Genomic DNA, 187,058 nt, shown 5'->3' with positions numbered 1-187,058 from the left:
GTTAGAATACCGGCCTGTCACGCCGGGGGTCGCGGGTTCGAGTCCCGTCCGCTGCGCCATATTCGGTAACCTGGAACACTGAACGCCAGGTCACCACAGAAAACCCGCTCATTGAGCGGGTTTTTTTTCGTCTGCGATTTGTCGGTTTATCTTTTTCTTGCGCGGCTGGCGCGCCGCCAAGTGCTCAAAGCAGAACGAGGCGGTGCCGAACACGGCAATGATGGTCAGTACGAGCATGCCGAGCGTTGAACTCTCCACGGTGACTTCCTGCGCGATGATGGGGTAGGCAGTCACGTTAGAGGCGAGGTGCATGCCGCTCAATAGACCCGACGCGATCCTTACGGCGGCGAGCCTGTTTTTACGGACTCTTTATGGCGTGTTGCGGCTGTGACGGTAATCGCTGACGGCTTCATATACCGCCTTGCGCAACCGATTGATGCCGCCGATGGGGCGGTGTTCTTCCAGCCCGAACCAAGGGTTGAATGACTGGTTATCGCACGCCAGGTTCAGGGCCGGGGTGTCGAAATCCTGGGCCGGGATTTTCACGGTGGCCACGGTTTCATAAGGCGCATCACTTTCCTTCCATTCAATGCTGGTGTCTTCGATCGGCATGAATTTCTGCGGGTTCTGGCGCTGAACCTGCAACACGAAACACGCCGGTACACGGTCGGTGGACAGTTGCTGGTTCAGGGCGCTGCGCAGGAAATTCGGCAGGTCCTCGTTCTGTTTTGGCAGCGTGTATTGCGGGCAATTTTGCGGGTCGGGGGCAACACGAAACTTGGCGTTGGCTGCGCCAAACTTGTAGGGCGAAACTGAAAAGTAGGTGGTCTGGGTCGGGCTGGCGGGTGCCGGTGCCAGGGTCGCCAGGGCGATAAACAGGTGGCGTACCTGCCAGCTGCGTGGGTCAGCCTTGGGGAAGAATGCCAGGACTTTTTTGCCATCCGCTTGGGCGGCAACGTTTTGCGCGTACTCGGCCACATCGCTGACAAAAAAGTTCGGGTGGCTGAACATCACGAAGTCTTGTTCGGTGCGCGTTTGTTGGTCGGCCATCAGCTGTTTGCCCGGTACATCCAGCAGCTTGAGCGCCATGCCGCGTGCGTCGCGGATGCTGTCGAACTGCGGGTAGGCATTGCCGTTGGACAGCCGCATCATCGCTTGCCAGGTTTTTCCAGGCTCGGCGAACACGCCTTGGCGAAGGGCCGGGTCGAGGTCTGCCAGCACACTGACTTGGGCTTTTACGCAGCCGTGGGCCTTGGCGTGAGCGTCGCGCAAGTAGCGCGTGCCTTCGCGGTGCTGATCGACGATGCGCACGGCGGTCTGGATGATGCCTTGGGTCATCGCCGCTTCACCGGGTGGCACCTGTTCATTCGGCGACACCGGGCCGCTGTGTTGCCAGGCGAACCAGGCGGTCGCCGCCAGCCAACCGAGTAAACCCAGGCCCACCAGCCACAGCAGGGTTTTGCCGAGAAACCTGCCCAAGGCCAGCCAGAGGCGTGCGAGAGGGGAACGTTCGGTGTATTGCGATCGAATAATCATGGCAACTGTTGCTCCAGCGGGCCGCCCAGCACTTTGAGGTATTCCAGCAGCGCCAGGCGTTCCTGCGGCAGCAAGCTGCGGCCGATCACGCCGTTGCCACGTTTGCCGGCACGGAATTCGTGGCCGCTGTTGTGGTTGCCGGTGAGGTGTGTGTCGAACATAAAGGCGTTCTTGAACGCGGCGGTCTGGAAGCCCAGGTGGCGCGGGTCGTAGTCGAAAGTGCCTTTATAGAAAGTGGTGCTGCGCTCGTCCTGAGGCGAGAGCAGTTGGTAGATCGTCGGTACCGAGCCGTTGTGCAGAAACGGCGGGGTGGCCCACACACCGGTCAGTGGCCGCGCCTTGTAGGCGCGCAATTCGCGCACGCCGATGGGCAGGCCGTAGCCGTCCAGGCGCGGGCGCTCGGCGGGAGTCACCCCGGCGGCGCGGTAGGCGCGGTCCTCGACGAAGGCGGTGACGTACGCCAGGCCCTTGGCCACGGACATTTTTTTCAGGTCCAGTGGTTCGGTCGGCGTGGGGTGCAATTCGACGTTGAGCCTTGCCAATTCCGCCGGGTCCCAGTGCAAGGCGCTGAGGTCATAGCGTTGGTCGGCGATATTGCTGGCGGCATTGGGGTCTGTGCCGATGTAGTCCACCGGGAGCATTTTCAACTGCTGCACCGGGCGGCCATTTTCCTGGGTGATGGTGGGGACATGGCAACCGGCGCAGTTCTCGGCGAACAATGTGCGGCCGCTGGCAGCGAGGGGTTTGTCGACGGCCCCGAACAGGTCTTCGGGCCAGGTCGGCGGTTTGAGGCGTTGCAGGGTTTCTTCGATCAGGTTCAGGTCGCGCACGCGCACGCTGGACTGGTAGCGCGCATCGCCTTGCAGGGGTTGGCCGGCGCTGTCGAAAAAGGTCAGGGTGGCGCCAACGCCGAGGGCTTCGCCGATATTGCGCGCCATCGGTTGCTGGGCCGAGCCGTTCCATTGCACCCAGTCGAAGGTCCAGATATCCCACAGTTGCGGGTAATCCACCGGCGCGTTGGCGACGCGGTAATTCTGCGGGGAGATGGCGTCGCCGAAACTGGCGTTGGCGATGCGGCCGAATGCGTCCGTGCGGCCAGGGCCCTCTTCGGTGGGGTAGAGGCCGCGGTGGGTATCGTTCCAGGCGACTTTGAGGAACTGGTTCAGCGACTGCTTGAAGTCCTGGCGCAGTTGGCTGTGTTCGGCATCGTAGCGATCGCCGAGTACCTGGCGGGCGAAGCGCTCGAATTTCCACGGGTTGTAATAGGTGGCAGCAAGGCTGGCGACCAGCGCCTGGCCAAAACTGCCACCGCGCAAGGTCGGCACGCTGGACGGCAGCACATGTTGGGCTGAGCCGCCATCGATGCGCAGAGCCTGGCCTTTGAAATGCAACTCGCCGGTGTGGCAGGCGGCGCAGGTGATGTCCAGGTATTCAACGGTGCTGCCGGCGTTCTGGTGCCGTGCAAAACCCACGGGCAGGTTGCCGGGGTTTTGCGCTGTCGGGACTTGCCTGGGGTCGACCAGAAAGCCAAAGCGCGCCAGGTACTGCGGCGTGGCAAAACGCTTGTCCGAGAACGGCAGTTCGAGGGCGGTGAACCAGTCGTAATGCAGGCCCTTTACCTGGGTGCCCTGGGGCGTGAAGTAGTAGGTCTGGCGGTCGGCGGCGCTCCATTGATCCTGGTAGTGCACCTGCTCCACCGGGGTGTAATCCGGCAGCTTGGGGTTGAGGGTGTAATAGAGCAGCACCGCCAGTAGCAGGCCGGAGGCTATGAGTATCAGAAGTAATACACGAAAAAAAATGCGCAAGATAACGGTCCTTGTCGAGTTGTTGCGTTCTTATGCCATTGCACCACGAGTGCGGCAAGTGGCCAGTAAGTTGGTCTTGAGGTGTGCCGCGATCCATCGCGGGCCACCATCATGAATGAAATTGCTTTTAAACACGTGAACTTATCAGCAGTTTCCCCCTCAGATGCCGGTAGCCATTGGTCGTGGCCGCCTGATAAGCTCGCGACTTTACTCGAATGCCCTTTTGGCGCACGAACAAGGAAATAGCATGAAACAGCATCGGTTGGCGGCGGCGGTGGCCCTGGTTAGCCTGGTACTTGCGGGTTGTGATTCGCAGACCAGCGTAGAGCTGAAAACCCCGGCGCAGAAAGCTTCCTACGGCATCGGCCTGAACATGGGCAAAAGCCTTGCCCAAGAAGGCATGGATGACCTGGACTCCAAAGCGGTAGCCCAAGGCATCGAAGATGCCGTTGGCAAGAAAGAGCAGAAGCTGAAAGACGACGAGCTGGTTGAAGCGTTTGCCGCACTGCAGAAGCGTGCAGAAGAACGCATGACCAAAATGAGCGAAGAGTCGGCAACCGCCGGCAAGAAATTCCTCGAAGAGAACGCCAAGAAAGACGGCGTAGTCACCACTGCTTCCGGTCTGCAGTACAAGATCGTGAAGAAGGCCGACGGCCCTCAGCCTAAGCCTACCGACGTAGTGACTGTTCACTACACCGGCAAGCTCACCAACGGCACTACCTTTGACAGCTCCGTGGATCGCGGCAGCCCGATTGACCTGCCGGTCAGCGGCGTGATTCCAGGTTGGGTCGAAGGCCTGCAACTGATGCACGTTGGCGAGAAGGTTGAGTTGTACATTCCGTCTGATCTGGCCTACGGCGCACAGAGCCCGAGCCCGGCGATTCCAGCCAACTCGGTGTTGGTGTTTGATCTGGAACTGTTGGGGATCAAGGACCCGGCCAAGGCTGAGGCTCCTGACGCTCCGGCTGCACCTGCTGCACCTGCCGCCAAGAAGTAACTAGCGGCTGGACACATACAACGCCCCGTTTCGACGGGGCGTTGTTGTTTGTGCTTGGTTGGGGGTTTGCTTTTTAAGTGTATATCCGTTGCTGCGGTGATGGCTGATATGGGTTCCGCTCTTACAGCGGGTCACTTTTTGAAGAGCGCAAAAAGTAACCAAAAACGCTCCGCCCCACCACTTGGCACCTCGCTATGGCTCGGTGTGCCCTCACTCCGGCTTGAAACCGTGGGCCGCCGCGATGGGCCATCCTTGGCCCAGCGCGGCTAACCCGGCGTCCTGCCGGGTTACCCACGGTTTCAAGCCTGCGTTCGGCCATCGTGGTTTACGGGGCGTCTGAGATCAAGATCAAAAGCAAGATCAAAAGCAAGAGCACGGCGGCCTGAGAGCCGACCTGAGTGGTTGGATCAAAAGCGGGATTCAGTGTGTGGAGGTATTGAAGTCTTACTCGGTCAAAACTGTGGGAGCGGGCTTGCTCGCGAATGCGGTGGGTCAGCCACCAAATCCATCAACTGACACACCGCCTTCGCGAGCAAGCCCGCTCCCACAGTTGATCTTAATACATCAGGAAGAACGCGATCCGCCCTCGCAAAAACAGCGCCTTTGATTCAACCACTCAGGTCGGCTGCTAGGCCACCGTGCTTTAGATTTTGATCTTGATCCGAGGCACCGAGTGGTGGGGCGAAGACCTTTTGGTTACTTTTGGCTGGGCCGGCATTCCCGGCGTTTGCCAAAAGTGACCCGCTGTAAGAGCGGAACCCCTATCAGCCATCACCGCAGCAACGGATATGCCCCCCCCCAAATCCAATCGAACATCCTCAACCTGCCACAGTCTGATGTAAGACCTGAGCACGGGTAGCCGCACATAACCGCCAAGTCAATGAAATCTTGGGTTTTTCTTATGTGCGCAAAAAACGCCCGATCTGACTGTACGCCTTGTAGTCCGTGGCTTTCAGCCAAAAAAACAGGCTCTGTTCACAAGGTTATCCACAATTTGTGTGGATAACCTTTTATGTCGCCTGGAACTGGAGTGACGAATGAAACCACCCTTCAATTTCACCCGTTTCCTGCCCATGGCCGCGCGCTTGCTCGGTCGTGGCCGTTTGCCAACGCTGCTGTTTGCCGTGGCTGCCAAAGGCTCAAGCCAGGGCAATCGCCTGGGCAAGCTCAAGGATGATCTCAAATTGCTCCAGGCCCTGTGCCTTGCTTACTGGCGCGGCGAGTACCGGGCGATCAGCCCCAAGGCGCTGATTTCGGTGGTGGCGGGGCTGATGTACTTTCTCAGTCCGATTGATGCGATCCCGGACTTCATCCCCATGTTCGGTATGCTCGACGACATCGCCGTGCTGGCCTGGGTCATGAAGACACTGGACGGCGAACTGAGCGCCTTTCGCGCCTGGCGTGACGCCCAGCGCCCGGAAAAGCTTGCGGTGGTTGAGCGCCTCCCAGCGACGCCTGCACTACTGGCTGAGGAAAACCCGCAAAAAAACCGATGACACGTATATCCCCCTGCGACCTTTGTGGCTGTTAGGATTACACTTCTAAGGAAAGAACTTACTTAGTAAGTGTTGTTATCCTACGGGGCAGACATGGATATTCAGATCATTTCACGCGAAGGCGAACCCGAGTACGCGGTGTTGCCATGGGACACGTACCAGGCGCTACTAAAAGCAGCCGGTCAGCAGCAACCCACGCTTGCTCCATCTCCCTCTGTCACCGCCGCCCCCGCACAGGAACTGCGACCGCTCGCAGACCTGCGCGGCCTGCGCGAAGCCAAAGGCCTGGCCGTCGAAACCCTGGCCCGCACTGTGGGCATCAGCCCCTCGTATCTCGGATTGATCGAAAGTGGTGAACGCCAGCCGGATGCCGCGATACGCCGCAGCCTGGCCTGGGAATTGGGCGTGGCAGGTTGGAGGGATGAATCTTGAGCCTACGTATCAGTCGTCAACACTGGGACGGGTTAATCAACGAACTGGATCAGGCGCGCCGTCAGCGGCATCTGCTGACCTACCGCGCGTTGCTGGAGCGCCTGCAATTCCCCACACCGGCGATGCAAACCCTGGCCTCCGCCCTTGAACACCTGGCCGCGCTGGACGCCAAGGCTGAGCAGCCGTTGCGCAGTTCACTGGTGATCAGCCAGGGCGCCAGTCGCCTGCCGCGTACCGGTTTCTTTGAGTGCGTGGAGCGCCTGGGGCGTTTCAGCGGGCCATCCGATGGCGTGGCCGCCGCGTCCTGGCATGCTTCGGAAGTGGTGCGCGTGTTCGAGTATGAGTATCCCGAATCGGCCGAGGCCTAAAGCGTCTGGGGCAGCATCTCCAGGCTGTCGATCACATGGATGCTATAGCCGGCGATGTTCTTGGCATGGTGCTTGGCCTGCGACGCCAGCTCTGCCAGTTGGCTGGCATCAAGTTGCCCACACGCCTGTGGATAGAGATGCACCACACCAATCGACAGTGACAACAACGCAAACTCCTGACGCACACCCTGGCGGTTCAGCGCCACGAAGCATCCGGCGTCGAGGTGTTCAGCGCGGTAGAAGCGCCGACATTGGGTGTGGAAGTCGTCCAGCAACTGGTTGAGCCGTTTGCGCCAATCCTGCGGGCCCAGCACCAGCAAAAAGTCATCGCCGCCGATATGCCCGACAAAGTCGCGGCTGGGATCGACCCGGTCGTTGAGGCACTGCGCCAGGCACAGCAACACTTCATCCCCACGCCCGTAGCCGTAGATATCGTTAAACGGCTTGAAGCTGTCGATGTCCACGTAACAGATCACCGACTCGCGTTGCTGCTGTAACAGACGCGTCAGGCACTGCTGGATCGGCACGTTGCCGGGTAGCAACGTCAGCGGGTTGGCGTACCGCGCCTGTTGGATTTTCAGCTCGGTGATCAGCTTGAGCACATCGATCACCCGACCCAATCCCAAATAATCGCCGTTGAGCGTGATGATGAAGTCTTCTTCAATGCGTTGACGCGCGCGGCTGGTGAGCAGGCGGCTGACCTGTTGCAAGGACTGGCTCAACTCCACCGCCAGGAAGTCATCGCTCATCAGGCGGCTGATCGGTTTGCGTGCGAACAAATCGGTAGCGAAGGGCTTGAGCAGTGCATCAGACAACGAATGCCGATGCACGATGCCCACTGGGTGACCACGCCCGTCCAGCACCGCCAGGGAATTGAGGTTGGCCTGGCGGCGAAACGATTCCAGCACCTGGGCGGTGGCGGTGTCCTGGTCCACCGCAGGCTGTTCGATGAGCAGGGCGCTGAGGTCGCTGGCTTCTTCACTGAGGGCGATGTTGGCGGTGTCCGGTTTGGGCAGCATCAGGCGCGCTTCTTGTGGCGGCTGTTCCTGCGGACGGCACAGCAGGTAACCCTGAACCAGATCGACGCCCATTTCCGTCAGCACTGCCAATTCCTCTGGTAACTCGATGCCTTCGGCAATCACCTGCGCCCGAGATGCCTTGGCAATTTGCAGTATCGAACCGACAAATTCGCGCTTGAGCGCGTCCTGGTGGATGCCGTCGATGAAATGCCGATCGATCTTCACGTAATCCGGCCGCAGCTCCGACCACAAACGCAGGCTGGAGTAACCGGCGCCCAAATCATCGAGTGCGATGGCAAAACCCATGTCGCGGTAATGGTGCAGGGCGGTTTGCAGCAGGTCGAAATCATCGGTGGGGGTTTGTTCGGTAAGTTCGATCACCACCTGGCTCGGTGGAATGCCGAAGTCGCGCAGCAGTTGCAGCGTGCGCCCTGGCTGGTGCGCGGTTTCCATCAGGGATTCCGGCGAGATATTCAGGAATAGCTTGCCTGGCAACTTCTGTTCGCTGAACCGCCGGCACGCGCTTTCGCGGCAGGCCATTTCCAGTTCGCTGAGGCGCCCGGCGTGGCTCGCCACCGAAAACAGGGCGACGGGGGAGTGCAGGGGGCTGTTGGAAGGGCCACGGCTGAGGGCTTCATAGCCGAGAATGCGTCGTTCGGATAAACAGATGATCGGTTGGAACAGGCTGTGCAAACTGCCTTGAGCCAGGATTGAGCCCAATGCATTCAGCTGTTCGTTCATGGTCATGGTGATCTCGATCGAAAAAAAAGGACCGCAGGCGATGAGCCTGCGGTCCTTCATTTCACGACAGAATGATGTCTATATGATGACACTCCGAGGAGCGCTCACATTAATTTGCCATCGTTTACTGCTTGGCCACCTGCTTGCTGATCTTCAAGTAGTCCAGCAGTGTCCGGCCCGCTTCGGACAGGTAAGCGTCGTCTTCCGGTTTAACTTTTTCCGGTTCGGCCGCCAGTGCATCGTCGTCTTCTTTCTTCAGTTCCTTGAGTGGATCCTCGCCCTTGGCTTTGCGGCGAATATTCTCCAACACCAGTTGCTGATTCTCGATGTCGGCGTGCTGCTTACGGCGGTCCGCTTCATTGAGGCTGACGGTTTTCTCTTCCATCAGCTTCTTGGCCAAGGCCAGCTTGTCGCGGATAAACACGAACTCGGCATCCTTGGCGGAGCGAGCATCATGGTCCGCTTTCAACTCGGCCAGGTACGGCTTGAACGGGTCCGATGCAGGCTTGATCGCAGGACGGATAGTGTCCCACGGCATGGCTTCCGGCAGGGCGCTCTCGCCGATTTCCTTGGTGTCGATGACCGACGGGAAGTCGACATCCGGCAGCACGCCCTGGTGCTGGGTGCTCTGCCCGGAAACCCGGTAGAACTTGGCGATGGTCAGTTTCAGTTCGCCATGGTTCAGCGGCTGAATGGTCTGCACAGTGCCTTTACCGAAGGTCTGGCCACCGATGATCAACGCGCGGTGGTAGTCCTGCATGGCGCCGGCGAAAATCTCCGAAGCCGAAGCCGAAAGGCGGTTGACCAGCAATGCCATTGGCCCTTTGTAGAAAGCGCCCGGGTTCTCGTCTTCCAGCACGTCAACACGGCCGTCAGCGTTGCGTACCAACACGGTCGGGCCCTTGTCGATAAACAGGCTGGTCAGCTCGGTGGCTTCCTGCAGGGAACCGCCGCCGTTATTGCGCAGGTCAATGACCACGCCGTCAACTTTGTCTTTCTGCAGCTCTGTCAGGATTTTCTTGACGTCGCGGGTGGTGGACTTGTAGTCCGGGTCACCGGCACGGAACGCCTTGAAGTCCAGGTAGAACGCTGGAATCACAACAACGCCCAGCTTGTAGTCCTTGCCATCCTGCTTGAGGTTGAGGATCTGCTTTTGCACGGCCTGGTCTTCGAGCTTCACCGCTTCGCGAGTAATCGAAACGATTTTGCTGGTCTGATCGTTCGGCGCGTTGGTGTGCGGAATCACTTCCAGGCGCACCACGCTGCCTTTCGGCCCGCGGATCAGCTTGACCACTTCGTCCAGGCGCCAGCCGACCACATCGACCATCTCTTTGTCGCCCTGGGCAACGCCGATGATCTTGTCAGCCGGGGCAACCTGCTTGGTCTTGTCTGCAGGACCTGCCGGCACCAGACGCACGATTTTCACCTGGTCGTTGTCGCTTTGCAGGACGGCACCGATGCCTTCCAGCGACAGACTCATGTTGATATCGAAGTTTTCCGCGTTATCCGGCGACAGATAATTGGTGTGCGGGTCGTAGGACATCGCGAAGGTGTTGATGTAAGCCTGGAAGATATCTTCGGCACGGGTCTGATCCAGACGTGCCAGCTGATTCTTGTAGCGCTTGGTCAACAGCTCTTGAATGGCCTTCGGCTCTTTGCCAGCGATCTTCAAGCGCAGCACTTCGTCCTTGACGCGTTTGCGCCACAGGTCGTCGAGCGCGGCGGTGCTGGTCAGCCAGGGCGCGTCCTTGCGATCCACCAGAAGGGTTTCCTTCTGGGTGAAGTCGAGCTTGTCGACGCCCTTGTCCAGCTCTGCCAAGGCGAAGTCCAGTCGCGCTTTCACGCGGTCCAGGTAACGCTTGTAGATGGTGAAGCCGGGCTGCAGGTCGCCGCTTTTGAGGAAGTCGTCGAACTGGGTCTTCCACTTGTCGAACTCAGCGATATCGCTGGCCAGAAAGTAGCTGCGCGATGGATCCAGCAGCTTGAGGTAGCTGTCATAGATGATCACCGAGCGAGCGTCGTCCAGCGGCGGCTTGCTGTAGTGATGGCGCTTGAGCAACTCGACAACGTTAAGGCTGGCAATCACCTCATCGCGATCAGGCTGAAGGTTGTCCCAGCTGTTGGCTGCGAACGTATTGGTCGAGGTCGACGCGAAGCCGAGACCAATGAAAAGAGCGAGGGCGGTGCTTGGGAACAAATGCTTCATGCTGATTCGACGCGGGGGCAATTGATAACGCATATTAGGCCGTCTTTGAGGGAGCCGGTTCCATATGGTCCGGTCGCATAATGCAAAAAGCCCGGTGCTACAGCTACGGGCTCAGTCCAGAGTCACTATGGAGGCACTGTGAAAGCATTGCAAGGCGTTGACGGTCACGTGGAGTGGTTGGATGAAGCCCGTCCTACCTGTGATGTAGGCCAAGTTCGCATTCGAGTGGCGGCAGCGGGCCTCAATCGCGCCGATTTATTGCAACGTTCGGGGCTCTATCCGCCCCCGCCGGGCGCCAGCCATGTGCTGGGGCTTGAGTGCTCCGGAGTGATCAGCGAGGTCGGCGCGGGGTCGTCCTGGCAGGTCGGCGATCGCGTTTGCGCGCTGCTGGCCGGTGGCGGCATGGCCGAAGAAGTGGTGGTGGACGCGCGCCACGTGCTGCCAGTGCCGGAAGGTTTGTCGCTGATCGAAGCCGCAGCATTGCCTGAGGTGTACAGCACCGCATGGCTCAACCTGTTCCAACTGGCGGGCCTCAAACCCGGCGAAAAAGTGTTGCTGCATGCCGGCGCCAGCGGCGTGGGTTCAGCGGCGATCCAGTTGTGCAAGGCGTTTGGCAGCCCGTGCTGGGTCAGCGTCGGCTCGGCGCAACGTCTGGCGTACTGCGAGGCGCTCGGCGCACAGGGCGGCGTGGTGCGTACTGACGGCATTGAGGGGCTGCGCGACTTTGGGCCGTTCGACGTGATCCTCGACCCGGTGGGTGGCAGCTACGCGGCACTGGACCTCAAGCTGTTGGCGCTGGATGGTCGATGGGTGTTGATCGGTTTGATGGGCGGGCGCGATGCGCAACTGGACCTGGCGCAGGTGCTGGGCAAGCGCATCCAGTTGCTCGGCTCGACCTTGCGTAGCCGCAGCGATCAGTTCAAGGCAGACCTGTTCAGTGACTTGAGCCAGCATGTGTGGCCGCTGTTTGCCGAGGGCCGACTGAGCCCGCAACTGGCCAAGACGTTCCCGATCAAGGATGCCGAAGCGGCGTTTGCCGAGCTGGCGACCAATCAGATTTCCGGGAAGCTTGTTTTGGTGATTGACGAGAGCGTGAGCTGATTTCAGCTTGAAATGCAGTCACTGTGGGAGCGGGCTTGCTCGCGAATGCGGTGTCTCAGTGAAGAATATTTCATCTGGCATACCGCATTCGCGAGCAAGCCCGCTCCCACATTTTGACCTCATTTCAATTTTGAGCGGTCAGTGTCAGGTCCAGTGGTGGACTGGCCAGCCAGCTTGTTCCGCATGCTCACGCAACACCGGATCCGGGTTCACCACCTGCGGGTGATCCACCTTCAACAGCAGCGGCAAGTCATTGCGCGAATCCGAATAGAAATACGCCCCTTCCAGCGTCTCACCTTCCTGCTCCAGCCACGCCAGCAAGCGGGTGATCTTGCCTTCGCGATACGTCAGTACGCCCACGGTATGGCCGCTGTACACGCCATGGCTGACCTCCAGATCAATCCCCAGCACCTCATCGATACCGATGCGCGCCGCAATCGGTTCGACCAGGTGCGTGCCCGACGCAGAAATCACCAGAATCCGGTCGCCATTCGCACGGTGGCGGGAGATGGTCTTGGTGGCGTCGCTGTAGATCAGCGGCTCAATCACGTCCTCGACCCAAGGTTCTACCAAATGCTCGATTTCTTCCGGTGTGCGGCCGATCATCGGCTCCAGGCTGAAGTCCATGAAGTCCTCCATGGCCAGCTTGCCCTGGCTGTAGGCGGCCATCAGTTCGTCGTTCTTGCGCATGAACGACTCAGCGTCGACCCAGCCCAAGCGGCCCATCTGCTCGCTCCACAGGGTGGCGCAGTCGCCATGAATGAGCGTTTCGTCCAGATCAAAAATTACCAGTGCCATCAGTCATATGTCCTCTATATACACAGCGGCCTCAGGCTACCTCACACAAGGCGCTTGGATCGATGGAAAGTGCCAGGCGCTGACCGTCGGGGTGCAAATCGTCGGCAGAGCGGTTGAGCACATCGACCACCAATTCCACGCCGCGCGCTTCGATGCGGTAACGAATCACGTTGCCCAGCAGGCTGTGGCTGCGCACCAGCGCGTCGAGTTGGCCGCTGCGGCTCAGCTCGATGGCTTCCGGGCGAATCGCGATGCGCCCGCTGATCGGGCGTTGCAGCAGTTGGCTGGCCTTGTCGGCATCGAGCAGGTTGTAGTTGCCGATGAAGCCTGCGGCGAACACGTCCACCGGCGCGGTGTAGAGGGTTTCGGCATCGCCGCTCTGCACGATCTTGCCCTGGTTCATCAGGAAGATGCGGTCTGACATGGTCAGGGCTTCTTCCTGATCATGGGTCACAAAAATCGTGGTCAGGCCCAGCTCTCGCTGGATCTGGCGGATCTGTTCGCGCAGGTGCTTGCGAATCCGTGCATCCAGCGCCGACAGCGGCTCATCCAGCAGCAACAGGCGCGGGCGGGTCACCAGCGAGCGGGCGAGGGCCACGCGTTGGCACTGGCCACCGGACATCTGGTGCGGGTAGCGCCCGGCGAGGTCCTTGAGTTCAACCAGTTGCAGCACTTCCTGAACGCGCTTGTGGCTGTCGTCGGCGTTGACCTTTTGCATGCGCAGGCCGAAGGCGACGTTCTGTTCAACGGTCATGTTGGGGAACAGCGCGTAGCTCTGGAACACCATGCCGATGTGGCGTTTCTGCGGGCTCAGCGGAACGATGTCCTGCCCATCCAGCAGAATTTGGCCACTGTCTACCGGCGTCAGGCCGGCGATGCAGCGCAGCAGCGTGGACTTGCCGCAACCGGACGGGCCGAGCAGGGTGACGAATTCGCCCTTGGCGATCTCGCAGTTGATGTCACTGAACACCGGGGTGCCGGCGTAGCCTTTTTGCAGGTGTTGGACGCTGACGAAGCTCATTGGCTTTTGTCCTTGTTCAAGATATTGGCGGCCCAGGTCAGCACCAGCACGAAGAAGAAGTAGGAAATCACGATGGCACTGGTGAAGTGGCCACTCGTGTTGCGCATATTGTTCAAGTACACCTGCAGGGTTTCGTAGCGGGTGCCCACCAGGATGTTGGCGAACACAAACTCCCCGAACAGGAACGAGAACGACAGCAGCAATGCGACCATCAGGCCTTTGCGCAGGTTGGGCAGCACCACGAAGATTGCCGCCTGCCAAGTGCTGGCGCCGAGCAGTTGCGAGGCGTCCATCAGGTCACGCAGGTTGATGGCTTGCAGGTTATTGGTGATCGCGCGGTACATGAACGGCAGCGCCACGGTGAAATAGCAGCCGATCAGAATCCACGGCGTGCCCACCATCGCCAGTGGCCCGGAGCCGTAGAGTTGCAGCAAACCTACCGACGACACCACGGGCGGCACCGCAAAGGGCAGCAGAATCAGGATGTTCATCAGCGCGTCGAGCCGTGGAAAGTGGTAATGCACCACGAACAGCAGCGGCAAAATCAGCACCACCGACAGGATCAGCGCACCCACGCACACCAGCAGCGATTGGCCGAAAGCCGCGAGAAAGCGCGGGTCGCTCCACAACTGCACATACCACTTCACGGTAAAGCCGGCCGGCAGCACGGTGGCCGACCAACTGCTGGCAATGGAGTAGACAAAGGTGCCCGCCAGCGGCAATACCAAAATCGCAAACAACACATACACCACTACCCGATGGTAGAGGGAGGCCGGGCCGGCTTCAGCGCGAGACATGGTAGCTCCTCTTGAGCAGCAGTTGATGGACCACGGTGACCACGGTCATCAGTGCCACCAGCACCACGGCCAGGGCGCTGGCCATGTTCGGGTCCAGTGAAATGTCGCCGGAGACCATCGCCGCGATACGAATGGGCAGCACGTTAAAGTTGCCGGTGGTCAGCGCGTACACCGTGGCATAGGCGCCGAGGGCGTTGGCCAGCAGAATCACAAAGGTGCCGAGCAGGGCAGGGGTCAGTACCGGCAGGCCAATGTGACGCCAGAACTGCCAGCCGTTGGCGCCGAGCAACGACGCCGATTCGCGCCAGTCTTCACGCAGTGCGTCAAAGGCTGGGTAGAGCAACAACACGCCCAACGGAATCTGGAAGTAGGTGTAGAGGATGATCAGGCCGGTCTTGGAATACAGGTTGAAGTCCTGAATGATCCCGGCCTGCTTGAGCATGATCGTGATGCTGCCGTTGAAGCCGAGCAAAATGATGAAGGCGAAGGCCAATGGCACGCCGGCAAAGTTGCTGGTCATGTTGGCAAACGCGGTCACGAAGTTGCGCAGTCGCCCATCGACGCGGCGTAACGAATAGCTGCCGAGCACCGAGATGATGATGCCGAACACGCTGGAGTAGAAGCTGATCTCCAGGCTGTACTGGATGGCCTGCAAGTAGAACTTCGAGCTGAAGATTTTGGTGAAGTTGGCCAGGCCCCAGCCGAATTCTTCCGATTGCAGGCTGTTGATCAACACCCACACCAGCGGGGCGATTTCGAACACGATAAAGAACAGCGCAAACGGCACCAGGCACAGGATCGCCAGCCATTTGCCACGGGTTAGGGAATTCACTTCAACAGCTCCCGGCATACAGGTTTGTCGTGGGGCACGCCGAGCAGTTCGCACACAGTGCCGCACAGCTCGGTTTGCTCAGGTCTGGCAGAAGGGTCGAAGCTGAAGGCCGAGCCCAGCACGAACAGTGGCACTTCGCGTTCTTCCGGCAGTACGCCGTTGTGCGAGCGGTCGTTGTTCATGCCGTGGTCGGCGGTCACCAGCACCTGGTAGCCGGCGTCGAGCCAGCCTTGCAGGTAGTCGGCGAGGATGATGTCGGCCGAGCGCGCGCTGTTGCGGTATTGCGGCGTATCGAGGCCATGTTTGTGGCCGGCGTCATCAATGTTCATCGGGTGCACCACCAGAAAATTCGGCGCGTGTTTGCGGCGCAGGCTTTCGGCGTCGGCGAACAGGTGGGAATCGGGGTAGTGGTCATTCCAGTAGAAATGCCCGTGCTGGATCGGCAGCGCCTTGTCGTCGGTATGACGATCCCGCGCGGCCATAAAGGGCGTGCGGTTGTATAACTCGCTGACCCAGTGATAAGCCGCCGCCGCTGTGGTGAGACCGGCGTCGGTGGCGTAATGGAAAATGCTGCGCTGATTGGACAGGCGCGAGACATTGTTGTGGACGATGCCGCTGTCGATCGGTGGCACGCCGGTGAGGATGCATTCATACAACGGCCGCGACAGAGACGGCAGTTCACAGTCCAGTTTGTAAAGCGCTGCGCGTCCTGCGCCGATGTAGGCCTGCAGATGCCCCATGGCATGTCGGGCAACCTCGTAGTTCAGGCCGTCGAGCACCACAAGGATGACGTTGTGCTTCATAGGGGGCGGGCTCCGCAGCAGTAGGCTTGACTCGGTTTCTCTGGAGGAACGGGGGAGAAAATGTGGGAGCGGGCTTGCTCGCGAAAGCGGTATTCCAGGCAACATTCATTTCACTGAACCACCGCTTTCGCGAGCAAGCCCGCTCCCACACAAACCCCACCCACATTGGATCTCCAGTGGACATCCAATGTGGGTTGAAGGCCTTACTGCATATTGATGATGACTTCTTCCTGCCACTTCTGCGGCAGGGCCTTGGAAGTTTTCTCCCATGCGTCGGCATCTTTGATCGGCGTTACTTTTTTGTACTGCTCGTTCGGCAACAGCTTGGCCTGTACATCCGCCGGCAGGGTCAGGTGCTCGGCACGAATCGGACGTGCATTACCCTTGGCCAGGTTGATCTGGCCGGCGTCGCTGAAGATGTATTCACGGGTCAGCTTGGCGGCGTTCGGGTGCTTGGCGTATTTGTTGATGATGGTGGTGTAGCCGGAAATCACCGAACCGTCCGATGGGATCAGCACCACGTAGTCATCCGGGTTGGCCATCTTTGCCTTGTAGCTCAGGCCGTTGAAGTCCCAGACCACGCCCACTTCGACTTCGCCTTTTTCCATGGTGGCGATGGTCGGGTTGGCCAGCGACAGGCGACCTTGCTTGGCGATCTCGGCAAACATCAGCAGCGCAGGCTGGATGTTTTTCTCGTCGCCACCATTGGCCAGCGCAGCAGCCAGCACGCCGTTGGCGGCTTGGGCGGCGGTGCTGACGTCACCAATCGAGACTTTGTATTTACCGGTTTTCAGGTCAGCCCAGCTTTTTGGCGCTTCGGAGCCGTGCAGCAGCTTTTTGTTGACGATAAAGGCGATGGTGCCGGTGTAGGCCAATGCCCAGTTGCCGTCCTTGTCTTTCGCCCAATCCGGCACTTGTGCCCAAGTGGTCGGTTTGTACGGTTGGGCAACACCTTGTTTCACCGCAATCGGGCCGAAGGCGGCGCCGACGTCACCGATGTCGGCGCTGGCGTTGTCTTTCTCGGCGGCAAACTTGGCGATTTCCTGGGCCGAGCTCATGTCGGTGTCGATGTGCTTGAGGCCGTAGATTTTGGCCAGGTCATCCCAGGTGCCTTTCCAGTTGGCCCAGTCATCGGGCATGCCGACGCTGTTCACGACGCCTTCCGCTTTTGCGGCGGCTTCCAGGGTTTTCAAATCGGTATCAGCGGCCATGGCGGCGGTGCACATGGCAATGGTCGAGCCTAACAGTGATGCCAGGAAAAGCTGTTTCATCCGAAGCTCCTTTGGGCGTTTTCAACGCTGCGCTTTTATGAACGATTGCGGTGGTGTTGGTCTAGGTCAGCAATACCTGAGCCAATTTAGGCTCGATGGATGACAGTTTCATGTCGATGTCGTTTTTAAAGCGCTTTTGTCGCTCAGTTCAGACTCAGCGTAGACCATGCCCAAGTGCCCGCAGGCCCTGGACTTGGCCGATGTATTGCAGGGTGTGCTGCGGGAGGTGGACACGGACTGTCATCTGTCGGTCATCTGTAATGCCTAGGCTGGCATGCAGCAGCAGACGCCCAAATAGCGCGCGGTGTGTGCACCTGAGCGGTGCTGGTCTAGTCCAGATAGGTAATGTTGATGCGTGATGAGGCAATCAAGGCGGTGACCTCTATCGGTCTGGCGCTGCAGGAGCAGATCGACCACGGCCTGTTGCCGCCTGGAAGTAAATTGCCCGCCGAGCGCAAGCTCAGCGAGTTGTTTGGTACCACGCGCATTACGGTGCGGGAAGCCTTGTTACAACTGGAGGCCCAAGGGCAAATTTACCGCGAGGAGCGTCGTGGCTGGTTTGTCTCGCCGCCACGGCTGGCCTACAACCTGATGCAACGCAGCCACTTTCACGCGATGGTCAGCGAGCAGGGGCGGGTGGCCGTGACCGAGGTGATTTCGGCGCGGCTGCAACCGGCGTCGGCAGCGGTGTGTGCGTGGTTGCAGTTGCCGGCATTGTCGAGCGTGATCCAGATCTGCCGGGGCCGGCGCATCGATGGGCGACTGGTGCTGTATGTGGAGCACTACCTGAACCCGCAGTACTTTCCGGGGATTCTGGAGTGTGATTTGAACCAGTCGATGACCGAACTGTATGCCCGCAAGTACAACCTGCATTACGGGCGAGTGCGCTTTGAAATTGTGCCCACGTCATTGCCGGTGGAAGCCGCCGCCGCGTTGCGCGTTTCGGTGGGCAGCCCGGGCCTGCGCATCGCTCGGGTCAACTATGACCAGAACCAACGGCTGATCGACTGCGACCTGGAGTTCTGGCGCCATGATGCGATTCATGTGGGCGTGGATGTGATTTAAAGGGCTCTATGTTGATCTGTATTGAGCAGGGATTGTCGTGGTTGGCCAGTTTGCTGTGGCGAGCGGGCTTGCCCCGCGTTGGGCTGCGAAGCAGCCCCAAACATGTCACCGAAATTTTACCTGGAGGAACGTGGCTGTCCTGTCAGGGCCGCTTCGCAGCCCAACGCGGGGCAAGCCCGCTCACCACAACCAGCCGGATCACCACAGGGTAGGGTTTAGCCAGACATCAAGGGGCAAGCGTTTTGATCACCTGACCCACATTGGTTTCCAGCTCTGTTACCGGGTCGGCGCTGTCGACATTGAGCACCACCAGCTGTGCGCCGCCTGCCGCCACTGCGGCTTTCACGGCCTCACTGGGCTGGCGATGATGCAGCACCAACGCCACGTCGCTGTCTTTCAACGTGCTACTCAGCGTCTGCAAGGCCTCGGGCGTCCAGTCGGTATCTGGCCGCGCGTCGGTGCTGACCACTTCCAGGTTCAAGCTGCTCACCAGGTAGGCGAAGTGATCGCTCAAGCTGACCACACTCAGGTTGTCCGCCTTGGCCAGCCGCGCTTCGCTGTCGGCATTGAGCTTGAGCAGGCGCTGTTTGAGGGCGGCGAGGTTGGCGTCTATCTTCGGCTTGGCGGCGGGCGCCAAACGGCTCAGGTCTGCGGCCATCACATCGGCCATGCGCCCCATATTGTTGCTCGACTGCCAAGGCTGGCTGTTCAAGCCATCGACAGTGCCGGGTTGCACCGCGATACCCGGCAAGCCGCCGTCCACCGGGCGTGCGGCGTCCACCTCGACAATGCGGATATTCGCGCGGCGCGCCACCGGGTAAAGCGGGTCGTCCGCCCACAACGAGCGCAAGCCGATGGCCGCGTCGGCTTCCCAGGCAAGTGCATTCAACGCCGGAGCACCGCGGCCGGTGAAGTAGGCCACCTGACGCGAGCCGGGCAGGTTGGCCGGCGCGGCGCGCTCAAGGTGCACATCGGTGTTTTTCAGCAGCACGTCGGCGAGCCCGTAAGTAATGGGCAGCGAGGCCAGGACCGTGACCGGTTTTTTGGCCTTGGTCAGGGCCGCATGGCCGAGGCCTTGATTGACTTTGAATTCCTTTGGGTCAAAACCATCGGTGGCCAGCGCCGAAGTGCTGATCAAACACGCAATGATGATGGCCAGTGGGTGAAAGGCAGGGCGCATTATCCAAGATTCCCTTTGAGGCTGGGCACAGTGCCGCGCGCGATGGCGGCGAAGGCGAAGGCGATACCGGCCACCAGAATGATCGCGGCGCCGGACGGGATGGGCAGGTCGAAGATGATCGGCAGCAGAATGCCGCACAGGGTGCTGACCGTGGCGATCACCACCGAGACCCAGAAGAAGCCTTTGAGCGACTGGCTCAGCAGGCGTGCCGCCGCGGCTGGAATTACCAGCAACGCACCCACCAGAATCGCGCCGATCACCTTGACCGCCGCCACGGTGATCAGCGTCACCAGGATCACAAACAGGTAGTCCAGAGTCTTCACCGCCACCCCGCGCACCGCCGCCAGTTGCGGGTTGAAGCTGGCGAGGATGATGCGGTTGTACAGCGGCAGCGCCAGGGCCATCACCAGCGAGCCGACAATCGCCAGCACCAGCAGGTCATTGCCGTTCACCGTCAGCACCGAGCCGAACAGCACGTTTTCCAGAATGTGCACGTTGATCTTGCCCGCCAGAATCAGCAGCAAACTCGCGCCCAATGCCAGCGACACCGAGAGGAACACGCCGATCAAGGTATCCGGCGCCAACCCGGTGCGGTTGCGCAGGTAATTGAGCAGGATGCCGAACAGCAGGCAGTAACCAAACAGTGCGCCGTAAGGCCCGGTGTAGGGTTCACCGAGCAAAATGCCCACGGCCACGCCGGTCAGCGCAGCATGGCCAACGGCTTCGGAGAAAAACGCGAAGCGTTTGACCACCACCAGCGTGCCCAGGCCGCCCAGTACCGGGCCGATCAGCAGCCCGGCGAGCAGCGCGTTGACCACAAAGCCATAGGCCAGTGCTTCCGGCAGGTACCCTGAAGAGGCCCAGCCCTGGACCATCAAGCGAAACGCTTCATAACTCATTGCGCCGGGCTCCGTGGGTGAGTGGAGAACAGGGTGAGCAGGCGGTCCGGCGTCAGCGCCGCTTCAGGCGTGGCGTCGAATAACACGCGGCGATTCAGGCCGGTGACGCGATCCGCCAGACGCCGGACGGCTTCCAGGTCGTGCTCGATCCACAGCACGGTGATCCCGGCCAGGCGCCAGTCATTCAACAAGCGCTCGAAGACCTGGATACCGGCTTCATCGAGGGCCGACATTGGTTCGTCCAGCACCAGCAATTGCGGTGTTGGGATCAGGCCTTGGGCGAGCAGCACGCGCTGACGTTCGCCGCCAGACAGCGCGCCCATGCGGCGTTTGCGTTTGTCCTGCATGCCGACCCGCTCAAGGGCTTCGCCAATCGCGGCAGCGTAATGTCTGGACACGCCAAGAAACGCCGGACGCCGCTGACACATGGCGGCCATGAAATCGTCGACCGTCATCGGCAAACCCCGGTCGAACTCCAGAGCCTGGGGCACATAACCAACAGTGCCCACGGCGGCCGGCCAGTGCAAACGCAATTGCCCTTGATGCGGTGTTTGACCCAGCAGGGTTTTGATCAACGAGCTTTTGCCGCCGCCGTTAGGGCCGACCAGCGCATGGATGCTGCCCGGTTGCACGTTGAAGCTCACGTTATCCAGGATCAGCGTGCGGCCGAGGGTCAGCGATACCCTGTCGAAATCGAGCGTCGGGCCAACGCTGGCCACTTTCAAGTGTTCCGCCGCCGTCATGCCCCAGACTCCTGAATCGCCCGCACCACAGTGTTGAGGTTGCCGGTCATTTCCACTTCGTATTTTTCAGCGGAATATTCGCCGTAGGAAATATGCGACAGCGGGTACAACTTGACCCCGGACTCACGCTGAATGGTGTCGACGTAAGTGGACGGGAAGTCCATCTCCGAGAAGATCACCTTCACGTCCAGGGCGCGCAGTTCGTCGATGGTTTTTTTCAGCTGGCTCGGGCTGGGCTCGATGCCGTGCGCGGGCTCGACCACGGCCGTCACTTCCAGGCCGAATTCGCGCAGCAGGTAGTCGTAGGCGGCGTGCACTGTGGCCACGCGCAGGTCCGGGTTGGGCGCGCTTGTCAGCTTGGCCAGGGCGTCGGCGCGCATCTGACGCAGGCGTTTGCCGTAGGCGCGGGCGTTTTGGGTGTAGGTCTTGGCGTTGTCGGGGTCGAGTTTGCCCAGCTCGCGGGCGATGTTGTTGACCTGGGCAATCGACGCACTGATCGACAGGAACGTGTGCGGGTTGACCACCTTGCCCGCACCGCGCGCGGCATTACCGGTGGCTGCCAGCAGCGGCACGTTGGCGTTGGCCTCGATCACCGGAATGTCCGGGCGCTCGCTGGTGGCGATCATGCGGTCGGCAAAGTCGTCATGGCCAACGCCGTTGAGCACGATCACATCCAGGGTGCCGATGCGCTTGATGTCTTCGGCGCGCGGCTCATAGGCGTGCGGGTTGAAGCCTGCGGGTATCAGCGGCACCACTTCGGCCTTGTCACCGACGATATTGGCGACGTAGCTGTAATAAGGATGCAGGGTGATACCGATCTTCAGGCGTTTAGCCGCCTCGGCGTTCGCCAACGGAGCCAGCATCACGCTGAGCAGGCTGACCAGCAACAGGCGCAACAGGGGAGATGAAGTAAACATGGGCAATCGGTCTTCTCGTTCAGTGACGGTGCTGGCGGGTCACGCCGGCATCGAATTGCGTGACCACCTGCTGCCAACCGGCGGCAATCAGCGCCGGGTCAGTCAGGTCGGAAGGAGGGGCTAGGTTGGCCTGACGGTTGAGCCAGATGTCCGGCTCGGCGCCGTGCACGCGCATCAGCAGCGAGCCGCTTGTGGCGGGCGTCTGGCTCACGCCCAGGTAGGCCGAAGGCTCAAGCAATTGCCAGCGATGGTCACCACGGCTGACCGAACTGGCGTCCTGGGCAAACGGTGCGAAGCCTTCTTCGGCCAGTTGTTCAGGCGTCGGCAGGGCGTTCTGCTCCTGCTGCAACAGGTGTATTTCGTCCAGAGTCACCCGCAGGTCGGCATAGATGCCTTGCTCGGCGGCGCTCAAGTCGCGGCGCGCATCCAGTTGATGGCTGGGCACGGCGACCACTTCCTGGGTTTCACCGTGCAAGGCCACCACCGTGCCGGCGACCGCGAGAATGATCAGGCACAGCAGCAGGACGTAGAGCGTTTCATGCCCGGCACCGGCGGGGCGTACAACCTGTGTCGTGCTCATTGAGGCTGGATATCCGCTTGGTCGATTTCCACCACGTGGCCCGGGCCTGCGTCAAACAGCACGTAGAACTCAGCCGACGGCTTCTTGAAGGTCAGGGTCGAATCCGCGCCGAGCTTGCCGGGCAGGAGGATGCTTTCGTCGTAGCCGATCACGTCCAGGGTTACGCCCGGCGCGCCGCTGCCGTCGGAGAAACCGCCGGTGCACTGGATTTGCTCACCGGGGATTTCCTTGCATTCGCACATCGGGTTATGGGCCAGGGCAACGGTACTGAAACCGGCACCCAGCAACAGCGCAACACCTGCGCGGGTCAGTTGGGTCAACGTCATGGTTTAACACCTCTCTCTTTCAGCCAGGCAAGGGTGGCGGGTGAGGCCTTGCTCAGCGCAATGGAACCCTGATGCATGCTGCCGTCCCAGCCTTCCATGGTGACCCACAGTTCGGCGTCGGCAGGCGTGCGTTCCGGGACGGGTAGCGCAGCGCCCATGCGGTACGGCGTACCAAAGAAGATCACCCCGGCAGCCCGCAGGCTGCGCGGCTTGCCGATGCGCAGGTAGGTCGCCTTGACCTGCTTGGCGCAGGTATCGCACAGGGCTGCGTTGAAAAACTTCATCGGGCCGGCCGGGTCCGGAAGCGGCCCTTCGTTGCGGAACTCGGCGAGTGTCAGGCTCCAGGGCCCGACCTGCACGTCGCCGACTATTCGCTCACCGAGGCCGGTGTCGCCGCGAAACAATGCGGCGTCGGCAAAGTATTTGGGCATGAACCCCAGCGGTATCAACAACAGCAGCACATTGATATGGAAGCGCCATTTCAGCCAAAAGGCGCGCAGCGGTGAAGGCGGTACAGCGGCGACCTTGCTCATCGGCTGCCCTCCGAGGTTTCAGCCTGCAACGCCTGGATTGAAACCGGTTGGCGCTGTGCCTTGGCTTCGCGCTTGAGCGCATTGAGGGTGGCCAGTGCCGTGCGTTTGGTCCAGATCAGCAGGCCGCTCAGCACCATCATGCTCAGCACCAGGCCGAAGAAGGCCCAGATCAGCTTGATCCAGATCCCGCCGAAATCGCCGGTGTGCAGGGGGCGCATGGATTCGGTGACGAACTCCAGGCTGGAACGGTCGGAGAGCAGGTGCGAGGAGGCGATTTCACCGTTGTACGGGTTGATTTGTGCGGTCTGGAACATCAGCGGGTACCAGCCCCGGCCGCCCACTTGCAGGTGGCTGTAGGCATTGAGCGGCAGGCTCACAAAACTCGCTTCCAGGCCCGGTATACGCTGGGTGGCGATCGCGATGGCTTCGTCCACGGGAATCATCGGCGCCGGCACGCCGGGCGCCGACGTGGGGACTTTCTCCCGCGCAATCACCGGGACCACAGGCGCGCTGGATATGGAAATCTGGTTGTCGCTCAGGATTGCCTGGATCAGGAACCAGGTGCCGGTGATGGAAATTACCGCGATAAACCAGATCGACCAGATACCGCTCAACCGGTGGAAGTCTCCCCAGAAGATCCGCGCGCCGTGGCGTATGCGCAGGGTTGGCTTGAAAAAGCCTTTCCAGAAACGCTTGTACACCACCAGCCCCGTGACCAGGGAGGCCAGCAGCGGCAAGCCAAGCAGCGACACCAGGTACCAGCCCCAGCTGAAACCGTTGGTGAACGGCACCAGCCACCACCCGTGCAGCGCGCGGGTGAACTGGCGGAAGTCGAACGCCGGGCTGATGCCCTGAATCGCGCCGGTGTAAGGGTTGACGTAGACCTCCACCGAACGGCCGTCGGGGTAGCTGAGGTCGACACTCAAGGCAAAGTGCGATTCGTCCGGCCGGCTGAAGGATTGCACGATCACCTGGGGTTCGGCGCGCTTGATGGCGCTGATGACCTGGTCATAGCTCAGGGGTTCGGCGTCATCCGAGGGCTTGCTTGCGCGGATATCCGGGTTCGCCAGCCAGACGATCTCCTGGCTGACCACTGCCAGGGTGCCGGTGACGCAGACGATCAGTACAAAAAACCAGATGGGCAATGCCAGCCAGCTGTGGACGAGAAACCAGAGTTTGGAGCGCGACTTCTTCGACATGTGAATGCAGGTCTTGATCGGAGGAGGGCGATGGAGGCCCGAAAAGGCCAGTCGTAGCTTTTGCTGACGCGACGGGCTGTATCTAAGTTAAGACGGATGAGATCGACGGATCCCTAAGCCGGATATGAAAGAAAATGTTTCAGCCTCACATTTGGGCGGCTTCAAGCCCCGTATCGAACACGAACCATGTTCCAAGCCATCACCCAGTCGCCATTGATGGGGCCAGGCGGCTGCGTAGGATGGGCTTATGCCGTTGAGTGAGCGCCAATAAAAGTGAGCCCGAAAAAATGACTGCCAGAACCCTCTACGACAAACACATCGATTCCCACACCGTGTGCGCCCTCGATGATCAGGGGCATGTGCTGCTGTATATCGACCGTCAAGTGATCAATGAATACACCAGCCCTCAGGCGTTCAGTGGCCTGCGTGAGGCCGGGCGCGCGGTATGGCGCCCCGGCACGGCGCTGGCGGTGGTCGACCACGTTAACCCGACCACACCAAAGCGCACCGCGACCATGCCGGATGCAGGCGGCGCGCGGCAGGTGTCGTACCTGGCGGAAAACTGCCAGGACTTCGGCATCGAGTTGCTGGATATCCTCGACAAGCGCCAAGGCATCGAACACGTGATCGCCCCCGAGCAGGGCTTTATTCTGCCGGGCATGGTGATCGCGGCCGGCGACAGCCACACCACCACCTATGGTGCCCTCGGTGCATTCGGGTTCGGCATTGGCACGTCGGAAATCGAGCATTTGCTGGCCTCGCAGACGCTGGTCTACAAACGCCTTAAAAGCATGCGCGTGAGCGTCGAGGGCGCGTTGGCTCCGGGCCTCACGTCCAAGGACGTGATCATGGCGTTGATCGGCAAGATCGGCGCATCCGGTGCCACCGGTTACGCCATCGAATTCCGTGGTTCGACCATTGATGCGCTGAGTGTCGAAGCGCGCATGACCATCTGCAACATGGCGGTGGAAGCCGGCGCACGCGGCGCGTTCATGGCGCCGGACGAGAAAGTCTTCACCTACCTCAAAGGCAAGCCGCGCGCGCCCAGTGGCGAGCTGTGGGAACAGGCGCTGGTGGGCTGGCGCCAACTGCATTCCGATGTCGACGCCGTGTTCGACCAGGAAGTGCACCTGGATGCCAACGGCCTGGAACCCATGGTGACCTGGGGCACCAGCCCGGACCAGGCCGCGCCCATCGGCGCCTGCGTGCCTGACCCGCAATCCGTCAGCGACCTGATTCTGCGCCAGGACATGCACCGCGCCCTCAAGTACATGGGGCTGGAGGCCGGCATGCCGCTGAGCGACATCGTCATCAGCCACGCGTTTATCGGTTCCTGCACCAATGCGCGCATCGAAGACTTGCGCGACGCCGCCAGCGTGGTACGCGGCAAACGCGTGGCCAAGCATGTACGGGCGATGATCGTGCCGGGGTCTACCGAAGTGCGCGACAGGGCCGAAGCCGAGGGGTTGGCGGCGATCTTTATCGACGCCGGTTTTGAATGGCGTCAGTCGGGCTGCTCGATGTGCCTGGCGATGAACGACGACGTGCTGGCCCCCGGTGACCGCTGCGCCTCCAGCACCAACCGCAACTTCGAAGGGCGCCAGGGCGCCGGCGCACGCACTCACCTGATGAGCCCGGCGATGGTCGCCGCCGCCGCCATTACCGGCCGACTTACCGATGTCCGCCACTTTGGAGACCGCGCATGAGCCTGCAACCTTTCACCTGCGTCACCGGCAAGGCCGCGCCGATGTTGGCGGCGAATATCGATACCGACGTGATCATGCCCAAGCAATTCCTCAAGGGCATCGACCGCAGCGGCTTGGACCGAGGGTTGTTCTTCGACCTGCGCTTTTTGGCGTCCGGCGCGCCCAACCCTGAATTTGTACTGAACCAACCCGCCTGGCAGGGCGCGAGTTTCATGGTGGTAGGCCCGAACTTCGGCTGTGGCTCCAGCCGTGAACACGCCGTGTGGGGGTTGAAACAGACCGGCATTCGCGCACTGATCGGCAGCAGCTTTGCCGGGATTTTCTATGACAACTGCCAGCGCAATGGGGTATTGCTGATCACCTTGGACGAGGAGGTGCTGCAGGCACTGGGGCAGACCGTCAGCAGGCCTGCGCAGGCGCAAATAACGGTAGACCTGCAGGCGCAAGAGATCCGTTTGGCGGATGGGCAGGTGATCCCGTTCCAGATCGACACGTTGCGCAAGACCGCATTATTGCTGGGGCTTGATGCAATCGGCAGTACCTTGCAGCGCAGTCTGGAAATCAAGGCCTTCGAGCAGCGCCACTTGGCCGCCAACCCCTGGCTCAACTGAGCCCAATAAACGACACTGTTATATAAGTAGATAAACAGCGCCCTCGATTAACCCGAGGGCGCTGTTGTTTGTGTTATTTACTTTTCAAATAATTGAATTTACGGGGCGGGCCGGCAGTGAACACGGGGGCATTGACAGAATAGTGGGGCAAACCCGCAAAGAATGCAGGGGCAACGTGTTGACACACTGTGAAGCATCGGCTTAAGTGAGGCTGACTTGGAAAGTCAGCCGATTATATAAAGGGATGTTAATAAAATGACCGTGTCTGTCGATCAATCAGTAACGTGTTATTCCTCTCTCGCGCCAGTGATTAAGTGGGTCACTTAATCAAGGCTCAGCGCCCGTCAGTGTTTTCATCATTGCCCATACCCGTGCCTGCCCGGTCGTAGCAAGGCACGTATGTATAGGCCTGAACACAGATTGATAAAACAGAGAGTGCATACTCATGTCTATTTTTGATCAAGCCACACACCGTTCGGTACAGTGGCAAGACTGGCGCTGGCAGCAGAAGAATGCCATTCGTGATGAGCCCGCATTGCGCGCTGCCTGCGGTGGCTGGAGCGAGGAAACAACGGCGCACATCGAGTACAACCTGAAAGACCGCAAGATGCAGATCACGCCTTATTACATTGATCTGATCAAGCGCTCACTCACCTCCGGCTCCATAGAGGACCATCCGCTGTGGCGCCAGGTGGTGCCGTACTGGAGCGAGCAGGTATCCGGTGACTATGACGGAGCGTCCGAAAACTGGGAGCTCAGCCACGAGATGAAGACGCCGATCTGCCAGCACAAGTACGACAATCGCGTAATCCTGCGCATGACCAACACCTGCAACGCGTATTGCCAGTTTTGCTTCGAGGCGCTGCGCACGTTGCAAGTTGGTACCGAGAAAGCCAACGCCAGCACGGATTCCTTCAAGGACTCGGTGGATTACATTCGCAACAACCCTGCCATTGAGGAAGTGATCCTCAGCGGTGGCGACCCTCTTATGCTGGCGGATCGCAAGTTGGAAGAAAACCTGGCGGCGTTGCGTTCAATCAGCGACGACCTGCTGATTCGTATTCATTCAAGGGCGTTAAGTTTCAACCCGTTTCGCGTCACCGACGAATTACTGGCGATGCTGGAAAAGTACAAGGTCAATGCATTTGGTGTGCATGTATGCCACCCACTTGAACTCACTGCGGATTTTGCAGCGGCAGTTAAACGCATTCAACGTGTGGTGCCGATTGTATTTTCAAATATGCCCCTGTTGCGTGGTGTGAATGATGATGAAGCCACCCTGCATAAGTTGTTTATTGATCTTTATCGCCTCGGTGTAAAGCCGTATTACTTGTATCACTTCATGCCATTTTCACCAGGCGCAGCGGAATACAAGGCATCGATCAGTCACGCTATTGCCATTATGGATCGCCTCAAACGGCGTGTTTCCAATATTGCCATGCCCGAATATGTATTACCCCACGCACAGGGTAAGTTTACGGTGCCATTGCTGGACTTCGAACAGCCTGAAAACTTACCGCATTTTGAAGTTCGCGAGGGGCAACGCCATTACCGTTTCCGCAACTGGGAAGGTCAATGGTGCAGTTGGCAGGATGCCTGAATCAACTCACGGAATGAGGCGGTACGGCGTATGACACACGATGCGATTCTTTTTATTGATGTAGATGACAGCCGTTCGGTGCGTTATCTCTACCGCGAGCCGCACTTTGCGGTAGCTCGCGCGCAAGGCTTGGCCTGTTTGACGGCGGGCATTCGGGGGCGCAAGCACCTGCAGCGGCTGCAGGACAGCAGTGATGAACTGTTCCTGCTCGATGCACTAAGCGAGCAGTCCATTGTGGACCTGGTGGGCGAACTGGATGGGCGCTATCACATTCGCGGGATTTTCTGCCAGGCCGGGCATCCGTCCGCGCTGGGGGAGGTGGGTTGTATCGTTGCGCTGGCCTGTCAGCGGCTGGGTTTGGTGTACAGCAGCCCCGATGCCATTGCCGCGTGCAATAACAAGTTTTTGATGCGCAAGGCGCTCAAACAGCATGGCCTGCGTTCTGTGCCCTTCGCGTTGTGCAATAACGAGCAGGAACTTCAAGCGGGCGCCGAGCGAGTGGGTTATCCGCTCATCGCCAAACCACCGTTTGGCGGGGCGTCGGCCTTTATCAAAAAGTGCTCCAACTGGGCGCAGCTGCGCAGCCACTATGCGCATTTTCTGAGTGACCACGGCGCTGCCGCCTATGCGGATTTTTACGGCTGCGCGCATACCCTGCCGGAAGAGGACGGGCACTGCCGCGATTACATTCCGGGGCGCAGCCTGCTGCTGGAAGGGTATATCCCGGGAGTTGAGGGCAGTGTGGAGTGTGTGGTTGCCGGCGAGCGCATTCATGCGTTGCTGATCAACGAAAAACTGCTGCTGACCGAGCGCAGTGGCACGGTCCTCGAGAACCTGCTGATTTCGCCGCCGACCTCCTTTACCCCGGCCCAGTGCGAGCAGATTCGCCGCTATGCCGCAGATTGCCTGCGCGCGGTCGGCCTGACCAATGCCGTGGTGCATTTCGAGTTTCGCATGACGGATGAAGGCCCGGTGGTGATCGAAATCAACCCGCGCGTGGGAGGGCTGTATGTCAATGCAGCGTTTCGCGATCTGGCCGCCATTGACCCTTATCAGGTGTACCTCGCGTTGTTGCTGGGCGAGCCGGGGCTCAATGCACATTTGGAGGCCGGCGCGCGCCGGGTTGAAGCCGCCGGGCAACACTATGCGATGTTGGCGATTTATCCGGAGCACAGCGGGTACTTCAAAGGTATTGAAGGCCTGGCATTTCTGGATGACAGCCCGTCAGTGCTGGAATATGCGCAACAGGATGGCGGGCATTTCATCGATGCCGATATCGAGGAGCATTACTTGCTCAAATGCTGGGCCAGGGTTGACGGTGCCGACCACGCTCACGCAGTGCATGATGCGATCAGGCAACACCTGCGGGTCATCATCGATCACCGGGAAGCAGGGTAACCCTATGGACATCTCTCAAGTGTCGTCGCACTTGCGCGAACATCACTATTGTCACCAGCGGGATTTTCGCCAGTTGGTCACAGTCGGGCCGGGTGAAGAGCAAAGCTTTCGAGCGTATTGGGCAAACCTGGTGCGCGATGAGGCCTTCCAGACGTACACCCACCGCGAACGCCGGATCCTGCGCTATCGTTTATTGCCTTCGCGGCAGTTGCAGATCGACCGCAATGCCGCGTTCAAGTCGCCGGTCACCTATGCCGTCGAGTATCGACAGGGAGTGAATCACTTGAGCTATTGCGAGGATGGCTTTGTCGAGCATCCGCTCATGCAGAAACTGCTGGCCACGGACCTTGGCGTGATCGGCCCGCACCTGACCGAGCAGACGTACACCATTGATATCCACCAGTTTCGCGTCAGGGCGGATGCGCAATCCAGTAGCCCGACGACGTCGGGTATTCACCAGGATGGCCTGGACTGGGTGTTCATGCATTTTATCGGGCAGAGCAATACGGTGCCGGTGGTATCGGAAGTATTTACCGATGAAGCCGAAGACAGCCGTGTATTCAAGCTGCCAATGGAGCAGTTTCTTGAAACGATCGTGATCAACGACCGCAGGCTCTACCACCGCGCCGGCGATGTGCGGCCTCAGGTCGATTCGGCCCCCGCGTGGCGCGACGTGCTGCTGGTGAGCCTGCGCAGCGTGCCTGCCGAGTCGCAGGTGCAGCCGGCATGAGTCTCGCTCAGTCATTGACCCTGTCGACCCGCAACGCGCGCCTGATCATATTCGCCCGGGGGGTGTCGGACTTCGGCGCCTTTCTCAACATGGTGGCGCTGTCCACTTATGTTTATTGGCTCAGCCAAAGCGTGGTGTTTGTCAGTATTTTCCTGGCGTGCCGCGTCACCGGCGGCATTGCTGCCAGCCTGTTCGGTATCCCGTTTTTTCGGCGTTTTGCAGGCCGCAGTACCCTGGCCGGGCTGGACCTGGCGCGGGCGCTGTTGTTGACGCCGTTGCTGGTGCTGATACCGGCGCATCAGTTGAGCGTCCTGCCCTTTATCGCGTTTGGTATTGGCCTGTGCAATTCGTTGTTTGCGATTGGCCTGAACAGCCAGTTACCCACCTGGGTGGCGCTGGAGCAGCGGGTGAGCACCAATGCGTGGATCACGTCCGCAGCCGCCACCGGTGCAGTCTTTGGCAGTTTGCTCTCCGGGTTATTGATTGCCACCGGCGGATTCGAGGCGGTGTTCGCCGTCAATATCGGCACCTACGTGGTGGCTGCGTGCCTGATCCTGCCGTTGCGTGCGCTGTATGCAGCCAGCGTTGCAGTGCATCGCGGGTTGGCGGCGGAGTGGCGGGAACTGACAAAAGGCTTGAAAGGCGCGCCGATACTGGCGGCCATGTTGCTGATCAGCATGCTCGACACCCTCGGCAGCGCCGCGCATAACGTCGGTTGGCCGGTACTGTCGCAGTACATCTCGCCGGACACCGCCAAGACCGTCATGGGTTACCTGCTCGCGGTGTGGGCGTGCGGCAAGTTCGTCGGTGCGCGCCTGGCCAGTGCATTGTTGAAAGGCCGCGGCACCCACGCGATGGAGCGCCTGTTTATGGCGGGTGTAGCGCTGATGTCCAGCGGCTTTATCCTGACCTTCCAGCAAACCGAACTCTGGCTGGCGCTGCTATTGGTGGTGTGGGCGGGGCTGGGCGATGGCGTGTCCGAGGTGGCTCTGGTCTCCCGGGCACAAAGCGAGCCCGACAGTTTGCGCCTGCCGCTTTTCAGCCTATTGACCCTGATTCAAATGGCCGGCTTCGGCGTGGGCATGCTCGTGGTGGGGCCGTTCTACCTGACATGGACGCCGGCCCAGGTGATTGTGTTGTTCCATGGGCTGCCCTTGACGGCGTTGCTGATCATGGGGGCATGGATGGGTTACAGCGCCAACCGGGAAGTCAGATCGACAACCCCTTGAAGTGCTCCTGCAAAAACTCCACACACGCCCTTAATTTTCCGGAGTACGCCAACCGTGTGGGGTACACCGCCCACACATTGGCGCTCTGGGTGTAGTCATGCAGCACCTGTACCAGCTTGCCTTGCTCCAGCAATGGCTTCACGTCCCACATCGAGCGCAGCAACACACCGCGCCCATCGAGTGCCCACTGCAACACGATTTCGCCATTGTTCGAGGACAACGGGCCGCGTACGCGCACGCTTTCAGGGGCGCCGTCGCGTTCCAGGTTCCAGATGCCAAAGGCGTTGTCGCGCTCCTTGAGCACCAGACAGTCGTGCTGTTCCAGCTCACTCAAATGTTGCGGCGTGCCCCGTCGCGCGAGATACGCCGGCGCGGCGCAGAGCACGCGGCGGTTGCTCACCAGCCGTCGACCGATGTGCTGGCCGGGGATGTCGTCGCCCACGCGAATCTCCAGGTCGAAGCCTTCGCTGACGATGTCCACCACGCGGTCGAACAGGTCCAGGCGGATTTCCAGGTCCGGGTAGTGTTCCGCCAGCAGCGACAGGGCAGGCGCTACATGGTTGCGGCCAAAACCGAAGCTGCTGCACAAATGCAGGTGGCCGCGCGGGCTGTCGCGGGCGTCGCAGAGTTCGTCGCACAGTTGCTGGAAGTCTTCCAGAATACGCACCGCCCAGCGCTGCACGCGCTCGCCGTCTTCGGTCAGGGCGATGCGGCGGCTGGTGCGGTGCAGCAAGCGGGTGGCCAGGGTGGTTTCAAGGATCTGGATGCGCTTGCTGACATACGCCGGCGACAACCCCAGCTCATCGGCGGCGGCAGCGAAGCCGGCCTTGCGGATCACGGTGAGGAACACCCGCAGGTCTTCGGGTAGGGGCACGTTATCTTTCTTGTTAGTCATCAGACACAGACGTGGCGGCATGAGCCGCCACAATAGCACCCGTGTGGCGAGGGAGCTTGCTCCCGCTGGGCTGCGCAGCAGCCCCAATATCCCGCAAGCACCTCACACCCCAGCGCCAGCCCGTGCATGACGGCCATGCTTAAGCGCAATCGGCGCCATCTTTTCGCGGTCCAGTTCACCTTCCCACGCCGCCACCACCAGCGCCGCCACCGCGTTGCCGATGATATTGGTCAGCGAACGGCATTCCGCCATGAAGCGGTCGACGCCGAGGATCAACACCATTGCCGCCACCGGCACGGTGGGCACCACCGCCAGGCTTGCGGCCAGTGCCACAAACCCTGCGCCCACCACCGCACCCGCGCCTTTGGAGGTGAGCATGGCCACCGCCAGCAGCGTCAGTTGTTGTTCCAGCGGCAAATGGGTATTGGTCGCTTGAGCCAGGAACAGCACCGCCAGGGTCATATAAATGTTGGTGCCGTCGAGGTTGAAGGTGTAGCCGGTCGGCACCACGATGCCCACCACGCCTTTGGAGGCGCCGAGGCTTTCAAGTTTTTGAATCAGCTGCGGCAGCGCCGATTCCGACGAGCTGGTGCCCAGCACGATCAGCAGTTCCGACTTGATGTAGCCCATCAATTTGAAAATGCTGAAGCCTGCATAGCGGGCGATGCTGCCCAGCACCACAGCCACGAAGAAAAGCGCAGTGATGTAAAAGGTCCCCACCAGTTTCAGCAGCGGCAACAACGAACCCACGCCGTACTTGCCGATGGTGAAGGCAATCGCACCGAACGCCCCGATCGGCGCCACGCGGCTGATCATGCCGACGATACGGAAGAACACCTCGCTGGCCTGGTTGACCACGCCCACCAGCGGCCGCGCCTTTTCGCCGACCATCACCAGGCCAAGGCCGAACAGCACGGAGATAAACAGCACCGGCAGGATTTCACCCTTGGCAAACGCGTCGAAAAAAGTGCTCGGGATGACATTCAGCAGGAAACCGGTCACGCCTTCACTGTGCTGCGCCTGCCCGATAAACCCGGCGATGGCCGTACTGTCGAGGGTCTTCACGTCGATATTGAAGCCCACGCCCGGCTGCAGCAGGTGCGCGGCCAGGATGCCGATCAACAGCGCAATGCTGGAGACGATTTCGAAGTACAGCAACGCCTTGCCGCCCACCCGGCCGACCTGCTTTACATCGTGCATGCTGGTGATGCCGGAGACCACCGTGCAGAAGATGATCGGGCCGATGATCATCTTGATCAGCTTGATAAATCCGTCGCCGAGTGGCTTGAGGTCGATGCCGACTTGCGGCCATTGATGGCCGATCAACACACCCAGCGCGATCGCGATGAGCACCTGCACATACAGGGTTCCCAGCAGTTTTCTGATTGTCATTGTTATTATCTCGGTGCGTTTTTTCAGGCATAGAGAACCCGTCGCAGGCGTTTTCAGCCTGCGAGGCGGGTCCGTCAGGTCACGGGGTCATACGGCTCAGCGCAAAAAGCTCAGGACTTCGCCCAGCAACAACTCGGGGGCTTCTTCGGCAATGTAGTGGCCCGCTGGCAGGGCGTGACCACGCACGTCGGTTGCGACTTTCTGCCACTCCTTGAGGGGTTCGAAACAACGGCCGACGGTGCCTTCTGCGCCCCACATCACCAGCAATGGCAGGCTCAGGTGGTGGCCCGCGTCGATATCGGCTTTGTCATGCTCAAGGTCGATACCGGCGGCAGCACGGTAATCCTCGCAGATGCCGGTGGCAGTGCCCGGCAGTGACAGGCAACGCAGGTATTCGGCGAAGGCTTCATCGGTGAACGGCTTGAGCCCGGCGCTGCGGCTGCCCATGACGCTGCGCAGGTACAGCTCGGGGTTGCTTTCGATCAGGGCTTCCGGCAACGGCGCCGGGCGAATCAGGAAGAACCAGTGCCAGTAGGCGCGGGCAAAGGCTTCGTCGGTCTGGGCGTACATCGCAAGCGTTGGCGCGATGTCCAGCAGCACCATGCGCTTCACCGCGTCGGGGTGGTCGAGCGCCAGGCGATGGGCGACGCGGGCGCCACGGTCGTGGGCGAGGACCGAGAACCTGTCCAAACCCAGGGCTTTCATCAGCTCGACACCGTCGCGGGCCATCTCGCGTTTTGAATAGTTAAGGTGTTCGGCATTCGCAGGTGGCTTGCTGCTGTCGCCATAACCGCGCAGGTCGGCGGCAACCACGGTGAAGTGTTCAGCCAGTTGTTCGGCAACCTTGTGCCAGATGACGTGGGTTTGCGGGTGCCCGTGCAGCAGGAGCAAACCGGGACCTGTACCGCCTTTGCGGTAGCTGATGTTCACGCCGTTGACGTGGCAGCTGGCTTTTTGGAATCCGGCGAACATGGAGTGACTCCTTGTGATGATTGTTTACATCGTGGAATCACGCAGCGTTTGGGGCAAGGGGGAAAGCGTGGAGGGGTTGTTCATGAAGTGTGTAGGTGCAGGGCCGGCTCTGGTTGCGCTTGTCAGAACCGGCCCCTTTTGCGTCAGCGGTGCTCTGCGACCTTCGGTTCGGTTGCCTTGCGCACTGGAAACGGAAAGTAGAAAAACCGCAGGAATGCCACGCGCTTGATCACTTCCCCGATCAGCAACGGCACACCCACTGCCGCTACCAGGCCCACACACGCCGCGAGAAACGGGTGCAGCCCCAGGCGCGCCATCAGGTCGAAGGTCTTGTGCTGAATTTCGCCATGGAAGATCAACAGGATCAGGGTTGACTGGCCGATATACGTCATCGCCCGCGTCAGGATGGCCGAGACCATCAGCACTTTCGCCAGCGCCCAGCAGGCGTACACACCCGTCACGGCCAGCAAGCTGCTCCACAACCAGTGGTCGTAGCGCCGTTGCGCCAAGTCCATGGTGTCCAGAGTCGGGATAAACACGGCGGCAAACAACAGAATCGAGATCACCAGGGTCAGCCAGGAGCCTGCGTGCGTGCGCAGCCAGTCGCGCAGCAGGTAGCCGACCACGAAATACATACTGCTGATCAATGTGATATCGAGGCTGAAGGGCAGCCCCGGCAGCACCCAGGTATGCTCGCCGAGCGTCACCGGCAATTGCCAGAACAGCGGCAATGCCCAAATGCCGATCAACAGTTGCACCGTCATCAGCACGCCACTTGCCCACAGCCCCAGCTTCAAGCGCTGGATCAACCGCAGCATCACCCAGCCGAATAGAATCGCCACCCAGAAGTGCGGCAGAAACCACATGGCCTGCCACGGAATGGTGTCCACGGAGGCATACAACACGCCGCCGATATCCGGCAGCAGCGGTTGCCCACGCAGCACGGCGCGCACGATCACATACAGCAGCATGGTGAAAAAAAATGGCTTGAGCAGGCCGTCGGCCTTGCGTATCGCCATCTCCACAAACGGCTGCTCGGGCTTGAAAAACACGCCGGACAAAAAGAAGAACAGCGGCAGGATGAACGACGCCAGAATCGGGTACATCAGGTCCGGCGACGAGGCGACAAACCAGCTGTGCGCATACACGATCACGAGGATGCCGATGCCTTTGGCGATGTCCATTTGAATCCAACGATGTTTCACCTGATCACCCTCACTTGCCTATTCATGCCTTGCGCCATGGCTTCAGCCACAGCCCCATGCCCAGCAACACCACAGCGCCTGCCAGGGTGCTCAGCCCCAGTTGCAGCCACACGCCGTCAATGTGAAACAGCACCAGCGCTGCAAACCCCATCACCCCCGCACTGAGCAGCCAGTGCCGCGCCCAGGGCAGCGCGCCGAGCAACGACTGGCGTTGCATCAACAGCAGTGCGGTGCAGACAACTCCCGCCAGTGCCGCCAGCGGGATGCCAGCCAGGCCGAACATGAAGGGCAGGGCGCCGAGCAACACCACGTTGACCGCGCTGCCCAGCAGCTCGCAGCGCAATGGTTGGCGCGTGTCGCCGGCGGCGTAGGCATAACGTGCGAGCAACGCGTTCCAGGCGCCAAACACCAGCGGCACGGCAAACCACGCCAACAGCAACGGCAACGGCGAGTCCGCAGATTGTTTGGGCAGCAGCAACGCCACCAGGTTTGGCGCTGCCGCCACCAGGCCGACGCCGGCAGGCAGGGTCAGCACGCTGGCGGTTTCCAGGCCGCGCTTGAGCAGGGCCAGGCGCTCATCGCCCTGGCGTCGGCTCATCATGCCCAGCAGCACCTGATTCAGGCTCATCAGCGCAATCAGCGGCAGGTTCATCAACTTGCGGGCGAGGTTCACCCACGTTACCGCGCCTTCACCCAGCAGCGAGGCCACCAGCCGCTCAATCAGGGCCAGCCCCTGGCTGGCGCCATTGCTGAGCAACAGCGGGCCGATGCGCTGGCCGAGTTCGCGCAGTGGCGCAACGCTCAGTTGCCAGCGCCACGGCCGCCAGCCCTGTCGCCAGATCGACGGCAGCAGCGCCAACGGCATCAACAGGCTGCCCGCGACGCAGGCCAATGCCAGCGAATGCGGCTGAGTCGCGGTGCCGGCCAGCGCGAGGTAGGTCACCGGCGGCAGGTTGAACAGCAACGAACCCAGGCCCGCCAGCACGAAGCGCTCGCTGGCCTGTAACGGAATGCTGAACAGCGCGTGCAGCATCAAGCCCGGTACGCACCAGGCCACAATCTGCAGGTTGCTTGCGGCCAGCGCCGTGGCGCTTGCTGCCAGGCCCGGACCGAGCAACTGCACCAGCCACGGTGCCAACACGGTCAGCAGCAGCCCCGTCACCAAAGCGATCAGCATCAAGGCCGGAAACAGCACCGCCAGCCAGTCCTGTCGCTCGCCGCCCTGGCGTTGCAGGTACAGCGGCAACGCGGCGGCACTCAGTACGCCACCGGCCAGTGACATGCGCAACGCTTCGGGCAAAAACAGCGCAATCAGGAAGGCATCACTGCGCTCGCCCGCGCCCCACGCCGCCACCAGCAACCACTCACGGGCAAACCCCAGGCACAAGCCGAGCAGGGTCGCCAGGGTCAGCCAGACGGCAGAGCCCAACATGGTTAAGGCCGCGCGCCGTCAAGGACCGGCTTACTAAAAACCACCGTCTTGACCTGCGGCAAGCGTGCCGGGAACAGCCGCCGCGCCTCCAACACGTTGAGGCCCACCATCAGCCAGAACAGCGCGACCATCACCACCGCGAAGCTGAAGTAGTGGTCGAACAAACCGCTCACCAGCGCCGCGAGAATTCCGGCGGTGCTGCCCAGCCACAGGGCGTTGTCCTTTGTCAGGCGGATCGGGCCTTTTTCCGGGCGTGCTTCACGCCACCAGCGCACGGTCACGGCCACAAACAGCAGCATGCCGACGAGGCCGGTTTTGTAGATGAAGTTCAGCCACAGGTTGGAAATCCCCAGAAACTGAGTGCCCGGTACCGGCGGGTCGACCTTGAAACCGATGCCGAAGGGGTAGGTTGCCATTGCTTGGGGGAACATCCGGTATTCGTCAAAGCGCACTTCGGTACTGGCGTTATTGGTCGAGAAAATTGTCGCCAGCCGGTCTTGTAACGGTGGATAAGCCATCACCAGGGCCACGGTCAGCGCCGCGCCGATCATCAACAAACGCCCGGTGTAAGGCACGCGCCGCGTGGCCATCCACATCAGCACCAGGGCCAGGCTGACCATTGCACCCCGGCTACTCGCCAGCAGCAAGGCCGCCGCGCCGAGGCACGCCACGCCCAGGCCCAGCGCGCGCTTCCAGCCTTGTTCGGTCATGCCGAAGCAGAACGCCAACGGCAGCAGCAGGGCCATGATCCCGCCGATGGCATTCGGGTGCATCCAAGGCGAGCCCATGCGCGAAGACATCGCCTCAAGGCCGAATTTCAACGTGTCGAAGTTGCCGTAATTGAACACCGCCAGAATCGGCGCAATGCCCGCCCCCGAGCGCGTGCGCACAAACACCGCGATCGACAGCACCAGCATCGCCAGGCTGCCGAGCAACAGGGCAATCACCAGGGATTCGCGGTGCTTGTAGTCGGTCAGCAATTTGGCGCAGAGGAACACCGCCGACAGGCTCAGCAACCAGCGCAGCCAGTTGGCCACGCCACTGGTCTCGGCATGGATGATGACCTGGCCGACGATAAACGGGAACACGCTGAACATCATCAGCCACAGCAGCATCTGATCGGTGGGGCGGCGCGACAGGCGCGGTGCATCGGGCAGGCGTGCCAGGAAGTTGTGCCACAACACCGCGCCCCAGGTCAGCGCCAGGATGGCTTCGCTGACCGTACTGCGAATGCCCAGGTTGACGGTTGAGTACGGCATGAACGTCGCAATCAACGCGAACAACAGCAGGCCCCACAGCGGGAAGCGCAGAATAGTCACCGCAGCCGCCAGGCCAATCACGGCAAGGAACGCCTTGGTCGGTGACAGCAGCAAGGCCAGCGCACCAAACAGCAGGCCAAAGAGAATCGCGACGAGGCTGGTCAGGGACAATCTCATGTCAATTCCTCGATCAGTTCAGCCAGGCGTTGGCGATAGGCATGACGGTTAAAACGTTCCGCCCACTGCCGGCAGTCTTCGGCGGACTCCAACTCGGAGCGCTCGCCCAGGCTCAGCATCAACTGCACCAGCGCCGGGCCGTCGGTGGGGGAGAAGCGCGGTGACGACGGCGGCGTGATTTCATCCAGCGAGGAGCCGCTGGCCACAGCGACCGGCGTACCGACACTGAGCGCTTCAATGACCGGCAACCCAAACCCTTCGGCGTACGACGGCTGCCACAGGCGCGAGGCCTGACGGTAGAGCGCGTGCAGTTCTGCGTCCGAGACACCACTCAACGCGCGAATCCCCGGCAGGCTGCGCTGGGCCTCGGGCAAATGCTCAAGGCTGCCGACCAGTACCAGCGCCGGCACATCGGGCGATTGCAAGCGCGCCTGTTGCCACGCATCCACCAGAAACGGCACGTTTTTGCGTAGCTCGCGGGTGCCCACCAGCAGCCAGTAACGTTCCGGCAACTGCCGCGCCGTGAGGTCAGCCGCCAGCTCGACAAAGCCGTCGACCTGATTGGGCAGCACGCGAATTTTGCCCGCCGCCTTGGGAAACAGCCGCGCGGTTTCATCGGCGCTGTACTGCGAAGGCGTCCACACCCGGTCGGCGCTGTGCACCGCCCAGGCAATCGACAGGCGATCGCTGGTCTTGTAAATCTGCGCTTTCAGGCGGTTGGCGTGGTAGTTATTCAGGGTGATCTGGAACAGGTCATGCAGCAGCACCACCGTGCGCAAGCCTTGCGGTTTGGGTGGCAACGGCAAGCCCATATTGAACGTGCTGATGTACAGGTCGATGTGGGCCTCGCGCAAGGCACGGGGCAGAAAACCGGCCTCAAAGCGCAGGCGATTGTGTGGCTGGTGCATCGCCGTCTTCGCGCAACCCCAGGCCGGGCAATGCGCTTGAAACCGGGTTTCGTCGCCCAGAGGCGCCACGGTAAAGCGCTCAATTTCGGTGCCCGGCAGGCTGCGCAGGGCATGTTCCAGCGCGTACACCTGGCGGCTGATCCCCGATTGCGGCGAAGTGCCGACGGTGCGGTAATCCAGGCCTATACGCATGCAGGCTCCTTTTGATTGAGCGGCGCGAGCGTGGCATACACTTGCTCGAGCTGGCTGGCGGCGACGCTCCAGTCATGGGCCCGGCGCACATAAGCGCGACCGGCTTCGCCCATGGGCGCGGCGGCCTCGGGAAACTGCAGCAGGCGCACCACGGCATCCGCCAGGCTTGCGGCGCTTTGACCTCCGAGATAGTCCAGGCCTTCCACCAGGTCCAGCCCCGACACACCTTGCTCGGTACTGGCCAGCGGCAGGCCGGCGGCCAGGGCTTCCAGCACTTTGAGCTTGGAGCCGCCGCCATGGCGCAGGGGCGCCAGGAACACCGAACAACTCGATTGCAAATTCAGCAGGTTTGGCACGAACCCTTGCCATTCTATGCGTGGGTCTTTCCAGCGCTCACGCCAACTGCCGGGCATGCCGAACCCGCACACGCTCATGCGGGCATCCGGGCAGCGTTCCCAGACTATGGGCAGAATTTCATCCAGCGCCCACTCGATGGCATCCACGTTGGGCGCGTATTCATAGTTACCCAGAAACAACACGCGGCGGGCAGATGGATTGGGGCTGGCGGCGGCGAAGTGATCGCAGTCCACGCCATTGACCACCACCGGCACCGGCTTGCCAGCGATATTTTCCAGCACCTGCGCATCGCTGTCGGTGACTGCCACCACCTGTGTGGCCTGGCGCATTACGCGGCGTTCCCAGCGTGCGTAGCGCCATTGATCGTAGCGAATAAACGGCAGCGCCCAGCCCGGCAGGCGGTCGTACGTGGCGGCGCCCAGTGCCGATTCGACGTTGTGTTCGGTCAGCACGAACGGCTGGGCGTTGCGCGCCAGGGCATCTTCATAAGGCTGGAAGGTGTAGGTGTGCTCAATCTGCACCACGTCCCAATGCTCGTTGAGCAATGTATTGAAGGTGTCCTGCAACTCACCCGACAGGCCGTTCACGCTTGCCAGCAGCGGGTAGGGCGCGAACAGCCCTGCCACCAGGGTTTTCAGGCTGCGCAGCGGGCGGCGCGGCAGGATGATCAGGTGTTCGAGGAAGCTTTCCAGCACCTGGCGATCGTTCAGCGACACCGGGTTTTTGTCATGCAGCAGCAAGGTGATCCGATGCCCGCGCGCCGCCAGGCTGCGCAGCAAGTGGAACTGGCGCGTCTTGCCACCGCTGGTGGTGGGCCAGGGCGAGTAGGGCAGGATCCATAAAATGCGCATGGCAGGCTCTAATCCCATAGCAGAATTTGCAGGTTCGACTTGACCGGTATGGTCAGGCCGCCGGTGCCGCTCACCGGGGTTTGGGTGCCGCGCAGCGGGTCGTACAGGGTTGCACTGGCCAGGTTTGGCAGATGCGCGTTGCCGCCCTGAGCCGACCAGAAGAACCACAGTTTGTGGCCGTCGGCGCGGGTCCAGCCGATGCTGAACAGGCCGTCTGGCAAGTGGTCGGCGACGGGCGGGTCGCCCGGAGTGAGTTGCGGCCCGCTCACGTCGAGGAAGTTCTTCAGGGCGGTGTAGGCCGGCTTGGGGTTGGCGTCGATGTCGAGCAAACCGTAAGACTGGTCACGCACGCTGGCGCGCTGGTCGAGATCGCTCAGGGTGAAGAGGAAAATCTTGTCGTAATCCATCGCGCTCATCAGTGCTACGCGACGCACGATGTAATCGGCCTGGGCTTGCAGGGTGATGATGTCCTGGGCGTCTTTGGGCCCGGTGTAGGTTGACCAGCCCCACTCGGTGCTCCACAGGGTGTGCACGCCGCCGTGGCGCAATGCTTGGTTGAGCGCGGTGGTCTTGGCGATAAAGTCGAGGTTGGCCGGGTCATTGCCTTCGGGCAATTGGGTGTAGGGGTGGTAGGAAATGGTGGTGTTGAGGCTGGCCACGCCGAGGGCGCCCAACGCATCGAGCATGGACTGGCCGTTGGGCATTTCACTGAAAAACGCCATGCCGGCCGCCACCACTGGCTTGCTCGGGTTCACCGCGCGCAAGGCGCCGGCGGTGGCGGTCAACAGGGCCGCGTAACCTGCGGGGTCGGCCACCGGGCGCCAGAAGCCGAGCAAGTTTGGCTCGTTCCACACTTGCCACGCATCGACGCTGGGGTAGCGTTGGGACAGCAACGCCATGCGGTTGGCGAACACGTTGGGGTCTTTTGGCGGGTACTGGTCCTGATAGGGCGCACCTACCGGCGCGGTGGTGGCGAAGGGCGCCGAGCCGACCAGATAGAACACGGATTTGAGTTGATTGGTTTGCAGGTTGCCGACCAACTGGTCCAGGGTCGCAATGTGGTACTGACTCTCCACCGGCTCCAGTTGGTCCCAGTGCAAATCCAGGCGCACCCACTCCAGGCCCAGCGCCTTGAGGCGGTTGATCTGCAGTTGATAGCGCTCGGGGCTGAACCACAGGAACTGCGCATTCACCCCGAGAAAGTCTTTCCACACCACCACCTTGCTGCCCTTGAGCACATGGTTCTCGGCGTCGGCCTGGCGGCCCCACATAAAGGCGCTCAGGCCTAACGCGGCGATCACCGCGAGGGTGGCGAAGTACGTACGTTTACGCGCCATAAGGGGCTCCTGCAATGGCCTGCTCAAAGAGCTGCTTGAACTTCTGCGCGGTCAGCGGCCACAGGCGTTCGCGGCCGATTTCCCCGGCGCGCTCGGCCCAGTCGCGAGCCAGTGACGGCGTGCGCGCCAGACGCAACAGTTGCTCGCTCAGCGCGTTTACGTCGCCTTCGGGAAAGATGGCGCCGTTACCGCTGGCGACTTCTTCGGCAAACGCTCGGGCATTGGAGGTAATCGCGCCACGGCCACAGGCGGTGGCCCAGGACAGTGCGCCACTGGTGCCACGCTGGCGCCCCAGCAGGCCGAGTTTTTTTGATTCGCGATAGGGCAGCACCATCACATGGTGCGCCTGGATCGTTTGTGCGATCTCGTCCGCCGGCAGGTTCAGCCGCCAGTCGATGGCGCCCTCCAGGCCAAGGTCGGCGATCTGGCTTTTCAACTGCTCCAGGTAATTACCGCCTGCGCCAAACGCCATTTCGGCAGCCGTGCCACCGGCCAGGGTCAGGCGCACACGGTCACGCAATTCGGGTGCATTCTTGAAGACGGCGGCCAGGGCCTGCAACAGGTCTTCAATGCCTTTGCCACGGTAGATAAAACCGAAATACAGCAGGCGCAAGGTGTCCAGCGGCGGCAATGGTGCCGGTGCGATCGCCAGGTTGGCGTGGTTGATCACTGCCACTTTGCCCGCTGGCAAATCCATCCGCTGGGTGAGGCAATCAGCGCCCAGGCGGGTGAGGGTAATCAGCCGCGTCAGGCGGTTGGCGAGGTGGCGTTCTTCGCTCAAGGTCAGCGGGTCGGCCAGCACCACTGCCGCCTGGGGCAATGGGCTGGGCAGACGCTCCAGCAGGTTCAGCGGAAACGGCAGGTGTTCGCGCCGCCACACGATGCGCTCCGGGTCATGCACGGTGGCCGTCAACGGCAGGTTGGGGTAGGCCTTGCGCAATTCGCGCAGGGCCAAAAATTCCCCCAGGCGCCCGCCGCCCAGCTCGGCGTGGACCAGGTCCACGCTGTGCCAGTCGAAGCCGCTGAGGGCCTGTTTGATCGCGACGCTGGTGCCTTCCACGCCGGTTAACGGTGTCGTTACCGTCACGCCCACTTGCTCCAGTGCCGACTTGAAATGGTTCGCGTAATCGGCGATCCCGTTTTTCTCCGGCGGTAAAGGGGCGAGCAGGGCGATGCGCATCAGAACGCCCCCCGGTATTTGGCAATGTTTCTAAGCACCTTGGCCGGCACTTCGAATTTGCGCCGGTTGATGATGATGCCGTCCACTTTGCCAAACGCCGTGTTGAGGATCGACAGCGCGTGTTCCACCACCGGCACCGTGCTTTTCTGCGCTTCCACCACCAGCGCGATCAGGTCGGCGCGGCGCAGGGTAATGAATGCATCACGGTTGTCCAGCAGCGCCGAGGCATCCAGCAGCACCACTTCGCCCGGTTCGGCGCTGGCCAGCCCGCCGACGCGCACATTGGTGCCGTTCTCTTGCAGCAACAGGCGCAGTTGCTCCACCACAAAGGTCACCCCTTCGCCGTGGCGCGCCGAGGTCAGCCCCAGCGTCAGGCCCCGCTCGGCAATGCGGTCCGGCTGCAGCAGGCTGTAGAGCCTGTAGATGCTTGCGTTGAACGCGTTGGTGCCCTGCGCGGTGCTGGCGTCCAGTTCCGGAAGAGTGGTCCACAGCGGCAGGCCAAACTTGCGTTCCACCAGGCCGCCATCGTGAATGCGCTGGTCCAGCAGGTAGCACAGGTAAATCACCAGCAAGCCGACGACGATGGCAAACGGGATCGCCAACACCAGCATCACCAGGGTTTTTGGGAAGATGCGGCCCGGGTTCAGGGTGGCTTCTTCGATCACCGCGATGTTGCTGATCTGGCTGTTGTCCAGCTCACGGTCGATGCGCGATTTTTCCAGGTTGTCCACATACAACGCGTAGTTGCGCTCGGTGGTGGCCAGCTCGCGGGAGAGGCGGGCCAGCTCCGGTTCTACTTCCAGGGCTTGCTTGCGTTGAGCTTCCAGGTTGACCAGTTGCTTTTCCTGTTGAACCAGTTGGGTGCGCAGGGCCAGGTTGTTGCTCGACTCATCCAGCAGCACGCGCTGCAAGTGGATTTCCAGGGTGTTGGGCGCGCGGTTTTCCGAGCTTTGCACCGTACTGCTTTCACTGGCGACATGGGCCTGCATCGCACGGATCGACGCATCCAGGGCTTTGACTGGCGGCGCGTTGTCGGTGTAGGTGCGCATCATGTCGGCCTTTTCCAGCAGCTTCTGGTTAAGCAGGCGACGCAAATCCTGCTGCTGGGGGTTCAAGGCGATCTGGCGCACCGTGGTCACTTCCTTGGGCTGCGTCTTGAGCTGGACGCGGGTGCTCGCGATGGCGCTGTCGGAAGACGCGATCAAGCGGGTGGTATTGAAGATCTCGCCGCGCAGCACGTTGATGCGCTCGGACAAGTCTTCCAGGCGGTCGGTGATGCTCGCCGCGCCGATCTCATTGAGGCGCGTGAGGATCTGTTCCTTGTAGCTTTTGATTTCGGTGGCGCTGTTGCTCACCTGGCCTTCATAAAAGGCATACAGGCTTTTGCGGCCCAGGGCCTGGGTGCGCTCGGCGACGTAGGTTTCGACCCAGTGCTTGACCACCGCCTGGGCAACTTCCGGGTCGCCCCATTTGAAGCTGATGTCCATGACCGTCGAACCCACGGCGTGGCTCACTTCAAAGTTCTTTTCCAGGCTGGCGGCGAGGCGCTCCACCGGCGTGGTTTTTTCGACGATGCCGACGGTTTCGAGCACCACGCGAATGCCATCGAACACGCCACCGATGCCTGCCTTGATGTAGTACTTGGTGCGCTTCAAGAGCCCTTCCGGTGGCGGCGCATTGTCGATCACTTCCAGGTAATGCTCGGCCACCGCGCGCACGATCGGGCGACCGGTCAGCAGGCGTTCCTCGTCGACAATCGGATCACGCTGGGTGCTGGGCATGACCAGCGCCTGGCGGTTGCTGATCTCGATCGGCAGCGTCGAATCACGCCCCGGTTTTACCAGCAGGCGCGCGGTGGACTCGTACTTGGCGGGCAATAAAAAAGCCCCCAGCAGAATGATCACCAGCGCCGCAATGGCCGCCAGCTTGAATTCGTGCCGGAAGATGAAGAACAGGCGCAGAAGATCACGAAAAGAACGGATCTCGATCATGGGATGTCGCTCCTTTAGTTAGTGCCGCCGCTGGTTCTTGTGTAGTTGTAGCCAACGCCAATGGATTTGGTGAACGGGATCAATTGGTTCAAGTAGGTATCCACTCCCTGGATGCGCTCGCCGACATTGGATTTGGGCACGAACACCACGTCGCCGCGTTGCAGGCGCACGGCTTTGCGCCCGTTGGGACCGGTTTTGAGGTATTGGCTGAAGTCCAGGAAATAGGCGCGGTAGGTGCCCTGGGCATCTTCGCGCAGCAGCGCAACCATGCTCGCATCACCCGAAGGGTTGACCCCGCCGGCGCCGACAATGGCTTGCTCCAGGGTATTGGCCGTGGCGATCTGCACCGCCGTCGGGTTATTCACGGCTCCGCCGACGATCACCGAATTGGCCGGTGCCTGGTTGATGTTGACCGTCACCCGTGGCTCTCGGTAAACCGGCGCGAGCTTGTTGCTCAACTCGGCGGCCAGCTCCGATGGCGGGCGCCCCGCAACCTGGATCGGCCCCAGGAACGGGTAGTTGATCTTGCCGTCGGTTTGCACCGTGTACAGCGTCAGCTCGTAGATGGTGCTGACGTTGAACGCCGACAACGTTGGCATCTCGCCGGCATCGCGCACGATCCGCAACTGGTCGCCGACGCGGATACGCTCCACCGCTGGCGGCAACTGCGCAAGCTGGTCGAGGGCGCGTTTGCCTTCCTCGACCGTCTTGTCGTCCGGCGTGACGATGCGTGCCGGCGTATTGCAGGCGGCCAAGGCCAACATGGCCAAGATGAGCATGGTTTTTTTCATATAGGGCGACTTCCTCTTGGTCATGCCTCTCACCTCCAATAACCGGGGAACATGCTGATGCGCCGCTTGAGGGCGAGTGGGAGCCGGCGTTCCAGGTGGCCCAGCCGATAGCCGAGCAACTTGAACGCGCTTCGCACCAGTACTTCGGGTACGCGGTGCAATGCACCGGCTGCGCGCAATGCTGCGAGCTCGGCCAGTACATAGCGTTTACCTTCACCGCCGGCATCGCCAAAGGCTTGGCGAATCCACGGCTCGCGACCGTAGAACACGCCAATGTCGAAGTAGCGGTGAAATTCATCCATGAGTCGGTAATCGTGGGAGTGGTACACCCGCGCCGAGGCGGCGTAGCGCACCTTGTAGCCGTCGATCAGCATGCGCGCGGCCACGTAGGCGTCTTCGCTGCCGATCACATCGGCGGGAAAACCGCCGACGGCTTGCAGCGCGCTGCGTCGGTAAACGGAAAAGGAGTCAGAGCTGAAGCAGGTCTTGATCCCCAGTTCCGGTGCATCTGCCAGACTTTTGCTGCGGCTTTGTTCCGGGTAGTTGAAGTGCCGCGACTGCGCGCCGAGCACGCCGGCGCCGGGGTGCGGGAGTTGGCGACCATAGGCCACGCCGTTCAGCGGGTCTTGCTGCAATTCGTTGAGCAGGTTGGCGAACGTCTCCGGGTCTGCTGGAATCGCGTCCTGGGTCATCACGATCAGGGCATCACCGCCCACCTGTTCGCTGGCCCAGCGCCGCGTGCCGCCGTGGTTGAAGTCGCGGGCGTCGATCACCTCGACCCGGGCGCCGAATTCGCGAAAGCGCGCCACCGTGTCATCGCTGGAGGCGCTGTCAACCACCAGGGTTTCGTCCGGTTGCAGAGTCTGCATGTTCAGCGCAGGCAGCAGTCGCGCCAGGTGACTGGACGCGTTGCGGGTCGGGATGATCAACGATGTGCGCATATCATTTTTTCACGTCGGCGGGCGCACGCCCGTAGATGTCGTCGAAGCGCACGATGTCGTCTTCGCCCAGGTATTCGCCGCTCTGCACCTCGATCATCACTAGGTCGATGATGCCGGGGTTGGTCAGCCGGTGTTTGTGCCCGGCCGGGATGTAGGTGGACTCGTTGGCGTTGATCAAGAATTCGCGTTCGCCATTGGTGATTTGCGCCGCGCCGCTGACCACTACCCAGTGTTCGCTGCGGTGGTGGTGCATCTGCAATGACAGCGAGGCTTGTGGCTTGACCACGATGCGCTTGATCTTGAACCGGGCGCTTTCCTCAAGCACGGTGTAAGTGCCCCACGGCCGGGTGACGGTGCGGTGCAGGCTGAACGCCGGATGGTTCTGGCGCTTGAGTTCGGCGACGATGTAGCGCACATCCTGGCTGCGGTGAGCGTCGGCGATCAGCAGGGCGTCGGGGGTATCGACGATGATCAGGTCACGCACGCCGACGGCGCCGAGTACGCGCTTGGGCGAGTCGATGTAGCAGTTGTGCACGTCATGCAAAATCGCTTCGCCGTTGACCTGGTTGCCATGGGCGTCGCTTGGCGTCAGTTGACGCAGGGCTTCCCAGGAACCGATGTCGCTCCAGCCGATGTCGCAAGGCACCACGGCGACTTGGGTGGACTTTTCCATCAAGGCCACGTCGATGGAAATATCCGGTGCGCTGCCGAAGGCATCCGAGTCCAGTTCGCGCTGACGCGATGTTTTGTTTTGCAGGCTTTGGCTGTGTTCCAGCGCGGCTTTGGCGGCGGTCAACACGTCGGGCGCGTGGGTGGCCAGTTCGTCCACCAGCGTGCTGGCCTTGAAGCAGAACATGCCGGCGTTCCACAGGTGTTTGCCGCCGTCGAGGTAGCCCTGGGCGGTGGCCTGGTCGGGCTTCTCGACAAAGCGTTTGACCCGGTTGCCGTGGCTGAGTTTTTCACCTTGTTCGATGTAGCCAAAGCCGGTTTCCGGGTGGTCCGGCTGGATGCCGAAAGTCACCAGATAGCCGGCTTCGGCCAGTTCGCGGGCCTGGGTGACGGCCTCGGCAAACGCGACTTCATTGAGGATCAAATGGTCGGCAGGCATCACCAGCAACTGCGCCTCGTCGCCGAAGTGCTCTTGCACGTGCAGCGCTGCCACGGCGATGGCCGCTGCGGTGTTGCGGCCGAAAGGCTCGAGCAACAGGTCCAGGGGCAGACGAGCCTGGTTCACTCCGCGATAGTCATCGAGGGTGCGAAACAGCAGGTCGCGGTTGGTCACCGTGAGCACGCTCTCCACGCCAGGCAGTTTGGCAGCGCGCTGGAAGGTTTTCTGCAGCAGGCTCTGGCCGTCACGCATGCGCATGAAGGGCTTGGGCATGTTCTGCCGGGACACCGGCCACAGCCGAGTGCCCGAGCCACCGGAAATGATGCAGGGAATTAATCCGTTGAGGGTATTCATCAATAGACTTCCTTGGTGGAAAGGACGGCCGGGACCGTCATGAAGACGATGTACAAGTCAAACCACACCGACCATTTGGAGATGTATTCCAGGTCGTACTCGACACGTTTCTGGATTTTGAACAGGGTGTCGGTTTCACCCCGGTAACCGTTGATTTGCGCCCAACCGGTGATGCCCGGCTTGACCCGGTGGCGCGAGCTGTACTCGCTCACCGCGACTTCAAAGGGAATGCCCGCCGCCTTGGTGGCCGTGGCATGCGGACGGGGGCCGACCATCGACATGTTGCCCAGCAGCACGTTGAACAACTGCGGCAGCTCGTCGATGCTGGTCTTGCGAATGATCCGGCCCACGCGGGTGATGCGCGGGTCTGTGCGGGTGGTCTGTTGTTCGGCGGTGAAGTCACTCTGGTCAGTGAACATCGAACGAAACTTGAACACGCGAATTTCATTGTCGTTGTAGCCGTAGCGGTTCTGGCGAAACAGCACCGGGCCCTTGGAGTCGAGCTTGATCGCAATCGCCGTCGCCAGCATCAGCGGGGACAGGCACACCAGCGCAAGGCTTGCGAGCAGCATATCTTCACAACGCTTGATCACCGGCGACCAGCCGCGCAGTGGCAACTGTGAAGTGTTGAACATCAGAATGCCGCCCACGTCGGTAATGCGGCTGTGGCCGTAGCGCAGGGCGGCCATGTCGGGCACCAGCATCACGTTTACCGACAGCTGGCGCAGGCGATTGACCAAGCCATGGATGCGTTGTTCGGCCGCCCAGGGCAGGCAGATCATCACTTGATTGACCTGCTCGGCACGGATCAGTTTTTCCAGGTCGCGGGTATTGCCCAGCAAGGGCAGGTGGCTAAGTTCCTTGGGAATGCGCTCGGTGCGGTCATCAATAAAACCGATCAGGCCGGAGCGGATATCGCCATTGCGTTGCAGGTGGTCGGCGACGTGCACGGCAGTGTCGGTGAAGCCCAGAATCACTGTGCGTTGCAGGTATTTGCCCTTGCGCATCAGGTTGCGGTACAGGCGCAGCATCAACAGGCGTTCGAGGCAGAACAGCCCGAGGCTGGCGATGTACCACACCACCAGATTGTGCGGGTTCAGTTGCGGGAAAAACTGCAGGATCTGGTACATGAACAGCAAGATGCAGAACGCCGATGACCATGCCACGGTTTTAGTGCGCAGGCGCAGGCGATTACTGAACAGCTCTTCGGAATAGATGCCCATGGCGTGGAACAAAATAACGGTCAAGACTCCAAAAAACAGGAGCAGGCCGAGAAAGTGCGAGCGCAGCTCAGGGTCCATCGGGTCGATGAACAGCACCAACACCAATGGCGGCAAGATGGCAGTCAGGCCGTGGATTAACTTGACGAAAACAACAAAGAACTCAACAAAACCGGCGCGGGTCAGAAACAGGCTGTCAACTGACGACTTCTCTCGCATACAAACATCCCTCATTGCACTCCAGGCTGTCTGTTCGGCTGTTTAATCAAGCGGCAGATACGCTGCTTGTTAGAAAGCACGCCGAACAACGGCTACGCTGGGTAAAACGCAACTACTCATCCAAATAACAGCGGTCCAACTGAATGAAATGTGCGGGGTAGTGACTTAAGGAGTGTTCCTTTTTAGTTGCTTAGTCAACGAATTGACAGTGGTGCGGAGGTGGCATGCTAGAAACGTTAATCAGTCTTTTCTTCGGCATTTTATTGACTTTCCTTGTTCATATACTGGGCGTTCGGGCTTGTTTTTGAGTGTAGAAACAAATGTGAGAATTTTCCTGTGCAACAGGAAAACCTTTTTCACACCGAGGCAGAAATAGGGGACAAATCGGGTGTGGTCAGCGCAGTTAAGTGCCCGATATATAGGGCTTTGCGTCATATGGAAGTTGTTTTTAAATTCTGAATAAAAATGTATGCAGGACAATTTTTTGTCAGTGCTACGGCCGCCGATTATTGTAAAACGCATCATTTTGCGGATGTTTAAGCATGATCGACTTCTCTACCCTGGCAGTTTTTTGTGGTGCGGTGCTGTTGTTGCTGTTATCGCCCGGACCGAACATGGCTTTTGTGATCAGCCACGGCATAAGTGACGGCTGGCGCGGAGGCGTCGCGTCGAGCCTGGGGATTTGCGTGGCGGACATTTTGCTGACTGTATTGACGGCCACTGGTGTCACGGCATTGGTCGCCAGTTGGCCGCCGTCCTTTGATGTGATTCGTTACGCGGGCGTGATTTACCTGCTGTGGCTGGTGTACAAAACCTTAAAGAAAAGCCCGCACGTTGAGCCCCCACAGTTCAAGCGGGTGCGCGTTAGCGAGGTGTTTGTGCAGGCCCTGTTCAACAGCCTGCTCAACCCCAAGGCGTTGCTGTTTTTCATGGTGTTTTTGCCGCAGTTTGTGAGGCCTCAAGCGGGATCGATTGCGCTGCAACTGCTGGTGTTGGGTGGCGTGCTTACCCTGATTGCCGGGGTGTTTCACGCGGTGCTGGGAATTTTTGGCGGCGTACTCAGCCGGTTCTTTGCCGGGCGCTCGCACAGTGCCAGGCTACAGAAATGGGGCTTGGCGAGCGTGTTGATGGTGTTGGCTGGGCGCTTGGCGTTGATGTCGCGGCCTGGTTGAGGTGATGAAAGAGCTGTTTCGGCGAGCGAGCTTGTTGTGGTGGCCGAGCTTGTTGTGGCGAGCGAGCTTGCTCGCGCTGGGGCGCGAAGCGGCCCCAAGTCAGCCACCGCGATTCTCCAGGCCCAGCGCGGCGTCAGGGTTTGGGGCCGCTACGCAGCCCAGCGCGAGCAAGCTCGCTCGCCACAACAAGCTCGCTAGCCACAGCAAGCTCGGCCACCACAACAAGCTCGCTCACCACAACAAGCGTGCTCGCCACAACTACCCCGACGCATCATGGGCAGTAAATGGCAGTCAGCCCAACCGCGCAGCCGCGCGTGCCACGATCTCACCGCGTACCCGACGTGAGTCCGCTGTGCACTTTTGCGCTTCTTCCAGCACGTGGCTCGGCGCGGTCTGCGGGCTGCCTGAATCGAACGGCGGAGCCGGGGCGTACTCAATCTGCAACTGCACCAACTGCGCCGCCGCTTCGCTGTACAACTCGGCCGCCAGGGTCAGGGCAAAATCAATCCCGGCAGTGATGCCGCCACCGGTGAACAGGTTGCCGTCACGCACTACTCGCGCCTGCACCGGAGTCGCGCCGAGTGGGGCGAGCAGGTCGTGGTAGGCCCAGTGAGTTGTGGCTTTGCGCCCCTGCAGCAAACCCGCCGCGCCGAGTACCAACGAGCCGGTGCACACCGAGGTCACGTAACGCGCGGTATGTGCCTGGGCCTTTAGAAAGTCGAGAGTAAGCGGGTCTTCCATCAGCGCGCCGACGCCCGAACCGCCGGGTACGCAGATTACATCCAGCGTCGGGCAGTCGGCATAGGTCATGGTGGGTGTAAACACCAACCCGGTACTGGATGTAACCGGCGCCAGGTCCTTCCATACCAGGTGCAGCTTCACATCCGGTAGCGATCCCAGCACGTCATAAGGGCCGGTAAGGTCCAGTTGCTGGATACCGGGAAACAACAAAAAACCGATCTGCAAGGTCATGAATGGCGCTCCGATAAAGGGGTGGACGCCTTCACTGTAGAGGCCTAGGCTTTGGCGCATACGCCATTGAGCCCACAGATCACGCCAATCATGCCGCGAATCATCCACGTACTCGCTTTTGAAAACGCTCAGGTGCTCGACGTGACCGGGCCATTGCAGGTCTTCGCGTCGACCAACGACCTGTACCGCCAGCGCGGTGTGCCGCTGCCCTATGCCGTCTCGGTCATTGCGGCCCAGCCTGCTCCCGTGATGACCTCCGCCGGCCTGGCACTGGTGGCCGAGCCGCTGCCCGCCGTCGATAGCGCCTGCGACACGCTGGTGATCGCCGGCGGTTGGGGTGTGTACGGCGCCGCCGAAGACCCGGCGCTGGTGGAGTGGGTGCGCGAAAAAGCCAGGCACACCCGGCGCATGACCTCGGTTTGCACCGGTGCTTTCCTGCTGGCCGCCAGCGGTTTGCTCGACGGTTGCCGCGTGGCCACCCACTGGACGCGCTGCGAAGAACTGGCGCGCAAGTTTCCCGCGCTGACGGTGGAACCCAACCCGATCTTCATTCAGCAAGGCAAGGTGTGGACGTCCGCTGGCGTCACGGCGGGCATTGACCTGTGTCTGGCGCTGGTGGAAGAGGATTTGGGCCGCGCCGTTGCCCTGGAAGTGGCGCGGCACCTGGTGGTGTTTCTCAAGCGCCCGGGCGGGCAATCGCAATTCAGCGTGGCGTTGTCCCTGCAAAAAGGCGACAGCCGCTTTGCCGACCTGCACATCTGGATGGCGGAAAACCTCACCCTGGACCTGAACATCCCAACCCTCGCCGCCCAGGCCGGCATGAGCGAGCGCAGCTTCGTGCGCCATTACCGCGCCGAAACCGGCCAGACGCCTGCGCGTGCCGTGGAGTTAATCCGCGTCGAGACCGCGCGCCGGCAATTGGCGGACAGCGCGGCGTCGATCAAGCGCATTGCGGTGCAATGCGGTTTTGGCTGTGAAGAAACCCTGCGCCGCAGTTTTTTGCGCGCCTTGTCGGTCACGCCCCAAGCCTACCGCGAGCGTTTTTCGCCGGTGTCGTAGGCCAGCACTTCAAATAGCGCTTCGAGGGCTATGTGCGGCGCTTCCTGAAACACGTTGTGGCCGACGCCAGGCAACACCTGCCGTCGATACACGCCGCTGAAGCAATCCACATCGTCATCCTCGACCGGTGCCGGGCCCACGCCGTCATCGGCGCCGCACAACGAAATGCTCGGCACCGAAATCGGCGGTTGCAGCGCCAGGGCCTGCTCGATCGATTCAAGTGCCGGGTCGCCGGGGGCGTACATGAAGCGATGGCGGTACGAGTGAATCACCACCTCGACGAAATCCGGGTTATCAAACGACGGCGCAGTCTTGCTGTACAGGCCCGGCCCCTCGGCCCAGGTGGGCGACCATTGCCGCCATAACAGCTCACAGAACGCGCGGCGATTGTCGGTCAACCCGTCCACGCCACGCTGGGAATGAAAGTAAAACTGATACCACAGCCGATGCTCCGTTTCCGGCGCCTGGGGCTCGACTGACCTGGCAATGTTCTGGATGTTGTAGCCATCCCCGGTCACCAAACCCCGTACCCGTTCCGGCCACAATGCCGCAACAATACACGCGGCCCGACCGCCCCAGTCAAACCCCGCCAGCGTGGCCCGGGGAATGGACAAGGCATCCATGAAGTCCAGCAAATCCTTGGCCAGCGCCGCCTGTTGACCGGAGCGCATCACCTGCTCATTGATAAACCGCGTCGGGCCATAGCCGCGCAGATACGGCACCAGCACCCGGTAACCACGCTCGGCCAGCACCGGGGCGATGTCGTCGTAGCCGCGCGGGTCATAGGGGAAACCATGCAGCAGAATCACCGGCTCACCGTCATCGGGGCCGTGGGTTTCATACGCCACATTCAGCATGGGCGTGCGGGCATACAGCAGCTGGGCGGTTGTGGTCATGAATGGCTCTTATGGGGTAGCCCTTTTAGGTCTTTGGAACCCGGCCTATCAGACAGATTTCCAAGGACCTTGAGGCGCGGCCCATTGTGCACAGGCGGCCTCAGGGTTGCCAGGTAGTCTTCTCCCCACTGAGTTTGCGGTCCAGAAACGTCGCAGCGCTGATCAGTGCCAGGTGGCTCAACGCCTGAGGCGTATTGCCCAAGTGGCGGGCCTGGCTGTCGAACTCTTCGGCGTACAGGCCCAGCGGGTTGGCGTAGCGCAGCAGTTGCTCGAATTCCAGGTGGGCCTTTTCCACTTGCCCGGCGCGGGCCAGGCATTCGACGTACCAGAACGAGCAGGCGGCAAATGCGCCTTCGGTGCCTTGCAGGCCGTCGATCTGGCTGTCGTCGTTGCGGTAGCGGTAGACCATGCCGTCGCGCACCAGGCTTTTCTGGATCGCTTCAAGGGTCGACAACCAGCGCGGGTCGGTGGCCGCGACAAAGCGCACCAGCGGCATCAGCAACATCGAGCCATCCAGTGCGGTGCTGCCGATGTGCTGCACAAAGTGCCCGCGCTCCTCGTTCCAGAAGTTGCTCCAGATGTCGGCATAGATCGCCTGACGCGTCTGGTCCCAGCGCGCAAATGGCGCGGGCAGCGAGCGCTTGTAGGCCAGGCGGATCGCGCGGTCCAGCGCCACCCAGCACATCAGTCGCGAGTGCAGGAAGTGATGTTGTTCGCCACGCATTTCCCAGATGCCGACGTCTTTGGTGTTCCAGATTTCGCAGACTTGATCGGCGACCTCTACGGTGTGCTTCCAGCCCTCGTGGGAAATGGCTTCGCCGTATTTGTTGACGAGGTAGACGGCGTCCATCAGCTCGCCATAAATATCCAGCTGCACCTGATCGAACGCTTCATTGCCGATGCGCACGGGCTTGGCGCCGCCGTGGCCGCTGAAGTTATCCAGCACGGCTTCGGGCAGTTCCTGACGGCCGTCGATGCCGTAGAGAATATTAATTTTGGTCGGCTGGCCACAGCAGTCGCTGACCCGGCCTTTGAGCCAACGCATGTAGGCGTTGGCTTCCTCGATAAAGCCCAGGCGCATGAAGGCGTAGACGGTGAACGAGGCGTCGCGGATCCAGGTGTAGCGGTAGTCCCAATTGCGCTCGCCGCCGGGGCTTTCCGGCAGGCCGAACGTGGCTGCGGCGATGATTGCGCCGTGTTTGCGCGAGGTCAAAAGCTTCAAGGCCAGGGCCGAGCGGTTGACCATTTCGCGCCAGCGCCCGCGATAATTGGATTGGGCGATCCAGCCGCGCCAGAATTTAAGCGTGTGGGCCAGGGCGAGGTCGGTGCAGCCGCTGTCGACGCGTTCGTCTTGCTCACCGCCGAGCACAAATTCGGCGCCTTCTTCCTGATTCAGGGTGAATGTGGCGATGGCCGCGTCGTCTTCGATCTGCAACGCGTGGCTGCTCGCCAAGCGCAGGCCGGGCTTGCCGTCGGCGCTGAAATGCACCATGCCATCGACTTCGCTGGCGCGGGTTGGCGTGCGTGCGTAGTCATGGCGCACGGCGCAGCGCAGGTGAAGGGTGGCCTTGCCGCTGACCACGCGCACCCGGCGAATCAACAGCGGCAGGTCGTCGATTTCTTCGCTGATCACCAGTAAATCGGTGATTTCCACCACGGCTTCATCGCTGAGCCAGCGGGTTTGCAGCACGTTGGTGTCGGGCAGGTAGATCTGCTCGCGGCGAGCGTCTGGCAAGTCCGGTGTGAGTTGGAAAGCACCCGCGTCAGGCGTATCGAGCAGCGAGCAAAAGATTGACGGGCTGTCGAATTCCGGCCAGCAGAAAAAATCGATGCTGCCTTTGTCGTTGATCAGCGCCGCACTGCGCATATCACCGATGATGCCGTGGGCATCGATGGCGCTTTGGGGTTCGTTCTTGAAATCAACCATTGCCACGAAACTCCGGATAAAGGCTCATGCCGCCATCGATAAACAGGGTGCTGCCCACCACGTAATCGGAGGCGTCGCTGGCCAGCCAGACCACCGCGTTGGCGACGTCTTCCACATCACCCACACGGCCATAGGGAATCAGCTTGAGCAGCTCTTTTTCCGCCGCGCCTTCAGTGGCGGCACGGTTGATCGCCGTGCGAATCGCCCCCGGTGCAATGCCGTTGATACGAATGCGCTGCTCGCTGACTTCCTGCGCAAGTGTGCGCATTAACATCTCGACGCCGCCTTTGGACGCCGCGTAATTCACATGCCCGGCCCACGGGATGATCTGGTGCACCGAGCTCATGTGGATGATCTTGCCGGCGGCGCGCGATACACCATCACGCACGCCCTGGCGGTTGAAAATACGTACCGCCGCGCGGGCGCAGAGGAACTGGCCGGTGAGGTTGACGCCGATAACGGTGTTCCAGTCATCGAGGGTCATGTCGACCAGGTTGGCGTCTTTTTGCAGGCCGGAGTTGGCGACGAGGATATCCAGATGGCCGAAGGCGTCGAGGGTCTGGGCGAACAGGCGTTCAACGTCGGCCTCTTTGGAAACGTCACCACCAATGGCAATCGCCCGGCCGCCGTTGGCGTTGATTTTCGCCGCCAGCGCCTCGGCCGGAGCGGCCTGGGAGTTGTAGTTGAGTACCACCGCCGCGCCGGCTTCAGCCAACGCCTGTGCCGCACCCGCACCAATGCCGGAACTGGCGCCGGTGACCAAGGCCACTTGTTGCTGCAACGAGATCTGCATCGCCCACCCACCGTTTTATGAGAGTCCTTTGTGCTGACTGGTGGGGCGGCGCACAAGTTCATCTGCGGTCTCAAATGTTAAGAAGGGCTGACTTCGGCGCGCAACTGTCGAAACTGAAACTGGGCGTAGGCGTCAAAAAACGTTTTCGATCAACAACACCACACCCGCTCCAGCGACAGCAATGCCGGGTTGTACCCGGGCGAGCCACGGACGTTCTTTGTACAGGCAAGCGTCGGCTTCTGACCTGCCGGCTCGTAAAGGAACTGTTTACGCGGGTTGGCCACTCAGGGAGACCCGGCGGCTTTGATCGTATTGGCCGCTTTTCAGACTTTGAGTCAGGGCCCATACATGACAGCAACTTCGTTCCAATCCTGCCAATCCAACGGTCGTGACGCGTTTCGCAGTGGGCGTGATGCTGATCTTCCAGCTTCCTTGAAAGACCAGGGGGTTTCTCAAAATGAGTTCTCGGCGGCGCTCTTGCACGCGTACGGCGAGGAAGCGCAGCGATTGAACGCCTTCGCGGGCCAACACAAGTTCCAGGCTCCGGTCGCCGATGATTTTGCCCGCGGCATGCTGGCACCCGGGCAGTCTGGGCACGCAGACGACGAGCCTCTAAAGCAGCCCGAAGGTACGTGGGCAGCCTTGATCAAAGGCCTCGTAAACTGGTGGCGTGGTCAGAAGCCCGGCTGAACAGGCGTCGCAGGATTTTTACATGCTGTTATTGGTATTGCGCCGCCACCCGGAACTATCACGCTCAGCCGGCCACACATCGGTGGCTGGCTGCCCTGCAATCCATTCGATGATTCAGGGTTATTCAGTGATGGCCTCTGGGCCAATGTCAATCCGGGAAGGGTGGGAGATGATGCATGAAAATTGAGGGTGCAATACCGCGCGTGCAACCAACGGCGATGGGTGCGCCAGAGGCCCAATGGACCACGCCGCCGCCCACTGTTCGCCCGGCCTATGAGGATCAGTACGCCTTGCAAGGCGCGCCGGCACCGCGGCCAGCCCGGTTGTGGGGCACCTTGTCTTCGCTGCGCTACCAGGCGTTGCAGAACGCGCCGGCGGCGCGTGCCGACACAACCCCTCCGGGCCCGACTTACAGCGACAGCCAATTGGCGGGCGAGTTGGAAAAGAACTTTGGGGAACTGCACGCGTATCTCAGGGACGGGCGCTTGACGCCTTCTTCTTTGCGGCAAATTGCAGCTCAAGCGCTGGCGGGAGAGTAGCGTGCGCGACCGTGTGATTCTGGTGGTCAGGGAGATTCTCAAACGCCCGATGTTGAGCGACGCGATCATGGACAGCGAGGGCTACATCACCCGCGACAGTCTGAGCGCAGCTGCCGCGACCCTGCTGCGTAACAGCTCACCCTGCACCTTCAGCCAGGACCCTTTTCACGGCCACGGCAACGCCGAGGTCGTTCAAGCGCTCCAAGGCTATTTTCAGCAATTGAGGGACAAGCCCAAAGACCGGCCGGGCTTTTTTGAAACCCATGAATACCTGGAAATAGCACTGCTCACAGCCGTGATGAATGATCCGGATGACACCGATAGCCTGGGCCTGCCCCTTCTGGAACCCACGACTGGGCTACCCCGAAAGAAGTACACCGAACATTGCGTGTACATGGCGAAAAACATCATCGAGCGGCCAGGTCTATTAAGGTCGCTGGAGCGCGCAAATCAGACGCGCTTGTTTGGACGCCCCAGGCACGAGGGGTGGTTGTGTAACCGAAGTCTGGAGCGCTGGCTGGAACAGTACGAGGCGCACAAGGCCCGGTAGGGCAAGGCCTTGCGCGGTGCGTGTTTACACCTTGAGGATTTTACCGCTGATGGCCACACCGGCCAGCAACACCGCGATCATCACGAAGGCCGTACTCAGGCTGCTGCCGTGAGCGATGAAGCCAATGACTGCAGGCCCCGCGAGAATGCCGGCGTAACCTAAGGTGGTGATGGCGGGCACCGCGATGTGCTCCGGCATGACCTTCTGTTTGCCGACGGCGGTGTACAGCACCGGCACGATATTCGAACAGCCGGCACCCACCAGCGCATACCCCAGCAACGCTGTTTGCCAGGCAGGCGTCAGCGTAGCGAGCAGCATGCCGGCGGTGGCCAGCGCGCCGCCCATCACGATCACCCGTGTGGCACCCAGGCGTCGCACGATGGCATCACCGGTAAGGCGCCCGGCAGTCATGGTCAAGGCAAAGGCCGCGTAGCCCAGGCCGGCGTAGGCTTCACCCAGGCCACGCTCGGCGCTGAGGAACACTGCGCTCCAGTCCAGCACGGCACCTTCTGCCAGAAACACGATGAAACACAGGCAGCCAATAAACAGCACCACGCCGTGGGGCATGGCAAACGCCGGGCCCGAGCTTTCACTGCCATAGGGCAACAGGTGCGGAGCGGCTTTGAGCAGCGCAATGGCCATGACGACAATCACCACCAGTGTCGCTTGCAGTGGCGACAGGCCCAGCCCCAACAACCCGGCAACGCCCGCCGCGCCGACGATGCCACCCAGGCTGAACAACCCATGGAAACCCGACATCATGGTTTTACCACTGGCCCGTTCAACGATTACGGCTTGCAAATTGACCGTCGAGTCGACGGTCCCCAGGCCTGCGCCAAACAGGAACAGGCCCACCATCAGCAACGGAATCGAACTGACGGTGGCGAGTATCGGCAGGGCCAGGCAGATCACGACGGTGCCGCCGGTGAGTACGCGCCGGCAGCCAAAGCGCGAAGCCAGCGCACCCGCCACCGGCATGGCGATGATCGAGCCCACCCCCAGGCATAAAAGCAGCAAGCCCAGCGTGCCCTCATTCAGGTGCGCGCGCGCCTTGGCGTAGGGGACCAGCGGGGCCCAGGCGGCGATGCCGAAGCCTGCGATGAAAAAAGCGATGCGGGTCGACATTTGCTCCAGCCGCCCGGGAACCACGGGCGCTGGGGTGGAGATGGCAGTCATGAATAATCCTTGTTATACGTTCAACGAACGCTGTCCGGCGCAACATCCTTGCATATCAGGACGTGAGGCGCGAGCCGGCTTTCCTGTGGTGTGCGGCCAGGACTTTATTTTTATAAAGCGGGAACGGACGAGAGGCTGGCGACCACATAGAAGCGATCAAACCTGCGGGGCCGGTCTGGTGGAGCGGTAATTTTCGTACGGACCGATGAACCCCAGGGTCCGTGCGGCAAATTACTTCCTTCCAGGCCACCCCCACAGGCCTGCTGTTCTGTAATACGCTGCCGTCAAATGTGCAGGTAACTCGACGGATGAGCTGATGAGTTTTTTCAGGCGGGCGGCAACATGACCCGATTCTACGACGCGCGAGGCAATATCTACGCGGTGGTCAGCCCGGCCTGGCTCAGAAGCCAAGCGGTTGACGTGCCCGAGCATGCCCAACTGGCTGCCAATAACCGCACAGCCTGGGCGACATCTGCCATTGATTCAGCCTGTGGCTGGGGCGCGTTGCCGCGTGCGGCCGACGCCAAGGCACACCGCTGCGATGGGTTGTTGGTCGGGCCGTTCCAGTCGGCGCCGCCGTTTGACCTGTTGATTGTCAACACCGATGGCACGCTTGCCGAACGCAGTGGCAACGGTTTGACGATTTTCTCCCAAGCGCTGACTGATCAGGGCTTGATGACTCAAGGCTGTGAGTTGCGGGTGTACCACGACAAGTCGGATGCAACGTCTCCGGTGTCCACCCTTGTAGAGCCGGCAGTGTACGACCAGGTCGCGGGTTTTTGGCTTGAGCTTGGGCAGCCTGCGTTCGGCCCCTCAGCCGCAGGGGCTGGGAGGGTTGATGGCATGTCTCATGACTTCAGCCACGTGCCCGCACTGGCTGCGATAGACCCGCATTGGGCGCGCAGCCAGTTTGTGCGCGTGGGCAATCCCCACTGCGTGACGCTGCTCGAGCATGTGAGCGCATTGCCCAACAACCTTTCGATGCACCAGCCCGCAGTGTTTGAGGCGTTGCAGGCGATTGCTTTTGCCCCACCTGTCGGCCGCGGCCAGCCCTGTGCCGCCGGGGTCAATTTGCAATGGGCTGCCCGGTCCTCGGGCAATTCGGTCATCGCACGGGTGTTTGAGCGAGGGGAGGGCCCCACTGCGTCCTCGGGAACCAGCGCCAGCGCAGTGGCTTGTGCCGCGTGGCGAGCGGGCTGGGTCGAAAGCGGGGACGTGGCTGTGGTGATGCCAGGTGGCACGGCGCCAGTGCGCTTGCGCAGCACAGGCGAAACACTGCTGAGCGTCAGCCTGTTCGGGACTGCACGGCCGATAACCTGAAATGAAGGAACGGCTGAAGGCTTGAATACATGTCAGCTGTTTCCTTATCGGATAGTTAAGTTTGAAAGGTGAGCGTAGGAACCTTCTAGTTGTTTAAGTTTTGTTTGATTTATACACCGTATTATTTGGTAAAAGCCTCTTCCGAGGCTGCCGTACGAAACTTCTTTTTTGTTATTTGAAGGGCCGGCGTTCGCCTGAAATCGCTAAGCTTTGCTGCGTTCAGGCGCTTTCCTTCGCACTTCTATCCGCATCCGCATTGGGGGAAAGCCTTTCGGTTAACTACTTCAAGATGGGTAACTACGGATGGTTGATGGGTATGTGTCGTCCCGTTTTAAATTGATTCTTTCAAATTCCACTAGTGACTTTCAGGTGCTGGCTTTCAGCGGCAGTGAAACGCTTGATCAGCCTTATTTTATCGACCTGCAGTTAGTCAGCGAAAACCCCTCCCTGGATCTGGACGCGCTCCTGCACCAGCCTGTTTACCTGGACTTCGGCGAATCGGGAGCAGGCCTGCATGGTCAGGTCTATGGCATTGGCCGTGATGAGCCGGGCACCAGGCTCACCCGCTATCACCTTACCCTTGCACCGAGGCTGGCAAATCTCGCCCACCGGCGCGACCAGCGGATTTTCCAGCAACTCAGCGTGCCGCAGATCATCGCGGCGGTCCTCAAACACCACGGCATCCTTGCCGACGCCTATGCCTTCGAACTCGGACCGGTGGTCTATCCGCCGCGGACGTTCTGCGTACAGTACGCGGAAACTGACCTGCACTTCATCCAGCGTCTATGCGAGGAGGAGGGCATTCACTACCACTTTCGGCACAGCCCGAACGAGCATGTGCTGGTGTTTGGTGATGACCAGACGGTGTTTCGGCGTTTGCCGGCGCAGCGTTATTGCGCTGTCGGTAACGTGGCCGCCGACACGCGCGTGGTGCAGGGTTTCGACGTACGCCTGGAAACCCGCTGCCAGCAAACGGTGCGCCGCGATCATGACTTCGAGCATCCGTCACTGCGCCTGCAAGACAACGCCGGCCCAACCTCGGCGCAACCGCTTGAAGATTACCGTTACCCCGGCGGGTTCAGCGGCCGTGCGCGGGGTCGGCAATTAGCGCGTCGAGGCTTGGAGCGCCATCAAAGTGATCGTTATCGGGCCTTGGGCAAGAGTGACCAGCCCGCGTTCAGTTGCGGCCATTTTCTTGAACTGCAGGATCACCCTGACCCGGTCTGCAATGACCTGTGGTTGCTCACGTCGGTGTGGCATGAGGGGTATCAACCGCAAGTGCAGGAGGAGGCCGCGTGTGAGCCGGCTGAACTCCAGGGCTATCGCAACCGCTTCACCGCAACGCCCTGGCGCGCAACGTATCGGCCGCCCCTCAAACACCCCAGGCCCACCATCAATGGCACCCAGACCGCCACGGTAACGGGCCCGGCGGGAGAGGAGGTGCATTGCGATGTTTATGGCCGGGTGAAGGTGCGTTTTCATTGGGATCGCCAGGACAGCCGCGATGATAAAAGCAGTTGCTGGGTGCGAGTGGCGTCCGGTTGGGCGGGCGATGGCTTTGGCGCGCTGCAGATTCCGCGGGTGGGCATGGAGGTTCTGGTGACGTTCCTGGAAGGCGACCCCGACCGGCCGTTGATCAATGGTTGCCTGCCCAATGCGCTGAATATGCCCGCCTATCCCTTGCCGCAACACAAGACGCGCAGCGTATTGCGCAGCCGCAGCTCCGTGGGTGGCGAAGGGGCCAATGAGCTGCACCTTGAAGACCGCCGTGGCGAGGAACTCATCTACCTGCGCGCCCAGCGCGATTTGGAGCAGCAGGTGGGCCACGACAGTCGCCTGGAGGTGGCCGGTGAACGGCGGGAAATCATCAGGGGGCCAAGCACGGTGCACTTGGCGGGAGGCGAGCATCATCAGGTCACAGGTGATCGCAGGAGTGTGCTCCAGGCGAGCGATCATCTGAACATACACGGTGACAGCCAAACCCTTGTGGACCAGTCGTGGGTCATCGAGGCCGGGCAACAGATCCATATCAAGGCCGGTGCCAGCCTGGTCATCGATGCCGGCGCGCAACTTAGCCTGAAGGCAGGTGGAGAGCACCTGCTGATTCAAGCCGGGGCAATTTTCAGCAGCCGGCCCATCACCGTCGGCGGCGTGCCGCATGCGACCTGCACGGTGAATCCGTTGTCTGCGGCGAGCCTGCTGAAAGTATCTACCGCGCAAGGTGCGCTGATGAATGTCGCCCGCCAGCTGGACGCTGACTTTTGCCCTGTGTGCGAGCAGTGCCGCGAAGGCCTGTGCGACATCACCGGGAGGGCTGCGTGATGGAGAACCTGCCAGACCGATGGATGGCCCAGCAACAACAGGCCGGGCGCCGAGTGTGCTTGATCCTTGATGGCAACAGCGATGCGCGCCAACCGTTGATGGCGGCCCGTACGCTGTTGCAGTACGCCAGTTTTTACAGTGACACCGCCGTGGCCGAGCTGGCATCGGTTGGCCCGGTGATCGTGCTGCTCGAGCAGCTGGACGAGCCTGCGCTGGTTGATCTGCTGCGACAGCCCGACCTGAACTGGGGCTGGTTGGGCAGCCTGCCCGACGACGACCTGGCTTGCGTGGTTCGGCATTGGCGCGAGCGTCTGTTGGTCGGCCCGCAGGGAAACCGTGCCCTGTACCGTTTTGACGATAACCGCACCCTGGCTCGGGCATTGGCTCACCTGCCAAACGAACGTTGGCCGCAATACCTGGGCCCACTGATCAGCGTGTGTTACTGGCACGAAGACCGCTGGTACCAGGCGCAAAACCCTGCCCCGGGCGACTATCCGCTGCCGGTTCCTGCACCCTGGCTGGACACGCCGAATGCACAGGCGGCTGCGATCCTGCATGCCAACATCCTGCGATTCCTGCTGACCGCACACAGTGAAAATCTCGCCGCACTGGTTGAGTTTCAGGACCCTCGAATCTGGCTGACGCAGGTGTTGGAGCAGGCCCGAGCCTGGCAGTGGCATGGGGTGCAGCAGCTCGAATTTCTGGTGGTGCACCGGTTGATGGAGGCGACGCAAGGCAGCGTGATTCAGTGGCAGCCGCTGCGGGGAGAGACGCCGATCGATCACTTTGAACGCACAGTAGAGCAGTGGCGCAGAAGTGGGGAACGACCATGAGCAGGCGAGTGTTCGCAGCGTTGATTGCGCTTGGTATGGGATGGCTTTCGGGGTGTGCGGTAGGGCCGGTTGATCGCTTTACGCTGGAAGTGGATTTGCCGGCGGATTTCGAGCTTAAAACGGCGGCTAACTATCGTCCCGCTACGGGGCAGACCTGCACCTTGCCAGTACGTCGCGGCAAGCGACCGGAGCGCAAGTTGTTTTTTACTGAGTTCAACCCAGTGGCCAACCGGGTGAGTTATGAGCTGCCGTTGAGTGAAACCATTGAGGGGTGCCCTTCGGTGTTGAGCAGTGTGCAGTTTGAGTTTTATGCGAAGTGGGGGAAGCGTGATTCGGACGTAGGGGGGGATAGAGCAAGCATCGGTATTCCAGATCGTTTGCCTGAAGGTTTTCCAGTGATGCCCGAGTCAGGGGTTCAGGAGTTGCGAGGGCAATGCCGGTGGTATTTCCGCACGGTGGGTCGCTCACATGCGATCACCAAACTTTTGGAATGCAATTCGTTGGACGACGAAGGTCAGCCAGAAAAATATAAAGCGGGTGGTGGTGCCCAACGAGATCAGCTAACGGGCAAAACACTCAGGTTGATACTCACTGTTACTGCGGATGAGCTGCCTGCGTTTGGCGACAGTTGGATAGCAGTCCCAGGGGGCTGGAGACGTTGTAAAGGTAAAAGTTTTGAAGATCTGTCCGCGTACTGCCAGGGCAATACTACGGACTTCAAGCCAATAAAAATGCCGGATGGGCGCATTTGTGACGTCTACCCAACGTGCAAATAACAAGGAGTGAATTTATGAAACAGGATGCTTGGAAGCAACCTTTTTTCAGCGACAAGATGCCTGCTTGCGCCTTGAAAGGGCATTGGGCGAGCTTTTGCCTGGTAGACGATACGGGCAGTGGAAAAGCTTTTGGTGGGCTCTCTTACTCAATCCACGACAGTACAGGCCGTCAGTACGACGGTAGATTAAATGGGGACGGATTTGCCAAGCTGGAAGGGTTTTACTGCGGTCCTGTAGTTCTTAAGTTCGATAGCCTGTATTCCGGAGCGGAAGAACCGTACAGCCGATTGCGAGTTCGTCGTACATACCCGCTACCCATCAGCGAGCTTCAAGTCCGCGCCGAGCAAACTCGATTTTCCAGTAGCAATGGACAGCGTCTAGAGGGCAACCCCGCACTATCGCCAGCAGACCGGTTCTATCAAGTTGAAGTGCGGGATCTGGTACGCCATGTGGCCCATCTGCCGCCTCAATTTCCCAGGACGCATAGCCCTCAACGCCATGCCCTAAAGATGATGGCCGACCTGGGATTCGGCCCTCCTCAGCCCAGCCTGACGGGGGTGGTGCTATTTCCCAATCAACACAGCGTTTTGGAAGTGCGGCCTTTACGGGCGTTGCGCCCGATACTGTCTACCGATGACCAGTTCTGTGCCTTGAATCTGTATCAGCTGGCCCTGATGTCAGCCCTGAGTTACTGCGATTTTGGCCAGCAACCACCGAATAGGCCCGTTGACCACGTGACGTTCCCGATTGCACCGACGGTTGGAAATCTGTTTGGTGAGAAACTGTCGGGGTTTCAGGAGGCGTGGCGAATTGATCCCGAACAAACTCAGCGCTTTTACCCACTTTATGAAGAGGTCCCGTACTCCCGACGCTTCGAGATTCTTCCTTTCGATCCTGAGTTATACCTACAAAATCGACCGCATCCGGAGAAACAGCAGGAGCACCCAGCCGGCTTGCATTTTTTTGATGATGAAAAATTCGGCACAGACACTCAGGCATTTATCACTCATCACGATGAAGTCATCCTGATCTCTGTGCGAGGTACGGTTAGTGGTGCTGATATCTTGCGCGACGCAAACGCCCACCAAGTGGATTTTGCTGAGGGTGTAGGTCGGGCACATGAGGGTTTTTACTCGGCCTACCGAGCGATGCGCAAGTTCGTACTGCATTACCTTGACCAATTCCACAGCAGCCAACGAATAGTCATTTGCGGCCACAGCCTCGGCGGCGCAATCGCGCTGCTATTGGCTGAAGCACTGCGCCGAAGTCCTGACCGTGACTACAACATCCTCCTCTACACCTACGGCGCCCCCCGCGCCGCCGACGCCGAGTTCGTCGAAGGCGCCTCATCCCTCGTCCACCACCGCATCGTCAATCATAACGACCCTGTGCCCAGCGTCCCGGCGCCGTGGATGAACACCACCGCCAAACTCTGGGTCCCGGGTGCCGTAATGCTTTTCAGCGCTCCCGGCCCAGGCGGCCTGTTGTTCGCCACCGGTTTGGTGCGCTTCGGCGGCAACCCCTACACGCATCACGGCGAGCAACAACATTTCATGCCGATCAAACTCCCCGACGGCACTCAATCCTCGGTGTTATGGAAACCTGGCTGTGAGTCTATTCTGGAGGCAGGCTGCAACAGCGCAGTGCAGCGCCATGGCGATATGCCCGACCGCGAAAATCTGCTCAAACAACTCTTCCAGGCCAACCAGCACTTCATGACCGCCAGCTACATCCCTGCGGCCTGGGCCACCTTGCGTCGCTGGCAACAAACCGTGGACAGCCAGGGGCCGCTGGTCACGCGAACAGAGTTTGAGTTGATCGACCATGCACTTGAAAAGATGACTGAACAACTGCGCGACAAAAACCGTGAGCTGGACCGGCGTCGCCCACCTAACGCGCGCGACCACGCGCACGAACATAACCAGGCCTTGAACGCCGAGATCGACCGATTGCGCACCAGCCGCCAGCGCCTTGATTCGCTGCGCTGGCGCCGCCTGGAAGCGCGTGACGTTTATGGTAGTCACACCCATTCCTCTGGCCTGGAGCCGAGCCTCAAACGCTGGTTCAGCCACCGTGAAAATCGCGAACTGTCCCAGGTTGCCAGTATTCCGCCGCCCTCCCACGACGATCGGGGGAGGGTGCAACCGTTTGATATCGATTCGACTGTTTAACCGAGCCCGTTACAAAAACTCCACCTGTGCCGGCTGGCGTTTCATCAGCACCTTGCCCTTGCGGATCGAGTACAGCGGCAGGCCCTGGCTGCGGATCACTTCGTAGTCGCTGTCTGCCGACAGGATCAACAGGTTGGCCGGGCGGCCAGGTTCCAGGCCGTACCGGTCGCCCAGGGCCATGGCCTTGGCGCTGTTGTCGGTGACCAAGTCCAGCGCGCTTTGCAGGTTGCGATAGCCCAGCATATGGCAGATGTGCAAGCCAGCTTCGAGCACGCGCAAGATGTTGCCGTTGCCCAGCGGGTACCAGGGATCGACGATGGAGTCCTGGCCGAAGCACACGTTCATGCCGGCTTCGAGCAGTTCATTGACGCGGGTGACGCCCCTGCGTTTCGGGAAGCTGTCGAAACGGCCCTGCAGGTGGATGCTTTCAGTCGGGCAAGAGACAAAGCTGATGCCGGAGTGCCCGAGCAAGCGAAAAAGTTTGGCGCAATACGCATTGTCGTAAGAGCCCATCGCCGTGGTATGGCTGGCGGTGACGCGCGCACCCATGTCGCGGCTGCGGGCTTCTTCGGCAAGAACTTCGAGAAAACGTGAGTGTGGGTCGTCGGTTTCGTCGCAGTGCACATCCACCAGGCAGCCTGTGCGCTCGGCCAGGTCCATAAGGAATTTCACCGAGCTGACGCCTTGGTCGCGGGTGTACTCGAAGTGAGGAATGCCGCCCACAACATCGGCGCCCAGGCGAATAGCCTCTGCCATCAGTTCGCGGCCATTGCGGTAGGACTCGATACCTTCCTGGGGAAAGGCGACGATTTGCAGGTCGATCAGGTGCGCGCTGTCTTCACGCACTTCGAGCATGGCTTTGAGCGCCGTCAGGTCCGGGTCGGTGACGTCAACGTGGGTGCGCACATGCTGGATGCCATGGGCGGCCAGCGACTGGATGGTTTTTTTGGCGCGGGTCTTGGTGTCCTCCTGAGTGATGGTGGCTTTGCGTTCGCCCCAGCACTCAATACCTTCGAACAAGGTGCCACTCATGTTCCAGCGTGGTTCGCCGGCAGTGAGTGTGGCATCGAGGTGAATGTGCGGCTCGACGAAGGGCGGTATGACCAAATTGCCGGCGGCGTCCAGATCATCGGCCGATAAAACGGGCGCTGTCGTTTGCGGCGTGATACTGGCGATCCGGCCATGTTCCAGGTGCAGATCATGCAGGCCTTCACGGTTGCGCAGGCGGGCGTTGATGATATGCATGGGCAAGTTCCTCTTGGCTAAAGACATTCAGCCGCCAGATCATCAGGGCTATTGCCATGTCTAGGCGGTCGTACGCATTGTCCAGCGTCAGCCCATAGGGCTTCAATCCGCTGGACGCGGTGTGTAAGGGTGTTGCGGTGCACGGTCAGGCGTTGAGCGGCGGCCACAAGGTTACCATTCTCGTGAACTCAGGCTCATGCCGGGGCGTCAGCCAGCGGTGCGCGCACACGCAGGACGGCGGTCAGCACGATGTAGGTCAGGGACGCCGTCACAATCCCCACCAACGGTGCGACCCACGGTGAGTTGAAGGCCAGCACGGTGCCGACGGCGTAGGCCACCAGGCCCGGCCAGTTGAACGCCGGCAGGCGTGCATCGGCCAGGCGTGGGTAGCGGCCGCGATATCGGTAGAAGAAATCCGCCATGATCACCCCGCCAATCGGCGGGATGACCGTGCCCAGCAGAATCAGGTAGGGCACCAGCAGGTCGTACATGCCGAACAAGGCCAGCAGGGTGCCGATCACCGCGCCGCCAAGGGTTACGGTCTTGCGGCGGCGGGTGCGCAGCAAGTTGCAGCCTGCCACGGCAAAGTTATAGATGGTGTTGTCCTGGGTGCTCCATATATTGAGCAGCAACATGGCCATCGCCGCCATGGCGAAGCCTTGCAGCAGCAACACCTCCACCACATCCGGTTGCTGGTAGACGATGGCGCCGTAGGCCCCGATCAACACCATCAAACCATTGCCGATAAAAAAACCGATCAGGCTGGCCAGCACCGCGACCCTGGCCGAGCGGGAAAACCGTGTCCAGTTGGTCGCCTGGGTCGCGCCGCTGACGAAAGTGCCGAACACCAGGGTGATCGCGGTGGACAGGTCCAATTCGGCGGTTGGCACCACCGCCAGCAGGCCGTCCAGCCCGCCGACTTTTACCGTGGCAACCCACATCGACAGCAACAGTAAAATGCCCATCGCCGGTACCGCGATGTAGGACAGGATCTCCAACCCGCGATACCCCACGTACGCCGTGGCGCAAAACACCAGGCCGAACAGCACCATCAATGCCAGCACGCTGCCCTGGCTCAGTTCGAAGTATTTGCCCAACACCACGGCGGCAGTGGCGGTGCCCCAGGCATACCAGCCGATCTGGGTGAAGCCGAGGATCAGGTCACTGAGCTTGCTGCCGACCTCGCCAAAGCAGAAGCGGCCCATCAATACCGAGTTCAGGCCGCTCTTGAACGCGATGTAACCCAAGCCTGCGGCGTAAATGCCCAACAACAGGTTACCCAGGGCCACGACGCCGAGCATGTCGATGAAACTGAACGCCACCCCCAGCTTGCCGCCGGCAAACATGGTCGCGGTAAAAAACGTGAATCCCAGCAGCACCATGGCCGTGGACGCCAGGCCCTTGCGCGCATGCATCGGTACTTCGCTGAGGGGGTAATCGTTGCCCGAGTCTTGCCTCGTCATGTGCCGTGCTCCCTGATTGACTGATGCTGGCCTGTTGCACCGCGCGTGCCAAATCAGTCGCAGTGACGGGCACACTGCGCGCGCTGTGCACCGTGCAGAGTATTTATAGCCAAACAGGTGGGAATCGCCGGGCGGAGTGTTTTTTGTGCCCAATCGGGCACGAAAGCGGTGCAACGCTGATACACAATGGCTCAGTCGAACAGCTTCCGGGGGGGCTGCTAAAGACCCTTGGTCATGTAGACACGGCGCAAGCCATGCGCCTCGGCGCGATGGGTTTCGATATAGCCTCGGCGGGCGTACAGCGTGATGTTCTCGGTCATGGCTTCGTTGGTATAGAGCCGAATAGCGGCGTACCCCAACTGAATCGCCCTCTGTTCAGCAAAGTCCATCAACAGCCGGCCCAACCCCAGGCCTTGGGCATCCGGGGCAACCGCCAGGTTATCCAGTAACAACGCACCGTCGCTGTCCAGCAGGATAATAAAGCCCTGAACCTTTCCCATATTGTCGAGCACATACACGCTGCCGGCCTCGACCCACTGACGATAGTCCTCCAGCATCGGCCCTGGCTTGCGCCCGATCCGCTCTATGTAAGGCGTGTACGCAGCTTCGACGATGGCCTCCACGCAGGCGACATCGCCCGCAGTGGCAACGCGTATCGAGGTGGGCATGGCGGCGGGCTCAGTGTCGGCAGGGAGCCGCGACTGTAAGGTAGCCGGGCATAAAAAAACCACCGCAAGGGTGGTTTTTTCGTCGCGCCGGTTTACTCGCCGCGGTAGATGCAGCCGCTGGTGCAGGTCTCGTGGATGCGAATCGCACTGAGCTCAGGCAACAGGGGTTTCAATTCGGTCCAGATCCACTTGGCCAGCACTTCGCTGGTCGGGTTTTCCAGGCCTGGGATGTCGTTGAGGTAGTTGTGGTCAAGGCGCTCATAGAGCGGCTTGAAAATCGCCTTGATCTCCGAGAAGTCGCGAATCCAGCCGGTATGGGGATCCAGATCGCCGCTCAGGTGGATCGCCACCTTGAACGAGTGCCCATGCAGGCGCCCACATTTATGGCCTTCCGGTACGTGGGGCAGGCGGTGGGCGGATTCGAATGTAAATTCCTTGAAGATTTCCACAGTGTTTTCAGCTCGGTCAGGTGTCTGGCAGGCGGCGAGTTTAACAGCTTGATCCACCGCCGCGCACACCGCTGGGTTAAAGGGCTTGCAAGTGCTCACCCAATTGACCGTTATCCGCCAGCCGCAGGAACTCATCCCCCAGGCGCTGGCTCTCGCTCATTGCGGTCTGCCAGTAGGCGTTGCGGCTCGCGTCATCGCCCATAAAACGCTTGAAGTCGCTGCGGTCCGGCAATTTACCGTGGGGCAGGCGCGCCAGATAATCCCTGGACGGCGCCAGCAGCAAGACGTCCTGCAAGCCTTGTTGATTGCTGCGTCGCCACGGCAGGCCTTTGTCGAACCAGCCGGGAATGACGCGGTCGGTAAAATGCGGGTACAGCACGATGTCATCGCCGTGGTAGGGCAGGTCGAGGTGATAGTCCAGCAGGCCGCCGTCGCGGTAGGTGCCGGCCCCGGCGCCGGGCAGGTCGCGCACGCCTTGCATCACCATCGGGATGGAGCCTGAGGCCAGCAGTGCCTGGCGCAGGTTGCCCGGTTCCAGGTCGATAAAGCGCGACGCAAAGTCCTTCAGCGGGTGCACCGGCGGCGCCTGGCGCGGGTCATGAATGATCAGCCGTTCGAAATGCCGCGACAGCCGCGCACGGCCCCGCAGGTTGTCGGCGATCACCGAGGACAAGCCCAAGCCCAACCGCCCGCGGTGGTCATCGGCGAGCAGGCCGTGGCTTTTGACCACCATGATATTCAGGCGGTAGTCAGGGTTGTCCAGTACCCGAGCATCGCGGCCGGCCAGCAGGTCATCGAGCATGCGTCGGCAACTCTGGCTGACCTCGGCCATGGTCACGCCTTTGGCGAAACGCTGTTCGTTATACAGCCGGCCAAGGTCCAGCAAGCCTTGCACAGGGTCGGGCAAGCACGCGCTGGCAAACCGCCAGGAGCCGATGGACGCGCCGATCAAGGCACGCTCTCGCGGGGCGCGCGGCAGCCAATCGCCAAACAGCACCAGGTCCAGGCCCTGGATGCCCAGCGCCTTGGGGCCACCGGCCGCGCCGGGGAGTATGCCCACGTCGGCGGGTGCGAGGCCTCGTTCACGAATCCGCGTAAAGGCGCGTTTGCCCGCCTTGAGTGTCAGCGCAGGAAACTTGATGTGGATGGCGGTCATACCGGTCTCTGTTGCAGCGAACGGAGCATTATAAGAATTCTCTTACAGGGAAAGGTAAAGATGAGGCTTGAAAATTGCCATGGTGGCAATTCAGTTTCAGTTAAGTTGCGATGAGTACGGTGGCTGGCGTAGGAAAAACATTCTGAAACGGAGACTCGCCATGAAGCGCCTTACAGCGCTGATCGCCGCCGGTATCATCACATCCGTCGCGGCACAGGCCCAAGCAGTGGACCCCGACAAACCGCTGACATTGCCTGGCACTGTTACCATTGTCGCCTTTGACCAATTGGAAGCCTGCGCCTTGGCGCTGCATCCCGGCTCGACGTTGCTCGACACTGATCTGGACGAGGCTTATGGCAAGTACCTTTACCAGGTCGAACTGGAAGATGTCGACGGCGTCGAGTGGGAAGTCGAATTGGACGCGCTCAGCGGGCACGTTCTCAAGAATCATCAGGATACGTAATGACGGTATATCGACGCGCCAGCAGTGTGATGGTGCTGGTGCTCCTGGCTTTTTGCTCAAGCCTGGCGGCCCGCGACCTCAATCAGGATGAAGCCTTGGCATTGCGCCAGCAGGGAGTGATCCTGCCGCTGGAGCACCTGTTGCAGCAAGCAATGGAGCGCTACCCGGGCTCACGGCTGCTGGAAGCCGAGCTTGAAAAGAAACACGGTCAATATGCGTATGAGGTGGAGTTGGTGACCACTGAAGGTGTCGTGCGCGAAATTAAACTGGATGCTACAACCGGTGTGCTGCTCAAAGATAAGGAAGACGACTGATGCGCCTGCTTCTGGTGGAAGACAACGTACCGCTGGCCGATGAACTCATGGCCGGCCTGCAGCGCCAGGGCTATGCCGTCGACTGGCTGGCTGATGGTCGCGACGCCGTGTATCAAGGCCGCAGCGAGCCCTATGATCTGATCATTCTCGACCTCGGCCTGCCGGGCCTGCCTGGGCTGGACGTGCTGGCGCAGTGGCGCGCGGCGTCCCTGGCCACGCCGGTGTTGGTGCTCACCGCACGCGATTCCTGGGCCGAGCGCATCGAAGGGCTCAAAGCTGGCGCCGACGATTACTTGAGCAAACCTTTCCACCCCGAAGAACTGCACCTGCGCATCCAGGCGCTGCTGCGCCGCTCCCACGGCCATGCCAACCAGCCCACCTTGCAGGCCGCCGGTCTGCACCTGGATGAAGGCCGCCAATGCGTGTTGCGCGATGGCGCGGAGATCCAGCTGACCGCCGCGGAGTTTCGCCTGTTGCGTTACTTCATGCTGCACCCGGAACAGATCCTGTCGAAAAGCCACCTGGCCGAGCACCTGTACGACGGCGAGACCGAGCGCGATTCCAATGTGCTGGAAGTGCACGTCAACCACCTGCGCCGCAAGTTGGGCCGCAGCGTGATTGAAACCCGGCGCGGCCAGGGTTACCGGTTTGGCGCCAGCCCTGCATGAGGTCCATTCAGCGGCGCCTGAGCCTGGGGCTGATCAGCGTGATGGTGGTGGTCGGCGTGGTGCTGGCGCAAACCAGTTTGTGGTTGTTCGAGGCCGGTTTGCAGCGCTACCTGGAAGCGGGCTTGCGCAACGATAGCGAGAACCTGCTGGTGGCGCTGGTGCGTGGGCCGGACGGTTTGCAATTGCACGAGAACCGTTTGTCTCCGGCCTATCAACGACCGTTTTCGGGGCACTATTTCCGGATTGATTTCTCCGACAAGCATTGGCGCTCCCGCTCACTGTGGGACCAGGACCTGCCGCGCCTGGCCGAAGCCGGGATCAAGGGCAACTTGCAGTTGGGGCCGGAGGGCCAGCAACTGCTGGTATTGCGTGAGGACTACAAGCGCTTCGGCCAGTCGATTTCCATCAGCGTGGCTCAGGACTACACGCCGGTGCGGGAAAGCTTCCGCCTGATGCGTCAGATTGGTCTGGTGCTGGGGCTGGCGGCGCTGATGCTGGTGTTGATTCTGCAACGGGTCACCGTGCGCCGCGCCTTGCGCCCATTGGAAACGGCGCGCAATCAGATCGCCCAGCTGCAACAGGGCCAGCGCTCGCAACTCGACACCCAGGTGCCGCTGGAGCTGGAACCGCTGGTGGCGCAGATCAACCATCTGCTGGCCCACACCGAGGACAGCCTCAAGCGTTCGCGCAATGCGCTGGGCAACCTGGGCCACGCCCTGAAAACCCCAATGGCCGTACTGATGAGCGTGGCGTCGAGCGAACAACTTAAAGACCATCCGGAACTGAGCAAATTGCTGCTCGACCATTTGGCGCAGGTGCAGCAACGGCTGAATCGTGAGCTGAATCGCGCCCGTCTGGCCGGCGAAACCCTGCCGGGTGCGTTGTTCGACTGTGAACAGGAACTGCCTGGCTTGTTAGCCACTTTGACCATGATCCACGGTGAACACCTGGACTTGAGCTACCACGGCACCCCCGGCCTGCAATTGCCCTGGGACCGTGAAGACATGCTGGAGCTGCTGGGCAACCTGCTGGATAACGCCTGCAAATGGGCCGACGCCGACATACGCGTGAGCATCAGCGAAACACCACACAGTTACGTGCTCGCCGTCGAAGACGATGGCCCCGGCATCCCCGAAACCCAGCGCGCCCAGGTGTTCAGCCGGGGGACACGCCTGGATGAACAGATTGACGGCCACGGTTTGGGCTTGGGAATCGTGCGCGATATCGTCGAGGTCTGGGGCGGAGTGTTGCAGTTGCAGGAGAGTGAGCTGGGCGGCTTGAAAGCACTGATCGAGCTGCCGCGACGCCAGGTCTGACGCGCCGCAATTCAAAATGTGGGAGCGGGCTTGCTCGCGAAGGCGGCGTGTCAGTCACTGACTATGTTGACTGATACATCGCCTTCGCGAGCAAGCCCGCTCCCACACAGGATTTCCTCAAGGGCAGAATGTGTACGGGTAAATCAAACCTTGAACTGATCCATCAACCCTTGCTGCTGATTCGCCAGGCTATTCAACGCCTGGCTCACCCGCGCCGACTCATTTGCCTGTTCCGACAACGACTCCGTCACATCCCGAATCGTCGCCACGTTGTTGTTGATCTCCTCGGCCACCGCGCTCTGCTCTTCGGCAGCACTGGCGATTTGCAGGTTCATGTCGCTGATCACGGTGACCGCGTCGCCAATCTGGCGCAGCGCGGTGACCGCCTGACCGACCTGTTCGACACTGCCCTGGGCCTGGCGATAACTGTTGCCCATGGAGCCAACCACCTCTTCGGTGCCACTTTGCAACTGCTCGATCACCACGCGGGTTTCTTCCACCGATTCCTGCGTGCGCCGCGCCAGGTTGCGCACTTCATCGGCAACCACCGCAAAGCCACGACCCGCCTCACCGGCGCGGGCAGCCTCGATGGCGGCGTTGAGCGCCAGCAGGTTGGTCTGTTCGGCAATTCCGCGAATCACTTCCAGCACCGAACCAATCTTCTCGCTATTGGCTGCCAACCCCTCGACCTGGGCCATGGCGGTGCTCATGTCTGCCGCCAAATGCCCGATGTTGGTGGTGGTGCGGTCGATCACGGTCAAGCCTTCGCGGGTCGCCTTGTCGGCATCCCGGGCAGCTTGCGCGGCTTGGGCGGCGCTGCGTGCGACGTCCTGGGCGGTGGCGCTCATTTCGTGGGAGGCGGTGGCCACCTGATCGACCTGGCGGTACTGCTGCTCCATGCCGGCGCTGGTTTCGCTCGCGATGGCAGCAGACTGATCGGCGGTGCTGCGGGCGTCCTGCACCGAGCGTTTGACCTCGGCAATAATCGGCTGCAGTTTGTCGAGGAAACGGTTGAACCCGCCGGCAAGTTGGCCCAATTCGTCTTTTTTGTCGTACGCCAGGCGCTGAGTCAGGTCGCCTTCGCCGCTGGCGATGTCTTCGAGCATGTGCGCCACACCGAGGATCGGCCGAGTCACGCTGCGTGCCATCAGCCACACCAACAACAGGCCAACCACCGCGGCCAGCAAGCCGAGGCTCAGCTCGAGCAGGGTGCCCTTTGCGTTGTCGGCGTCCAGCGTGGCTTTCAGCGCCTCGGCGGGGGCGACCAGGACTTTTTCCGGCACATCCAGTAACACGCCCCACGGCTTGCCTTCCGGGATCGGCGTGAAGGGCGCAAGCACTTTGAGTTGATGGCCTGCGCGCAGGCTACGGTTCTGCGATCCGTTGGCCAGCGCGCTGATCAATTGCGCACCGCTGACGCTGTCGACCTGATCCAGACGCTGGCTGAGCTTGCTGGCGTCCGGGCTGTAGCCCGCGAGCACGCCGGTCGGGCTCACGATGCTGACTTGGGTCTGGCCGTCGTACAGTTTATGACTCGCCTGTTGACTCAAGGCCTGCAAGCTATTGAGGTTGATGTCCACCGACAGCGAGGCGATGACTTTGCCATTGGCCGTCAGCGGGAACACGATGCTGGTCATTAGCACGTTTTGCCCGTCGATCACGTAGAAGTACGGTTCGATCACGCAGGGTTTCAGGGTGGTGCGTGGGCAGGTAAACCAGGCGTTGGCTTTCTCACCGCTGGGGCCGACGCTGAGGTCGGCCATGTCGCTTTCGGGCAGCGCCATTGATGTCAGCTTGCCGGGTGTCGGCTGCGACCAATACAGGGCGAAACGGCCCTTCTCGTTGCTGCCCAACTCGGCCTGGTTGGCGAACAGTTCGTCCTTGCCGTCCAGCGCGTTGGCCTCGAACACCAGCGACAACCCCAGCAGGTCGGGGTTGGCTTGCAGCGCGGCCTTGACCTGGCGTGTGAGATCTTCACGGGTGTCGAAAGCGTCGAGAAAACGCTTTTCCGCCTGCTCGCGCAAAAACAGCACTTGGCGGGAAAAGCCGTGGCCGTATTGGTAGGCGTCCATGAATTGCTGACGAATGCCCAGCGCCTGTACTTCACCCTGTGCCTCGATGCGCGCCTGGGCGGCTTCGTCGAGCATCTGCATGCTCGACGCCTTGACCTGCGTCGAACTCTGCTCCATGCGGTACAGCGACAGACCCACCAGCAGGGTCACGATCCCCAGCAGGCAAAGGCCGGCGAGCAGGGTGATTTTCCATTGAATGGAAAGCTGTCTGATGGACATCGAGGGGCATCCTTAATCTAAAACACAGAGAATCAGGTTATCGGCGCCAGCTGCTTTTACTTTATTCAAACGTTCAAGTTAAACCTGCTCTCAGGGTCAGCCTTTCCAGGTTCTTCTGTCAGAACAGACGACAAGCACCCTGTGGCGAGCGGGCTTGCCCCGCGTTGGGCTGCGAAGCAGCCCCAAAACCAACACACCAGGATTTTTGACATGCCGCCCCGCCTGCGGCACAGTGCGCGCCCTCTAATAAGACCTCCTTCACGCCTGCACGCTGGCAGCCACATGGCCGCCCGGGCGCGGGCATGTCTGTTTTTTATGTTTTTGCTTGAGGTACTCATGATTAACGCAGTCATCGCCGCGGTCGGCACCATGTTGGTGTTGAGCCTGTCCCGCGTGCACGTGGTCATCGCCATTATTGTCGGCGCCCTGGTGGGCGGGTTGACCGGTGGCTTGGGAATCGAGGCCACGCTCAAGGCGTTCAATGGCGGTTTGGGCGGCGGCGCGACCGTGGCGTTGTCCTACGCGTTGCTCGGTGCTTTCGCGGTGGCGATTGCCAAATCCGGCCTGGCCCACGCCTTGGCAGACAAGGCGCTGATGCTCGTGGACCGCCAGGAAGCCACTGGCGGCAGTCACGTCAAATGGCTGCTGATCGGCCTGCTGTGGGTGGTGGCGATTGCTTCGCAGAACATTTTGCCGATCCACATCGCGTTTATCCCGTTGCTGGTGCCGCCGCTGCTCTACGTGCTGACCAAGCTGCAACTGGACCGCCGTCTGATCGCCTGCGTGATGACGTTCGGGCTGATCACGCCCTACATGTTCCTGCCGGTAGGCTTCGGCAATATTTTCCTGAATCAGATCCTGCTGGCGAACGTGGCCAAGAGCGGAGTGGACATCAGCCAGGTCAACGTCACCCATGCCATGGGCTTGCCAGCGCTGGGCATGGTGGTTGGGCTGCTGGTGGCGGTGTTTATCAGCTACCGCAAAAAGCGCGTGTATGACCTGGAGAAAATCGAACGGGTCGAGCAGGTGGCGGTGCAGTACAACCCGCTGACCTTGCTGGTGGCGGGGGTGGCAATTGCTTCGGCGTTCATTATTCAGCTGTGGCTGGATTCGATGATCATCGGCGCGTTGGCCGGGTTTCTGATTTTTTCGGTGTCGGGGATTGTGCGCTGGCGTGAGACGGATGATCTGTTCACTGAAGGTATGAAGATGATGGCGATGATTGGCTTCATCATGATTGCCTCGTCCGGGTTTGCCGAGGTGCTCAAGGCGACGGGTGATGTGCGTTCGCTGGTGGAAACGTCGGCGGCGTTCATTGGGCATAGCCGTGGCGTGGGTGCGTTATTGATGTTGTTGGTGGGGCTGTTGGTGACCATGGGCATTGGTTCGTCGTTTTCGACGGTGCCGATTCTTGCGGCGATTTTTGTGCCGTTGTGTGTGCAGTTGGGGTTCAGCCCGCTGGCGATTGTGTGCATCGTGGGTACGGCGGGGGCACTGGGTGATGCGGGTTCGCCGGCTTCTGACTCCACGCTTGGGCCGACTTCGGGGCTGAATATTGATGGCCAGCATCACCATATTTGGGACACGGTGGTGCCGACGTTTTTGCATTACAACATCCCGCTGTTGGCGTTTGGATGGTTGGCGGCGATGACGCTTTGACGCTGGATCACTAGGCGCCCGAGATTAAAATCCCCCCACACTAAGCCTGGCTGTTGACTCAACCAGGCCGCCTTGCTCTGCCCCTACAGATATCCAGCCATTGGCCGTTAACCTCTCGAGTCGCCACTAACAAGAGAGAAAATCCCATGCGTCTGAGCCTTAAGGCCAAAGTCCTGTCCCTCGCCGTAGTGCCGGTGTTGCTGTTTGCCGTGGTCATCAGCCTGACCACCGTGTGGATCCTCCAGGGTCAAGCCCGCAATGAGGTGGATGAAACCCGCCAGCGCCTGCTCAACGATGCCAAGACGACCCTGCAAGGCTACGTCGAGGTGGCCATGACCACCATCAAACCGCTCTATGAAGCTGCCGCCCCCGGCGATATCAGCGCGCGGGCGCAGGTGGTCAAGCTGCTGTCCAACACCCGCTACGGCAAGGACGGCTACTTCTTCGGCTACGACTCCGAAACCATCCGCCTGTTCAAGGGCAACAGCCCGGAAGGCGTGGGCAAAAGCTTCAAGGACAACCGCGACCCCAACGGCGTCTACGTCAATCGCGACCTGGTCAAGGTCGGCAAGGACGGCACTCACTACCTGCAATACAGCTCGACCCAACCCGGCCAGACCGAACTGGTGCCCAAGCTCGGCTACACCGAATACCTGCCCAAATGGGACATGGTCATCGGCACCGCGGTGAACCTGGACGGCATCGACGCCCAGGTCGCAGTGGTCGAAGCCAAGGTCGAAAAACGCATGCAAGGCGTGCTGTTGAGCATCCTCGGCGTGGCCGTGGTGGTGCTGTTGGTGATTGCCGCGGTGGGCATGGTGCTGGCCAATACCATCCTGCGTCCGCTGCACCTGATGAAAGCCAACCTCGACGATATCGCGGCGGGCGAGGGCGATTTGACCCGCCGTCTGGCCATCACCAGCCAGGACGAACTGGGTGACCTTGCCGGCGCGTTCAACCGCTTCGTCGACAAGATTCACGGCCTGGTGCGCCAGATTACCGAGATGACGGGCCAACTCACTGGGCTGGTCAGCCAGGTTTCCGATCAGGCCCAGCGCTCCGAGCAGGCCATGGAACGCCAGCGTCACGAGACTGATCAGGTGGCCACCGCGATCAATCAGATGTCCTCGGCCGCCCATGAGGTAGCGCGCAGTGCCCAAGGCGCCGCCGTCGCTGCGCAGCAGACCGACGCCGAAGGCCAGGCCGCCAAGCGTGTGGTGGACGGCAGCATCGCGCAGATCCATGCGCTGGTGAACGACATCCGCAGCAGCGGCGTGTCCCTCGACAGCCTGCAGCAGGATGTGTCGTCGATTGTCAGCGTACTTGGCGTGATTCGCTCGATTGCCGAACAGACCAACCTGCTGGCGCTTAACGCCGCCATCGAAGCCGCGCGGGCCGGTGAGGCCGGCCGTGGGTTTGCAGTGGTCGCCGATGAAGTCCGCGCCCTGGCCAGCCGCACCCAGTCCAGCACCCAGGAAATCCAGGGCATGATCGACCGCCTGCAAAAAGGCACGGTAGCCGCCGTTGATGCCATGCGCCGCTCCAGCGATGCGGGCGACGGAACGTCGGCTAAAGCCAATGAAGCTGGCGCATCGCTGGACACCATGGCGCAGTTAATCGGCACCATCAACGCGATGAACGCTCAAATCGCCAGCGCTGCCGAAGAGCAGACCGCCGTGGCCGAGGAGATCAACCGCAGCGTGCATCAAATTGCCGTGGCGGTGGACAGTGTGGCGGACGAAACCCGGTTGGGCGCCCAGACCTCCCGCAGCCTGGCTGACTTGGGCCAGCGCCTTGGGCAGTTGGTGGGGCAGTTCAGGATTTGAGTGAAACCACAGGTTCAGCGGCTGTTGACCTGGGTTAATCCGAACCCATCCCTCAGGCCTGTATCGATACGATCCGGCAACTCTGCGCAGCGACCCGTTAAAGGTCGTGCATCAGCAGGCCAAAGCGCAGGTCCATCTCGGCTGGCGCTCCGACACCGAGCTGCCGTTCGCGTAGTTCTGGTATTCGTCGTGCACATGACGGCGCAGGAAACCTGTGGCCCGTCATGGCATTCGCGAAACGCCCGGGTGTTCCGCCAGCTAATCTAGGGAGAAGGGTGAGCCGCAGGCCAAGAAAATCATCAAGGCGCATTAATCAGGGCACTCGCAGGATTTGCAGCGGACTAACCCTCAGGGCGCACATACGCACCCTGTTTTTCTGAAATGGACCGGACATGAATCAAACCAATCTGCAATTCAAAACCCTGCTGTTGCTGCTGGCTCTGGTGACCATCGCCTTTATCTGGATTCTGCTGCCGTTTTATGGCGCGGTGTTCTGGGCGGTTATCCTCGGCATTATCTTTGCGCCGATGCAGCGCCGCCTGCAGATGAAATTTGGCTGGAACCGCAACCTGACCTCACTGGCGACCCTGACGGTGTGCCTGGTGATTGCGATTCTGCCGGTGATCATCACCAGCGTATTACTGGTGCAAGAGGGGGCCACGCTCTACAAAAACGTCGAAAGCGGCAAATTGGACGTGGCGGGGTACATCGAGCAGTTCAAGGATTTCCTGCCGCCGTACTTTCAGCATCTGCTGGATCGCTTCGGCATGGGCAACCTCGAAGGCTTGCGGGAAAAGATCGTCAAGAGCGCGATGCAGGGCAGCCAGTTCTTTGCGACCCAGGCGTTCAGCTTTGGCCAGGGCACGTTTGATTTCCTGGTGAGCTTTTTCATCATGCTGTATTTGCTGTTTTTCCTGCTGCGTGACGGCCCGGAACTGGTACGCAAGGTGCGCACGGCGGTGCCGCTGGCCGAGCCGCAAAAGCGTCGGTTGCAGCTCAAGTTCAATCGGGTGGTGCGTGCCACGGTCAAGGGCAACGTGTTGGTGGCCGTGACCCAGGGCGCGCTGGGTGGTTTGATCTTTTGGTTTCTGGACATTCCCAGCGCGTTGCTCTGGGCGGTGTTGATGGCGTTTCTGTCGCTGCTGCCAGCAGTGGGTGCAGGGATTGTGTGGGGGCCGGTGGCCGCCTACTTTCTGTTGAGCGGCTCGATGTGGCAGGGCGTGGTGCTGGGATTGTTCGGCATCTTTGTGATCGGCCTGGTGGACAATGTGCTGCGCCCGATTCTGGTGGGCAAGGACACCAAAATGCCGGATTACCTGATCCTGATCTCAACCCTGGGCGGCTTGTCGGTGTTTGGCCTGAACGGGTTTGTGATCGGGCCATTGGTGGCGGCGTTGTTTATCTCGAGCTGGGCGCTGTTTGTCGAAAGCAAGCCACGGGTCAAGCTGCCGCTGCCTTAGGCGTCAGGCATGCAGCCTGAAGTTCGACGTTTGTTGCAGCCGTTCTTCGGCGGCAGACAGTGACGTGAGCGGACCGCTGATGGGTTCGCCGTTGCTTACCAGGTACCAGCAGGCCAACAGCCCAAGCTCCCGAAGAGGGGCGGGGACGGCGCTGCCAATGACGGACATGATTTGAACAGTGGGCATAAGTACCTCCAATCGCTGTGGAGGTCACCTTACGGGCCTGCGCCCCTCAGGAAAAATCACCTGTCTCGATAGTCGACATCAACGCCACGCGTCAATCCACCACCTGATCAAGCATGATCAACACTTCCTGTTCGCTGAGCAGGCCTTTGAGCACCAGGTTTTGCGCAAGCAACGCCAGAAATTTCGCGCTGCGGTGGCCTTCCAGGTGCTTGAGTTCGGTGAGGGCGCTGTAGACCTTGCTGGACGTACACAGGCCGGCGGTGCGGTGCGGGTTTTGCGTGGGCATGGTCAGTCGTCCTTAATTGTTATTGGTGGACCGGCTCGATGGTGAGTCTGTTGCATGACGTAAACATGACAGCGCAAGCCAGGGCCAGGCAAGTAGACATTGGATTGTCATGATGTGGGAATACCGCCTGAGCATTGTCCTCACAGCGACCTCGGCTGCTTGAATCCGGCCTTCGCAGGCAAAAAAAAGGCCCCGCGTGTGGGCGAGGCCTGATCCTGTTTTATCAATTACCCGTTACCAGCCGCGGCCGTAGTAGCCGTGGGGAGGGCCGTAATAACCGCGAGGTGGGCCGTAATAAACTGGCGCCGGACGGTAATAAACCTGCTGTTGTACGTACACCGGTGGTGGTGGTGGGGCGTAGTAAACAGGTGGAGGCGCGGCATACACCGGTTGCGGTTGCACATACACCGGCTGCTGCACGTAGACCGGCTGGGATTGGCTGGCAACTACGGAGCCGACAACGGCTGCGCCGATCAAACCACCCAATATGGCCGGGCCACCCCAACCACCACCGTGGGCGGAGGCTTGGCCTGCCATAGCGAGTGCGCCGATAAGCAAGGCGATTTTGGGGATTTTACGGATCATGGTCATTCCTCGGTTAGCCCCTGCGCTTGTGGTCTGCAATCAATAGACTCAAGGAATGTCGCGGGGATACTTTTAAGACAACGTGTTTCTGAAAAACAGCACAGCCGATAGGTAAAGGTTGTGTAAGGTCTGTACCGAATTGCTTACTCAAAGGAGGTTCCCATGCAGATGCACCCGGACAAGGACACTCAGCTGTGCATGTCATTGTCGGCGCGACCCGGTAATTTTGGCTTGCGGTTTCATAACCATCTGTACGAACAGCTGGGTCTGAATTTTTACTATAAGGCGTTCAGCAGCCAGGATTTGCCTGGCGCGATCGGCGGTATCCGCGCCCTGGGCGTTCGGGGTTGCGGGGTTTCCATGCCCTTCAAGGAGGCTGCCATTGCATTAGTCGACGAACTCGACGATTCGGTTCAAGCCATCCACTCCCTGAACACTATCGTCAACACCGACGGGCATTTGAAGGCCTATAACACGGACTACATCGCCATTGAGCAGTTGCTGAAAAAGCACGCCGTGCCGAAAGATTCGACCTTTGCCCTGCGCGGCAGCGGCGGCATGGGCAAGGCGGTGGCCAGTGCCTTGCGCGATGGCGGTTACGCTAACGGCGTGATTGTGGCGCGCAACGAAACGGCGGGCCGGGCGCTGGCGCAAAGCCTGGGGTATGAATGGCAGGCGGAACTGGGTGATTTGCGCCCGCAGATGTTGGTCAACGTAACGCCGATCGGCATGACGGGCGGCGCGGAGGCGAATGAATTGGCGTTTGCAGCAGAGGCTATCGACGCTGCAGACACAGTCTTCGACGTGGTGGCTATCCCCGCTGAAACGCCACTGATCGTGCGTGGTCGGGCCAAGGGCAAGCGGGTGATTACCGGGCTGGAAGTGATCGCGATCCAGGCGCTTGAGCAGTTTGTGCTCTACACCGGCGTGCGGCCGACTTATGAGCAGTTTGAGGCGGCAGTAGCCTTCGCCCGAAGCTAAAACCTTGCGCAAAACCAATGTGGGAGCGGGCTTGCTCGCGAATGCGGTGTGTCAGTCAGTTAATCTTTCGACTGATCCACCGCATTCGCGAGCAAGCCCGCTCCCACATTTTTAATTGCGTTAGGCCTGTTCCAGCTGCGCCAACCGTTCTTCCAGCGCCACAATCCGGGCTTCGAGCTCTTCAATGCGATCCGCCGAAACCCCAGCCGACCGTTCCACCGGACTCCCGCGCGCCGACAAAATCACTTCTATATCCGCCGGATCCCCCAGCGCATGGGTATAGCGGTCTTCGCGCTGCCCGGCCTGGCGCGGCACCAACAGCGCCAGCCCCCGCGCAATCAGGCGTTCCAACTGGTGCACCACTTGCTCGGCGTCTTCAAAATCATGCATGCGCCCGCTGCGTGTCAGCAATTCATTCACGGTCTGAGGCCCGCGCAGAAACAGCAGCCCAATCAGGATCACCTGCGCCGGCACCAACTCCAGTGCCTTCTCCACGCGATGCTCCCAGCGATCGGCACGGCTGCCCATCACCAGGCGTGTAAAGCCTTGGCCTTCCAGCGCCCGCAGGCTCTGGCCGACCTGGCCCTGGCTGAGGTTGGTCACCGGTTCGCGGCTGGTCTTCTGGTTGCAGGCCAGCACCAGCGCGTTGAGGGTCAGGGGATAGGTTTCCGGGTTGGTCGCCTGTTTTTCAATCAGGCAGCCCAGGATGCGGATTTCCGTGCTGTTCAGGCGCGGCTCAGGGGTGTCGGTGTCGTGCTCGGCGGTCATCGCGCTTTCCCTATGCAGTGAAGTGCCTAGCCTAATCCTGAAAAAATAAAAGACAAGCTGCGCGCACGGCCGGCAGGTCTATAATCGCCGCTGGTTTCACACCCTGCCATTACCGCGAGACTGTCATGACTATTTCCCTGTACGCCGCCTCCATCCCGGTCTTCAAGCAAATGCTCACCGCCCTGAGCGATGTGCTGAACAAAGCCGAAGCCCACGCCACCGCCAAGAACATTGAGCCAAACGCCCTGCTGCAAGCGCGTCTGTTCCCGGACATGTTCCCGCTGGTGCGTCAGGTGCAGATCGCCGTCGACTTCGCCAAAGGCGTTTCTGCGCGCCTGGCCGAGATCGAAGTGCCGAAATATGAAGACACCGAAGTCACCTTCGCTGACCTGCAAGCACTGATCGCCAAAGTGTTGGCGTTCGTCGACACCCTCAAGCCCGAGCACATCGACGGCAAGGAAGGCATCGAAATAATCACCCGCCCAGGCACCCCGAAAGAGAAGCGCTTCAGCGGCCAGTCCTACCTGCTGACCTACGGCCTGCCGCAGTTCTTCTTCCACGTCACCACGGCTTACGCTTTGCTGCGCCACAACGGCGTGGAAGTGGGCAAGCGTGATTACATGGGCGCTTTCTAAGCCCATAAAAAAGCCCGGGTCGGTTCTTGAGTGAACCGCCCCGGGCTTTTTTTCGCCTGATGTTTAAGCCAGCTGTTCTTCCTTGCCCAGGCAAGCCGCCGCAGTAAACAGCACATCGGTCGACGAATTCAGCGCCGTTTCCGCCGAATCCTGCAGCACGCCGATGATGAAACCTACAGCCACCACCTGCATGGCGATTTCACTGGGAATGCCGAACAGGCTGCACGCCAGTGGAATCAACAGTAACGAACCACCCGCCACACCCGATGCCCCGCACGCACAGATGGCCGCGACCACACTGAGCAGCACGGCGGTAGGCAAGTCGACGGCGATGCCCAAGGTATGCACGGCCGCCAGCGTCAGCACGGTGATGGTGATCGCGGCGCCGGCCATATTGATGGTGGCACCCAGCGGGATCGACACCGAGTAGGTGTCTTCATGCAGGCCCAGGCGTTTGCTCAACGCCAGGTTCACCGGGATATTTGCCGCCGAACTGCGGGTGAAAAATGCGGTAATGCCGCTTTCGCGCAGGCACATCAACACCAGCGGGTAAGGGTTGCGGCGCAGCTTCCAAAACACGATGGCCGGGTTGACCACCAGCGCCACAAACAGCATGCAGCCGATCAGCACTACCAGCAGGTGCGCGTATCCGAGCAGGGCGCCGAAGCCGGACGTGGCGAGGGTCGAGGCCACCAGGCCGAAAATGCCCAGCGGTGCGAAACGGATCACCACGCGCACGATCAGCGTCACGCCGTTGGACAGGTCGTCCAGTACGGTTCGGGTGGTTTCGCCAGCGTGGCGAATCGCAATGCCCATGCCGATGGCCCACGCCAGAATGCCGATAAAGTTGGCATTCATCAGCGCGCTGACCGGGTTGTCCACCACGCTCAGCAGCAAGCTTTGCAGCACTTCGCCAATGCCGCCGGGGGCGCTGACGCTGGCGTCATGGGTGGCGAGCACAAGCGTCGAGGGGAACAGCGCGCTGGCAACCACCGCAACCACGGCGGCAGCAAAGGTGCCCAGCAGGTACAGAAACAGGATCGGCTTGATATGGGTTTCCTGGCCGTGCTTGTGGCTGGCGATTGACGCCATCACCAGCACAAACACCAGAATCGGCGCCACGGCCTTGAGTGCGGCGACAAACACTTTGCCGATAAACCCGGTGGCCTTCGCCGCCTCGGGCAACAGTAAGGCCAGCAAAATACCGGCAATCAGGCCGATGACGATTTGCGTGACCAGGCTGACGCGGGTCAGTCGCTGGAAGAGGGAAGGGGCAGCAGTCATAAACAGTTGTCTCTGATTTTTTTAGTAGGACGCAACATTGCAGGCAGAAGGGGCTGTAGGAAGTAGGCGCAAAGTCTAACATGCTGTGGGAAGCGTCCCATTTTGGTGCGGCATTCGGTCACCCTCGGCCGTAGGCCTTGGCCAAGTTCAGACGTACTCTGTTAGCATTCTCCCTTCTCACCTTTCCTATCTTTCAGCGAGCCTTTAGGGCTGTCGTTGATGTCGTCGTTAGCGGAGTTTTCATGCTGTTTCCCATCCTGCTGTTGTCGGCCGCCGGCTTTACCGTGCTGACCACAGAATTCATCATCGTCGGCCTGTTGCCCTCCATCGCCCGGGACCTGAATGTCAGCGTGTCCCAGGCGGGGCTGCTGGTGACGTTGTTTGCGTTCACCGTGGCAGCGTTCGGCCCGTTCCTCACGGCGTACTTCGCGCGGTTTCAGCGCAAGCGCCTGTTCATCACCATCCTGCTGATGTTTGCCGCCGCCAACACGGTAGCGGCGCTGGCGCCGAATATCTGGGTCATGGCCGTTGCACGCCTGATCCCCGCCCTCGGGTTGCCGGTGTTTTGGGCGCTGGCCAGTGAAACGGCGGTGGATATCGTCGGCCCGGAATACGCCGGGCGCGCAATTGAAAAGATCGGTTTTGGCATCGTTTGCGCGACGGTGTTCGGCATCCCGGTGGGCACGCTGATTTCCGACATGTTCGGCTGGCGCAGCGCGTTCGCCATCCTCGCCGTGGTCGCGTTGGCCAAGGCGTTGCTGCTGTTTATCTACCTGCCAGTGACCACACCGAAAAACGATCAAGTGACGTTGCGTACGCAGTTCAAGATCCTGCGCAACCCGCTGATGCAGGGCCACATCCTGCTGTCGATTCTGGTGTTCAGCGGCATGTTTACCGCCTACACCTACCTGGCGGACATCCTTGAACGGCTGGCCGGTTTCGACGGCACGTTGGTGGGCTGGTGCCTGATGGGCTTCGGCGCAGTCGGGCTGATCGGCAACTCCCTTGGCGGGCGTGCGGTGGATCGCCACCCGTTGATTGCGTCCATGGTGTTCTGCGGGTTCATGATCGCGGGCATGGTTGCGCTGGTGCCGGCGATTCACTCCACTGTCGGTTTGGCGGCGGCGATGGCCGTGTGGGGCGTGACCCAGGCGGCGATGTTTCTGGTCAGCCACGTGCGCCTGATGAAGGCGGCGCCTCACGCACCGGCGTTTGCCGCGTCGCTGAATATCGCCGGGGCCAACCTGGGGATTGGGCTGGGGGCGATGGTCGGCGGGCAAGTGATCGACACCCTTGGCCTGGGCAGCCTGGGCTTTGCTGCCTCCGGGTTTATCCTGGTGTCGATTCTGCTGGCGCTGTGGCTGATGACCGCCAAACCCTCGGCTGCGGCCAACGCCTGAGCTGTCAGGGCAGGGCGGTAAACAATTCCCGTCGAGCGCCTTCGGTAATCGCCACAATGCCGGGGTGCTTGACCTTGCGCTCCACCGAGATCGCATAGAACGACTCGGTCACCGCATCGGTCTGGCCGATCAGCGCCACGCCGTATTGGCGCACCACCTCATCGGCGATCACGCTGGGGGCGATGAAAATCCCGCTGCCGGATTGGCCAAACGCTTGCATCAAGGCGCTGTCGTCGAATTCGCCGATGATCTTCGGCTGAATCTGCTGCTCGGCGAACCAGCGCTGCAAACGGCTGCGCACTACGGTTTCTGCCCCTGGAATCAACAGCGGCGCACCCTGCAAACATTGTGGGAAATCGCCGCCGTATGTGTCAGCCAGCGCCTGGGTGGCGAAGAAACTGATGCCGCATTCCCCCAGTTTCTGGCTGTAGCCTTTGATGTCCAGGTGTGTGGGCATCGGGCTGTCGGAGATCACCAAATCCAGGCGCTGGATGGCCAGGTCGGCTAATAACCGTTCGAGCTTGTCTTCGCGGCAGGTGATGCGGATCGATTCGCTCAACTCCATGGTCGGCGCGATCAACCGGTAGACAATGGACTTGGGCACCACATCCGCCACGCCAACCCGGAACAGAATCTGCTGCTCGTCAGGTTGCGCGCGCAACATCGCTTCCAGTTCATTGCCGGTCTGGAACATCTGCTCGGCGTAGGGCAGCGCTTGACGCCCGGCCTCGGTCAATTCCAACTGCCGCCCTACACGCTGAAACAGCGCCACACCAAAGGTCTGCTCGAGCAGGCTGATCTGCCCACTGATGGTCTGGGGCGTGAGGTTGAGTTGCTCGCAAGCGCGCACGATGCTGCCGGTTCTGGCCACCACCCAAAAGTAATGCAATTGTCGATAATTGAGCATCAGCGTCTACACTTCGTAAAAATCGAAGTATACGTGAGAAAAATACGAATTTTCCTGAACTGTTCACCTGCATAGAATGCCTCGCTATCGAGGGGCCACTATTTGGACCCAATGGTTCTAACGAGGAATACATGATGAAACTCAACTCCCTGGGCGCGGCGTCGTTGGTTGCGCTTTCATTGGTCGTGATCAGCGGTTGCGATCAGGTTGAAAAGAGTGCGCAACAAGTGATGGGCAAGGCCACCGAATCGGCCAAGCAAGCCATTGATGACACCCACAAGGCCGCCGAGCAGGCGCTGAGTGAGGCCACCCAAGGCTTGATCAGCCCTAAGAAAGACAAAGAAGAAGCCGATAACGCTTCTGAATCCAACACCAAAGAATCCTAATTCCCAAGCCTTACCACGTCAGGACTGACCTATGGACTACCTTGTACAACTGGCCGCCAGCCCCACCGCATGGGTCGCCCTGGCCACCTTGATCGTTATGGAAGTCGTGCTCGGCATCGATAACCTGATCTTCATCTCGATTCTGACCAACAAGCTGCCCGAGAAGCACCGGGCCAAAGCGCGGCGTATCGGTATCAGCATGGCGTTGATATTGCGCCTGGGTTTGCTAAGCACCATCGCGTTTATCGTGCAGCTGACCGCGCCGGTGTTCGAAATCCTCGGCCAGGCGTTTTCGTGGAAGGACATGATCCTGATCGCAGGTGGCCTGTTCCTGGTCTGGAAGGCAACCTCTGAAATCCATCACAGCATGGACCCGGAGCCTGAAGAGAAGGCGAGTATCAGCAATACCGTGACCATCGGTTTTGCTGCCGCGATTGGCCAGATTTTGCTGCTCGACCTGGTGTTTTCCATCGACAGCATCATCACCGCCGTGGGCATGACCGAGCACTTGCCGATCATGATTATTGCGGTAGTGGTTTCGGTGATCGTAATGCTGGTGGCGGCTGAACCGCTGGCCAAGTTCATCAACGACAACCCGACCGTAGTGATGTTGGCCCTGGGCTTCCTGATCATGATCGGTATGACGTTGATCGCAGAAGGCTTCGGTGCCCATGTGCCTAAAGGCTACGTGTATGCGGCAATGGCGTTCTCGGCAGCGATTGAGTGCCTGAACATCGCACGTCGCAATCGCCATCAGCGTTTGCTGGCTGCCAGACAGTAACGGCAGAAACCAAAAGGCCGGCTGCGCTCCCTCGAGCCCAGCCGGCCTTTTGCTGTCTGGTAGACTCCGCTCACTTGATAGTTTGAGGTCCACCATGAACGAGCCGATTCGCCTCACCCAATACAGTCACGGCGCGGGTTGCGGCTGCAAAATATCGCCCCAGGTGTTGGAGATAATTCTTGCCGGCAGTGGCGCGCAGAACCTCGACCCGAACTTGTGGGTGGGCAACGCCTCGCGGGACGATGCAGCGGTCTACGCGATTGACGACGAGCGCGGCGTGGTTTCTACCACCGATTTCTTCATGCCGATTGTCGACGACCCGTTCGACTTTGGGCGCATTGCCGCCACGAATGCCATCAGCGACATCTACGCCATGGGCGGCGACCCGTTGATGGCCATTGCCATTCTCGGTTGGCCGGTCAATGTACTGGCCCCGGAAATCGCCCGGGAAGTGATTCGTGGCGGGCGTTCGGTGTGCGACGCGGCGGGCATTCCGCTTGCGGGTGGCCATTCCATCGACGCGCCTGAGCCGATTTTTGGCCTGGCGGTGACCGGCATTGTGCAAAAGCGCCATATGAAGCGCAACGACACCGCCACCGCCGGGTGCAAGCTGTACCTGACCAAGCCGCTGGGCATCGGCATCCTCACCACGGCCGAGAAAAAGGGCAAACTGCGCGAGGCGGACATCGGCCTCGCCCGTGACTGGATGTGTACCCTCAACAAGCCTGGCAGCCGCTTCGGCAAGCTGGCAGGCGTGACGGCCATGACCGACGTCACCGGTTTCGGCCTGTTGGGTCACCTGGTGGAAATGGCCGACGGCAGCGGGCTGACGGCGCGCATCGACTATGAAAAAGTCCCACGCCTGCCGGGGGTCGAGGACTATCTGGACCAAGGCTGCATGCCCGGCGGCACACTGCGCAACTTCGACAGTTACGCCAGCAAGCTCGGACGCCTGCAGGAACTGCACAAGCGCGTGCTGTGCGACCCGCAGACCAGCGGAGGCTTGCTGATCGCCGTAACGCCTGAGGGCGACGCTGAGTTCCACGCGGTGGCGGCTGAATTGGGCTTGAACCTGCAACCCATCGGCGAACTGGTTGAGCGACAGAAAAACGCGGTTGAGGTGATTTGATGGCGACTGATATCACCGATTACCGCGACATCTTCCTCAACGATCGGCCGATGATGGATACCCGCGCGCCGATCGAATTCACCAAGGGCGCCTTTCCTGGCGTGGTCAACTTGCCACTGATGACCGACGAGGAGCGCCAGCGCGTCGGCACCTGTTACAAACAGCAGGGCCAGCAAGCGGCCATTGTGTTGGGGCATGAACTGGTGTCCGGCGCCATCAAGGCTGAACGTATCGAGCAATGGGCGCGGTTCGCCCAGGCCAACCCCGAAGGGTATTTGTACTGCTTTCGCGGTGGCCTGCGCTCACAGATCGTGCAGCAATGGTTGAAGACCGAAGCCGGCATTGACTACCCTCGCGTTGGCGGGGGTTACAAAGCCATGCGTACATTTTTGGTGGACACCCTCGACCAAGTCGCGCAGCAATGTGATTTCGTGGTGTTGGGAGGCATGACCGGTACGGGCAAGACCGAAGTGCTCGGCCAGTTGAAGAACGCGCTGGACCTGGAAGGCCATGCAAACCACCGCGGTTCCAGCTTTGGTAAGCGTGCCACCGCGCAGCCGTCCAACATCGACTTCGAAAACCGCCTGGCGGTGGACCTGCTGAAAAAACGCGCGGGCGGCATCGAGCAGTTTGTAGTCGAGGATGAAAGTCGCATGATCGGCAGTTGCGCGTTGCCATTGCCGTTGCACAAGGGCATGCAGAGCTTCCCGATGGTTTGGCTGGAAGACGGTCTGGAACGACGCGTCGAGCGGATCCTGCGCGATTACGTGGTCGACCTGTGCGCTGAATTCATCCGGGTATTTGGCGACGACGGCCAGGCGCTGTTTGCCGAACGCCTGAGCCAGAGCCTCACCAATATTCACAAACGCCTGGGTGGCGAGCGGTTCCAGCGGTTGCAGACGATCCTGCAGGACGCCTTGGCGGAACAGGCGCGCAGTGGCGCAGTGGATATGCATCGAGGCTGGATCGAAGGCCTGCTGCGAGAGTATTACGACCCGATGTACGCCTTCCAGCGAGAAAGCAAAGGCGCACGCATCGAGTTTTCAGGGGAACAGGCTGCTGTCGTGGAGTACCTGCGCGAGCGTTGCGCTAAAGGATGACCGCACCGATCAACCCGCTTATCACGCCGACCAGCATGGTCAGCCCGGCCACCGTCACCAGTACCCGCGCATCGAAATCCTTGCGCAGCATCAGCAGCGACGGCAGGCTCACGCTCGGCAGGGTCATGAGCAAAGCAACGGCCGGGCCGGTGCCCATGCCCAGGGTCATCATGGTTTGTACGATAGGGATCTCGGCCGCTGTCGGAATCACAAACAGCGTGCCGACAATGGCCAGAGGCACCAGCCAGACCAGGCTGTTGGCCATGGCCCCGTCCACATGCGGGAACAACCAGACCCGCGCTGCACCCAGAAACAATACCGCCACGATGTAGATCGGAATCGTGCTCCAGAACAGCTGCCACAGCGTGCGCAACCAGCGGCTCAGAAATGGTTGCGACTCGACTGCGCTGGCCCCGGCTACCGCGTCCAACGCCGCTTCCGGCACGTGGTCGGGACGTGCAATGCGCTGGGCGATCAACGACACGCCGACCACCAGCACAACTCCTGCAACCAGTCGCAAGGCGGTGAAACCCCAACCCAATACAAACCCCATGAACACCAGCGTGGCAGGGTTCAACACCGGGTTGGCAATCCAGAAGGCCAGCCCCGCGCCCACCGACACCTGTTGACGGCGCATGCCGGCAGCCACGGGCGCCGCGCAGCAGCTGCACATCATGCCCGGCAATGCGAACAACCCGCCACGCACGGTGGAGCCCAGGCCAGCGCGGCCAAACAGACGCAACAGCCAATCGCGGGGGATCAAGACTTGCAGCAGCGAGCCGAGGATCACCGCCAATACGGCGGCTTTCCAGATCGCGAGGAAATACACCTGGGCATACGCCCACGCCGCCAACAAGGGTGATGTTTGCTGATCATTGATGATCGAGGCGCCAATGCTGTGGCTATCCGCCGCCGTGAACGCCTTGAAGTAGTAGGGCGACCACTTCACGTAGTACAGGCCCACGCAGGCGACGATTAAAAACAGGGCTGGTTTCCACCAGAAGGCCCAGCCCCGAGTGGGCTGGGTGGAGGCGAGGTTTGACATGGTGGTGATCCGCAGATGAGTCAATAACCGCGCATCATACGCCTCCTGCAAATCGCCAGGCACTTCAGCTTTCGGCGCTTACCTGTGTCGGCTCAGGGCAGGTCTCTTCGCCGTTATTCAGGCCTTGCTTGTAGTTGCGGCTGAGCAGCGAGGCCTTGCCGTTGTGCCAGGTCAGCGTCAGTACATAAAGCGTGTCGTAATCACTGCCTGACCAATCGTCGGTGATGGTGTGTTTCTCACCCGACGCTTCGCTGGCCACCCTGTTGATCAAATCCGGCAGGTAGCCATGGGACCAAGCGGTGTAGATGACCGCATTGTGGTACTTGTCTTCCACCAGTTCGTCGGCGAGGGCGCGGGTATCGTTGGCGGAGAACTTGATGTTCACCGGCAGGCCGAGCTTTATCGCGCTGGGGCTGATGGTCATCAAGGGGCGAATGTAGCTGTAGGAATTATCCTTCTCGCCTTCCTCGACATTGCGGGTCGGGTTCGCGGCAAACACATAGTCGGCCTTACCGAATTTTTCCGGCAGCACCGTGGCCAGGTTCATCGCGCGGTTGAGCCCTTGGCAATTGAGTTGGCCCAGGCCGCCGGCCGGTTTTTCGCCGTGACGCAGGAACACCAGCGTCTGCACGCCGTCCACCGGGTCTGCACTGCTGATTCGCGCCTGCAGCGTCAGGCCGATCGCGCCGCCAACCAAGAGTACCGGCAGCAGAATGTATGAATAACGTTTGAGTCGTTGCGCAAGGCACAGAGGCTTGATAGTCATTATAGATTCGAGTCTTCATGCTTCGGATTAGGGCGGACAAGCCCGGCCCCAGTGACGCATCCAGCGTCCCGTGGTTTTCCGTGTCGTTGTAACGAGGTGTCTCCTTTCACCTGTATAGCGCACTTAAGAGTGCACTTGGGAACTTTGGTTCGCCCACGCGGCAGATTAGCGCGCCAATGTTGCGAGATGATGACCCATGCAGGACGCCGGGCAGGTGGCTATTATGGGGACTTTCCGCCGAGAGACTTTCCGATGAACGCACTCGCCGCTTTCCCGATTAACAGCAAATGGCCTGCTCAACACCCGGAACGGCTGCAACTGTATTCGTTGCCCACGCCCAACGGGGTCAAAGTCTCGATCATGCTCGAAGAACTGGGCCTGCCGTACGAGGCGCACAAGGTCAGTTTTGAGACCCACGACCAGTTGTCTCCGGAATTTCTGTCGCTTAACCCCAACAACAAAATCCCCGCAATCATCGACCCGAATGGCCCGAGCGGCCAGCCGCTGGCGCTGTTCGAATCCGGGGCGATCCTGATTTACCTCGCGGAAAAAACCAGCCAGCTGCTGTCCGAAGACCCGGCCACCCGCTACGAAACCTTTCAATGGCTGATGTTCCAGATGGCCGGTATTGGCCCAATGTTCGGCCAAGTGGGGTTCTTCAACAAATTTGCCGGCAAGGCTTACGAAGACAAACGCCCGCGAGACCGATACGTGGCCGAGTCTCGGCGTTTGCTGGAGGTTTTGGAAAAACGCCTGCTGGGCCGCACCTGGATCATGGGCGACGAGTTCAGCATCGCCGACATCGCCACGTTTCCTTGGGTTCGCAACCTGATCGGTTTCTATGAGTCCGGCGACCTGGTCGGCATTGCCGATTTCCCCAACGTGCTGCGCGTGCTGGACGGCTTTGTCGCACGCCCGGCGGTTATTCGTGGCTTGAGCATTCCGGGTTAAAACATGCAGACCTTCGATTTCAAACAGCTGGATGTCTTCAGCAGCGTCGCGCTCAAGGGCAACCCGCTGGCCGTGGTTTTGGGCGCTGACAGCCTGACAGACCAACAGATGGCTGATTTCGCCAACTGGACCAACCTCAGCGAAACCACGTTCTTGCTGACGCCGCGCGACCCTAAGGCCGACTACCGCGTCAGAATTTTCACCACGCTCAAGGAACTGCCCTTCGCCGGGCACCCGACGCTGGGCAGTTGCCATGCGTGGCTGCAAGCAGGCGGCACACCGAAAGGCGAGGAGATCATCCAGGAGTGCGAAATAGGCTTGGTGCGTATCCGTCGACAAGGCCGGCAACTGGCGTTTATCGCACCGCCATTATTGCGTTCCGGCGCGGTGGAACCGCCGTTGCTGGAGCGCGTGCGTCTGGCGTTGGGCCTCACACCACACGCCATTGTGCGCAGCCAATGGGTCGACAACGGTGCCGGCTGGCTGGCATTGATGCTTGCCGATCGAGACCAGGTGCTTGCCCTGCAGCCTGACTATTCACAACTGCACGGTTTGGCCATAGGCGTAATCGCCCCCTGCAACCCGTCGCGTGACGATATAGACGCACACTTCGAAGTCCGCGCGTTCGTCGCCGGCGATGGCGCCCAGGAAGACCCGGCCACCGGCAGCCTGAATGCCGGCGTCGCCCAGTGGTTGCTGGCTGAGGGGCTGGCACCTGATCGCTACGTTGTCAGCCAAGGCACGGCCATCGGGCGAGCGGGGCGCATTCATGTAGAGCGCCAAGGCGATGAAATCTGGATCGGCGGCGCGGTAGCCGTCTGCATCGAAGGGCATGTACAGCTCTAGATCAACGAATTGTTGCGAGTCGCGTAATACACTGTTGGGCCCCTGGCGTTTGTGCTGCCTGGCCCGGGGGCATAAGCTTTTGCCCCAAAGATTCATGCCGTTACCGTTTAGCATCCAGTCAGGAAAACCATGACCAGCCAGTTCCCCCAAGCTCGCCCACGCCGCCTGCGCCGCTCCCCGGAGCTGCGTGGCTTGTTCCAGGAAACCGAATTCACTCTCAACGACCTGGTACTGCCGATTTTCGTCGAAGAAGAAATCGACGACTTCGTGCCCATCACCAGCATGCCCGGCGTGCAGCGCATCCCCGAGAAGAAACTCGCCGCTGAAATCGAGCGTTACGCTCGCGCCGGGATCAAATCGGTAATGACCTTTGGCGTCTCCCACCACTTGGACGCCAAAGGCAGCGACACCTGGAAAGAACGCGGCCTGGTCTCGCGCATGTCCTCGATCATCAAGGACGCCGTGCCGGAAATGATCGTGATGTCCGACACCTGCTTCTGCGAATACACCGACCACGGCCACTGCGGCGTGATGCACGGCGCCCACGTCGACAACGACGCCACCCTGATCAACCTCGGCAAACAAGCCGTCGCCGCCGCCCGCGCGGGTGCCGATGTCATCGCGCCGTCCTCCGCCATGGACGGCCAGGTCCAGGCCATCCGCCGCGCCCTGGATGACGCCGGTTTCACCCACATCCCCATCATGGCCTACTCCACCAAATTCGCTTCGGCCCTTTACGGCCCGTTCCGCGAAGCCGGCGGCAGCGCGCTCAAGGGCGATCGCAAAAGCTACCAGATGAATCCGATGAACCGCCGCGAAGCCGTGCGCGAATCCCTGCTGGACGAACAGGAAGGCGCCGACGCGCTGATGGTCAAGCCAGCCGGCGCGTACCTCGACATTATTCGCGACATCCGCGAAGCCTCGCGCCTGCCAGTGGCGGCGTACCAGGTCAGCGGCGAGTACGCGATGATCAAGTTCGGCGCGCAAGCTGGCGCGATTGATGAAGCGCGAGTGGTGCGGGAGACGTTGGGGTCAATCAAACGCGCGGGGGCGGATTTGATCTTTACGTACTTTGCGATGGATTTGGCGTTGGCGGGGATTTAATTCCGCGTCTTAATCCTGTGGCGAGTGCGCTAGCTCGTCGCAGGAACTTCGCAATACTCCTACACCGATTCTGCCCAGCGTTGGCAGAAGTCGCGTTGCTCTTGTATATCGTTGGTGAGATTGCTTTCGTCGTAAGAGAAAATATGCACAAGCTCACCCTCTGGAATACCCATAGTCATCTCGTAAGCAACAAGACCGTTAGACATGTGCGATGACATTCCTGATGTGTGTACGTTTATTTTTGCGCCTTTGCATAGAAATTTTATATCTTTCAGGTCTGCCCTCATTAAACCGAAACAGTCGAATAGGTCCATTGCGGTGTAGGTTTTTCGTTTTTCACCGTCTAGCAGGAGGTAAAGCGTTGGTCTGCCTCCCTCATATTCAATTATCGCGGTTTCGCGTATGCCATTTTTAATCATGGTGATTTCACGTGATTTCATGGGAACTTCCTATTAGGGTTCAATATTGTGTATCCCTTGTAAGTGCCGTCTTCATTGACTGGAGAAGCACCTAGAATATCTTTGGTATCTATACGCTCTGGTATCGCGATTTCTAATTCATTTTTGTGTTTGGAACGCGGTCCTAGTTCTTTATTTACATCTCTCCCAGGAATTTTTCTTAGCGTATAAAGAAACCCTTCTTCGAGTCCATAGTTTGATGCGAATACCAAAGCTTGGGCGCTAGAGGTCGAAGTGGGTACAAAGTTACTCGGAGGGCTGGCGTTGTTTACTGAGTGAAGGTAAAGGTCTGTGCTTGATCCTCGACTCTCAAATCCCTTTTCGAAGATTTCATCCGGTTCTCGCAAATCTCCACGGTATAAATATCGCTGTTTCTTCTGTGATGTTGGAGGCAGTGGTGTCTTTTCGTCGACCTTTGCCTTCTCGTTGGGCCTCTTTATTTTTGATTGCGGTTTGCACCCATCCCCACCTGGGCATGTATTTAAGCCTATTGGATCGACCCATCCCGTCGGGTTGGGCACGTATTGGTACGCGTTGATCCCGCCCGCCAATTTCACCGGGTCTGGTGTCAGGTAACGACCAATATCTGGATTGTAGTAGCGATGGCGGTTGTAGTGCAGGCCGCTTTCGGGGTCGAAGTATTGGCCTTGGAAGCGCAGCGGGTTGTCGATTTTGCCTACATCCAATCGGCTGATTTTGCCGTAGGACTTGTAATGCGCAGACCAGACGATTTCGCCGTTGGGGTTGGTGAGTTCCTGCGGGGTGCCGAGATGGTCGAGTTGGTAGTGGTAGGGCTTTGTGGCTTTTGGGCCGAAGCCTTCCAGCAAGACCAGCGGGCGGAAACTTTCGGGTTCGTAGATGTAGCTGCGGTGCCGATCCGCGTGGTGTTCGGCGATCAGCTTTTCGCCTTGCCAGAAAAACTCCGTGGTTATGTCGTCAACGGTTTTGCTGATGCGCCGGCCAAATGGATCATAGCGATAGCTGGCGGTTTGTCCGTTGGGTTGGGTGATTCCAATCAACCGATGCTGGCAGTCGTAGCGGTATTCGGTGACTAACCGGTGTTCGCGCCCGCGTCTTTCGCGGATCAGGTTGCCGAAGGCATCGTAGTCGTACTGATGATCGCCCTGAATCATCAATCGATTGCCAGCCACGATGTCTGGGCCGGGGCGGTCTAGCATCAGCAGGTTGCCCGCCGGGTCGTGGCCGAAGCGTTCTTGCTCGTCTTGCGAGTGATCGACGCGGGTCAGGCGGGCGAGGGGGTCGTACTGGTAATGGTGTTCGCCTTTGCGGGTGTCGAGGATGCGGCTGAGGTTGCCGGTTTTTTCGTAGTCGTAGTGGCGTTGGTAGAGATCGTGTTTCTGCTGAGTGACTACGTGGGCGTGCAGGCGGTTTTGCTCGTCGTACCCGTAGTGGCTGATCAGTTGGCCTTGTTGGCGCTGTCGTTCGCGGCCTGCCTTGAATAGGTGGGAGGTGAGGGGGTCGCCGTTCAACTCGACGGTGGCGAGATGGCCGCCTTTTTCATGATTGAAGGTGATGCGGTTGTTGTCCGGCAGGCGCAGGTTTTTCAGATGTCCGCAGGCGTCGTAGGCATAGCGCAATGTGCCCCAGCCTTGATGTTCGGCGGTGAGGCGGTTTTGGGTGTCGTATTCGTAAGCCAGCGCCCAGTGGCCGTCGTTGACGCCGAGGAGATTGCCTTGGCGGTCGTAGGTGTAATTGACGGTTTTGCCATCGGGGAGGGTTTTTCTTACAAGGCGTCCGGCGTGGTCTCGCGTGTAGCGGGTAATTAGCTGACTGCCGTGGTCGCCGTACTCGGTCTTTTCCCGCAGGTTGCCGTTGAGGTCGTAGACGTAGGCGGTGCGCTGGCCGTCAAAGCCAACCTCTTGCTGGATCAGACCGTTGGGGTGGTATTGAAGCCCATAAACTTCGCCGACCTCGTTTTCGATTTCGGTCAGCAGTAATCGCGTGTTGTCGTAACGGTATTTGACTTGGGTGCCATCGGCATTGATGCGGCGGCTGATGAGGTGCAGCCCGTCGCCGTATTCGTAACGGATGACGTTCCCCAGCTCATCACGTTCAGCGGTGATTTTTCCGTAGGGGTTGTAGCTATATTCCCGCGTAGTGCCGCCCGGCAGAACCACGCGAATCAGCCGACCAACACTGTCCAACTGGTACTGAGTCAGGGCGCCAAATTCATCCTCGCGAGCAACCTGTCGTCCCAGATCGTCATAGCGATAGCGCTTAACCCCGCCATTGGGTAGTTGTTCCTCAGTGAGCTGCCCCAGCTCATTCCACACCAGCCGATGACAGCTGTTGTCGGGATACCAAACCCCCGTCAGTCGCCCGTGTTTGTTGTAGCTGTAGTCGGTAACGCTGCCGGAAGGATCGGTCTTACGCGTGACATCGCCCTGATCATTGCGCTCGTACTTCCAGACTGCCTCCCCACGCCGCACAACCCGTACGAAACCGTTGTCATGCTCGTAGGACGTCGGCTCATCGTCCCCGGGAAATAGCGCCACCAAGCGTCCGGCTTCGTCATATTGATATGCCGTCACCGTCCCCAGCGGATCCTGCTCAACTGTCAGCCGGCCTTTGTCGTCATAGGATTTGAGGTGCTGCGCGCCATCAGGATCAATACGCTGCACCAGCCGCGCACGTTGATCGTGCACGTACACTTCCTGGCTACCATCGGCGTTGTGAACCGTGACCCGACCGTCATCACCCCACGCATACCGCGTATCCATCTGCGAAAAACTGGCCCAGTGCCGAACACACCGCGCCGCCTTTCCAGCCCGCTCCCACTCCCAAAAGAAACTCGCCCCACCGGCCAACTGGCGTTCAAGGATGACGTGCTGCTCGTCGTACCGATAAACCTCACTTTCGCCTACGGCATTGGTCGCCGAAGCCAGTCGTCCAATGTCGTCATAGCTGTAGGAAACAACGTTCTGCTCGGTGACCCAGACAAACGGCCCCGGTCCTTCTGCCCGATGAACCTGATAGTCCACCGCAACAATGTGGCCATGCTCATAGCGCAAAAGCAGCGAACGACCCACGCCGTTATCGAGCCGCTCAACCCGTCCCAACAGGTCCCGAAAAATCCGCAGCCTGTTGTCATAAGCATCACTGATCGCTGTCAGCGAACCATCGCGAAAGTGGTAGAACCGCGAGTCTTGAGCCAGCACCAACTCATCAGGCAACGAACCTAAATAAATCGCAGCTTCAGCGAGACTGTTGGTGATTGCAGGCCGGGACACAGTAGGAAGCGGAAACTCAGTCGAACGATTCTCGTGGTCCGTCCAAACCACCGAATCACCCACGATGGCTAGCCGCTGTGCCAGAGAGTGACTCCAGCCAAACCCCAACCCGCAATCCACTTCCACCGCACTGGTGCGATAAAGCCGCTTCCACTCAAACGGCAAAATCCCATCCAAAGTGCCGTCGGTCAGTGTTAGCAATTCCTCCCCGGTCACCATCGACACCGGGCAACCGTTGGTAGCGGTTTTATCAGCCGAGGCGGCAGCATCCCCGTTCTGGTTCTTCCCCGACGAGGGCACATCGTCGACATGCTCTTGCCTCACCAGCACCGTCCGCTGTGTCTTGCCACGAACCGCCGGCACCGGGTTCGAAACCACCTGATCCCCAGCCTTCAACGACGCAGCCGGGATCGTCTTGATCGACGTCGCCGGCCCACCCAGCAAGATCGGCTTTGCCACTTGCGCATGCTGATCCAGGCGAGATTTTCCGAACTGTTTGGCCACGTGCTGCAACCACCCACGCGCCCGGCGAGACTTGATACCAGCCAGCACCTTCGGGCTTATGCGCACCACCACGCCTATCCAGGCAGTGGCTAAACCCAGCAGCAGGTTGATCAGCACTTCGCCGCTGATCTCGCCCAGCAACTCATTCATATACGGCGGCGGCATCAACCGCATCCAACTCACGAATGCCGACAGATGAATAAACATCAGCGGCTCATCACTGAGCACCAGCAAGGCTTTTGCGAGGGTGTCCGCGCTTAGCGCCAGCAGTTTTTCAAACTCGGCCTGGGACAGGTAATGCAGTAGTTTTTCGGCATACACCAACGGATGGGAAATCCACTCGCACAGCTGTTTGATGTTGTCCCACAGCGATTGCAACGCCTCGCCAAACCCTCGGGCGTAAGCTTTGTGCAGCAGGAGGTAACGGGTGAGGTAGTTCGCCTCGGAGTAGTTTTTCCAGATCGGTCCGAAAGTGGTCGTCCACTCACTTCGCAACCAGCCCTCCAGCGGTGCGATAACCGACTGATAGGACGCATACAATGCCTTGTAATGCGCTTTGGAAACGTTGGGGTAGAAACTGACTTGATACGTTTGATTGCGATCACACTCAGTGATTTCGAGAATGCCGCTCGGGCCAATCGTCTTATGAATAGGTTCGCCCAACGGGGCGCCAGCAGGATCGATGCGTTGCAGCATCACCGGGGTGTTGCCAATGGGCACAAACTTCGCGCTTTGGAACATATGCACCAGGGTCAACGTGCCGTTGGCCTTGCAGGTGGCGACGCTGCTGCTGGGCAGGATTGCGCCGTTGATTGGCGCCACCAGCGCCACTTCATCCCCGACCTTGAATACCTGCTCGATATCCAGCGCCGAAAAACTGAAAAAGCTTTCCGCCCAGGTGTCGTAACTATTAAGGCAGCGTTTGAAATCGCTGATGACGGATTCGACGTCGCGGGTATTCGAATCCATGGCCGCCAGTACCAGAAGGCCAATGGTTTGGCCGGTAGCGGCGATCAAGAGACAGCCCCAACAATCGGGGCTCTAACGAAAAAAACCATCTGCAATCCCTCGCACTGTGTGATCAGGCGAAGGACTTTGCAGAGGTTTTCAGAGAAGAGATGTAGAGCTTATCCGGGCGTTGCGTGGGATGTTTCAGCAGCACGCGTGCTCTTGATACCAGGCATCGAATTCTCCTGAGAGACTGCTAGCGTCTGGCCTTGTCACGTTCGGTCACCACTGGGAGTGCAGCAGGTCGGCGAACCCCGGTTAGACTTACCTGTCGATATCCGCAATGCCCAGCCTGCCGTTGTCCAAGGAAGCCCCATGTATTCAAACCGACTGATCCTGTTTCTCACGACCTTGCTGGTGCTGGCTGGCTGCTCTACCTCACGCGGGCCGCAATTGCCCGAGCGCAGCGAAGCCGAGGTGAAGGCGCAGATTGTGCGCCTGCTGCCCGCTACGGTGGCCGACCGCAATGGCTGGGCGCAGGACATTTACACGGCCTTCGACACGCAGAAGATCTACCCCGGCACTGAAAATATCTGCGCCGTATTGGCGGTGACCGAACAAGAGTCCACCTATCAGGTCGATCCACCCGTGCCGAACATGGGCAAAATCGCCATGGACGAAATGCTGCGGCGCGCGGGCAAAGTTCATGTACCGGCCTTTGTCGTGCGTACCTCGCTGCAATTGCGCTCGCCGAATGGCAAGTCTTACGCCGACCGGCTGAACGCCGCGCGCACCGAGAAAGACCTGAGCGGGATTTTTGACGACTTCATCAGCATGGTGCCCTTGGGCAGCACGCTATTCGGTGGCTTTAACCCGGTGCATACCGCAGGCCCCATGCAGGTCAGCATCGAGTTTGCGCAAAAACAGGCGCGGGGTTATCCCTACACTATTGATGGAACGATTCGTCGGGAAGTCTTCACCCGTCGAGGCGGCATGTATTTCGGCATCGCGCATTTGCTCGGTTACCCGGTGAATTATGACCGGCCGCTGTATCGCTTTGCCGACTTCAACGCGGGCTGGTACGCCAGCCGTAACGCCGCGTTCCAGGCGGCTGTCAGCCGTGTCACTGGCACCGAGCTGGCGCTGGACGGTGATTTGATTTCCTACGGTTCATTGTTGCCAGGCACCACCGAGTTGGCGGTACGCTCGCTGGGCGCGAAGCTGGATATGCGCAACCCCAGCATCCGCAGCCAGCTGGAGCAGGGCGAGCAACCGGATTTTGAGGAGACGACCCTCTACAAGCGCGTATTTGCCCTGGCTGAGAAGGCCGCCGGTAAGCCGATGCCACGGGCGATTTTGCCGGGCATTGTGCTTAAGAGTCCGAAGATTACCCGAAACCTCACGACGGCGTGGTTCGCCAAGCGCGTGGATGAGCGCTATCAACGCTGTATGAAGCGTTAGCTGATCACGCGTAATCGGTCGGGTTGATGGTGGTGGCGGCTGACGGTGGGTTGAGTTAAATCTCAACCCTGTCTCCAAGGATGAACTCACCATGATTGCTCACGCCGTGCCCGAAGGGTTTATCTCGCTGCCACGCAGTAGCCCGCTTCTCGACTTGCTCGGCCCGGCTTATTGTCGAGGCGAGGGTGTGCAACTGGAAATCGGCCTGCGCGCCGACAATCGTCACGCCAATGGGCGCGGCACGGTGCATGGCGGGGTGTTGGCGACTCTGGCTGATATCGGCATGGGGTACGCGATGGCGTTTTCCAGCGAGCCGCCGCTGCCGTTGATTACGGCGAGCATGACCGTGGATTATTTGGGGGCGGTGCAGGTGGGGGAGTGGATTGTGGTGCGGCTGGAGCATCACAAGCGTGGGCGCCAGGTTGAATTTGCCACGGTGAGCCTGCAGGTGGGAGAGAAAGTAGTGGCGCGGGCGAATGCGGTGTTTGCGGTGCCACGGTTTGACTGACTGTGCAAATCAAAAATGTGGGAGCGGGCTTGCTCGCGAAGGCGGTGTGTCAGGCAAGTTGATGTGACTGACACACCGCCTTCGCGAGCAAGCCCGCTCCCACATTTTGACTGCGTTTATTCTGGTAGCGCGCGCAAAGAAAAGGCCCGGTTTTCGTGGAACCGGGCCTTTTCCATGTTGCTCGTTGAATCAGCTGCGTTCGAGGGCGAGGGCCACGCCTTGGCCGCCACCGATGCACAGGGTCGCCAAGCCTTTTTTGGCATCGCGCTTGATCATTTCATGCAGCAGGGTCACCAGCACGCGGCAGCCTGAGGCGCCGATCGGGTGGCCGATGGCAATGGCGCCGCCGTTGACGTTGACCTTCTCGACGTCCCACTCAAGCTCTTTGCCCACCGCCAGGGCTTGCGCGGCGAAGGCTTCGTTGGCTTCGATCAGGTCCAGGTCGCCCAGGCTCCAACCGGCTTTGTCCAGGCAGCGACGGGTCGCCGAGACTGGGCCAATGCCCATGATCGCAGGGTCGACGCCCGCATTGGCATAGCTGGCGATGCGGGCGAGTATTGGCAGGCCAAGTGCCTTGGCTTTATCGGCGCTCATCAGCAGCACGGCAGCAGCGCCGTCGTTGAGGCTGGAAGCATTGCCGGCGGTAACGCTGCCGTCTTTTTTGAACGCGGGTTTGAGCTTGGCCAATGATTCGGCGGTGGTGCCAGCGCGCGGCTGTTCGTCGACGCTGAAGGCCACCGGGTCGCCTTTGCGTTGGGGAATCAGGATTGGCGTGATCTCATCGGCAAAACGTCCGGCCTCGATAGCCGCCGCGGCTTTTTGCTGGGAGGCGGCGGCAAATGTGTCCTGGGCTTCGCGGCTGATGCCGTATTTGTCCACCAGGTTTTCGGCGGTGATGCCCATGTGATAGTCGTTGAACGCATCCCACAGGCCGTCGGTGATCATGCTGTCGATCATCTTGGCGTGGCCCATGCGCAAGCCGGTGCGCGCTGCAGGCAACACGTAGGGGGCCAGGCTCATGTTTTCCATGCCGCCGGCGATGATGACGTCGGCGTCACCGCAACGAATAGCTTGAGCGCCGAGGTGCAGCGCCTTGAGGCCCGAGCCGCAGACCTTGTTCAGGGTCATGGCGGGCACGGCGTGGGGCAGGCCGGCGAGAATCGACGCCTGGCGTGCCGGGTTTTGGCCACTGCCAGCGGTGAGCACCTGGCCGAGGATGACTTCATCGACTTGAGCCGGGTCCAGGCCGGTTTGCTCCAACAGGCGACGGATTACGGCCGCGCCCAGCTCCGGTGCCGGAATATTCGCCAGCGAACCCTGGAAGCTGCCCACGGCGGTGCGGGTGGCAGCAACAATCACGACGTCTTGCATGGAATCTGTCCTCACTGGAAGTGCATTTCTGGAACGTGGTCCGGGACGATCAGTTTACCGGCGGTCTTGCTCACAATCTCTTCAACGCTGACGCCAGGTGCGCGTTCCTTGAGGACAAAAGCGCCATTTTCAATTTCCAGGTACGCAAGGTCAGTCAATACGCGCTTGATACAATGGGCGCCGGTCAGCGGCAGGCTACATTGGCTGAGCAACTTGGACTCACCGTCCTTGGACGCGTGGGTCATGATCACGATGATGTTTTCCGCACCCGCCACAAGGTCCATGGCGCCGCCCATACCCTTCACCAGCTTGCCGGGAATCATCCATGAGGCGATGTTGCCTTGTACGTCCACTTCAAACGCGCCGAGTACCGTGAGGTCGACGTGGCCGCCGCGAATCATTGCGAAGGATTCGGCGGAAGAGAAGATCGAGGCGCCGATGCGGGCCGTTACGGTCTGCTTGCCGGCGTTGATCATGTCGGCATCAATGGTTTCTTCGGTAGGAAACGGGCCCATGCCGAGCAGGCCGTTTTCCGACTGCAGCATCACTTCCATGCCTTCGGGGATGTAGTTGGCTACCAGGGTCGGAATGCCGATGCCAAGGTTGACGTAGAACCCGTCCTGCATTTCGCGGGCGACGCGTTGAGCCATTTGTTCGCGGGTAAGAGCCATGTCAGGTGTCCTTATTATTCGAGCTGGAGGCGGGTTATTTGCGCACGGTGCGCTGTTCGATGCGCTTCTCGAACGTGCCGCAAATGACCCGGTCGACGTAGATCCCAGGGGTGTGGATATGCGCCGGGTCCAGCTCGCCCGGTTCAACGATTTCTTCGACTTCGACCACGGTGATCTTGCCGGCGGTGGCGGCCAGCGGGTTGAAGTTTTGGGCGGTGTGGCGATAGATGACGTTGCCAAAATGATCGGCTTTCCAGCCTTTGACGATGGCGAAGTCGCCAGTGATGGACTCTTCCATCAGGTAAGGGCGGCCATTGAATTCGCGGGTTTCCTTGCCCTCGGCAACTGGAGTGCCAACGCCGGTGGCGGTGAAGAAGGCCGGGATGCCGGCACCGCCTGCGCGCATTTTCTCTGCGAGCGTGCCTTGAGGGGTGAGCACCACTTCGATTTCGCCGCTGAGCAATTGCTTCTCGAACAGGGCGTTTTCACCGACATAGGACGCGATCACTTTGCTGATTTGCTTTTCTTCCAGCAGCACGCCCAGGCCGAAACCGTCCACGCCGCAGTTGTTGGAAACCACGGTCAGGTCGCGGGTGCCTTTGCGCTTTATCTCGGCGATGAGGTTTTCCGGAATGCCACACAGGCCAAAACCACCGGAGAGTACGGTCATGCCGTCTTCCAGGCCCGCCAGCGCTTCTTCGTAGGACGCCACGCGTTTATCGAAACCTGCCATATGCACCTCTTTTTTTTGTGTGTGGTCCAGCCAGTGACCTGAGTGTTGCGCTGACGGATTGATTTGTTAAGTTGTTTTTTAAGGTTGATTGATTTAAAAAACAGCATAGTCGATACGCCCTTCGGAGTTGCGTCATGACCGTCAAACAGATGCGGGCCTTTCTGGCCGTGGCCCAGAGCCTGAGTTTTGCCGCGGCTTGCGAGCGCTTGCACCTTTCTCAGTCGGCGTTGAGCTTGACCATTAAAGGCTTGGAAGAGGGCTTGGGCGGGCGCCTGTTCAGCCGCAATACGCGTAACGTCGCGCTGACGCCCGAAGGGGAATCCCTGTTGCCACTCGCACGGCGATTAATCGCTGACTGGGATAACGCTGAAGACGAATTGCGTCAGCGATTTACCCTGCAACGCGGGCGGGTGACCGTGGCGGCGATGCCGTCGTTTGCGGGCAATTTGCTGCCGCCGATCCTGAAAATATTCCGTGCACGTTACCCTCAGGTGAACGTGACGGTGCATGACTTGATCAACGAGCAGGTTATGGAGATGGTCCGTGACCGCCAAGTGGAGCTGGGCGTGGCATTCGAGCCGTCCGATGGTTCCTCTCTGGCATTCACGCCTTTATATGTAGACCGGTTTATCGCCGTAGTGCCGGGTGATTCGCCTTTGGCACACCGCGCGCAAATCGACTGGAAGACCCTGTTGGAGCAACCGTTCATTACCTTGCAACGGCCGTCCACGGTGCGGGTGATGCTGGAGGAACACTTGAGTGCCCTGCAGATGAAATTGCCGGTAGCGTTGGAAAGTCATCAATTGGCGACGGTGGGGAAGATGGTTGCCAGTGGCTTGGGTGTCAGCGCCGTGCCCGCATTGTGCGCGCGGCAGATGGAGGAGGCGGGTGCCCATTGCATCACGCTGAGCGATCCGGTGATCGAGCGGCCGATTGGAGTGCTGACCAAACCGGGGCATGAACTGTCGGCAGCGGCGCAGGTATTGTTTGATATTTTTCGCGATGAAGCGAGTAAGGGCCGGTTTCCGGCTTTGTTATAAGTTTAATCAGGATTGGATATTAAAAAGCCCGCTCGAATAAGCGAGCGGGCTTAAATGTTTAATGCTGTGTTATCAGCAGTATCTATCAATCACTTTTACGCGCGACTGGCCGTTGAGGTGCTGCCACTCGTTATTAAGTGTGTGAAAGACCTGTTCGATAAAGTTGCGATCAGCCGCAGCCTTCTTGCCGACATAACCCTGGCCACGGCGGTACACCTTCAGGCGCGCTGCCAGCTCACGGTTATTGCGGTCAAATTCGGCTTCCTCGGTATTGGGCGCCAGGCAGTCAAGTTGCACTTCGCCCGATTTGCCAATCCACAGGACATGGTCGTCGAGAGTGTCTTTCTGCGCTGCGAACATCTCAGCCAATTCATCGATAGTGGGTTGGTTGTTCAGATTCATGTGTAAGCCCCTTGACCAGTTGGCGATCTATCAGTTGATTCGTTAGTACTGCTAAGTTGTCTCCGGTTGTGAAAACCGGGCGTCAGTAACGGTCTGCCGAGTACGGGCAGGGTCTTGAACCTGATGCATGTAGTCTTGTTGATGAGCGGCTACGTAATGATTTCATTAGCGAAGACAAGCAGCGATTGAGCCCCTTGTACCGAGCCTTGCGGGTCGGTCTGCTTCATCAATCTGCCTTGTGGGCAGTGCACATCCGGAAAAAACAGCTCGGCGGTCAGACGAGCTCTTTCAAAACGCTTGTTACCAACGCTCCCGATCCGGGAGACGTCTCGATAATGCAAGGTCAAAAAGATTACGTCAACGATTATGTAGTGATATTTTTTAAGCACTACATAAATTGTCGTGGGCGCGGGAGAATGCCGGAAAACGTGACTTGGGCGTCATTTTTTGGAGTGGACGGTCTGACTGTCGAGATCGCACATCCGACATAAATACCTGTGAAAGCAGGTAAGCCAGCTCCCACAGTTTGATTTGCGTTGTTCGCGCTAATGCAATCTTTCGACGAGTAAGGGCAGCAACCGCTCGCACGATGCCTCGATCTTCACCTGCAACAGCTCATCCCCGCGCGTCTTGCCGAGGTTGATGGCGACCACCGGTTTGCCTTGCTCAACCATCGCTTTGCACAGGCGAAACGCCGAATAGGCCATCAGTGAAGAGCCTACTACCAGCAAACCCTCTGCATGTTCCACCGCTGCCATTGCCTTGGCCGCCGTAGCTTGAGCGACGTTTTCGCCAAAGAACACCACATCCGGTTTCAGCCGTTGGCCGTTGCAATGCGGGCAGTGGGGGGCCTGGAAGCGCTCTTCAAATGCCGGATCGAGCAGCGTATCGCCGTCGGGCGCCTGTACGGCATCGACACCCGCCAGGTAGGGATTCTGATCCTCCATCACTCGCTGGATCAGGTCGCGCGTGCTGCGCTGCAGGCAATCCAGGCACAGCACCCGATGCAAGCTGCCATGCAACTCGATCACATCATGGCTGCCAGCCTGATCATGCAAGGTGTCGACGTTTTGCGTAATGAGCCCGGTGATGCGCCCACGTGCCTGCAGTGTCGCCAGCGCCAGATGGGCCGGGTTGGGTTGGGCAATACGCACCCTTGGCCAGCCCAGCATCGCCCGCGCCCAATAGCGGCGCCGTGCTTGCGGGGTGGCCAGAAACTCCTGGTACATCATCGGCGCCTTGCCCCGGCGCACGCCTTCGCTGTCGCGATAGTCGGGGATGCCCGACGATGTGCTGATCCCTGCACCGGTCAACACCAGAAAGCGCCGTTCGGCCATGGCCCGGTGCAGGGTGTCGAGGTGGTCCTCTTGATGTTCCAGCGTGTCGAGCATGGGTTCCCCTATTCGCCGCGAATGTATTGCTCCAGCTGTTTGATCAGGTCTGCCTGCTCGGCGATGGCTTCTTTCACCAGGTCGCCGATGGACAGCAGGCCCAGCAGTTGACCCTCTTCTACCACGGGCAAGTGACGCAGGTGACTGTCGGTCATGATGTTCATGCATTCATCGACACTTTTATGCGAATCGACGGTTATCACTGGAGAACTCATCACTTCATCGACACGCGTGGTAACCGACGAAAGGCCTTTGAGTATCAGTTTTCTGGCGTAATCCCGTTCGCTGATGATCCCGACCACCGCGCCTTCCTTGACGACCGGCAAGGCCCCGACGTTTTTCTCCGACATCCGAACCAGCGCTTCAAACACGGTGTGGTCCCATTGGATGGTATGCACGTCCTGATTTTTCTGGTCCTTGGATTTGAGCACTTGTGCAACGGTTTTCATGGCGGCCACTCCGGTGTTGTTGTTAGGAAGTCAGCGGGTCCCCTACAGAATCCTAGACGGCCTGCGCCGGAGCAAGGTCCAAAGCGGCGTTAAAACCGTCGAAAAACGTCATTCACCGGATTTTTTCGATGTTTACCCCGCACTTGTCGGTTTTTTGCCGCGCTTGGGGGCCGTTGCTGTCTTGCGCGGCGCGCTGTTGCGTTTCTTTTTCCACGGCGCGTTACCCCGACCTGCCGGGCTGGCGGGGCCGGTAATGGTCATGCGCATGCCGTTGCAGCGTGCCACTTGTTTGCTCATCCACGCCGCCTGTTTGGCGACAAATTCTTCCAGGCTCATTTCACCGCTTTGCACCATGTCCAGCGCCTGTTCCCAGATGGCGGTGGTGCCCGGGTCGGCGATGGCGCGGGGCACAGCATCGATCAAACTGAACGCTGCCGGGGTTGCCGACAATGCTTTGCCGTTTTTCACCAGATACCCACGGTCCAACAAACCCTGGATGATCCCGGCGCGGGTGGCTTCGGTGCCAATGCCGGTGGTGTCTTTGAGCTTTTGCTTAAGCAGAGGGTCTTCCACCAGCTTGGCCACATTTTTCATTGCCTTGATCAGGTCGCCTTCGGTGAAGGGCTTCGGCGGCTGAGTCCAAAGGTCTTTGAGATTAACCCTGGCAACGGCGTAATCCTGGCCTTGCACCAACATCGGTAACGCTTGCGGCGCTGGCGCTTCACGCCCCTTGGCCGGTGCCAGCGCTTCGGGCAATGCGCGTTTCCAGCCCGCTTCGATCACCACTTTGCCTACCGCGCGCAGTGCTTGCCCTGCGCAATCGAAATCGGCCTGGGTGCGGTCGTACTCATGGTTGGGCAGGAACTGCGCCAGATAGCGCGCCCGAATCAGCGTATACACCGCGCGATGCTTGCCGGTGAGTTGGCTGACATCCTTGCCGGCGCCGGTCGGAATGATGCCGTGGTGTGCGCTGACCTTGGCGTCGTTCCACGCTCGTGAGCGGCGCTGGGCATCGATATGGGGCATCAGCTCGTTCACCGCTGCGTCCGCTCGGCCCAGCGCGGCGAGGATTTTCGGCGCGTCGCTGTGTTGGCTCACGGGCAAGTAACCGCAGTCGCTGCGCGGGTAGGTGATGGCCTTGTGGGTTTCGTAGAGCGACTGGGCGATATCGAGCGTTTCCTGAGCGCCCAGGCCGAGCTTCTTCGAGCAGATCTCCTGCAAGGTGCCGAGGTCGAAGGGCAGGGGCGCCACTTCGCGCATGCGTTCAGTGCGCAGTTTTACCAGCCGAGCGGTGGCTGCGTTGCGCATCCCATCGGCTGCGTCGCGGGCGAGCTGCGGGTTGAGGCAGCGGCCCTGGTCATCACAGGCATCCTCGGCCGCGCGCCATTGGGCGGTGAAGGTCATGCGTTCGTGGCGCAGGTCCACATCAATCGCCCAGTAAGCCACAGGCACAAAGTCGGCGATGCTGCGATCGCGGTCTACCACCAGCCGCAATGTCGGGGTTTGCACGCGGCCCACCGGCAGTACGCCCTGGTACCCGGACTGTCGCCCGAGCAGGGTAAACAGGCGGCTCATGTTCATGCCGATCAGCCAGTCTGCGCGGGAACGGCCGAGTGCGGAGTGGTACAGGTTGAAGGTTTCGGCACCGGGTTTAAGTGCGGCCAGGGCCTTGCGGATGGAGGCTTCATCCAGCGCCGAGAGCCACAGCCGCTGAATTGGCCCACGATAACGGCAATGCTCGACCAGCTCCCGGGCGATCATTTCGCCCTCGCGGTCGGCATCGGTGGCGATCACCAATTCCTGGGCTTCCCCCAGCAGGCGCTTGACCGCCTTGTACTGGCTGGCCGTTTTGGGCTTGACCTGCATCTTCCATTTTTCCGGGACGATCGGCAGGTCGGCCAGTACCCAGCGTTTGTATTTGGCGTCGTAGGCGTCTGGCGGGGCGGTTTCCAGCAGGTGGCCGATGCACCAGGTGACGGTGACCCCGTTTCCCACCCAGCAACCGTCGCCGCGTCGGCTGGCGCCGAGCACGGCCGCGATATCCTTGGCCTGGGAGGGTTTTTCACAGAGGTACAGCCGCATGCTCAGCCCATTCGTTACACAGTTGAATGCAGAGCAGGATGGGCAAAAGAAGGGATTTGATCAACCATTATCTGGATGGATATACAGCAATTTGTGTGGGCCCCCACACAGGACAGGTGGGGGCAGCGCCGGTCAGTTGTTGTCGATATCCACCTGCCGGGTTTCTTTGAGGAAGAACAGCCCGACAATCAGGCTCACCCCGGTCACTACCACCGGGTACCACAAGCCATAGAAGATATCGCCGGTGTACACCACCAAGGCAAACGACACCGTCGGCAGGAACCCGCCAAACCAGCCGTTACCGATGTGGTAGGGCAGCGACATCGAGGTGTAGCGGATGCGCGTCGGGAACAACTCCACCATCAACGCCGCCAACGGGCCGTAGCACATCGCCGCGATGAGGATCAATGCCACGATCAGCACCACCACCATGACCTTGTTCACCTGAGCCACATCTGCCGAGGACGGGTAACCGGCCAGCGTCACGGCGCCGCGCAGCGCAGCTTCGTCGTAACCGTCGATCTGCACATCACCTACGCTCACCTGCACCGGGCTGCCCGCCGGGGCGGAGGCGCTGCTGTAAGGCAGGCCCTGCTTGACCAGGAAGGTCTTGACCCTGTCGCACGGGCTGTCAAATTTCGCTTTGCCCACCGGGTCGAACTGGAAGGTGCACGTGGCCGGGTCAGCCAGTACGGTAATGGGTGCCTGATGGGTAGCCTGGTCCATCGCCGGGTTGGTGTAGTGCGCCAGGCTTTTGAAGATCGGGAAGTACAACACAGTGGCCAGCAACAGGCCGAGCATCAGCACGGGTTTACGCCCGACCTTGTCCGACAGCCAGCCAAAAAATACGAAGAACGGCGCGCCAATGACCACGCTGATGATCAACAGCACATTGGCCAGGGCCGGGTCCATTTTCAGAAATTGCGTGAGGAAGAACAGCACGTAAAACTGCGCCGCGTAGAAAGTCACCGCCTGGCCGCCGTTGATGCTGAACAGCGCGATCAGCACGACTTTGAGGTTTTCCCATTTGCCGAAGGAATCGCGGATCGGCGCCTTGCTCGCCTTGCCTTCCTCTTTCATTTTCAGAAACGCCGGCGACTCGTGCAGGCTCATGCGGATCCAGGTGGAAATGCCCAGCAGCACGATGGAAAACAGAAACGGAATCCGCCAGCCCCACACTTCAAACTGGTCGCCGGTAAAATAGCGGCAGGCCAACACCACCAACAGTGACAGCAGTAGGCCGAGGGTCGCGGTGGACTGAATCCAGCTGGTGTGAAAACCGCGCTTGCCCGCAGGCGCATGCTCGGCCACATAAGTGGCGGCGCCGCCGTACTCGCCGCCCAGCGCCAGGCCTTGCAGCATGCGCAGCACAATCAGGATGATCGGTGCGGCAATGCCGATGCTGGCGTAAGTGGGCAACAGCCCGACGCAGAAGGTTGCGACGCCCATCAGAATGATGGTCACCAGGAAGGTGTATTTGCGCCCGATCATGTCGCCCAGGCGGCCGAACACCAGCGCGCCGAATGGCCGCACTACAAAGCCGGCAGCGAAGGCCATCAAGGCGAAGATGAACGCCGTGGTGTCGTTGACCCCGGCAAAGAACTGTTTGCTGATCACTGCCGCAAGGGCGCCGTAGAGGAAAAAGTCATACCACTCGAAAACCGTCCCGAGGGAGGAAGCGAAGATGACTTTCCTTGATTCGCTGCTGGTACTCGCGTTAATCGCTGAGCCCAGGGGTTGAGCGTGTTCTGACATCGGGTATCCCTCACAGTGATTATTTATTGTTGTTCCACTGTCGGCGCCGGGTGCGGCGCCGCTATTCAGATTGCATGAACCACTTCTCTCTCGGGGGCAAGATTCCTTGTGTTCGGCGACAGGATCAATTGCGCGGCTTTTTCGGCAATCATCAGTGTAGGTGAGCAGGTGTTACCGGACGTAATACGCGGCATCACCGAGGCGTCGGCGATGCGCAGGCCAGGTACGCCGTGCACACGCAGTTGCGCGTCGACCACGGCGTCCTTGTCGTCGCCCATGCGGCACGTGCCCACCGGATGGAAGATCGTGGTGCCGATGCGCGCAGCGGCTTCGTGCAGCTGTTCTTCAGTTTGCAGTGAATCGCCGGGCAGGTATTCAACTGGTTTGAACGCGCTCAAGGCCGGCGCGGCAACAATGCGTCGCGTCAGGCGGATGGCGTCGGCGGCTACCCGCAAATCTTCCGGGTGGCTGAGGTAGTTTGGCCGTATCAGCGGCGCATCTGCGGGGTTGGCCGAGCGGATATCAATACGCCCACGGCTCTGTGGGCGTAGGTCGCAGACTGATGCGGTAAACGCCGGAAACGCGTGGAGCGGTTCGCCAAAGCGTTCCAGGGACAGCGGCTGCACGTGGTATTCAAGGTTGGCCGAGGTCTGCTCCGGGCTTGAACGGGCAAATGCGCCGAGCTGGCTGGGCGCCATCGACAACGGGCCACTGCGGTCATACAGGTAGCGCAGGCCCATGCCCATTTTGCCGAGCATCGTCCCCGCAACCTGGTTGAGCGTGCGCGCGTTTTCCAGTTTGTAAATCAGCCGCAGTTGCAGGTGATCCTGCAAGTTGCCGCCAACCCCGGGCAGTTCGTGCAGCATATTAATGCCCAAGGGTTTGAGCACGCTGGCCGGGCCGATTCCCGAGCGTTGCAGAATGCCCGGCGAACCCACGGAGCCTGCGCACAGCACGATTTCCTTGCGCGCCTTCCACGTCACTGGCTGGCCTTGCTGACGCCCGACCACCGCTGACGCACGGCCGTTTTCGAGCAGTACGCGGTCGACGTCGACTTCAGTCAGCACCGTGAGGTTAGGCCGCTGGCGGATCGGCTTGAGAAATGCTTTCGCCGCATTCCAGCGCACGCCGGCCTTCTGATTGACCTGGAAGTAGCCGCAGCCTTCGTTATCGCCCTGATTGAAGTCGCTGATCGGCGCGATACCACTTTGCGCCGCGGCGTCACGAAAGGCGTCCAGGATCGGCCAGTGCAGGCGCTGTTGCTCCACGCGCCATTCGCCGCCGTCGCTGTGAAACTCCGACTCACCGGCAAAATGGTTTTCGCTCTGTTTGAACAGCGGCAACACGTCTTTCCAGGCCCAACCTGCATTGCCTTCGGCCGCCCAGCCATCGTAATCCCGGGCCTGGCCGCGCATATAGATCATGCCGTTGATGGAGGAGCAACCGCCGAGCACCTTGCCGCGCGGGTAACTCAGCGCTCGACCTTGCAGGCCTTCCTGGGCTTCGGTCTTGAAGCACCAGTCGGTGCGCGGGTTACCGATGCAGAACAGGTAACCGACGGGGATATGGATCCAGGGGTAATTGTCGCGGCCACCGGCTTCGAGCAGCAGCACGCGATGGGCGGGGTTGGCGGACAGTCGATTGGCCAGCAGGCAGCCCGCGGGGCCGGCGCCTACTACCACGTAATCGTAATCAGCAGCTGCAATGGGCATCTGGGGCCTCGCTTGTTTTTCTTATTGGCCCCATCCTAGTTGTTAGTTTTCGTCTTAAAAATGTTAGTTTTTACCCAGCTGCTGTGCGTTTTTAAACAGCACCCTCCAGACATTGAAGTGTGTGAGGTTTTCTGTGGCGAGCGAGCTCAGTTGCCACAGTTACGGGGCAGGGCGTTGGAAAGAGTGATGTCTTAGGGAGGGAGGCGGCATGTTCGACTGGAATGACCTGCGGTATTTTCTGGAGTTGCAGCGCAGCGGCCGCTTGCTCACTGCCGCGCAGCGCCTGAAAACCACCCACGCCACCGTGGCGCGGCATATCGAGGCCATCGAGAAAAGCCTGGGTACCGCGCTGTTTGTGCAGCACGCCCAGGGCTATGAACTGACCCCAGCTGGCGAAGCCCTGCTCAAACACGCCGAAGCCATGGAAAACGTCGCCTTGCTGGCCGAGGACGAACTCACCCATTCTGCCGCGCCACTGGGCAAGATTCGCTTGGGTGTGGCCGAAGGTTTGGGGGTGATGTTCCTCGCCAGTCGCATGGGCGGGCTATTCGAGCGCTATCCGGGCCTGGAAGTAGAACTGCTGGCCGTGCCGCGCTTTGTGAGCATCCTCAACCGCGAAGCAGAAATCAGCATCCACCTGGAACGCCCGAGCGTCGACCAACTCGTCACCCGCAAACTCACCGATTACCGCCTCGCGCTCTACGCCAGCCGCGCCTATCTGGACCGCAACCCGCCGATTGAAAAACGCGAAGACCTCGCTGCCCATGCCTGGATCGATTACGTGGACGACCTGCTGTTTAGCCAGGAACTGAAATTCCTCAGCAGCTTTTGTCGTAACCCACGGGTGGTGTTCCACAGCACCAGCGTGATCGCTCAGCACCAGGCCGCGCGTTCGGGGTTGGGCATCGCGGTGTTGCCGTGCTTTATGGCGGCGGGTGATGCGGACCTGGTGCCGTTGCTGCCGGGGGAGGGGATTTCGCGCAGCTACTGGATCAGCTCGCGCAGGGAATTGCACAAGTCAGTGCGGCTGCGGGTGTTGTGGGATTACGTGGTGGAGCTGTGCGCGCGTGAGCAAGGGTTGCTGCTCGGCGAGAAACCGAATTAAACGTGTAGACGCTGGTGTGCTTGGATAACCATAAGTCTCTAAAGACCTTTGGCTCAACACTCAAACCTCTTGTAAACAGGGCTATTGTGGCGAGCGGGCTTGCCCCGCGTTGGGCTGCGTAGCAGCCCCAGTAGAGAAGAATGCGGTGTTTCAGGTACTCCATCGGGGCTGGTTTTGGGGCCGCTACGCAGCCCAACGCGGGGCAAGCCCGCTCGCCACGGGCGACAGGCTTTAGTTTGGGTGGATACTTCCAGCTGCAAGCCAGCGGTTTATCGGGGGCGAGCTACCGTCAGTCCCGCAATTCGAATGCTGCACTGCCTAATCGCTCCCCGTTCACCATCACATGCACCCGATGTGTGCCGGGATAGTGTTTGCGCGTGGTCAGCTCGCGGATGTGTTGCTCGCGGCGAATGCTGTGATGCTCACCTGCATCGAGGCTGAAGGTCTTGAGCTTGAAGACTTTGGCGGCGCTGTGCCCGGCGCTTTTGACGTAGTCGATGGCGTAGTCCACCACCAGTTTTTGCGCGGTGGCGGCGGTTGACTCTAGGGTGAAGGAGACGCTGATCCGCTCGCCCAGGTTGATCACCGCTGGCGTAACTTGCAGGTGATGAATCTTCACCTCGGCCTTGGCCCCGGCGCCCATGATCGTCAGCGCGCGGGTGTTGCCTTGCTTGATCAGGCTGCGCAGCGCATGCCGGGCGATCCAGGCGGTGTGCGGGTTATCCAGCGACCAGCCCTCGATCAGGCTCAGCACCCAGTCCGGGTCATCCTTGGTGATGTCGTTGAGGTGGTTGGCCACCGACTTGCGCACGTACAGGCTGCTGTCGGCCTTGAGGTTATCGAGGATCGACGCGCACAGCTGCGGGTCGGCCTGCACTTGGGCGAGGCGAAATGACCACGGCAGCCGTGGCCGCGAGCCTTCGCTGGCGAGGCGGCGCACATGTTCGTTGGCATCCAGCGACCAGTCCTGCATCACTGCCAGGGTGCGTTTGAAGTCATGCAGCAGGAAATGGCGGATGGCGAATTCGGCGGAACCAAAGGTGGTGAAATACTTGAGTGCAGCCACCGAGCGCTTGAAATCGTCGCGACCGTAACTCGCCACGTAGTGCGGCAGGAACAGGCTGACAAAGGCGCTGTTCAAACGCGGCGCGAGGGCGTAAAGCCGCGTGAGGGTGTTCGGATAGTCCAGCGGCATTACCGCGTGCAGGCTCTCGCTGACCCGCGCCACGCGCTGCATCACCGACAACTCGGCCAGCCCGGCCTTGGCGTGTTTGAGGAAACCCTTGGCGTCGAATGCCGGGTACACCGCCGTCATTTCGGTGGCGATGTGTTGCAGGCGTTCGACGTTGAAGATTTCCTTGAGGGCCGGGGCGCTTTGGTCGGTCATCGGTGAGTCCAGGAGGCGTTAAAGAAACCAGCGATATTCCCGCGCATGGATCTCTTGCTGGAAGGCCAAGTGATCCTGACGTTTGTTCTCGCAGTACACGTCGACAAATTCGCCGCCCAGCTTATCGCGTAATACCGGCTGGTGCCTCATGGCGCGCACGGCGTCGAGCATGTCCACGGGGAAGTCAGTGCCGCTGTTGCGGTCTTCATTCAACGGTGGAATCGGTTCGCGCTTGGCTTCAAGGCCATGCTCCAGGCCAACGAGAATCGCAGCCAGCACCAGATACGGGTTGGCGTCGGCACTCGCCAGACGGTGTTCGATGCGCAGGTTACGCGGGTCGGACTCAGGGATGCGCACGCAAGCATCACGGTCTTCAAAGCCCCAGCTGGCGCGGGTGGCGGCGTTGACGGTGCCGCCCAGACGGCGGAACGCATTGTGGTTCGGTGAGAAAATCGGCATGCAGTGGGGCAGCAACTCCAGGCAACCGGCCACGGCGTGGCGCAAGGGTTGCTGCTGGTGCGCGGCGAGCAGGTTGTTGCCCGCACCGTCATACAGGCTGACATGCACGTGCATGCCGCTGCCGGGGTATTGCAGGTAGGGTTTGGCCATGAAGCTTGCGCGGTAACCATGCTTGAGCGCCACGCCGCGCGTGCTGCGGCAGAACAGGGCGGCCCAGTCAGCGGCGCGCAGGCCGTCGTCGAGGTGACCGAAATTGATCTCGAACTGGCCGGGGCCGATCTCGGCGGTGATCACCGTGATATCGATGCCTTGGTCTTTGGCGGTTTGCGCCATGTCGTCAAGCACGTCACCGAAGCGCGTCAGGCGCTCGATATGCAGGTTGGGCTGGTCGTCGGCATCCTCGCTCAGTGGGTCGCGGGCAAATTGCGGCAAGCCGTTGTCGAGTTTTTTGTCGAACAGGTAGAACTCCAGCTCGAACGCTACCACCGGGTGAATGCCCTTGTGCTGCAAGCGCTCCAGCACCTTGGCCAGCACTTCGCGCGGTTCGAATTCGATCGGTGCTTCGGTGCCGTCAGAGGTGATCAGCATCTGCCCCAAAGGTTGCGACTCCCAGCTCACCGGCTTCAACGTGCCCGGCACCAGACGGCGATTGGCATCCGGGTCGCCGTCGTTGAAGCAGTAGTCGCCGATCTTGAACAGCCCGCCCTGAGCCCCCAACAGCACGGCGTTTTGCGGCAGCTTCAGAGGGCTGCCGGCGGCGACTTTTTCGAGCATTTCCACCGGGTAGCGCTTGCCGTAAAAATGCCCGGGAATGTCCAGGGCGATCAGGTCGACATATCGCACGTCGGGGTGTTTCTGGCGAAAGGTCCGTACTTCGGCCAGCAACGTGGAGGAATGGCTTTTCACGGGTGTTGCTCCTAGTTATAAACCCACAGCACGCGGGTGGGCAGGTTGGTCAGGTTGGCGTAGCGGCAGTGGGCGAAACTGGCCAGGTGGAAGCTGTCGCCGGCGCAGAGCGTCACGGAGTCGGCTTCGCCTTCCACCCACAACGTCAATTCACCTTCGAGCACAAAACCGGCCTGTTCGGCGCGATCGCTCATGGTTTGCTCGCCACTGTTGGCGCCGGGTGCCAACAGGCTGTCGAGCATCGAGAAGGCACCGTTCATGCTCGGCGAGACGAGAATGTCGGTGATGCCGTTGGCGTAATACACCGTGCGCCGTTCGTTGGGGCGCGTGACCCAATCCACCGCCCTGGGCTTGGGCAGGCTGTAGAAGTAGGTGGTGGGCACGTCGAGGGCGTGGCTGATGGCGGTGAGGTCGGCCACGGTGGGGCGTGACAGGCCGCGCTCGACCTGTGACAAGAAGCCCACCGAACGCTCGATCTTCTGCGCGAGCTGGGCGAGGGTGAGCTTCTTGTGCTTGCGCAGGTCGTGGATCAGCACGGCCAGGGTCTGAAGTTCGTCTTGTTGATTCATGAAATTTATGTCGAATAATTTCATGAAAAATTACAGGATTTATTTCATGCGGGCAACAGCTCAGCATCGGCCGTTTCAAACGAGGGAGTTTCCAGCCCCTCCGGCATAGGGCAGTCGAGGGCGTCGGCCATCGCGCGCATTAGCTCGATTTCTTCGGGGGTGATGTGGCCGTCGGTTTCGATACAGACCGCGATGGCATCCATCAAGGTTTCTTTTTCTTCGCTTTTGAGTTGCCGCAAATGTGTAAGGCGCTTATCAAGGCTCTTGAGGGTGTCCTCTTCGTCGAGGTCGTCCCTTGGCGCGGTGTAAAAGGGCAGCGCATCGCAGGCGCGGTAGTAAGCCAGCTCCGCCTGCGAGTCGCTTCTGTGACCCATGGCGGCGAAAAGTCCGAGCACAAGTGTGACGTCGCTCTCGCGTTGAGAGAGTGTGTAGAGCCCCAGAAGCTGGCGCCTGCCAGGCACACGAGCATTGAGGATTTGCACCAGGGCCCAGCCCGTGAGAATGGTTTTGGCATCAACTGAGCAGAGGCTCATTATAGTGTCGGTCAATACCTTGTACTGTGCCGGCGTCAGCTGTTTGAGCGCCGGAACGCAAAGGTCGATCAGGGGCAGGCGCAGGTAGCGATCCAGATTCGCCATGGGGCCTTTCAATGCCTGCATGTGGTGGAGAATCTCCTGGTCAGGGCACCCCTGCAACTGACTCTCCTGATATTCGCGTGCCGGTGCGTCATCAGACAGCAGCAACCGGTAGATCAACGCCCGGGCACTGTCAGGGTGGCGTGCGGCTGCGGTGACCACATCGCAGACGCTGTCGAGCGCGACCCTGGCCAGGTACAGGTCCCACGCGTTAGGCTCCTCACCGGTTTGGCGGGTTGCACTGACAGCCGCCCCAACGGCGCCCAGCACTTCCCACCGCCGCAGGTTTTCATCGGCCTGTTCGTCATCGCCCATCAAGGATTCCAGCGGTGGAACATCGGGGTATTCGCCGTCCCAATCGGGGTCCAGGCGCCAAATACGTTTTTCGAGTGGCGGGTGAGGAGCGACCCAGCGCTTGCCGAGTTCTTCGAACGGGGCTGCAAAATACATCTGAAGGAAATCTTCCGACTCGCGGCACCCAATCACTGACCCGTATTCATACCCGCCAATTTTTTTCAGGGCGCTCGCTACGCTCAGCGGGTTACGGGTGAATTGCGCCGCAGCGGCGTCGGCCAGGTACTTGCGCTGACGGACGACACGCGACATGGCCAAAAACACGAGGTAAGCCCAGCCGAGTCCGATGATGAGTGTATAGCCACCCGCCAGGCCCAACAGGAGCGCCAGACAGGCTATTCCTGAGTAAACGCCTGTCATTTGTGCATCAACTCGCATGTCGTTGTTTTGAATCTGGCTGAACAGCTCAGCAATGACTGCGCGCATTTCTTCATAATTAAGGATGTAGAAGGCGCCAAGGGTCACGGCGATGACCGAATCCTGTGGCGTACGCCCGGCAGCAAAGGCATTCACGCCATCAGTGTCCAGCAGATAAACCGGAGGTACCGGGTTGCCGGAGGCGATAGCCATTTCTTCGACGATTTCCAGCACCCAGCGATCATCCTCATCGGGTTGATCGCTGATCAGGACCGCGCCCAATTTCTCGGCTATAGCGCTGCCGCCGCCCTTGAGTTTTCGGATTTGATACCAATAGCCTGCGGCAACGAAAGGCAGCATCACCCCACACACGGCCAGGGGTTCGTACCAATGGACTTCACCGAATATCAGTGACGAAACGTAGGTCCACAGTATCGCTGGGGTCAGCAGGATGCCGATCGTCAGCAGCATGCGATAAGCGGCGTTGCGCCGGGCGCGCGACTGATGTTCAAAAAAGTTCATGTGGCCATCCGTGGCTGGAATCAGGTGAATGAGACGGTGGGCGCTCGTTGGATCTGTTCGCTGTCGTCAAATTCCAGGAGGGCTGCGTCCGTGCCATGGCCGAAAGTTGGGGCCAACAGTAGGGTGGGGAATTTCTGTCGGAAGATGTTGTATTCCATCACCGAGTCGTTGAAGAACTGGCGCGCATAAGCGATGCGGTCTTCGGTGTGGGTCATCTCGTCACTCAGTTGCATCATCGTTTCCGATGCATACAGGTCCGGATACTCCTCAAGTGTCACGTTGAGGTTGTCCATGGCGACGTTGAGCCGGCCTTCGTTTTTGCCCAATTGCGCCATCGAGGGCGCGCTGCCGGGCTCTGCCGCAGCGGCCTTGAGGCAGCTGGCAGCGATATTGCGCGCTTCGGTAACGGCGACCAGCGTGCCGCGCTCGTGGGTCATGTAAGCCTTGGCGGTTTCCACCAGGTTGGGGATCAGGTCATGGCGCCGTTTAAGCTGCACTTCAATCTGGCTGAACGCATTTTTGAAGCGGTTGCGCAAACTTACCAGCTGGTTATAAAGGCCAATTACATAGAGCGCCAGCACGACAAAAACGCCGAGGACAACAAGCCAGGAAGCACTATCGAACACAGGATTTCCTTATCTGTTCGTAAAAGAACGCGATGATAACGGATCTGCCCCTTTTGAGGTATTGGCGGCACAGCCTGTGCCTATTCGCGTTTGTAGCGGTCGCCTTTTTTCACCACGGCCATGCCGTTGGAGAAGGGCTCGACTTCGTCGTAAGGCAGGTTGATGGGCAGGGTTTTGCCTTGGGGGTTGATCAGGCTGAATCTTCGGGTTTTACGGTCCTGTACCAGTTGCAGCTGGCCCTGGATGAACGCGCCAACGGCGCTGGTGCCCGGCGGGTTGAGCTTTTGCAGTTTGAGGGTGTAAACGTCTGTCTGCAGGTCTCTCCCCGAGGTGATGTAGAGGTAGTCGCCGATCACTTCAATGCTGGAAAAAAGTGCGGTCAAAGAACAGCTGATCAAACGCAGGTGTTTGCGTGTTGAGCGCTTCCAGCGCGGTGGTCAGTTCGGCGGCAGGGAAGGGCACGAATGGCTCCTCATAGCGCAGCTGTTTTTGCTCGGTGGCGGCCTTGTCGGTTTTTGACACCGGGGAAATTTCCAGCCGCAGGCTTTCCATCATTTAGCCTCGGGCAATGTGAGTGTGTGGAGGTCTGCAACATCGCCCTCATTCAACTGGTCTTCGCTTTACTCGGCCCCGCCCATCAGGTCTGTGACCACCTGCCGGTCAATCAGGTAATACGCTGCGCCGCCGATCACAGCCGCAACCACGAGGCTGCTGGCGATGAACTTGGTTCGGGTCACGACGGTTTTCATGGTTGTCGGACTCGAGAATAGGCTGGCGCAAGGTTAGCAGGCTGAATGATTTCGCGCGCCTGCGGTCGGAACCTGGGTACGCGTCATTAATTAAAGGAGCACCCATGAAATCCAGATCCCTCGCAGCCTGCCTGTTGGTTGCCGCCAGCCTGTCTACCGCCAGTTTTGTCGTGCAAGCCGGTGATACGCCTCAGGAAACCGTGAAGCCTTCAAGCATCAATAGCCGCGACCTCAAGGAAGGTGACCGCGCCCCGGATATGCTGATGCGTAAGGAATCGGCTGTTACCGACTGGAAAAAGCGCGGCCTCAAAGCGCCCGAAGACGACAGCCAATGGGCGCGGGTTGGCGACCGGTACGTGCTGCTCAAGACCACCAATGGCACCATTCTTGAGATCACGCCTGTCAAGAAGTGATGCGCCTTAGGCCCCGCACCTGCAAGGTAGTCAGCAGCTTTGCTGACCATTGTGCAGTTGCGGTGAGCCAGTGGCTGGTCACAGGCTAGGTATGTTTATGCTGGGTTTGATTGACGTTGCGCCACTCACCAGCATGCTGAGGTGGGTGCTGGAGATGGCCAGCCTACAGCCTGTTTTACAGTCCAGGGGCGTTTGTCGTCGGGGCGGGATGTGCTGGTTTATGAGTGCGTCGCTAAGGGCAGATCATCCAACGTGAGCTTGCCCACGTTGTTGCTCTGCAGCTCGTAGCGCAGCTCTTCGACCATTTTTTCTACATCTTGCGGGGTCTGCAGCCGGTTGGTGCTGATGCCGGTGACCACCAGGTCGACCCGGCCGGTCTCGGCGTCGAACACCTTGAGCGTGAGCGATGCATCCCGGCACAAGGTAAATTCGCAGGTCAGCGGCGACAGGCCTTCTTCGATGCAGTTGCGCAGTTGAGAGACGGTAAACATGCGGGTTCCTTCAGGGCATCAATTCGATGCCTTAAAGGTTAGTGATTGACCCGCGCCGCAATAAGGCGAATTCGCACTAGTCGCACTAGTGCATTTGCACTTTCAAGGCTTGTTCTTTACACGCAACTCACCGGCAAACAGCCCGCGTTCACGGGCCCACACGATGGCGGCGCTGCGGCTGTGCACCCCCAGCTTGGAGTACACCGTGGCCACGTGGTTACGCACGGTGTTGGGCGCCAGTTTCAGCCGCGAAGCGATCTCCTTGTCGGCCAGGCCCTCGCAAATCAAGCCCAATACATCGCGCTCGCGGGCGGTGAGGTCGGTGAAGGACACGTTTGGCAGGTTAGCGCTGTTAACACTCTTGGCGTTGGCGAGCTTCTCGATCAGGGTTTGGCTGAACCACGACGCGTCCTGCATCACTTCCTCAATCGCCGACACTAACTCCAGCTCCGAGCGTTTACGTTCGGTGATGTTCATCATCACCATCAGGTAGCAGGGCACGCCCTCCAGGGTGACGGTGTCGGCAGAGACCACGCAATCGATCACTTCATTGCCTCTTTTGCGCACCTTGAGGTCCTGACCGTCGAGGTTGCCGGCTTTTTCCAGGCTGGCGAACATCTGCGCGCGCGCCTGGGCGTTGTCGATAAAGTCGATGTCTTCGATGGATTTGCCGATCAGCTCTTCGCTGGTATAGCCCGTCAGACTCATGAAGGCATCGTTGATGTCCACCACCTGGCGGTTGGCGGCACTGCACACCAGGGTCGGCACTGGCGTCAGGCGGAACGACTTGGCGAAGCGCTCCTCACTTTGACGCAGGGCGATCTCGGCCTTGCGCCGTGGCTCCAGGTCCATGAACGAAAACAGCATGCAGTCTTCGGCGTTCATGTCCAGCGGCTGGCCGGCAACGATCACCAGCTTGCTGCCGCCTTCGGGCAGTTTCAGTTCAGCCTGCATCTGCGGGATGGTCGCGCCTTCGCCCAGGCGCTGGATGGCCAGGTCCTTGCGTTCGGCCTGTTCCAATACGTCCAACTCGTAGACAGATTTGCCGATCACCTGATCGCGGTTATACCCGGTCATTTCCAGAAAACCCTGGTTGACCTTGATGTAGCGCAGGTCGCTGAGGCGGCAGATAACGGCCGGCGCCGGGTTGGCGTTGAAGGTTTTCTCGAAGCGCTGCTCGGCGCTGGCCCATTCGGTGGCGTCGCTGAGAATCAGCACGAGTAATTCCGGCTCGCCGCGAGAATCCGTGATCACCAGGCTGCGCAGCCGGTGTACCCAGGTTCGGTCCTGGTCGCTTGCGGGCGTGACTTCCACAACCACATCGCTGAATTCTTCGCCCGCCGCTGCACGTGCAAGAGGGTAGCTGTCCAGCTGCACGGGGTGATTGTTGCGGTAACGCAGTGCAAAACGTTCGGCGTATTCCCGGGTATTCGCACCCAGTGCCATGACCGCCTCGACCCCATGCATGGCCAGCGCCGCTTCATTGGCCCACAAAATCGTCTGATCGACCTCGGCCAGAATCACTCCGTCGGATAGCCCCGAGATAATCTGCTGCAACTGGCGGCGGTTGGTTTCTGTGGTGAGGACGGACTGGCTCATGATTTCTCCCGAATAAAAAGCGCATGAAAACATCGACATCCGCGCTTCAGGATAGTGCAGAGAAAGTGATGAGGAGGGAGTGCGAATGCACCAGGCGCTCTGGTGCATTTGCGCCACGACTGAACGTATGTCGTTTCGCCACACTCACACCATCAAGGCACTTTGCCTTGCTCCTATAACTTGTGAAGGACCTTTGTATGACCACTGTCTATGAAACTAATCGCTCGCTGTTTCGTGTGTCATGGAGCTCGGTATTGGCCGGTAGTGCAATTGCTCTGGTGACCTACCTGGTGCTGAGTGTGCTGGGCACCGCCATTGGTGCCAGCGCGGTCGACCCGATGAAGGCCGGCAACCCGCTCAGCGGTTTTGGCACAGGTGCCGGAATCTGGCTGTTTGTCTCCACGCTGGTATCGATTGCCCTGGGTGCGTTCGTGGCCGGGCGTACCGCGCCGGACCGTGGCGGCCTGCACGGTGTACTGACCTGGACCCTGACCACTTTGCTCACCACCTGGCTGCTGGCCGGGCTGGCCGCAAGCGTTGTGGGGACGGCTGGCAATGTGGTGGGCAAAGGCCTGTCGGCAGCCGGTAGCGGCATCGCAGCGGCGGCGCCAGGCATTGGCGACAGCGTCAAGCAGCAACTGAATGAGCAGGGCATCCAGCTGGACTGGAACAGCCTGCAAGGCGAACTCGATACCTTGCTCAAGCAAAGCGGCAAGCCTGAACTGGACCCGGCCAACGTCGAGCAGAAAACCGACCAGGCTGCAGCCGATGGCAAGCAAACGGCTACCGACGCAGCGACCAACCCTGCCCAGGCAGGCGATCAGTTGAAGCAGTGGTTTGAACGCGTTAAAGCCTCCGGTGAACCGGCGCTGAATGCTGCGGATAAAGACGCACTGGTCAACATCGTGGCTGCCCGCACTGGCAAGAGCAAAGAAGAAGCCACGCAGATCGTCGACAACTATGCCAAGGCTTACGAACAAGCCATGCAAAAGGTCGATGAGCTGAAAAAGCAGGCGGAACAGAAAGCCCGTGAAGCCGCTGAAGTCGCTGCCAAACAGCTCTCCCGCGCGGCCTGGAGCACCTTGGCCATGTTGCTGCTGGGCGCAGCCTTGAGCTTCTTCGTCGGCCGCTTCGCGCTGACCAGCCGTCGCGTGCCTTTGGCGTAAACAGGATGGCAGCAAGGACGCTGCCTTTTACTGCCTCCACGCCTGCTAGTGTCAGGGTTCAACCCTGCACTGGCAGTGCCTGATGATGTAGGCAACTCGGTCTTTCAGTGACACCGCAGTGATGCCATCGCAGGCAAGCCAGCTCCCACAGTGGATCCGGTTCTTCAGTTGAAGGGCGCCGCTGCTGACATTCCAAATTCCCTGATAAGCACTGGTTGTATCGAACCCGATAACCTATCTGCCTGAATGAATGCGTAAAATAGCGGCCTTTTACGCGAATCACGCAAAGGTGCCCCTTGAGCGCAGGCAAAGCCGTCGGACTGTTAGTACTCACCTCCTTGCTGGTGGCGTGCGGCACTTCGCCTCCACGCACGCCAAATGACATCTGCGGCATTTTCCGTGAAAAGGACGACTGGTACGACGCCGCCAAGGTCACGCAAAAGCGTTGGGGCGTGCCGATTCAGGTGCCGTTCGCCATCATGTATCAGGAATCGGGCTTCCGTCAGAACGCCTTGACCCCGCGCAAATACCTGCTGTGGATCATCCCCTGGGGCCGTGTGTCCACCGCCGCCGGCTACGCTCAGGCCAAGGATGAAGTGTGGAAGGACTACCAGAAAAGCACCGGCCGCACCGGCGCCAGCCGCCAGGACTTCGACGACGCCATCGATTTTGTTGGCTGGTACATGGACAAGACCTACACCATCAACGGCGTCTACAAATACGACGCCTACGGCCAATACCTCAACTACCACGAAGGCTGGGGTGGCTATCGCCAGCGCACCTATGCTGCCAAAGCCTGGCTGCCGCCGGTGGCGAGCAAGGTGCAGGCACGTTCGCAGATGTATGCAGCGCAATATGCCGGGTGCAAGGATGATTTGGGGCGAGGGTTCTGGAGCCGGTTCTGGCATTGGCTCTAGGGCTTGTGGCCAGCAGGCTTACGTTGCTGAGCAGGCTTGTGTGGCGAGCGGGCTTGCCCCGCGTTGGGCTGCGCAGCAGCCCCAAACCAGCCACAGAGGAGTGCCTGACACACCGCATTCCTCTGTGATTGGGGCCGCTTCGCCGCCCAACGCGGGGCAAGCCCGCTCGCCACAGTGGTGGGTGGTGCATGGGGGAGTTATGCAGGTAGCTGCATGCACTCCAGCGACCGATCGACCATCACGCTGGCCATGTCCACCAGGTGCAGAACCGAGATGACCAAGGTGCGCGGGTCGCCTTCCAGTTGATGGCTTGCCGTCTGCGCCGCCACGGCGGCACAGCGCAGCACGCTGCTGGCGTGGGCCAGGGCGTCTTCGAAGCTTAAGTCTTGTGAAGTGGTGAAAAACGGAGGTTCTGAAGCGGGTGGTGCGGGGACAAGTTTGTCCATGGTTTAACTCCTAATCAAACGTTAGAGAGCCGACACCATCGCTACTAAACGGGGTGGCGACCGTGCACAGGTTAGTAGACCGGTGATTAGGACCCGGCGCACCCGAAGGTGCCCTGCGCACGGCCACCATGACGCAGGGCCGAAAAAAAGCGCCTTGCAGAAGGGGGCGCCTTGCGCCTAATCACATCGTGGGCTACTAAACCCGGTCACTGAAGGGTCAGTGACCGACGCAGACTAGCCATGGAAAATGAGCGGCGCAAGCGGTTGGGATTCTCTCGGAAACGTCCTGCAAGTTAAAGGGAAATGTCGCCAGCCAGACTGTTCCTACGCTTGCCAAACCCACCCGATTCTGGGAAAACCAGAGCCTTTGCGCATTCAACGAGAGCTGCCATGAGTACCGACGAACTTCAGGTTATCGATATCCGCGTGGGCGACGGCAAAGCCGTGGTCAAGGGCGCGCTGATCACCACGCAATACACCGGCACCCTGGAAGACGGCACGGTGTTCGATTCGTCCTGGGAACGTGGCAAACCCTTCCAGTGCGTGATCGGCACCGGGCGTGTGATCAAAGGGTGGGATCAAGGCCTTATGGGCATGCAGGTGGGCGGCGTGCGCACGCTGTATGTGCCGGCGCATTTGGCGTACGGCGAGCGTTCGATGGGCGCGCATATCAAACCCAACAGCCATTTGCGTTTTGAGATTGAGTTGCTGGAAGTGCTCACGCGCGATGATTGAGATTTTTTGGCGCAAGGAGGCTGCATGGACATGATTCAAGCGATACGCGACAGCTGGGGCTGGGTCGGCATTGATCCCGTTGAAGTCGTCGGCTCTGCAGCATTTGGCAATTTGATGATCAAGGATGCACAGGGGCGTTATTGGCTACTGTGCCCTGAAGGGCTTTCGTGCGAAGTGATTGCCCAAACGCGTGAAGCCTTGGATGAGCTGTCCAGGGACCAGACATTTTTGCAGGACTGGTACCTGCAACCGATGGTGGAGCAGGCCGAGGATGTGCTTGGGCCGTTGGTGCCAGGGCAGGTCTACCATTTGGTTATTTCACCCGTGCTGGGTGGCGAGTACGCCATCGGCAACGTGCGTCGGATTGATCATGTCGAGCAGGTCCGGTTCAGCGGCGACCTGGCGCTGGAGATAAAGGATTTGCCTGACGGCGCGCACGTGAAAATCAGGATTGTCGATTAGTCGTTCGAGCCAGCTCCAACAGTTAATCGCCAGTTTCTGAACCCGCCCTGAAGAATCATCCCGGTAAATTTTCCTGCGGTTTACTCGCCTGTCATCGGCGCGTAAACTCCGCGCGTTTTCATCAATAGCGGAGACCCTCAGTGGGTACTTGTTCGAGTGACAGTTGTCGGCCGGTTCCAGTAATCGGCACCTACTTGGCAAGGTAACGCGCATTTTTCCGATGCCGTTGTCTCGCCTCAAAAAGCGAGAAGCGGCATCCCGGCAGCGGCCAGTCCTGGCACCTGTCCGAATCCCCTTTCTTCGACACTGACCAGGCACCTGGATTGATCCAGGCTGCTGCGAACGCGCCTGCCTTTTTGGCTGGGCGGGCCTGGCTGGCTGCGCGTTTAAAACCGGCGCGGTGCAGACGGTCGTACCTGCACGAAGGTTTCCTTGCTGGGTGCCAGGTCTACCGCCATCGCGGGAAAGCCGGCTCCCGCAGTGTTCAACGGCGAAATGAATCCGCCGCTGCATTCGAGGAGATTTTTCATGCAAGCAATCGACAACATCAACCTCAACTCCCTCGTTGATACCGTGGTCAGCCTGACGGCGGCGTTTGTCCTTGGGGGCTTGATTGGTTTGGAACGTCAGTACCGCCAGCGCACGGCGGGTTTGCGCACCAACGTGCTGGTGGCGGTGGGCGCGGCGATTTTTGTCGACATGGCCAACCGCCTCGGCGGCGCGGAGGGCGCGGTGCGGGTGGTCGCGTACGTGGTTTCGGGCATCGGCTTTTTGGGGGCCGGTGTGATCATGCGCGAAGAAGGCAATGTGCGCGGGCTCAACACCGCCGCCACCCTCTGGGCGTCGGCCGCAGTAGGCGCGTGCGCCGGCGCCGACCTGATCCTTGAAGCGTTGCTGGGCACGCTGTTTGTGCTGGCGGCCAATACCCTGCTGCGGCCGATCGTCAATAACATCAACCGCCAGCCGATGGACGTGGTGTCTGCCGAGGTGACAAACATTCTGTATGTCATCGCCCGGCGCAGCCAGCAACAGGCGGTCATGGTGATGCTGGAAGCCGAACTGGCGCGCTGCAACTACCCGGCCAGCGACGTCGACGTGCGGCCGTTTGGCAGCGAAGAGGTGGAAATCGAAGCCACGCTGGCGGCAACCTCGGTGGACGGCGACGAACTGGACGCGCTGGTGGCGCGTATCTCCACCTCCAGCCTGGTGGTGCAGGCGTTCTGGAGCCCGAGCACCACAGATTAGGTTGTTCGCTTAATGCGGGTTGAGACGCTGGATTGGCTATACATCGTGAGGAAAAGTCTTACATCAAGTCGGGATTATCCCTTCGGGCGAAACGTCGTTTCGTTGCTAATGTTGCGCGCTTCCAGCTAGCCGGCGGTACCGGTTTGGCTGTACGTGCGACATGTTTTCAATCGAAGGGACCCCGCACAGCCTGACTATTGGCGTGAGTGAATGCAGTACCGCTGGTCGGTACTGTCATTTCTTACAGGTACCTGTGCTCGGTGTGATGTGTAAGGGTATTGATCCTCTCAGGTGGGTTTTATGAATAAAGCGTTAATAGTCGACGACCATCCGTTTATCCGCGCCACGGTCAAACATCTACTCAAGCTAGAAGGTTTTACTGACATTGCGGAAGCGGGAAATGGTGCAGATGCTGTGCAGATGGCGAGATTGGGGCGTCCGGATCTTATCCTCCTCGACTTGTCACTCCCCAAGCTCGACGGGCTGGAAGTGATAAGCCGCGTGAAGGCGCTGGGCTTGCCGTGCAAGATTCTGGTACTGACGTCATACCGTGCGGATTTCTTTTCCGCACGCTGCATGCGCGCTGGCGCCATGGGATTTGTGGCCAAGACCGGCGAGTTGGACGAGCTGCAAAAGGCGATCAAGGCCGTGATGTCCAACTACAGTTGTTTTCCCAGTTTGCCGACCAGCTCCGTGCGCCGTGACGACCTGGAGGCCACGGAGAAAATGTTGGTGGAATCGCTTTCAGACCGCGAACTGGCGGTATTGATCATGCTTGCCCTGGGTTTGGGCAATAACGAAATCGCCACCAATATGCTGCTGAGCCACAAAACCGTCAGCACCTACAGGACGCGACTCAAGGAGAAATTGAACATCGATTCTGTGGTGCACATGGCGGCGTTCGCCAAGCGTAACGGCCTGATTTAACGCCCAATGAACCTGGTCTCGGTTCGACGGCTCACCATCACCCTGCTGATAAGCCTGTCACCCTCGACGACACTGGCGGTTGATGAGCCGCAGACGCTGATGTTGCTGGGGCACTCCCGGTTTAACGGCCAAACCGTCGAGCTCAGGGACGCTGACTGGAACTGGTTGCGCGAGCGGCGCACGTTAACGATGGGGGCGTCCTCACCCGATTACGGGCCGTTCGAGTTGAGCAACAACAAAGACGAAATTGAAGGCATCACCGCCGATTTCGCGCGCTTGCTCGCCGAGGCCCTGAACGTCACCATCGAGGTACGGCGTTACGATACCCGTGACGAGGTGATCGAGGCGCTCAAGAGCGGGGCGATCGATTTCCTCGGCTCTGCCAACGGTTTTGAGGCCGGTGACACAGGCCTGGTGCTGTCGCGATCCTACGCCAATGATCAACCGGTGCTGGTCACCCGAACCGGCGACAGCCAGTCCCTGACGGAGGATTTGGCCGGTAAGCGCGTGGCGATGCTTTATCACTATATGCAGCCCGACGTGGTTAAAGCCTTTTACCCCAAGGCGCAGATTCAGTTGTTTCCGTCGATATTCGAAGCCATTGGCGCCGTTGCGTTTCGCAAGGCCGATGTGTACCTCGGAGACGCCATTACCGCCAACTACCAGATCAGCCGCAACCACCTCAACAACGTGAGCATGTCGGACTTCTCCGCGCTGGAGTCGAACGCCTTTGCCTTCGCCGTTTCGCGTGAAAACACCCGATTGCTGCGCATCATCAATGCCGCGCTCAGAGCGATCCCGGCGGATCAGCAGATGGAAGTATTGCGCCGGTGGAGCGGCGGCAATCTGGGGCTGCTGGGCGTCGAACGGCTGCACTTGAGCACCAATGAGCAGCGCTGGGTGGAAAAACACCCTCGGGTCAGGGTGGTCGCGTCCGACCAGATGCTGCCGCTGGCATCCTTTACTGCACAAGGGCAACAGGAGGGCTTGAGCGCCGATGTGTTGTCCCGGATCAGCTTGCGTACCGGGTTGAAGTTCGATGTGGTGGCGGGCGGATCAATGCTCGAGCAGATCGACGCAGTCAGCGCAGGCCGGGCGGACATGATGGCGGTAGTAACCCCCAGCATCGAGGGCGCTGACCAGGTGCGTTTTACCCGGCCGTACCTGACCACTCCGCTTGTGCTGATTACCCGCAATGACAACGCCGTAACCACGACGCTGGAGGACATGGTCGGCAAGCGTCTTGCGCTGCCCCATGGTAATGCGCTGCGTGAGGTCATTAACCGCGATTACCCAGGCATTCACTTTGTGGAGGCCAGGAACCCCACGCATGCCATGGCGCTGGTGGCCAGCGGCGACGCCGAGGGAGCCATCAATTCCCTGGTCAACGCGCGCTACCTGATCGCGCTTCAGTACCGTGACTCCTTGCGGGTGACCAGTACGGTCGGCTCTGAACCGGCGCGTATGACGTTTGGCGTCAACCGGGGCCAGCTGGAGCTGTATTCAATTCTGGACAAGGCGCTGCTGAGTATTCCACCTCAGGAAATGGAAGAGTTGATCAACCCATGGCGCACGGACGTGGTCACCGAAGACCATTGGCTGCGCCATCGCACGGCGATTATTCAAGGGTTCGGCCTGGTGGCACTGTTGCTGCTGATGACCCTGGGCTGGGCGATTTACCTGCGCGGGCTGATACGCAAACGTTCCCAGGCCGAACGCGCGTTGAGCGACCAGATGCGCTTTATGCGTGTCTTGATTGATGACACGCCCCATCCGATTTATGTGCGCGACCGCCAGGGCCGGTTAATGGCGTGCAACAGCGCTTACCTGGCCGTGTTTGGCTTCAGGCTGGAAGAAGTGATCGGTAAGACGGTGGTTGAAACCGATACCGGCAACACCCCCCAGGCGCGGTCTTTTCACGAGGATTACCTGCGCTTGATGGACCTCGGGGAGCCGCTGATCCATGACCGGATACTCAAGATTCCCGGCGGCACGGTGCTGACCATTTACCATTGGATGCTGCCGTACCGCGACGGCGATGAGCATGTCGTGGGCCTTATTGGCGGCTGGGTGGACGTCAGCGAACGTCAGCAGCTACTGGGCCAGTTGCAGGACGCCAAAGACGAAGCCGACGCCGCCAACCGCGCCAAGACCACGTTTCTGGCGACCATGAGCCACGAGATCCGCACGCCGATAAACGCGGTGAACGGAATGCTCGAACTGGTCCTCGAAAATTCCAGCCTGAGTCTCTCCGACCGCGATGCGCTGGAGGTGGCGTCGGTTGCCTCGCGCAGCATGCTGGAGTTGATCGGCGACATTCTGGATATAGCCCGGATCGAGTCGGGCCATTTGTCGCTCACCCTGCAACCTGCCAACTTGCATGAATTGCTGAGGTCAGTGGCGCGGGTGTTCGAAGGGCTGGCGCGGGAAAAAGGTCTGGCGTTGCAGGTGGAGCTTGACCCAACCATCGATTACCCGGTGCTGATCGACCCCTTGAGGTTCAAACAGGTGGTGTCCAACCTGCTGAGCAATGCCATCAAGTTTACCTCCGAGGGCCACGTGTTACTGGTTGGGCGCAGTTCGCCGTCCTCTGACGCCAGCCATTTGAACCTGGAATTATCCGTAGAAGACAGCGGCAGGGGCATCAGTGCCCAAGACCAGGAACGCCTGTTCAACCTGTTTATCCAGGGCAGCAATAACGAGCAATCGGCGCGTAGCGGTTCGGGGTTGGGGTTGGTGATCAGCCGAAACCTGTGTGAAATGATGGGCGGCACGTTGCAGTTGAGCAGCGTGCTCGGTAAAGGAACGCGGGTCGATGTAGGGTTGGCATTGGCCAGGACCGACGCGCCGCCGGTTGAGGTGTCAGCCACTGCCGCGGCTGCCCCGCAGACCCGTGCGTTAGTCGCTCTGGTGGTGGATGATTACCCGGCCAACCGCATGCTGTTGGCGCGTCAACTGAACCATCTGGGGCATCAAGTGACCACGGCCGAAGACGGTGCCAAAGGTTTTGAACAGTGGAAAACCGGCCATCCTGATGTGGTGATTACTGATCTGAATATGCCCTTCATGGATGGCCACGCCCTGGCGCGTCGCATCCGTGAGATGGAGCGCGTACAAGGCCTGGTTCCGTGCCTGCTGCTGGGGTTTACCGCGAATGCACAACCCGAGGAAGCCGAACGCTGTCGGCAGTCGGGCATGGATGGTTGCCTGTTCAAACCCGCCGGGCTTGACGATTTGCGCTCGGCACTGGCCTCGCTCACCGCCAGCCCGTCGCCTGCTGAGGTGGCGTTTGATTTGAGTGCGCTGATGACGCTGACGGATGACGATCATGCCGCGCTCAAGGCGCTTTTGCTGACGCTGCTCGAAAGCCTGGTAGCGGACGGCGCGCTGCTTTCATCGCAGGCTTTCAAGGGCCAGTTTCACGCGCTTCACGACCTTGCACACCGAGTCAAGGGCGGTGCGCGAATGGTCAAAGCCGACGCATTAATCGCCAGTTGCGAGGCGCTGGAGGAGGTATGCGAGCGGCAGGATTCCGCCGCGTTGGCCTCGGCAGTCGAGGCGGTTGGCAAAGCGCTTGAAGCGTTACACGACGGGCTGAGTGCTTTTTGCAATCAGCGTTGACGGCGTTTAATGCTAGTGGGCGGGATTGGGATATTTCCTACGTGAAGCAGGAAAAAGACTGATTTTGTCTTCGGGATATGTCTGGAAAATGGGCCTCGCTCACCAACGAGCACAGCCTGCCCAGGGGTTTGCCATGCCAAACAAAGCACTGACCATCCTGATTGCCGATGACCAGCACCTGCAACGACGGCACATCGAAACACTGCTGAATCGATTGGGGTATCACCGACTTGTCCCTGTGCAGACCTTCGAAGAAGTGCAGATTCTCACCGCCATCCCGGCCGAGCCATTTGACGTGCTGATCATTAATGCAGGGTTGGCGCCCGACAGCGTTGAGTCGCTGCCTCAGGTGCGCCACATGTTTGTCTACGACCACCTGGAACCGGGCGCACCCGCCAACACAGCGCCGGCGGTGCGGGTTCGGCTGCCCGGTGTGCCGGACAGCGTCAACCTCGAAAACTTCATGGCCATGATCGACCCACCCGAAGCCACTCAGTGCTTGCAGGTATTGCCATGGCTGCAGGCGCTATCCCGCATGCCGGTGGCCGGGGTTTAGTCCCACTTTGGCGCAATGCCCTTGGGGCTGGTCAAGCGATGGCCGCGCTCCAGGCCTGCGATTTTCGCCATGTCGTCAGCACTCAAGGTCAGTTGCCGGGCCTTGAGGTTGCTTTCCAGGTTGGCGCGTTTGGTGGACGACGGGATCACTGCATAGCCCAACTGCATGGCCCAGGCCAGGGTGACTTGCGCCGCGGTCGCTTGATGGCGTTCGGCGATCTGCTGGATCACCGGGTCTTTGAGCACTTCGCCGTAGGCCAGGGTCATGTACGAGGTGATCTGGATGCCATTGGCCGTGGCGAAATCCGCCACTTTCTGGTTTTGCAGGTAGGGGTGCAGTTCAACCTGATTGGTGGCGATATTCTCGGCGCCCACCGCGGCAATGGCCTGCTTCATCAGGTCGATCGTAAAGTTGGAAATGCCGATCTGGCGCGTCAGGCCCTGACGCTTGGCCTCCAGCAGCTGACCCATGAATTCGGCCACGGGCACTTGGTCTTCCGGCGATGGCCAGTGGATCAGGGTGAGGTCCAGGTAGTCGGTCTGCAGTTTGCGCAGGCTCTCTTTGAGGCTTGGAATTAACTGGCCTTCGGCAAAGTTGGAGACCCAGATCTTGCTGGTGATAAACAGCTCGTCGCGGGGGACGCCGCTGTCGGCGATGGCCTGGCCGACGTCGGCTTCGTTCTCATAAATTTGTGCGGTGTCGATGACGCGGTAGCCCAGCTCCAGGCCGGTGCTCACGGAGTCGATCACCACCTGGCCTTTTAGGCGGAAGGTACCAAGGCCAAAGGCCGGGACGTTTTGGATGGGGGTGGACATCAGTAACTCCTGAAGGGTGTGTGAACAATGGAGTCGAGTATCCGCCCGTCGTTCCTTCGGAAAAACCGTCGAACCCGAAAAGGATTTTTTACCAAAAGTCACGAGTGTGGTTGCGTTAAAAAAAGCCACGGCGCCTCATGCGCAGGCACGTGACGCTTTCATGGTGCGCGCGGGGCGATGTGGGTAAACGTGGCCCTGTCGAGCTTTAGTGTTTTTGCGGGACTGGAAAGTACGCCACGTGTTGAAGTCGAAGCGCGTGGCAGAGACGATGTTTTCCTGGATCAACAGGATGGGCTGCGGCACGGTTGTATCTGAGTAACAGGTCGTAAATGTGACCTCAAGGGTGTCCTTGTCCCGGTAGCCGCTGAGGATGGGGAGCAGGGAAAACGCGTGATCAATTCCTTCGGATTCAGTCGGTGCACCGACGAACACCACAATACCGACATATACCTTGCGGTCACTCAGGCTGAACATGCAAGCAACTCGCTGCTCTATCGACTCCCTCAGTAAAATCCTGAGTGGGTTACCTTCAAGAACGTCCAGCGACAGCAGGTAGTGGAACTGCTCGTCCGATTCCAGTGTCAGCAACTGCTTTTTCAAATGCGTGTAGAGATTTGCCCAACATACCGGGAGTAGCATGGCGGTGAGCCCCACCTGCATTAGAAACACCCAGAGTGCGCAGTTTTTCTCATTGGCAATGTCGAGTTGTACCAACAGCGAACCCAGATAGGTGCTGTAGTCAGTCGCGATTGCGTGCCCTGCGATCTGGATCTTCTGCTTTGACAGTGCAAGTGTTACAGCACTCAAAATCGTCGCGACGATCAGGCAAACCATTCCCAGTCTCGCAACCTGCAGGTAGAGCAGTTGCCCCTGAAACCGATGCAGCCGATTGGAGAAATAAGGGTGCTTGACGCAGACCATGTAGCCACTCACCAGTAACGGCACAATGATCAGCAAGCCCATGAGTCGTCGACCTCTACGTTACAGGCCTGACGTGTCGCCTCCTGGTAATTCTCCGACTCCGCTACCTCCAAAGCGTCGACGCCTATACCGCAGTCATAGATCTTCCAGGTTTTATAGGACTTGACGGCTTTCACCCGCTCCCAATCATTCTGAGTCGGCTTCCCAAACAACAAATGCAATACATTCATGGCGATCACTTCGAAAAGAACCAGCCATTTTTATAGCAAGCCGTTCCTCCTCTCACCACTGATGGCCGCCGCGCCTCTATCGTCAGTTCCCGTAGGAAACGTCTCCATTTGCACCTGCGGCCTACAACGTCGGTGGGTAATCGCCCCACGCACTTCGACTGGCACTGGAAAGCCTAGCGGCGAATGCCGGAACGACAGGCGCCGGGGTATCGCCGGGCTTTGCGGGCGCGAACATATGTTCGACGAGGGTGCGATTCATGGGCCGCTGGAAGATATGGCGCGGCCGATTTTGCGCGGGACGTTGGCGTATGTCGGGTTCGAAGTGTTGGCGCCGTTTGTAGCCTGGCACGTGCCGTACATCAGCGCCGAGGCGCGGCAGGATTATCTGATGGCGTATGAGCAGCGGCTGCAAGGGCTGGCAGATGAACAGCCCTTGGTGTTTGCGAAACTTGAGCAGTTTGATGAGGCGCTGTCCCGATGGCTCAGCGTTGCTCGCGCAGCCGCTGCGCCGCGCTGCGCAACAGCTGCTCGGTGCCGTCCCAGCCCAGGCAACCATCCGTCACCGAAACACCGTATTTCATCGATGCGCTCAGCTGCTGGCAGCCTTCGAACAAGTGGCTTTCGAGCATCATGCCGATCAGCGACGTATCGCCCTGCAAGCGCTGCTCCAGCACCTCATTGAACACCGCCGGCTGGCGCAGCGGGTCTTTGCCGCTGTTGGCGTGGCTGCAATCGACCATGATCCGCGCCGCTACTTTGGATTTGGCCAAGTCTTGCTTCACCAGCGCCACGCTCTGCGCGTCGTAGTTCGGCCCACGGTGACCGCCGCGCAGCACCAGGTGGGTGTCGGGGTTGCCGGGCGTCTGGATAATCGCCGGATGGCCCTGGCTGTCGACGCCGAAGTGGCGGTGCGGGTGGGACGCCGAGCGCATCGCGTCGCAGGCAATGGCGACGCCGCCGTCGGTGCCGTTCTTGAAGCCCACGGGCATGCCCAGGCCGCTGGCCATTTCACGGTGGATTTGCGATTCGGTGGTGCGCGCGCCAATCGCGACCCAACTGAGCAGGTCATCGAAGTAGCCGGCGGCCATGGGTTGCAGCAGCTCGGTGGCGACCGGCAGGCCCAGGCGCAGCATTTCACGCATCAGTTGGCGGGACAGGCTCAGGCCGGCGGCCATATCATCGCTGCCATCCAGGTGCGGGTCGTAGGCCAGGCCTTTCCAGCCGATGGTGGTGCGCGGTTTTTCGACGTAGGCGCGAATCACCAGCAGCATCTGGTCGCTGACTTCGAGCGCCAGCTTCTTCAGGTTGCGCGCGTATTCCATGGCCGATTCCGGGTCGTGGATCGAGCACGGGCCGACAATCACCAGCAAGCGTGAGTCTTCGCCATTAAGGATGGCGCGCACGGCGTTGCGATGGGCGTGAATCTGTTCATTGAGGAACGGGCTGAGGGGTAGCTGGTGCTTGAGCTCAAGGGAGCTGGGCAGGCGCAGGGTCAGGGCTTCATTGGCGCTGTTCAGGTTCGAAACGGGCAGAGCGGCGGTGGCAGCGTTCATATTCAAGTCTTCCTGGCAGAGCGGCGGGTTATTCCCGCGGCTCGGCCCTACTGGGGTGTTCGACAATTGGCCGTATCGGCTACGTGTGTTGGCTTGCCACCAATAGGTGACCGATCGGAGGCGGCAGGCTGTCCCGAACGGAGCTTGCTAAATCGCCAGGCGGTGGAGGTGTCGTAACGGTAATAAGTTGCGTAGTTCATGGCGTAATTCCTTTAAGTGTTCTTGAGCAATCAAAAGTGATGGAGGCCTGAAAAAACAAAACCCCCGATCGGGGAGCCGACCGGGGGTTAGATTTCTCTGGCAGGCGACCCCTTGAGTAGTGGGCGCCGATTTCAAGTATCAGGCGCGCCAGTGGCTAAACCAATACCCAAAATAAAAGTATGCACGTGCGCTCGAACCGTTCACGCGGGTAGCCGACACCGAGCGCGTGGCGCTGGCAGTAGGGCAAACCTGAGTGTGGGTGAGTTGCAACATGGTGTGTCTCCAAGTGATGGGGGGAGCTTACTAGAGGCATGCAGCAGGATTCAATCAGTAATTTCTATGGCTTGGGGCTACTCATGTCTATTGGCCGAGATATGCTGGTAACACACTGACAATGAATTGCCTGGACGCGACAATGACTGCCTTGACCCTTGCAGCTGCTCAATCCATTTCCATCGCCGGCGACGTGCCGGTCAACATTGAACGGCATCTGAAGTTTATGCAGGCGGCGGCTGAGCATGGCGTGCAACTGCTGGTGTTTCCGGAATTGTCGTTGACCGGCTATGAGCCTTCGTTGGCGGCAAGCCTGGCAATTGCGCCGCAAGACTCGGTGCTGGCGCCGCTGCGTGAAATGGCCCGGGCGTTGCACTTGACGGCGGTGGTAGGGATGCCGATTCGGCTGACGCCAGACTCAGGTGTATTGATTGGCGCGCAGGTGCTGGGGGCGGATGGCTCGCTGGCGGTTTACACCAAGACACATCTTCACCCTGGCGAGGAGGTGGCCTTTATTGCAGGGCAGGGCGGTGCGCTACTTGAATCGGGCGAAGACCGTATTGCTCTGGCAGTGTGCGCTGACTTTTCCCACGCCAGCCATCCACGTCAGGCGGCCGAGGCGGGCGCGACTGTGTACGCCGCCGGGGTGCTGATCAGTGAAGGCGGCTACGCGACGGACAGCGCTTTGCTCCAGGGTTATGCGGCCGAACATGGCCTGCTGGTGCTGATGGCCAACCATGGAGGCCCGTCCGGTGGGTGGGCCTGTGCGGGCCGAAGTGCTATTTGGGCGACCGATGGCTCTTTGGTGGCCGCCGCGCCAGGCATTGGCGAAGCACTGGTGATCGCCCGTCGCGAGGGCGATCAATGGGCTGGCCAAAGGGTAGCCCTCTAAGATGGCCTTTCACCTGCGCGCGGCGACGGAACGGGACCGGCTGTTCGCGCGAACGCTCACCCATGAGGCGATGGTCGTGTATTACCGGCAATACGGCCTTGTATGGTCCGACAATGGTTTTGACGCAGCCTGGGCTGGGCGCGAAAACCTGTTGATTTGCAATGATGACGCGGTCATGGGCTTTATCAGCGTGAGTCGCGACAGCCGGGCTCTTTACATCCGCGAGCTGCACCTGCTTGAAACATGTCGCAAACAAGGCGCGGGAGGCTGGGTGCTCGAACAGATGGCACTGAAGGCCCAGGCGCAGGGCCTTTTACGCTTGACGGTGTTCAAGACCAACCCGGCGAGACGGCTGTATGAGCGTCACGGTTTGAGCATCGTTGGAGAAGAGGATTGCTTCTGGCGCATGGAGCGGGATTGTCGGGCGGGCTAAAGGCTAAAGTCCGGCGGAGCCTCGCAAAGCTGACCTTTTGCTCAGCATAAACGGCGGTTTTCCTGCCTGCGCAGGCTTGTAGTACGCGCAATCTCACTATATATGACGCTTGCAGCTAGGTCTGTGGCGTGGTTTTTTGCTAAGGTGTTCAGCAACCTATAAGACCATATCGCGAGGTGTCTGCTTGATTAGGGTGCTAGTAGTCGATGATCATGATCTCGTTCGTACAGGCATTACACGAATGCTGGCTGACATCGATGGCCTGCAAGTAGTCGGCCAGGCTGAATCAGGGGAGGAATCCCTGATAAAGGCACGGGAATTGAAACCCGATGTGGTGCTGATGGACGTCAAGATGCCCGGGATCGGCGGTCTTGGTGCCACTACCAAATTGTTGCGCAGCCATCCGGACATCAAAGTCGTGGTGGTCACTGTGTGCGAGGAAGATCCATTTCCTACGCGCCTGCTCCAAGCGGGTGCCGCTGGTTACCTGACCAAGGGCGCAGGCCTAGCCGAGATGGTGCAAGCCATTCGCCTGGTGTTTGCCGGCCAGCGTTACATCAGCCCGCAGATTGCCCAGCAGTTGGCGATCAAATCGTTCCAGCCCACCAGCGATTCGCCGTTCGACGCGCTGTCGGAGCGGGAAATCCAGATCGCCCTGATGATTGTCGGCTGCCAGAAGGTTCAGTCGATTTCCGACAAGTTGTGCCTGTCGCCCAAGACCGTTAACACCTACCGTTATCGCATTTTCGAGAAGCTCGCCATCAGCAGTGATGTTGAATTGACCCTGCTCGCAGTGCGTCACGGCATGGTGGACGCCAGCGCCTGACATGACCACACCGTTTGATGCTAGTGCCTTCCTCTCCACCTGCAGTGGCCGCCCCGGCGTGTACCGCATGTTCGACAGCGAGGCGCGCCTGCTGTATGTCGGCAAAGCCAAGAACCTGAAGAACCGCCTGGCGAGTTACTTCCGCAAGACCGGGCTGGCGCCTAAAACCGCCGCCCTGGTCGCGCGTATCGCTCAGGTCGAAACCACCATCACCGCCAATGAAACCGAGGCGCTGCTGCTTGAGCAAACGCTGATCAAGGAATGGCGGCCGCCCTACAACATTCTGCTGCGTGACGATAAATCCTATCCCTACGTATATTTATCCGACAGCACCTTCCCGCGACTGAGCATTCACCGTGGCGCGAAGAAAGCCAAGGGCAAGTACTTCGGGCCTTATCCCAGCGCCGGTGCGATCCGCGAAAGCCTGAGCCTGCTGCAAAAGACCTTTTTTGTGCGCCAGTGCGAAGACAGCTTTTACAAGAACCGCACGCGGCCGTGCCTGCAATACCAGATCAAACGCTGTAAGGCACCCTGTGTTGGCCTGGTTGAACCGGCAGAGTACGCCGAGGATGTACGCCATTCGGTGATGTTCCTCGAAGGACGCAGCAATGCGCTGACCGATGAGCTTTCCGGCGCCATGGAGCAAGCCGCCAGCACTCTGGATTTTGAACGAGCCGCCGAGTTGCGCGACCAGATTTCCCTGCTGCGCCGCGTTCAGGACCAGCAGAGCATGGAAGGCGGTACCGGCGACGTCGATGTAATCGCCGCTTTCGTCAACCCGGGCGGCGCCTGTGTGCACTTGATCAGTGTGCGTGGCGGGCGGGTACTGGGCAGCAAGAATTTCTTCCCGCAGACGGGTATCGACGAGGAGGTGGCCGAAGTCATGGCCGCGTTCCTTGGCCAGTACTATGTCAGCAGCCCCGAACGCGACCTGCCATCGGAGCTGATCGTCAACGTGGTGCACGAGGACTTCCCGACGCTGATCGAAGCGATCCACGAACTGCGCGGCCGCGAGCTGGACATCAGCCACCGCGTGCGTGGCACCCGCGCCCGCTGGCAGCAACTGGCGGTGACCAACGCCGAGCAGGCCTTGAGTGCGCGCCTGGCCAACAGGCAGCACGTTGCGGCACGCTTCGAAGCGCTGGCTGAAGTTCTGAACCTGGACGAGCCGCCACAGCGCCTTGAGTGCTACGACATCAGCCACTCCAGCGGCGAGGCCACGGTGGCGTCCTGCGTGGTGTTCGGGCCGGAAGGGCCGATCAAGTCCGATTACCGGCGCTACAACATCGAAGGCGTGACCGCAGGTGACGACTACGCCGCCATGCACCAGGCGCTGACGCGGCGCTTCAGCAGGTTGAAGGAAGGCGAGGGCAAGTTGCCCGATATTCTCTTGGTGGACGGCGGCAAGGGCCAGCTATCCATGGCCCGTGACGTGCTTAACGAACTGGCCGTGCCTGACCTGATCCTGCTCGGTGTAGCCAAGGGCGCCACGCGTAAAGCCGGTTTCGAGACGTTGTACTTGAATGATGCCGCCCATGAGTTCACTTTGAAGGGCGACTCACCAGCGCTTCATTTGATTCAACAGATCCGCGACGAAGCTCACCGTTTTGCAATCACCGGCCACCGCGCCCGTCGCGGCAAAACCCGGCGAACCTCAACCCTGGAAGGGGTAGCAGGCGTAGGGCCGACCCGACGTCGTGACTTGCTTAAACATTTTGGTGGCTTGCAGGAGCTGTCCCGTGCCAGCATTGACGAAATAGCCAAATCCCCCGGTATCAGTAAAAAGCTCGCAGAGTTGATTTATGCCAGTCTGCACAGCGAGTAGAATGCCTTCTCACCTCGTAGCCAGTTGTGCCGATGAATATCCCTAATCTGATCACCGTTCTACGCGTCCTGCTCATTCCGATTTTCATTTTGTTGTTCTATTTGCCCTACGAATGGAGCTACGCGGCCTCAAGTTCGGTGTTCGCCTTTGCGGCCGCAACCGACTGGCTCGACGGCTACCTGGCGCGCCGCCTGGAGCAAAGCACGCCGTTTGGCGCGTTCCTCGACCCTGTGGCCGACAAACTCATGGTGGCCGTGGCGTTGGTCCTGTTGGTGCAAGAGCACGGCAACCTGTGGCTGACGCTGCCGGCAGCGGTGATCATTGGCCGTGAGATCGTGGTTTCGGCCCTGCGCGAGTGGATGGCCGAAATCGGCGCCCGAGCCCACGTGGCCGTGTCGAACATGGGCAAATGGAAAACCGCCGCGCAAATGCTCGCGCTGGTCATCCTGCTGGCTAACCCGTCGGACTTCTCCTTTTGGGTGCTGACCGGTTACGCCTTGCTCCTGATCGCCGCTGGCCTGACCTTGTGGTCCATGCTCCAGTATCTGCGAGCCGCCTGGCCGCATCTGCGCACCACCGTTGAAAAGAAATAAAACTTTTTTGAATCAAGGGGTTGACGGGTTCTGATAATTCTATAGAATGCGCATCACCAAGACGCGGGAATAGCTCAGTTGGTAGAGCACGACCTTGCCAAGGTCGGGGTCGCGAGTTCGAGTCTCGTTTCCCGCTCCAAATATCGATCCACAGAAGTCCACAGGGCTCTGGGGTCACCAAAAAAGACGCTTAGGCGTCTTTTTTCGTTTCTGCGAAAAACTTCTGAAGGCCTGGCGAATTCAGTACGAACCCGTACGGTGTCAGCGTGTCCGGTCAGCCGGTAGCTCTTTGCTCAGGTGCGAGTGCCTGCTGAAGAAAGTGCACGAACGCGGTCACTGCTGTTGCTGGCAGCGTAAAGCCGATGAAGTTATGGGCCCGGAGCTGTTCTGGCGAAGTCGGCGTACCGTTATGTTCCAGGTAAGCAGTCGCGGCATACACGCGGCGCTCGGTGATACCCGGCGGGATCGCCACCAACCCCTCATTCTTGACCCGGCCGATACGTATGGCCACGTCGATATCCTCTTTGACCACGTCCTCCATTTGATCGCTTAGCCTGACGTCGATCTGCACATTGGGGTGGCGCTGCAGAAAAACACCGAGCAACGGCGCAATGCGCAGGCGCCCATAGCTGACCGGCGCGGTTATTCGCAAGCGTCCGGCGACTTGTTCCTGCCGTGGCGATGCTCAGTGTTCTGCCCATTCAGGCGGTTTGGGAGCCGTAAAAGAAGGTCTTCGATTAACAAAATAAAATTGTGGTTTGAAAAATTTATATTGATTTTTTTTAGGTTGGCCTCGGCATAGCATAAATCCACCTTCAAAAAATCGCTGGGCAACGAGCGCGCTGTCCGGCACCACAAACCAATAAAAATTGTTATCGGAGTCCTGATGAGCCTTTCTCCTTTCCACCTCGCCATCCCTGTGTATGACCTGGCCGCCACACGCACCTTTTACGGTGAAGTGTTTGGCCTTGCCGAGGGCCGATCCAGCGCCCAGTGGGTGGATTTCGACTTCTACGGCCACCAGTTGGTCATCCATGAACACCCCAAGACGGCGTCTCAGGAAAGCGTCCACAGCAACCCGGTGGACGGCCACGACGTGCCGGTTCCGCACTTTGGCATCATCCTGGAATGGGCTCAGTGGGAAGCACTGGCCGAGCGTCTCAAGTCCTTCGGCACACAGTTTGTGATCGAGCCCTACATTCGCTTCAAGGGCCAGGTTGGCGAGCAGGCCACCATGTTCCTGTTTGACCCATGCGGCAATGCGCTGGAGTTCAAAGCGTTCAAGGATATGAGTCAGCTCTTCGCCAAATAATAAAAACTGGCGCGCGTTCAAACGCGCGCTCAAGACACTTAAATGAGCTGGAAGCTCATGAATCTAGCTACTGCCCTCAAGCAGTCCTTTCATTCCAACAAAAAGGCTAGACATGAAACGTATTCCTTTAGTTTGGCAAATAGTTGCCGGGCTGTTGCTTGGCGTGCTCGTGGGTTGGTATTTCAATACCCATCCGGAAAATCAAGTGTGGGTCAGTACCGAAATACTTAAACCGCTCGGTGATATTTTCATCAAGATGATGAAGATGGTCGTCGTACCGATTGTGTTCTGCTGCATGATCCTCGGCATTGCCGGGGGCGGCGATAACAAATCGTTTGGCCGCATGGGCGCAAAGTCGTTGATCTACTTCTTTGCCATCACCAGCCTCGCCATTGTCCTCGGCCTGTGCTTTGCCAACCTGTTCGAACCGGGCAAAGGCACCGAAATCGCTGGCATCGCCCATAACGCTGCAGCCGTGCATATGGAGCCGTCGAAAGGCGCGCTGATCATCCTGCAAAATATCGTGCCCGATAACGTGATTGTCGCGATGTCGGAAGCGAAGTTGCTGTCGGTGCTGTTCTTCGCCGTGCTGCTGGGTATGGCGTTGAATACCTTGCCTAAAGAGAAGAGCGCACCGGTTGTTGCGGTGGTGCAGGGCTTTTCCGACGCCATGTTCAAGGTGGTGTCGTTTGTCATGGCATACGCGCCAATTGGTGTGTTCGGCATGATCGGCGCCACCGTCGCAACCTTCGGCTTCGCCTCATTGCTACCGTTGCTCAAGTTGATCGGCGTGGTGTACCTGGCGTTGATTACCTTTGCTTTGGTGATTCTGGGCGGCATGTGCTACTTGATCGGCGAAAACGTCTTCAAGTTGATCAAATACTTTCGTGACGAGCTGATTCTGGCCTTTTCCAGTGCAGCCTCGGCGGCTGTCATGCCGCAGTTGATGACCAAGCTGGAAGCCTACGGTGTGCCTCGGCGTATCGTCAGCTTTGTGGTGCCGGTGGGGTATGCGTTTAATCTGGACGGCGCTTCGATCTTCCTCGGTGTGGCGACGATTTTTATCGCCCAGCTCTATGGTATCGACCTGTCATTGACCCAGCAGATATTGCTGGTGGTCACGATGGTGCTGACGTCGAAGGGCGCCGCGGGTGTACCCGGTTTTGCCATCATCATTCTGTCGGCCACCCTGGCGTCTGCCGGGCTGCCGCTGGAAGGGGTCGCGTTGATTGCCGGGATCTTCCGGATCATCGACAGCGGTACCACTACCTTGAATGTGCTGGGGAATGCAATTGCGCCCCTGGTCATTGCCAAGTGGGAGAAAACGCCCCTGGAGCGCAAGGGGTCTTCCGGGATCGAGCAGAACGCCTAATCAGTGACACACAAGAGCCTTCCACGTTAACCGCGTCGAGGGCTCTTTTTTTGGCTGTTAAACCTATAAGAAGTTGTTGCGTGTTGATTGTTTTCAGGCGCCTCGGGGCTTGGTTCAGATAACGAATCGCGCCCAGTTAGTTGCCACTTTGCTGCCATTATTTATAAAAAAAACAGGTGGTTTATGTGCAAGAGAAAATCCGTGTTTTATCGTACGCGTCGCTGCATCGTACTTGGAATGGCGTTGCTATCGATGGGTATTTATGGACTGGCGGCCGCCAGCCCGCGCACGGCATTGACGCATTCTGCGGTGGCTGTACCTGACCAATTCGCGGCTGACACCGCCAACGCGATCTTCGCCAAAGGCGGGAATTCCGTAGATGCGGCCGTCGCCGTTGCATTTTCCCTGGCTGTGACCTACCCCGAAGCCGGAAATATTGGCGGCGGCGGTTTCATGACGATCTATGACAAGGGCAAACCGTATTTTCTCGATTACCGTGAGCGCGCGCCGCTGAAAGCGACGCGAGACATGTTTGTCGACAGTTCGGGTAAAAAAGTAATTGCTGCCGATCAGCTCCAGGGCAGTGTGATCGGCCACCGGTCGGTGGGCGTACCGGGCACGGTCGCCGGCATGTGGGAAGCGCACAAACGCTTCGGCAAGCTCAAATGGGCGCAGCTGATCGAGCCGGCCATTCACTATGCGCACCATGGCTTCGTGGTCGATGAAGCACTGGCCAGTATTGCCACGAGCGAAAACCAAAAACGCTTCGCCGGTAAAACTAACTTCGCTGGGCATTTCGGCACGCTGCGGGCCGGGGCTACCTTCAAGCAGCCGGAACTTGAGGCGGTACTCAAGCGCATCGCCGCGCAGGGACCGAAGGGGTTTTACGCCGGTAAAACCGCTGCGCTGCTCGTAGCCGATATGACTGCCAATGGCGGCCTGATCGGCGCGCAAGATCTGGCCGGCTACAAAGCCGTTTGGCGTGCGCCGATACAAGCCAACTGGAATGGCTTTCAAATCGTCACCGCTCCACCGCCGAGCTCCGGCGGGGTTGCGCTGGTACAACTGTTGAAGATGAAAGAGATGCGCCGAGAAGACTTCCAGGGCGTGCCGCTCAACTCCGCGCGTTATATGCATCTGGTGGCGGAGATCGAAAAGCGGGTGTTTGCCGATCGGGCGCAGTACCTGGGTGATCCGGATTTTTACACGGTGCCGGTGCATGAATTGATCGACGAACACTACCTGGCGGCCCGTGCGTCGCAGGTCAGTCTGTCAGGTCCTTCGGACACCAGTAAGGTCGTCGCGGGCCTGAATATCGAGTCGCCGGAAAAACCTCAGACCACTCACTTTTCAATCGTCGACAAATGGGGCAATGCCGTTTCCAACACCTACACGCTCAATGGCTTTTTCGGTTCCGGCGTAGTCGCGGAAAAAACCGGTATTTTGCTCAATGACGAGATGGATGACTTCTCGGCACTGGCAGGGGTGCCCAATCAGATGGGCGTCGTGGGTACCGACACCAATGCCATCGAGCCCGGAAAGCGGCCGCTGTCTTCGATGACACCGACGATTTTCCTGAAGGACGGCAAAGTGGCCCTGGTTATCGGAACCCCCGGTGGCTCGCGGATTTTTACCTCCATCTTTCAGGTTGTCAGTAACCTGTATGACTTCCACCTTGGGCTGAAAGATTCGGTGAGTGCGATGCGTTTTCACCATCAGTTGCTGCCTGCCAACACGATCTTCTGGGAGCCGTATGCGCCGATTTCAGGGCAATTGGCCGCAGACCTCGACGTCGCCGGCTATTACCTGGCTAACCAGGGCTTCAATGGTGATATCCAGGCAATCAGGGTTGAGCATGGCGTGCCCGAGCCCGTTTCAGACCCCAGGGGCAGGGGGGTGACGTCCATCGCCAAGTAGTGGGTCAGTGCGCTCGCCTGGCTCACAGGAATCTGCGGCTAGGTGAGCGATTCAAGTGCAGTCGTATCGATCTCGGCACGCCTGAATGCAAGGATTGCACTCTCATGCACCGCGCCCCACTCGCGCATCGCACTGATCAAAGGCGCAAGCGTGTTACCTAACTCTGTGAGCGAATACTCAACCTTGGGCGGGACCTCACGATAGATTTCGCGATGGATAACTCGATCAGTCTCCAGCTCTCTGAGTTGCAAGGTGAGCATGCGCTGCGTCACATCCGGGATTAGCCGGCGCAACTCGTTGAAGCGTCTTGTTCCGGACATCAGGTGGAACAGGATGAGCGATTTCCATTTCCCGCCGATAACGTCAACCGTAAACGCGACGGGGCAAGCGAATGCTTCAACTTCATCCTGCGGAAGGCATTTTTTCACAGTGAGTCTCCCAGGTATAAAAAATGTGCCTACAGCACAAAAATGTGCGTACTTACGCATAGGTTGTGCGTACGTTAACATCATTCCGTATCAACCACTACGGAATACGCCAGATGAGCTTGTTGCTTTCGCCCCATGAAATAAAAGGCATGAAATTGAAAAACCGCGTCGTCATGTCGCCCATGTGCATGCACATGGCTGCGGATGACGGGTTTGTTACTGAGTGGCACCGCGTGCATTACGGCGCTCGCGCCCTGGGCCAGGCGGCGCTGATTTTCCCCGAAACGCTGGCAGTTCATGCCGATGGCCGTATTGGCGCCGGTGACCTCGGTATCTGGAGCGACGCACACGTCGTCGGCTTGAAGGCGTTGACAGAACTGCTTCACAGCTTCGGTGCCAAAGCCGGTGCGCAGATCGGCCACGCGGGGCGTAATGCCGACCTGCCGAATCTTGTTCACATCGCGCCATCGGCCATTGCGTTCACGGAAACCAGCCCTGTGCCTCGCGCACTCGCGGCGGATGAAATTCCGGGTTTGGTAAAGCTCTACGGCGATGCTGCACGACGCGCCAGTGAAGCCGGCTTCGATGTGCTTGAGGTCCATGCTGCACATGGTTATCTGCTGAATGAGTTCCTCTCCCCACTGGCCAATACCCGCGATGACGAATATGGCGGTGATGCCAAGCGTCGCTATCGCTTCTTGCGCGAAGTGCTGGAGGAAGTGAAAACCCATTGGGGCGATCGCCCGCTGTTTGTGCGGATCTCAAGCTCTGATTACGCCGAAGGCGGCAACACGCCCGAATCGTTCCTTGAATACGGCCGTTGGATGAAAGAGCAGGGCGTCGATCTGATCGACTGCAGCTCCGGCGGGATCAAGATGGTCAAGGTTCAGACCTATCCAGGTTACCAAGTACCGGCCGCTGAGTTACTGCGTAAAGAGCTGCACATTGCTACGGGCGCCGTGGGTTTGATCCAGAGCGGTCGCCAAGCCGAAGAAGTCTTGCAGAACGGTCGAGCTGATCTGGTGTTTATCGGGCGGCAGATGCTGCGTGACCCATTCTGGGTACGCACCGCCGCAGATGACTTGAAAGAAATCATTGAGATTCCTGCCGCCTACACCCGTTATGGGTCTGTGTGGCTTGATACCAAAGCGTGAATCAGCGCGTTGTTGAACGTGGCCTATCCTCAATCCAATCCAGCAGGAGTTAAAACCATGAACACACCTACTTACGTACACGAATACCAAGCCATCACTGAGGTGCTGAACAAGTACATTGAGGGCTGCAAGCAGGCCAAAAGCAGCCTCATGAAGCCAGCGTTCAACGGGCAAGCAACCATGTTCAGCGTCGATGCCGACGGCAAGTTGGCCGGCGGTGCAATTCCAATCCTGTTCAAGGGCATCGACGAGGGGTTTCGCCCATCTCCTGACGCGCCGGCCGCTATCGTGCGCATTGAGATTGTCGGTACGGCGGCCAGCGCTCGCATCGACGCCAATGACATGTCAGGCATTTCCTTCACCGATTTTTTCCATCTGTTGAAAGTCGACGGCCAGTGGACGGTTGTCAGCAAGATCTTTCACACCCACGTCGCGTCTTGAGCCCGCAGTAGTCGAGGCTTCCCGGCACTCCGGCATAAAAATGGAAACGTCATGAAAACCCTTACCTCTGCTTTCGCTCTTACGGTCGTTACCCTTGCGCCCGGTACTGCCTCCGCCACCGCATACCCGGGCGTTGAGCACAACACGGCGAAACTCTTGCAATCCCTTGAAGGTGGCCAGACGCTGGACTCCATGACGCCGACCGATGCCCGCGCCGCGCTGGCGGCTGCTCAGGCTGCGCCCCAAGTGGCCTTGCCGGCGGCTGATGTGAGTGAGATGACGATACGCATCAACGACAGCGATCTGAAGCTGACCATCGTGCGCCCGGTCGGTAGCCAGCATAAGAGCCTGCCCGCGTTCATGTATTTTCACGGCGGCGGCTGGGTGTTGGGCGACTTCCCGACCCACGAACGACTGGTACGTGACCTGGTGGCAGGCTCGGGAGCGGTGGCGGTCTTCGTTCACTACAGTCTCTCGCCCGAGGCGGGATACGGCGTCGCCACCGAGCAAGCCTATGCCGCGACAAAATGGGTGGCCGAACATGGCGAACAGATCCAGGTAGACGGCACGCGCCTCGCCGTAGCCGGCAACAGCGCAGGTGGGAATATTGCCGCCGTGGTTGCCTTGATGGCCAACGAGAAGGGTGGACCGGCACTGCGCTCGCAAGTGTTGCTGTGCCCAGTGACAGATGCCAACTTCGATACGCCGTCGTACAAAGAGTTTGCCAACGGTTATTTCCTGACAAAGGCCATGATGGTGTGGTTTTGGGACAACTACACGGCGGACGGCCAGGCGCGCAAACAGATTTACGCATCCCCACTGCAGGCCACCAACGAGCAGTTGAAGGGCCTTCCACCGACGCTGATCCAAACGGCCGAATTCGATGTCCTGCGCGATGAAGCTGAAGCTTACGGCCGCAAGCTCGACGCAGCAGGCGTACCGGTGAAGACGGTTCGTTACAACGGCATGATTCACGATTTTGGGCTGTCGAACGCGTTCAGCCATCTGCCGACGCCTCGCAGCGCGATTGCGCAGGCATCTGGGGAACTCAAGACCAACCTGAGCAAGTAATTTCAAAAAAAGTGCCCGCAGGCTACGGTGAAACTGCGGGCGTTTATCAATAATTGCACTCTCCATAAAGAGCGACTAAATGAAAATAATGTCTTTTAAGCCTGTGTTTTTTGCGGCCTTGATGTCGAGCTTTTGCGCGATGGCCTACGCAGAAACTTCACCGAGCGCCCCACCAGTCATCAGCAGTAAAACCGTCAGCACACCTACGTATGTAGAAGAGTACCAAGCCATCACTGCGGTGCTTAACACCTACATCGAGGGTTGCAAGCAGGCCAAAAGCAGCCTCATGAAGTCTGCATTCAACGAACATGCAACGATGTACAGCGTCGGCGCCGATGGCAAGCTGGCCGGCGGTGCAATTCCAATTCTGTTCGAGGGCATCGACAAGGAGTTTCGCCCCTCTCCTGACGCGAAGGCCGCTATTACGCGCATTGAAATCGTCGGTAACGCCGCCAGTGCTCGCATTGACGCCAACGGCATGTCTGGCATCTCTTTCACCGACTTCTTCCAGTTGCTGAAAGTAGAAGGCAAGTGGACGGTCGTGAGCAAGATTTTCCAGACGCATCCAGCGGCTTAATTGCGGCTCAACCCGTGGTGCATTAGTCGGGGCGCAACGCCTTCAATGCTTCTTCACGGCGTGTTCGATAATCAGCTGAGCCAGTAATTTTACTGGCTCGCTAAGGCTGCGGCGTGCGCGATGAATCAGGCCGATGTCGCGATGGAATGTACGTTGTTTGAGGTCGATCGCACGCACTTCAACAGGCCATCCGTTACGGGTGCCGGTTTCCGGTATCAGGGCCACACCGACGCCGTTTGCGACCAGTTTAATGATCGCGTCCAGCTCATCGAGTTCGCAGACTTCATGCAATGAGAAATGGGTTTGACGCAAGAACCTGTCAACCTGGCGCCCGCCAAAAGATGAACGGTCATAGCGGATAAACGGCTGGCTGGCTACCAGTTCAGCCCAATCGTCTCCCGGCATATCGGCGGGCACGATCAGCCGGTAAGGTTCACGCGCCAAGGTTGTCCAGCGCAGATCACTGTGAAGCGAGAAGGGCGGGCGGATGATCGCAGCCATATCGATCTCGCCTGAATCGACTTGGTTCACCAGCTCCATCGACAGACCGGGCACGACGCGCGTTCTGCATTGCGCAGATTGTTGATGAAATTCAGCCAGAGCGTCTGGCAAGAAGGAGCGCTGAACCGAGGCAATCGCTCCAAGGGTGACCAAAACGTTCGCAGCAAGACCCACCGACGTCGAGCCCAGCTCTTTAAATTGGCGTACCAGTTCCTGACCCTGCACCAACACCTGGTGACCCATTCGATTGAGCTGAGCCGAGCGTCCCTTGCGGTCGAACAGCTCTACCCCGAGCTCCGCTTCGAGGCGTTGCATCTGTGCGCTGACTGCGGCTTGGGTAAGGCCGATCTTGCTACCGGCCGCCGCGAAGGTGCCTTCTCTCGCCACGGCGATGAGTGTTTTCAGTTCTTTGATCATGCGCAAATAATAATTATGTTTCGCCGGGAGATATATTCATATTTTTGTCTCCCGGTTTCGCAGTCACTCTGCGCGAGCTAAAACGGCTGAATAGCCTCATCGACTGGCGTAGTGCCTTGGGTCAGTTCGATGATGACGCGACTCACGCTCGGCGTTTCAATGATTCGCAACAAGGCCGCCGCGACATCCTCGCGCGGCACATCGCCGTAAGGGATGGCCAGGCCGGCGTGGACCTTGCCGGTGCCGGGCGCGTCCAGCAACGTACCGGGGCGCAGAATGACCCAGTCAAGATCGCTCGCAGCGAGGTGTACGTCCGCGTGCTTCTTCACGGCCATGTAGTTTTCGAAGGTCTCGGAAACCGCTTTGCCACGCGATGCTTCTGGAAATGCCGAAACCAGAATGAAGCGCCGAATACCCGCCAAACGAGCCGCGGCCACAGACAACTCCAGGCCGCGACCGTCGATGGCATCCGTCATCTGCGCACCGCCTTTTCCACCAGCACCCGCCGCGAACACGACGGCATCACTGCCTGCCATAAGTGTGGCGAGGGCCTGTTCATCGAGCTCAAGCAAGTTACCGGCAACGGGAGTGGCGCCCAGTGCTTTGAGCCCTTCGGCTTGTTCTGCATGGCGGTACAGCGAGCGTGGCTGATGACCCCGTTCCGCCAGTTGTCGGGCGAGGCTGCGGGCGATTTTTCCCGAGCCACCGACGATAAAAACTGAGTGCATAGATCCTCCCGATCAGGCGATGTTTTAACAGTGGCTCGCTCAAGCGAACCCGCCGTTGTGAATAACGACTGCGTGCTGCGCCACATTCTATATTGGTCACTACAGAAATTGTCAAGCATCCAAAGCGCATGCTTCAGGCGTCTCTTTGCGCATTTTTGCGCGCAGGCGGGAGTTGCCTACGGGCTTGTGTCTGGCCCAGAGCTTCAGGATTGCTGATGTGGATTGAGTCAGTGCGCGACGTCGCCCGCGTCTACTTTGGCTCAGCGAGCGCCGGGGCAAGCATGGCGACAGCGGTGGCGCCAATGCCCTGCAGATCTTCACGGCTGGCAGCGTCATGCGCCTGCAATGACATGCCTTCCAGCAACGTGTTCAAGGCCGCGGCGAGCAGGCGCGTATTGGTGTCGCGGCGCAGTTGCCCATCGGCAACCGCGCGGTCCAGGCGTTGCTGCAGGTAGTCGCGGCCTTCTTGGCGCAGGGCCTTGAGGGTGGCGGTGACTTCTCCTGCATCGTCCGAGACATTGACGGCGGCGAGTACGACCATGCAGCCACAAGGGGCGTTGGGCTCTGTGAGGATTGACGCGGACGTGTGGAAGAAGTCGCTGATGGCGCGCACGATGTCCGTCTCGCTGTCCATGCGTTCCCACGTGGCATCCCAAAACGTCTCTTCGTAGTAGGCAACCGCTTCGAGGAACAATTTGGCTTTGTTGCCGAACGCTGCGTAAAGGCTGGGAGGGCTGATCGCCATTGCTGAACACAACTCCGCCACAGACGCTGGCTCGTAGCCACGCTTCCAAAACACTGCCAGGGCTTGAAGCAGCGCCTGGTCGCGGTTGAACGCGCGCGGGCGTCCTTTGGCGCGTGGAGCAGCGAGCGGGGTAGGGTCAGTCATTGAGTGCATTACCTTAGGGCGTATCGCCAGACGAACATGTCTGGAACAGAGTTGTGCCGATGATACACAAAACCGACTTTCCAGTTGCGCGACGTGAGTCGTGCGGGGATTCAGGGTGTGCCGTTGGTCGTTGAAAGCCAGATCAGCCAGAAAAAGCTAGACGACCGGTCTAGTTTTTATTAGGGTGGTCGCATTATGAAAAAGCGTCATTGCGAAACACGCCAACACATTCTGGACGTCGCCAGGGTGTTGATGACTCACAAAGGCTATACCAGCGTAGGTGTGGCTGAAGTAGTGGCGGCCGCGAGCGTGCCTAAAGGTTCGTTCTACCATTACTTTAAATCCAAGGATGAGTTCGGCCAGGCATTGCTTGAGCAGTATTTTTCCGACTACCTGGCAACGGTCGACACCTTATTGATGGGCGCCGCACCTGCCGCGCAAAGGTTAATGGGTTACTTCCAGTATTGGGCGCATACCCAATGCTCGGATCTACCCACCGACAAATGCCTCGTGGCCAAATTGGGCGCCGAGGTGAGTGACCTCTCGGAGGGCATGCGCCTGGTGCTTGATCGAGGTACGCAGGCCATCTATGCGAAGCTTGAACGCTGCATTGAGCAGGGGCTTGTGGATGGATCCATTACCTCCACGATGCCCTGCGCAGCCCTGGCGCATTCTCTCTACCACGTGTGGCTCGGCGCCTCTTTGATGATGAAAATCGGCAAACGCGACGATGCATTCGAAAACTCCCTCACCCTGGCTAAACGACTTTTGTCGTAGCTATTTTTTTATCCACTCTCTAGACGACTGGTCTATTTAATTGAGGTCCACCATGACAGATAACTCGACTCGTACTGACTTGTTCACCCCCATTAACCTGGGCGCGATGAAACTGGCCAACCGTATTTTGATGGCGCCCGTAACCCGTAGCCGCTACGCCGAAGATGGCATCCCCAACGAGATGCACGCCGAGTATTACGCCCAGCGCGCTACAGCCGGTTTGATCGTTGCCGAAGCCACCAATATTTCCCCGCAGGGTCGCGGTTACGCGGCCACACCCGGCATCTGGAGCGAAGAGCAGGTTGCCGGCTGGAAGAAGGTCACCGATGCGGTGCATGCCGCCGGCGGCAAAATCGTCAGCCAGCTGTGGCATGTGGGACGTTTCTCCAGCGTGGAGCTGCAACCTGAGGGTGCTGCACCTGTCGCGCCTTCTGCCATCCAGGCTGAGGGTGACACCTATACCGTCAATGGCTTCGTACCCGTGTCGATGCCGCGTGCGCTTGAAACCGATGAGATCCCGGGGATTATCGAGCAGTACAAACGTGCCGCCGAGAACGCAAAGCGCGCCGGTTTCGACGGCGTAGAGGTTCACTCCGCCAACAGCTATCTGCTGGACCAGTTCCTGCGAGACTCGACCAACCATCGCACCGACAGCTACGGCGGCTCCATCGAGAACCGTGCGCGGCTGACCCTGGAAGTGACCGAAGCAATCGTCAAGATCTGGGGCAACGACCGTGTTGGCATTCGTCTGTCGCCGGTAACACCCGACGCTGGCAACACGCCGCCTGACAGCAATGTCATGGCGATGTACGGCTACTTGATCCAGCAGTTGAACGCGTTCGACCTGGCATACCTGCACTTCGTCGAAGGCGCTACCGCGACGTCGCGCGAAGTGCCCGAAGGCGTCGACATGGACGCGCTGAGCGCACAGTTCAAAGGCCCCTTCATCGGTAACAACAACTACGACCTGGACATGGCGATTGAGCGCCGTGCCCAGGGCAAGATCGACGCCGTTGCGTTTGGTCGCCTGTACATCTCCAACCCGGATCTGGTAGAGCGCCTGCGTCGAGGCGCCGAGCTGACGATTGCACCACGCGAGTCGTATTACGGCGGCGGCGCCAAGGGCTACACCGACTGGCCTGTCGGCAACTACTGATCCCTTTTGCATCCGCGATAACCCTATCGACTGCCCGTGGAGTCGGGCAGTCCTTCTCTAAAGGAACGCTCATGAACTATCTGCAGAATAAAACCGCGATCATCACTGGTGCATCGTCCGGGCTGGGTGCCGCATCCGCTCGCGCGTTGGCTGAAAAAGGCGTTCGAATTGTCGCCGCAGCCCTCGACCAGCAAGGGCTGGACGCCATCGTCAGCGAACTGAAAACCAAGGGTGGTCAGGCGGTCGGTCGCGTCAGTGACGTGACCAACCCGGATGATATGAAAGCCCTCGCGCAATTTGCCCACGACTCGTTTGGTTCGGTGGATATCCTGATCAACAACGCAGGCCTGATGCTGTTTTCCAACTGGGTCGACCTGGCCACGGATGACTGGGAAAAGATGATCAACGTGAACATCAAAGGCTACCTGCATGGCATCGCCGCCGTGCTGCCGTTCATGCTCAAACAGAAGTCGGGCCAGATCCTCAACATGGATTCGGTGGCCGGTCACCAGGTCGGGCCTGCTGCGGGTATTTACAGCTCAACCAAGTTCTTCGTGCAAGCCATGACCGAGTCGATGCGCAAGGAGCTCGGCGTGCAACACGGTATCCGCGTCAATACGGTCAGCCCGGGTGTGATCAACACCGGTTGGGCCGACAAAGTCACCGACCCCGCCGGCCGTAAAGCGGCTCAGGAACTCAACAAAATCGCGATCTCGCCGGACGATATCGGCCGCGCCGTGGTGTATGCGTTGAATCAGCCTGAAAACGTCACCGTCAACGACCTGATCATTTCGCCAACCCGTCAGGATTGGTAAGCAACCTTTAAGCCCGGGCACTGGCGCAAAGCCGTGTGCCCGGGCGTTCTCTCATCGAAACTAAAAAATAAACCCCGCACCCATTGCTGGGGCGGGGCAGGGCACATCACGCCGAGGCGGTTTGGTTCAGGTGGAGCTGGAGGCTGTCATGCCCGCCGACAATCAGCGACTCGATGGTCGAGGTCCATTGCCCCTCGGGATCAGGCGCGCGGGTGTCGAAGGTTGCCGCCCACATAATCACGGTTTTGTCTTCGCCGGTCAGCGGGATCAGTCGCACCGTCAACACGTAGTTGTCCACGGGCAGCGGCGCCTCAACAAAACGGTAAGAGAATTGCAGGTTGACCGCGTCCACCGACAGCAACTGCTCACGCAGGATCGCACCGTCCTGCAGCGTCAGCCGACGGATGCACCCAACCAGGCCGTCAGGCTGACCGTTTTCGATCACGCTTTGGGTGATTGCCGGGTGCCATTGGCTGATGTCTGCGAAGCGTTTGAGAACTCCCCAAACGCGCTCGGCGCCGCCGTCTAAAACGGCGGTGTATGTAACTGTTGCCATGATTTATTACCTTTTAAACACATCATTGCCGTTCAAGCTGCTTATCAGCCTTCGAACTGGTGATAAACCTTGGCGATGACCTTCCAGGTGCCGTCGATTTTGATCAGCGTCAGGTAATCGTTGTAATCGGCGCCAATCGCATCTTTCTCCATGTCCACGCGAACCACGGCTGTGGTCGGGGTGATCGCCAGCACGTCCAGTCGTGTGCTGATGTCCGGCGCCTTGCCGTTTGTGCGGACGAAGTCGAACAGATTGCTGATCGGCCCGCCCAGCAGTTCGCCGTTGGTGAAACCGTACATCACGGCCTCTTTGTGGAAGGCTTGTTCCAGAATATCCGGGCTGCCAACACGCAGGCCGTCAGCGTACTGCTGGGCCACGGCGATAACGGCGTTGTAATCCTGGGTCGGTACCGCCTTGATGTTTTTGCTCATGATCAAACTCCTGCTCGTTGGAATGACGCTTAATAGAAATGAAGGCTCAAGGCGCTACGTGTGTGTGGTAAATCTTGCTCACCACTGTCCATTTGCCATTCACTTTCAACAGGTTGAAAAAGTCGGTAAAGCAGAAGCCCGAGATGTCGTTGGTATCGATGCGAGCACTGGCAGCCGTGCCTACGATATCAACGTTGACGATGGCGCCTTTGGCTTGCGGCGAAGGACGGAAGGCGCTGTCAATGGTGTCGAACAGTTGCTGGATCGGCCCACCGGCCAACTGGCCGTCGGCGCCTACACCGAAAATGGTGGCTTGCTCATTGAAGGCGGGTTTCATGAGGCTGGCGTTCGCTTGTTTGCCGCCTTCGTTATACAGGTTCAATACGGCGACGATTTCGTTGTAGTCCTGCACGTAGGTTGGGTTGCTCATGGTGTCTCTCCAGTGTTGAAAGGGGCGATGAAGCACAGGGTTGATGCCCGCTGAACCCTATTTAAATAGTGACCACTACATATTAATCTATTTCTATAGTGATCACTACAGTGGGTGACGAGATATGTGCTTTTGAGGGGGAGGTGTGGCGGGGGATCAACACATGGATGGCCGGATCGGCGCGGGTGAAGCCTTTTAGCCTTACTGAGCAACCCGATGACGCGCCCGCCGGCAACGCTCAGAGCAATAGCGCACGTCTTCCCAACAGCGCGCCCATTTCTTGCGCCACGTGAAGCGCAGGCCGCAGGTCACGCAGGTTTTGACCGGGAGCTCACTTTTTTTCAAAACGACTCACCTTCATCCAACTGCGTGAGTAACCGCTGGCCACGCTGCCAAAGCGCCTGCTGTTTGGATTCATCCATGCGGTCGAGGTTTTTATAAAGCATGGCCATGCGGTGATTGCCACGCAGGCGGTCGCCGTGACGCATCAGGAAGTGCCAGTACAGCGAATTGAACGGGCACGCGTCCTCGGTGGTGCTTTCAGTCACCTTGTACGCGCAGCCACGGCAATAATCAGACATGCGCTTGATGTACTGGCCGCTGGCACAGTAAGGCTTGGAGCCCAGATACCCGCCATCGGCGTGCATGACCATGCCCAGTGTATTGGGCAGTTCCACCCAGTCGAAGGCGTCCATGTAAATCGCCAGGTACCACTCACAGATCTGACTCGGCGCAATGCCGGCGAGCAGGGCGAAATTGCCGGTCACCATCAGCCGTTGGATATGGTGAGCGTAGGCGTGTTCAAGGCTTTGGTTGATGGCCTGGCGCATACAGTTCATCTGCGTATCGCCTGTCCAGTAGAACTCCGGAAGCGCCCGGGTATTGCCGAACGCGTTGCCATGGGCGTAGTCCGGCATCTTCAGCCAATAGACGCCCCGCACGTATTCGCGCCAACCGATCAACTGGCGAATAAAGCCTTCGGCGGCATTCAGGGCAATGCTGCCAGACCAATAAGCGGCCTCCACATCGCTGCACAGCTGGCGAAGATCCAGCAAGCCGATATTCAATGCAGCGCTTATCCTTGCATGAAACAAAAAGGGTTCGTCGCTGGCCATGGCGTCTTGATAGTCGCCGAAGGCAGCCAGGCCCCAATCGAGAAAGTAATTCCACAATGCCTGAGCGTCAGCGTGCGTAACCGGGTAGTCAAACGTATCAACGGTGCCGTAATGCTCGCTGAAGTGCCTGGCGACCAGCGCGAGCACATCACGGGTGATTGCATCTGGCGCAAAACGCGCCGGTGATGGCGGCTTTATCCCTTTGGGCAAGGCCTTGCGGTTTTCGGCATCGAAGTTCCACGCGCCGCCCACCGGGCTGGCGTCGCCATTGAGCAATAGCCCACTCTTGCGCCGCATTTCGCGGTAAAAAAACTCCATGCGCAGCTGCTTCTTGCCTGCCGCCCAGCGGGTGAATTCGTCACGTGAACACAGAAAACGCGCATCGCTGTGCCATTGAATCGGCAAGCCACAGTCGCGTATCGACTGCTCCAGACGCCAGTCGCCGCATTCGGTCAGGTGGAACTCGGTGGGCTGCAGGCGCGCTTGCCAGCGCAGCAGTTCACCCGGCACTGAGCCACTGTTGTGCGGGTCATCGAGTGCCACGTAGTGAACCTGGATTCCGCGCTCCCGCAACGCCTCGGCGAAGTGGCGCATGGCACTGAAAATCAGCGTGATTTTTTGCGGGTGATGGGGCACATGGCTGGCTTCTTCCATCACCTCGACCAGCAACACCGTATCGCGTTCTTTATCCAGACCCTGTAGCGAGGCCAGGTCGAAAGACAGTTGGTCGCCCAGAACGAGGCATAGCCGGCGAGTCGATTTCATGGCGCGTTATCCAGTGAGTGAGCCACGCAGGGGGCCGCGATTTCCCCGCAGAACCCCTGAACTGATGCGTGACATAAGCAGTGGTAAATACTTGTACAAAAAAGCGATTTTGTACAGGTTTCTCGCGCCGTTATTAAATGTGTGTGGCTGAAACCTTCACGCCTTCAGGCGCCGGGGAACAATGAAGAGCTAGGGACGCGTGGCAATTTCTTCCAGGTGCTGCAGTAATCCCAGTGGATCTTCATACACCCTCAGCGCGCCGGCTCGCTCAAGCTCGCTGATGTCGTAGCCGCCCGACAGCAAGCCCACACCTGTCGCCTTGCAGCGCCGAGCGGCCAGCATGTCCCACACGGCATCGCCGACGACGACGCATTCCTCGATGGGCACTTCGAGTTTTCGCGCGGCGGCAAGAAACAGGTCCGGGTCGGGTTTGCCGTACTTGACGTCATCGCGGGTGACGATATTGATTTGGTTAATATCCAGGCCCAAAGCCTTCAAGTTGATTTGCGCAGTAGACGACCCACCACTTGTGGCAATGCACCACTTCATCTTCGCCTGCGTCAGCGTATGTAAAAGTTCGACCGCACCGGGTAGCGCGGTTATCTGGCCTTTGAGCGATGCGTAGGCTTCAGCATGTTTTTTACTGAGCCTGGTGCCTTGTTCGTCGCTGATCTCCACCCCGGTTTCGCGCGACAGGGTCTTTAACATCAAGCCCCCGCTCATGCCGATTTTCCTGTGGATGCGCCACATGGCGAGCGGAATGTTTTCAGCGTCGAGCGCCTGTTTCCAGGCCGCGACATTTTGATAAACGCTGTCAGTCAATGTGCCATCAAGGTCAAATATAAAAGATGTTTGAGGACGTCCACTTGAATCACTGTCGTCCTCTCGACTCACCCGTTGATCATCCGTCAGGCCCGCCTGTAACAGTTCTTCCTGTGTTGGAGGGGCAATCGGTTGAGTGTTCACTAATGAGGTCGATCCATACTCTTTTTGCTTAGTCATTACAGCTTTCCCTTTAACTTGAGTGCGCGCGCTTGGTTGTGTGAAACCAGCGAAGCCACCCCGTTCATTAATTCGTACCCGAAGCGCAGTTATGCGACGAGTGCCAAGTGAGGGAAAGCGCCAGAGGTTGAACGAACCTGATCAGCAGGGGATCAGACCACTAATGGAGTCTGTTATGTGGCATGGACTGATGCCCGGCACACTGATCTCTCCTGTAGGGCACGCATGTGCATGCGCGCCCTCCAACCAAGGACAATTTGCCATGCGGCTTTCAGCCTTCCTGCTCAGCAATATCGAGCCCATTCTTCAAGAATGGGAAAATTTTGCCCGGACCATCCGTACCGACAGCGCGCCCCTGGATTCCGCCGGGCTTCGTGACCATGCCGAGCTGATGATCCGAGCCATCGCCGATGATCTGCAAACCTACCAGTCCGGGCATCAACAGCTCGAAAAATCCAAGGGGCTGGCCCCCACGGAAGACGATACGGCCGCTCAAACTCACGCGATCACCCGCTTGATGGCGGGTTTCACCGTCGAGCAAGTCACCTCTGAGTTCAGAGCGTTGCGCGCCAGCGTGGTCAAGCACTGGATGAGCCGGGTCAAGGACGGTGAAACGTTTGAAGTGGAGGACATGATCCGCTTCAACGAAGCGATCGATCAGGCGCTCGCCGAATCCATCAGCAGCTATGCGAGCGCCGTGCAGTCGTCGCGTGATGTGTTCCTGGGGATTTTAGGCCACGACCTTCGCACGCCCTTAAGTGCGATTCTCATGGGGGCCGACGTGCTCTTGCGCACGGATGACTTAAGCGTCAGGACAACCAAAATTGCCTCCCGCATCTACGCAAGCGTCAAGCGCGCGTCACGAATCGTGGGCGACCTTTTGGACTTCACCCGCTCGCAGCTTGGCCGTGGCATTCCTGTCAATCGCACGTTAATTGACATGGCGCCGGTGTTTGATCGAATTGTTGACGAGTCCCGCGCCGTTTACCCTGAGGCCAACATCGTGGCCGACCGCGCAGAGCGTGCGGTCGGCGAGTTTGATGAGGCACGCCTGGAGCAAGTGTTTTCGAATTTGATCAGTAATGCCGTCCAGCATGGCACGGGTCGCTCACCGGTGAAGGTGACGCTTGAGGCCTGTGACCACAGCCTTTCGTTCAGCGTACACAACATGGGTAAAGCGATTCCCGAAGACGTGCTGCCCTTTATCTTCAACCCCATGGGCCGTTATTCGCCGCAATCCTCAGAGGACAACGGCCCCTACGCAAGCCTGGGCCTCGGGCTGTTTATCGTTGATCAGATCGTTAACGCGCACGAGGGCTATATCAACGTATCTTCGGATGCGGAGGCGGGTACCTCGTTTAACGTCGCTATCCCGCTCAGTTCCACCTCCGCCCACCCCAAGTGGAGACGTCACAGAGAAGAGGCCTCCGTGCCCGCGGTTTGGAGTACCAAGTAAGCGCGATACAGGTGTCGGGAGCCGGCCGGCTACTCGCCGAAGCCAATGATCGCTTTGGTTTCAAGGTACTCTTCAAAACCCTGTACACCGTACTCACGACCGTTGCCCGAACGCTTATAGCCGCCGAAAGGCGCCATCGGGTTCCAGGCGGGATAGTTCAGTAGCACTTGCCCGGCACGAATGCGCGAGGCAACGGCGCGCGCCAGGTTCAAGTCCTGCGCTTGAACATGTGCACCGAGCCCATAGACCGTATCGTTGGCGATAGCGACGGCCTCATCCACCGTCTCGTACGCGATGATGCATAACACCGGGCCGAATATTTCCTCTTGGGCAATACGCATGGCGCAGCTCACATCGGAGAACACCGTGGGCTGGGTGTAGAAGCCCTTTTCAAAGCCGGCCACGCGTCCTGGCCCGCCGCACAGCAGCTTTGCGCCTTCGGCGATGCCTGCTTCGATCATGGCCTGAACGCGATTGAATTGAGCCTCGTTGGCAATCGGGCCCAGTTGCGTCGCTTCCGATTGCGGGTCGCCGACGATGATTGCATTCGCGGTGGCGGCAGCCAGTGATTCGACTTCCGCCAAGCGGCTCCTTGGCACAATCATCCTGGTCGGCGCGCTGCAAGATTGCCCCACGTTGCGAAACGCCGACATCACGCCCAGCGGCACCGCTTTGGCAAAGTCGGCGTCCGGCAGCAGAATGTTCGGCGACTTGCCGCCCAGCTCCTGGGTGACGCGTTTAACGGTGGGGGCAGCGGCCTGCGCCACCAGCGCGCCTGCGCGGTTTGAACCGGTAATTGAAATCATATCGATATCAGGGTGCGCCGCCATGGCGGCGCCCACCTCATGCCCGCTTCCGTTCACCAGGTTAAAGACCCCGGGCGGCAGGCCGGCGTCGTGCAACAGTTGTGCAAACAGCAGCGCGCTCAGGGGCGACAGTTCGCTGGGTTTCAACACCACAGTGCAGCCGGCGGCGAGCGCCGGAGCGACCTTGGCGGTGATCTGATACAGCGGCCAGTTCCACGGGGTGATGAGGCCGCACACGCCGATGGCTTCGCGTTCAATCGCGGTGCCGTTTTCAACCGTCTGAAAGCGATAGCTGGACAGCACGTCACGGGCGACCCGCACGTGTTCGGCCGCCAGCGGTACTTGCATCGACCGCGCAAAACTTATCGCGGCGCCCATTTCCAGCGAGAGGGCTTGGGCGAGCGTTTCCTTTCGCTCAAGGATCAGCTCGTGGATTTTGCCGAGCACCTGCGCACGTGACGCCGGGGACGTCGCTGACCAACCCGGCAATGCGGCACGCGCAGCGGCGACCGCACGATCAACATCCTCGGCAGACCCGCGTGCAACCTCGGCAACCACTGTTTCAGTGGCCGGATTGACCACCGGCAGGCTCGCCGGGACGGCAGGCGCGCACCAGCGCCCATTGATGTAAAACAGGCGCGAGGTGTGCGGATCAACGCTGTAGCTATTCGAAGAGTGTGTGGTCATCCAACGAGCTCCCTGGAGCGGTAATAGGCGCTGCGACGGGCACGGCCCTAGCGTGTGGTTACGCTAGCAAAACGGCCCAGTTCAAAGATGCCGTTGTTGCCGCCTGCAAGGAATAATCTGCTGAATCCGCCAGGTTGGCCGCGCATCTTGCGTGGCTTCAGCCGATGGCTTGGGTCACCAGCGCAAACTGCTGGATCCCCTCGCGTGATTGCGGGGGCACACCCAACACCATTCTGGGCGCTCGATCAACACAAGGCAGGCCCAGGCTTTCCAGCCACTCGGCCAAGCCGCAATCGGCGAGGATGTCGAAGCGCACAAAGGCGCCAGGGATCATGCGCAGCGCGTGGGTAATCAGCTGTTGAGCCTGCTGCAGATTCTGCGCAACCACCGGGCCGACGATATGGCCGCGCCCAAATCGGCGAAGCAGAGCGCACCCGGTCAGCTGCCCGTTTACCTCGATACCCACCACGTGCTCGGCCGCCGGCAGCAAGTCCTTGAGGACGGCGCTGCGGTCCAGGCCACTGCCCGCGTTGGCCAGCTCGATCAGCGTTGGGTAATCGGCCAGGCTTAACACCCGGCACTGCGCGTGCTTGACCAGAGGCATGGGCGCGGGTGTCTGCGGCACGCCCTGGTGTTGCTGGATTCGCGCGAAATCCACGAAGCCCATGCTGGCATACAGCGGCGCGCCGGACTCAGTGGCGTTGAGGATCGGCGTGCGGGGCGCGGCAGCCTCCAGGCACAGGTTCATCAGGCGGCGCCCGATGCCTTTGCCCTGATGCTGATCGCTCACGATCACCAAGCCGATGGAGGAATAGGCGCCCTGATGACAGGCAAACGCCACGCCCACCAATTCGCCGTCCTGCTCGGCAACGAAGCCTACGGAGGTGCGCTGCACCATGGCCCAATCCTCTTCTCGGTGAGGCCACTTCAGGTGCACCGACAGCGCATGCGCCGCCGGCATGTCGGACGCGGTGGCGGGGCGATAAACCGTAGCGAGGCTCATATGAGTTTTCCTGTCGAGAGGGCACTGGTCGCCATAGGCAGGGCAACCGATGGTTGAGTGAAGCGGCGGATATCAAACGGGCTGATCAAGGTGTTGGTGCTGCCGGTGCTGATCAGTTCGGCCATCACATCGCCGACGCCAGGCCCCAGCTGGAAACCATGGCCGCAAAAACCAAAGGCATAAAACAGCCCGTCCACGGCGCCGCTCGGGCCCATCACCGGCAAGGAGTCCGGCGTATAGCTCTCGATGCCGCTCCACACGCGGATGATGTTCAGCTTCTCGGCGCCGGGTAGCAGCCGCTTCATTTGCCGCATCTGGTTGAGCAGGCTTTCCGGTTTGAAATACGCCCGTCGGTTGAGCATGTCTGGTGTGCAGCGGTTACCGCCACCGATGATGATGTTGCCGCGCGGGATCTGGCGAAAATAGATCACCTCTTCCTTGATCTTGGTAAACACCCCGATCACGGTCGGCAACGCGTACGGCACCGGCTCAGTCACCGACATCTGCGGGCCGTTGGGCTCCAGCGGCACCGCCTCGCCGAAACGCTCGGCAAGCTTTGCCGCCCAGGCCCCGGCAGTGATCAGCAGTTGGTCGGCGACGAAGTGCTGGCCGTCGGTGGTGGTGACGTGAAATGCGTCGTTGACCTTTTGCACATCGGCAACTTCAGTACGCTCTTCGATGCGCGCACCGAGCCGACGCGCCGCACGCGCAAACGCTGGCGCCGCCAGCCGAGGGTTGGCGTGACCATCGTGGGGCGCATAGGAGCCGCCCTTGACCTCCGGGCCCAGAAAGCCAAAACGTCGGTGCAGTTCGGCGCCCCGATAGATCTTCAAGTCCAGCTGCGCGGCCTCCGGTGCGGCGGCGTAGGCTTCCAGTTCAGCAATCTCATCCTCGCGATAACACACGCGCATGTGCCCGCTGGCGATGAATTCGAGGTCATCGTCAATCAGCTCCGGCAGGCGTTTCCACAACGCCCAGGAGCGGTTGGCCAGCTCCAGTTGCCCCAGGTAGCGGCCCTGGCGTCGCACGTTGCCAAAGTTCACGCCGCTGGCGTACTGACCAATCTGGTCGCGCTCCAGCAGCGTGACCGAGCAGCCGCGCCGGCGCAGAAAAAACGCTGAAGAGGCGCCCATGACGCCGCCTCCGATTACCAACACATCACTTTTTTGGATATTCATAACGACTCCGCTGAATTACCAGCCATGCAGGCGGCTCCAGGTGTGCACCAAACCCTCGGCATCCAGGGCGTGGTAGTCCGGAAATTGCGCGCCGGTGGCACAGGCGTGATTGGGCAGGATGCGCAAACGGCTGCCAATCGGGAAGCGCGCGACAACGTCGGCCGTGTCGGCGGCGCCCAGGGTGATGATGCCATGTTCCTGGTTGGCGCCAGTGACCCGTGCGCCGTCAATCCAGTCGCCGGCTTCATTGCACACTTGGCCGTAGCCGAAGTCCTGGCGCTGACGCTGCGTGCCGCGGTCGCGACTCATGGCCATCCAGCCGGCGTCGGTGATGATCCAGCCTTTATCCGGTTGATGGCCGATGACGGTGGTCAGCACGCTCAGCGCCAATTCGTCTGCCTGGCACACGCCGATGTTGTGCATCACCAGGTCGAAGAACACATAGACGCCTGCGCGCACCTCCGTCACACCCTCAAGGTTCAGCACCGAGAGCGCAGTGGGTGTGGAGCCGATGCTGACGTCGGGGCACGCCAACCCGGCCTCGCGAATGCGCTGCGCGGCGCGCACGCACAGCGCGCGTTCCTGTTCAGCCAGTGCTTGCAGGGCTTGCAGCGTATCCAGGTCATAACTGGACCCCGCGTGGGTCATCACACCACGCAGTCGCATACCGCCGTCGCTAAGGATGCGCGCAACCTCTATGAGGGCGCCGTCGTCGGCGGCCAGGCCTGAGCGATGGCCGTCGCAGTCAATTTCAATCCATACCTCAAAGCACGCGTCGTGAAGCCTGGCGAAGGCCACGATCGCTTGGGCGCCGACCACGCTGTCGGTGAGCACGCTGAGGTGGCAGCCCTCACGCATGAGCGCCAGGGCTTGAGGCAGCTTGGCCGGCGCCAGCGCCACGGCGTAAAACACATCGAGGATGCCGTGCGTGAAGCAATGCTGCGCTTCCTTGAGGGTGGAAACCGTCACGCCGCTGGCGCCTGCGGCCATCTGTGCGTTGATCACCGGCAGGCACTTGCTGGTTTTGATGTGCGGGCGCAAGCGCACGCCGAGGGTGTCCATGCGCTGCTGCATGCGCTGGATATTGCGCTGCATTCGCGGCACATCGACTAACGCTACAGGCGTATCGAGGGGGGCAATCGGCGTGGACATGATGGCACTCGAGTGGCTGGGTATGGGCTGCACTCTACTCAGCAATCCTTAAGGTGTGGTTCAATTAAAGCTCATCAATCATTAAGTAAAATTGAATGATCTCCATCGAAGACTTGCGCCTCGCCGTCACGCTTGCCCGCTCTGAATCACTCAGTGCTGCCGCCAGAGCCCTGAACGTGTCGCCGCCCGCGCTCTCCATGCGCCTGCGCAAGCTCGAAGGGCAACTGGGGCTGACGCTGGCCAATCGCGACGCCCGGCGCCTGAGCCTTACCGCTGAAGGCGAACGGTTTTCGCGAGAAAGCGCAGTCTTGCTCGATCAGTTGGAGGCGCTTGGAGAGTCGTTCACGCAAAAAGACGAAAGGCTGGTGGGAACCTTGCGGTTGGCGGCGCCGTTTGGTTATGGCCGACAGCGGATCGCGCCGTTGCTGGCACGTTTTGCAAAATTGCACCCACAGGTGTGCCTGCAGTTGGATTTACGCGAGACACCCTGGCCCGACCGCCATGACAGCGACGCGGTGATTCACATCGGTCATCTGAATGACAGCCTGTGGACCGCCCGACAACTTACGCCCAACGAGCGATGGTTATGCGCCAGCCCGGCGTATTTGCAAGAACACGGCGAGCCGTCGACGCCCGAGGAACTGGCTTCGCACCGCTGCATTTGCATTCGTGAAAACGATGAGGACGTAACCTTGTGGCACCTGCGAAAGGGGCAGGGGCGCAAGACCCTGCGCATAGAGCCCGCCTTGTTGAGTAACGACGGAAGCGTCGCCCGGCGCTGGGCCGAGCAAGGCTTGGGGTTGGTTTTGCGTTCGCAATGGGATGTCAGTGACGCCCTTGCCAACGGCAGCCTGGTACGCGTGTTGGCGCCGTGGAGTTTCGACAGCGCACCGATCAACCTGTTGGTGCCTTCGCGCAAACTTCGCAGCCCGCGCGTGCAGGCGTTGGTGGCCTTTCTGGAAGACAGCTTGAAAACCTGAACCCAGGGCCGTGTACTTGCGGTTTCGCCCCTCTGCAGTTCACTGCACGGCGTAAATCTTGCGCACATACACCGTGCTGGTCCAGGCGCACGGTGCGCCTTTTGCCACAAATACGGTGTCACCGGTGCTCACGGTCACATCGGTGCCCTCGGCGTCCCGCAGTGTCACGGCGCCCTCCAGCAGATGCATCAATTCATGCAGCTTGTGCGGGCGACCGTGGCGGGCGTAGGGCGTCGAGTCCCACAGGCCCACTCGCAGCTCGGTCACGGGGTCGTCGAACAGGTTGAGGGCGCGGCACTGCGGCGCCGGGCCGATCAGGATCGCAGGTTCCGGCGCGGCGGAGGGGTTCAATAAGCTGTGCCCAACCATCAGCGTCAGGCCTGGCCGCGCGGGGGCGCCGGGCTGGTCAACGGCGCAGAATGCCCATTGGCTGCCCACAGTTGCCTGCAGCGTGAGGCGCGTGCCACGGCCAATGACTGCGCTGCCACCCACGCCCAGGTCCAGGCTTTGTTCGGCGGTATGCAACACCACATTGCCGGCGTGGACCACCAGCGTCTCGCTGTGTGGAAAATCGTCGACGGTGACTTCGCCGCTGAACCCTACAAGTCCTGCGGACACGCCGTCAGTTCCGAGCCAGGCGAGTTGGCGGGTGTCTGCAAAGGGGTCCAGCGGGCTCAGGGCGCCACGGTTGAACGGGGTGTCAACGCGGCTGCCGTCGGCGCGTGCCAACAGCAGAATTCGGGGAGAGGGCATGGGTAAGGCTCCGGATGAACAGTCAGCTGATTGCTTGGGTGATCAGGGCAAACGGGTGAACACCGCCGCTGGCCTGAGGCGGTTTGCCCAGGGCCATTTGCGCGACGGTGTCGATGTGTTTGAGGCCGTTGTGTTCGAGCCAGTCGCTGAGGCCGCAATCGGCAGGAATGTCGATGCGAACAAAGGCATCCGGCACCTGCGCCAGTAACACGCCAATCAGGTGTTTGGCCTGGTTCAGGTCCTCGGCGACTACCGGGCCGATGCAGCGCCCACGCCCAAACGGGCGCAGCAATGCGAAGCCGCGTAACTGGCCATCGCGCTCAATACCCACGGCATGCTCCACCTGCAGGTCGCGCAGGACCTCGCTGCGGTCCAGGCCGCTGGCGGCCTTGGCGAGCGCGAGCAGGGCGGTGTGATCATCGGCGTGCAACGCTCGGCAGGTTTCACCTTCACCCAGGTCCGGCAAGGCCGGTACCTGCGCCTGCCCTTGATGCTGTTGCACCCGTCCGAATTCGACAAACCCTTGGCTGGCATACAGCGGCGCACCGGCGAGGGTCGCGTTGAGAAGTGGCGTACGCGACTGGCACGCCTCAAGCGCGTGTTCCATTAGCCGGCGACCGATTCCCTGGCCCTGGTAATCATTGCTGACGATCACCAGGCCAATGGTTGCGTAGTCGCCCTGGGGGCAGGTGAACGCGCTGCCGATCAGACGCTCGCCGTCCAGCACTACGAAACCGTCGCTGACGCGCTGCAGCATGGCCCAGTCTTCCAGGCGATGCGGCCATTTAAGCTGCACCGACAACGCATGGGCGGCCGGCAGGTCGGCGCGGGTCATCGGACGGTAGACATAAGCGGGGTGTGGCAGTGCGGACATGGCGAGGCTCCGGAGTGCAGTGTGGGCAAGGGGTGCAGGTCACATTAATGCCTGTATCGCACCTGCATTCAGGGCTGGCAATAGGGCGCGGGTGATTCGGTAGATTTGGTGGGCAGAGGGGTGGAAGGCCATAGTTACTGCTTAATTTCGGGGATGGGCCGGTAGCAAATGCCAGGCGCTTTTTTCGACGGCGCAGGTTGTGCTTGCGCTGCTGTATCGCGCCCCACAGGTTCTGCCGCCGCGAACCCTTATCCTTAAGCCTTCCCACCGCAAAAGCCCCGTAAAAGCGCACAAACAAAGGCTCTGCCCAAGCCTGGCGCGCACCGCAAACTCTGCTGAGGCCAGCCACCAAAACGGTGGTTTGTATTGAGTGCAGGTCGTTTTAGACGTCATATGCTGATTTCACAGTGGTGTAATGAAGCTGTGCTGCAACGAGGCCGACGCGCCGCCAGGGCAGCGAACGCTTGTCACCTTCAACTGACTTCAGGACCGCACTCAATGAGCTTTCTTCGTCCCAAATTCATTACGTTCGATTGCTACGGCACGCTGACCAACTTCCATATGGGCACCATGACCCGCGAACTCTTCGCAGACCGCATCACTCCCGAGCACATGGACCAGTTCGTCAAAGACTTTTCCGCCTACCGCCTCGACCAGGTCATGGGCGACTGGCGCCCATACGATGAAATCCTCAAGACCGCCCTGGCCCGCACATGCAAGCGTTGGGGTATCGACTATCGCGAAGAAGGCCAGCTGTATTACGACGCCGTGCCAACGTGGGGCCCGCATGCCGATGTACCGGCGGGCCTGTCGAAAATTGCCGACAAAATTCCGCTGGTGATTTTCTCCAATGCCATGGACAGTCAAATCATGTCCAACGTCGACAAGCTCGGCGCGCCTTTCCACAAGGTCTTCACCGCCCAACAGGCCCAAGCCTACAAACCGCGTCTGGCGGCGTTTGAATTCATGCTCGACAACCTCGGGTGCGGTCCGGAAGACATCTTGCATGTGTCTTCCAGCTTCCGTTATGACCTGATGCCAGCGCATGACATGAAGATCAAGCACAAGGCGTTCGTTGCCCGTGGTCACGAAGTACCGGCCAACGCGTTTTACGGCTACCAGCAGATCACCGACATCGGTGGGTTGCCAGCATTGGTCGGTCTGTAACAGCACACCTGGGAGTAAGACATGGGCAGTGAATCCTATTGGCTCGACACTGCACCGGCATTCACCGGTGCGCAGCTGGGCGACTTGCCCAAGCAGGTCGACGTGGCTGTGGTCGGCGGTGGGTTCACCGGCCTCGCGGCGGCTCGCGCCCTGGCGCTTAAAGGCGCCAGCGTGGTGGTGCTGGACGCCGGGCGAGTGATAGGCGAAGCCTCGGGGCGCAACGGTGGGCAGTGCAACACCGGGGTGGCCCAAGACTACGCCGGCTTGTACGCCAGCCTCGGTGCCGACAAGGCCCGCGCTTATTACCAGGCCTATGAAAACGCGGTGCAAACGGTGGTTTCGCTGGTGGAGCAGGAAGCGATTGCCTGTGACCTGGTGCGCAATGGCAAGCTCAAACTGGCGGCCAAGCCCCTGCATTACGAGGGCCTGGCTCGAACCTGCGAGTTGATTCGGCAGGAGGTCGATGCCGACGTCGAGTTGCTCAGCGCCGAGCAAACCCGCGCAGAGGTGCGCTCGGCGCAATTCCATGGTGGTTTGCTGCAACGTAACGGCGTGCAGATGCACGTCGGGCGTTTTGGTGTGGGGCTGGCAGAAGCCGCGGCACGGCGTGGCGCGATGATCTACGAACACACCGAGGTCAAAGACTGGAAGGCCCAGGCGGGCGGCTATCACGTCAATACCGCCAGGGGTTCGCTGCACGCCGGTCAAGTGTTGCTGGCGACCGGTGCTTGCCAGCATGGCGACCTGGGTTGGTATCGCCGGCGGATCGTGCCGGTTGGCAGCTTTGTCATCGCCACCGAAGTATTGCCTCAGGCACTCATCGACCAATTGCTGCCCCAGCGGCGCGCCTATGTAACCAGCCGCATGATCGGCAACTACTTTCGCCTGACCCCGGACAATCGCCTGCTGTTTGGCGGGCGTGCGCGGTTTGCGATGTCCGACAGCGTCTCCGATGCCAAGAGCGGCAAGGTGCTGCAGGCCGCGATGCTGAACATGTTCCCGCAGTTGGCGCACGTGAAAATCGACTACTGCTGGGGCGGCCTGGTGGACATGACGTCCGACCGCTTGCCGCGCGCCGGCCAGCACGACGGGGTATTCCACTCCATGGGCTACAGCGGCCATGGCGTGCAGATGTCGGTGCACATGGGGCAAGTGATGGCCGAGGTCATGGCGGGCAATGCCGCCGCCAACCCGTGGCGTGAACTCGAGTGGCCGGCTATTCCCGGGCATTTCGGCAAACCCTGGTTCCTGCCGTTCGTGGGCGCCTATTACCGGTTCCAGGACTATCTGCACTGAGTTGCCGTTGTTGCGTCACCGTCGTTTGCGTTTCCAGTACGCTCCGGACATCCGTGAGCACTCGATTCTTCCGATTATCGACAGGTAGCCTTGATATGACTGATAACAAAAACACACCCGAGCTCATTTCCGGCCAGGAAAGCCTGCGGGTCTTCGAAAGTCTCAACCGTGGCATGTCACGCCGCAATGCCCTGCAAATGCTCGGCGTTGCCGGTGTGGCCGCCGCCGGTGCCGGCAGCCTGTTCGGCAGCGCGGGCAAATTGTTCGCTGACGAAGCGGCCGCTGAAGGCAAAGGCAAGCCAGGCGGCAAGATCCGTGTCGCCGGCATGTCCAGCTCCACCGCCGATACGCTGGACCCGGCCAAGGGCGCGCTGTCGACCGACTATGCGCGCCATTACATGTTCTACAACGGCCTGACGCGTTTTGATAAGCACCTGGTGCCGCAGCTGGAGCTGGCCGAGCGTATCGACAACGTCGACGCCACCCTCTGGACCATCACGTTGCGCAAAGGCGTGACCTTCCACAATGGCAAGGCCCTGAGCGCCGCCGACGTGGTGTTCTCACTCAACCGGCACAAAGACCCGCTCACCGGCTCGAAAGTCATGCCGTTGATGGAGCAAATCGTCGAGGTCAAGGCCAGCGGGCCGAACGAAGTGCAGATTCGCCTCAGCGCGCCCAACGCCGAACTGCCGTCGATCCTGGCGGTGTCGCACCTGCTGATCGTCCCCGAGGGCACCACCGACTTCAACAAAGGCATCGGCACCGGGCCGTTTACCGTAGGGGAATTCAAGCCGGGCGTGCGCTCGATTGCCGTGCGCAACAAGAACTACTGGAAACCGGGCCTGCCGTACCTCGACGAAATCGAATTCATCGCGATTGCCGACGAACCGTCGCGGGTCAATGCACTGCTCTCGGGCGACGTGCACATGATCAACGAGGTCAACCCGCGCTCTACCGATCGTATTGGCAAGAGTGCCAAGCACCGGGTCGTCGACGCGCCGTCGGGCAACTACACTGACTTGATTATTCGCCAGGACCAGTTGCCAGGCAAAAGCCCGGAATTCACCCAGGCCATGAAGCTGCTGCTGGACCGCGAACAGGTCAAGTCCGCCGTGTTTCGCGGGTTCGCCGTGGTCGGCAATGATCACCCGATTGCGCCGGGTTCCCGCTACTTCAACACCGACTTGCCGCAGACGGTCTATGACCCGGAAAAAGCCAAATTCCTGTTGAAAAAAGCCGGTATGGAAAGCATCACCATGCCGCTCATGGCGTCGCCTGCGGCGACCGGTTCCGTGGACATTGCGGTGCTGTTGCAGCAATCGGCGAAAGAGGCCGGGCTCAAGCTTGACGTCAACCGCCTGCCCGCAGACGGCTATTGGTCCAACCACTGGATGAAGCACCCGCTGAGCTTCGGCAACATCAACCCGCGGCCGAACGCCGACGTGATGTTCTCGCAGTTCTTCCAGTCCAAGGCGCCGTGGAACGAGTCCGGCTGGCAGAACGATCAGTTCGACCAACTGCTGATGCTCGCCCGTGGCGAAACCGATGACGCCAAGCGCGCCAAAATGTACGCCGACATGCAGACCCTGGTGCACGACCACTGCGGTATCGGCGTGCCGGTGTTCATCAGCAACATTGACGGCGTCGACCAGCGCGTCAAAGGCTACGACACCAACCCGTTGGGCGGTTTCATGGGCTACATGTTCGCCGAGCAGGTGTGGCTGGACGCTTGAGGAGGGCAGCGCGATGAATAGCAATACACTGTGGTTGATCGGCCGGCGCTTCGGCGCCGGGGTCGTGACTTTGTTGATAGTGTCCATGGTCGTGTTTGCGATCACGGCCGTGCTGCCGGGGGACGCGGCGCAACAATCCCTCGGCCAGTTCGCGACCCCGGAACAGGTGGCGGCATTGCGCCTGAAGCTGGGGTTGGACCAACCCGGTGTGTTGCGGTATTTGCACTGGCTGATGAGCCTGCTCACTGGCGACTTGGGCGTGTCGGTGTCCAACGCCATGCCGGTGGGTGAATTGATGGCGGGCAGGGTGCCCAACACCCTGATGCTGGCCGGCGCTACAGCGCTGGTGTCGGTGCCGGTGGCGTTGATACTCGGTATCGGTTCGGCCATGGGCCGGGGCGGGCGCATCGACAGTTGCCTGAGCTTTATCACCCTGGCGATGGTCGCGGTGCCGGAGTTTCTGGTGGCAACCCTGGCGGTGCTGATTTTTGCGGTCAACCTCGGCTGGCTGTCAGCACTGTCTTACGCCAGTGACATCACCTCACCGCTGCAATTTCTGCGCACCTACGCGTTGCCGGTGATGACGCTGTGCTGCGTGATCGTCGCGCAAATGGCGCGCATGACCCGCGCCGCCGTGATCGACCAACTCGACAGCCCCTATGTGGAAATGGCACGGCTCAAAGGTGTCAGCCCGATACGCATCGTGCTGCGCCATGCCTTGCCCAACGCCATCGGGCCGATTGCCAACGCCATCGCCCTGAGCCTGTCGTACCTGTTGGGCGGGGTGGTGATTGTCGAAACCATCTTCAACTACCCCGGCATCGCCAGCTTGATGGTCGATGCCGTGACCAACCGCGACATGGCGCTGGTGCAAGCGTGCACCATGTTGTTCTGCGCGGCCTACCTGGGGTTGGTGCTGCTCGCCGACCTGTGCGCAATCCTGTCCAACCCGAGGCTGAGAAACCAATGAACAACCTCATTGCGAAATCCAAGCCTCTGTCGTCCGCCCTGGCACTCGCCAAAGTCTCCAGCGGCCCGTCATGGCTGGGCCTGCTCGGCGCCGTGGTGTGCGTGGTGTGGTTGCTGGTGGCGCTGTTCGGCCCCTGGCTGGCGCCGCACCCGGTGGGTGAAGTGGTGTCCGATAACATCTTCGAAGGCTTCAGCCTTACGCACCCTTTCGGCACCGATTACCTGGGCCGCGACATGCTCAGCCGCGTGTTGGTGGGCGCACGGTTTACGGTTGGGCTGGCGCTGGTCGCGGCGTTGTTGGCCAGTACCTTCGGCACCGGCTGTGCGCTGTTGTCGGTGGTATCGCCCAAATGGCTGGACGAAATCATCAGCCGCATCATGGACGCCTTTATTTCGATCCCGAGCAAAATGCTCGCATTGATCATGGTCTCCGCCTTTGGTTCGTCCGTCACCTTGCTGATCTGCACCGCCGTCATCAGTTACATCCCGGGCTCGTTCCGCGTGGCCCGCAGCATGGCGGTGAACATTGAGGCACTGGAATACGTACAGGTGGCGCGCACTCGCGGCGAAGGCCGTTTGTACGTGGCGTGTATGGAAATCCTGCCGAATATGCTCAACCCGGTCTTGACTGACCTGGGCCTGCGCTTCGGCTACATCGTGTTGTTGCTCAGTGGCATGAGTTTTCTCGGCCTCGGCGTGCAACCGCCCGATGCCGACCTCGGCTCGCTGGTGCGGGAAAATATCGGCGGCCTCAACCAGGGCGCGCTGGCCATCATCATTCCGGCGCTGGCCATTGGCACGCTGACCATCGGCGTGAATCTGTTGATCGACTACCTGTCTTCACGACGTAGTCGACGCACGGGAGGCCATTGAAATGAGCGAATTGATTCGCGTCGAAAACCTGCGCGTCGTTGCTGGCGATGAGCGCGGCGAAGTGGAAATCGTCAAAGGCGTGAGCTTTTCCCTGGAAAAGGGTGAAGTGCTGGCGTTGATCGGCGAGTCCGGCTCGGGCAAGACCACCATCGCCCTGGCGCTGCTGGGCTACGCACGGCGTGGCTGTCGATTGGCCGGCGGGGTGGTGCAGGTCGGCGAACACGACATGCTCGCCTTGAGCGAAAAGCAACTGCAGGGCCTGCGCGGTAATCGCGTGTCCTACATCGCCCAAAGCGCCGCCGCTGCCTTTAACCCGGCCAAAAAGCTCCTTGACCAAGTGGTGGAGGGCGCGTTGATTCATGGCCTGGGCACGCGGGCCGAGCTGGAAGCCAAGGCCATCGGCTTGTTCCGTGACCTGGCCTTGCCCAACCCCGAGCGCATTGGCCGACGCTACCCGCACCAAGTCTCCGGCGGGCAACTGCAACGGGTGATGGCGGCGATGGCGCTGATCAGCGATCCCTTGCTGGTGGTGCTGGATGAACCGACCACGGCGCTAGACGTGACCACCCAAATCGATGTGCTGCGTGCATTCAAACGCGTGGTGCGTGAACGTGGCGCAACGGCTGTTTATGTGTCCCACGACTTGGCCGTGGTCGCGCAAATGGCCGACCAGATTGTGGTGCTCAACGGCGGGCAGATCCTCGAACAGAGCGCCACCGCGCCGCTGCTGAAGAACCCCGCCCACGACTACACCCGCAGCCTGCTGGCCGCCGCGCGACCGGACACCAACATTCGCCCGCCCTGCGGAATTGCCGAAGACGTGCCGCTGCTGACCATCAGCGGCCTCACCGCCGGCTACGGCAACAAGAACATGCACGGCATGCCCGCCATTCGGGTGCTGGAAGACATCGACCTGACCGTGCGGCGTGGCCAGGCCATCGGCGTGATCGGTGAGTCGGGCTCCGGCAAATCCACCCTGGCGCGTGTGGTGGCCGGGTTGCTGACCCCAGCCCTCGGCGGGCTGACGTTTGACGGCCAGCCGCTGGGCGGCAGCCTGCCCGAGCGCACCCCGGAACAATTCCGGCGCATCCAGATGGTGTTTCAGAACGCCGACACCGCCCTTAACCCCATGCACAGCGTGGCGACTATTCTCAGCCGCCCGCTGAAAATGTACTTCGGCCTTAAAGGCGCGGCGCTACAGGCGCGCATTGGCGAACTGCTCGACCTGGTGCGCCTGCCGCGCAACTTGGCTGAACGCCGCCCTAATGAACTTTCCGGCGGGCAAAAACAGCGCGTCAACCTGGCCCGCGCACTGGCGGCCAAGCCCGATTTGATCCTGTGCGATGAAGTCACCTCGGCCCTCGACACGGTGGTCGGCGCGGCGATCCTCGAACTGCTGCGCGACCTGCGCCAGCAACTGGGCGTGTCCTACCTGTTTATCAGCCACGACATCTCCACCGTGCGCGCGCTGTGCGATGACATTGTGGTGATGTACAGCGGCCACAAGGTGCAGGCCGGCAGCCGCCAGTCGTTTGCCGAGCCGCCGTTCCATCCGTATACCGACCTGCTGATCCACTCAGTACCTGAATTGCGCCAGGGCTGGCTGGAAAGCTGCGGCACCACCTGCGCCACACTGCCGACGCTCGGCGAGCGGGCCAACGTGCTGGAGTTGTGTACCTTTCTCGATCGCTGCCCGGTGCGCGTCGACGGCCTGTGCAATCGCACCGCGCCAAGCCGCCGCACCCTCGACAACGGCAGTGAAATCCTCTGCCACCACGACAGCGCCCGCTTGCTGAAAACCCAGCAGGGCGTCACGACCATGACTTTGGGAGCCTATGCATGAAGGGGCGTTTTGTGAGGCTGGCCGAACAGGGCCGGCCGACGGTCAGCCTGACCGTGGATGGCGCACCCATCCAGGCGTTGCAGGGCGATACCCTGATGGTCGCCGTGCTGACCCACGGCAATGCGCTGCGCCAATCGGAGTTCGACAGCGGGCGCCGCGCCGGTTTTTGCCTGATGGGCGCGTGCCAGGATTGCTGGGTATGGACCCGCAGCGGCGAACGCCTGCGCGCCTGTTCCAATGAGGTCCGCGAGGGCCTGGACATTGTTACCACACAACCGGAGGCGACATGGCCACTGCACGGGTAGTCATTGTGGGCGCCGGGCCGGCGGGGGTTCGCTGCGCCGAAACCTTGCTGGCGGCCGGTATCAAACCGATCCTTATCGATGAAAACCGCCGCGACGGCGGGCAGATCTACCGTCGCCAGCCTGACGGCTTTACCCGCGATTACACCACCTTGTACGGCACTGAAGCCGCCAAGGCCCAGCACCTGCACCAGAGTTTCGACCGCCTGCGCGGCGCCATCGACTACCGCCCCGACACCCTGGTGTGGAACCTCACGCCGGGCCAGTTGTGCTGCGCGAGCCAGGGCCGCCACAGCACAGTGGATTACGACGCGCTGATCCTCTGCACCGGCGCCACCGACCGCTTGATGCCCATCGAGGGCTGGCAACTGGCAGGTACCTACAGCCTGGGCGGGGCGCAAATTGCCTTGAAAAATCAGGCCGTGTCGATCGGCCATCGCGTGGTGTTCATGGGCAGCGGGCCATTGCTGTATCTGGTCGCCAGCCAATACGTCAAAGCCGGTGCCGACGTGGCGGCGGTGCTTGATACATCGCCGTTGAGCCTGCGCATCAAGGCCTTGCCCAAGCTGCTGGCGCGGCCCGGTTTGCTGTTCACCGGGATCAAACTGCTGGCGCAACTGTACCGGGCCAGGGTCGCGGTGCACCTGGGGATCAAGCCGCTGCACATCATGGGCGACGCAGCCAATGGCGTGATGGGCGTGCGGTTCAGCACGGGCAGCGGGCGGGCCAGGACGGTGCAGGCCGATGCGGTGGCGCTGGGTTACCACTTGCGCCCGGAAACCCAACTGGGCGACCTGGCCGGGTGCGCCATGGCGTTTGATCACGCCTCCAGCCAATGGTGGCTGGCCACCGATGAGGCCGGGCGCACCTCGGTGAAGGGCGTGTATGCGGCCGGCGACGGTTCGAAAATTCGCGGTGCGGATGCTGCCGAACACGCCGGGCGCCTGGTGGCGTTGGCCCTGCTTGAAGATTTGAAGCAGCCGGTGGACAGCGTGTTGCGTGATCAACAACAGCAAGCGCTGGCAGTGATGGATCAATTTCGCCTGGGCCTGGCCGAGGCGTTCCCCTGGCCCAGCGAGCAAGCCAAGGCATTGCCGGACAGCGCCATCGTGTGCCGCTGCGAGATGATCAGCGCCGGTGAATTGCGCCGCACCGTCAACGAGAAGGGCGCCTGCGAAGTCAACCGCGCCAAGGCGTTCAGCCGGGTGGGCATGGGCCGCTGTCAGGGGCGGTATTGCTCCCAGGCGGGTGCCGAAGTGATTGCCGCCGCCGCAGGCGTGCACGTGCAAGAGGTCGGTCGCCAGCGCGGCCAGGCACCGGTTAAACCCTTGTCGATGCTGACCGAGGAGGTTTCGCCATGAGCGTACAGAAAGCTGATGTAGTGATCGTCGGTGGCGGCCTGATGGGCTCGGCCGCCGCGTTTTTCCTGCGGCGTCGCGGACAGTCGGTGATCCTGCTTGAGCGTGACCAGATTGGCCAATACGCCAGCGGTGTGAACTTTGGCAACGTGCGCCGGCAAGGGCGTTTTCTGGGGCAACTGGCCCTGGCCAACCGCTCGTGGGCGCTGTGGAAACGCCTGCCGGAGTTGATCGACGATGACCTCGAATTCATCGCCAGCGGGCACATGCGCGTGTGTTATCGCGAGGACGAAATCGCTGAACTCGAGGCCTACGCCGCTGCGCCCGAAGCGGCGCAACTGGATTTGAAAATCTATCGCGGCGACGAGCTGCGCCAACGTTTCGGCTTCCTTGGCCCGGACGTCAAGGGCGGCTCCTACGCGCCCCACGATGGCCACGCCAACCCGCGCCTGGCGGCACCCGCGTTTGCGCGCGCGGCGAGGCGCCTTGGCGCGCGCATCGAAGAGCGCACAGAGGTGGCCGGGGTACACAAAGCCGGCGGGGATTTTCATGTCACCACCACCGACGGCCGCGAATTTCAGGCCGCGCAGTTACTGATCACCGCCGGTGCCTGGGGCCAGAAACTCTCGGCACAGTTCGGCGAGCCAGTGCCGCTGGACACCCACGGCCCGCAGATGGCGGTGACTGAGCCGGTGCCCTACGCCTTGCCGACCGTGATCGGCGTGTACACCAAGATCCCGGAGGAGGTGATTTACTTCCGCCAGATTCCCCGGGGCAATATCGTGATTGGCGGGGGTTATCGCAGCAAACCCGACATGCACACCCGCCGCGCTCAGGTCGAGCCGCGCAGCATCCTCAACCAGATCAACCAGATGCGCCGCCTGCTGCCGGGCGTCGGCAACCTCAGCATCATCCGCGTGTGGAGCGGCATCGAAGGCTACCTGCCGGACTCGTTGCCGATCATGGGCGCCAGTGGCACTGTCGACGGGCTGTTTTATGCCTTCGGTTTTTGCGGCCACGGCTTCCAGCTCGGCCCCGGCGTTGGCGATGTGATGGCTGAACTGCTCAGCACCGGCAGCACCAGCACGCCCATCGATGCCTTTTCCATCACCCGGTTTGCCCCTAGCGCTGCACAACGGAGCCAGGCCTCATGAAACCCCGCGTCCTCGAGATTCTAAAACGGCTGATGGCCTTCGAAACCGTGTCATCGGAGCCCAACATGGCCCTGATCGACTACGTGCGCGACCTGCTGCTGAGCAAGGGCATCGAGTCGCTGATCGTCAAAGACCCCAGCGGCAAGAAAGCCAACCTGTTCGCCAGCACCGGTCCGCGCGATCAGCCGGGTATTTTGTTGTCCGGGCACACCGACGTGGTGCCGGCGGCGGGCCAGGCGTGGACCTTTCCAGCCTTTGCCGCCACCGTGCAGGACGGGCGTATCTACGGGCGCGGTAGTTGCGACATGAAGGGCTTTATTGCCCTGGCCATCGACGCCATGCTCGACGCCGCCGATCACACGCTCAACCGCCCGCTGCAACTGGCGCTGTCCCATGATGAGGAAATCGGCTGCGTCGGCGTGCGGCGTTTGCTCGACGTGCTGCACCTGGCGCCGGTGCGCCCGTTTTTGTGCATGGTCGGCGAACCGACAAACATGCAGTTCGTGTTGGGCCACAAAGGCAAGGGCTCGTACCGCACCTATTGCCGAGGCCTGGAAGCGCATTCCTCGCTGGCGCCGCGTTCGGTCAACGCGATCCATGTCGCGTGCGACTTTATTAGCGCCCTGCGCGAGAGCCAGCAACAGTTGCAACGCCACGGCGCCCAGGACAATGACTACGACGTGCCCTACAGCACCGTGCATGTCGGCCAGATTGTCGGCGGCAAGGCGCTGAACATCGTGCCCAACCTGTGCACCCTGGATTTCGAGGTGCGTAACCTGCCGGCGGACGACCTGGATCAGTTCCTTGAGCAGATGCGCGAGCGGGCCGAGATCATCGTGCGCGAGGCGCAGAAGTTGTCCAGCGTGGCCGCCATCGACATCGAGACGGTTAACGTCTACCCCGGCCTCGACACGCACCCAAGTGTCGAAGCGGTGCGTTTCCTCAAACAATTTGCCGCGCCGGACACGGGCACCTCAAAGGTTTCGTTCGGCACCGAAGGCGGCCTGTTCAAGCAGCGCCTGGATGTGCCGGTGGTGGTGTGCGGGCCAGGTTCCATCGAGCAGGCGCACAAGCCGGACGAGTTTGTCGACATCAGCCAGATGGACGCCGGCGAGCGATTTTTGCAGGGCTTGCTGGGCTCATTGAAGGCGTAGCAGAGCCTGCCGTCCTGGGCTGAATTTCAGCACGGCACGCTGCTTCAACCGCGCTTTCGGCATCCTCGTTCGCAGCACCTCCCTAGACTTGGGTATGTCTCGGATCAGGACTCGACCATGCTCAAGAATCGCTTGCAAGACCCCAGCCTGCTGGCTGAACTCGCCTATGTGGATGGCCAGTGGATCGCCGCCGACAGCGGCGCTACCCTGGATGTACGTGATCCCGCCACCGGCCAGTTGCTCGCTCAAGTGCCGTCGATGGATGCGCTGGACACCCGCGCCGCCATCGAGGCCGCCGAACGTGCCTGGCCCGCCTGGCGCGCACGCCCTGCGGCGGAGCGTGCCGCGCTGCTGGAGCGCTGGTACCAGGCAATGATCGACAACCTCGACGACCTGGCGCTGATCATGACCTGTGAACAGGGCAAACCGCTGAGCGAGGCCAAAGGCGAAATTCGCTACGGTGCCGGTTTCGTCAAATGGTTCGCCGAGGAAGCACGCCGTGTCTACGGCGAAACCATGCCGGCGCCAAGCGGCGACCGTCGCCTGCTGACCCTCAAACAACCGGTGGGTGTGTGCGCTGCCATCACCCCGTGGAATTTCCCCAACGCGATGATCACCCGCAAGTGCGCACCCGCGCTGGCCGCCGGTTGCCCGATCATCGTCAAACCGTCCGACCTGACGCCGCTGTCGGCCCTGGCGCTGGCGGTACTGGCCGAGCGCGTTGGCATCCCGGCGGGTGTGTTCAATGTGCTTACCGGGCTGCCTGCCGGCATCGGCGCAGAGCTGACCGGCAACCCGGCGGTGCGCAAAATCTCCTTCACCGGCTCCACCGCCGTCGGCCGCCTGCTGATGCGCCAAAGCGCCGAGCACATCAAGCGCCTGAGCCTGGAGCTGGGCGGCAACGCACCGTTTATCGTGTTTGACGACGCCGACCTGGAACAGGCGGTGGCCGGCGTGATGCTCAGCAAGTTTCGCAACGCCGGGCAAACCTGCGTGTGCGCCAACCGGATTTTAGTGCAGGCGGGTATTTATGAACGTTTCGCCGCGCGCCTGGTGGAAGAGGTGGGCAAGCTCAATGTCGGTAACGGCCTGGAGGCAGGCGTGACCATTGGCCCGCTGATCAACCCTGCTGCTGTCAGCAAGGTCGCGCGCCATATCGACGACGCCCTGAGCCAGGGCGCTCGCCTGTTGTGCGGCGCGCTGCCTGCGGGCGACAGCCAGTTCGTGCAACCCACCGTGTTGGGTGAAGCCCATGCCGGCATGTTGCTCGCCAACGAAGAAACCTTCGGCCCGGTGGCGCCGCTGATGCGATTTACCGATGAAGCCGAGGCGCTGGCCCTGGCCAACGCCACCCCGTACGGCCTGGGCGCCTACTATTTCACCCAGGACCTCAAGCGCTCGTGGCGCTTTGGCGAAGCGTTGGAGTTCGGCATGGTCGGGCTCAATACCGGGATCATCTCGATGGAAGTCGCGCCCTTTGGCGGCATCAAACAGTCGGGCCTCGGTCGCGAAGGCAGCAAGTACGGCCTGGACGAATACCTTGAAGTCAAAGCCTTCCACATCGGCGGGTTGAACTGAATCTCGCGAGGCACGATCGATGAGCAAAGCATTCAGAATCGCCGCGATTGCCGGTGATGGCATTGGCAAGGAAGTATTGCCCGAAGGGCTGCGGGTGCTGGAACAGGCTGCGAAAACCTGGGACCTGAACCTGAGCATTGAAATACTCGACTGGGCCCACTGCGACTATTACCTGGAACACGGGCAGATGATGCCCGATGACTGGTTTGAACAGCTCAAGGGCTTCGACGCCATTTACTTCGGCGCCGTGGGCTGGCCGGAAAAAGTGCCGGACCATATTTCCTTGTGGGGTTCGCTGCTCAAGTTTCGCCGCGACTTTGACCAGTACGTGAATATCCGTCCGGTGCGCTTGTTTCCTGGCGTGCCATGCCCGCTGGCCGGGCGCAAGCCTGGGGACATCGACTTTGTGGTGATCCGCGAAAACACCGAGGGCGAATATTCGTCGGTCGGCGGCAAGATGTTCGAAGGCACCGACCATGAGTTTGTGCTGCAAGAGTCGGTGTTCACCCGACGCGGCGTCGACCGCATTCTGAAATTCGCCTTCGAGCTGGCTCAAACCCGGCCGCGTAAGCGTTTGACGGCGGCGACCAAGTCCAACGGGATTTCAATCAGCATGCCGTACTGGGACGAGCGCACGGCGTTGATGGCGGCGAACTATCCGGATGTGGTGTGGGACAAGCAGCACATCGACATTTTGTGCGCGCGGTTTGTGTTGCAGCCGGATCGGTTTGATGTGGTGGTGGCGTCGAATTTGTTCGGGGACATTCTTTCTGACCTTGGCCCGGCGTGTGCGGGGACGATTGGGATAGCGCCTTCGGCGAACCTGGACCCTGAGCGGCGGTTCCCCTCGTTGTTTGAGCCGGTGCATGGTTCGGCGCCGGATATTGCAGGGCGCAATATTGCGAATCCGATTGCGATGATTTGGTCGGGGGCGTTGATGCTGGATTTTCTGGGGCAGGGGGATGGGCGGTACCGGGCGGCGCATGACGGGATTTTGCGGGCGATAGAGGAGGTGATTGCGTCGGGGCCGATTACGCCGGATTTGGGGGGGCAGGGGTCGACTCAGGAGGTTGGGTTGGCGGTGGTTCGGCGGTTGATGGGTTGAGTGAGGGCGTGAATATCCGTTATTTGGGTGATGGCTGAAATGGGTTCCGCTCTTACAGCGGGTCACTTTTGGAAGGACCCAAAAGTAACCAAAAGGTCCCCGCCCCACCACTCGGCACCTCGCTAATGCTCGGTGTGCCCTCACTCCGGCTTGAATCCGTGGGCCGCCGTGATGGGCCATCCTTGGCCCAGCACGGCTAACCCG

At 60.2% G+C, this 187,058-nt stretch carries 175 protein-coding genes, 1 tRNA gene and 7 pseudogenes; 85 read left to right on the top strand and 98 right to left on the bottom strand.

The genetic code is table 11. From position 1 onward, the window contains the following. Positions 1 to 108: 108 nt before the first annotated feature. The 3 genes from Q7C20_RS11530 to Q7C20_RS11520 are packed head-to-tail and all read right to left on the bottom strand — an operon-like array spanning position 109 to position 3,341. On the bottom strand, positions 109 to 312 hold the full coding sequence (locus Q7C20_RS11530; protein ID WP_375067407.1) for a hypothetical protein: 204 nt from the start codon (positions 310 to 312) through the stop codon (positions 109 to 111). A gap of 57 nt (positions 313 to 369) precedes the next feature. Beyond that, entirely contained in the window at positions 370 to 1,536 is a 1,167-nt protein-coding gene (locus tag Q7C20_RS11525; protein WP_375067406.1) for a catalase family protein, read from the bottom strand. Further along, positions 1,533 to 3,341 (bottom strand): di-heme-cytochrome C peroxidase, encoded by a 1,809-nt coding sequence (locus tag Q7C20_RS11520; RefSeq protein WP_375067404.1) that lies wholly within the window; start codon positions 3,339 to 3,341, stop codon positions 1,533 to 1,535. The genes Q7C20_RS11525 and Q7C20_RS11520 overlap by 4 nt, the downstream gene beginning before the upstream one ends. 247 nt (positions 3,342 to 3,588) lie before the next feature. Between Q7C20_RS11520 and Q7C20_RS11515 the strand changes: the two genes are divergently transcribed. The 4 genes from Q7C20_RS11515 to Q7C20_RS11500 all read left to right on the top strand — a co-directional run bounded on the left by Q7C20_RS11515 (position 3,589) and on the right by Q7C20_RS11500 (position 6,634). After that, positions 3,589 to 4,338 (top strand): FKBP-type peptidyl-prolyl cis-trans isomerase, encoded by a 750-nt coding sequence (locus tag Q7C20_RS11515; protein ID WP_348062634.1) that lies wholly within the window; start codon positions 3,589 to 3,591, stop codon positions 4,336 to 4,338. A 1,037-nt stretch (positions 4,339 to 5,375) separates the two neighbouring features. Further along, on the top strand, positions 5,376 to 5,834 hold the full coding sequence (locus Q7C20_RS11510; RefSeq protein ID WP_375067401.1) for a YkvA family protein: 459 nt from the start codon (positions 5,376 to 5,378) through the stop codon (positions 5,832 to 5,834). Positions 5,835 to 5,927: 93 nt separating this feature from the next. Then, positions 5,928 to 6,266: a multiprotein-bridging factor 1 family protein gene (locus Q7C20_RS11505; RefSeq protein ID WP_375067399.1), complete on the top strand. Its 339-nt coding sequence runs from the start codon at positions 5,928 to 5,930 to the stop codon at positions 6,264 to 6,266. After that, on the top strand, positions 6,263 to 6,634 hold the full coding sequence (locus Q7C20_RS11500) for a hypothetical protein (protein ID WP_375067398.1): 372 nt from the start codon (positions 6,263 to 6,265) through the stop codon (positions 6,632 to 6,634). Before Q7C20_RS11505 ends, Q7C20_RS11500 begins: the two co-directional genes overlap by 4 nt. Here the strand turns inward: Q7C20_RS11500 and Q7C20_RS11495 are convergent. Both Q7C20_RS11495 and Q7C20_RS11490 read right to left on the bottom strand, forming a co-directional pair. Next, complete coding sequence (locus Q7C20_RS11495) at positions 6,631 to 8,400, bottom strand: bifunctional diguanylate cyclase/phosphodiesterase (RefSeq protein WP_375067397.1); 1,770 nt, start codon at positions 8,398 to 8,400, stop codon at positions 6,631 to 6,633. The two genes, Q7C20_RS11500 and Q7C20_RS11495, sit on opposite strands and share 4 nt — an antisense overlap. A gap of 118 nt (positions 8,401 to 8,518) precedes the next feature. Next, entirely contained in the window at positions 8,519 to 10,600 is a 2,082-nt protein-coding gene (locus tag Q7C20_RS11490; RefSeq protein WP_348054752.1) for a carboxy terminal-processing peptidase, read from the bottom strand. 138 nt (positions 10,601 to 10,738) lie between these two features. Here Q7C20_RS11490 and Q7C20_RS11485 point away from each other — a divergent pair, with 138 nt between their 5' ends. Beyond that, positions 10,739 to 11,701, top strand: a complete 963-nt coding sequence (locus Q7C20_RS11485) for a zinc-binding dehydrogenase (protein ID WP_375067395.1) — start codon at positions 10,739 to 10,741, stop codon at positions 11,699 to 11,701. Between the two features lie 144 nt (positions 11,702 to 11,845). Here Q7C20_RS11485 and Q7C20_RS11480 read toward each other — a convergent pair whose 3' ends face one another. The 6 genes from Q7C20_RS11480 to Q7C20_RS11455 form a co-directional block, all read right to left on the bottom strand. Then, entirely contained in the window at positions 11,846 to 12,499 is a 654-nt protein-coding gene (locus Q7C20_RS11480; RefSeq protein WP_375067394.1) for an HAD family hydrolase, read from the bottom strand. Positions 12,500 to 12,530: 31 nt separating this feature from the next. After that, positions 12,531 to 13,520 (bottom strand): ABC transporter ATP-binding protein, encoded by a 990-nt coding sequence (locus Q7C20_RS11475; protein WP_375067393.1) that lies wholly within the window; start codon positions 13,518 to 13,520, stop codon positions 12,531 to 12,533. Beyond that, entirely contained in the window at positions 13,517 to 14,317 is an 801-nt protein-coding gene (locus Q7C20_RS11470; protein WP_375067391.1) for an ABC transporter permease, read from the bottom strand. Before Q7C20_RS11470 ends, Q7C20_RS11475 begins: the two co-directional genes overlap by 4 nt. Next, positions 14,304 to 15,167, bottom strand: coding sequence for an ABC transporter permease (locus Q7C20_RS11465; RefSeq protein WP_375067390.1), 864 nt, complete (start codon positions 15,165 to 15,167; stop codon positions 14,304 to 14,306). The genes Q7C20_RS11470 and Q7C20_RS11465 overlap by 14 nt, the downstream gene beginning before the upstream one ends. Next, complete coding sequence (locus Q7C20_RS11460; RefSeq protein WP_375067388.1) at positions 15,146 to 15,952, bottom strand: alkaline phosphatase family protein; 807 nt, start codon at positions 15,950 to 15,952, stop codon at positions 15,146 to 15,148. Before Q7C20_RS11460 ends, Q7C20_RS11465 begins: the two co-directional genes overlap by 22 nt. Positions 15,953 to 16,155: 203 nt before the next feature. Then, positions 16,156 to 17,223: an ABC transporter substrate-binding protein gene (locus Q7C20_RS11455; RefSeq protein WP_375067386.1), complete on the bottom strand. Its 1,068-nt coding sequence runs from the start codon at positions 17,221 to 17,223 to the stop codon at positions 16,156 to 16,158. 351 nt (positions 17,224 to 17,574) lie between these two features. Between Q7C20_RS11455 and Q7C20_RS11450 the strand changes: the two genes are divergently transcribed. Continuing rightward, positions 17,575 to 18,288, top strand: a complete 714-nt coding sequence (locus Q7C20_RS11450; RefSeq protein ID WP_375067385.1) for a UTRA domain-containing protein — start codon at positions 17,575 to 17,577, stop codon at positions 18,286 to 18,288. 226 nt (positions 18,289 to 18,514) lie between these two features. Here Q7C20_RS11450 and Q7C20_RS11445 read toward each other — a convergent pair whose 3' ends face one another. From Q7C20_RS11445 to Q7C20_RS11410, 8 genes are read right to left on the bottom strand one after another with little or no spacing between them, the layout of a single operon-like run. Beyond that, positions 18,515 to 19,468, bottom strand: a complete 954-nt coding sequence (locus Q7C20_RS11445; RefSeq protein ID WP_375067383.1) for a metal ABC transporter solute-binding protein, Zn/Mn family — start codon at positions 19,466 to 19,468, stop codon at positions 18,515 to 18,517. Then, positions 19,468 to 20,367: a metal ABC transporter permease gene (locus tag Q7C20_RS11440; RefSeq protein WP_375067382.1), complete on the bottom strand. Its 900-nt coding sequence runs from the start codon at positions 20,365 to 20,367 to the stop codon at positions 19,468 to 19,470. Before Q7C20_RS11440 ends, Q7C20_RS11445 begins: the two co-directional genes overlap by 1 nt. Beyond that, a complete protein-coding gene (locus Q7C20_RS11435) occupies positions 20,364 to 21,110 on the bottom strand; it encodes a metal ABC transporter ATP-binding protein (protein WP_375067381.1) in 747 nt (248 codons plus the stop codon). Before Q7C20_RS11435 ends, Q7C20_RS11440 begins: the two co-directional genes overlap by 4 nt. Next, a complete protein-coding gene (locus tag Q7C20_RS11430; protein WP_375067379.1) occupies positions 21,107 to 22,027 on the bottom strand; it encodes a metal ABC transporter substrate-binding protein in 921 nt (306 codons plus the stop codon). The genes Q7C20_RS11435 and Q7C20_RS11430 overlap by 4 nt, the downstream gene beginning before the upstream one ends. A 19-nt stretch (positions 22,028 to 22,046) precedes the next feature. Continuing rightward, positions 22,047 to 22,607, bottom strand: coding sequence for a DUF6162 family protein (locus Q7C20_RS11425; RefSeq protein ID WP_375067377.1), 561 nt, complete (start codon positions 22,605 to 22,607; stop codon positions 22,047 to 22,049). Next, a complete protein-coding gene (locus Q7C20_RS11420) occupies positions 22,604 to 22,933 on the bottom strand; it encodes a hypothetical protein (protein WP_375067376.1) in 330 nt (109 codons plus the stop codon). The genes Q7C20_RS11425 and Q7C20_RS11420 overlap by 4 nt, the downstream gene beginning before the upstream one ends. Further along, positions 22,930 to 23,466, bottom strand: a complete 537-nt coding sequence (locus Q7C20_RS11415) for a thiamine pyrophosphate-binding protein (RefSeq protein ID WP_375067374.1) — start codon at positions 23,464 to 23,466, stop codon at positions 22,930 to 22,932. The genes Q7C20_RS11420 and Q7C20_RS11415 overlap by 4 nt, the downstream gene beginning before the upstream one ends. Then, positions 23,463 to 24,665, bottom strand: coding sequence for a PepSY-associated TM helix domain-containing protein (locus Q7C20_RS11410; RefSeq protein WP_375067373.1), 1,203 nt, complete (start codon positions 24,663 to 24,665; stop codon positions 23,463 to 23,465). The genes Q7C20_RS11415 and Q7C20_RS11410 overlap by 4 nt, the downstream gene beginning before the upstream one ends. 287 nt (positions 24,666 to 24,952) lie before the next feature. Between Q7C20_RS11410 and leuC the strand changes: the two genes are divergently transcribed. The 6 genes from leuC (at position 24,953) to Q7C20_RS11380 (ending at position 31,939) form a co-directional block, all read left to right on the top strand. Beyond that, positions 24,953 to 26,371 (top strand): 3-isopropylmalate dehydratase large subunit, encoded by a 1,419-nt coding sequence (gene leuC / locus Q7C20_RS11405; RefSeq protein ID WP_375067371.1) that lies wholly within the window; start codon positions 24,953 to 24,955, stop codon positions 26,369 to 26,371. Beyond that, on the top strand, positions 26,368 to 26,982 hold the full coding sequence (gene leuD, locus Q7C20_RS11400) for a 3-isopropylmalate dehydratase small subunit (protein ID WP_375067369.1): 615 nt from the start codon (positions 26,368 to 26,370) through the stop codon (positions 26,980 to 26,982). The genes leuC and leuD overlap by 4 nt, the downstream gene beginning before the upstream one ends. Before the next feature lie 445 nt (positions 26,983 to 27,427). Beyond that, positions 27,428 to 28,582 carry a KamA family radical SAM protein gene (locus Q7C20_RS11395; RefSeq protein WP_375067367.1) on the top strand — a complete coding sequence of 385 codons (1,155 nt, stop codon included), beginning with the start codon at positions 27,428 to 27,430 and terminating at the stop codon, positions 28,580 to 28,582. A gap of 30 nt (positions 28,583 to 28,612) precedes the next feature. Beyond that, positions 28,613 to 29,980, top strand: coding sequence for an acetyl-CoA carboxylase biotin carboxylase subunit family protein (locus Q7C20_RS11390; protein ID WP_375067365.1), 1,368 nt, complete (start codon positions 28,613 to 28,615; stop codon positions 29,978 to 29,980). Positions 29,981 to 29,984: 4 nt separating this feature from the next. Beyond that, positions 29,985 to 30,710, top strand: coding sequence for a 2OG-Fe dioxygenase family protein (locus Q7C20_RS11385; RefSeq protein WP_375067363.1), 726 nt, complete (start codon positions 29,985 to 29,987; stop codon positions 30,708 to 30,710). Continuing rightward, positions 30,707 to 31,939 carry an MFS transporter gene (locus tag Q7C20_RS11380; protein WP_348054774.1) on the top strand — a complete coding sequence of 411 codons (1,233 nt, stop codon included), beginning with the start codon at positions 30,707 to 30,709 and terminating at the stop codon, positions 31,937 to 31,939. Before Q7C20_RS11385 ends, Q7C20_RS11380 begins: the two co-directional genes overlap by 4 nt. Here Q7C20_RS11380 and Q7C20_RS11375 read toward each other — a convergent pair. From Q7C20_RS11375 to Q7C20_RS11305, 15 genes are all read right to left on the bottom strand, one after another. After that, positions 31,920 to 32,834 carry a LysR substrate-binding domain-containing protein gene (locus tag Q7C20_RS11375; RefSeq protein WP_375067360.1) on the bottom strand — a complete coding sequence of 305 codons (915 nt, stop codon included), beginning with the start codon at positions 32,832 to 32,834 and terminating at the stop codon, positions 31,920 to 31,922. The genes Q7C20_RS11380 and Q7C20_RS11375 overlap by 20 nt on opposite strands. Positions 32,835 to 32,936: 102 nt before the next feature. Then, complete coding sequence (locus tag Q7C20_RS11370) at positions 32,937 to 34,226, bottom strand: dicarboxylate/amino acid:cation symporter (protein ID WP_375067358.1); 1,290 nt, start codon at positions 34,224 to 34,226, stop codon at positions 32,937 to 32,939. Between the two features lie 96 nt (positions 34,227 to 34,322). Then, positions 34,323 to 35,198 (bottom strand): alpha/beta fold hydrolase, encoded by an 876-nt coding sequence (locus Q7C20_RS11365; RefSeq protein WP_375067356.1) that lies wholly within the window; start codon positions 35,196 to 35,198, stop codon positions 34,323 to 34,325. 143 nt (positions 35,199 to 35,341) lie between these two features. Further along, entirely contained in the window at positions 35,342 to 36,382 is a 1,041-nt protein-coding gene (locus Q7C20_RS11360) for an acyltransferase family protein (RefSeq protein WP_375067354.1), read from the bottom strand. A 43-nt stretch (positions 36,383 to 36,425) separates the two neighbouring features. Then, positions 36,426 to 37,835, bottom strand: coding sequence for a murein biosynthesis integral membrane protein MurJ (gene murJ / locus Q7C20_RS11355; protein ID WP_375067352.1), 1,410 nt, complete (start codon positions 37,833 to 37,835; stop codon positions 36,426 to 36,428). Positions 37,836 to 37,837: 2 nt separating this feature from the next. Next, entirely contained in the window at positions 37,838 to 39,265 is a 1,428-nt protein-coding gene (locus Q7C20_RS11350; RefSeq protein ID WP_348054838.1) for an O-antigen ligase family protein, read from the bottom strand. Between the two features lie 2 nt (positions 39,266 to 39,267). After that, positions 39,268 to 40,371, bottom strand: coding sequence for a glycosyltransferase family 4 protein (locus Q7C20_RS11345; protein WP_375067350.1), 1,104 nt, complete (start codon positions 40,369 to 40,371; stop codon positions 39,268 to 39,270). Further along, positions 40,362 to 41,579: a glycosyltransferase family 4 protein gene (locus Q7C20_RS11340; protein ID WP_375067348.1), complete on the bottom strand. Its 1,218-nt coding sequence runs from the start codon at positions 41,577 to 41,579 to the stop codon at positions 40,362 to 40,364. Before Q7C20_RS11340 ends, Q7C20_RS11345 begins: the two co-directional genes overlap by 10 nt. A gap of 8 nt (positions 41,580 to 41,587) precedes the next feature. After that, complete coding sequence (locus tag Q7C20_RS11335) at positions 41,588 to 42,916, bottom strand: beta-xylosidase (protein WP_348054782.1); 1,329 nt, start codon at positions 42,914 to 42,916, stop codon at positions 41,588 to 41,590. Further along, complete coding sequence (locus Q7C20_RS11330) at positions 42,906 to 44,096, bottom strand: glycosyltransferase (protein ID WP_375067345.1); 1,191 nt, start codon at positions 44,094 to 44,096, stop codon at positions 42,906 to 42,908. The genes Q7C20_RS11335 and Q7C20_RS11330 overlap by 11 nt, the downstream gene beginning before the upstream one ends. Next, on the bottom strand, positions 44,096 to 46,087 hold the full coding sequence (locus Q7C20_RS11325) for a GumC family protein (protein ID WP_375067343.1): 1,992 nt from the start codon (positions 46,085 to 46,087) through the stop codon (positions 44,096 to 44,098). Before Q7C20_RS11325 ends, Q7C20_RS11330 begins: the two co-directional genes overlap by 1 nt. 14 nt (positions 46,088 to 46,101) lie before the next feature. After that, complete coding sequence (locus Q7C20_RS11320; protein WP_375067422.1) at positions 46,102 to 46,878, bottom strand: polysaccharide biosynthesis/export family protein; 777 nt, start codon at positions 46,876 to 46,878, stop codon at positions 46,102 to 46,104. A 29-nt stretch (positions 46,879 to 46,907) separates the two neighbouring features. Beyond that, the gene (locus Q7C20_RS11315) at positions 46,908 to 47,819 is read right to left on the bottom strand and encodes a glycosyltransferase family 2 protein (protein WP_375067341.1); all 912 of its coding nucleotides are present in this window, start codon (positions 47,817 to 47,819) and stop codon (positions 46,908 to 46,910) included. Between the two features lies 1 nt (position 47,820). Further along, positions 47,821 to 49,281: a mannose-1-phosphate guanylyltransferase/mannose-6-phosphate isomerase gene (locus tag Q7C20_RS11310; protein ID WP_375067339.1), complete on the bottom strand. Its 1,461-nt coding sequence runs from the start codon at positions 49,279 to 49,281 to the stop codon at positions 47,821 to 47,823. Beyond that, positions 49,281 to 50,720, bottom strand: coding sequence for an undecaprenyl-phosphate glucose phosphotransferase (locus Q7C20_RS11305; RefSeq protein WP_375067338.1), 1,440 nt, complete (start codon positions 50,718 to 50,720; stop codon positions 49,281 to 49,283). Before Q7C20_RS11305 ends, Q7C20_RS11310 begins: the two co-directional genes overlap by 1 nt. A gap of 542 nt (positions 50,721 to 51,262) precedes the next feature. Here Q7C20_RS11305 and Q7C20_RS11300 point away from each other — a divergent pair. Next, positions 51,263 to 51,892, top strand: a complete 630-nt coding sequence (locus Q7C20_RS11300; RefSeq protein WP_375067337.1) for a LysE family translocator — start codon at positions 51,263 to 51,265, stop codon at positions 51,890 to 51,892. 291 nt (positions 51,893 to 52,183) lie between these two features. Here the strand turns inward: Q7C20_RS11300 and inhA are convergent, their stop codons facing one another. Beyond that, positions 52,184 to 52,864: an isonitrile hydratase gene (inhA, locus tag Q7C20_RS11295; protein ID WP_375067336.1), complete on the bottom strand. Its 681-nt coding sequence runs from the start codon at positions 52,862 to 52,864 to the stop codon at positions 52,184 to 52,186. 90 nt (positions 52,865 to 52,954) lie between these two features. Between inhA and Q7C20_RS11290 the strand changes: the two genes are divergently transcribed. After that, a complete protein-coding gene (locus tag Q7C20_RS11290; protein ID WP_375067335.1) occupies positions 52,955 to 53,923 on the top strand; it encodes a GlxA family transcriptional regulator in 969 nt (322 codons plus the stop codon). On the opposite strand, the gene Q7C20_RS11285 is transcribed toward Q7C20_RS11290, so the two are convergent. The 3 genes from Q7C20_RS11285 to Q7C20_RS11275 all read right to left on the bottom strand — a co-directional run bounded on the left by Q7C20_RS11285 (position 53,893) and on the right by Q7C20_RS11275 (position 57,539). Continuing rightward, positions 53,893 to 54,819 carry an alpha/beta fold hydrolase gene (locus Q7C20_RS11285; protein WP_375067334.1) on the bottom strand — a complete coding sequence of 309 codons (927 nt, stop codon included), beginning with the start codon at positions 54,817 to 54,819 and terminating at the stop codon, positions 53,893 to 53,895. The two genes, Q7C20_RS11290 and Q7C20_RS11285, sit on opposite strands and share 31 nt — an antisense overlap. Positions 54,820 to 54,919: 100 nt before the next feature. Beyond that, on the bottom strand, positions 54,920 to 56,746 hold the full coding sequence (locus Q7C20_RS11280) for a glycoside hydrolase family 15 protein (protein ID WP_375067332.1): 1,827 nt from the start codon (positions 56,744 to 56,746) through the stop codon (positions 54,920 to 54,922). Next, positions 56,739 to 57,539, bottom strand: a complete 801-nt coding sequence (locus Q7C20_RS11275; RefSeq protein ID WP_348054793.1) for a glucose 1-dehydrogenase — start codon at positions 57,537 to 57,539, stop codon at positions 56,739 to 56,741. The genes Q7C20_RS11280 and Q7C20_RS11275 overlap by 8 nt, the downstream gene beginning before the upstream one ends. An 89-nt stretch (positions 57,540 to 57,628) precedes the next feature. On the opposite strand from Q7C20_RS11275, the pseudogene Q7C20_RS11270 reads away from it, so the two are divergent. From Q7C20_RS11270 to Q7C20_RS11255, 4 genes and pseudogenes are all read left to right on the top strand, one after another. Then, positions 57,629 to 57,782: pseudogene (locus Q7C20_RS11270) on the top strand (hypothetical protein); the annotation flags it as partial. A gap of 105 nt (positions 57,783 to 57,887) precedes the next feature. After that, positions 57,888 to 58,229: a type III secretion protein gene (locus Q7C20_RS11265; protein WP_375067330.1), complete on the top strand. Its 342-nt coding sequence runs from the start codon at positions 57,888 to 57,890 to the stop codon at positions 58,227 to 58,229. A 176-nt stretch (positions 58,230 to 58,405) separates the two neighbouring features. Beyond that, positions 58,406 to 58,768, top strand: coding sequence for a hypothetical protein (locus Q7C20_RS11260; RefSeq protein WP_375067329.1), 363 nt, complete (start codon positions 58,406 to 58,408; stop codon positions 58,766 to 58,768). Between the two features lies 1 nt (position 58,769). After that, positions 58,770 to 59,318, top strand: a complete 549-nt coding sequence (locus Q7C20_RS11255) for a type III secretion effector protein (RefSeq protein ID WP_375067327.1) — start codon at positions 58,770 to 58,772, stop codon at positions 59,316 to 59,318. Between the two features lie 24 nt (positions 59,319 to 59,342). Here Q7C20_RS11255 and Q7C20_RS11250 read toward each other — a convergent pair whose 3' ends face one another. Beyond that, complete coding sequence (locus Q7C20_RS11250) at positions 59,343 to 60,494, bottom strand: MFS transporter (RefSeq protein ID WP_375067325.1); 1,152 nt, start codon at positions 60,492 to 60,494, stop codon at positions 59,343 to 59,345. 342 nt (positions 60,495 to 60,836) lie between these two features. Between Q7C20_RS11250 and Q7C20_RS11245 the strand changes: the two genes are divergently transcribed. From Q7C20_RS11245 to Q7C20_RS11225, 5 genes are all read left to right on the top strand, one after another. Next, positions 60,837 to 61,814: a diaminopimelate epimerase gene (locus Q7C20_RS11245; protein ID WP_375067324.1), complete on the top strand. Its 978-nt coding sequence runs from the start codon at positions 60,837 to 60,839 to the stop codon at positions 61,812 to 61,814. Between the two features lie 303 nt (positions 61,815 to 62,117). After that, positions 62,118 to 64,136, top strand: a complete 2,019-nt coding sequence (locus tag Q7C20_RS11240; RefSeq protein ID WP_375067323.1) for a type VI secretion system tip protein VgrG — start codon at positions 62,118 to 62,120, stop codon at positions 64,134 to 64,136. Continuing rightward, a complete protein-coding gene (locus tag Q7C20_RS11235; RefSeq protein ID WP_375067322.1) occupies positions 64,136 to 64,969 on the top strand; it encodes a DUF4123 domain-containing protein in 834 nt (277 codons plus the stop codon). Before Q7C20_RS11240 ends, Q7C20_RS11235 begins: the two co-directional genes overlap by 1 nt. Then, positions 64,966 to 65,745 (top strand): hypothetical protein, encoded by a 780-nt coding sequence (locus Q7C20_RS11230; RefSeq protein ID WP_375067321.1) that lies wholly within the window; start codon positions 64,966 to 64,968, stop codon positions 65,743 to 65,745. Before Q7C20_RS11235 ends, Q7C20_RS11230 begins: the two co-directional genes overlap by 4 nt. A 14-nt stretch (positions 65,746 to 65,759) precedes the next feature. Further along, positions 65,760 to 67,916, top strand: a complete 2,157-nt coding sequence (locus tag Q7C20_RS11225; protein WP_375067319.1) for a lipase family protein — start codon at positions 65,760 to 65,762, stop codon at positions 67,914 to 67,916. 9 nt (positions 67,917 to 67,925) lie between these two features. Here Q7C20_RS11225 and codA read toward each other — a convergent pair whose 3' ends face one another. From codA to Q7C20_RS11195, 6 genes and pseudogenes are all read right to left on the bottom strand, one after another. Then, positions 67,926 to 69,161, bottom strand: a complete 1,236-nt coding sequence (gene codA, locus Q7C20_RS11220) for a cytosine deaminase (protein WP_375067318.1) — start codon at positions 69,159 to 69,161, stop codon at positions 67,926 to 67,928. Beyond that, positions 69,127 to 69,346: pseudogene (locus Q7C20_RS11215) on the bottom strand (helix-turn-helix domain-containing protein); the annotation flags it as partial. The pseudogene Q7C20_RS11215 and the gene codA, both read right to left, overlap by 35 nt. 9 nt (positions 69,347 to 69,355) lie before the next feature. After that, complete coding sequence (gene codB, locus Q7C20_RS11210) at positions 69,356 to 70,624, bottom strand: cytosine permease (RefSeq protein ID WP_375067316.1); 1,269 nt, start codon at positions 70,622 to 70,624, stop codon at positions 69,356 to 69,358. A gap of 218 nt (positions 70,625 to 70,842) precedes the next feature. Continuing rightward, the gene (locus Q7C20_RS11205) at positions 70,843 to 71,292 is read right to left on the bottom strand and encodes a GNAT family N-acetyltransferase (RefSeq protein WP_375067315.1); all 450 of its coding nucleotides are present in this window, start codon (positions 71,290 to 71,292) and stop codon (positions 70,843 to 70,845) included. 92 nt (positions 71,293 to 71,384) lie between these two features. Then, complete coding sequence (gene queD, locus Q7C20_RS11200; RefSeq protein WP_003237990.1) at positions 71,385 to 71,741, bottom strand: 6-carboxytetrahydropterin synthase QueD; 357 nt, start codon at positions 71,739 to 71,741, stop codon at positions 71,385 to 71,387. Positions 71,742 to 71,817: 76 nt separating this feature from the next. After that, a complete protein-coding gene (locus tag Q7C20_RS11195) occupies positions 71,818 to 72,897 on the bottom strand; it encodes a patatin-like phospholipase family protein (RefSeq protein ID WP_375067314.1) in 1,080 nt (359 codons plus the stop codon). A 160-nt stretch (positions 72,898 to 73,057) separates the two neighbouring features. On the opposite strand from Q7C20_RS11195, the gene Q7C20_RS11190 reads away from it, so the two are divergent. From Q7C20_RS11190 to Q7C20_RS11175, 4 genes are read left to right on the top strand one after another with little or no spacing between them, the layout of a single operon-like run. Then, entirely contained in the window at positions 73,058 to 73,360 is a 303-nt protein-coding gene (locus Q7C20_RS11190; protein ID WP_375067312.1) for a PepSY domain-containing protein, read from the top strand. Then, the gene (locus Q7C20_RS11185) at positions 73,360 to 73,674 is read left to right on the top strand and encodes a PepSY domain-containing protein (protein ID WP_348054808.1); all 315 of its coding nucleotides are present in this window, start codon (positions 73,360 to 73,362) and stop codon (positions 73,672 to 73,674) included. The genes Q7C20_RS11190 and Q7C20_RS11185 overlap by 1 nt, the downstream gene beginning before the upstream one ends. Next, positions 73,674 to 74,342, top strand: a complete 669-nt coding sequence (locus Q7C20_RS11180; RefSeq protein ID WP_348054809.1) for a response regulator transcription factor — start codon at positions 73,674 to 73,676, stop codon at positions 74,340 to 74,342. The genes Q7C20_RS11185 and Q7C20_RS11180 overlap by 1 nt, the downstream gene beginning before the upstream one ends. Next, positions 74,339 to 75,658 (top strand): ATP-binding protein, encoded by a 1,320-nt coding sequence (locus Q7C20_RS11175; RefSeq protein ID WP_375067310.1) that lies wholly within the window; start codon positions 74,339 to 74,341, stop codon positions 75,656 to 75,658. Before Q7C20_RS11180 ends, Q7C20_RS11175 begins: the two co-directional genes overlap by 4 nt. 143 nt (positions 75,659 to 75,801) lie before the next feature. Here Q7C20_RS11175 and Q7C20_RS11170 read toward each other — a convergent pair whose 3' ends face one another. Continuing rightward, a complete protein-coding gene (locus tag Q7C20_RS11170) occupies positions 75,802 to 76,557 on the bottom strand; it encodes a methyl-accepting chemotaxis protein (protein ID WP_375067419.1) in 756 nt (251 codons plus the stop codon). Positions 76,558 to 76,659: 102 nt separating this feature from the next. Further along, positions 76,660 to 76,806: pseudogene (locus tag Q7C20_RS11165) on the bottom strand (HAMP domain-containing protein); the annotation flags it as partial. A gap of 1,482 nt (positions 76,807 to 78,288) precedes the next feature. Between Q7C20_RS11165 and Q7C20_RS11160 the strand changes: the two are divergent. The 3 genes and pseudogenes from Q7C20_RS11160 to Q7C20_RS11150 all read left to right on the top strand — a co-directional run bounded on the left by Q7C20_RS11160 (position 78,289) and on the right by Q7C20_RS11150 (position 81,434). Continuing rightward, on the top strand, positions 78,289 to 79,608 hold the full coding sequence (locus Q7C20_RS11160) for a Na+/H+ antiporter family protein (RefSeq protein WP_375067417.1): 1,320 nt from the start codon (positions 78,289 to 78,291) through the stop codon (positions 79,606 to 79,608). A 146-nt stretch (positions 79,609 to 79,754) separates the two neighbouring features. Continuing rightward, positions 79,755 to 80,576 (top strand): annotated as a pseudogene (locus Q7C20_RS11155) (cache domain-containing protein); the annotation flags it as partial. 36 nt (positions 80,577 to 80,612) lie between these two features. Then, the gene (locus Q7C20_RS11150) at positions 80,613 to 81,434 is read left to right on the top strand and encodes a methyl-accepting chemotaxis protein (RefSeq protein WP_375067415.1); all 822 of its coding nucleotides are present in this window, start codon (positions 80,613 to 80,615) and stop codon (positions 81,432 to 81,434) included. 141 nt (positions 81,435 to 81,575) lie between these two features. Here the strand turns inward: Q7C20_RS11150 and Q7C20_RS11145 are convergent. Then, positions 81,576 to 81,647, bottom strand: a pseudogene (locus Q7C20_RS11145) (hypothetical protein); the annotation flags it as partial. Between the two features lie 179 nt (positions 81,648 to 81,826). Between Q7C20_RS11145 and Q7C20_RS11140 the strand changes: the two are divergent. Continuing rightward, positions 81,827 to 82,894: an AI-2E family transporter gene (locus Q7C20_RS11140; RefSeq protein WP_348054813.1), complete on the top strand. Its 1,068-nt coding sequence runs from the start codon at positions 81,827 to 81,829 to the stop codon at positions 82,892 to 82,894. 3 nt (positions 82,895 to 82,897) lie between these two features. Here the strand turns inward: Q7C20_RS11140 and Q7C20_RS11135 are convergent, their stop codons facing one another. The 3 genes from Q7C20_RS11135 to Q7C20_RS11125 form a co-directional block, all read right to left on the bottom strand. Then, positions 82,898 to 83,080 carry a hypothetical protein gene (locus Q7C20_RS11135; RefSeq protein ID WP_348054814.1) on the bottom strand — a complete coding sequence of 61 codons (183 nt, stop codon included), beginning with the start codon at positions 83,078 to 83,080 and terminating at the stop codon, positions 82,898 to 82,900. A 91-nt stretch (positions 83,081 to 83,171) separates the two neighbouring features. After that, positions 83,172 to 83,366, bottom strand: coding sequence for a hypothetical protein (locus Q7C20_RS11130; protein ID WP_375067308.1), 195 nt, complete (start codon positions 83,364 to 83,366; stop codon positions 83,172 to 83,174). Positions 83,367 to 83,600: 234 nt separating this feature from the next. Next, complete coding sequence (locus Q7C20_RS11125; protein WP_375067306.1) at positions 83,601 to 83,957, bottom strand: hypothetical protein; 357 nt, start codon at positions 83,955 to 83,957, stop codon at positions 83,601 to 83,603. A gap of 156 nt (positions 83,958 to 84,113) precedes the next feature. Here Q7C20_RS11125 and Q7C20_RS11120 point away from each other — a divergent pair, with 156 nt between their 5' ends. Beyond that, positions 84,114 to 84,932 carry a shikimate 5-dehydrogenase gene (locus Q7C20_RS11120; protein ID WP_375067304.1) on the top strand — a complete coding sequence of 273 codons (819 nt, stop codon included), beginning with the start codon at positions 84,114 to 84,116 and terminating at the stop codon, positions 84,930 to 84,932. Between the two features lie 120 nt (positions 84,933 to 85,052). On the opposite strand, the gene Q7C20_RS11115 is transcribed toward Q7C20_RS11120, so the two are convergent. Next, positions 85,053 to 85,700, bottom strand: a complete 648-nt coding sequence (locus Q7C20_RS11115) for a DUF480 domain-containing protein (RefSeq protein ID WP_348054818.1) — start codon at positions 85,698 to 85,700, stop codon at positions 85,053 to 85,055. A 125-nt stretch (positions 85,701 to 85,825) separates the two neighbouring features. Here Q7C20_RS11115 and Q7C20_RS11110 point away from each other — a divergent pair, with 125 nt between their 5' ends. After that, positions 85,826 to 86,335 carry a DUF1993 family protein gene (locus Q7C20_RS11110; RefSeq protein ID WP_375067302.1) on the top strand — a complete coding sequence of 170 codons (510 nt, stop codon included), beginning with the start codon at positions 85,826 to 85,828 and terminating at the stop codon, positions 86,333 to 86,335. A gap of 63 nt (positions 86,336 to 86,398) precedes the next feature. On the opposite strand, the gene sstT is transcribed toward Q7C20_RS11110, so the two are convergent. After that, entirely contained in the window at positions 86,399 to 87,619 is a 1,221-nt protein-coding gene (gene sstT, locus Q7C20_RS11105; protein WP_348054820.1) for a serine/threonine transporter SstT, read from the bottom strand. Between the two features lie 242 nt (positions 87,620 to 87,861). Between sstT and Q7C20_RS11100 the strand changes: the two genes are divergently transcribed. Further along, positions 87,862 to 89,019 (top strand): MFS transporter, encoded by a 1,158-nt coding sequence (locus Q7C20_RS11100; protein ID WP_375067301.1) that lies wholly within the window; start codon positions 87,862 to 87,864, stop codon positions 89,017 to 89,019. A gap of 4 nt (positions 89,020 to 89,023) precedes the next feature. Here the strand turns inward: Q7C20_RS11100 and nhaR are convergent, their stop codons facing one another. Continuing rightward, a complete protein-coding gene (nhaR, locus tag Q7C20_RS11095; protein ID WP_375067300.1) occupies positions 89,024 to 89,926 on the bottom strand; it encodes a transcriptional activator NhaR in 903 nt (300 codons plus the stop codon). Positions 89,927 to 90,060: 134 nt separating this feature from the next. Between nhaR and Q7C20_RS11090 the strand changes: the two genes are divergently transcribed. The 4 genes from Q7C20_RS11090 (at position 90,061) to mnmH (ending at position 93,322) form a co-directional block, all read left to right on the top strand. After that, positions 90,061 to 90,312, top strand: a complete 252-nt coding sequence (locus tag Q7C20_RS11090; protein WP_375067298.1) for a hypothetical protein — start codon at positions 90,061 to 90,063, stop codon at positions 90,310 to 90,312. A 31-nt stretch (positions 90,313 to 90,343) separates the two neighbouring features. Beyond that, positions 90,344 to 91,093 (top strand): TerC family protein, encoded by a 750-nt coding sequence (locus Q7C20_RS11085; protein WP_375067296.1) that lies wholly within the window; start codon positions 90,344 to 90,346, stop codon positions 91,091 to 91,093. 94 nt (positions 91,094 to 91,187) lie between these two features. Next, positions 91,188 to 92,222: a selenide, water dikinase SelD gene (selD, locus tag Q7C20_RS11080; protein ID WP_348054825.1), complete on the top strand. Its 1,035-nt coding sequence runs from the start codon at positions 91,188 to 91,190 to the stop codon at positions 92,220 to 92,222. Then, positions 92,222 to 93,322, top strand: a complete 1,101-nt coding sequence (gene mnmH / locus Q7C20_RS11075; RefSeq protein ID WP_375067294.1) for a tRNA 2-selenouridine(34) synthase MnmH — start codon at positions 92,222 to 92,224, stop codon at positions 93,320 to 93,322. The genes selD and mnmH overlap by 1 nt, the downstream gene beginning before the upstream one ends. Here mnmH and Q7C20_RS11070 read toward each other — a convergent pair. Beyond that, on the bottom strand, positions 93,312 to 94,367 hold the full coding sequence (locus tag Q7C20_RS11070) for a permease (protein WP_375067292.1): 1,056 nt from the start codon (positions 94,365 to 94,367) through the stop codon (positions 93,312 to 93,314). The genes mnmH and Q7C20_RS11070 overlap by 11 nt on opposite strands. A gap of 64 nt (positions 94,368 to 94,431) precedes the next feature. Continuing rightward, positions 94,432 to 95,133, bottom strand: coding sequence for a histidine phosphatase family protein (locus Q7C20_RS11065; protein WP_348054828.1), 702 nt, complete (start codon positions 95,131 to 95,133; stop codon positions 94,432 to 94,434). Between the two features lie 252 nt (positions 95,134 to 95,385). On the opposite strand from Q7C20_RS11065, the gene Q7C20_RS11060 reads away from it, so the two are divergent. From Q7C20_RS11060 to hemB, 3 genes are all read left to right on the top strand, one after another. Next, a complete protein-coding gene (locus tag Q7C20_RS11060) occupies positions 95,386 to 96,084 on the top strand; it encodes a glutathione S-transferase N-terminal domain-containing protein (RefSeq protein WP_375067291.1) in 699 nt (232 codons plus the stop codon). 3 nt (positions 96,085 to 96,087) lie between these two features. Then, positions 96,088 to 96,930: a PhzF family phenazine biosynthesis protein gene (locus tag Q7C20_RS11055; protein ID WP_375067289.1), complete on the top strand. Its 843-nt coding sequence runs from the start codon at positions 96,088 to 96,090 to the stop codon at positions 96,928 to 96,930. Positions 96,931 to 97,059: 129 nt separating this feature from the next. Then, positions 97,060 to 98,034: a porphobilinogen synthase gene (hemB, locus tag Q7C20_RS11050; RefSeq protein ID WP_375067288.1), complete on the top strand. Its 975-nt coding sequence runs from the start codon at positions 97,060 to 97,062 to the stop codon at positions 98,032 to 98,034. Positions 98,035 to 98,093: 59 nt separating this feature from the next. On the opposite strand, the gene Q7C20_RS11045 is transcribed toward hemB, so the two are convergent. Both Q7C20_RS11045 and Q7C20_RS11040 read right to left on the bottom strand, forming a co-directional pair. After that, positions 98,094 to 98,474: a hypothetical protein gene (locus Q7C20_RS11045; RefSeq protein ID WP_375067286.1), complete on the bottom strand. Its 381-nt coding sequence runs from the start codon at positions 98,472 to 98,474 to the stop codon at positions 98,094 to 98,096. Further along, entirely contained in the window at positions 98,471 to 103,216 is a 4,746-nt protein-coding gene (locus Q7C20_RS11040; RefSeq protein WP_375067413.1) for an RHS repeat-associated core domain-containing protein, read from the bottom strand. Before Q7C20_RS11040 ends, Q7C20_RS11045 begins: the two co-directional genes overlap by 4 nt. A 354-nt stretch (positions 103,217 to 103,570) precedes the next feature. On the opposite strand from Q7C20_RS11040, the gene Q7C20_RS11035 reads away from it, so the two are divergent. Together Q7C20_RS11035 and Q7C20_RS11030 are read left to right on the top strand one after the other, a co-directional pair. Next, positions 103,571 to 104,656, top strand: a complete 1,086-nt coding sequence (locus Q7C20_RS11035; protein ID WP_375067284.1) for a DUF1615 domain-containing protein — start codon at positions 103,571 to 103,573, stop codon at positions 104,654 to 104,656. A gap of 91 nt (positions 104,657 to 104,747) precedes the next feature. Then, complete coding sequence (locus tag Q7C20_RS11030) at positions 104,748 to 105,164, top strand: PaaI family thioesterase (protein ID WP_375067282.1); 417 nt, start codon at positions 104,748 to 104,750, stop codon at positions 105,162 to 105,164. Positions 105,165 to 105,353: 189 nt separating this feature from the next. Here Q7C20_RS11030 and Q7C20_RS11025 read toward each other — a convergent pair whose 3' ends face one another. From Q7C20_RS11025 to Q7C20_RS11015, 3 genes are read right to left on the bottom strand one after another with little or no spacing between them, the layout of a single operon-like run. Then, entirely contained in the window at positions 105,354 to 106,535 is a 1,182-nt protein-coding gene (locus Q7C20_RS11025; RefSeq protein WP_375067281.1) for an acetyl-CoA C-acetyltransferase, read from the bottom strand. Positions 106,536 to 106,546: 11 nt separating this feature from the next. Then, a complete protein-coding gene (locus Q7C20_RS11020) occupies positions 106,547 to 107,206 on the bottom strand; it encodes a CoA transferase subunit B (RefSeq protein WP_010211320.1) in 660 nt (219 codons plus the stop codon). A 34-nt stretch (positions 107,207 to 107,240) separates the two neighbouring features. Continuing rightward, on the bottom strand, positions 107,241 to 107,939 hold the full coding sequence (locus Q7C20_RS11015) for a CoA transferase subunit A (protein ID WP_017135012.1): 699 nt from the start codon (positions 107,937 to 107,939) through the stop codon (positions 107,241 to 107,243). 134 nt (positions 107,940 to 108,073) lie between these two features. On the opposite strand from Q7C20_RS11015, the gene Q7C20_RS11010 reads away from it, so the two are divergent. Continuing rightward, positions 108,074 to 108,979: a LysR substrate-binding domain-containing protein gene (locus tag Q7C20_RS11010; protein ID WP_348054837.1), complete on the top strand. Its 906-nt coding sequence runs from the start codon at positions 108,074 to 108,076 to the stop codon at positions 108,977 to 108,979. A gap of 72 nt (positions 108,980 to 109,051) precedes the next feature. Here Q7C20_RS11010 and Q7C20_RS11005 read toward each other — a convergent pair whose 3' ends face one another. The 6 genes from Q7C20_RS11005 to Q7C20_RS10980 all read right to left on the bottom strand — a co-directional run bounded on the left by Q7C20_RS11005 (position 109,052) and on the right by Q7C20_RS10980 (position 116,770). Next, positions 109,052 to 109,381, bottom strand: coding sequence for a hypothetical protein (locus Q7C20_RS11005; protein ID WP_078741804.1), 330 nt, complete (start codon positions 109,379 to 109,381; stop codon positions 109,052 to 109,054). A 545-nt stretch (positions 109,382 to 109,926) separates the two neighbouring features. Further along, the gene (locus tag Q7C20_RS11000; RefSeq protein WP_375067279.1) at positions 109,927 to 110,772 is read right to left on the bottom strand and encodes an NAD-dependent protein deacetylase; all 846 of its coding nucleotides are present in this window, start codon (positions 110,770 to 110,772) and stop codon (positions 109,927 to 109,929) included. A gap of 8 nt (positions 110,773 to 110,780) precedes the next feature. After that, complete coding sequence (locus Q7C20_RS10995) at positions 110,781 to 111,221, bottom strand: CBS domain-containing protein (RefSeq protein ID WP_375067277.1); 441 nt, start codon at positions 111,219 to 111,221, stop codon at positions 110,781 to 110,783. A gap of 132 nt (positions 111,222 to 111,353) precedes the next feature. Continuing rightward, positions 111,354 to 113,303, bottom strand: coding sequence for a DNA topoisomerase III (locus tag Q7C20_RS10990; protein ID WP_375067276.1), 1,950 nt, complete (start codon positions 113,301 to 113,303; stop codon positions 111,354 to 111,356). Between the two features lie 132 nt (positions 113,304 to 113,435). Further along, a complete protein-coding gene (locus Q7C20_RS10985) occupies positions 113,436 to 115,058 on the bottom strand; it encodes an MFS transporter (RefSeq protein WP_375067274.1) in 1,623 nt (540 codons plus the stop codon). 65 nt (positions 115,059 to 115,123) lie between these two features. Then, on the bottom strand, positions 115,124 to 116,770 hold the full coding sequence (locus tag Q7C20_RS10980) for a GMC family oxidoreductase (protein ID WP_375067272.1): 1,647 nt from the start codon (positions 116,768 to 116,770) through the stop codon (positions 115,124 to 115,126). A 208-nt stretch (positions 116,771 to 116,978) separates the two neighbouring features. Between Q7C20_RS10980 and Q7C20_RS10975 the strand changes: the two genes are divergently transcribed. Next, positions 116,979 to 117,875: a LysR family transcriptional regulator gene (locus Q7C20_RS10975; protein ID WP_375067271.1), complete on the top strand. Its 897-nt coding sequence runs from the start codon at positions 116,979 to 116,981 to the stop codon at positions 117,873 to 117,875. A gap of 289 nt (positions 117,876 to 118,164) precedes the next feature. On the opposite strand, the gene Q7C20_RS10970 is transcribed toward Q7C20_RS10975, so the two are convergent. From Q7C20_RS10970 to Q7C20_RS10935, 8 genes are all read right to left on the bottom strand, one after another. Next, on the bottom strand, positions 118,165 to 119,262 hold the full coding sequence (locus Q7C20_RS10970) for a DNA alkylation repair protein (RefSeq protein ID WP_375067269.1): 1,098 nt from the start codon (positions 119,260 to 119,262) through the stop codon (positions 118,165 to 118,167). 18 nt (positions 119,263 to 119,280) lie between these two features. Next, a complete protein-coding gene (locus Q7C20_RS10965; protein WP_375067267.1) occupies positions 119,281 to 120,627 on the bottom strand; it encodes a glutamine synthetase family protein in 1,347 nt (448 codons plus the stop codon). Positions 120,628 to 120,638: 11 nt separating this feature from the next. Then, positions 120,639 to 121,196, bottom strand: coding sequence for a helix-turn-helix domain-containing protein (locus tag Q7C20_RS10960; protein ID WP_375067265.1), 558 nt, complete (start codon positions 121,194 to 121,196; stop codon positions 120,639 to 120,641). Between the two features lie 44 nt (positions 121,197 to 121,240). Beyond that, entirely contained in the window at positions 121,241 to 123,064 is a 1,824-nt protein-coding gene (locus tag Q7C20_RS10955; protein WP_375067264.1) for a M48 family metalloprotease, read from the bottom strand. Between the two features lie 20 nt (positions 123,065 to 123,084). After that, positions 123,085 to 123,690, bottom strand: coding sequence for a LemA family protein (locus tag Q7C20_RS10950; RefSeq protein ID WP_375067263.1), 606 nt, complete (start codon positions 123,688 to 123,690; stop codon positions 123,085 to 123,087). An 80-nt stretch (positions 123,691 to 123,770) separates the two neighbouring features. Then, on the bottom strand, positions 123,771 to 124,073 hold the full coding sequence (locus Q7C20_RS10945) for a WG repeat-containing protein (RefSeq protein ID WP_375067261.1): 303 nt from the start codon (positions 124,071 to 124,073) through the stop codon (positions 123,771 to 123,773). Then, positions 124,048 to 124,245, bottom strand: coding sequence for a hypothetical protein (locus Q7C20_RS10940; RefSeq protein ID WP_375067259.1), 198 nt, complete (start codon positions 124,243 to 124,245; stop codon positions 124,048 to 124,050). Before Q7C20_RS10940 ends, Q7C20_RS10945 begins: the two co-directional genes overlap by 26 nt. Before the next feature lie 65 nt (positions 124,246 to 124,310). Further along, on the bottom strand, positions 124,311 to 124,439 hold the full coding sequence (locus tag Q7C20_RS10935) for a hypothetical protein (RefSeq protein WP_375067257.1): 129 nt from the start codon (positions 124,437 to 124,439) through the stop codon (positions 124,311 to 124,313). A gap of 104 nt (positions 124,440 to 124,543) precedes the next feature. On the opposite strand from Q7C20_RS10935, the gene Q7C20_RS10930 reads away from it, so the two are divergent. Beyond that, positions 124,544 to 124,852 (top strand): RcnB family protein, encoded by a 309-nt coding sequence (locus Q7C20_RS10930; protein ID WP_348055368.1) that lies wholly within the window; start codon positions 124,544 to 124,546, stop codon positions 124,850 to 124,852. A 218-nt stretch (positions 124,853 to 125,070) separates the two neighbouring features. Here Q7C20_RS10930 and Q7C20_RS10925 read toward each other — a convergent pair whose 3' ends face one another. After that, positions 125,071 to 125,343: a DUF1652 domain-containing protein gene (locus Q7C20_RS10925; protein ID WP_375067256.1), complete on the bottom strand. Its 273-nt coding sequence runs from the start codon at positions 125,341 to 125,343 to the stop codon at positions 125,071 to 125,073. 102 nt (positions 125,344 to 125,445) lie between these two features. Beyond that, positions 125,446 to 126,942, bottom strand: coding sequence for a PAS domain S-box protein (locus Q7C20_RS10920; protein ID WP_375067254.1), 1,497 nt, complete (start codon positions 126,940 to 126,942; stop codon positions 125,446 to 125,448). Between the two features lie 197 nt (positions 126,943 to 127,139). On the opposite strand from Q7C20_RS10920, the gene Q7C20_RS10915 reads away from it, so the two are divergent. Continuing rightward, a complete protein-coding gene (locus Q7C20_RS10915) occupies positions 127,140 to 128,108 on the top strand; it encodes a hypothetical protein (protein ID WP_348055363.1) in 969 nt (322 codons plus the stop codon). A gap of 296 nt (positions 128,109 to 128,404) precedes the next feature. Continuing rightward, on the top strand, positions 128,405 to 129,025 hold the full coding sequence (locus tag Q7C20_RS10910; RefSeq protein ID WP_348055361.1) for a transglycosylase SLT domain-containing protein: 621 nt from the start codon (positions 128,405 to 128,407) through the stop codon (positions 129,023 to 129,025). 197 nt (positions 129,026 to 129,222) lie between these two features. On the opposite strand, the gene Q7C20_RS10905 is transcribed toward Q7C20_RS10910, so the two are convergent. Beyond that, on the bottom strand, positions 129,223 to 129,471 hold the full coding sequence (locus Q7C20_RS10905; RefSeq protein ID WP_375067252.1) for a DUF6124 family protein: 249 nt from the start codon (positions 129,469 to 129,471) through the stop codon (positions 129,223 to 129,225). Between the two features lie 390 nt (positions 129,472 to 129,861). Between Q7C20_RS10905 and Q7C20_RS10900 the strand changes: the two genes are divergently transcribed. The 6 genes from Q7C20_RS10900 (at position 129,862) to Q7C20_RS10875 (ending at position 137,017) form a co-directional block, all read left to right on the top strand. Next, a complete protein-coding gene (locus Q7C20_RS10900) occupies positions 129,862 to 130,206 on the top strand; it encodes an FKBP-type peptidyl-prolyl cis-trans isomerase (protein ID WP_375067250.1) in 345 nt (114 codons plus the stop codon). A 24-nt stretch (positions 130,207 to 130,230) separates the two neighbouring features. Beyond that, positions 130,231 to 130,668: a T6SS immunity protein Tdi1 domain-containing protein gene (locus Q7C20_RS10895; RefSeq protein ID WP_375067248.1), complete on the top strand. Its 438-nt coding sequence runs from the start codon at positions 130,231 to 130,233 to the stop codon at positions 130,666 to 130,668. Positions 130,669 to 131,196: 528 nt separating this feature from the next. Next, positions 131,197 to 131,913 carry an MgtC/SapB family protein gene (locus Q7C20_RS10890; protein WP_348055353.1) on the top strand — a complete coding sequence of 239 codons (717 nt, stop codon included), beginning with the start codon at positions 131,197 to 131,199 and terminating at the stop codon, positions 131,911 to 131,913. Positions 131,914 to 132,213: 300 nt separating this feature from the next. Beyond that, entirely contained in the window at positions 132,214 to 132,840 is a 627-nt protein-coding gene (locus tag Q7C20_RS10885) for a response regulator transcription factor (protein WP_348055351.1), read from the top strand. Positions 132,841 to 132,846: 6 nt separating this feature from the next. Beyond that, positions 132,847 to 136,461: a transporter substrate-binding domain-containing protein gene (locus Q7C20_RS10880; RefSeq protein ID WP_375067245.1), complete on the top strand. Its 3,615-nt coding sequence runs from the start codon at positions 132,847 to 132,849 to the stop codon at positions 136,459 to 136,461. 133 nt (positions 136,462 to 136,594) lie between these two features. Continuing rightward, entirely contained in the window at positions 136,595 to 137,017 is a 423-nt protein-coding gene (locus Q7C20_RS10875) for a chemotaxis protein CheY (RefSeq protein ID WP_375067243.1), read from the top strand. Here Q7C20_RS10875 and dkgB read toward each other — a convergent pair. Both dkgB and Q7C20_RS10865 read right to left on the bottom strand, forming a co-directional pair. Next, positions 137,014 to 137,832 carry a 2,5-didehydrogluconate reductase DkgB gene (dkgB, locus tag Q7C20_RS10870; protein WP_375067242.1) on the bottom strand — a complete coding sequence of 273 codons (819 nt, stop codon included), beginning with the start codon at positions 137,830 to 137,832 and terminating at the stop codon, positions 137,014 to 137,016. The genes Q7C20_RS10875 and dkgB overlap by 4 nt on opposite strands. Positions 137,833 to 137,967: 135 nt before the next feature. Beyond that, positions 137,968 to 138,795: a hypothetical protein gene (locus Q7C20_RS10865; RefSeq protein WP_375067240.1), complete on the bottom strand. Its 828-nt coding sequence runs from the start codon at positions 138,793 to 138,795 to the stop codon at positions 137,968 to 137,970. Between the two features lie 363 nt (positions 138,796 to 139,158). Here Q7C20_RS10865 and Q7C20_RS10860 point away from each other — a divergent pair. Next, positions 139,159 to 139,455, top strand: a pseudogene (locus Q7C20_RS10860) (flavodoxin family protein); the annotation flags it as partial. Positions 139,456 to 139,465: 10 nt separating this feature from the next. On the opposite strand, the gene Q7C20_RS10855 reads toward Q7C20_RS10860, so the two are convergent. Continuing rightward, the gene (locus Q7C20_RS10855; RefSeq protein WP_348055341.1) at positions 139,466 to 140,536 is read right to left on the bottom strand and encodes a 3-deoxy-7-phosphoheptulonate synthase; all 1,071 of its coding nucleotides are present in this window, start codon (positions 140,534 to 140,536) and stop codon (positions 139,466 to 139,468) included. Between the two features lie 616 nt (positions 140,537 to 141,152). On the opposite strand from Q7C20_RS10855, the gene Q7C20_RS10850 reads away from it, so the two are divergent. The 6 genes from Q7C20_RS10850 to Q7C20_RS10825 all read left to right on the top strand — a co-directional run bounded on the left by Q7C20_RS10850 (position 141,153) and on the right by Q7C20_RS10825 (position 145,718). Next, on the top strand, positions 141,153 to 141,902 hold the full coding sequence (locus Q7C20_RS10850) for a carbon-nitrogen hydrolase family protein (RefSeq protein WP_375067238.1): 750 nt from the start codon (positions 141,153 to 141,155) through the stop codon (positions 141,900 to 141,902). Position 141,903: 1 nt separating this feature from the next. Beyond that, positions 141,904 to 142,335, top strand: a complete 432-nt coding sequence (locus Q7C20_RS10845; protein ID WP_375067236.1) for a GNAT family N-acetyltransferase — start codon at positions 141,904 to 141,906, stop codon at positions 142,333 to 142,335. A gap of 184 nt (positions 142,336 to 142,519) precedes the next feature. Continuing rightward, positions 142,520 to 143,161 carry a UvrY/SirA/GacA family response regulator transcription factor gene (gene uvrY, locus Q7C20_RS10840; RefSeq protein WP_017530522.1) on the top strand — a complete coding sequence of 214 codons (642 nt, stop codon included), beginning with the start codon at positions 142,520 to 142,522 and terminating at the stop codon, positions 143,159 to 143,161. A gap of 1 nt (position 143,162) precedes the next feature. Next, positions 143,163 to 144,986 (top strand): excinuclease ABC subunit UvrC, encoded by a 1,824-nt coding sequence (gene uvrC / locus Q7C20_RS10835; protein ID WP_348055333.1) that lies wholly within the window; start codon positions 143,163 to 143,165, stop codon positions 144,984 to 144,986. Between the two features lie 32 nt (positions 144,987 to 145,018). Then, a complete protein-coding gene (gene pgsA / locus Q7C20_RS10830; protein ID WP_003232771.1) occupies positions 145,019 to 145,579 on the top strand; it encodes a CDP-diacylglycerol--glycerol-3-phosphate 3-phosphatidyltransferase in 561 nt (186 codons plus the stop codon). Between the two features lie 63 nt (positions 145,580 to 145,642). Next, positions 145,643 to 145,718 (top strand) — tRNA-Gly (locus Q7C20_RS10825). A gap of 135 nt (positions 145,719 to 145,853) precedes the next feature. On the opposite strand, the pseudogene Q7C20_RS10820 reads toward Q7C20_RS10825, so the two are convergent. After that, positions 145,854 to 146,252: pseudogene (locus Q7C20_RS10820) on the bottom strand (substrate binding domain-containing protein); the annotation flags it as partial. Positions 146,253 to 146,465: 213 nt separating this feature from the next. Between Q7C20_RS10820 and Q7C20_RS10815 the strand changes: the two are divergent. The 3 genes from Q7C20_RS10815 (at position 146,466) to ggt (ending at position 150,180) form a co-directional block, all read left to right on the top strand. Further along, entirely contained in the window at positions 146,466 to 146,891 is a 426-nt protein-coding gene (locus Q7C20_RS10815) for a VOC family protein (RefSeq protein ID WP_375067233.1), read from the top strand. A gap of 112 nt (positions 146,892 to 147,003) precedes the next feature. Further along, a complete protein-coding gene (locus Q7C20_RS10810; protein ID WP_375067232.1) occupies positions 147,004 to 148,263 on the top strand; it encodes a cation:dicarboxylate symporter family transporter in 1,260 nt (419 codons plus the stop codon). 237 nt (positions 148,264 to 148,500) lie between these two features. Next, positions 148,501 to 150,180 (top strand): gamma-glutamyltransferase, encoded by a 1,680-nt coding sequence (gene ggt, locus Q7C20_RS10805; RefSeq protein WP_375067411.1) that lies wholly within the window; start codon positions 148,501 to 148,503, stop codon positions 150,178 to 150,180. 38 nt (positions 150,181 to 150,218) lie between these two features. Here ggt and Q7C20_RS10800 read toward each other — a convergent pair whose 3' ends face one another. Beyond that, positions 150,219 to 150,608, bottom strand: coding sequence for a helix-turn-helix domain-containing protein (locus Q7C20_RS10800; RefSeq protein ID WP_348055328.1), 390 nt, complete (start codon positions 150,606 to 150,608; stop codon positions 150,219 to 150,221). A gap of 113 nt (positions 150,609 to 150,721) precedes the next feature. Between Q7C20_RS10800 and namA the strand changes: the two genes are divergently transcribed. The 4 genes from namA (at position 150,722) to Q7C20_RS10780 (ending at position 153,851) form a co-directional block, all read left to right on the top strand. Then, positions 150,722 to 151,762, top strand: a complete 1,041-nt coding sequence (gene namA, locus Q7C20_RS10795) for an NADPH dehydrogenase NamA (RefSeq protein ID WP_348055326.1) — start codon at positions 150,722 to 150,724, stop codon at positions 151,760 to 151,762. A gap of 57 nt (positions 151,763 to 151,819) precedes the next feature. Next, positions 151,820 to 152,203 carry a nuclear transport factor 2 family protein gene (locus Q7C20_RS10790; RefSeq protein WP_375067231.1) on the top strand — a complete coding sequence of 128 codons (384 nt, stop codon included), beginning with the start codon at positions 151,820 to 151,822 and terminating at the stop codon, positions 152,201 to 152,203. Between the two features lie 51 nt (positions 152,204 to 152,254). Beyond that, positions 152,255 to 153,274: an alpha/beta hydrolase gene (locus Q7C20_RS10785; RefSeq protein ID WP_375067230.1), complete on the top strand. Its 1,020-nt coding sequence runs from the start codon at positions 152,255 to 152,257 to the stop codon at positions 153,272 to 153,274. A gap of 139 nt (positions 153,275 to 153,413) precedes the next feature. Beyond that, positions 153,414 to 153,851: a nuclear transport factor 2 family protein gene (locus Q7C20_RS10780; RefSeq protein ID WP_375067409.1), complete on the top strand. Its 438-nt coding sequence runs from the start codon at positions 153,414 to 153,416 to the stop codon at positions 153,849 to 153,851. A 42-nt stretch (positions 153,852 to 153,893) separates the two neighbouring features. On the opposite strand, the gene Q7C20_RS10775 is transcribed toward Q7C20_RS10780, so the two are convergent. From Q7C20_RS10775 to Q7C20_RS10765, 3 genes are all read right to left on the bottom strand, one after another. Further along, on the bottom strand, positions 153,894 to 154,769 hold the full coding sequence (locus Q7C20_RS10775) for a LysR family transcriptional regulator (RefSeq protein ID WP_375067229.1): 876 nt from the start codon (positions 154,767 to 154,769) through the stop codon (positions 153,894 to 153,896). A gap of 77 nt (positions 154,770 to 154,846) precedes the next feature. Beyond that, complete coding sequence (locus tag Q7C20_RS10770) at positions 154,847 to 155,497, bottom strand: NAD(P)-binding oxidoreductase (RefSeq protein ID WP_375067228.1); 651 nt, start codon at positions 155,495 to 155,497, stop codon at positions 154,847 to 154,849. 250 nt (positions 155,498 to 155,747) lie between these two features. Then, entirely contained in the window at positions 155,748 to 156,386 is a 639-nt protein-coding gene (locus Q7C20_RS10765; RefSeq protein WP_375067227.1) for a TetR/AcrR family transcriptional regulator, read from the bottom strand. Positions 156,387 to 156,581: 195 nt separating this feature from the next. On the opposite strand from Q7C20_RS10765, the gene Q7C20_RS10760 reads away from it, so the two are divergent. The 3 genes from Q7C20_RS10760 to Q7C20_RS10750 all read left to right on the top strand — a co-directional run bounded on the left by Q7C20_RS10760 (position 156,582) and on the right by Q7C20_RS10750 (position 159,134). Further along, entirely contained in the window at positions 156,582 to 157,163 is a 582-nt protein-coding gene (locus tag Q7C20_RS10760) for a TetR/AcrR family transcriptional regulator (RefSeq protein ID WP_348055314.1), read from the top strand. 52 nt (positions 157,164 to 157,215) lie between these two features. After that, positions 157,216 to 158,319, top strand: a complete 1,104-nt coding sequence (locus tag Q7C20_RS10755) for an alkene reductase (RefSeq protein ID WP_375067226.1) — start codon at positions 157,216 to 157,218, stop codon at positions 158,317 to 158,319. Between the two features lie 71 nt (positions 158,320 to 158,390). Continuing rightward, positions 158,391 to 159,134, top strand: a complete 744-nt coding sequence (locus Q7C20_RS10750) for an SDR family oxidoreductase (RefSeq protein ID WP_348055310.1) — start codon at positions 158,391 to 158,393, stop codon at positions 159,132 to 159,134. 106 nt (positions 159,135 to 159,240) lie between these two features. Here Q7C20_RS10750 and Q7C20_RS10745 read toward each other — a convergent pair whose 3' ends face one another. The 6 genes from Q7C20_RS10745 to Q7C20_RS10720 form a co-directional block, all read right to left on the bottom strand. Further along, a complete protein-coding gene (locus Q7C20_RS10745) occupies positions 159,241 to 159,690 on the bottom strand; it encodes an SRPBCC family protein (RefSeq protein WP_375067225.1) in 450 nt (149 codons plus the stop codon). 44 nt (positions 159,691 to 159,734) lie between these two features. After that, positions 159,735 to 160,121, bottom strand: a complete 387-nt coding sequence (locus Q7C20_RS10740; protein WP_375067224.1) for a nuclear transport factor 2 family protein — start codon at positions 160,119 to 160,121, stop codon at positions 159,735 to 159,737. A 46-nt stretch (positions 160,122 to 160,167) separates the two neighbouring features. Continuing rightward, on the bottom strand, positions 160,168 to 160,551 hold the full coding sequence (locus Q7C20_RS10735; protein WP_348055304.1) for a nuclear transport factor 2 family protein: 384 nt from the start codon (positions 160,549 to 160,551) through the stop codon (positions 160,168 to 160,170). A gap of 201 nt (positions 160,552 to 160,752) precedes the next feature. Beyond that, positions 160,753 to 160,896, bottom strand: coding sequence for a DUF2256 domain-containing protein (locus Q7C20_RS10730; RefSeq protein WP_375067223.1), 144 nt, complete (start codon positions 160,894 to 160,896; stop codon positions 160,753 to 160,755). Continuing rightward, on the bottom strand, positions 160,893 to 162,431 hold the full coding sequence (locus tag Q7C20_RS10725; RefSeq protein WP_375067222.1) for a cryptochrome/photolyase family protein: 1,539 nt from the start codon (positions 162,429 to 162,431) through the stop codon (positions 160,893 to 160,895). The genes Q7C20_RS10730 and Q7C20_RS10725 overlap by 4 nt, the downstream gene beginning before the upstream one ends. Positions 162,432 to 162,620: 189 nt before the next feature. Beyond that, entirely contained in the window at positions 162,621 to 163,433 is an 813-nt protein-coding gene (locus Q7C20_RS10720; protein ID WP_375067221.1) for an HAD family hydrolase, read from the bottom strand. Between the two features lie 262 nt (positions 163,434 to 163,695). Here Q7C20_RS10720 and Q7C20_RS10715 point away from each other — a divergent pair, with 262 nt between their 5' ends. Next, on the top strand, positions 163,696 to 164,889 hold the full coding sequence (locus Q7C20_RS10715; RefSeq protein ID WP_375067219.1) for an ATP-binding protein: 1,194 nt from the start codon (positions 163,696 to 163,698) through the stop codon (positions 164,887 to 164,889). Positions 164,890 to 164,918: 29 nt separating this feature from the next. Here the strand turns inward: Q7C20_RS10715 and Q7C20_RS10710 are convergent, their stop codons facing one another. From Q7C20_RS10710 to Q7C20_RS10695, 4 genes are all read right to left on the bottom strand, one after another. Beyond that, positions 164,919 to 166,382, bottom strand: coding sequence for an aldehyde dehydrogenase family protein (locus Q7C20_RS10710; RefSeq protein ID WP_375067217.1), 1,464 nt, complete (start codon positions 166,380 to 166,382; stop codon positions 164,919 to 164,921). A gap of 157 nt (positions 166,383 to 166,539) precedes the next feature. After that, on the bottom strand, positions 166,540 to 167,385 hold the full coding sequence (locus Q7C20_RS10705) for a GNAT family N-acetyltransferase (protein WP_375067216.1): 846 nt from the start codon (positions 167,383 to 167,385) through the stop codon (positions 166,540 to 166,542). Continuing rightward, complete coding sequence (locus tag Q7C20_RS10700) at positions 167,382 to 168,563, bottom strand: NAD(P)/FAD-dependent oxidoreductase (protein WP_375067214.1); 1,182 nt, start codon at positions 168,561 to 168,563, stop codon at positions 167,382 to 167,384. Before Q7C20_RS10700 ends, Q7C20_RS10705 begins: the two co-directional genes overlap by 4 nt. Positions 168,564 to 168,578: 15 nt before the next feature. After that, on the bottom strand, positions 168,579 to 169,715 hold the full coding sequence (locus tag Q7C20_RS10695) for a DSD1 family PLP-dependent enzyme (protein ID WP_375067212.1): 1,137 nt from the start codon (positions 169,713 to 169,715) through the stop codon (positions 168,579 to 168,581). Between the two features lie 95 nt (positions 169,716 to 169,810). Here Q7C20_RS10695 and Q7C20_RS10690 point away from each other — a divergent pair, with 95 nt between their 5' ends. Beyond that, positions 169,811 to 170,695, top strand: a complete 885-nt coding sequence (locus Q7C20_RS10690; RefSeq protein ID WP_375067210.1) for a LysR family transcriptional regulator — start codon at positions 169,811 to 169,813, stop codon at positions 170,693 to 170,695. Between the two features lie 39 nt (positions 170,696 to 170,734). Here the strand turns inward: Q7C20_RS10690 and Q7C20_RS10685 are convergent, their stop codons facing one another. After that, positions 170,735 to 171,448 (bottom strand): cupin domain-containing protein, encoded by a 714-nt coding sequence (locus Q7C20_RS10685; protein WP_375067209.1) that lies wholly within the window; start codon positions 171,446 to 171,448, stop codon positions 170,735 to 170,737. Positions 171,449 to 171,470: 22 nt separating this feature from the next. Next, positions 171,471 to 172,322: a GNAT family N-acetyltransferase gene (locus tag Q7C20_RS10680; protein WP_375067207.1), complete on the bottom strand. Its 852-nt coding sequence runs from the start codon at positions 172,320 to 172,322 to the stop codon at positions 171,471 to 171,473. A gap of 498 nt (positions 172,323 to 172,820) precedes the next feature. Between Q7C20_RS10680 and Q7C20_RS10675 the strand changes: the two genes are divergently transcribed. From Q7C20_RS10675 to Q7C20_RS10620, 12 genes are all read left to right on the top strand, one after another. Beyond that, positions 172,821 to 173,489, top strand: a complete 669-nt coding sequence (locus Q7C20_RS10675; protein WP_348055284.1) for a haloacid dehalogenase type II — start codon at positions 172,821 to 172,823, stop codon at positions 173,487 to 173,489. Between the two features lie 21 nt (positions 173,490 to 173,510). Then, positions 173,511 to 174,785, top strand: a complete 1,275-nt coding sequence (locus Q7C20_RS10670; protein WP_375067204.1) for an NAD(P)/FAD-dependent oxidoreductase — start codon at positions 173,511 to 173,513, stop codon at positions 174,783 to 174,785. Between the two features lie 95 nt (positions 174,786 to 174,880). Continuing rightward, the gene (locus Q7C20_RS10665; RefSeq protein ID WP_348055280.1) at positions 174,881 to 176,518 is read left to right on the top strand and encodes an ABC transporter substrate-binding protein; all 1,638 of its coding nucleotides are present in this window, start codon (positions 174,881 to 174,883) and stop codon (positions 176,516 to 176,518) included. A 13-nt stretch (positions 176,519 to 176,531) separates the two neighbouring features. Continuing rightward, positions 176,532 to 177,488, top strand: a complete 957-nt coding sequence (locus Q7C20_RS10660) for an ABC transporter permease (RefSeq protein ID WP_348055278.1) — start codon at positions 176,532 to 176,534, stop codon at positions 177,486 to 177,488. After that, positions 177,485 to 178,360 (top strand): ABC transporter permease, encoded by an 876-nt coding sequence (locus Q7C20_RS10655; protein WP_348055276.1) that lies wholly within the window; start codon positions 177,485 to 177,487, stop codon positions 178,358 to 178,360. Before Q7C20_RS10660 ends, Q7C20_RS10655 begins: the two co-directional genes overlap by 4 nt. A 1-nt stretch (position 178,361) precedes the next feature. Continuing rightward, positions 178,362 to 180,203, top strand: coding sequence for an ABC transporter ATP-binding protein (locus tag Q7C20_RS10650; RefSeq protein ID WP_375067201.1), 1,842 nt, complete (start codon positions 178,362 to 178,364; stop codon positions 180,201 to 180,203). Beyond that, on the top strand, positions 180,200 to 180,508 hold the full coding sequence (locus Q7C20_RS10645; protein WP_348055272.1) for a (2Fe-2S)-binding protein: 309 nt from the start codon (positions 180,200 to 180,202) through the stop codon (positions 180,506 to 180,508). Before Q7C20_RS10650 ends, Q7C20_RS10645 begins: the two co-directional genes overlap by 4 nt. After that, the gene (locus Q7C20_RS10640) at positions 180,490 to 181,866 is read left to right on the top strand and encodes an FAD-dependent oxidoreductase (protein ID WP_375067198.1); all 1,377 of its coding nucleotides are present in this window, start codon (positions 180,490 to 180,492) and stop codon (positions 181,864 to 181,866) included. Before Q7C20_RS10645 ends, Q7C20_RS10640 begins: the two co-directional genes overlap by 19 nt. Then, positions 181,863 to 183,017 carry an FAD-binding oxidoreductase gene (locus Q7C20_RS10635; RefSeq protein WP_348055268.1) on the top strand — a complete coding sequence of 385 codons (1,155 nt, stop codon included), beginning with the start codon at positions 181,863 to 181,865 and terminating at the stop codon, positions 183,015 to 183,017. The genes Q7C20_RS10640 and Q7C20_RS10635 overlap by 4 nt, the downstream gene beginning before the upstream one ends. After that, entirely contained in the window at positions 183,014 to 184,171 is a 1,158-nt protein-coding gene (argE, locus tag Q7C20_RS10630) for an acetylornithine deacetylase (protein ID WP_375067196.1), read from the top strand. The genes Q7C20_RS10635 and argE overlap by 4 nt, the downstream gene beginning before the upstream one ends. Before the next feature lie 117 nt (positions 184,172 to 184,288). Further along, complete coding sequence (locus Q7C20_RS10625) at positions 184,289 to 185,749, top strand: NAD-dependent succinate-semialdehyde dehydrogenase (RefSeq protein ID WP_375067194.1); 1,461 nt, start codon at positions 184,289 to 184,291, stop codon at positions 185,747 to 185,749. Positions 185,750 to 185,768: 19 nt separating this feature from the next. Next, complete coding sequence (locus tag Q7C20_RS10620; RefSeq protein WP_375067192.1) at positions 185,769 to 186,854, top strand: tartrate dehydrogenase; 1,086 nt, start codon at positions 185,769 to 185,771, stop codon at positions 186,852 to 186,854. The last annotated feature ends 204 nt before the right edge of the window (positions 186,855 to 187,058 follow it).

It is taken from the genome of Pseudomonas sp. AMR01 (assembly GCF_041946035.1).
GTDB lineage: Bacteria > Pseudomonadota > Gammaproteobacteria > Pseudomonadales > Pseudomonadaceae > Aquipseudomonas > Aquipseudomonas antarctica_B.
The sequence above is the reverse complement of the archived record's forward strand: the minus strand, read 5'-3'. Positions and strand labels throughout refer to the sequence as shown.

Excerpts from the sequence above, each read along its gene's own strand:
- Q7C20_RS11115 (WP_348054818.1), bottom strand. The coding sequence starts at position 85,700 with ATGACCGCCGAGCACGACACCGACACCCCTGAGCCGCGCCTGAACAGC.
- Q7C20_RS10780 (WP_375067409.1), top strand. The coding sequence starts at position 153,414 with ATGGCCTACGCAGAAACTTCACCGAGCGCCCCACCAGTCATCAGCAGT.
- codB (WP_375067316.1), bottom strand. The coding sequence starts at position 70,624 with ATGACGAGGCAAGACTCGGGCAACGATTACCCCCTCAGCGAAGTACCG.
- Q7C20_RS11490 (WP_348054752.1), bottom strand. The coding sequence starts at position 10,600 with ATGAAGCATTTGTTCCCAAGCACCGCCCTCGCTCTTTTCATTGGTCTC.
- leuD (WP_375067369.1), top strand. The coding sequence starts at position 26,368 with ATGAGCCTGCAACCTTTCACCTGCGTCACCGGCAAGGCCGCGCCGATG.
- Q7C20_RS11170 (WP_375067419.1), bottom strand. The coding sequence starts at position 76,557 with ATGGAGCAGCAGTACCGCCAGGTCGATCAGGTGGCCACCGCCTCCCAC.
- Q7C20_RS10660 (WP_348055278.1), top strand. The coding sequence starts at position 176,532 with ATGAATAGCAATACACTGTGGTTGATCGGCCGGCGCTTCGGCGCCGGG.
- Q7C20_RS10960 (WP_375067265.1), bottom strand. The coding sequence starts at position 121,196 with ATGAATCAACAAGACGAACTTCAGACCCTGGCCGTGCTGATCCACGAC.
- Q7C20_RS10970 (WP_375067269.1), bottom strand. The coding sequence starts at position 119,262 with ATGACCGACCAAAGCGCCCCGGCCCTCAAGGAAATCTTCAACGTCGAA.
- Q7C20_RS10695 (WP_375067212.1), bottom strand. The coding sequence starts at position 169,715 with ATGTCCACGCCGATTGCCCCCCTCGATACGCCTGTAGCGTTAGTCGAT.
- Q7C20_RS10935 (WP_375067257.1), bottom strand. The coding sequence starts at position 124,439 with ATGAAAACCGTCGTGACCCGAACCAAGTTCATCGCCAGCAGCCTCGTG.
- Q7C20_RS11310 (WP_375067339.1), bottom strand. The coding sequence starts at position 49,281 with ATGAATACCCTCAACGGATTAATTCCCTGCATCATTTCCGGTGGCTCG.
- Q7C20_RS11285 (WP_375067334.1), bottom strand. The coding sequence starts at position 54,819 with ATGACCACAACCGCCCAGCTGCTGTATGCCCGCACGCCCATGCTGAAT.
- Q7C20_RS11475 (WP_375067393.1), bottom strand. The coding sequence starts at position 13,520 with ATGAGCTTCGTCAGCGTCCAACACCTGCAAAAAGGCTACGCCGGCACC.
- Q7C20_RS10955 (WP_375067264.1), bottom strand. The coding sequence starts at position 123,064 with ATGAACTTTTTTGAACATCAGTCGCGCGCCCGGCGCAACGCCGCTTAT.
- leuC (WP_375067371.1), top strand. The coding sequence starts at position 24,953 with ATGACTGCCAGAACCCTCTACGACAAACACATCGATTCCCACACCGTG.
- Q7C20_RS11120 (WP_375067304.1), top strand. The coding sequence starts at position 84,114 with ATGCAGATGCACCCGGACAAGGACACTCAGCTGTGCATGTCATTGTCG.
- Q7C20_RS11175 (WP_375067310.1), top strand. The coding sequence starts at position 74,339 with ATGAGGTCCATTCAGCGGCGCCTGAGCCTGGGGCTGATCAGCGTGATG.
- Q7C20_RS11235 (WP_375067322.1), top strand. The coding sequence starts at position 64,136 with ATGGAGAACCTGCCAGACCGATGGATGGCCCAGCAACAACAGGCCGGG.
- Q7C20_RS10930 (WP_348055368.1), top strand. The coding sequence starts at position 124,544 with ATGAAATCCAGATCCCTCGCAGCCTGCCTGTTGGTTGCCGCCAGCCTG.
- Q7C20_RS10750 (WP_348055310.1), top strand. The coding sequence starts at position 158,391 with ATGAACTATCTGCAGAATAAAACCGCGATCATCACTGGTGCATCGTCC.
- Q7C20_RS10895 (WP_375067248.1), top strand. The coding sequence starts at position 130,231 with ATGGACATGATTCAAGCGATACGCGACAGCTGGGGCTGGGTCGGCATT.
- Q7C20_RS10720 (WP_375067221.1), bottom strand. The coding sequence starts at position 163,433 with ATGACTAAGCAAAAAGAGTATGGATCGACCTCATTAGTGAACACTCAA.
- Q7C20_RS11205 (WP_375067315.1), bottom strand. The coding sequence starts at position 71,292 with ATGCCCACCTCGATACGCGTTGCCACTGCGGGCGATGTCGCCTGCGTG.
- Q7C20_RS10810 (WP_375067232.1), top strand. The coding sequence starts at position 147,004 with ATGAAACGTATTCCTTTAGTTTGGCAAATAGTTGCCGGGCTGTTGCTT.
- Q7C20_RS10675 (WP_348055284.1), top strand. The coding sequence starts at position 172,821 with ATGAGCTTTCTTCGTCCCAAATTCATTACGTTCGATTGCTACGGCACG.
- codA (WP_375067318.1), bottom strand. The coding sequence starts at position 69,161 with ATGCATATCATCAACGCCCGCCTGCGCAACCGTGAAGGCCTGCATGAT.
- Q7C20_RS11180 (WP_348054809.1), top strand. The coding sequence starts at position 73,674 with ATGCGCCTGCTTCTGGTGGAAGACAACGTACCGCTGGCCGATGAACTC.
- Q7C20_RS11340 (WP_375067348.1), bottom strand. The coding sequence starts at position 41,579 with ATGCGCATTTTATGGATCCTGCCCTACTCGCCCTGGCCCACCACCAGC.
- Q7C20_RS11470 (WP_375067391.1), bottom strand. The coding sequence starts at position 14,317 with ATGTCTCGCGCTGAAGCCGGCCCGGCCTCCCTCTACCATCGGGTAGTG.
- Q7C20_RS11055 (WP_375067289.1), top strand. The coding sequence starts at position 96,088 with ATGCAGACCTTCGATTTCAAACAGCTGGATGTCTTCAGCAGCGTCGCG.
- mnmH (WP_375067294.1), top strand. The coding sequence starts at position 92,222 with ATGGCGACTGATATCACCGATTACCGCGACATCTTCCTCAACGATCGG.
- Q7C20_RS10865 (WP_375067240.1), bottom strand. The coding sequence starts at position 138,795 with ATGGGCTTGCTGATCATTGTGCCGTTACTGGTGAGTGGCTACATGGTC.
- Q7C20_RS11190 (WP_375067312.1), top strand. The coding sequence starts at position 73,058 with ATGAAGCGCCTTACAGCGCTGATCGCCGCCGGTATCATCACATCCGTC.
- uvrC (WP_348055333.1), top strand. The coding sequence starts at position 143,163 with ATGACCACACCGTTTGATGCTAGTGCCTTCCTCTCCACCTGCAGTGGC.
- inhA (WP_375067336.1), bottom strand. The coding sequence starts at position 52,864 with ATGACCTTGCAGATCGGTTTTTTGTTGTTTCCCGGTATCCAGCAACTG.
- hemB (WP_375067288.1), top strand. The coding sequence starts at position 97,060 with ATGACCAGCCAGTTCCCCCAAGCTCGCCCACGCCGCCTGCGCCGCTCC.
- Q7C20_RS10645 (WP_348055272.1), top strand. The coding sequence starts at position 180,200 with ATGAAGGGGCGTTTTGTGAGGCTGGCCGAACAGGGCCGGCCGACGGTC.
- Q7C20_RS11300 (WP_375067337.1), top strand. The coding sequence starts at position 51,263 with ATGATCGACTTCTCTACCCTGGCAGTTTTTTGTGGTGCGGTGCTGTTG.
- Q7C20_RS10765 (WP_375067227.1), bottom strand. The coding sequence starts at position 156,386 with ATGACTGACCCTACCCCGCTCGCTGCTCCACGCGCCAAAGGACGCCCG.
- Q7C20_RS10905 (WP_375067252.1), bottom strand. The coding sequence starts at position 129,471 with ATGGACAAACTTGTCCCCGCACCACCCGCTTCAGAACCTCCGTTTTTC.
- Q7C20_RS10670 (WP_375067204.1), top strand. The coding sequence starts at position 173,511 with ATGGGCAGTGAATCCTATTGGCTCGACACTGCACCGGCATTCACCGGT.
- Q7C20_RS11260 (WP_375067329.1), top strand. The coding sequence starts at position 58,406 with ATGAAAATTGAGGGTGCAATACCGCGCGTGCAACCAACGGCGATGGGT.
- dkgB (WP_375067242.1), bottom strand. The coding sequence starts at position 137,832 with ATGTCCACCCCCATCCAAAACGTCCCGGCCTTTGGCCTTGGTACCTTC.
- Q7C20_RS11370 (WP_375067358.1), bottom strand. The coding sequence starts at position 34,226 with ATGACAATCAGAAAACTGCTGGGAACCCTGTATGTGCAGGTGCTCATC.
- Q7C20_RS10920 (WP_375067254.1), bottom strand. The coding sequence starts at position 126,942 with ATGAGCCAGTCCGTCCTCACCACAGAAACCAACCGCCGCCAGTTGCAG.
- Q7C20_RS10990 (WP_375067276.1), bottom strand. The coding sequence starts at position 113,303 with ATGCGGCTGTACCTCTGTGAAAAACCCTCCCAGGCCAAGGATATCGCG.
- Q7C20_RS10855 (WP_348055341.1), bottom strand. The coding sequence starts at position 140,536 with ATGAACGCTGCCACCGCCGCTCTGCCCGTTTCGAACCTGAACAGCGCC.
- Q7C20_RS11360 (WP_375067354.1), bottom strand. The coding sequence starts at position 36,382 with ATGGACATCGCCAAAGGCATCGGCATCCTCGTGATCGTGTATGCGCAC.
- Q7C20_RS11225 (WP_375067319.1), top strand. The coding sequence starts at position 65,760 with ATGAAACAGGATGCTTGGAAGCAACCTTTTTTCAGCGACAAGATGCCT.
- Q7C20_RS11265 (WP_375067330.1), top strand. The coding sequence starts at position 57,888 with ATGACAGCAACTTCGTTCCAATCCTGCCAATCCAACGGTCGTGACGCG.
- Q7C20_RS10790 (WP_375067231.1), top strand. The coding sequence starts at position 151,820 with ATGAACACACCTACTTACGTACACGAATACCAAGCCATCACTGAGGTG.
- Q7C20_RS11425 (WP_375067377.1), bottom strand. The coding sequence starts at position 22,607 with ATGAGCACGACACAGGTTGTACGCCCCGCCGGTGCCGGGCATGAAACG.
- Q7C20_RS11435 (WP_375067381.1), bottom strand. The coding sequence starts at position 21,110 with ATGACGGCGGCGGAACACTTGAAAGTGGCCAGCGTTGGCCCGACGCTC.
- Q7C20_RS10625 (WP_375067194.1), top strand. The coding sequence starts at position 184,289 with ATGCTCAAGAATCGCTTGCAAGACCCCAGCCTGCTGGCTGAACTCGCC.
- Q7C20_RS10975 (WP_375067271.1), top strand. The coding sequence starts at position 116,979 with ATGTTCGACTGGAATGACCTGCGGTATTTTCTGGAGTTGCAGCGCAGC.
- Q7C20_RS11125 (WP_375067306.1), bottom strand. The coding sequence starts at position 83,957 with ATGACCATGATCCGTAAAATCCCCAAAATCGCCTTGCTTATCGGCGCA.
- nhaR (WP_375067300.1), bottom strand. The coding sequence starts at position 89,926 with ATGCTCAATTATCGACAATTGCATTACTTTTGGGTGGTGGCCAGAACC.
- Q7C20_RS11530 (WP_375067407.1), bottom strand. The coding sequence starts at position 312 with ATGCACCTCGCCTCTAACGTGACTGCCTACCCCATCATCGCGCAGGAA.
- Q7C20_RS10710 (WP_375067217.1), bottom strand. The coding sequence starts at position 166,382 with ATGACCACACACTCTTCGAATAGCTACAGCGTTGATCCGCACACCTCG.
- Q7C20_RS11275 (WP_348054793.1), bottom strand. The coding sequence starts at position 57,539 with ATGCAGATCTCGTTGCAGCAACAAGTGGCCTTGGTCACCGGCGCCAGT.
- Q7C20_RS10875 (WP_375067243.1), top strand. The coding sequence starts at position 136,595 with ATGCCAAACAAAGCACTGACCATCCTGATTGCCGATGACCAGCACCTG.
- Q7C20_RS10725 (WP_375067222.1), bottom strand. The coding sequence starts at position 162,431 with ATGAAATCGACTCGCCGGCTATGCCTCGTTCTGGGCGACCAACTGTCT.
- Q7C20_RS11515 (WP_348062634.1), top strand. The coding sequence starts at position 3,589 with ATGAAACAGCATCGGTTGGCGGCGGCGGTGGCCCTGGTTAGCCTGGTA.
- namA (WP_348055326.1), top strand. The coding sequence starts at position 150,722 with ATGAGCTTGTTGCTTTCGCCCCATGAAATAAAAGGCATGAAATTGAAA.
- Q7C20_RS11325 (WP_375067343.1), bottom strand. The coding sequence starts at position 46,087 with ATGATCGAGATCCGTTCTTTTCGTGATCTTCTGCGCCTGTTCTTCATC.
- Q7C20_RS10715 (WP_375067219.1), top strand. The coding sequence starts at position 163,696 with ATGCGGCTTTCAGCCTTCCTGCTCAGCAATATCGAGCCCATTCTTCAA.
- Q7C20_RS11495 (WP_375067397.1), bottom strand. The coding sequence starts at position 8,400 with ATGACCATGAACGAACAGCTGAATGCATTGGGCTCAATCCTGGCTCAA.
- Q7C20_RS10770 (WP_375067228.1), bottom strand. The coding sequence starts at position 155,497 with ATGCACTCAGTTTTTATCGTCGGTGGCTCGGGAAAAATCGCCCGCAGC.
- Q7C20_RS10845 (WP_375067236.1), top strand. The coding sequence starts at position 141,904 with ATGGCCTTTCACCTGCGCGCGGCGACGGAACGGGACCGGCTGTTCGCG.
- Q7C20_RS11335 (WP_348054782.1), bottom strand. The coding sequence starts at position 42,916 with ATGGCGCGTAAACGTACGTACTTCGCCACCCTCGCGGTGATCGCCGCG.
- murJ (WP_375067352.1), bottom strand. The coding sequence starts at position 37,835 with ATGTTGGGCTCTGCCGTCTGGCTGACCCTGGCGACCCTGCTCGGCTTG.
- sstT (WP_348054820.1), bottom strand. The coding sequence starts at position 87,619 with ATGACTGCTGCCCCTTCCCTCTTCCAGCGACTGACCCGCGTCAGCCTG.
- Q7C20_RS11025 (WP_375067281.1), bottom strand. The coding sequence starts at position 106,535 with ATGCAAGACGTCGTGATTGTTGCTGCCACCCGCACCGCCGTGGGCAGC.
- Q7C20_RS11460 (WP_375067388.1), bottom strand. The coding sequence starts at position 15,952 with ATGAAGCACAACGTCATCCTTGTGGTGCTCGACGGCCTGAACTACGAG.
- Q7C20_RS11465 (WP_375067390.1), bottom strand. The coding sequence starts at position 15,167 with ATGCCGGGAGCTGTTGAAGTGAATTCCCTAACCCGTGGCAAATGGCTG.
- Q7C20_RS11365 (WP_375067356.1), bottom strand. The coding sequence starts at position 35,198 with ATGTTCGCCGGATTCCAAAAAGCCAGCTGCCACGTCAACGGCGTGAAC.
- Q7C20_RS11245 (WP_375067324.1), top strand. The coding sequence starts at position 60,837 with ATGACCCGATTCTACGACGCGCGAGGCAATATCTACGCGGTGGTCAGC.
- Q7C20_RS10755 (WP_375067226.1), top strand. The coding sequence starts at position 157,216 with ATGACAGATAACTCGACTCGTACTGACTTGTTCACCCCCATTAACCTG.
- Q7C20_RS11240 (WP_375067323.1), top strand. The coding sequence starts at position 62,118 with ATGGTTGATGGGTATGTGTCGTCCCGTTTTAAATTGATTCTTTCAAAT.
- Q7C20_RS10900 (WP_375067250.1), top strand. The coding sequence starts at position 129,862 with ATGAGTACCGACGAACTTCAGGTTATCGATATCCGCGTGGGCGACGGC.
- Q7C20_RS11410 (WP_375067373.1), bottom strand. The coding sequence starts at position 24,665 with ATGTCGAAGAAGTCGCGCTCCAAACTCTGGTTTCTCGTCCACAGCTGG.
- Q7C20_RS11290 (WP_375067335.1), top strand. The coding sequence starts at position 52,955 with ATGCCGCGAATCATCCACGTACTCGCTTTTGAAAACGCTCAGGTGCTC.
- Q7C20_RS11100 (WP_375067301.1), top strand. The coding sequence starts at position 87,862 with ATGCTGTTTCCCATCCTGCTGTTGTCGGCCGCCGGCTTTACCGTGCTG.
- Q7C20_RS10885 (WP_348055351.1), top strand. The coding sequence starts at position 132,214 with ATGAATAAAGCGTTAATAGTCGACGACCATCCGTTTATCCGCGCCACG.
- Q7C20_RS11385 (WP_375067363.1), top strand. The coding sequence starts at position 29,985 with ATGGACATCTCTCAAGTGTCGTCGCACTTGCGCGAACATCACTATTGT.
- argE (WP_375067196.1), top strand. The coding sequence starts at position 183,014 with ATGAAACCCCGCGTCCTCGAGATTCTAAAACGGCTGATGGCCTTCGAA.
- Q7C20_RS10850 (WP_375067238.1), top strand. The coding sequence starts at position 141,153 with ATGACTGCCTTGACCCTTGCAGCTGCTCAATCCATTTCCATCGCCGGC.
- Q7C20_RS11060 (WP_375067291.1), top strand. The coding sequence starts at position 95,386 with ATGAACGCACTCGCCGCTTTCCCGATTAACAGCAAATGGCCTGCTCAA.
- Q7C20_RS10690 (WP_375067210.1), top strand. The coding sequence starts at position 169,811 with ATGATCTCCATCGAAGACTTGCGCCTCGCCGTCACGCTTGCCCGCTCT.
- Q7C20_RS11185 (WP_348054808.1), top strand. The coding sequence starts at position 73,360 with ATGACGGTATATCGACGCGCCAGCAGTGTGATGGTGCTGGTGCTCCTG.
- Q7C20_RS10815 (WP_375067233.1), top strand. The coding sequence starts at position 146,466 with ATGAGCCTTTCTCCTTTCCACCTCGCCATCCCTGTGTATGACCTGGCC.
- Q7C20_RS11000 (WP_375067279.1), bottom strand. The coding sequence starts at position 110,772 with ATGCTCGACACGCTGGAACATCAAGAGGACCACCTCGACACCCTGCAC.
- Q7C20_RS11380 (WP_348054774.1), top strand. The coding sequence starts at position 30,707 with ATGAGTCTCGCTCAGTCATTGACCCTGTCGACCCGCAACGCGCGCCTG.
- Q7C20_RS11035 (WP_375067284.1), top strand. The coding sequence starts at position 103,571 with ATGTATTCAAACCGACTGATCCTGTTTCTCACGACCTTGCTGGTGCTG.
- Q7C20_RS10880 (WP_375067245.1), top strand. The coding sequence starts at position 132,847 with ATGAACCTGGTCTCGGTTCGACGGCTCACCATCACCCTGCTGATAAGC.
- Q7C20_RS11315 (WP_375067341.1), bottom strand. The coding sequence starts at position 47,819 with ATGCGCACATCGTTGATCATCCCGACCCGCAACGCGTCCAGTCACCTG.
- Q7C20_RS11505 (WP_375067399.1), top strand. The coding sequence starts at position 5,928 with ATGGATATTCAGATCATTTCACGCGAAGGCGAACCCGAGTACGCGGTG.
- Q7C20_RS10705 (WP_375067216.1), bottom strand. The coding sequence starts at position 167,385 with ATGAGCCTCGCTACGGTTTATCGCCCCGCCACCGCGTCCGACATGCCG.
- Q7C20_RS11420 (WP_375067376.1), bottom strand. The coding sequence starts at position 22,933 with ATGACGTTGACCCAACTGACCCGCGCAGGTGTTGCGCTGTTGCTGGGT.
- Q7C20_RS11140 (WP_348054813.1), top strand. The coding sequence starts at position 81,827 with ATGAATCAAACCAATCTGCAATTCAAAACCCTGCTGTTGCTGCTGGCT.
- Q7C20_RS10620 (WP_375067192.1), top strand. The coding sequence starts at position 185,769 with ATGAGCAAAGCATTCAGAATCGCCGCGATTGCCGGTGATGGCATTGGC.
- Q7C20_RS11195 (WP_375067314.1), bottom strand. The coding sequence starts at position 72,897 with ATGACCGCCATCCACATCAAGTTTCCTGCGCTGACACTCAAGGCGGGC.
- Q7C20_RS11085 (WP_375067296.1), top strand. The coding sequence starts at position 90,344 with ATGGACTACCTTGTACAACTGGCCGCCAGCCCCACCGCATGGGTCGCC.
- Q7C20_RS11415 (WP_375067374.1), bottom strand. The coding sequence starts at position 23,466 with ATGAGCAAGGTCGCCGCTGTACCGCCTTCACCGCTGCGCGCCTTTTGG.
- Q7C20_RS11395 (WP_375067367.1), top strand. The coding sequence starts at position 27,428 with ATGTCTATTTTTGATCAAGCCACACACCGTTCGGTACAGTGGCAAGAC.
- Q7C20_RS10980 (WP_375067272.1), bottom strand. The coding sequence starts at position 116,770 with ATGCCCATTGCAGCTGCTGATTACGATTACGTGGTAGTAGGCGCCGGC.
- Q7C20_RS11525 (WP_375067406.1), bottom strand. The coding sequence starts at position 1,536 with ATGATTATTCGATCGCAATACACCGAACGTTCCCCTCTCGCACGCCTC.
- Q7C20_RS11320 (WP_375067422.1), bottom strand. The coding sequence starts at position 46,878 with ATGAAAAAAACCATGCTCATCTTGGCCATGTTGGCCTTGGCCGCCTGC.
- Q7C20_RS11510 (WP_375067401.1), top strand. The coding sequence starts at position 5,376 with ATGAAACCACCCTTCAATTTCACCCGTTTCCTGCCCATGGCCGCGCGC.
- Q7C20_RS10700 (WP_375067214.1), bottom strand. The coding sequence starts at position 168,563 with ATGAATATCCAAAAAAGTGATGTGTTGGTAATCGGAGGCGGCGTCATG.
- Q7C20_RS10995 (WP_375067277.1), bottom strand. The coding sequence starts at position 111,221 with ATGAAAACCGTTGCACAAGTGCTCAAATCCAAGGACCAGAAAAATCAG.
- Q7C20_RS10985 (WP_375067274.1), bottom strand. The coding sequence starts at position 115,058 with ATGTCAGAACACGCTCAACCCCTGGGCTCAGCGATTAACGCGAGTACC.
- Q7C20_RS11280 (WP_375067332.1), bottom strand. The coding sequence starts at position 56,746 with ATGGTTGATTTCAAGAACGAACCCCAAAGCGCCATCGATGCCCACGGC.
- Q7C20_RS11430 (WP_375067379.1), bottom strand. The coding sequence starts at position 22,027 with ATGTTTACTTCATCTCCCCTGTTGCGCCTGTTGCTGGTCAGCCTGCTC.
- Q7C20_RS11375 (WP_375067360.1), bottom strand. The coding sequence starts at position 32,834 with ATGACTAACAAGAAAGATAACGTGCCCCTACCCGAAGACCTGCGGGTG.
- Q7C20_RS11390 (WP_375067365.1), top strand. The coding sequence starts at position 28,613 with ATGACACACGATGCGATTCTTTTTATTGATGTAGATGACAGCCGTTCG.
- Q7C20_RS10640 (WP_375067198.1), top strand. The coding sequence starts at position 180,490 with ATGGCCACTGCACGGGTAGTCATTGTGGGCGCCGGGCCGGCGGGGGTT.
- Q7C20_RS11045 (WP_375067286.1), bottom strand. The coding sequence starts at position 98,474 with ATGAAATCACGTGAAATCACCATGATTAAAAATGGCATACGCGAAACC.
- Q7C20_RS11040 (WP_375067413.1), bottom strand. The coding sequence starts at position 103,216 with ATGGATTCGAATACCCGCGACGTCGAATCCGTCATCAGCGATTTCAAA.
- Q7C20_RS10785 (WP_375067230.1), top strand. The coding sequence starts at position 152,255 with ATGAAAACCCTTACCTCTGCTTTCGCTCTTACGGTCGTTACCCTTGCG.
- Q7C20_RS11005 (WP_078741804.1), bottom strand. The coding sequence starts at position 109,381 with ATGAATCTGAACAACCAACCCACTATCGATGAATTGGCTGAGATGTTC.
- Q7C20_RS11345 (WP_375067350.1), bottom strand. The coding sequence starts at position 40,371 with ATGCGTATAGGCCTGGATTACCGCACCGTCGGCACTTCGCCGCAATCG.
- Q7C20_RS11230 (WP_375067321.1), top strand. The coding sequence starts at position 64,966 with ATGAGCAGGCGAGTGTTCGCAGCGTTGATTGCGCTTGGTATGGGATGG.
- Q7C20_RS10745 (WP_375067225.1), bottom strand. The coding sequence starts at position 159,690 with ATGGCAACAGTTACATACACCGCCGTTTTAGACGGCGGCGCCGAGCGC.
- Q7C20_RS11020 (WP_010211320.1), bottom strand. The coding sequence starts at position 107,206 with ATGGCTCTTACCCGCGAACAAATGGCTCAACGCGTCGCCCGCGAAATG.
- Q7C20_RS11135 (WP_348054814.1), bottom strand. The coding sequence starts at position 83,080 with ATGCCCACTGTTCAAATCATGTCCGTCATTGGCAGCGCCGTCCCCGCC.
- Q7C20_RS11015 (WP_017135012.1), bottom strand. The coding sequence starts at position 107,939 with ATGGCAGGTTTCGATAAACGCGTGGCGTCCTACGAAGAAGCGCTGGCG.
- ggt (WP_375067411.1), top strand. The coding sequence starts at position 148,501 with ATGGCGTTGCTATCGATGGGTATTTATGGACTGGCGGCCGCCAGCCCG.
- Q7C20_RS11305 (WP_375067338.1), bottom strand. The coding sequence starts at position 50,720 with ATGCGAGAGAAGTCGTCAGTTGACAGCCTGTTTCTGACCCGCGCCGGT.
- Q7C20_RS11150 (WP_375067415.1), top strand. The coding sequence starts at position 80,613 with ATGACGGGCCAACTCACTGGGCTGGTCAGCCAGGTTTCCGATCAGGCC.
- Q7C20_RS10760 (WP_348055314.1), top strand. The coding sequence starts at position 156,582 with ATGAAAAAGCGTCATTGCGAAACACGCCAACACATTCTGGACGTCGCC.
- Q7C20_RS11070 (WP_375067292.1), bottom strand. The coding sequence starts at position 94,367 with ATGTCAAACCTCGCCTCCACCCAGCCCACTCGGGGCTGGGCCTTCTGG.
- Q7C20_RS11450 (WP_375067385.1), top strand. The coding sequence starts at position 17,575 with ATGCGTGATGAGGCAATCAAGGCGGTGACCTCTATCGGTCTGGCGCTG.
- Q7C20_RS11445 (WP_375067383.1), bottom strand. The coding sequence starts at position 19,468 with ATGCGCCCTGCCTTTCACCCACTGGCCATCATCATTGCGTGTTTGATC.
- Q7C20_RS10925 (WP_375067256.1), bottom strand. The coding sequence starts at position 125,343 with ATGTTTACCGTCTCTCAACTGCGCAACTGCATCGAAGAAGGCCTGTCG.
- Q7C20_RS10735 (WP_348055304.1), bottom strand. The coding sequence starts at position 160,551 with ATGAGCAACCCAACCTACGTGCAGGACTACAACGAAATCGTCGCCGTA.
- Q7C20_RS10655 (WP_348055276.1), top strand. The coding sequence starts at position 177,485 with ATGAACAACCTCATTGCGAAATCCAAGCCTCTGTCGTCCGCCCTGGCA.
- Q7C20_RS11455 (WP_375067386.1), bottom strand. The coding sequence starts at position 17,223 with ATGAAACAGCTTTTCCTGGCATCACTGTTAGGCTCGACCATTGCCATG.
- pgsA (WP_003232771.1), top strand. The coding sequence starts at position 145,019 with ATGAATATCCCTAATCTGATCACCGTTCTACGCGTCCTGCTCATTCCG.
- selD (WP_348054825.1), top strand. The coding sequence starts at position 91,188 with ATGAACGAGCCGATTCGCCTCACCCAATACAGTCACGGCGCGGGTTGC.
- Q7C20_RS11330 (WP_375067345.1), bottom strand. The coding sequence starts at position 44,096 with ATGCGCATCGCCCTGCTCGCCCCTTTACCGCCGGAGAAAAACGGGATC.
- Q7C20_RS11090 (WP_375067298.1), top strand. The coding sequence starts at position 90,061 with ATGAAACTCAACTCCCTGGGCGCGGCGTCGTTGGTTGCGCTTTCATTG.
- Q7C20_RS11110 (WP_375067302.1), top strand. The coding sequence starts at position 85,826 with ATGACTATTTCCCTGTACGCCGCCTCCATCCCGGTCTTCAAGCAAATG.
- Q7C20_RS11480 (WP_375067394.1), bottom strand. The coding sequence starts at position 12,499 with ATGGCACTGGTAATTTTTGATCTGGACGAAACGCTCATTCATGGCGAC.
- Q7C20_RS10650 (WP_375067201.1), top strand. The coding sequence starts at position 178,362 with ATGAGCGAATTGATTCGCGTCGAAAACCTGCGCGTCGTTGCTGGCGAT.
- Q7C20_RS11130 (WP_375067308.1), bottom strand. The coding sequence starts at position 83,366 with ATGCCCACGCAAAACCCGCACCGCACCGCCGGCCTGTGTACGTCCAGC.
- Q7C20_RS10685 (WP_375067209.1), bottom strand. The coding sequence starts at position 171,448 with ATGCCCTCTCCCCGAATTCTGCTGTTGGCACGCGCCGACGGCAGCCGC.
- Q7C20_RS11065 (WP_348054828.1), bottom strand. The coding sequence starts at position 95,133 with ATGACTATCAAGCCTCTGTGCCTTGCGCAACGACTCAAACGTTATTCA.
- Q7C20_RS10665 (WP_348055280.1), top strand. The coding sequence starts at position 174,881 with ATGACTGATAACAAAAACACACCCGAGCTCATTTCCGGCCAGGAAAGC.
- Q7C20_RS10940 (WP_375067259.1), bottom strand. The coding sequence starts at position 124,245 with ATGATGGAAAGCCTGCGGCTGGAAATTTCCCCGGTGTCAAAAACCGAC.
- Q7C20_RS10915 (WP_348055363.1), top strand. The coding sequence starts at position 127,140 with ATGACCACTGTCTATGAAACTAATCGCTCGCTGTTTCGTGTGTCATGG.
- Q7C20_RS10740 (WP_375067224.1), bottom strand. The coding sequence starts at position 160,121 with ATGAGCAAAAACATCAAGGCGGTACCGACCCAGGATTACAACGCCGTT.
- Q7C20_RS11010 (WP_348054837.1), top strand. The coding sequence starts at position 108,074 with ATGACCGTCAAACAGATGCGGGCCTTTCTGGCCGTGGCCCAGAGCCTG.
- Q7C20_RS11250 (WP_375067325.1), bottom strand. The coding sequence starts at position 60,494 with ATGACTGCCATCTCCACCCCAGCGCCCGTGGTTCCCGGGCGGCTGGAG.
- Q7C20_RS10890 (WP_348055353.1), top strand. The coding sequence starts at position 131,197 with ATGCAAGCAATCGACAACATCAACCTCAACTCCCTCGTTGATACCGTG.
- Q7C20_RS10635 (WP_348055268.1), top strand. The coding sequence starts at position 181,863 with ATGAGCGTACAGAAAGCTGATGTAGTGATCGTCGGTGGCGGCCTGATG.
- Q7C20_RS11030 (WP_375067282.1), top strand. The coding sequence starts at position 104,748 with ATGATTGCTCACGCCGTGCCCGAAGGGTTTATCTCGCTGCCACGCAGT.
- Q7C20_RS10775 (WP_375067229.1), bottom strand. The coding sequence starts at position 154,769 with ATGATCAAAGAACTGAAAACACTCATCGCCGTGGCGAGAGAAGGCACC.
- Q7C20_RS10680 (WP_375067207.1), bottom strand. The coding sequence starts at position 172,322 with ATGTCCGCACTGCCACACCCCGCTTATGTCTACCGTCCGATGACCCGC.
- Q7C20_RS11440 (WP_375067382.1), bottom strand. The coding sequence starts at position 20,367 with ATGAGTTATGAAGCGTTTCGCTTGATGGTCCAGGGCTGGGCCTCTTCA.